The following is a 230,686-nucleotide window of genomic DNA, read 5'->3' on the forward strand; positions in this document are numbered from 1 at the left end:
CTCACCCAGGGCCGCCACCTCGGCCCTGCGACGCGACGGAGGCGACCAGCGAAGCGTCAGACCGATGCGGGATCCCATGGATACGCTCGACGAGCCGTTCAGGAGCATCCCCGACGCGGACGAGCGCGAAGCTCCACCGCTGTATGGCAAAGACCACCTGGGCCGTGAACTCAGCGATGTCGTCCCGACCCTGGACGACGACGTGAGAGCCTATCGGCACCACCCCAACGAGGCTGGGCGCATCGCTTTCGACGTCAACCCCCACGCGGGAGACGCTGCCGCCGACCTCGCCATCGATCTCGGCTCCGAGTTCCTGGAAGGAGCGACCCGCGTACAGGACATGAGCGATCTGCACATGCTCCATGATGACCAGGATCCGGAAAGCGCGTTCCTCTACGAGGAAGAGCTGCTCAACGCATCCGACGAGCAGATTGGTGACGAGGTCCGACGCAGTGGATCCCACTTCGGCAGGCACCGGCGGGTAGGAAACGACGTGATGCAGGGCGACGACGTGGAGCTCGGCGAGGACGTCGACCTCCGAGCACTCGACGACGACAGCGGGTCGGCGCCGAGCGAACGGATGCTGAAGCGCTCGGCGAAGTCCACGTCGTCAGCCGCCGCGCCTACCGTCATCCGGCGCGCCGCCGGTCAGCGCTGAATGACCAATGCACGCAGGGGTGCACGGGGTTGAGCCGTGCACCTCTCCCGTGGACCGCTGCCCACGCTACGCAGTCCTCCGCGAGACTGTGGTCCTGAGTAACCAGGCCACGTCAGCACGGGGATAGGCATCGGCAGCAGGCAGTAGATTGCCGCGAATGGCTTGATGCAAACCACCGGAGCGTCAGGGTGAACCCGGGCCCCGAGGCGACACCGACGTCGAGGATGTCGGTACGGGTCGAGGCCGATTCAGTGATGGGAGTGTCGAGACCCGGCGCGCAGCGATCTGGCTCGCCGGGGTATCGTCCTCACGGAGGGCATGCGCGAGCGCAGGCCTCGCTCTCCGGGGAGTCGGGCGCTCTCCCGGTGGAGCCGATGCTCAGGCCTGGCCCGCGACGGGAAGCTCGGCGACGACCTCACCATCGATGCGGATGAAGGCCAGGAGACCCTCATCCTGGTAGGCGAGCACATCGAGCACGACGCGATCCGCCAGCGCGAGGACGTATAGCGCTCCATCGTCAGCCATCACGCTGCGCTCGTGCTCGCTCTCCCGCGCGACGACCGGGTCGCGCAGCTTCCTCCTCATCGTCGTCGCTGTCGTGGTCTTCTTGGGTGTCTCGGATTCCGCCATCTCGGCGACTGCCCGTCGTCGCTCAGCCATAATGAGCTCCTATCCGCTCCCTAGCCTTCCTGAACGGAGGCGACCTCCCCGCTGGTTCGGGGCGCCATCGACTTGCAAGCGCCTTCCGTGCCAGCCCACGGAATGAGGCATTTCTCGACATGATTTCTGCCGAGGGCGCAAGCCACAGCGTGGAAGCTGGCTGTTCTGGGACACTCTCCTCGGAGGGTGGTCAGGAAGCGCCGCGACCTGTGTGTCCAGTGCCTAGACGGTGCTCGGTCAGCGACGGGCGCGCTCTGCCCAGGCCGCGGAGGGCGATGCCGTAGACACGATCTTGCGCGCGAGCGTGGAAACGCCGACCTCGCTCGCGCTCGGATCCAGCCAGGATGCCTTCTCGTAAGGGCTGGCAAGCTTTGCTCGGCAGCGCCACGCCTCCGACACCTCGGCGCGCGCCACCGTGACCTCCATCCGACGATGCGTGAGGATGTGACGCACTCGCCCCGCTTCATGCAGTGCAAGTGTCGCTGGTATGCCAGCGTCGGCGAGGAGCGTCCGCGCTTCGTCGATCGAGTCCGAAGGGACCATGGGCGGCTCCCACAGCCCTCCGAAGAGGCCTCCCTCCTCTCGGCGGGCCAGCAGCACGCGCGAACCAGCCCAGACCACCGCGGCGACCATGCGGACGGAGGGGACCTCCCGCTTCGGCGCGATCACGGGTAGCTCTTCTTCACGCCCCGTGGCGCGCGCGACACAGTGGCCACTCACGGGGCATGCACCGCAGCGAGGAGCGCGGGGTGTACAGACCGTTGCACCAAGCTCCATGAGGGCCTGGTTGAAGCGCCCCGGTCGGGCCTCGGGCACGAGGCGCGCGGCCGCTTGCCACAGCAGCTTCTGACCTGCTGCGGATCGAATGTCGTCGTCGATGCCCTCGAGCCGGGAGAGAACGCGCGCGACATTGCCGTCGACGAGAGGCTCTCGGCGGTCGAACGCGATGCTTGCTACCGCGCCTGCGGTGTAAGCCCCGATGCCGGGCAATGCTCGAAGGGCGGCAGCATCTCCAGGGAATGCACCCGCATGGTGCTCAGTGACCTCGCGGGCGGCGAGGTGCATGACCCGCGCACGTCGGTAGTAGCCGAGGCCGCTCCACAGCGCGAGCACCTCGTCCAGCTCGGCGAGCGCGAGCTCACGAACCGTGGGGAACCGCGACAGAAAACGTTCGAAGTAAGGGATGACTGTCTCGACGCGGGTCTGCTGGAGCATGACCTCGCTCAGCCAGATTGCGTATGGGTCCCGCGTGCGGCGCCAGGGCAGATCACGAGCCGCACCGTCGAACCAGGCCCCGAGGGCGATAACCACTTCGTGATCCCGCTCGGGACCGGGCTCGATCGTCACCACAGGAGGGCCTGGCTCCCGCTCGAAAGGCAACGCAACCTGCCCTTTCGCCTTCTTCCTCACGCTCTCCTCGTCCCCAGAAGTCGGCTCACCCTCGACAGGCGCGCTCTACATCAGCGATCGTTCGGGGAATGTCGGCCGTGAGGACACGATTCCCCTCCGACGTCACAAGCGCATCGTCCTCGATGCGGACTCCGATCCCCCGATACTCGGGCGGAACATCGATGGCATCGTGGCGGATGTAGAGCCCCGGCTCGATGGTGATCACCATCCCCGGCAGCATGGGACGCGGCTCCCCTTCCGCGAAGTACGTGCCAGCGTCGTGCACGTCCATCCCCAGGTAATGACTGGTGCGGTGAAGGTAGTAGCGGCGATGAGAGCGCTCCTCCAGCACCTTCTCGAGCGGACCTTCCAGCAATCCGAGCGCGATGAGACCTGCAGAAACGACCTCCACCGCCACGTCATGGACGCGATCCACCGACACGCCGGGGCAGGTCGCCTCGATGGCGGCGCGCTGGGCTTCGAGCACCACTTCATAGATGCGTCGCTGCGCTGGAGAGAACACACCGTTCACCGGAAACGTGCGCGTGACGTCGCAAGCGTAGTAGCCGAACTCGCAACCGGCATCGATGAGCACCAGCTCCCCATCCGTCATGCGACGTCGGTTCGCTCGGTAATGGAGCACCGTCGCGTTGGGTCCGGATCCGACGATCGGCTCGTATGCCACCCGCTCGGCACCACTCCGCCGAAACACCTCACGCATCACCGCCTCCAGCTCGTACTCGTGACGCCCCGGAGCCGCGAGACGCATGGCTGCTACGTGCGCGTCACGGGTGATCTCTGCAGCACGATCCATCGCCGCGATCTCATGCTCCGATTTCACGATCCGCATCTCGTGCAGCAGCGTGCGAGGGTCGACGATCTCGGTGGGCCAGACGTGGGGTGTCCGACCTCGGCCACGCACGGCCTGGATGGCCTGCAGCACCTTGTCGTCGTTGGTACGATCGAAGCCGAGGCGGTGATGGAGGCGCCGGACGCCTCGGAGGTAGCGGGGCAGCACGTCTCCGAGCGCCTCGATGGGATACGCCACATCGAATCCATGGTGGACGACAGCACCGTCGACCCCCGCACGCTCCCCGTCCCAGATCTCTCGAGCGGGATCGCGAGGACGCACGAACAGGATCGCTTCATGCTCCTCGTGCTTGGTCGTCAAAAGCAAAACCGACTCGGGTTCGGTGAACCCGCTCAGATAGTAGAAGTCCGAGTCCTGTCGGTAGGCATGCTCGACATCATCATTGCGGAGCGCGACGGGCATCGAGAAGAGCAGCAGGGCGCCATCGAGTTGAGCGAGTACGCGCCTGCGGCGTTCACGAAACGCTTCCATGCTCTGCACGGTAGTCCATCCGTCCAGGCCTGGGGAAAGCGTCCAGCAGGCGCGTCATCCTCGCCTTGTGCATTGCTCTCCGATGGAAAAGGTTGCCGCGTGATGCACGCTGCATGAGACAGGGACCACCGACGACGCATGGATTCCGGGAAGCGACAGACACGAAGAATGACGCCTGACAACGAGGCGACGGCACGCCGACCCGGGCGACCATCCTCAGGCCGCCTTCCTGGAAAGACGAAAGGAATCAACGCGCTCTCCCGCGCACAGGGGGTGGGCATCTGCCTGGTCCTCTTGCTGCCGAGTGCCGTCGCCTGTGAAGAACGCCACCGCCCTTGGGAGGGCCAGGAAGGCCCACCCACCGTATTGAATGCTCCCTCAGGAGCACCGCGACCGCCGCTTTCCCCGCCGGGCGCGTCCGCCTCTGGCGCCGTTACCGACGCAACGGCCAGAGATCCCGCAGAACCTTCGCCGCAAGGAGGTGGCTCCGAGGGCGAAGCGCTCTCGGAGAGCCTGGAAGCTGCCGGGGGGAGCCCTGGTGGCGCGACGGCCCCGAGCGAACGGTTCACTCCCCCCGTGCGGGTCGGAGGCCCCTGGGTGCGCTGCTACGGCAACTTCCGGCTCTCGGGCGAGCCGCTCCACGACGTGACCCGCCTGGCGATGATGTGTGGTCCGTCGAACGGAATGCGCCGTCTTTCGATGGAAGCGGTCACGGGGGTGGTGGGCCAAGGCCGCTCCGAGGTGAGCGCCCCGCTCTCGTTGCACCGAGGATCCTGCTACCGCGTGTTCGCAGTCGCCGATCGAGGTATCGGCGACCTGGATGTCGTGATCCGCAGCAGCCGTGGCGTTGCGATCGCCACCGACGCCGGGGAAGACGCCTGGCCGATCGTGCAGCCTGACCGGCCTTTCTGCGCCCTGGACGACGACGAGGCGACCCTGGAATTCTCGGCGCGCAAGGGGACTGGCCGCTTCGCGGCCGAGGTCTGGGCCCTGGAGAGCGGTTCCGCCCGGTAGTGGCGCAGCCGGGGACCGTTGACATGGGTCAATCGGCCCGGTAGGGGTCGCGCACGATGGCCGACGAAGCCGACCCGCTGCGCGACGACGACAAGCCGGAAGGCGAAGTCGAGAAGAAGCGCTTGTTCGAGCGGGCTCTGGAGCGTGCGGTCCCGGAGATCATCAAGCGCGCCGTGGAGCGCGCCGTCGAGTCGGGGATCGACCGGCTCAGTGAGGGTCCGGAGAACCTGCGTCAGCTCGTGGGCGACATGAAGCTCCCCAAGGAGCTGCTCCACTATCTTTATACCCAGATCGACGAGACCAAGGTCGGTGTGTACCGGGTGGTCGCGAAGGAGATCCGGGATGTCCTCGAACAGACCAACCTGGCAGATGAGATCGCCAAGGTACTCACGAAGCTTTCTTTCGAGATCAAGACGGAGATCCGCTTCATTCCCAACGAAGCGGCCATCCGGAAGGAGGATGCGTCCGGGGAGGAGCCGCCGAAGAGCAGTGGCCTCCCGAAGCCCGAGGTGAGCTCTCAGGTGACCGTCAAGGATCGCAGCAAGGAGGCCGGCCGGGAGCGGCGGCGCGAGGAGAAGTGAGCACGAAGAAGCCCAAGACTGGCGGAGAGATCGATTCCTGGTGCACGAAGTGCAAGCTCGATCTCACTCACCGGATCATCGCCATGGTCGGGGACGATGTGAAGAAGGTGGAGTGCAAGACCTGCGGGTCGCACCACCTGTATCGGCCACCGAAGAGCGAGCGCGAGCGCGCCAAGGCACAGAAGGCCGTCGCGCGTGAAGCGCGCGAGTCTGCCCGAAGCTCGGGCACGAGCTCGAAGAGTTCGCGATCGTCGGAGCGCGCCAGCGCAAAGGCGGAGCGCGATCTCACGGCCATCTGGGAGAAGGCCATCGCGGGACAGCCCGCGGCGGCGTTCAAGCCCTACCGCATCACCCTGATCCTGGCGGAGGGTGAGCTCGTGCGGCACAGCAAGTTCGGCGACGGTGTGGTCGCGCGGGTCCTCGATCCGACCAAGGTCGAGATCCTGTTCAACGACGGCATCAAGGTGATGGCGCAGGGACAGCAACTGAGCTGATTCACGACAGGACGACGAAGCGCGCGCTCCATTCTTCGGAAAGAGCGCGCGCTTCGTTTTGTCCGGCCAGCTTCGTGCCGGGTAGAGAACCTCGTCGAGCGGGGCGCTCGATCGCGCCCGATGTCATGGACGCCGGCGGACACACTGTCTGGAACATCCACGGTCGAGTCGGATCACGCTCGAAGGGCTGGGCTGCGAGCCCGGGAAGTTGGGCACCCGCAGACGATCGAGTACGCTCCTCGTGTGGGGACCCCCATCACCGACTCCGGACCTCCGTTGCGCCAGCTTGCAACACCCGCCACCGACGAAGCGAGTTCCCCTTGGGCCGCCTCGACCCCCCCGAAGGCCGCTCACGCCCCCGGCTCAGGTCGCCGTGCCCGCTGGCTTCGCCGGCTGGGCATCGTGGGAGGGGTCGGCATCGTCGTGACGGGAGGCCTCTGGTACGCCATCCACCAGGTCCCCGGCTTCGCGCCAGCGGTCGTCGACGGAGTTCGTGCGGTAGTAGGGCCCGAGCCGATCGCCTGGATCGAGGACGTCGCTTACGGCATGGCGGATCGCGTCAATCAGCTCCGCTACGGGACCACGCCGCCAAAGACGTTCTGGGAAGAACCCGCACTCCCCACAGAGGAGACGGAGGAGGATGCCATCCTCCCCGCAAGCGTGACGGTCCCCGTCGCGGCCAGTGAGCGGGCAGCGCCACTGCCGTTCACGCCGCCCTACAAGAAGGTCGCCACCGCTGCCGATGGGACCTGGATCCCCATCGCGCACGCCGACGATCGAGGCGGCGATCCGATTCTCTGGAAGAGCGTCGTGCATCCCGATCCACGGCGCGGCTTCGCCGCTGTAGCGGTCGTGGCGATCGATCTCAGGGCCGCCGAGATTCGGCTCGTGGCAGGGACCCAGGAGCCGGTGGCGGTCCACAAGCTCCCTGACGAACTCCGCCCTGGCGTCGTTCCCCAGGAGCGCACCGATGACCTGCTCGCGGCCTTCAACGGTGGCTTCAAGGCCATGCACGGCAACTACGGGATGATGCTCGACGGCGTGAAGTTCCTGCCGCCGCGCAAGCGCGCCTGCACCATCGCATTCCACCGCGAAGGTGGCGTGCGGATCCGCACCTGGTCAGCGCTGAAGGCCGATGCCCCCAGCTTCACCAGCTACCGACAGACGCCCCCCTGTCTTGTCGAGCAGGGAAATTTGAACGCAGGGCTCTCGGAGTCGAACCGCAACTGGGGCTCTACCGTGAGTGGAGAAACGATCATCCGGCGCTCGGCGCTCGGGATCGACGAGACCGGTCGCTTCATGTTCTACGGCCTCGGCGAAGCCGTTTCCTCCGAGACGATGGGGCGCGCCATGAAGACCGCGGGCGCCCACGACGCTGCGCAGCTCGACGTGAACCACGCATACCCTCGCTTCCTGCTGTACACCCACGGTGTGGCGGGAGAGCCACCCATCGCCGAGTCGTCCCTCATCCCGGACGTGAACTTCAAGGCGACGGAGTACGTCACGGATCCGTCGCCTCGCGACTTCTTCTACGTCGCACGCCGAAAGACCGCATCCTGATGCGCTGAGCGGGCGCCCACCAGCGCCCGGAAGTTCCTCGGAGCCCGCCCGCATGCGTGACGACGCCCGCATGCGTGACGACAGCAGAAGAACAGCTTCCCCCCCCGAGGATGCCTCTAATCAGGAGATCCGATCGACGACGCTCGTCTTGAGCTCGATCGCCCAGCAGGGCGCCCCTTTCTGGGGTTCGTCTCCAGGAGCGCTCACCGAAAGCTCCACCCGGGTCGGCCCGACCGCGCGCAGGTAGAGCCGCTGCCCAATCGCAGACGGGCCCAGCGAGCACGCAGCCCGCGACACGCGCGGATCGTCGGCCGCGACCTCGCCATCGTCCTCGGCAGCAAGGAACAGGATGTCCACGTCGGGCTTCGTGCAGTTCCCGAGATCGCGCCACTCGTCGTAGTCGCTCTGCGGATCGAGCACGTCGTAGAGCTGCCCATGGCGAGCACGGCCGACGCGGTAGCGGAAGTTCTCTCGCTTCTCGGCGCGCAGCATCGCGCCGAGTCGATCGAACTTCAGCGTGAGCACGCCGAGCGCAGTGCTCGTCTTCGCCGTGGGAGCGGTGACGTTCACCTTGTCGGGTTCCTTGAACTTGTGGATGTGGACGCCCTGCGGAAGCGTCTCCTCCAGCAGCTCGAGGAAGAGCGGGTGCATCCCGAGCCGACCGCCGATGAACACCCGCAGCCCCTGGTAGGGCTCGGGTTCCCGTCCGATCTTGGTGATCCCGGCCGCCAGAGCCTCCTTGATGTGCTGGATGCCCTGAAGGAACCAGTCTTCCAGCGCGGCGCCCAGGCTCCCGCGATCGACCGGCAATGTCATCTCCACCAGCTCACCGCTGGCGCTCATGAGGTGGACGGTCTCGGCGAGTTTCGCCTTCATGCTCTGCTCGAGCAGCGGCCTCAGGTAATCCTTGAGGAAGACGACGTTCGCGCGCGCCTCGGGCGACGGTGCCAGCAAGTCCTCTGGAATGTCGTTCTCCGGCTCGTCCAGAGGCCGCTCGAACACGATGCGCGCCTCCTGCATCCGCGGCGTCGCAGCGTACACGCGGTAGGCAAGCCGATGGAGAAGCCGCTCCCCGCCGAGCCACGAGATGGCCGAGGGATCCAGGTACTCGATGACCCGATCATGCCCGTCGGCCCGCTCGTCCACCTTCCCCGCCCGCAGGTTACCGAGAAGCACACCGGTCTCACTGGCTCCTGCGTCGATGGCGCAGAACGCCACCGGCCCGTCTTTCGGCTGGATGCCGAACACCCGGAAGGCGTGGGCAGCGAACGCCAGCGCTGACGGGCCGGCATCAGCGACCAGGAAGTCCTTGAGATCGTGGTACTCGCAGAGCCCCGCCGGCAGGCTCCGGTAGAGACCGCGACGGAAGGCCACCAGCACGCTGGTACGCCGCTCGGCCGACCAGCCTGTGGGCATGGTGATCGCGTAGCGCGTGTGCAGCCCCCGCGTCCGGTGGTTGACGTTCAGCCCGATGTAATAAGCGTAGAGTTCCAGCGGATCGAACGGGTCATGCGCGCCGATGCCATCCTCATCGATGATGGGCGGCGCCGGCTTCCGGAGGTTCTCGACGGTCTCGGGATCGCTGCTGCCTCGCAGCCGGAACGACTCCTTCCGCTCCACGCGCTCTCGCAGCAGAGGCAAGGCCGTGATCGTCGACACCGCCCGCGATGCCTGCTCCGGGCTCTTCCGGGAGCGCGCCGCCTTCGCAGCGTGCCCCACCACCACGTCACTCCACCGGGTGAGCGGCTGGATCACACGCTCCCGCCAGGCCTTCGTGACACGGCTCAGCGTCTCGAAGCTCACCTCGCTCGGGTTCTCGTTGTCCGCAGCCACCTCGAGCGGCCGCACCGCACCGATCCGAACGAGCTCGGTCTGGCTGCGCTCTCCGCGCAGTGCGACCACGGTCGAGGCCGCGCCGATGTCGATGGCGACCCACTCTCGCAGCACGTCGAGCCGCGGATCCCGGCGCTTCACTTCCGGCGGGACGGGATCCTTGTCGACCTTCCCCGCACGCTTCAGCAGCCCGACCACCTTGCCCTGCCGCAGGATGGCGATCGCGGTCGTGCCCACATAGCGGCTCCCGGTCCAGAACCCTTGCGCCACATCGGTCAGCACCGATCCCTTGACAGGATCGAGCTTCGCCACCAGCGACGGAAAGAAATCGGCGAGCAGATCGGGACCTGGAACCGCGTCGTACCGCTCGATCTTGATGGGGGGCGAGTAGTAGTCCTGAAGCCCGTTGCCGTAGATCCTCGGGCTCACCTGGATGAGCTTCAGGTACGGCACCGGACACGACTGCTCGTCGAGCCTGTACTCCTGGTAGCGACCGCTCGGAGCGACGGTGTTCTCCATCTCCGGCGCGACGCGCGGCACGCTCGCGCTCATCTCGGTGCCGAAGTACATGAACTTCGTCCCCGCTCCGCCAGTGAAGGCGGCGATGCGCACCTCGTTGAAGCTCGCCTGCCCCACGATGAGAGGAGGGAGCGCGATGAGGTAGTCGAGCACCAGCGTCGTGGTCCACGGTTGGTCGAAAAGGCGCGACTCCCAGCGCATCACCAGGGTCGGGTACCCGCGACCTTCGAGCGACGCGATCCGCTCCGCCTCGCGGACCAGGGCTTCATCGATTGACAGCTCGTAGAGCGTCATAACGGGGCCGACGTTATCACGAAGCATCTCGAATCCACTCGGAGCTGGACACAAAAAGGCGTGAGCGCCCAGCCCCGTCACTGCGTGGTCCCCCACGTGCCCACATCGCGCCCAGATGGTCGCTCGACTCGTCCAAGGCCATAGGCCGGCCTCCGGGGAGCATGGTAGGCTCGCAGCGTGCTTGGTCTATCGTTCTCAGGACGGCGTTCGTGAGCCTCGCACCCGGCGAGATCGTCGACGGAAAGTACCGCATCGTCCGCCTCCTCGGTCAGGGGGGCATGGGTGAGGTCTACGAGGGCGAGAACACCCGGATCCGGCGACGGGTGGCGATCAAGGTCCTCCACGCCACCATCTCCGCACAGGACGAGTCGGTGACGCGCTTCGAGCGCGAGGCGCAGGCCGCGGCCCGCATCGGCTCGGATCACATCTGCGAGGTGCTCGACCTCGGCGCGCTGGCCGACGGCACGCGCTACATGGTGATGGAGTACCTCGACGGCGAGACACTCGGCGCGCGGATCAAGAACTCGGGGCGTCTCCCGCCAGACCGGCTCATCCCGATCATGGCGCAAGTGCTCGACGGCCTCGGAGCAGCCCACGCCGCGGGCATCGTCCACCGCGACCTCAAGCCCGACAACATCTTCATCCTCCAGCGAAAAGCGGGCCTCTCCGACTTCGTCAAGATCCTCGACTTCGGCGTCTCGAAGTTCTCACAGCTCGGCGGCGACGAGATGAACGTCACCCGCGTCGGGGCCGTGGTCGGCACGCCTTACTACATGTCACCAGAGCAGGCCCGCGGCCTCTCCGTCGACCACCGGAGTGACGTCTACGCCCTCGGCGTGCTGCTCTACCAGGCGGCGACGGGCCAGGTCCCCTTCCAGGCCGCCACCTTCAACGAGCTGCTCTTCAAGATCGCGCTCGAACCAGCCCCCCCGCCGCAACATTTCGTCCCCGATCTCGATCCCGACTTCGCGGCGATCATCCAGCGCGCGATGGCACGCGAAGGCTCGTACCGCTACCAGTCCTGCGCCGAGATGAAGGACGCCCTCGTGGCCTGGGCAGCCTCGCGTCCGCACCTCGCCACAGCGGGTCCCTTGCTCCAGGCCGCCGTGGCGCAGCGCCCGCAGACGCAAGCACATCCGGTCATGCCAGCGCCAGGTAACATCAGCGCGCCCGGCTTCACGCCAGCCCCTGGCCACCTCAACGCGCCGACGTTCACGCCTGCGCCGGGCCATCTCAGCGCGCCGACGTTCACGCCCGCCCCTGGCAACATCAGCGCCCCCAACATCACGCCTGCCCCTGGCAACATCAGCGCCCCCGGCTTCACGCCTGCCCCAGGCCATCTCCACGCGCCAGGCTTCACGCCTGCCCCCGGCCATCTCAACGCCCCGAACCTCGGAGGCCCCCCGACTGGCGGCTCCCTCCCGCCCGGAGGCGGTGCGTGGGGCAACGCCTCGGCGCCCATCGGCGTACCCGCCCCTCATACAGCGAGCACCTGGGGCGACACCTCCAGCGCCACCACGCAGAAGAAGCCCTCCAAGGGAACGACGTTCGCGCTCCTCGGCGTCGGCGGGGTGGTGCTGCTCGGCGGCGTCTTGGCCGTCCTTTTCACATCGAAACCGACGGATCCTGGACGCTCTCCGGCAACGACCCCGAGCGTGGCGGAGAGCGCCCCGATCGCCTCGGCAGGCACTCCGCCGTCCCCTGAGCCTCCCCCCACAGCCGCTCCCATCGAGACCGCTTCGGCCCCGAGCACGGCGACCCCCGCCGAGACGGTCGCGGCCATCGACACGGCGGCTCCCGCAGCCACCCAGCAGACGTCTCCCCCCACAGGGACATGGCCGCCAGCCGTCCGGACTCCCCCCAGCAACACGTCCCGCCCCCAGACACCTCCGGTCACCAGCACCAAACCGAGAACGGGGAACGCAGCGGACCCGGGCTACTGAGCGACGTCTCAGAATGCGCCCTGGAGCCCGAACTCCCGGGGCGTCACGTACGGCACCACCCAGCCCTGCTGAGGAGCGCTCGGCTTCCGCGTCAAACCGAGCACTGTCATCGCCACCCCACCGGCGAGGAGAGCGCCGCCTCCGACGAGCCCGATCACCCCGATCGTCTTCTGCGATGCAGCGTCCGCATCACGCTGCGTGATCTCGCCTTGCTGAGACGATGTGCAGCCGGCCACGCTGCACGCGGCGAACAGATCATCGGCCTCTCCCTGGGTCCCGCCACCGATCACGGTGAAGGCGATCCCGACGCCCAGCCCGGCCAGACCCAGTCCACCGACCCCGAGCCCGATCCACGTCAGCGCGCTCCCGCCCCCCTTGCTCCCTCCATCCTGAGGAGAGGAGGACGTCGCTGGCTGTCGCGTCCCTTCGGGATCGTCCGTCGAACTGGACGGCACCCCTGAAGGGAGCGGCCCCTCGGGGACGGTCAGCGACACCTCTTTCTTCTCGCCATCCCCCAGGGTGACGGCCTCTTCCACGGGCTTCATCCCCGTCAAGTACGCCGTGACGCGGTGCTGCCCTGGATCGATGGGACGGAACACACCGATCAGGGCGTCGGGCACCTGCTGCTCATCGATCTTGACCTGGAACTTGCGCCCGCCCGCGCCCTGGACCGAGACCTTCATCGACGCGATGCGCGGCTCGATCGCTGCAAGCTCGTCCCGTGCCTCTTGCTGCGCGTTCCTGAAAGCCCCCGCGGCGGTGGGGGCCAGCTCCTCGCGGATGATCTTGAGGTAGGTCTCCTTGGCCAGCACGAGCCGCCCGAGCTTCGCCTGAGCCCGCGCGACGATGATCAGGTGCGTGGGGGCGTGCATCAGCGCCTCCGCACGGCTGGCGAGATCGATGGCCTCGTCGAACCTGCCTGCCGAGAGCGACTCCGTCGCCTGCGACCAGAGCGACCGCGCCGCTGCTTTGTCCTGATCCGACTGAGCCTGAGCAGCGCCTGCCGGCAAGAGCAACGACAGCGCCAACGCCACCGGAGCGAACCGTCTCACACGCAATCGAGCCTCCACCGGGCGACCGTACCACACCCGTCAGCAGCGGAACCATCTCGCCGAATTTGCCGACCGTGTGCACGGCCGCATCGACGCGTCCGCACATGCGAGGACATCCCTGGCCCGCTCCCATGAAAGCGATGCTGTACCCTTCGCGCCCAGCGCCCAGCCGCTCCGGCCCCCCTTCGCGCATACGGAGGAGCGCTGGCAGTGCACTCGGACCATGCCCCTGTCCCAGGGGGTGCGCGAGGCACTCATCCGGACTCGGCACAACGCCTGCAACGCCCTCGCTCGAACCAACTGCCGAGCAACGGGCTCGCGGCATCTCCCGCAGCCGACTCGGGGGAGAGAATCATGTACATCCTGATGTGGATCGTGTTCGGCCTGGTCGTCGGCGTCATCGCGAAGCTCCTGACACCTGGACGCGAACCTGGAGGGTTCATCTTGACCACGCTGCTCGGCATCGGCGGCGCCGTCGTGGGTGGGTTCCTCGGCCGTGTGATCGGCCTCTACCCGACGTACCAGTCGACTGGGGGCTTCTTCATGTCGATCCTCGGCGCGGTGGTCATTCTCGCCATCTACAACGCGGTCACCAGCCGCCGCTCCAGGACGCTTCGCTGAAGCACCCAGCGGCTCGGGAGCGCGTCCCCCCGGGACGCCTCCCTGACGGACACGGCACCAACGTACGGCGGGGTGGAGCGGTCGAACAGCGGACCGCACGCCCCGCCATTTCCGTCTCTGCGCGGCCAATACCGCGCGCGCAGTAGCGCCTCACTCAATGCGGCCAGCACCGCGCGCGAGTAGCGCCTCACTCAGCGCGACCAACTTCGCGGGCGCAGTAGCATCTGACTCAGCGCCACCGCAGCTTGATGGCGCCGGCAGTGAGCGCGAGCGCCGTCATCAACACGCCTGGGGCCCACCACCACGACGCTCGCTCCCCAGTGTGCGGCACGAGTACGCGCACGGTCGGTCGATCGCGATCCGGGGGCGCGGCCGGCGGAATGCTCGACACCCGCGCGCGCCCGGAGCCCCGGAAGCTCGCCGAGTTTCGCATGGCCCGCGGCAGCGTCCCTTGCCCCGTCACCGCGCGCACCAGCGCAGCGAGCTCGCCTCCTTCAGGAGCCCACGGCCCCTCCCCCAGCGTGACCAGCACCGCGGCCAGCGCCTCCTCCATCTCGAGCGCATCCTCGAAGCGCTGCTGCGGCTCGGGTGACAGCGCCCGCCGCACGGCCTCTTCGAGCAGCGCCGGACACCCCACACCGAGCGACGACAGCGCTGGCACCTCGGTCGCGAGCGCTGCGCGCATCAGCTCGTCGCAATCACGGCCCCGGAACAGCCGCCGCCCGGTGAGCAGCTCGAACAGCAGCACCCCCACGGCAAACAGATCGGTCCGCGCGTCCACCGCCTGCCCGAGCATCTGCTCCGGCGCGAGGTAGCCCGGCGTCCCCTTGATCACCCCCACGCTCGCGATCCGTCGCTCCCCCGAGGGCAGCTCGGATGCCGCATCCTCCGCCTCGTCGCTGCCTTGCGGAGGCCATGACGCCGACCACGGAGCCGACGCGGGGTCTTGCTCTTCACCGAGCCCGGTCGCCTTGGCCACCCCGAAATCCGTCAGCTTCACCTCGCCCTCGAACGACAGCAGCACGTTCCTCGGGCTCACGTCCCGGTGGACCAACCCGAGCGCCTGACCATCCTCCCCGACGAGCGCGTGCGCATGGCCCAGCGCGCGCAGCAGCGCGATCCCGATCGCCACCACATCGCGCAGCGGCACCTGCCGTCCAGTCGCCGCCTGGAAGCGCAGCACTGCCGACAGCGTGCACCCCTCCACGTGCTCCAGTACCAGATGGCTCTTCCCCTCGTGGCGCACGAAGTCGTGGAATCGCACCACGTTCGGGTGCCTCAAGCGGGCGGCGATCCATGCCTCGGCCTGGAATGCCTGCACGGTCGCAGGGTCTGCCTGCATCTCTGGCAAGAGCCGCTTGATCACCACCGGATGCGAAATCCCGCACGGCCCCACGCGACGCGCCAGGAACAGCTCGGCCATGCCTCCCGTCGCCAGCCTGGAGACGATCTCGTAGAACCCGTTGCCGACCGGCAGGGTCTCACGGTCCGAGCGATCCCCTGGCGTGCAGCGAGCCGGACTCCGCGTCCCAGCCCCTCGCCGAGGAACCCACCGCAGGAGCCGATCTCCTGCTCCCCGGTTCTCGAACCCGGCCACACGCACCTTACGCCCACGGAGCCCTACTTCTCGCGGCATCTAGCGGGACGTCTCTCCATCACCAAGCGTGCCAGGCCTCGAGATGGTCCATTTCATGCGTCCGATGAGCGAATCCTGCGCGGTACGGCATCACGCCTCGGCCTCGCGGAGCCAACCGCAGGCCCCCCTCTCCTGCGCTCGTCCGAGCCCCCCGAGCGTGGTCTTGGACGTCGCCCCCTCCCTTCCTCATTCCCGCTCACTGCGCCTGAACCGTCGCGCGAGACACCGTGCCGCGCTCGCGCCCGCCGTGCTGGCCTCGCACGCCGCGACGCCGTCGTCCCCCTTCGACATCCCGGTCCACCTCACCACACGGATCCCGTCCCCTCCATGACTTCCATCGAAGCGAGGCCCCAGCAGCCCATCGGCCAGAGACGCGCTCGCATCCCTCGCCTTCAGCTCGATGTCAGGAGGACGATCGCGTCACTCGATGCATCGAAAACTTCACCAGCGCGAAGGCGTGACGTCGTCTCTCACGCGGTCGGCGCCTCGTCTCTAGATAGCTCGTCTCTAGATAGAAGGAGCCGTCGAGGTGGAGGGGGCCCCCTGCGCCTTCAGCACCTCGGCCCCCGTCTCCGCGGAGGGACGGCTACGCCGCGCGCTGCTCACCGGCCCACCGCGCGCCGCGTCTCCTGTGACCTCACGTCCCCCCCCTGGCACCGACTGCGGCGCATCGCTCCCCGAGCCGCTCCCGGGTGCCGAGGGAGGCGATGCGCTCACGGGCGGCTGTCGCCGGAGCAACGTGCGCAGCTCTTCCCACGACACCGCCCTCAAGGCCAGCGCGAGTCCCGCGTACGACAGCGCCCCCACCGCAATCGCCAGCCACATCCCCCCGATCATCCGCCCGCCGTAGGCCACGGCCGTCATCAGCGCCGTCGCCACCGCCATCGCCGCCACCCGCCGCACGACCACGAGCCGCACCCAGCGCCAGGTCTGCCATACGCAGCCCACCAGCGAGATCGTCGTCGCCGACATCGCCCCGAGCGCCGCCCCTCGCGCACCATAGCGCGGGATCAGCGCCACATCGACGAGCACGTTCACCACCAGCGCCGCCAGCAAGAGCTTCACCAGCACCACCTCTCGCCGTGCGGCCAGCAGGGGGAGCGAGGCCACCTGGAAGGCGAAAGCGAGCGGCACCTGCAGCATCAGCAGGGGCAGCACCCCGGCCGCTGGCCCGTATCCCGCGCGCGAGCCGTACACGAGGAGGATGATGTCCGGCGCGAGCAGCGTCGCCCCCGCCGCGATCGGCATCCCGAGCAGCAGCGCCGCGGACATGCAGTTCTGGTAGAGGCCCCCGAACGCCTTCGAGTCTCCCACGTAGAGGCGCACTGCCGCTGCGAACGCCGCGCCGAGGAACACGTCGGGGAGCAAGCGGAACTGCTCGCTCAGCACCCACGCCGCGCTGTACACCCCCACCGCTTCCTCGTCGGCCAGCCAGCGCAGGAGCACCCGATCGGCCTGCTGGAGCGCCATGAGCAGCGCGCCCACCAGCCCGATCGGGATCGCCAGCCGCGCCACCCGCAAGAGCTCGGGGAACCCCACCCGCAGCACCGGGCGGTAGAAGCGCGCCCGCAGGAAGTAGTAGCTCACCAGGAACTCGAGCACATTGCCGACCGCCAGCGCCAGCGCCGCCGCGATCACGCCGCCGCCCAGCGCGAGGAGCCCCATCGCCAGCGCGATCACGATCACCCGCGCGCTCAGCTCTGCGTAGGCGATGTACTGCAGCCGCTCGTGCGCCTCGAAGGCGAGCCACACCGTGTTGTAGAGCAGCGTCGCGAGCTGCGATGCCGCCGCGATGGCGATCAGCGTCGCACCGAGGCCAGGCTTCGCGACGAGCGCCACGACCGCCGTCACCGCGAGCAGCACGGCCCCCATCCCCCCGCGGATGGCGAGCGCCGAGCCCACGTGCTGCGCCCCCGTCTCGGGCCGCACCGCCACCTCGCGCGCCAGGTAACCTCGCACCCCGATCCCGGCGACCACCGCCACCGTGCTGGTCAGCGCGATCGATGCCTGCAGCTCACCCCACTCGGCCACCCCGAGCTGGCGCGCCAGGTACCCCACGAAGGCGACGCCGAGCACCGCCGTGAAGACCTGCTTGCCCACCATCAGGGCCGTGTTCAGGGCAATCCGCTGACCGACTCGCATCCGTCCCATTCCGATGCCCGGGCCCGGTCGCGGGGTTCGGCCAGCCGTTCGCGACCTCGTCGATCTTTACAGATGAATGGCCAAAGGACCGCCGGAGCGGAAAGCGCTTTCTGTCCATCGCCAGCCGCGCTAGCGTTTGGCCCGTCATGGAATCCGCGCCTCCTGATCCTCCGGGTTTCCGGACGAGCTCCCCCTCGGAGCAGGCGCGCCCCCACACGAACTCACCTTCGCGCCCAGCGCCTCCATCCCCCATGGCAGCCGACGTGTTCACTCCCCCCCCTCCGCCGCGTGGCCTCCACTCCCCTTCCGCTTCGGAGGTCCTCTCGTCCTTCTCTGCCTCACGCAAACGGCAGGCGGGGCGCACGAAAGCTGAGCCGCCGATTCGCCTGAGCGGCACACGCCGCGAGCACCACACCGCGTGCGGCGGCATCGAGATCACCATCCCCGCGTCCGAGATCCTCGTCCTGCGCGCCTGGGGTCACTTCGACGCCGAGCTGAGCGAGCGCACCGTCGCACTCGCCGAGCCCCGCGTGACCGTCGCCTCGCACAGCTTCGTCCTCTTCCTCGATCTGAACGAGCTCGAGAGTTACGACAGCGCCGCGCGCGTGCTGCTCACCAACTGGCTCCAGGAGCTTCGCCCTCGCGCCGAGGCCATCCACGTGTCCACCCGCTCCCGGCTCGTCTCCATGGGCGTCGCCGTGGCGAACCTCGCCCTCGAAGGCGGCTTGCTCGCGTATGGCCCCGAGCACCGCTCTCGTTACGACGCCGTGCTACAGCAGACCGTGCAGCGCAGCGCAGCGCGGAGCTGATCGCTCCCCCGCGCATCGAAGCGGGTCATGACGCCTCGACCGCTCTTCATCGTCCTCACCCTCACGCTCGGTGCTTGCAGCGCCGCCGACGTTCCTCGCCGAGGCCCTGTGGATCCCTCCGATCCGCTCTCGTCGAAGTACATCCGCACACCCACCGGCTACCTGATGGTGCTGCGACGAGGCGACGACGTCCTCGCCCACCTCGAGCGCCTCGCCGTCCTGGAGCAGATCCCGGGCGCCAGCTTCAGCGGCTTCGGCTTCGTGAACGCCACCTTCGGCTTCTACGACTTCGCCCGGAAGACCTTCGATCCTCGCTCCTTCCGTGACACCGAGCTCGCGAGCATGAACGGCAGCATCGCCTGGAAGGACGGTGTCCCCGTCATCCACGCCCACGCCGTCGTCACCGACAGAGACTTCGCTGCCCACGGCGGGCACCTCCTCGGCCTGGAGGTGGGCACGGGCTCCGTGGAGATCACCATCCTGTTGCACGACCAGCGTCTCGGTCGGGCCGTCGATCCCGCCATCGGCGCCAACGTCATGCACTTCGTTCGGTGAGCGACACCGACGCGCTCGAAGCTCCCTCTCCGCCTCTCCGCCTCTCCGTCTCACCACTCCGCTCGCGCACGCTCACCACTTCGCTCACGCACGCTCACCACTCCGCTCGTGCACGCTCACCAACTCGCTCGCGCACGCTCACCGCTCCTGCGCCGCCCGACGACGTGGACTCACGCCCCTACGTCGCGCCTTCTCTGCTGCGACGGGCACCTCGCGTACCACCTGGGAGGCCAGCTTGTCCCCGCGCAGACCCTGGAACGAGGGGTGCCTCATCTGGCCTCCCTCGGTCCACTCCGTGAACTCCACCTCGGCCACGAGCACGGGCTTCACCCAGTGCACCGGCACACCGCGGCGCCCTGACACGCGCTCGGTGAAGGGTGATGTCTTCCGCTCGATGGCGCCGAGCCGTCGCCGCAAGGTCCGCAGCACCGACGCCGTGAACCCCGTCCCCACGCGCCCCGCATAGTGCAGCTCCCCCTGCGCGTCGTGGACCCCGCAGAGCAACGCCCCGAGCCCCACCCGCCCCGCTTCCGGATCGGTGAACCCCCCGATCACCACCTCTTGCCGCGTCGTGCACTTCGACTTCTGCCAGTCCAGGTTGCGGCCCGACCGGTACGGCGCGTCGGCGCGCTTCGACACGACCCCCTCCAGCCCGAGACGACAGGCGTGCTGCAGCACCTGCACACCATCCTCCTCCAGGTGATCGCACAGCCGCACCTTGCTCCCCTCGGGCCGCCCCGCGAGCAGCGTCTCCAGCGCCGCCTTCCGCTCTGCCAGCGGCGCGCTCACCAGCTCACGACCATCCAGGTACAGCAGGTCGAACGCGAAGTAGTACAGCCGCGCGTCCGACCCACGCGACAGCGCACCTTGCAGCGCCTGGAACGACGTCCGCCCGTCCGGCAGCACCGCCGCGACCTCTCCATCGATCAACGCCGACGTCACCGGCAGCGCTGCCACCGCCGCGGCGATCGTCGGGAACTTCTCCGTCCAGTCGCGCCCTCGCCGGCTCGAGAGCCGCACGACCTCCCCCTCCCGCTGCGCCAGGATCCGGTAGCCATCGATCTTGATCTCGTGCACCCATCCCGGACCGCGCGGGGGTCGCTCGACCAGCGTGGCGAGCTGAGGCTCCAGCCACGCCGAGTCCACCGTCTCCGATGTCGCGCCGAGGGTCGCGGTCGCGGTCCCCGACGTGCGCCCGTTCGTCGCCGCCTTGCGTCTCCGCTCTCCCCGCACAGGTGGCTTGGTCCTTCGCTCAGCCGCCTTGGCTTTCCGTTTCCCCGCCTTGGCTCCTCGCGTCCCCGCGTGGGTCCCAGGAGGCGCCTCACGGGTCGTGTGCGCATTGCGTGATGCCATGCAGACCTTCCACGACGTGCGTGGTGATCCGCATGGCAGACGTCAAGAGGAGCCCGGAATGGTGCGTGTTCACGAAGTTCCTGAAGAGACCAGCAACGCTGCTGAAGCCCACGGCATCGCCGAAGAGCCCCGCTGGCTCACGCCAGGACGGGAACGCCTGCCAGCCCGATCGGGCGGCTCGCCCCGCCGCAACGCTCAGCCTGCGGTCAGCTTCTTCGCGATGCTCGCCACGTGGCGCCCCTGGTAGCGCGCCCCGGCCAGCTCGTTCTCCGACGGGTGTCGCTCCCCCTTCCCCCCGGCGATCGTCCCGATCCCGTAAGGCGAACCGCCCGTCACCTCATCGATCTTCGTCTGCCCCGCGAACGAGTACGGCAGCCCCACGATCACCATCCCGTGATGCAGCAGCGTCGTGTGGAAGCTCAGGATCGTCGACTCCTGCCCTCCGTGCTGCGTCGCCGCCGACGTGAACACACTCCCCACCTTCCCGACCAGCGCCCCCTTCGCCCAGAGCTGCCCGGTCGCGTCGAGGAACTGCCGCATCTGACCGCACATGTTCCCGAAGCGCGTCGGCGTCCCGAACACGATCGCGTCCGCCTCGGCGAGATCCTTCACCTCCGCGATCGGCACCTGGGCCTGCGCCTTCTGCGCGTCGACCGCGTGCATCTTCTCCAGCACCTCCGCGGACAGCGTCTCCGGCACACGCCGGATCACCACCTCGGCGCCGTCCACCTCACGTGCCCCCTCGGCGATCGCCTCGGCCAGCTGATGCACGTGTCCGTACAGGGAGTAATAAACGACCAGGACCCTCATCGCGTCTCCTCCTCGGCCCGGCGCTCTCCGGAGCGCGCCTCCGTCGCTGGACGGACGCGACCGGCGCTCTTCCGAACCTCCAGCGACACGACGATAGCCGAACCCCATCGACGCGGCAGACCCAGCGCGCGTCAGGCGGTCCCTCACCACACCCCGCAGCGCCACCGGACCGCGTTACCATGCCGCGCGTGGGCTCCTGTCTCGGCTACGCCTTGCTCGACGGCGGCGACACCGCCTTCACCATCGACGCCTCCAGCGTCACCTTCGGCCCTGGCGCGCTCGCCGAGGTGGGCGAACACGCCCGCCACCTCGGCGCGCGTCGCGTCGCCCTCTTCACCGACCGCACCCTCGCCGCCCTCGCCCCCGTCGCGGAAGCCCAGCGCTCTCTGCGCGCCGCAGGCCTCGACGTCGCCCTCTACGACGACGTCCGTGTCGAGCCCACCGACGCCTCCTTCCTCGCGGCCGCCGCGTTCGCCGCCCAGGGCCACTTCGACGCCTACGTCTCCGTCGGCGGCGGCTCGGTCATCGACACCTGCAAGGCCGCGCTCCTCCACGCCACCTACCCCGCCGACCTCCTCACCTACGTCAACCGCCCCCTCGGCGAAGGCCGCCCCATCCCGGGCCCGCTGCCCCCGCACATCGCCTGCCCCACCACCACCGGCACGGGCAGCGAGTGCACCGGCATCGCCATCTTCGACCTCCGCGCCCAGCACGCCAAGACCGGCATCGCCTCGCGCAGACTCCGCCCCACCCTCGCCCTCGTCGACCCCACCGCGGCCGCCACCCTCCCGGCCGGCGTCGTCGCGGCCAGCGGCTTCGACGTCCTCAGCCACGCCCTGGAGTCCTTCACCGCCCGCCCCTTCAGCGCCCGCCCTCGCCCCGACACACCGCTCGCGCGCCCCATGAGCCAGGGGCAGAACCCCTGGAGCGATCTCGGCTGCCGCGAAGCCCTCCGCCTCACCGGCCGCTACCTCACCCGCGCCGTCGCCGACGCCACCGACACCGAGGCCCGCGACGCCATGTCCTGGGCCGCGACCCTCGCCGGCATCGCCTTCGGCAACGCGGGCGTCCACCTCCCCCACGCCATGTCCTACGCCATCGCCGGCCTCCGCCACGACTTCCACATGCCTGGCTACCCCGCGCCCTTCGTCCCCCACGGCGTCGCCGTCATCCTCGGCGCTCCCGCCGCCTTCCGCGCCCTCGCCCCCCAGCACCCCGAGCGCCACCTCGAAGCCGCCGCCCTCCTCGGCGCCGACACCCGCGGCGTCGATCCTCGGGATGGCGACGCCATCGGCACCTTGCTCGCCGACCACCTCACGCACCTCATGCGCACCGCCGGCATCCCCCGCGGCCTCACCCACGTCGGCTACGGCGAGGTCGACCTCACCGCCCTCACCGCAGGCACCCTCGCCCAGGCCCGCCTCGTCGACAACGCCCCTCGCCCCATCCCACCCGACGAACTCCAAGCCCTCTTCCGCGCAGCCCTCACCCCCTGGTGATCCGCGTCCGGAGCCCGACCATGACCGACGCCTCACGCACCAACGCCTCACGCACCAGCGCCTCACGCACCGACGCCCCTGCCCCCCAGCGCGCCGACTACCGCCACTTCCTCGTCGTCCCCACCCGCTGGATGGACAACGACGTCTACGGCCACGTGAACAACGTCGTTTACTACTCGTACTTCGACACCGTCATCAACCGCTACCTCATCGACGAGGGCGGCCTCGACATCGTGAACGGCCCCGTCATCGGCCTCGCCGCCGAGTCCCACTGCCGCTACCGCCGCGCCGTCGCCTTCCCCACCGACCTCGACGCCGGCCTCCGCGTCGGCAAGCTCGGTCGCAGCAGCGTCCGCTACGACATCGCCCTCTTCCCCCGCGGCGAACCCGACGCTGCCGCCGAAGGGTGGTTCGTCCACGTCTTCGTCGACCGCGGGACCCGCCGCCCCGCCCCGCTCCCCGACCGGCTCCGCGAGGCGCTCGCCCGCCTCGCTTGAGCGCCGTCACCACACCTTCAGCACCTCGGCCATCTCCTCGTCGGAGATGAACAGCTCATCCACGCCCGCCCGACCTTCGAGCCACGCGCACGCGGCCGCGGCCCGCTCCTCCGGCGCCGTCGTACGCCGCACGATCTTGCCCAGCCCCGTCGCGAGCGCCTTCCGATCGGTCCCAGGCACCAGCACCAAGGCTCCCTTCCGCAGCAGCAGATCGAGCAGCTTCCGCCCGTCGTCCTCGGGTGCAGGCTTCGCCGCCACCACCACCGGCTCCTCCTCGCGCGGCCGGATCGCCCAGCCCGTCGTGTCGAAGCCCCGCTGCCCCAGCGACGCGAAGGCGGCGCGCGGCCAGATCCCGAACAGCTCCCCATGGCCGTCCTCGATCGCCACGATCTCCCCCTGCGTCACCCCATCGGCCAGCGTACGCAGGAACGCCCCGAACCCCGTGAACAGCACCGACCGCTTCTCGTGATCGTGCAGGTACACCAGCACCTGACCGCGCGTCCCCCCCTCGGCGGGATCCAGATCCACGCAGAGGTGATCGCCCGCTCCGTTCCCCGCGATCGGGATCCAGCCCGGGCTCCACCACACCTGCCGGAGGGGCCCTTCCACCTGCACGAGAGGCGACCCCTCGCTCGGGAACGTCCCATCGTCCAGGAACCCCCGCAGCATCGACCAGGTCGACCCGATCGCCTCCAGCGTGTGCAGCTCCCAGCTCTCGAACAGCGCGCGCGAGCTGCCCGCGTGCCGCCGCAGCGACGCCTTCAGCTCGTCAGGCAGCGTCGCGCCGATCCCGGCCTCCAGCCGCGCGAGCCCCTCCTCGCTCGCTCCTTGCGAGAGCGCCGACAGCACCTCGGGAGCCCGCTGACCGAGAAAGCCCTCGATCCGCTCCCAGCTCGCGTCGCTCGCCTCGCCCGTATCGCTCGCCTCGCGCACGTGTCTCCTCGCTCCACCGCACGCAGCCGGAAGATCCCGGTCTGACCGGATCAACCTACCGCCGCGTGCGCCGAAGCGGGGCAACCATCGAACCTGCGCGCGCTCGATCGGCTCGCGCGGCGCCACGCGGACGCCACGCGAGCCGCCCCCGCCATGGAATTCCGCCGTGGTGTCAGGGCGTGACCGTCAGCGCATAGGTCATGTCGACCAGGAACGTCGACCCGTTCGGCCGGGTCAGCTTCCCGGCGAAGCGGATCACGTGCTCGCCTGCCGACAGCGGCTTGAGCATCGCCCAGTAACCCGAGCTCGCCCCCTCACGGGCCGTCCCGACGGGCACCCCGCACGAGTTCGGCCCCACCGACCCCGAGACCGAGCCAAAGATCCGAAGTGCCGGATCGGACGACTGCGTGTCGACGAACAGCCCCGTGTACCGCTCGTGGTTTTCGAGCCCGGCCACGCTCACCCCGTCGACCTCGATCGACAGATCGCGCGTATCGCTCGTGCTCGGCCAGACCACCTCCGCCCAGTTGGCGATGTAGTCCGCGTCGTAGTCGCAGTTGTTCTCGTACTGCGCCACCATCATCGTGGTCACGATCGGGAAGAAGATCGGCTTGCCCGCCGGCAACGAGCAGCTCCTCACCTCGGACTGGCTGGTCGTGTTGCCCGTCAGGAAGAAGACCACCGCCGACTGGTCCTGATCACAGTCCCCCCCCAGCATGGGGTTCGTGGCCCGCGGGATCCCCAGCGCCCACTCCCACCACGCCGCGCCCCACTGCCCGAGCTCCAGCCCGAACACAGCCTCGTCCGGGGGGAAGATCAGATCGGGCGTGCTCGACCCGCCGCCCTCACCGCCTTCGCCACCGTTCCCCCCTTCACCGTTGCCACCGGTCCCTTCGCCGCCGGCGCCGTTCCCCCCTTCCCCATCGTTGCCACCGCTCCCCCCCCCACCGCCTTGAGCCTCCGAACCGCCGCCCCCCCCAGGCCCCGACGGCCCATCATCCCCATCACACGCTGCGACGAGACCGACGCCCGACAGCAGCAACACCGCTCCAACTCGACCAAACTTCATCGCCATCCTCCGGCACACGCCGTTCACGTCGGCTCCCTCGTGGCGGCTGCTCGACGATGGCGGCGCTCTCCCTCCCCCCCTTCAGCAAGCGGCTTGCCAGATGGCCCTTCCCTCGTTTTCTCCCGCCATCGCGCCAGTTCCCCCCCCGCGCCGAAGACCGACAGCTCCCCCCTCGCACGCCTCGAGCCAGCGTTGCGCAACATGCGCAGCTTGCACGCAACGCCTCCGTCGAAGCCCTACGAGCGCGCCGCGGCTCCTGCGCGAAACGCCTCCGGCGTCTGCCCCGTCCAGCGCCGGAACGCCCGGTGGAACGCGCTGGGCTCCGAGTAGCCGAGCGACCACGCCACCTCGGCGATCGCCGCGCCCCCGCCCAGCAACGCCAGCGCTTGCTCCCGCCGCACGTCGTCCAGCAACCCGTGCAGCGACATCCCCTCGTCCTTGAGCCGCCGCTGCAACGTCCTCGCGCTCATCCGCACCGCTTCCGCCAGCGACGCGAGCCCCACCTCCCCTTCATGCAGCCGCGCCGCGATCAGCGCGCGCACCCGGCTCGACAGCCCTGGCGCCACCGGCACCCGCTCCAGCAGCACACGCGCATGCTGATCCAGCACCGCGCACAGCGCCGCGTTCGCGCCGAGCAGCGGCAGCGTCAGCGAGGCCGCTGGAAACACCACCTCCGCCTGCTCCGCCCCGTACACCACGGGCACCCCGAACAGGCCCGCCACATCGAACCCGTCACCCACCGCCGCGCCCGTGAACCGCACCTGCGCTGCCTGGAGCCCAGGGATCGAGCGCCCCCCGTTGATCAACAGATCCACGAACAGCGCCTCCGCCATGTGCCGATGCGCCTCGCGCGCGGCTCCGAACGGCGCGTACGACAGACGCGCCACATCCCCCTCCACCGACAGTGCGAACCGCTCCCCGTCGTTCCAGAGCCGCTGGTAGCGGAGCAACCGCGAAAGACAGCCCCCGAAATCCGGGCTCGTCACCATCAAGAACCCCAGCGTGTCGAGGTCCTCCACCCGCAGCTCCAGCGCGAAGTGCAGCCCGAACCGCGCGTCCCTCGTCGCCTCCGCGGCGGCTTCGAGCACCGCGTACACCCCGACGAGCGGCACCCGCCCGTCCGGGTCCGCGAGCACCGCCTCGGGCGCGCCCAGCCGCGCGACCAGCGCCTCTCGCACTGCCCCTCGCCCCACCGCATACGCCACCATCCGTGCCGCCGCCCGCGCCCACATCGTCGGGGTGGCCTCCTCGGCGCGTCCCTTCACCTCGGGCTCTCCGCGCGTCTCCTCGGCCTCTCGGCGCATCTCCCCGGCCTCTCGGCCTTGGCGTGTCCTGTCAGTCGATCTGGCGTGCGGCATCCGTGTGGAGCGCAAGGTCACGCTGCATGCTGCGTGGAGACCCCGAGGAGCCCCGCTCATGCTCAGCCCTGCGCCCCGAGAGACTACCTCATCTGCCGACGACGCGACCGACGCCCCCCATGACACCACCTCCACGCGCGACGCCCCCTTCCTCCTGGATCACTGGCACATCCTCCTCGACGCCGCGCGCCTCGGCACCCGCCCGATGACCGTCACCCGCTTCGGCCAGCAGCTCGTCCTCTGGCGCGACGCCGACGGCCGCCCCGTGGCCCAGGACGCACGCTGCCCGCACCGTGGCGCCGACCTCGGCCTCGGCCGCGTCGTCGACGGCGCCCTGGAGTGCCCCTACCACGGCTTCCGCTTCGCCCCCGAAGGCCACTGCGTCCGCGTCCCGTGCGCCGGCAAGCACGCCCGGATCCGCAAGGACCTCGTGACGCGCCGCCACGAGGTGCGCGAAGCCCGCGGCTTCCTCTGGATCTTCTGGGGCGCACCGCGCGACACCTACCCGCCCCTCCCCTGGTTCGACGCGATGCCCGAAGACACCCGGCGCTCCGCCACCATCACCCTCACCTGGGACGTCCCCTTCGCGCGCGTCGTCGAGGGCAACCTCGACCTGCACCACTTCCCCTTCGCTCACCGGCATTTCGCGCACGGCATGGGCCACCTCCTCGACCCCTACGACGTGCGCGTCGACGGACCCGTCGTCCACACCCGCGGCGTCCTTCGCAAGGACGACGGCACCCCCCACGACGGCAAGAAGGGCATGGCCTTCCAGCTCTCCATGCACTTCCCCGGCATCCTGTTCGCCGACTTCGGCATGCGCGTGCGTGGCATCGGCGGCATCACCCCCATCGATGAAGGGAACACCCTGGTCGTCTTCCGCTACCACGTCGACGTCCCGATCCTCGGCGGCCTGCTCGCCTGGCTCTCCTTGCTCGTCGACGGCCACCTCGTCCAGCGCGACGACCACCGCATGCTCCGCGCCTCGACGCCAGCGCGCCACGACCTTCGCCAGTACAAGCTGGTCCACGCCGACGCCGGCATCGCCGCCTGGCACAAGCTCTACCGACGCGCGCTCCGAGCGCAGGCCGCCGCGTCCCTCACCGCTGGCAAGCGCGCCCTGCCCCTCATCCAGGCGTGAGCGACCTCCCCCTTGCCCGACGAACCTACGCGGACGTGCACGCGTCGAGAGGCCTGGCGTCCACCTCGTCCACGATGCCAGGCAGCACCAGATCCGCAGGTGGCTCCCAGAAGCGGTGCGCCTCCGTCACCTCGAAGTCGGGCGGACGCACGTCACGTCGCTCCACCTCCACCAGGGCGCCCTCGAGGTCGAGCAGCACGATCGTCTTCCTCCCGTCGAGCACCAGGGTGACGTGGGTGCGCCACGCCTCCGGAAACTCCTGGGCGGGATCCCACAGCTCCGACGACAGCACGACGTATCGACCGCTCGAGAGCGCGCACAGGAAAAAGAACTCGCCATCACCGAGTGGAGAGCTGACCGTCATCACCCGCTCGATCTCGAAGCGCAGCTCCTCCACAGCGCCAAGGCGCTCCTCGGTCTCGGCCTCCGCCGTCCTCAGCCTGTCCTGCTTGAAGCGCCGCCCAGCGCGAAAGCCGAGCCCTCCAGTCACCACCAGGAGCACTCCGAAGACGAGCGCCGCGCCCCTCGGGAAGCCGTCGAGCAGGAACAGCGCCAGCAGCGCGACGAGCCCTCCCAGTGCCGCACAGAACAGCGCGTCCCCACCCCCACGCAGGTGCTGCTTCAGTGCCTGCTCTCGACGCCGACCCCGTTCTCGAATCGTCTCGACCTCTGCCTTGGTGGGCAAGCGCATCTCGCGGCGGAATTCATCCACGCGCGGAATCTACCCCAGCCCTGTCGACATCGGTGCTCGACGGGAGCTCCCGGTCCGGGGCGATGGATCGGGTGCAAATCCGCACCAAGCGGAATCCACCGATCGACCTGCCTTGTTGACACCTCCAGCTCGCGCTCTCGCGGTGCGATCAGCGCCCGCGTCACCACCGCAACCCGACAGGTCACCGCACCGCCATCGCACGCGATGACGACCTCGCGCTGCGGAGCGACCCGCATCGACCGTCGAAACGGAGGGCAGCGCCCTTGCATCCCTTCCTTGATGATGTCAGTCGCAGACCGACGGCTGGAAACCGCGACTCGACCATGGGCAGCGGAGCGACCGATCCATGGATCCGACGATCACGCTGCGGTGTGCACCGACGCATACGCAGCCGTCGCGTCCTGGACCGTTCACGAAGGGGAGTGGTAGGGTGAATCGCCAGCGCATGACGGGTGGGAAGAGCGCGACCGTGAAGCAGGGAGTGATCCTCTGGGCAGGCGGCGCGCTCGGAGGCGTCGCCGTCCTTCCTTACGCCTTCGATCTACAGCGTGACGCGCTCGCGAAGAGCTCGGTGGCGAGCCTCGGCTTGCCGACGCTGGCCGCCATCGCGGCGGGCCAGACGGCGGTCCTCATGGCCATCGCCGTCGCCGTCGGCCTCCGCGCAGCGCGCAGCGTCGGCCTCCGCGCCCCCGTCAGTGAAGCCCTCGCGACACGTCAGCCGGTGCGCGACGTCGTCCACCCGTTCGTGGGTCCAGCGCTCGGCCTCGGTCTCCTCGGCGCGGTGCTGATGACCATCCTCGACCTCTTCGTCTTCCTCCCCGCGCTGCCCGCGCTGCGGGAAGCGGGGAAGCCGATGATCGAGCAGTTCGTCCCCTGGAAGGCGGCGCTCGCCTCCCTCTACGGCGGCATCTCCGAGGAGATCCTCACGCGGCTCCTGCTCCTGAGCGGCATCGCGTTCCTCCTGCGGGCGGCGCTCCGACGGCGGGACGTGCCTCCGCAGCCGGCCGTGATGTGGACGGCCATCGTCGTCTCGGCGGTTCTCTTCGGTCTCGGGCATCTCCCCGCGACCGCGGCGATCGTCCCGCTCAGCGGCCTGGTGATCGCACGCGCGGTGCTGCTGAACGCCGCCATCGCCATCCCCTGCGGCTGGCTGTTCTGGAAGCACGGCCTGGAGTCCGCCATGCTCGCGCACTGGCTCGCGGACATCGTGATCCACATCCTCGTCCCGGCGCTCACCGTCGCCGGCGTCCTCGCCGTCTGACGTGCGCGACGACGATCGCCACCTCACGCGCCTCATCCTCGAAAGCTTCAAGACCGACGATCTCGACGCGCTCTGCAAAGACGCGGACCTCTCGCCCGAGCAGCTCCAGGGCCTGCGGGACGCCTTCGTCAGCGCCGGCGCTGCGCGCATCCGCGAGATCGTCCAGCCGAGCACCTGGCACCAGGTCGGCGTCACCTTCGACGGCCTCGGCCTCCAGCGCCCCCTCTTCTTCACCGGCCGCTTCCTCGAGCAGGTCCGCACCTGGCTCGACGACCGCACCATCGATCGCTTCTCGTTCCTCGACAAATCCCCCGGCTTGCGGCTCCGCTTCCGCATGCTCCGGGCCGATTTCCCGGAGCGCCTGTCCACCTTCCTCCAGACCTGCGCCGACGAAGGCGAACTCTCCGGCTGGGTGCGCCGCGCGTACGAGGCCGAAGTTCACCAGTTCGGCGGCGAGGTCGGCATGGACCTCGCGCACGAGTTCTTCACCACCGAAAGCCTCGCCGTCCTCGGCCACCGGGCGCTGCACCTCACGGGGCACGCCTCCCTGTCCTCGACCGAGTTCTCCTTGCTCCTCCTCCACGACCTCTTCCAGCACCTCGTCGAAGACCGCTGGGAACTCTGGGATCTCTGGGCAAACCTCGCGCTGGCCGACCGAAGCCTCACGCTCGACGACGCCGAACGCGACGACGCCATCGCCCTCGCCGAGCGCGCCCGCGACGCCATCGTCGAGATCCTCGACGCCCGCCCCTCGCTCCTTCACCGCCTCACCGATCCCGAGCGCGCGCTGCTCCCCCCCTACCGCGACGCGACCCACGCCCTCGCCGCCCGCCTGCGCGCCGCCCGCGACGACGGCCAGCTCTCCCACGGCCTCCGCCAGATCCTCCCCTTCTGGATCGTCTTCCACTGGAACCGCATGGGCTTCGACGCCGATCACCAGCGCCGCCTCGCCTTCGTCATGGCCCACCTCCTCGACCCCAAGCGCGCGGAGCCCCCACGATGAGCCCCTCGTCCCCTCCTGCACCGCGCGCTCCCTTCTCGGCGCAGTGGTTCCCTCTCGTGCTCCTCCGCGTCCCTGGCGTGCCCCGCTCGCACCTCGCCACGCTCGGCTACCACGCCACCCTCACCCAGCGCCGGGCAGCGCTGGCTGCTCGCGCCCCCCTCGAAACTGCGGCCCGGGCCCTCGCCGATCGCCTCCACCCCCTCGTCCCCCGGGTCGACGACCGCCACGCGCGCCGCCCCCTCCTCGCCGCCCGCAGGGCCCTCTTCAAGCTGGAGCCGCTCCCCGAGGGCGCCTGGCGCGACACCGTCCGCGCCCTCGATCCTGCCCTCCACGACGACCTCGAAGCGTGGCGCCTCCAGCACGCCACGCACATCACCCACCTCGACCGCTGCGACGCCCTCTTCGACGAGGACGCGGCGACCAGCGATCGTGCGCTGTGGGAGCTCCTCGCGTCGAAGCATCTCGTCGCCGGCCTTGCGCTGCTGAACCCCTCCCTCTCGGCGCACCTCGCACGCATCCCCCGCTGCCCTCTCGCCGAGCTCGGCGTCGACGATCGCAAGGCCATCGTCCAGGCCTTCCGCTACCTGCTCCGCGCCGCGATGAAGCCCACGCCGAACGGCCACCTCGCCGGGACCTTCCTCGCCCAGATCGCTCCGACCCCGGCGCCACCGCCGCAGGATCTCGGCATGCGCACCACGGAGTTCCAGCTGAGCCGCCTCGTCACGGACCGCCTCGCCAGCGTGCTGCTGGAGAAGCCCGCGTTCCGCGATCACGTCAGCGCCCACGTCTCCCCCTGCGCCTTCGAGGAGGACGGCGTGGTCTGGGTGCTTCACACCGATCCGGAGACTGGACGCGAACGCTACCAGGAGGTCCCCGAGGCCAGCGCGCTCCTCCCTCACCTCGACCAGGCCTCCTGGGGATGCCCCTCCCCCTGCGCCCACTGGGGCGAGAAGCTCACACGGGCCACACGCGACCGCCTCATCGAGACGGGCTTCCTCCAGCTCTCCTGGACCCTCACCGAGGAGACGACGGCAGACGACCTCCACGCCATCGCGCAGGCGCTGCACCCGTCGACCGAAGAAGCCCCTGAACTTCGACCGTGGCTGGCGTTCAGCCAGGCGATCCAGCAGCCCCTGAGCGACCTCCAGAACGCCGAGACCGACGAGCAGCGCCACGCTGCCCTCGGAACGCTCCACAGCCTCCTCGCCCCTGACCCCGAGCAGAGCACGGAGGGAAAGACCCCGCTGCTCGGGTTCGACGACGCAGCCGGCGACGCACGCCTCCACGTGCCCGAGCACGACCTCGCGCCCTTCCTCGCCGAGGTGGCCCTCTACGGCGCCGGCTACCTCCTCCCCGCCCTCTTGCCCGAAGAGCAGGCGCTGCTCGCCCTGCACCACCAGCTCTACCCCGACGCGCCCAGCGCCCCCTTGCTCCACTTCCACCGCGACTACCTGCGCTTCTGCGAAGCGAAGCGCCTCGGCCGCAACCACTTCGCCAACCTCCGCTCGCTCGGGAAGCACCTCGACCTCCCCGCCACCGACGATCCAGCCGCCCCTTTCCACCAGGGCCTGCTCGACGCCATCACCCGCGCAGAGCGCGGCGAGGCCCACTACCGCCCCGATCTCTCCGCGCTCTCCCGCTGGGACACCGCCACGCGCACCCGCGAAAGCCTCCGCTTCGCCCCCGCGCCGCCTGGTCCCGCGGGCCCCCGCTTCCACCTCACCCTCTGGGGCGGCGACCGGATGTCCCTCTTCCCCCGCTATCTCCGCCGCTTCCCGAGCACCGCGCTGACCGAACCCTTCCGCGCATGGATGGCCCAGTGGCCCGCCGTGGTCGACATGTACGGCGCCTTCAACAAGAACCCCGACCTGCGCCCGCTCACCACCGCGCGCGCACTCCACATCCCCGGCTGCCCCGCGCCCGTCGCCTCCCCCAGCGCCGCCTTCATCGAGCCCCGCGCCCTCGACGTCACGCGCGCCACCGGCCGGCTCACCCTCGTCGAACGCGCCACCGGCCGCCCCGTCGATCCCGTCTTCCTCGGCGTCTCCGGCCCCCACACGCGCCCGGGCTTCGCCCAGTTCCTCGATCACCTCTCGGGCCACCGCACCAGCTTGCTGGAACTCCTCTTCCGCGCCTTGAACCGCATCGTCGGCGAGCGCATCCAGCGCGCTTCCGCCCAGGTAGAGCGCCTCCCCGCCATCGTCCTCGGCGACCACGTCCTCCTCGCGTCCGAACTCTTCCTCGTCCCCGTCGCCTCCCTTCCCCTCCCGCGCGGCCCCGTCGATCGCGCCGCCTTCTTCCGCTTCCACGACTGGCTCGCCGACCACGGCCTCCCCCTCCGGGCGCAGGTCCGCGTGAACCAGCGCGACCCGCTCTGGCTCGACCTCGCGCATCCGGCCGGCATCCAGAACCTCGCGAGGCTCGTCCACGGCCACACCGTCTGCCTCGTCTCGCCCCCCCTCCTCGACGACGACGCCCTATGGCTCCGCGGACTCGACGGCAGCTACGAGGTCGAGCTCGGCGCGGAGTTCATCGCTGGAACGGCGATCTGAACCCCCGGCCTCGACGTCGAGCCGCCGCATCACGTCGACCAGCCCGAACCGCGCCGCCTCGCCCTCGTCCGTGCAGTCCACGGAAAGCCCCAGCCACCGATCGTCCACGTGGATCGCGATCCACCGCTCGACCAACCCTGCCAGGAACGCGTCCAGCTCCTCCTCGCGCTCGGGCGAAGCGATCATCTCGGCCCCGAGCGCCTGGGCCACGTGCACCAGGTACAGATCCGTGAACGAGAACGACAGGAGCGCTGCCGCCTCGCTCGCCGAAGCCCACGCCTCCACGATCGCCGCGCGCCCATGCGCTCGCCGGAGATGATCGTGGATGCGGTGCCCCACCCCCGACAGCAGAAACGCTTGCGGTTCCGCCCTTCGCGTATCGACGAGCAGCGTCGTCCTCTCCCCCTTGAACTGATAGAACCGCGCGCCGGCCCGGTGTGCCGTGATCCAGTGCTCGATCGCGCGCAAGAGCGCCTTCTCGTACGGCGGCGACCCTTGCGGCAGATCGAAATGGAAGTGGTACGAGAGGTTGAACCGCTCCTCGTCGTCGAGCCCCCGGTACGACAGCTCGAACCCCGCGAGCGGCCGGATGTTGCGGAAGCCGAGCGCCTCCCGCTGCGTGAAGTACGGGCTGTAGCGATCCATCAGCACCGGGTTCGGCCCCTTGGGCGGCTCCAGATGGACCAGGCGCTCGATCAGCTCGATCACGCGCAGGTAGCCCTCGACCGGCTCGTGCGCGAAACCATAGAGGTAGAGCCAGAGCGGCTTGACCCCGTACGTGCTGCACCACTTCAGCACCTCGAGGTTGTGGTACGCCTTGACCCCCTTCTTCATCAGCTTGAGCACTGCCGAGTCCAGGCTCTCGACCCCTGGCTGGATGAGCCGCACGCCAGCGCGCGCGAACTGATGGACGTCCTCCTCTTCGAGGTTCGACTTGGTCTCGTAGAAGAGACGGAGCCCCTCGCCCTCCAGCCGCGGCAGGAACGTGCGCAGGTAGCGGAGGTCGATGATGTTGTCGACCACGTAGATGTAATCGACCCCGTGCCGGTCGCGCATCGCGAGCGTCTCTTCCAGTGCGCGCTCGGGGCTCTTGCTGCGGAAGCGCATCGTCGCCGAGTTCAGCCCGCAGAACACGCAGTGCTGGATCGCCCCCCACCAGCAGCCACGTGACGTCTCCAGCGGGACCGCGATCTCACGACGCTCGCGCAGGTGCGCCAGGATCGGCGCCGGCATCTGCTCGAAGTAATCGCTGAAGTCGGCGAAGGGCAGCGAGTCCATCGCGTCGAGCGGCTCCACCGCCGCCCCTCGCAGCACGTCACCGCCTTTCCTGAAGACGATCCCGGGGATGTCGTCCGTGGCCCGCCCCGCGCGCAGACGCTCGATGAACCGAGGCAGCGCCGTGTCGGCCTCACCCTGGATGACGGTGTCCACGTACGGGAACGACCGCAGGAGCTGCACACCCATGTCTCCCTCGCAGTTCGCCCCACCGAAGACGATGTGCACCTCGGGGTGCCGCGCCCGGATCGCCCGCGCGAGCGTCAAGCACGCGACGTTCTGCGAGAACGTCGACGAGAACCCGATCACGTCGTACGCCCCCCAGTCACGCGCCCCGAGGCACCGCTCCAGATACCCCGCTGCCCCGTCCAGGTAGCCGCGGATGCGCTCCACGGATCGAGCGAACCGCTCGCGGGAGAAATTGGGGTTCGGGATGTCGGCGATCCGCTCGATCTGGTGGCGGACCCGCTCGCTCCGATCCCCCCAGAGCGTGTCGGCGAAGAAGAGATCGCCCAGGTTGTTGAAGCTCGCGAGGATGTTGTAGTCGAGCAGCGCCTCCTCGACGGGCAGCCCCTTGGTGAAGTGGCGAAAGAAATCCGGCGCGCCGTAATAGAGATCCGTGGCAATGCCCGCTTGCAGGAGCGTGGCCTTGAGCAAGCTGGCCCCCATCGCAGGCATCCAGCTCGACGTGAACGGCATCACGACCAGGCAGGCCCGCTTCCCACCGTCCGGCACCGCGCGCACGCGCGCCTTGTCCGACCCGAGGCCCGATATCCTGATCAACATGAACGCCACCTCTCCAGCACCGTCCACGCGGGCACCACCGCGCGGCAGGGAGTCGACCGGGGGCCGGCCTTCACAGGAGCCAGCCCCACGGCGACGGTTCAGGGGGGGAACTCAGACCACGACGACGAGCACCACGGCCGCCATGACGGCGACCGTCGCGGTCTCACCGGGGAGCTGCTGCTCCGCATCCCGCATGAGCGCCGCGGGCCCAGCGCCGGCCCGCTTCGCGCCCCACAGCTCGTCCTTGAAGACGTCCGAGAGCACCTTCTGCGAGTCGGTCCGGGTCGTGGCCTTGAAGTCCACCGCGATGCCGCGCTTGGACAGCCGATCCTTCACCTCGCTGACCCGGTTCTCGATCTTCTCCAGCGGGATGTTGTTGGGGAGCTGCGTGCCAGCAGGCACCGGGATCCCGCGCAGCTTCAGGTACTCGGCGGGGTTGGCGGCGAGCGCCTGACGCGCCGTGGGATCGTTCAAGATGCTCTGCTGAAACTCCAGAATCTTGTCCATGACAGTCTCCTCGTGCTGACGGGCGCATTCGCGCCCGTCGATCCTTCACGCTCTTCACTCGTGAACATTGCGCGCGGTTCTCCACTCTCCTTTCCACCCCGTCAGACGCCCAGGCGCATCCATTCCGCCACGACGTCGCGACGATCCTCGGCGACTGACAGGGAGAGGTATCGCCCATCCTCGGCATAGACGAGGCCACGCCCGACGAGCTGCCTCAGTGCGCCATCCGGATCAGACGAGAATTCAGCACGGCTCCACGCGATGATCTCCTCCTCCACGTCCGGCGCCGTGGGCAGCGCGGGCGCGAGGCCGAAGAGGAGATCCAGGAGCGCATCACTCGCATCACGGTCATTCTCGGCGTCGAGAGAAGGCCCGGTTTCCTGAGCCGCGCTGGCATCGTCACCATCGCCGTCGAGAGGCGTCTTCTTCGATGCCTCCGGCGCCTCCACCAGCAAGTGCTTCAAGGCCTTCGGCGCATCCAGCAGCTCGATCAACGACGCCGCGTGATCCTTCAGCCGATAAAGGCGCCGTGGAAACCCGGGACGTCGATCGTCGATGACGATGTCCTGCCCCGAGCGCCGCCAGGTGAGCTGACACTCCTCCTCGCGGTAATGCTCGTGCCACCGCCGCACCTCGTGCCGCAGCGGCTCCAGGTATGGCCGCGGAACCTCGGCCCCCTCGTCGTCGCGGTCGAAGAAGTACGCCATCCTCCGCAGCACCTCCTCGGGGAAGGGATAAAGCTGCGCGTACTTGTGACTCGGCCGCAGCTTGATCCCGTAGCGCTCCGGCGCCTGATGGTACGGGCTGAAGCGGTGGTACTCGATCTCCGGCACCGAGTTCGGCGGCTTCAGGTGAAAGAGCTTCGGCAGCTCCGTCGCCGTCCGCTCGTAATCCGCCGGATCTTCGCCAGGAAAGCCCGCCAGGATGTTGTAGACCGGCAGGACACCGAACTCCCGCGCGTACTTCAGGAACGCGATGTTCTGGATGCCCGTCGTCCCCTTGCTCATCAACGCGAGCACATTCGAATTGAAGCTCTCGATGCCGGGCTGCACCGCGTTGATCCCGGCGTCCGCGAGCCGCTGCACCTGGCTCCGTGAGACGTTCGCCTTGATCTCGTAGAAGAAGTTGACGCCGAGCTGCCGGGCCTTCGCCCACTCGGCGAACTCTCCGTAGTACTTCATCGACAGGATGTTGTCGGTCATGAAGAGGAAGCGCGTGCCATAGCGAGCGACAATCGCCTCGATCTCCGCGCAGAAGCGATCCCGGCTCTTCTGCCGGTACACCATGCCTCCACCGTTCAGCCCGCAGAACGTGCAGTGCTGCTTCGCTCCCCACCAGCACCCGCGCGACGACTCGAGGGGCAAGCACAGCGCCTCGAACTCACCGATCCCGAGCCGACCTCGCTGCTCCACGAAATCGTCGAAGTCGGGAATCGGCAGCCCGTCGAGATCGAAGAGCGGCGGCGCCCCCTGCACCGCGAGGAGCGAGCGCTTCCCACGCCGCGCATAGATGCCGTCGTGCTCCGGCACCGAGAGCCCCTGCGAGAGCCGCTCGACGTAATCGGCGAACGAGGAATCGGACTCTCCCGAGAACACCACGTCGACGAACGGGAACTGCTCCAGCAGCGCCTTGCCCATCTCGCCTTCGCAGTTCGCCCCGCCGAGCACGACCTGCTTCTCCGGCCACCGCGCCTTGAGGCGCCGCGCCAGCGCCAGCGCCGCCACGTTCTGGAAGAACGTGGAGCTGATCCCGATCACATCGAACGGCGACAGCCGGTCCACCATCTCCTCCACGAGATCCGACGCGCGCTCGCGCAGGTGGAGGATGTGCTCCCGCCGCAGATACCGGATCTCCCGCCCCGCGAAGTGCTCGTCGAGCAGCCGCCGCGCCTCTTCTTCGCGCATCGCTTCCCGCTCGCCGAAGAGCACCCGCGTGAACACCCACTCGTTGAACGGCAGCATCGGACGGCTGTTCAGCAGCCGGTACGCGCGGAGCTTCTCTTCCAGATGCTCGCCGGGCATCGCGGTGACGACGTCGAGGTTCCAGTGGAACGTCCGACACGCGAATCCACGCTGCTGGATGCCCGCCGAGAGCAGCCCGAGTCCCAGGCTCGGCAGCCCCGCTGGCCCGTACGGCGGATAGACCAGCGCCACCTTCAGCGCCGCTTTCTGCTCAACCATGGAGGATCTCGCTCCCGAGCAGCTGGCTCAGCACGTTTCGGTTCCACTCCTCCGTCGCCACCTCCTGGAGCAGCGCATCGTCCACCTTCGACAGCGCCGACTTGCAGATGTGGCAGACCGAGTCGCAGTTCTTCGGCAGCTCCACCCCCCGCGCGACGAGCGCATCGTGCAGCTCCTTGGGTGAAAACGTCGCGATGAACTGGAGCAGCGCATTCCGCTCCATCCGGCCTTGAAGCTCCGCGAGGGACGTCTCGCGCAGGTTGCCAGCCACGAGCGGCCGCGGGACCTTCCCCGAGCAGCAGGCGTACAGCGTACCGTCGGGGTACGCGATCGGCGCCATGGTCACCTCCGTGCAGCGCGCTGGTGCGACCTCGGCGACGGGCACCGTTCGCGTATCGGCGAGCGGCAGCGACTTCGCCCGCCCGATCCGTGACGCATAGGTCCAGCGCACCGTCACACCGTTCGCAGCGCCGTCGAGGCGCCGCCGCAGCATGTCGTTCGCGTTGCACGACTCGAAGCGCAGCGCCTCGAGATCGAGGCCGTACGCCGCGTAGAACGCCGGATCCGTCGGCGACTCGTCCGCCTTGAGCACGCGGTACATCCGGACGAGAAGCTCCGGAAAGCTGCGCGCCGCCGCGATGGCGTGCCCCACCTGCCCCGGATCGAGGAACTTCCAGTGCCAGACGTCGACCGACACATCCAGCTCCCGCAGCCCTGACGCCACGAACGGCTCCAGGAACGCCTTCCCTGCCTCCACCGTCGGCGCCCAGAAGCCATTCGTCACCACGCCGACCTCGAGCCCCAGCGACCCCGCGAGCCGGGTCAGCTCCAGGATCTCCTCCGGGAACAGCAGCGACTCCCCCCCCGTGAACTTGACCGCCCCGATCCCCAGCGCCGCCGCTTGCTGGATCAGATCCCTCGCCGCAGCCGGCTCGAACTTGGTGGTCCTCTTCGGCCCGGAGCTGACGCAGCAATGCGCACACTCGATGTTGCAGCGATCCGTGTAATGGAGGACGATCGTCTCGATCACGGGCTCGCCTCCTCACCCTGGAGAATGGGCAACCTGCGGATCTCCTCCGCATCGCGACCCCCGCTCGGCGCACGGCGTGCAGCGACCGGAAGCCCGAACTTCTCCGCCTCCTGCGCGCTCGTGCAGTCGACCGCCAGCGCCAGGTAGCGATCATCCATGGGCAGGACGATCCACCGCTCCACCAGCGCCTCCAGCCAGCCATCGAGATCCGCCTCGGTCTCCGGAGAAGGGATCGTCTCGGCGGCGAATGCCCCCGCAATCGCCACCAGGTAGAGATCGTCCAGCGAGAACGCCAGCGCCGCGTCCGCCGAGGGCCGCTTCCTCCAGCGCTCGGTCAGGTTCTCCCGCGTGCGCGCGCGGCGCATCCCGTCATGGAGCCAGTGACCATCCCCGGAGAGCAGGTACGCGCGGCGCTCGTCGCGCCGGGTGTCCACGAGCAGCGTCGTCCTCACCCCCTGGAACTGATAGAAGCGCGCGCCGTCGACGTACCGGTTCTGCCACCCGCGCACCTCGATCCAGAGGCGCTCCTGATACGGCAGCCCATTGCCCTGCGGCAGCTCCGCCGCGAAGTGGTACGAGATGTTGAAGCGCCCCTCCTCCGAGAGGCCGCGGTAATAGAGGTTCGCACGAGGGAGCGGGCGGACGTTCTTGTAGCCGTACTCCTCGCGTCGCGTGAAGATCGGGCTGAACCGGTCCATGAGCACCGGGTTCGGGCTGCGCGGCGGCGGCAGGTGGACGAGGCGCGGCAAGAGCGCCACATCCCGGAAGTACGGCGCGTGCGGCTCGTTCGGGAAGCCATAGAGGTAGAACCAGACCGGCGTGACGCCGCCCATCGCGCACCACTTGAGCAGCTCGACGTTGCGATACCCCTTCACCCCCTTCTTCATCAGCTCCAGGATCTCGGACGACAGCCCCTCGATGCCCGGCTGGATCCGGCGAATGCCGCTGCGCGCGAACTGGTAGACCTCTTCCTCGCTGAGGTTCGACTTCGTCTCGTAGAAGATGTTCAGCCCATCCTCTTCGAGCTTCGGGAGGACTTCCTTGAAGTATCGCTTGCTGATGATGTTGTCGACCGCATAGAACTGGGTCACCCGGTGGCGCTCACCGAGCCACCGGATCTCCTCCAGCGCGCGCTCCGGGCTCTTGCTGCGGAACCCCATCGCGCTGGAGTTCAGCCCGCAGAAGACGCAGTGCTGGATCGCGCCCCACCAGCACCCACGCGACGTCTCGAAAGGCAACGACAGCCTCCCGGACGCACGCAGGTGCTGCACGACCGGCGGGAGCTGCTCGAAGTAATCGTCGAAGTCCGGCATCGGGAGCGCATCCATCGCCTGGAGTGGGACGGACTCGGGCCCCGTGCGCACCTCGCCGCCGTCGCGGAAGACGATCCCTGGAATGTCCGCGGTCGAGAGCCCCTGCCGCTGCGCCTCGATGAACCTGGGGAACGAGAAATCGGCCTCGCCCTGGATGACGACATCGACCTGCGGAAACGAGCGCAGCATCTCCGCGCCCATGTCCCCCTCGCAGTTCGCGCCCCCGAACACGATGCACAGCTCGGGGTGCCGCTCCTTCAGAAGCCGCGCCAGCGCCAGCGACCCGACGTTCTGCGAGAACGTCGAAGAGAACCCGACGATGTCGTACTGACGCCAGTCGCGCGCGCGATAACACCGCTCGACGTATTCCCCTGCCCCCTCGACGTACCGGAGGATGCGCTCCACCCCTTGCGCGATGTCCTCCGCAGCGATGCTCGGGTTGTCGACATCGCGCAGGCTCATCACCTCCTTGCGGACGTCGTCGAGGCACCCACCCCACAGCGCGTTCGCGAAGAAGACGTTGCCGAGATCATAGCTGACGGCAATCAGCTCGTAATCGAAGATGGCGTCGTAATGATCGATGCCGTCCGTGAAGACGCGGAAGAAATCCAGCGCCGCATAGTAGATGTCGGACGCGATCCCCGCCTGAGCGAGCGTGGCCTTCAGCGTGCTCACCCCGAGCCCCGGCATGACCACCGGCGTGAACGGCATGACCACCAGACAGACCCGCTTCTCCCTCGGTGCTTCGGCCCCCATCACTCGACCTCCGCGGCAGGCGTCGCGCTGGTGGTGGCCTCCGGGAGCAGCCACGCGAATGCCTTCTGAAATGACGCGCGCTCGGCGATCTCATCCATCTCCTGCGCGCTCACCCCGTCGCAAGCCCGGACGCACACCTCGCAGATGGAGGTATGACCAGGTCGCCGCTTCCGATCCTGCCGGCTCCGCCCCACGGCCAGGTACAGCTCCTTGGGGCCGTGGTCGTTGATGAACTTGAAGTGAGCGCGCTCGGTCATCCGCTCGACGAGCGTGGCCAGCGACTCCTTGTGGAGGTTGCCCACGGTGAACCCTGCGATCTTGCCGCCTGCGCAGCAGCACGCCTGGAGGTCACCATCCGGGTAGATGACCGGCTTGTTGACGATCTCGTGGCACCCCTCCGACGGGAAGACCGACATGGGGAAGTAGCGCAGCTCCTCGGGGTACTCCGCAGCGCGGCCGAGGCCGATGAGCCCTGCCGCATTGACCAGGATCTTGTGCTTCCAGTTCTGCAGGTCCTCGCGCGCGTCGAGGAGCTTGCGCAGATCGACGAGGTCCTCTCTCGGCAGCCCGTACAGGTCGCTCAGGGCGTCGAGCGGATCGCCCTCCCCCGGGTGGACGTAGCCGAGGATGCGAAGAAAATCGAGGCGGCGCGTGCATTCGAGCGCATTACGAAGGATCTTCGGATCCTGGAACTCCAGGTGATACTTGTCGGCGCTGAAATTGAGTTCCGTGAGACCTGCCTCCTTCATGCGCGACAGGAATTCGAGGCCGCGGTCGAAGTTCTTGGCCCAGAAACCGTTGGTGACGACGCGCGTCTTCAGGCCTGCGGCCTTGCAGATCTCGAACATCTCGGCGTGCTCCTTCTGGAAGAGGAAGGGCTCGCCGCCAGTGAAATTCACTTTCCGGATGACCGGGATCTCGGTCGCCTCGCGAATGAATCGCTTGGCGTCCTCGAAGCGCATCGTCTCCTTGTTCTCGGGACTCGACAGAATGCCGCAGTGCTTGCACGCGATGTTGCACGTGCGCGAGTACATCAATCCGAGCTCGATCTTTCGATCCGTATTCATGGAAGGTCCTCCACCGCGGCAGCGACGGCCACACGCTCGGAATCGGCTCACCCCATCCATCAGCACAGCGCGTCAAGGTGAGCGCGCGGCTGTACCCGATCGCCATCAAGGATACGGTCCACTAACCACGGTTCAATCGAATTTCGTCCGAGCGGCATACCAGTGCCGCGCCGTTCACCGCTGAATGATGGTCATTTCGCGTCGTATTGCGCTGATCCGACCGATGCGACGCGCATTCTCCGGGTTCATCCCCGGATGGGGTGTTCACGCGCGCTGGCGGAGGTGCACAGGGATGCGCGCGTTCGATGAAGGGGTGAATGCATTGACCGTGCAGGCCATCGCACGCCCGGGCAAGGCGATGGCCATGGCGGGGACATGGACGATCTGGGAGATCGGACGGACGACCCTGGTGGGGCCGCTGCGCGGCGGGGGCGGGGCGCGGCAGTGTCGCTTCACGGCGGGGCACCAGGTGGGGACCATGACGGAGGCTGCGCCAGTCGAGGTCCGGTCCACCAGGGAGGACGCCATCGGTCCGCGAGAGGGCGGTCGCGCGCTCGTCCTGCTCGTCCTGCACGAGGCGGCCGTGCAGCGGGACCGGGTACCACGACGGCACCCGATCCCGGCGCATGGATCATCCCCTCGACCTCCCCGGAGGGCGGCTCCCTTGCTGGCGCACCGCCTCCGAGGCGTCGCTCTCGGCGACCTTCGCTCAGCCCGCGACGCTGTCGGGCGCTGGCTCGAAGGACCGCGCGCTCGTCGTCGGGCTCGTCGTCGGGCTCGTGGCGACGGGGACACCGCAGCTCCCGGGCGGCTGCACCTCGTCCACCTCGTCCACCTCGCCATCCTGCTTGCGCCGCTTCGGCCGCAGCCGCCGCAGCGCTTGCCGGAACGAGGCGCCCTCGAAGCGCACCCGCACCTTCGGCTCGTGGAAGCAAGCGTTCACGCCGGCCGCGCGGGCCTCGCGCCCGAGCATCACGGCGTAGGTCAGGATCTCGTTGCGCAGCAGGATCGCCTCATCCTGATGCCGGATCCCCAGGATGCCGAGCAGATCGCGCGACTCCGCGGTCCGCAGCAGCTCTTCCCCTTCGACGAGGAACGCCTCGGTCACGCCGACGGTGACGAGGCGAGCTTGCCGAGCGCGCGCCTCGTTCACGAGCACGCGCAGGTCGGCGATCTCCTCGGCGACGGTGCGCGAGCGGTTCACATCGGCGAACAGCGCCGCGACCTTCGGCTCGAAGACGAACGCCTGCGCGCCGTAGGCCTTGAGCCGAGCACGGTAGGGCCGGCTCAGCGCGACGAGATCCTCGACGTTCAGCGTGCGGTAGGCGCCGGTGCGGGCCCCCTCGCCGAACCAGAGGTGCCCGGTGTCGAGCAACTGGATGGCCGCACAGAACGCTTCTCGACGACCCTGGCCATAGCCGACGGTCGCCAGGGCAGCCGACTGCTCGATGACGGTGAGGTACAGATCGCGCAGCTCGATCAGGATGTCGTCGATGGCCTGAGCAGGCGCCATCACCTCCTGGACCACCTGGTCGATCTCGGGACGTGCCGCGGCGAGCAGCGCCTCGAACTGGGCCGGGGTGTCGAGCGCCCGGGTCTGAACGAGGACGGCCTGCTGTGCGGGAGATAACGTAATTGCCATGGTTCCCCTCCTCCTTTTTGGTTGGTCCTAAACGGGAGTTTCCGGTTAGGGGGGATTTTTCAGGTATAAATCCGCACCGAGCGGAGTCAACCAACCGACCTGCATTTTTTTGACATTTCCAGACGGCGCCCTGGAGGCTGGAGGCGGCCCGGCGCCTCGGGCCCGGGGTGCCAGGCGGGAGCGGCCACGCAGGCCGCGATGCTCACGCACTGGGCGGCAGACATCGTGCTCCACATCCTCGTGCCGTCGCTCGTCCTGGCGGGGATTTTCGGCATAGCGCGCCGCAGGATCATCGTCGTCGCGGCCGACGTCGCCCCGGGAAGCCGCGCGCGGCCGAAGGCCTGGAGCGGGCCACGACCCCGAGCCGGCGCTGGCACGCGCGGCATGCCTGGCCCCTCCAGCACGAGCGGCATGCCTCGCTCTCCCACCCAGCCTGCATGCCGTGGTGCCGTGCCAGCAGCTCGGGGCGCCGTACCAGCAGCCCGGGGGGCCATGCCAGCGCCCCGGGGCGGTGTGTCAACAAGTCGCGGGACCGTTGCCAGCAGGGCGAGGTCGCGTTTCAGCGCGCCGGGGGACGTCGCCAGCAGCGCGGGGTCGGCCTCCAGCATGTCCAGGTGCTCGCCCGCACGTGCTGGCATGGGCCCACGGGCTGCTGGCACGACGCCACGGGCTGCTGGCACGGCGCCACGGGCTGCTGGCATGGCGCCACGGGTTGCTGAATCATTCTGCAAGCGAGTGGCACGTGGCAACGACGTGCGGGCTCGATGACGCGCGGTACATGGTTTGAATCAATTGAATCAAAGTCGCACGTGACCTGCCCCGGATCTACCCAACGGGAGATCGGGCAGAATTCCTCCGAGAAGCTCACCCGGCCCTCAGTCGCACACGCGGGACGTCAGGGCACTCGCTGTCGCTCGAAGCGAAAGCCGCTCACCGGCCATCCAACATCGATCTGGCCTGCACTATCAGTAGCCCCCTCCTAGCCCAGGCCAATCCTTGCATCCGGTCCACTGTCCATTGATGCATCTCTTCCAGCCCGAGCACCAGTTGACCATACAATCCACGCTGGGGGTGACCTCCTGCATGCAGGTCTGCTTGTCAGGATCGCATGCACCACCAAGGGCCAGGTCATCTACGCACTTCCAGCAACAGGGTCTGGCATCTCCTACCTCGCAAACAGGTGGAGGGCAGCCCTCGTCCACCACGCCATCGCAGTCGTTGTCCAGGCCATCGCCACACACCTCGGCCATGTTCGGCCTTCGCTGGCTCCTGGTGTCGTCACAGTCGCCCGCGTTGCTCACATACCCTGGAGGTGCAGCGCACGCCTGAATGGACTGCGCCGGGTTCCCGAAGCCATCGCCATCAGCATCCCGGTAGTACGTATTGCCCGCTGCCCCTTCGTCGATGGATCCATCACAGTCGTTGTCCTTGCCGTCGCAGACCTCGGGCGACGGCAAGTACAAGGGGGCGCACTCGATCGCGCCGCTGGTGCAATAGGTCACTCCCTCGGCGCAGACGCCGAGCTTCCCGGGGACCGAGCAGCCGAATGTCCCGCCGGGGTTGTCGTCGTCGACGACGCCATTGCAGTCGTTGTCGAGGCCATCACAGACTTCGGCGGAGGGCTGGTTGACCGCGTGACACGCCAGCATGCCCTGGATGCAGCTCTGCGTGCCCACCCCGCAGACGCCCAGCGCTCCGGTCGCGCAGGTGCCACCGCTCTCGGGGTTGCCTTCGTCGATCTCACCGTCGCAGTCGTCGTCGAGGCCGTTGCACAGCTCGTCGGCGTCGGGCGAGATCGCCGGATCGTAGTCGTCGCAGTCGTCCGCGTTGTCCACGTACCCGTAGGGCGCCGTGCATGCATTGAAGTACTGCCATGCGTCGCCATGGCCATCCTCGTCGAAATCGTAGAAGAACGTGCGCAGCACGGAGGTTTGCTGTGCGCGCGTCTGCGGCGTCTGCTCCGCGATCCCCAGCCCGAGCTGGCCCTGGGTGTTCTGGCCCCAGGCCCACACCGGGCAGCCGCTCGACAAGGCCACCCCATGGTTGGCACCTGCCGAGAGGCCGATGACCTGCGTGAGGTGAGGTGTCGAGACGGGGCTCGGGCGGTTCGCCGTGGTCTCGTCGCCGAGCTGGCCGAAGTTGTTCTGGCCGAAGGAGAGCACCTGACCGCTCGGCCCGGAGAGAACGAGGGAGAAGGCGTTCCCCGCGGCGATGAGCGATGCGTCGCCGAGGAAGGGAATCTGCTGGGGCGTGGAGACCGGGCTGGTCGTGTGCCCGAGCCCCAGCTGGCCCTGCGCGTTCTGCCCCCAGGAGTGCACGGCGCCGCTCGCGTGAAGAGCGAGCGAGTGGTTCCCGCCCCCCGCGACGAGGCTCACGGGTCCCGACAGGGCGACCGCGTACGGCGTGGGTTGGTGCACGCTGGCGCTGGACGAGCCGTTGCCGATCTGGCCGTGGTTGTTGCGCCCCCAGGTCCAGACGGCTCCGGTCGTGCTCACGGCCAGCGCGTGGTACCAGCCCGCAGCGATCGCCTTCGCGCCGCCGACGATCGACACCGCCGCCGGGACGAGGGTGCTCCCACCGACCGTGCCGGTGCCGCTCTGCCCGTAGGTGTTGTTCCCCCAGACCCAGACGGTCCCCGCCGCGTCCAGCGCCATCGAGTACTGGTTTCCAGCGGCGACCGCGGTCAGCGCAGCAGCTCCAGGGATCGTCACCTGGACGGGCGCCGAGGGCGGCGCCGTGGTGGTGCCCGTGCCGAGCTGTCCCTGAGAGTTCTGCCCCCAGGCCCAGAGATGACCGGACACATCGAGCGCGAGGGCATGGAAGCCACCTGCGGCGATCGCCTTGATCCTGGGCAGACTGGCAACCTGCGAGGGCACGGCGCTCGGCGTGACGCTGGGCGGTTTCCCGAGCTGGCCTTCGTTGTTCTGCCCCCAGGCCCAGACCGACCCGTCAGAGCGGAGATAGAGCGTGTGGCCAACGCCGGCTGCGACGTCCTCGCGCGGAGAGCCTCCAGGGCCGAGCGACAGCGCCTGCGTCGGTGCTGGGCGCACCGCCTCCGGTGAGGGCTGCACCGTGTTCTTCTTCGGATCCAGGGCGTCCACACCACCGGGAAGACCCGCCTCATCGGATGCCGGGAGGGAATGCGGATCGCTCGCATCCTCTTCGGCGTCGAGCGCGTCGAGCGCGTCGAGCGCGTCGAGCGCGTCGAGCGCGTCGAGCGCGTCGAACCCGTCGGTGTCGTCGACGTCGGGTGACGGTTCGACATGGGCGGCGCACGCCTGGACGACACACACCAGCGAGGCCGCCGCTAAGCGAGCCAGGCGTGGATGGTTGATTCTCTCGATGGATCTCATTCCATTTCATTATCACGGCGAGCATCGACGAACACGGCGGCGTGCTCACGCCTCCCGTCCCCCTCCGCGCAGCACGCGACGAGATTCCTTCACCGAGCGTGAACTTGAGAGGGCCCTCCCGGACGCATGCTCCTCCTCGTACCTGCCGCGCCCGGGATGTCCTAGGCTCGCTCTCGCCGGGCGCCAGATGCGTCTGGGACCGAGGTCGCGTCATGTTGCCCAGTTTGCCCGCGCGGGCCGTTCTCTTCGTCGTTCTGTTCGCCTTTGGCGTCGGCTGTCGGCCAGCGCGGCCCGGCGCGCTTCCGGGTGGGGGCACGGCGTGGAGTGCGCTGCGCTCCGAGCGTTTCGTCCTCCACACCGACCGTGACGTCACCACCTCGCGCGTCCTGTTCGATCAGCTCGAAGCCACTCATGCGGCGATGGCGCGCGTCGCGTTTCCAGGGCGCCCCGCCGAGCCCGAGCTCATCGAGGTCATCGCGCCACGCGATCCGGACGCGCTCGCCACGCTCGATCTCCCGCCCCTGCCCGCGCGGCCCGAGGGCAACGCGGCCACCTCGGCGAAGGGGAGAGCGTCGTTCCTGCGTACCTCGCTGGATCCGCGCGTGGAGGCGATGATCCTCTTGCCCGAGGGGTTTCATCCAGGCGCGCTCCAGCGGGCGCTCGCCATCCGCTTCGTCCGGCAGAGTGTGGGCGCCGGGCCGGCGTGGCTGCGGCTCGGGCTCGTCGATCACTACAGCGCCCTGCAAACCAGCCTCGACGCGCTCACGCTCGGCGCGCCGCCGCCAGGCGTGAAGCTCACCCTCGATCGCAGCGCCGTCCAGGCCAGCGGTGCAGGGGACGGCGATCCGCGACGGGGCGAGGTGTCGGCGCAGGTCCACGTCGACGACATCCCGCCCATCGATCAGCTCCTCGCTGCCGCGCCGGCGCTCTTCGGGTCGCCGTTCGGTCTGGAGCCGCGCCCGGGGGTGGGGGCGCCGTCGATGCCTCACCGCGTCGGCGCCTGGGCGCTCGTCCACTTCCTGCTGCACGGGCCGCCCACGATCAGCGGCCGGTTCCCGGACTACCTCGCACGGGTCGAGCGGGGGATGCCCGATCTCGTGCCCGCCAAGCTGCTGTTCGGTGCACAGGGGACGCGCGCGGCCGAGCCGCTGTTCCGCGCGCACCTGCGGGCGCTGGCGGAGCAGCCGCAGACCAGGCGGACGCCGTTCACCTGGCCAGAGCGAGGGAAGCGGCTCCCCGATCCTGCATCGCGTGCGCTCGGGGAGGCAGAGCTGCACCTCCTGTGGGCACGGCTCACGCCCTGGGATGCGGGGCACGCGGGCGCGGTGCGCGATCATCTGGAGCGAGCCCGCGCGACGGGGACCGACGAGGCCGAGGTGACGTTCTGGGAGGGGCTGTTCGCGCTGCACGAGGAGCGCGTCGACGAGGGGGAAACGCTGTTGCTCGCGTCGAACCGCGTCGCGCCGTCCGCGCGTCCCCTCGGCGAGCTGGCCACGCTCTACCTCGATCGGCTCGACCGCAGCCCGGACGACGAGGCCACGAAGAAGAAACTCGGCGCGATCGTCGATCAGCTCGAGTCCCGTGCCGAGACCACCGCGGAGCTGAACCGGGTGGCGTGGAGCCATGCGGTCCTGGGGCAAGGGGCGCGCGGGCTGCCGTTCGCCGAGCGCGCGGTGCGGCAGCGGCCGGGGTGCTGGGCGTGCTTCGATACGCTGGCGCGGCTGTTCTACCAGCAGCGCCGGTACGATCAGGCCGTGGATGCCCAGCGGCGCGCGCTCGCGTCGGATCAGCTCGGGAGCAAGAAGGCCGACGTCACGCAGCGGCTGCGGTGCCTGGAGGCGACGGCGAAGGCCGCGCGCGCCCGGAAGTCCGCGAGCGAGGCGGACTGCTGGCAGACGCGCTGAAGGTCGGCGCGGCGGCAGCGAAGGCCGGCGCGGCGGCAGCGAAGGCCGGCGCGGCGGCAGCGGTGGCCAACCCTGGCGTGGCAGGCGCATCGGCAGGCCACTCGTGGCCATGGCGCGTGCGGGGCGTCGCTCACGTGAAGTACCCCTGATCCCGAGGTCCCAGGGAATTCCACGCGGGAGGCAGGGAGGCACGGCTCTCGCATCCCGGTCGTCTCTGGCGGGAACGAACCCGCGTGCCGGAGGTCGCGATGAGCTGGAGTGGGTGGGTGGTGCTGTTGCTGGTGGCCCTGATCGGCGCCGTGGTGTTCCTGGTGCGCCGCCTGCGTGATGTGCAAGCGGAACGAGACGCCACGGCGCGGCAAGTGGCGTACTACACGGAGCGGTTCCGCGGGGTGGTCGACGCCGAGGCGGAGCGGCAGCGGGTGCTCGTCGCGCTGGACGGCGAGCGGCGGCACGCGGTCGCGGCGCTGGAGAGGGCGCACGCGGAGGCAAGGGCGACGATCGCGAGGACCCAGGAGGCGGAGGCGCAAGCCCGAGGGCGCATGCAGCAGGAGCGTGCTGCGGTGGATGCTCAGCTCGCGTGGCACCAGCATCGGTTGCTGGAGCTGCGCACCGAGCTGTCGTCGCTGGACGAGGAGGCGAACTTCCAGTCGTTCGGGTTCTACAAGCCGAGGTACGATTTCTCGACGTCGGCGGCGTATCAGGCGCAGCTCGAGAGGGTGCGACAGCAGCAGAAGCAGCGGCTGAAGAACCGCACGGCCGCGACGAGCCGGGTGACGTGGCTGGTGAATGGCAGCACCGCGGAGGGGCAGAAGCAGACGCAGCAGATGCTGAAGCTGATGCTGCGCGCGTTCAACGGGGAGTGCGACGCGGCCATCGCGCGGGTGAAATACAACAACGTGCAGGTGATGGAGGCGCGCATCCGCAAGGCGGCGGAGGTGATCAACGGGCTCTCCGAGGTGCAGGAGTGCGAGATCACGGAGGGCTACCTGGCGCTCAAGCTGGAGGAGCTCGCGCTGGCGCACGAGGTCCAGGAGAAGATCGAGCAGGAGCGGGAGGTGCAGCGGCGGCTGCGTGAGCAGATGCGCGAGGAGGAGGCGGCGCAGCGGGAGCTGGACCGGGCGCAAGCGGAAGCGGAGCGGGAGGAGCGGCGCTACGCAGATGCGCTCCGCAAGGCGCAGGAAGACGTGGAGGGGGCGGCCGGGAAGAAGCAGGAGAAACTGCTCGGCGAGATCGAGGAGCTGCAGCGGAGGCTCGCCGAGGCGCAGGCGAACAAGCAGCGGGCGGTGTCACGGGCGCAGCTCACGCGGTCGGGGCACGTGTACGTGATCTCGAACGTGGGGTCGTTCGGGGAGCACGTGTACAAGATCGGGATGACGCGGCGGCTGGACCCGATGGACCGGGTGAAGGAGCTGGGGGACGCGTCGGTGCCGTTCCAGTTCGACGTGCACGCGGTGATCTACGCAGAGGACGCGCCCGGGCTGGAGACGGCGCTGCACCGGGCGTTCCACCACCGGCGGGTGAACCGGGTGAACGAGAAGAAGGAGTTCTTCCGGGTGCCGCTGGAGGAGATCGTCACGGCGGTGAATCAGACGCGCGGCGCAGAGGTGGAGTTCGTGCAGTTCGCCGAGGCGGTGGAGTACCGGAAGACGCTCGCGATGGGCGAGGCGCGCGAGGAGCCGCGGGTCCGGGAGGCGGTGGTGGCAGCGTGATGCCGGGGGCCCGCGTCACTCGCGTGGCGCGTTCTCGAGGTCGAGGTCGCGGGCTTCGCCAGACTCGATGGGCACGTCGGGACAGTCTTCGTCGATGCGGCCGTCGCAGTCGTTGTCGAGGCCGTCGCACAGCTCGTGGGACGGGAGTGTCGTGAACATGCAGGTCAGGGTGCCTCGCTGGCAGGCCAGCGCGCCGACGGCGCATTCTCCGCGCGCGCCCGTGAGGCAAGCCTTGCCGTGCGCCGGATCGGACTCGTCCACCTGGCCGTCGCAGTCGTCGTCGCGGCCGTTGCAGATCTCGACGGCGGCCGGGGAGACGTGGGCGTCGGTGTCGTCGCAGTCGTCGGCCGTGCTCGTGGTGCCGGGCGGCGCCGTGCAGGCATCCACGGGGTGCGCCGGGTCGCCGTGGCCGTCGCCGTCGGTGTCGCGGTAGAACCTGCGCAGGGCGAGGGTCTGCGTCGGCTTCGGCTGCTGGGCGAGCGCGGTGCTGCCGAGGCCGAGCTGCCCGAGGTTGTTCTGGCCCCAGGCCCAGACGGGGCAGTCCGCGGTGAGCGCGAGGGCGTGGTTGCTGCCGGCGGCGATGGCGAGGACGCGGAGGGACAGGGTGATCGGCGTCGGGGTGGTGCGGTTCGTGAGCGTCGTGTCGCCGAGCTGGCCGAAGGTGTTTTGTCCGAAGGACAGGACCTGGCCGGTCGCACCGCGGAGGACCAGCGAGAAGGTGTTGCCCGCGGCGAGCTGCGAGACGCCGCTCGGTCCGAGCAGCGTTTGCGGTGTGGGGATCGGGCTGTTCGTGGTGCCGAGGCCGAGTTCGCCGTGGGAGTTCGATCCCCAGCCGTGGACGGTGCCGTCCGAGAGCAGCGAGAGGGAGTGGCTCCCACCGCCGGCGACGGCGATCACCGGCTGGGGGAGGTTCACCGGCTGGGGCTGCGGCGCGATCTGGGTGGGGCTGAAGGTGCCGCTGCCGATCTGGCCGGCGTTGTTGCGGCCCCAGGTCCAGAGCGTCCCTTCGGCGTCCACCGCGAGCGCGTGGTTCCAGCCGGCGGCGATGCGCGCGAACGTGCCAGGGAGCAGGAGAGGCTCGGGAACGGCGTTGTTCCCACCGACCGCCCCTGTGCCTCGCTGGCCGTACACGTTGCTCCCCCAGGTCCACACGCGTCCGGTCGCGTCCAGCGCCATCGAGAACTGGTGGCCGGCGGCGATCGCGATGAAGGTGGGATCGCCGCTCTGGGGCTGGATCCGGCCCGGTGTCCTCGACGGGGTGCTGCCAGCGGTGCCGGCCCCGAGCTGACCGAAGGTGTTCAGGCCCCACGACCAGAGATGGCCTGCGGTGTCGAGGGCGAGCGAGTGAAACCCTCCGGCGGCGATGGCGGCGATGGGCGGGAGGTTCACGGTCCGCACGGGCGTGGCGCGGGGGGTGAGCACGGTGCCGTCGCCGAGCTGGCCGTCGCCATTGTGGCCCCATGCCCAGACCGTCCCGTCGTCGCGCAGGTAGAGGCTGTGGAACGCGCCAGCCGCCACGGCCTCACGGGGGGCGCTCGCCGGGTGCAGCGCGGAAGGCGCGCCCTGTGCCACGACGAGGCCGGCCCGGGCTGCGCGCTCCCCGCAACCGGTGGCGTCGTCGTCGGGCGCAGGTGTTCCCTGCACGGCAGGGAGTTCGTGCGTCGCCTGAAGTTCCGACACCTCCACGATCACCGGGTCGTCCGGTGCGGCGTCGTCGGATGCGACGTCGTCCGGTGCGGCGTCGTCCGGTGCCGTGTCGTCGTGGCCGGCGCACCCGGTGAACGCCGGAAGCAGGACTGCGAGGACTAATGGGAGGCCTGCGAGGGCCTCCTGAACGGTGTAGCTCTTCATGGGATCTTCTCTCCGAGCGATGACACTCCGAACGTGATCCTAGGATCGCCGGGGCGCACCGGCAGGCGCTTTCACGCCGCTCACCGCGCGAGACGACGCCGCGCACGCGTGCGCAGAGGTGGGCGCTCCTGCGGGCGAGAGCGCGCGCGTCTGGGGACGGATCCAGCGCTCCAGGGTCCGCTCGACGCCTGTCGGGTGAGGGCCGTCCGAGCTGGCAGCAGGACGCAGAGCGGCTCGACGTGAACGGGAGGGGGGTCCGGAGACGAGACGAACGGGAGGGCGGGGGTCCGGGCGCGACGTGGGCGCTCGGGGTGGCGTCCAGTACGGGGCGCGCCGCACGCTGGAGGTGACGCCGCTCGGAGGGCGTTGTACCGAGGGCGTGTCGACCATGCGCAGCCTGGGCAGCCTGGGGTTGATTCTGGTGCTGGTGGGCGGGGGCGCCCTGGGGAGCGCTTGCGCAGGGGCGCACGAAGGGGTGGATGGCGCCGGGGCGGCGCCGTGGGGTCGTGGAGCGCACGAGGGCCACGGCGCGCTCGTGGAGGGGGAGCGGGTGACGGCGGGGCAGCGGAGGTCGGGCGCGGCTTCGTCCGAGGTCTCCGGCGCGGTGGGGACGCGGATGCCCACGCCGGCGCGGGCGCGGGGCGCGGTGGCGGTGGCCGTGAACCAGGGGTGCGAGGGGTGTCACGAGGGGGAGGCGCGGGCGTGGCGGGCGTCGCTGCACCACCGAGCGAACACGGAGCCGGCATACCAGCGGGCGTTCGCGCTCGAACCGCTGCCGTTCTGCAGGGGATGCCACGCGCCCGAGGGGGTGCCGACGGAGGAGGCGCCCGAGGCGGTCGGGAAGCTGGGGGTGGGGTGCGTGACGTGCCACGTGACGGGGGACGCGCCGGGGATGCTGGCGCGAGGGGCGCGGCTGGCAGAGCTTCCGGTGCTGGCAGCGCCGTGGAGGGGGGCGTCCGCGCCACCAGCAGCGCCGCACGGGGTGGTGCGGGACGCGCGGTTCGGCGGGGCGGAGGCGTGCGCGGGATGCCACGAGTTCGCGTTTCCGACGGCACCGGGGCGGAGGCTTTCGGAGCTGATGCAGTCGACGATCTCGGAGCACCGGGCGTCGGCCTCCGCAGGGCAGTCGTGCGCGGGGTGCCACATGCCCGAGGGGCCGGACGGGCGACGGCGTCACGCGTTCGTGGGGTCGCGGGACGAGGGGTTCGTGCGGAGCGCGGTGCAGGTGTCGGCGCGGCGGGTGTCGGCGACGGGGGTGGAGGTGACGCTTTCGCCCGCGAACTCGGGGCACGCGTTCCCGACGGGGGATCTGTTCCGGCGGCTGTCGGTGTCGGCAGAGGCGCTGGGGCCGGACGAGATGGTGCTGGGGGGCGCCGAGCGGTTCCTGGCGCGGCATTTCGAGCTGAGGGCGGGGCAGAGTGGGCGGCGGCTGGTGAGCGACGATCGGGTGCACGGGACGCCGGTGGTGGTGGCGCTGGACGTGGGGGACGCCGGGGTGGGCCGGGAGATCGGGTGGCAGGTGACGTACCAGCGGGTGGCGCATCCGAACGGGGTGGAGGCGCGGGCGGCGTCCGTGGAGGGGGAGGTGCGGGTGGCGTCGGGGAGGCTCGCGCCGTGAGGGCGGGCGCGAGGCAGGGGCCGTGGTGCGGCGCGAGGTGAGGCCGTGGTGCGGCGCGAGGTGAAGGCCGTGGTGCGGGCGCGGAGTGCGCTCGTGGAGGTGGGAGCGATGAGCACGAACGGACGAGGGTCGGGTATGCGCTGGATGCTGGTCACGCTGGCTGGGTGCGGGGCAGCGCTGGCTGGGTGCGGGGCAGCGCAGGAGGTCGACGTGGTGGCGCCCGGGGAGGTCCCTCCGGCAGGCGGGGGTGGCGCGGGTGCGCCCGCGGCGACCGTGGCGAGCGAAGGCGCGGGTGCCGGAGATGCGGGCGCCAGCGCGACGGGCGCGGTGAGCGCCGCGAAGGCGGAGGTGTCGCCGTTCGTGGTGGTGGCGCAGCTCCCGGCGGAGGCGCAGCTCCGGCTGCATCCGGTGGAGGGGGCGCTGCTTCTGTCGTCGGAGATGGGGCTCTCGTTCGAGGGGGAAGAGGGGACGTCGCCCGCGGTGGGGGTGCTGGTGGACGGGACGATCGATTTCCCGAAGCGGCTGCGGTTGCCAGGGTTCTGGCACCGGGTGGTGCGCGCGATGGGGCGGTGGCCGGGGCCGCTGGAGCTGGTCGCGACGTCGGATACGGGGCGGGTGGGGATCGCGGAGCAGTGGGCACTCAAGCCACAAGGGTGGGTGCAGCGGCGCTCGGATGTGGGGAGCTACTTCACGGGGGTGGCGCGGCTGGGGGGGTCGGTGGTGGCGCTGAAGACGCCAGCGATGATCGGGCGGTCGGAGCTCGTGACGCTCCAGGGGCCCAAGGTGACGCGGGCGCTGACGCTGGCGCCCGTGGGGCCTTGTCGAGGGTGGGAGCCGGGTGGGCAGGAGCGCTTCGAGGCGGTGAAGCCAGCGGCGTTCGGCGCGACGCGGGACGGGACGGCGCTGAGCTACGGGAAGGGATGCGACGATCAGGTGGCGCTCGAGGTGTGGGCACCCGGGGAGACGCGGGGGTCGATCGTGGCGATGCCGCCGATGATGTGGCGAAATCAGTGGGCGCAGCTGCTGACCGGCGGCGGAGAGCAAGAGGCCTGGATCGTCGATGGGGATGTGGCGCATTTCCGCGATGGGCGCGCGACGCTGCTGGAGGCCGCCGTGCCCGGGGACCCGGTGAACACGGCCTCGGTGGGGCCGGACGGGGCGCTGTGGGTGATCACGGACGGGGGGGCGCTGGTGAAGCGCCAGAGGGATGCGTGGGAGAGGGCGGTGTTGCCCGAGGGGGCGAAGGCGCAGGACGTGGCGGTGGAAGAGAACGGGACGGTGTGGGTGGTGGCTGGAGGGGCGCTGCTGCGGCAGGGTGGCGGCGAGGGGGCGGCGGCGGGGGCGCTCGCGCTGGGTGGGAGGCCGGGGGCGTCGGGAAGCGGGGCGCAGCGCGAGGGGGCGGTGGGGTCAGGGGCGTCGGCGCCGAAGCCGAGGGCGCCACGGGCGTTCCCGCAGGCGGGTGGGCCGCGCTGTACGCAGAACCTGGTGGTGCTCTACACGTTCAGCAAGGTGACGCCGGACGACTACGATTTCCCGCTGACGCGGAAGGCGCTGAAGGGGCGCACGGAGTTCTCGGGGGCGCGGTTCGTGGTGACGCGCGATCTGGGGCAGCGGTTCCTGTCGGCGTTCGTGCCGAGCTGGGACATGGCGAAGAAGCTGCAGGCGCGGATCCAGCGGGAGGTGCAGGGGTCGACGCCGCAGGTGGTCTGCGCGTCGCCGGAGGTGGTGCGCGAGCTGAAGCTGGATCTGCGGACGGGGGAAATCTCGCGCTGACGTCGGGGACTGGGCTCCTCGCCGGCGGGCGAAGCGCTCGGGGACCCGCGTCCCCTCCCCGCTCGGCCTCGCCCGTCACGCGACGGGAGCGAGGCCTTTCCTCATTCGAAGGCGCCGAGGGCGATGATGCTGGCGAGGGGCCTGGAGGCGGCGCCGCCGGAGGCCTGGGCGTTGCCGGGAGGGGGCAAGAACAAGGGGCGCGCGAGCGGGGTCGGGAAGGCGTGCCCGGGGATGGTGGCGGGGGCGTTCACGCCGACGCTGCGAAGGGGGCTCGACGAGGCGAGGCGGAAGTCGCGGGCGCTCGGGTTCACGAAGCCCGGGTTGTCCTGGGTGACGCCCTGGGTCAGGCCAGCGGGGATCGCCGAGCCCTGGGGGGTGGCGTTCTTCACGCCCTTGACGAGCTGGCTGCCGCCGGTCCAGGTGCCGTCGTCACGCAGGACCTGCACGCTGCCGCCGCCGACGCGGTGGAAGATGTTGTTGTGCAGCTCGATGCTCTCGATGCCGTCGAAGGCGTGGATCGCCGCCGACGAGCCCTGCTTGAGCAGGAAGGTGTTGTTCGAGAAGCGGTAGCGGCCCCAGCTCTGGCCCGTGCCGTCGCCACCGACGCGCACCACGAACTGGTTGTGCGTCTTGCGGAACACGTTGCCCACGACGTCGCCGTCCTCGCGCGCCAGGTTCTCTCGCTGGCCGTCGGGGCCGATCAGCTCCAGCTCCTTGTAATGGCCGCCCTCGATCCAGTTGTAATAGATCTCGTTTCGCTCGGCGCGCGATTTCACGGCGTTGCCGCCCGTCGCGTCGTGGATGTAGCAATGCTGCATCCGGAACACGGAGCCAGGAAAGGCGGTCTCGTCGGTGGCGATGTAGACCGGGTGCCGCGTGGTGCCGGAGCCGGCGTTGTGGACCTCCACGTACTCCATGAGCAGCGAGCCCGAGTCGGAGTCGGCGCCGAGGATGCCGTGGCCAGGGCAATGGTGGACGACCGAGTCCCGGATGGTGACGTTGTTGGCGTGGTGGAAGACGCAGCGTGAGCTGCCGCCGGTGACGTCGAAGCCTTCGAAGACGTAGTGATTGCCAGCCAGCTCGACGGTGGTGGTGCCCCCCGAGAGGATGGGGCGCTTGCCGCTGACGCGGAGGCCGCGGATGGTGATCTTCTGGCTCGCCGAGCCGTGCTTGGAGAACCGGATGCCGCCGGCATAGCTGGCATTGCCGTCGACCTCGACGACGTCGCCCGGCTTGAGGAGATTCGCGACCTGACCGAGGTTCTTGTACGGCCGCGCGGGGCCGACCTTGTACACCGTGCCGAGCGCCTGCTGGGCCGTGCCGAACTCTTCTTCTTCTGCGTCGGCGACAGCGTCGTCCTCGACCTCGTCACCGACCGCCACTTCACCGACTGCTGCTTCCGCTTCGATTCCTTCGACGTCCGCCGCGAGATCCTCGTCCTCGTAGGACAGTTCGTCTTCCGACTGCACCACGCAGCCGACGCTGGCGATCCCGATCGCTGCGAAGGCCAGCGCGAGCATCCCTGTCCGACCGAGTCCGAGGCGATTCTCGTCTACGCGCATCACGATTCTCCTGGCGTCATTGCGCGCCGTACAAAGAAGGGCCACGCAGGCCTCGAGAGGCCCACGCTCCATGTTTCCTTCGAAGCCGCGCAAGGCGTTGTAACGAAGTCGGCTGAGGTCGGCCCCGGAGCTGGGATCGCCCGCCGGAGAGCGCGGCAAAAAGTCAGATTATGCCGCGGCGCTCTTGGGTCCTATTCATGCGCGCTTCGCGTACGGCCGTCAAGGAAGTTTCGTCAGGAACAGCCGTACACGATCTTATGGTCGCAGCTTCAATGAAGCGATCGTGGCGCTCGCGTGCTCGCAATCACTGAAGCGTGACGTCACAAGCCGATATCGAGCCGGTTCCAGCGTCCTGGACCACGGTCCAGTTGTTGAGCTGCGAGGCGCCCGTCTGCTCGGATCGGAACGAAAACTGGTTCGCGAGCAGGGTCTCTGCGCCTCCCGGGGCCTGGACATAGACCGAATACTTCCGGTTCGGGACGTTCACCACCATTTTCACCTTGTACGTCTGTCCGCCGCCATAGGTGAAGGGTGTGGCTGCCTGGTACGTGGCACCATTGCGCACGAGAATGCGGCCGGAGAGGTCGAACAGGACGATGGCGGCGAGACCGCTCCAGACCGTCTGCGCGCCCCGGGACAGGCCGACGGCGCCATCGATGGAGGAGCTGCTCGGGGTGACGTTCCAGGTGACGGTGAAGGTGCCGGTCTGGGTGGCCAGGGCGGTGTTCGTCCACACGCCGGTGCTGGCGACCTTGCAGGAGGCCGGAGGGTCGGGTGGCCAGGGGTTGGACCCGCCGGTGCCGAACTCGTAGGCGCCCAGGTCGATGAGGCCCACCACGGGGCGCGCGGAGGCGGCGCCGAGGGCCTGGATGGCACCCGTGGGGGGGTGGTAGAGGGGCAGCGCGAGGGGCGCCGGGAAGGGGCGGCCCGAGGGCCCCTGGGTGGTCATGACGCCGATGTCGCGGAGGGGGCTCGACGACGAGAGGCGGAAGTCGCGGGCGCCCGGGTTCACGAAGCCGGGGTCGTTCTGGGTGATGGTCTGGGACAGGCTCGTGGGCACGGTCGAGCCCTGGGGGACGGCGTTCTTGGCGCCGACGAAGATGGGGTTGCCGGTGGACCAGGTGCCGTCGTCGCGCAGGACCTGCACGCCGCCGCCGCCGACGCGGTGGAAGATGTTGTTGTGCAGCTCGATGCTCTCGATGCCGTCGAAGGCATGGATCGCCGCCGACGAGCCCTGCTTGAGCAGGAAGGTGTTGTTGACGAAGCGGTAGCGGCCCCAGCTCTGGCCCGTGCCGTCGCCGCCGACGCGCACCACGAACTGGTTGTGTGTCTTGCGAAACACGTTGCCCACGACGTCGCCGTCTTCACGCGCCAGGTTCTCTCGCTGGCCGTCAGGGCCGATCAGCTCCAGCTCCTTGTAATGGCCGCCCTCGATCCAGTTGTAATAAATCTCGTTCCGCTCGGCGCGCGACTTCACCGCATTGCCGCCCGTCGCGTCGTGGATGTAGCAATGTTGCATGCGGAACACCGAACCGGGATAGGCGGTCTCGTCGGTGGCGATGTACACCGGGTGCCGCGTGGTGCCGGAGCCACAGGCGTAGACTTCCACGTATTCCATGAGCAGCGAGCCCGAGTCGGCGTCGGCGCCGAGGATGCCGTGCGCGGGGCAGTCATGGACGACGGCGTCCCGGATGGTGATGCCGTGCGCGTGGTGGAAGATGCACCGCGAGCTGCCCCCGGTGACGTCGAACCCCTCGAAGACGTAGTGATTCCCGGCCAGTTCGACGGTGTTCGTGCCCCCCGAGAGGACGGGGCGCTTGCCGTTCACCCGGACGCCACGGATGGTGATCTTCTGGCTCGCCGTGCCATGTCTGGAGAAGCGGATGTTGCCGGCGTAGGTCGCATTGCCATCGACCTGTACGATGTCGCCGGGCTGGAGCAGGTTCGCCACGTCGGCGAGCTTCTTGTACTGCCGCGAGGGGCCCACCTGGTAGGTGGTGCCCGCGGCCTCCTCGCGCTCGTCGAACTCCTCCGCGTCTATGTTTTCCTCGGTCTGGATGCCACAGCCCGCGCCGAACAGCGCGAGCGCGACGATGGAGAGGCCATGGGTCCAGGTGCGCGAACGCACGTGCTCGACTCCTGCTGCACGCATTCTGCATCTCCTTCGTGGGGAGTGATGGGCGCGCGCATTGCCCACGCGTCGCGACCGCGACGCACCGCAAATGAGCACGCTATGGCCGCACACCCCCGATGCCGCGCCAATAGAATGGAGAACCCGGGACGCTCATTCAGGAGCGCCCCGATCTCGAATTCACTTAAATCGTGTCCGGGGCAGGCGCGTCAAGGCCTATTTGCGCCAAGGGCAGGCGCCATGGTTTCGATTGCGTTGGAGAGGCCACTGTATCACGAAGTCGAGTGAGACGCGTGACTGGCGGCCAGCACGTGTGCGGTTATAGCGCGGGCGGCGGGCGCGTCGTGCTCACTGTCATCAGGTGCTCGCAGTGAATGCGGATGGATCGAAATAGCTGGTCACGCTGCGGATGCGGCCCGCGTCGTTGATCTCGAAGACGTCCACGCCGACGAGGCTCACGGGGCCGCCCCCGGCGAAATTCGCTTCGATGGTGTACCGGAACGCGGCGCTCCGGCCGATCGCGAAGATGCGGCGCTCGACGAAGCGGGGCCGATCGAGCGCAGCGAGGAGTGCCTCGACGTGGTGCCGGAGGGCATCGAGGCCGATGGTCGGAGGGAACATGGGGTCGACGGCAACCACGTCCTCCGCGAACAAGGAGAGGTATTTTTCGATGTCGCCCGAGATGAGGGCGTCCTGGGAGGCATTGACGATATCGACGATGGTCGGATTCATGGTCCTTATGTCCGGTGGGGATCGGTGTGAAACTCGCTCCGCCACGATCTCGTATCGTGCGCGTCGTGAATGAGCGGGCCAACATCCGGGTCGAAGGCACCTCGGGGTGGTCCGACGAAGAGTGTAGGGCAGACGCCACCAGGGAGTAGCGTCGCTCGCCAGATCGAGGCTCTACCGTGGGATCCGTCGCGTGGCCGAGGTCGGTGGTGCTGTCGGTCCGCGATGCGGTGGGCGGAAGACGTCGCACTGGCGGGCAGCGACGAGCGGATGGGCGGCGAGCGGAGGCAATGGGGAAGCCCCGCAATGAGCTGCTCGGCGCGTGAGAGGCGGCGGGGGGAGGAGTCGGCGGGGCGGGAATCGAGCCGACGTCAGCGTCAATCGCAGCCGATGCGCTGGGCAGCGAGGGCGATGTCGTCGACCCAGAGGGTCATGGGCTGGCCGCCGTAGCCCTCCCAGCCGAACTTGACGTCCGAGAGGGCAGGCGCCCAGCCAGGCTGGTTGTGCCACTGCTGGTCGATGTCGGGGGTGGGGGTGGCGTCGACCTGGAGGCCGGGGACCGCGGCGCCGTCGACCCAGGTCTGCAGGACGCCGCTCGGGCCGTCGACGAAGAACTCGATGCAGTGCCAGGCACCGGCGGTGGGGCGAAGGCTCTGGGCGATGCCCGCGGGGCTGAGCGAGGGCAAGGTGGCGTCGTCGGTCTCGCGGTTCCACATGAGGATCTCGCTCTGGCCACCCATCCGGAGGTCACGGCCGCCCGCGTTCTCGTCGCGCAGGGTGAGAAAGGTGACGTGGCTCATGCCGAGGGGGTCTTCGAAGCGGACGAAGAAGCGGCCATGAACGGCGGCACCGACCGCCGCGATGGCGGTGCTGTTGGCGATGAAGACGTGGTCGCAGTAGTTGCCGCCACCGTCGATGCGCACGGAGCGCGCGCCGCTGTGCGCGTGGGCATCGTCGATCGCGAGGGTCCCGGTGCCGCTGCAGTTGGGAGAGACGACGCTCCAGACCGCGGGATCAGGGGGGCCTCCGGGAGCAGCGGTCTCGAAGTCGTCGCAGAGGGGGAGGCCGGCGCAGTCGAGGGTGGAGGTCGCGCCCCCAGCGCCCTGGCCGCCCACGCCGGTGGTCGATCCACCGCCGACGCCGGCAGGGGTCGCGCCGCCGCCGCCGGTGTCGCTGGTCGTGGAGCCGCCGCTGCCACCGCTACCGCCATCGTCACCGCCGCAAGCAAGGCCACAGGCGGCGAGGGCGAGGTGCAGGGCGGGGAGGAGGGCGATGCGGAGGGGTGAGGGCCGGGGCATGAGGTCACTCCAGGGTGGTGGCGCACCACGGCGCGAGGTGAGCGCGTCGCGAGGCTATCACGCGGAGGCCGCACGGCTGCGAGGCCGCACGGCTGCGAGGCGACACGGTCCGGGGGCGCCGGGTGGAGGGGTGTGGGGGATGGACTATGCTGGTCTGCGGAAACGAGCATGCGACGACGGGATGGGATCATGCGCGCGGCAGCGCTGCTCGCGGTCGCCGGGTGCAACGCGCTCTCCGGGGTGAACGACTTCACGTTCGACACGAGCGGGGGCGACGGAGGCGGTGGAAGCGGTGGGGCGCACGCTGGATGCGGAGATGGGCGCGTCGAGCTGGAGGAGGCGTGCGACGACGGGAACGTGCGGAGCGGCGATGGCTGTGATGCTGGGTGCGAGATCGAGGAGGGCTTCGGCTGCGCAGGGTCGCCCAGCGTGTGCGGGCCGTACCTGACGTCGAGGGTGGGGGTGGGGCCAGGCCTTGCTCACGCGCTGCCCGACGATCAGCGGTACGACGGGAGCATCGAGAGCATGGAGTGCATGGCGCTGCCCGTCACCATGGTGGCGACACGGGTGGTGCGGGTCGAGGTGCTGGTGGGGCTGTCGCACTCGTGGCTGAGCGATCTGGTGATCAAGGTGGTGAGCCCGGAAGGGACGGTGACGACGCTGCTCAGCCGGGCAGGGATCGAGGAGCCCGATGATGGGTCGTCGGAGCTGGATGGAGATGGGTCGAACCTGGTGGTGACGCACCCGATCACGTTCCGGGACGACGCGGCGTCCCCCGCGGAGCTGATGGGGGTGAACATCGACAACAGCAAGGCGGTGTGCCGCGACGACGGGATCTGTGCGTACGGGCCGAGTCCAGGCAAGGGGCCGGGGAAGAGCCTCGCCGACTTCGAGCTGGAGTCGCCCAGCGGCGACTGGTTGGTGTGTGTCGCCGATGCAGACGACACGGAGACCGGGACGCTGGACCAGGCGAGGATCACCGTGGTGGCCTGGTGAAGGCCACAGGGCCGATCTCGTGAGGCCAAAACGACGAAAGCGCCACGAGTGAACTCGTGACGCTTTGGTCTCAGATCCTCTTCGCGTGCACCGAAGATCCGTGGATCTCGGAGCGGGACACGGGATTCGAACCCGCGACCCTCAGCTTGGGAAGCTGATGCTCTACCAACTGAGCTAGTCCCGCGTGAGGTGAAGCAGCTTCTAGCCAATTCCGTTCTTCAGGGCAACAGGCAACAGCACGAACTCGTTCGCGTGGGGTCCGAGGCTCACGGATGCCCGTGAACATGGGTGGTCGGACGGCGCATCCCCTCCCCTCTCCCGAGGTCAGGCGTCATGTGCCCGCGCTTGCCCGTCCCGAGCGTGCCCGACCTGTACTAGCTTCGCCTGGTGCACCATCGCCGTCTCTTCCGTTCGCTGGTCGCTCTGAGTCCCTCGATGGCATTCCTCCTCTCGGCCTGTGGTCCGCCGAAGGAGGTCGAAGCGCCGACGCTCTCCGCCGAGATCGCGTGCCCTGCGCCGATCGGGGAGATCCTGCGCGAGGACTGCGCGGCGATCGGTGCGGTGTTCGAGCCGCTCGCAGTGGGTGGCGCGCTGGAGCGAGCGGGGAAGGGGCAGGCCGGTCTGCAGCGTACGGAGGCGATCCGTGCCGCCGTCCAGCTCGCCGAGCAGGTGAAGGGGCAGCGGGTGGAGCTGTGCGAGAGCTACAACCGCTGCCAGATGACGCGGGGGGAGCACGAGGCCCGGGACAAGCAGCTCACCGATCTGATGGCGGCGCTGCTCGATCTGTGGGGGAACCGGAAGTTCAGCGCTCCGGAGGAGGTGGCGCGCTTCCATGCCGGGGTGCAAGAGCTTTCGGTCCGGCTCTCCGGCCGAGGGGACGCGCCGGCAGAGCCCAAGGGAGTGCCTGCCGCGAAGCCGGCCATCCCGGCGCTCCCCGGTGGCAAGCTGCAACAGATCGCCGCGGAAGGGATCAGCTTCTCGCCGAGCGGGGAGGGGGTGACGGTGCAGGCGAAGGAGGGGCCGCCACGGCTGGTGCTCCGGAGCAGCACGACGCTGCCGCTGCGCGGAGGGCGGCGCTACCTGGTGCGTGTCCACGGGAGCTACGCGCCGGCCGCGCCAGGTCTGATCGCGCCCGGGGACGAGGTGACGGGACGGTTCCGCTTCCGGGCTGCGCAGGACGCGGAGCTGTACCTCGGGCTGCGATCGCTGGAGGATCCGGAGTCGCAGGAGGGGCTGACGCCGCTCCAGATCACGGCGAAGGAGAAGGGGGTGCGCGAGGCGAAGCTCGTCGCCGAGCCAGGCGCGAGCGGGTTCTACCTGGTGGTGGGGTCGCGCGGCACGGGCCAGGTTCACCTCGACGATGTGGAGCTGGTGCGCGGTGGGAACGTGCTGGCCGCGGCGCGGGCGGAGGCGGCGACCGAGCCGCAGGTGAAGACGTCGTGTGCTCCCGACAAGGCGCAGCCGCTCGGGGGGAAGGCGTCGCTGCGGTGTGAGGGGTCAGGGGATCTGGTCTCGGTCGGGACGCCCGATGCCTACCTGGAGATCGCGATCCGCGGTGCGTCGGGGGATCGGGCGGTGCTGCGCACCCAGTCGCTCGAAGGGGGGCGGCGTCTGGATGCGACGTTGAAGGAGGACGCCGAGCTGCTGATCACGGTCGCGGGGGCGGGCACGGCGACGGTGCGCGCGGTCGAGGTGCAAGCGGTCGGGCCTTGAGCCCGCCCACGCCGTGAGCCAGGCGCGGGTGAACGTCATGCCTGCGCCGTGATCTCGGTGACGCAGGCAATGAGGCTGGAAGGGCTCGCGGGGCGGGTGGGCTCGAGGCCTACCCGCACCATGATCTCAGCGTCGCACCAGGCGTACGCGGGAGGTCTCGAGGGAAGTCCGGCGTCGGACGACGCTGTCCTGGATGCCGCTGGCGGTGTCCAGCGCTTCACGGAGGGCGTCCTCGGTGGCGTCGGGAGGGATCCACGGGAGGGCACGGAGCGCCGTGGCGTCGGCGGGAAGCCAGCGCTGGCTGCGGGTCACGAGCACCACGGGGCAGCCTCGTTCCAGCAGCTCACTCGCGAGCCGCACGCCAGCAAACGGTGCCGGGGGCAGATCGAGGCAGACCAGGCAGGCATCGAAGTCCTCGGCCTCGACGGCGAGGCGCGCGTCATCGCTGGACGAGGCGTCCACCAGCTCCGCGCCGGTGGCCTCGATCAGCCGCGCCAAGGCGTCGCAGGTGACGGCCGTGGCGTTGTGCGCGAGGAGCACACGAGGCGCCGAGATCGCCGCGTCGAGGTGAGCCGCATCCCGGCTTCCCCCTCGAACGGAGTGAGGCCCAGGACGATCCATGGGCTGTCCGCGCAGGGATGCAGAGATGGGGGCATCCCCCGGCTCGTCATGCCCGCGGCGCTCGGGAAGCGCCCTCTCTTCAACCCACATCGCTTGCTGGCCAGAACGGCGAGAGTTCATTTCCCCTCCTCCCTCTCGTCGGTCACGATCGCCGCAACCATCTCCACCCTAACACCCCTTGAGCCCAAACCGACCACCCTTTATAGAAGCCGCATCACGAGAGGCCTCGTTCAGAGGCGCGTCATGCCGCGATGCGGCGAGACGGTTGTGAAAAGAGCACGCGAGGACAGATCTCCCATGAGCCGCTTCTTCATCACCAGCCGCTGCGAATGTCAGGCGACCTTGTCGGCCACACTGGACGAGCGCCGACACGTCCTTGCCGGGTGGGCAGCCCGGCCGGGCATCAAGGAGCTCGCGCCGGCACACAGCATCAACGCTCATCTGGAGCGCTTCGACGTGGGCTGGCTGTGCCCGTTCTGCAACCGCAACACGCTGCGCATGTTCTACGCCGGTGCGCTCCGCGTCCTGCCAGCGTCCGCCACGCAAAGCGGCGACGCGCCGACGCAGGCTGCCTGATCGACGAGAGGTCCGCCCGGTCAGGCGGCCTGACGGCGCGCTTGCTCGGTGAGCCTCGCCGTGACTTCCGCCCGCCTCGCTTCGCCAGCTCGTACCCTCAACCAGTGGGCATGCTCGAGTGCGCTCACGGCTTCGTCCTTGCGTCCCAGCTCGGCCAGGAACGCGCCAAGGATCGTCCATGATCTCGCGCGCCACTCGTCGTGGTTGCACGCATCCCGCAGCAGCACCAAGGCGCGGCGGGCATCTCCTCGTCGACGACATCTACGTGACCTTCGGATCAGGGTCTCGATGGGGTCGGCGCCTGCGCCATCTTCCGGGACGACCAGGCGCACGGCGCTCCGCGACCCCTCGCGCTCGCGAAGGGTCTGACGGTCACGCGAGGTCTGCCCCCGCGCGCTCTCCATCAACCGAGTCCTTTTCCGGCTCATTCCCCTCTCCCGAACTCTGGCAGCCAAAACCTGGTAGGTGGCGCCTCACTCGTTCGGGAGAGCGATCCAGAGCGGCGTGATCAGCCAGCCTTGTCGGCCTTCGACCCCATCGTTCCGAACACGTAGTCCCAGATCGGCGAGGACACGCCCCAGCGCGCCTCTTCTCCGGTGTGGTGGTGGATCATGTGGTGTCGCTTGATCCACTTCCCCCACCTGGAGGTCAGTCGGAAGTTGTGAACTGCATAGTGCGTGCCATCGTAGGCGAGGTAGCCAAGCCCGAACCCGATGAAGATGGGATCGACCAGAACAGGACCCAAGAGCAGCCGGAAAAGCAGGTAGAACCCGGCACCCATGGGGATGCTCGCGCCGAGCGGGAACACCAGCCGGTCTGTGTCTTGTGGGAAGTCGTGGTGCACACCGTGCAAGATGAAGTGCACCCGTCGCTGCCACGGCCTCGGCCCCACGTAGTGGAAGAGCCAGCGGTGCAGGACGTACTCGGCGAAGGTCCAGATGAGCAGACCCGCCAGCACGAGACCGAGGCCGGCGAGCAGGCCCACCTCGTTACCGACTGCGCGCACGCCGAGGTAGGCGACCACGGGCAGCCAGAAGACGAAGGGTAGGATCGGGTGACTGCGAGAGAACCGCTCGATGAGCGGCGTCTCGAACATGCGACACGTGCTGGGACGAACGAGGCGCTCCTGGGTGGCCGTGGTCATCGGGGAACCCTGGTACAACATCCATCCCGCTCCGACCAGAGGAGAGCCACGACCGTGTCGCCATGCGAATCACGTTTCGCAGCCCGCGACCATCCCATCGAGGTCTCTATGCGAGCGGAGCGGGGTGCGCGTTTGCAGGGAGGTCCAACCAGTTTTGGGCCTCACCCGATGACGGAGCGAGGTGGCGCTCACCAGATCATGCAGCGCCGACCGCCTGGAAGAACGTACCCAGCTTGTCGGGGTCGAGGTGCCCCTCGGTCCTGACGCTGCTGCACAGGTCCACGCCGAAGGGCCGCACGGCGCGGATGGCCGAGGCGACGTTGTCGGCGCGCAGGCCACCCGCGAGGAACACGGGGACAGGGGATCGATCGCAGATCTTCCGGCTCAGGGTCCAGTCGTGGACGCGGCCCGTGCCGCCGAGCTGCTTCACAGCCAGGTTCGGGTTGCCCGAGTCGAGGAGCAGCGCGTGAACCTCGGGGGCAGCCTCCAGTGCTTCGTCGATCGAGGCCTCGTCCAGCACGTGGATCACCTGCACCAGGCGCACGCCGGGGAGCGCGGCGCGCAGCTCGCTACACACGCCTCGCGGGAGCCTGTCCACGAGCTGAAGGGTGTCGACGCCTGCGGCCTGCTGCTGAGCGATGATCCGCGCTGGGTCGTGCGCGGAGGTGAGGAGAAACGAAGACACGCCTGGTGGAACGGTCCGCGCGATGGAGGCGATCTCATCGTCGGTGATGACACCGGGGCCGCTCGGCATCTCGGAGACCAGGCCGAGCGCAGCGGCGCCCAGGGAGATGGCGAGGCGCGCCTCGACGATGGATGAGATGCAGCAAATCTTCACCCGGATCATCGCTCGTTCCCTTCCCTGCCCTCGGCGAGGATCACGTCGTCCCCCGGAGGCTCCGCGTACAGACGCTCCACCAGCGTCGCTCGGCGTGTCAGCACCGCTCGCTGGTTCACGTATCCCTTGTCCGTGATCTCGCCCGCGTCGATCGACGGGGGCTCTTCGAGCAGCAGCACGCGCCCCACGCGTCGGCTGGAGCCACCACACCCATCGTTGTGAGCGCGCAGCGCAGCACGCACATGGGCACGCACCTCGTCGCGCCGCAGGAGTTCTGCCAGAGGCAGCTCGCTGCCACAGAGCCGAGCACACGCTGCCGGGTTCGGGAGGAGCAGGGCCCCCACCTCTTCACGATCGTGGCCGGTGATCACCGCGTCCTGGATCAGGGGTGACATCGCGGCGACCAGCGCCACACGGAGGGCCCCCACGGAGACCCATGTCCCCGACGACAGCTTGAAGTTCTCACTGATGCGGCCATCGAACAGGATCCCCTTCGAGGGGGCGTCCGGATCGGCGAGGCATGCGGCGTCGCCCGTTCTATAGAATCCCTCCTCGTCGAAGGCGTCCGCCCGCGTGTCGCCCAGGTATCCCGGCATCACCTGCGGTCCACGTACCCGGATCTCGAGTTTGTCTCCCACGGGGGCCAGCTTGATCTCGCAGCCCGGGGCCGGCAGGCCGATGTTCCCCGCCCGCTCCAGCGGGAAGTGGACGCAGGTCGCCATGGGCGATGTCTCCGTCGTTCCCCACGCCGAGATCATCGGGACCGGCGCGCCCCGCGCCTGCTTCGATACGGCTTCGAGCCGCAGCCAGAGGCTCTGGGGGAGCGCGGCGGCGGCGTAGAACAGCACGTCCAGCTCCCGGAAGAACCCGTCACGCAGCGCCGCATCGTTCTCCAGGTGGGGCAGGATCATCTCGTAGCCCCGCGGCACGTTGAAGTAGATGGTGGGCGATACCTCGCGCAGCCTGGAGAGCGTGCGCTCCACGAGGCCCGGCGCTGGCTTGCCGCCGTCCACGTGCAGCGTCCCGCCGTGGCGAAGAAACATGTTGAAGTTGTGGTTGCCCCCGAACGTGTGGCTCCACGGAAGCCAGTCCACCGTCACCGGGGGGCGCTCGGAGAGGAACGGCCAGAGGGTGGCGATCATCTCCTGGTTCGCACACAGCATGCGGTGGGTGTTCAGCACGCCCTTCGGTGTCCCCGTAGAGCCCGAGGTGAACAGGATCTTCGCCACCGTGTCGGGGGTGATCGCGCGGAATGCGACCTCCACGGCCTGGCCGTGTCCTCCTTTGCACATCCCGTCCACGAGCATCGCGCCCGGCGGCGCGGCCGATGACACGAGCACGCGTGTGCTCGGCTCGATCGCGGTGACCGCTGCGAGCGCGCGCCCGAAGGCTGCGCCGTCGGCCGCAAACACGGCGCCAGGGCGAACCTGGCTCACGATCGCGCGGAGCTTCTCCAGATCCCGCGACATCAGCGCGTACGCTGGAGAGATGGGCACGGCAGGAATGCCAACGTGCATGGCAGCGAGCTGGAGAAGGGCGTGGTGGATCCCATTGTCCGACAGCAGCGCGAGGGGCCGATCCGGTGCCAGGTCGAGATCGAGGAGCGTCTGCGCGAGCGTCCGGACCGCGTCACGCGCCTGGGCAAAGGTGACCTCGACGAGAACGCCCCCTGCATCACGCTCCGTGAGGAACACCCGCTCGGGCGCGTCAGCCGCCCAGCGCTCCAGCCAGTCGCCCAGGCACCGCGCGTGAGGTCCGAGCGGTACGGGCGAGGCCAGCACCATGCCTCCTCCTGGAAGCTGGCGGACCTCCACGCGAGGGGGGGCGAACGCAGGCGACGCGAGGGGCGAAGAGCGAGCGCTGGAGGACGTCATGCGCTCACTCTACGCACAGTTCGCGCGCCGGGTGGTCACTCCTGGGGTCACCGGGGGGAGGTGGTCGTGGGTGTCACGGTGTATCCGGCGTGAAGCGCGCCACCGAGCTCGCGGGCTGCGGAGGCTCCAGAGGGTCGCCGCCCAGGTCGCCACAGTTCACATAGATGGGCGCTGAGTAGCCGCCGTCGACTTCGGCGCGAACGACCGAGCACCAGCGAGGGTCGACGGTGACCTCGATGTCTCGGCCCGGTCCTTCCGGGGCGAGGGCCCGGCCGTTCAGGAGGATGCGCGCGCGCTCGCCGCGGGTGCGCACCACCAGGCGGTGCACGTCGTGGAGAGAGCTGCCCACCGGCGACCAGACGCTCCCCTGCCCCGCTGTCCCTTCACCACGCGCCTCGAGCGAGCAGGCAGCAGGTTCGCGCACGCAGACCCGGCCCGCACGCAGCGCATCACGGATGCTTTCGGGTGTGCGCGCGCTGGCGAGCACGAACGTCGTGGCGCGCAGGTGGGCGCTGTGGCTGTCGCTGCCGCCGACGGGCACGAACCGCCGCGGCCGCAAGGTGATCTGCCAGTCGACGAGCCGCATCGCTTCGCGCAGAGAGTGGTGCCGGTCGAAGAGCATGAGCCGATCGCGCATCTCGCTCACGGCGAGGTTGAAGACCTCGATGCCCTGCGCAAGGCGGCCGGCCGTCATGATCTCATCGGGGAACGGCTCGGGCATCCGCCGGGTGAACGGCTGCCACGACATGTCGTAGCGCGCCCAGGGGATGAGCGTGTCCAGCGGGACGAGGAGCGGGTGGTTGATCACCAGGAAGCCACCACGCCGCACGTACTCGTCAAAGAAGCGCCCGGGACGCGCCTGCGCTTCGTGCACGGGGACGGCGGCGAGCACTGCCTCCAGATCGCCGAACGAGGCGCCGAGGTGGCCATAGGTGAAGTCGGTGTACTCGAAGCCGACGACGAACACAGGTCCGGAGCCTGCAGCGCGCCGCACCTCTTCGGCGAGGGTTCGCTGCTGCGCGATGGCCACGGCGCGACGGCCCTCGTCGAGGAAGAAGCCCGCGCGCAGGTGCGGCGTGAGCACCACGAAGTCGAGCTTCTCCTCCCGGGCCAGCGCCACGGTCTCCGCGACGGTCCGACTCACGTGCGGATAACCGTCGGGAGGCCGCACATGGCAGTGGAGGTCGCCACCGAGGATCCGGTAGCCGGCGGCGCGCGCCGACTCCGACAGCGCATCCGGGCGGGGCAGCGTGGGGTGGCTGGCGCCAGAGACCGCGAGGTCAGCGAGCACGTGCGCGACGGGACGGCCGCAGCCGACGCTGCCGAGCGCGAGGAGGCCGATCGAACAGACCGCAACGCCGCCGAGCAAGGAGAGCGCCTTCGCGGCGAACGCGGTGGCGGCACCCCACGGACCACGCCGGGTAGGAGGCTTCCGCGAAACAGAACGAGGGGAGCGGGTGAGCGAGCGCGCAGAGGTGTTCACGGCCAGAGAGCAGGAGGGTAGCCCAGGAGCTGCGTCACACGCAGGCCCATCTCGGTGGCCGGAGGAAGAGATCGCACGGGGCGAGCGTTTCGCGTGTCTCCGCAACCCGGCGAGCGGTCCCTCCTCAGGCCGCCTTGGGTCGCACGGCCCCGCCACGGCAGAGCATGTGCCTGCCGTGGTTCATGAGCCATCCATTCACCAGCGTGAGGATCCGACGCGCCGCTGGTCGGGGCGCAGGCAGGATGGATCGCAGCACGGCGAGGCCCATCGCCGCCTCACCATGGCGTTCGCGCAGACGAACGTCCGCGCCCCGACTGAACGTGGATCGGGATTGCGCGAGGCCAGCCGACAGGACCGAACCGAGGGTTTTCCCTGTTCGACGAGGGGCGGCAGGGCCACGCGAGATCACGCAATTCACGCAGCGCTGGCGAGTCCACCGCGCAGCTCGCCTCACGTGACGCGTGGACGCACGTACGCCTCCGCCCTCAGCATGATTTCAGGCATCTCATTGACGGTGCAGTGAGCGGTGACCACGAATCGCCCAGCCAGGGCGATGGTGCCCCGGCGTCGGTCACACGCGAGCACGAGGGGGGAAACATGTTCAAGGCAGGAGACTCGGCAACCACGATCCAGGAGCATCTCAACGGGCTGGTCGAGCGGCTCTGCAACGATCCGACGTTCCGAAGCGCGTTCTGGAAAGACCCGGTGAAGACGGCGGCCAAGGCAGGCTTCGACGTCCCCGAGCCGCTCGTGCGCCAGCTCGCGTCGGCGGACGGACGGGTGGTCGATGTGCTCTCGTCCCGGGGTGACACGCCGAGCTCCAGCGCCCGGAAGCAGAGCCGTCTCGTCGCAGCGCTGCTTCTGACCTCGGGTGTGCGCGGAAGCGACCGTCAGAACTGAAAGAAGCGAGAGGTACACGCATGGACCGGCCGCACAATGTGGTTCTGCTCAACCGTCGCTGCTCTCCCGGGTGCCCCGATTGTCCTGGGGGTGAGGCGATGTCTGCCGAGGACGCCATCGCTGCGGTGCGCGCAGCGGCCAGCCGGTCTCCCGTCGTCTACCTGGGCACGGAGGCGTTCGCTGCGCTCGACCTCCTGCCATCACTCGTCACTACGGCGGCCGAGGAGGGCGCTTTGCCCATCCTGATGACCTGCGGGGCGCTGAGTGAGCCGCTCGAGGTGCTCGAGCCGGCGCTCTCCGCGCTCTCCACCCGTGGGCCCTACGCGGTGCTGTGGACGCTCGACGTCAGCCACCACGCGCGGCTCGACATGCGCGAGATCAAGCGCCTCTTGCGCATGGTCGATCGGGTGTCGAACGCCATGCTCCAGGTGCTCTTCGTGCTCCCGGATGGTGCGGTGCTCCCGTCGGCGCTGCTCGAGGCCGGTCTGATCAACCGCGGCTGCATGCTCTCGACGCGCCGCGGGGAGAGCCTCTCGTCCTACATGAGAGGCTGCGCTGGAGCGCTGCTCGACCTCCCGCAAGACGCCTCGACGTCCAACGCGATCCGCGAGCCCACGGGGCAGCGGACCGAAGAGTCACCGTCGCACCCGCTCTCTTTCCGTTCGCTGGTCTTCGAGACGACCTACTTCTGCAACGCCCGCTGTGATCACTGCTACACGAGCTGCGGGCCCGACGCTTCCAGAGAGCGCCTGTCGGTGGATGATGTGCGGCGTGTCATCGACGAGGCCACGCAGCTCCCGAACCTCGCAAAGAACTGCCACTTTGCCGGCGGCGAGGCGACGATCTACTGGCACGAGCTCATGCAGATGCTCGCGCACGCCGATGCCAGAGGCTTCAGCAATGCCATCACCACCAATGGCTTCTGGGCCGGTACGCTCGACCGCGCGCTCCGGAAGGTGGGCGAGCTGGCCTCGGTCGGGGTACGCACCATCGAGCTGAGCGCCGATGCGATGCACCAGGACTACATCGCGCCCGGGGTGGTCACGAACATGATCCGCGCGGGAAAGCAGCTCGGTGTGCAGATCGTTCTGCGCGTGTGCACCACCCGGCGTCAGAACGCGGGACACGTGGTCACCCACCTCGCTCCCGAGGAGCAGTGCGGCGTCACCGTGGCCACCATGCCCGCTGCAGCCATCGGTCGCGCGGCATTGATCCCCGAGAACGATCTGTGGCGAAAGCCGGGTTTGCCGGAGGGCTCCTGCGCGCACGCCCTCAATGTGGTCGTGGCCCCCGATGGCCGCGTGTACCCTTGCTGCAACGGGGGAGAACTCTGCCCGTCCCTCTCCCTCGGGAGCATCCACGAGGGAAGCCTCCAGGACATGATGTCCTCGCTGCGGCCGAACTTCATGCTCCGCACGCTGGTGCATGCAGGCCCGGCCCATTTCGCTTCGTTCCTCAGAGAGGCGGGCCTCGGAGCGAAGCTCCGCGATCGCTACGGTAGCTTCTGCGAACTTTGCACGCAGATATTCACCGATCCGGAGCTGACCCAGGCGGTGCAACAGGAGGTGCAGCGGCGGGCTTTTGCCGCCCTGCTCTCGTCCACGGCCGCGCCGAAGGGGCCTTGCTGAAAGAGACGCCGCCAGGAGGGCGAGACGTCGAAGCAGCTCGGAGAGCTACGCAGTCGCGATGCAGCTCTGGAAGAAGTGAAGAGGAGTGAGCATGCTTGATGAGCAGCTCCAAGCGTGGTTCGGTGAAGCGACGCAGGCTCACCAGGTGCCCGGGGCCTCTCTGGCAGTCCTGGTGGGGAGCGCGGTGTACTGCGCCGTAGCGGGTGTTCGAAGCGTGGGGACGCTTGAGGCGGTGACGCCCGAGACGCTGTTTCAGCTGGGGTCCGCGACCAAGCCGTGGACGGCTGCGGCGCTGATGCGCCTCGTCGATGCGGAGAAGCTCGACCTGAACGCGCCGGTGGCGGGTCTGCTGGGCGATCCCGAGGTGGCCTCGGCGCCCGCGCTGATGGGCGTGAATCTGCGCCACCTGCTGAGCCACACGAGCGGCCTGCCTGGCGACTACCTGCTCGATCTGGGCGAGGACGACGGGGTGCTCGCCCGCTACGCCTCCCGGTGCGGCGCGCTCTGGCCGCAGCATGCGCCAGGAGAGACGATGTCCTACTGCAACACTGGCTACATCCTGGCAGGGCGTCTCCTGGAGGTGCTGACCGGCAAGGTGTGGGACGAGGCGATGCGGGACCTTCTGTTCTCGCCGCTCCGCTTACGACGAACCGTGACCTCGGCGCACGACGCGCTGCGCCTCGGTGTCGCCAGAGGACATACGCTCCGCGAGGTGCCCCCATCGGACGGACCGGGGCCTGAGAGGAAGGCTGCCATGGCATGGCAGGAAGTGCCTCGCTGGGAGGTTCCTCGCACACTCGGGCCGGCAGGGGCCATCTGCACGACGGCGACCGAGCTGCTCGCCTTCGCCCGCCTCCATCTCGAACACGGGGTCACGGCAGATGGAACGCGGCTGCTGTCGAAGCACACCATCGACACCCTCGACTCGGCGCACGTGGCTGTGCCCGAGCCGTGGAGTGTCGGCAGCCACTGGGGGCTGGGGATGGCGCTCGCGACGTGGTGTGGTCGGCGCGTGCTGGCGCATCCGGGGAGTGGCGCGGGGCAGTTCGCGTTCCTCCACATCGTGCCGGATCGTGGGCTGGCCATCGCGCTGCTGACCAACGGGGGGCACGCTGGGCTCCTCCACCGGGAGGTCCTGCGCGTGCTCCTGGCGGAGCTTGCCGATCTGGAGGTCCCTGCGCCGCTCGCGCCAGCAGCGCGCAGCGCGGGCGACGTACGGGGTGCGCTGGGCGAGAAGTCGTGGGCGTCTCTCGTGGGGGTGTACGAGCGACTCGGTCTGCGCCTGGAGGTGGAGGCGAAGGACGACACGGAGGGCGTGCTGCGGGTGATCACCACAGGACCCGTCGCGTCGCTGGCACCACAGCCAGTGCATGCCTTGCCGCTCCGGCCAGTGGCTCCTCGGCAGGGCGTCTTCGCGACGCAGCTACCCCACGAGGATGGCTGGAAGGCGGTGGTGTTCTACCAGCTCGACGACGGGCGGCAGTACGTCCACACAGGGCTGCGAGCGACCCCGAGGGTCCACTGAATGCTCACGCGAGTCCGGGACCGTTCAGCGCACAGGGGTCGACGCGCTCGCATCGTCAGGTGGGAGGAGCTGCGGCAGGAGGGGAGCCGGCGAAGGTTTGTGGACGGAGCAGACGACCCAGACGCTCGACGAGGTAGTCGCGGAGCACGGCGACACGGTGGGGGAGATGACGCGCCGTCGGGTAGACGAGGTGGACGGGAGCGCCGGGAACGTGGTGGTCGGGGAGGACCCGGACGAGCCGACCGCGCTCGACCTCCCGCCGGCACATGAAGGCGGGGAAGAGGCCTACGCCGGCGCCAGCGAGGATGGTGCGGCGGACGAACGAGAGGTCGTCCGCGCCAAGGAAGGCGCCGAGCTCGATGCTTTCTTCACCTGAGGGCCCGACGAGCACCCAGGTCGCGCGGCCACGGGTGGGCCGGAAGAGGATACAGCGGTGCTGGGAGAGTTCCTCCACGCGGGAAGGCGTGCCGTGGCGGGCCAGGTAGCGGGGTGACGCGAAGATCGCCGACTCGGCCTGACCGACGCGACGGGCGATGAGGGCGCTGTCACGGAGCGTCCCGGCGCGGACGGCGAGATCGATGCCCTCCTCGACGAGATCCACCATGCGGCTGGTGAGGGTGACGTCGACGTGGACATCAGGGTGCCGGCGGACGAAGCGGGTGACCGCCGGGGCGAGCATCCACACCCCCAGATCGACGGGCGCAGTGATGCGGATGGTGCCTCGGAGGGCCGCTTCGGCGTCGGAGGCGACGGCGATCGCTTCCTGCATGACGCCGAGGCCACGCGAGGCGCGCTCGTAGAACGTGGCGCCGGCGTCGGTGAGGGAGATGTTGCGGGCGCTACGCTGGAGCAGGCGGACCTTCAGGTCTTCCTCCAGGAGGGAGACGGCACGACTGACGGAGGATTTGGGGAGGCCGAGGGCCCTCGCAGCCGCGGTGAAGCCGCGCTCGTCGACGACGCGCACGAAGATGGCGATGCGGTTCAGATCCATCGTTCGAATCCTGCGAACATTCCGTTCACCAGGTGCAGTCTAGTCGGTCGGGAGGGGACGGCGCATATCTCCCTGCATGACAACGACGAGCGCAGAGTCCACGGCGATCGAGGGTTCGAAGTCGGCCACGCAGGCGGCGCGGTGGGTGATCGATGCATCCCACTCGACCATCTCGTTCAAGGTGCGGCACCTGATGATCTCGAACGTGCACGGGACGTTCAAGGGGGTCTCGGGCGAGGTGGTGTACGACCCCCAGCACCCGGCGACGGCGAAGGTGTCGGCCAGCATCGAGGTGGCCTCGATCAACACGAATGAGGAGAAACGGGACGAGCATCTCCGGAGCGCCGATTTCTTCGACGCAGCGCAGTACCCGACGATCACCTTCGCGTCGAAGGGGTTCGCGACGAAGGGGGATAGCGGATCCCTGGTGGGTGACCTGACCATCCATGGGACGACAAGGGAGGTGACGCTATCCGTGGAGGAGCTGACCGCGGAGCACGGCGATCCCTGGGGCAACCGGCGTATCGGGGCGACCGCGAAGACGAAGATCAAGCGGTCGGACTTCGGGATGGGATGGAACACGGTGCTGGAAGCCGGCGGTCTGATGGTCGGGGACGAGATCACGATCACGATCGAGGTGGAGCTGATCAAGCAAGCTTGAGGCGGCGGTGCTGGTTTTGACGCCGGCGGCCAAGCGAGGAGCGCGCCGCGAACGCACCACGGGGCAGGTCGAGGAATGCCCTCGCCGCCCCTGCGCCGAAGCGATAGGAGCGTAGGGGTGAACCTGCGAGAGGCGGTCGACGGGGATCTTCCAGCGATTTCGGCGATCTACGGGCACCACGTGGAGCGCGGCCTCGGGACGTTCGAAGAAGTCGCGCCCGACGCGGCCGAGATGGGGCAGCGGGTCGCAGCGGTGCAGGCGCGCGGGTTGCCCTGGCTGGTGGTGGAAGCCGAGGGAGCGGTGGTGGGGTTCGGGTACGTGGGGCCTTTCCGCCTGCGGACGGCGTACCGCTACGCCGTGGAAGATAGCGTCTACGTGGCGCCAGCGTGGGTGGGCAGAGGGGTGGGGCGCACGTTGCTGGAGGCGCTGATAGAACGGTCGCGCGCGCGAGGGCTGCGGCAGATCCTGGCGCTCATCGGGGACAGCGGGAACGCGGCGTCGATCGGCCTGCACGCTACCTGCGGGTTCGAGTCCACAGGGCTCCTTCCTGCAGCCGGATTCAAGCACGGGCGCTGGGTCGACGTGGTGATCATGCGGCTGTCGCTCGCCGGAGACGAGGCGCCACCGATCGGTGACGGCTGGGCCGAGGTGCCCGGGTGAACCCGGCCGCGGCGCGGGACTGAGGGGCGATGGCCGTCACCGGCCTGGCCTGGAGCGCGAAGCCTCGGAGCGGAGAGCCCGCTGCTTGATCATGCAGCCCCCTCCAGCTCGAAGAGCCGGGCGACGCGCTCGTAGGAGCCGATGCGCTCATCGAGGAGCGGGATCATGGTGGAGACCATGAGTTCGTCGGCTCCGGTCTCCTCGACGAGGCGGGAGAGGCCTTCGCGAACGCGCTCCGGACTGCCAACGACGGCGCCGTGCGCGAACCGGTCGACCACGAGCTGTTCCTCAGGGGTGAAGCGGTAGGCCAGAGCTTCTTCGACGGATGGAATCGCCGCGGGTAGGCCACGACTGAGGCGGGCCACGGCGACGCGGTGGGGCGCGGCGAGCTGCGTGGCGCGCTCGTCGGTCTCGGCGCAGATGACGGTGACGGCGAGGATGACCCTCGGCGCGTCGAGGACCTTGGGGCTGAACCGAGCGCGGTAGAGCGCAATCGCATTGCGGGCCTCGGCCATGTTGAAGTGCCCCGCGAAGGCGTAGCCGACGCCGAGCGTGGCCGCGATGCGGGCGCCAGCGTCGGTGGAGCCCAGCATCCAGATGGGCGGAAGGGGAACATCCGACGGCATGGCGGTGATGTTCCGGAAGGGGTGACCGACGGGAAAAGTGCCGTTCGCGAAGGCCAGCAGCTCGGCCAGTTCCTGGTTGACCTCCACGTTGCTGCGGCGAAGGGCAGAGGCCGTCACGGGATCGGTGCCAGGGGCGCGACCAAGGCCGAGATCGATGCGGCCAGGGTAGAGGGCTTCGAGGGTGCGGAAGATCTCCACCACGCGCAGGGGGGTGTGGTTCGGGATCATGATGCCCCCCGAGCCGACGCGGATGCGCTGGGTGATGCCGGCGATGTGGCCGATGAGCACCTCGGGTGCGGCGCTCGCGATGTTCGGCATGTTGTGGTGCTCGGCGACCCAGATGCGCTCGTATCCGAGCGCATCGACGCGACGCGCTACCTCGAGAGAGTCCTGGATGGCCTGGCGAGGCGAGGTTCCTTCACCGACCGGGAAAAGATCGAGGACGGAGAGCGGGATGGTCATATGGGCTACAAGACTGGCAGACCGGGGCGCAGTCGACCAGGGCCCGTCGATCCAGTGACCCTGGGGAGATAATGAGGGTTCGGTGGCGTTTCCGCAGTCAACCAGGCGTGCCGATCCTGCCGTCGAGGGGGGATGACGCTGTGGCGTAGAGCTTCCGAGGAATGCGGCCCGCGAGGTACGAGAGACGGCCTGCCCGGACGGCGTCGCGCATGGCCTCGGCCATCATCACCGGCTTCTGGGCGCCAGCGATCGCAGTGTTCATCAGCACCCCGTCGCAGCCGAGTTCCATGGCGACCGCGGCGTCGCTGGCAGACCCCACACCTGCATCGACGATGACGGGAACCTTGGCGTGCTCGCGGATGATCATGAGGTTCGCGGGGTTCCGGATGCCGAGACCACTGCCGATGGGCGCAGCGAGGGGCATGACGGCGGCGCAACCGATGTCCTCGAGCTTGCGACACATGATGGGGTCATCAATGCAATAGGGGAGCACGGTGAAGCCCTCCTTGACCAGGACGCGCGCGGCTTCCAGGGTGGCCTCATTGTCGGGAAAGAGGGTGCGTTCATCGCCGATGACCTCGAGCTTGACCAGATCGCTCTGGAGCAGCTCGCGCGCGAGGCGACATGTACGAAGTGCGTCCTCGGCGGTGTAGCAGCCTGCAGTATTGGGAAGGATCGTCCACCGACCTGCGGCGAGCAGCGACATCATGGATCCCTCGCCGCGCTCCTTGAGATTGACACGCCGGACGGCGACGGTGACGACCTCGGCGCCCGAGGCCTCGAGCGCAAGGCGGGTCTCCTCGACGTCCTTGTATTTGCCCGTCCCCACGAAGAGGCGGGACTTGAAGGTGTGTCGGCCGATTCGCAGGGTATCGTCGGTCATGGATGGCTCCTCTGGAGGGTGTGCTAGTCGGGTCGAGGCATGCGGTCCAGGGGCGCGTCGCGGCCCGCGGCGCCGTGGTATGTTGCCGGGATGTCCCTCCGAACGTTCGGTCTTGCCCTCGCGCTCGCCCTGCCGGCGGCGCTCGGGATGGGTCCTGCGTCGCTGTCGCCAGGCGTCGCCGAAGCGTCCGTGTCCGTGGCCATCACCCTCGAAGAGCTCGTGGAGAGCTCCGCCTGCGTGGTGGTGGCGACGGCACACGAGCAACGAAGCCAGTGGGAGGAGCTGGGCGGCAAGCGCAGGATCGTGACGTACACGCGGCTCACGGTGGGGCAGCTGGTGACGGGGAAGCCCGCCAAGGAGCTGTGGGTGCGGACTCTGGGTGGCGTGGTGGACGGGGTGGGGCAGCTGGTGTCGGGTGAGGCGACCCTCGCGCCAGGGGCCGAATCCCTGGTGTTCCTGCACGAAATCAGCGGCGGGACGATGGTCGTGTCGGCCATGGCGCAGGGGCACTTTCCCGTGCAGAGAACACCGAACCAGCCTGCACGGCTCACGCCGAGCCAGGACACGGGGAAGGTGCTGGCGCGTACCGGCCCCTCGATCGCTGCACGTGAGCTGCTCGTAGGGCAGACGCTCGGTGACGCAGTGCAGGCCATTCAGCGCGTGCGGAGGGCGATCGATGAAAAGCGCTGAGTTCAGGCGCGCGTGGGTGCTGGGCAGTGCGCTCGTGGCCTTGCTCGCGTCGACCCGTGACGCCTCGGCCTACTGCAGGACGAGCGTGTGTGGCGACGTCGAGAATTACTACACGGGAGCGCGGTGTGATCCGCCCATGCCCGACGATTGTGGAACACCGATCGCCTGGCCGGAACCATGCATGGGCTTCTCGGTCCAGGCGGACGCTTCACGGCAGGTCTCCTACGAAGAGGCAGTGAACATCTTCGAGACCGCGTTCGACACATGGATGAACGCCGACTGTGGTGACGGGTTGCACCCTCGCCTGAACGTGAGCAACGCGGGCGCCGTGAGCTGCACGGAGCACGAGTTCAACCAGGGAAAGGGCCGGGGGAACGCGAACGCGATCCTCTTCCGAGATGACGGTTGGCCCCACGCGGGCGCGGCACACACGCTGGCGCTGACGCTGGTCACGTACAGCGTGGGGACGGCGAGGATCTATGACGCAGACATGGAGATCAACACCGCCATCCACACCTTCAGCACCGGTGACGACGACGTACAGTACGATCTCCTGAGCGTCGTGACCCACGAGACCGGCCACTTCCTGGGCCTGTCTCACTCGTTTTCGGATGTCGAGGCGACGATGGTGGCCCAATACCCGCAAGGCTCGATCGCGCTGCGTGACCTGAGCAAAGACGACGAGGAGGCCATCTGTGTGGCTTACCCACCAGGACCCATCCTGAGCTGTGACCCGACGCCACGGGGTGGGTTCTCACCTCTGTGCGAGGGAGAGCAGCTGGTGGTCGAGACCGACGACGAGGGTTGCAGTGTGAGCGCGGCAGGCTCCAGCAGGACGGAGCGAGGTGGCCTGGTGGCTGCGCTGGGTATGCTGGCGCTCCTCGGAACGGCGCGACGGCGGCGCGCCAGGACGCGATGAGCGGGGCGACGAACGGGGGGATTCCGCTGGAGATCTCGCCGCTGCTCGTCGAAGACGAGGGCGGCGTTCGCACCGTGGTCGAGCGCGCGATGCGAGCGCCACGGGTGGCCGTGGACGTGGAAGCGAACGGGTTGTTCGCGTACCGCTGCCAGCTCTGTACGGTGCAGCTCGCGTTCGAGGAAGATGGTGGGATCGTCACAGCCATCGTGGACGCGCTGCGCGTGCCACTCGCCGCGCTGGGGACGCTGCTGGGGCCGGAGGGGCCCGTGAAGGTGCTGCACGATCTGGCGTTCGATGCGCGGATGCTGTGCGAGGCAGGGGTGCCTCTGAGCAGGGCGCGCGATACGTCAGTGGCCGCGCTGTTCCTGGGCGCGAAAGCGACTGGGCTGGCGTCACTGCTCTCGAGCGAGCTGGGGATTCACATCGATAAGCAGTTACAGCACCACGACTGGGGGCTCAGGCCGCTGGGACCGACGCAGATCCGCTACCTGGCAGGGGATGTGATCCACCTGCTGGCGCTGGATACGTGTCTCCTGAAGCGTGCGGAGACGCTGGGGATCGCGGACGAGCTGGCCGAGGAGTGCGGCTACCGGCTGGAGGCTGCGCAGCGGCCACCGCGCGATTCACGGCCGTCATACGCGCGGGTGAAGGGGGTGGAGGCCCTGGATCCGGTAGGGCGAGCGATCCTGCGGCGCGCGCTGATGGTGCGCGAGGCCGCGGCCGAATCGGAAGACGTGCCGAATTTCAAGGTGGTCGGGTCCGAGGCGCTCCTCGCCCTGGCGCAACGCCGGCCTTCGTCACTGGAGACGCTCGGTGGCGTCCCAGCGCTCCTCACAGGGCGAGCCGCGCTCTGGTCCTCGGACTGGCTGCGGGCCGTCGCCGAGGGGATCGCGGACGGTGACGTGCCGGAGGAGGATCGGGCGCTGTTTGCACGACACGAGTCGGACGCCGAGGCGATGGCACGCTTCCGAGCCCAGGCCACGCAGCGACGAGCGCTCACGACGCGGATCGGCGCGTGGCGACGCGAAGAGGCGCGACGGCGAGGGGTCGACGAGCAGGTGGTGCTACCGGGACACTGCGTGCAGGATCTCGCGACGCTGGCCGTCCAGGGGGTGCCCGGGGAAGAGGCAGTATGTCAGGTGCGAGGCCTCGGCGCGCGGCGGCTGGAGCGCTACGGGGCGACGCTGGTGTCGCTGCTGGCAGAAGGACGGACGCGCTGATCCGGAGGGGTCGCCCCCGGGGACCCGACGCGGATCGAGACGCACCCCTGGGGTAGCCTGTGGGGTGAAGCCAGGAGCCGTCCGTCGGTCGAGGCCGGAGTTGCGCACGGAGCTGTCGACAGGCCGGCTCCGGGGTGGAATAGGTGCCGATCATGCAATCAGGATCCTTGGCTCGCGAGGCGCGCAAGCTGCCCCTGGGGCTTCGGTTCGCCTCGGTGGCCGTGCTCTCGCTCGCCAGCGCGCTGGGGGTGAGCGAGGCGACGGCGCAGATCCCATCCACTGCCGCCGCATCGACCTCACAGCCCGCCTTCGGGTCGGCCACCACGCCCCCTGCGCCGGTAGAGCCGGCCATCCCGGAGGCGCCCGACTCACCACGAGCGTCGATGCGCGAGTTCTTCAAGCTGGCGCGGGAGGGCCGCTTCGACGAGGCGGCGCGCTACCTCGACGTTCCCCCCAAGGGCAACGGCCCGCAACTCGCCCAGCGGTTGAAGGCGGTGCTCGATCGCAACCTGTGGATCGATCCCGGCGATCTCTCGCCCCTGTCCCTGGGTGATCCGAAGGACGGCGTGGGCGTGGAGGAGCTGGGGACGATTCCTGGCGCGCCCAAGGGGGACACGGTGCGCCTGGTGCGCCGGGTCGAAGGCACGACCGCACGCTGGGTGTTCTCGCGGGCGACGGTGGAGCGGGTCGACTCCTGGTACAGCCGGCTGGACGATCGCTGGCTGCGAGAGATCTTGCCGGAGGCACTGCTGAGGCCAGGACCACGGGAACTTCTGTGGTGGCAGTGGCTCGCGCTCCCGCTGCTGTGCCTCACGGGGTGGCTGGTCGGGAAGCTGCTGAGCTTCCTGTCACAGCTCACGTTCGGGCGCGTGGTGGCGCGCACCGAGATCCAGCTCGATGATCAGCTCCTGGAGCGTTCACGCGGGCCGGTGACGTTCTCGGTGGCGATCGGGGTGGTGGCGGTCGGGACCTCCTGGTTGGGGCTCTACGGACCAGCAGAGAACTTCATCAACCGGGTGCTGAGCGCAGCATTCTTCATCGCGATCTTCTGGGCGGCGCTCCGGGTGATCGATGCATCGACGGAGCACCTGCTCGTGGTGGGGCAGGCCCGCGACAACGCCTCAGCGCGATCGCTGGCGCCGCTGGCCGGACGCATCGCGAAAGTGATGGTGGCGATCATCGGGGTGATCGCGGTGCTCTCGGAGCTCGGCTACCCCGTGGCGAGCCTGATCGCAGGCCTCGGGATCGGCGGTGTCGCGCTGGCCCTGGCCGCACAGAAGACGGTGGAGAACCTGTTCGGCTCGATCTCTATCGGGCTCGATCGACCCTTCAGGGTCGGCGATTTCGTGATGATCGACGGCACCGTACTGGGCACGGTGGAGGCGATCGGGCTGCGATCGACGCGGGTGAGGACGCTGGACCGGACGCTCGTGACGATGCCCAACGGCAAGCTCGCCGACATGCGGGTGGAGTCGTACACGGCACGCGACAGGTTTCGCCTGACGTGCATCATCGCGGTCGTCTATGGGACGACGTCGACGCAGCTCCAGGCCGTCATGAACGAGATGGAAGCCGCGCTCAGGAGACATCCGAAGATCTGGCCGGACGACGTGGTGGTGAGGTTCCAGGGGTTCGGCGTGGCGGGCCTGGAAATCGAGGTGATGGCCTGGTTCAAGGTGCCCGACTTCGGCTCCTTCCGTGGGGTGCGCCAGGAAGTGCTGCTCGAGTTCATGAAGGCGGTGGAGGACGCAGGGACGCGCTTCGCTCTGCCGGCGCAACGGCTGCACATCATGGCGGACACCGGGAACCCATTCGGCGGGTCGAGCGAAGCCCCCCTCGGAGGGCACGTCGACGCGTCGGCCACGGTCCAGGGCGGGCCGACGCTCGGGGGGAACGGCGAAGGGGCGACCGCGGTCCCAGGAGGCTCAGGGAAACGCGGGGCGTCGTGAGCGGTCAGCCCGCAGGCGCCGGCGCCATGGGGGTGAGGCCGGCGTCGTCGATGAGGGCACGATCCGTATCGGGGCCAGGGTTCGGCGTGGTGAGCAGCCGGTCGCCGTAGAAGATGGAGTTGGCACCAGCATAGAGACAGAGAAGCTGCGCCTCCCGACCGATCTCGGTGCGCCCCGCGGAGAGGCGGACCATGGCCTTCGGCATCAGGATGCGTGCGACGGCGATCATGCGCACCAGCGCGAGCGGATCGACGGGAGGGAGGCTCTCCAGGGGAGTGCCAGCAGCCCGAACGAGAGCGTTCACCGGCACGCTCTCGGGATGCGGATCGAGACGCGCGAGCTCGACGAGCATGGCGCAGCGGTCGGCGATCGTTTCGCCCATGCCGATGATGCCCCCGGAGCAGACGGTGATGCCCGCCCGACGCACGTTGTCGAGGGTGGTGAGACGCTCATCGTACGTGCGGGTGGAGATGATCGACCGGTAGGCACGCCGAGAGGTATCGAGGTTGTGGTTGTAAGCGTCGAGGCCTGCCTCCTTGAGACGAGCGGCCTGGTTCTCGGTGAGCATGCCGAGCGTGCAGCACGCCTCGAGGCCGAGCGCTTTCACGCCCCGCACCATGTCGAGAACGCGATCGAAGGCAGGTCCTTCCTTCACCTCACGCCAAGCGGCCCCCATGCAGAACCGCGTGGAGCCGGCGTCCCTGGCGCGACGTGCCGCCGCGAGGACCTCGTCGACGTCGAGCATGCGCGCCGGCTCGACATCGCTGTCATGACGGCTCGACTGCGGACAGTAGGCGCAATCTTCCGGGCAGCCGCCGGTCTTCACGCTGAGGAGGGTGCAGAGCTGCACCTCATGCGCGCCGTGATACAGGCGATGCGCCGCGCGCGCGCGATCGATGAGCTCGAACAGGGGGAGCTCGTGCAGGGCGACCGCTTCTTCGACCGTCCAGTCGTGGCGAAGCGCGCCCGTGGTCTCCGGCGTGTGGTGTGCTGCAACCTGAGGCATGTGCTGCGCTCCTACCCGGCCGCTGGCCCGCCATCAAGGGGTGTTCAGAGAACCGTGGCGATCCGGGCGACCTCTTTGGCGAGCGAGCCCTGGGCGACGAGGGCGCGGAGGTGGGTGTCGAACGTTTGCATGCCGAAGGGTGCGCCCCCCTTCTCCATGAGCTCCCGCACAGGAGGACCGACCTCGGGCCTTCGGATCGCGTCACGCACCGCCGGGGTGGCCACGAGGATCTCGACGGCCAGGATGAGGCCGGCGCCGTCACGGCGTGGCAAGAGACGCTGAGCGACGATCCCCTGGAGACAGTCGGCGAGGCGCTCGCGGAACTCCACGGCGTGGCGACCGAGGGACACGAGGCGGGCCAGGGTGCGAGCGACGTCGACGGTGTGGACCGCGGAGAGGACCATGTGCCCGGTCTCGGCGGCCTGGAGGGCCAGCTCGAGGCTCTCGGGATCGGGCAGCGCGCTGCTCATGATGACATCGGGATCCTGACGGAGCGCGGCGCGGAGCCCCGTCGGGTACGAGTCCGTGTCCGTCCCCAGCTCCCGCTGGCTGATGCTGGCGCGGTTGTCCTCATGGAGGAACTCGATGGGGTCCTCGACGCTGACCACGTGTCTTGCGAAGCTGGCATTGATGTGGCCGACCATGGCTGCAAGCGTGGTGCTCTTGCCGCTCGCCGCCCCTCCGACGACGAGGGCGATCCCCCGATCCTGCTCGGCCAGCGAGCGAACCGCCGCAGGAACTCCGAGCTCCTCCAGCGTGGGGATCTTGAGGGGCACGCTCCGCATGACGATCGCGAGGGAGCCACGCTGACGATAGATGTTGACCCGGAACCGGCCGAGCCCCGCCACGGAGTACGAGGTATCGACCTCCTGGAGGGAGCCGAGCTGACCGTGAGCTGGGCGCCCGGTGAGGAGCACCTTGGCCGCGGCCTCGCTGTCCTCGGGGCGGATCTTGTCGACGCGGAAGTAGACCATGTCGCCCCGAACGCGGGCGCCAGGCGGCTGGCCTACCTTCAGGTGGATGTCGCTCGCCTGGGCAGCGAGCGCCTTGCCGAGGAGCTGATGGATGAACGCCTCGGAGGCGTACGGGGTCGTCACAAAGCGACGGTATCAGAAGGGACGCACTCGGGCCCAAAGGTGGGCAAGTCGCTCGCCGTCGTCGGCGACGAGGCCGGTGCCTGGGAGAGGGGGTTGCTTCCTGCTCGGCACCGGACGGTAATCGTTCCGTGCTCCGCGTGTCTCCTCTGCTTCGCGCCATGCCGCTGCTCCTCGTCGTCGGATGCGGTGGTGCCCCTCCCCCTCCCCCTCCCCCGCCAGCCGCCCCTAGCTTGCCGCCTGAGACCCCTGACGCAGGGCCATCCGAGGTCACGTCCGACATCGGCGGCTTGAACGAGGAGGCCATGGGACGCGCCTTCCAGTCCCTCGATCGCCCGATCCAGGCCTGCTTCGACGAGGCCACGACGCGCAACCCATCCCTGGGAGGGCGGTTCACCCTGAGGATGCGGGTGGCACCGGACGGAAACCTGAAATGGGCCTATCTGGGCGAGAGCGATCTCGGCGATCGCCAGCTCGAGCGTTGCGTGCTGAGCAGCGTCCGCGACAGGCAGTGGCCGAGACCCGTGGGGGGAGATGGACTCGCCGAGCGTGGCTACGAGATCGAGTCACGATCTCCAGCCAAGGAGCTGACGGAGAAGTGGGCGAAGCCCGCTGTCGCGAAGGCCCGAGCCAATGCCTGGACGTGCCGTAAAGGGCTCCAGGGGCGCGTGAAGGCCACGGTCCACATCGCTCCCAATGGCCGAGTGCTCGGCGCCAGCATCACCCCACCGGATGAGCGGTATGAAGACGTCGCCGACTGCGTGGCCGACGCGATCGAGAAGGTCCGGTTTGGTAAGGTGGGACGGAGAATGAAGCTGAGCTTCGATCTCTTCTGGTGAGGGGCGCGGAAGGCGCCCCTTCCTTCAAGGCGCGGGTGGAGGAGCTGGCTCCCCACCGTTCGCAGGAGCTTCGTCGGGCACCTCGGTCATCATGCCCAGCACGGTGGCCCCAGCTTCCTTCGCTTGATCGAGGACACCGACCACGCCTCCGTAGTTGGCTCCATCCTCGGCCACGACGAAGACGACCTTCTCTTCGGGCCGACGGCGGCGGTCGAGCTGCTCGCGCAGCTTGTTCACCAGGTCCTCCCGAGCGACAGGCGCCTCGGCTTCCCCCGTGTTGAGGTTCAGCTTGCCGTCCGCCATGACGCGCACGAGGAGCTGATCCTTCGGCACCTCGTCGGTGGTCTCGACCTTCTCGGTGTCCGGTACGCGTACCGCGATGTCTTTCTCGGGCAGGGGCGTGACCACCATGAAGATGATCAGCAGCACCAGCACGACGTCGACCAGCGGCGTGACGTTGATGTCGGAGTTCATCCCCGACGCCGGCCGGATGACGAATTTCTTCGTGCGGGACGACATCGTGCTTACTCCTTCAACTGCTCGACCGCGAGGCCGACGCTCTTGGCGCCTGACTTGCGCGCGATTTCCATCACCCTGCGGACATCGCCGAAGGTGAGGCGGTTATCACCCTTCACCAGCACCTTGCGGCCTGGTGCTCGGATGAACTCGTCGCCCAGCCGTTTGGCCAGGCCATCGTCGTCGTACTGATCGTTCTCGACCCAGGTCGTTTTCTCCAGGGTCACGGAGAGGATCAGCGGATCAGCGTCCTTCTTTTCTTCTTCGATCTGCTTCGCCTGCGGCAGCTTCACATCTTTGCCGCGCTGCAGCATTGGCGTCACGACCATGAAGATGATGAGGAGGACGAGGACGACGTCGACCAGCGGCGTGACGTTGATCTCGTTTTTGAAGCCCTTGCTAGGGCCTGCAGCCATCCCCATGACAGCGCTCGCTCCTGGTCGGTCACCGCGCCTTCACCCGCCCGCAGCAATGCGGAGCGGAGTCCGGTGCGAGGGCCGGACCTCCTCAGGCGGCCTCTTCTTCGGAGTCCGAGTCATCATCCGCGTCGGCACCGAGGCGTCCGTCGAGCCGCTTGGCGACGATGTCGAGGAACTCGTTCGACGACTCCGCGATGTCGATGGAACGGGCGTCGATCCACCCCTGAAGCCAGTTGTACGCCATGACGGCCGGGATCGCGACGAGCAGACCGAACGCCGTGGTCACGAGCGCCTCGGCGATACCGGCCGAGACCGTGCCGAGACCACCTGAGCCCGAGTCCGCCATCATCTGGAAGGCGGTCACGATACCCATGACGGTCCCGAGAAGTCCGACGAACGGTGCCGTCGAGCCGACGGTCGCGATGAGACCGTAGCCGCGCTTCAGCGAGATGATCTCGCGCTGGCTCTGTCGCTCCAGAGCGCGAGCTACCGAGTCGAACACCCCATCGCGCTCGTCATGCGGCGCGGGAAGCTTGGACGGCGCGCTGTTCTGATAAGCAACCAGCCCGGCGTTGATCACGCGACCGAGGTAGCCAAGCTCGCTCTTCGGCTTGACCGAACTCGCGGCGGCCTCCAGGTCCCCCTTCGCAAGGAGAGGCCCGACACGGACCGCAAAATCACGCGATGCTCCTTTGGACTTGAGCGACACGAGGAGCCGCTCGCCGAATACGATCAGCGACGCCACGGACATGATCCCGAGGCAGATCACGACCAGCCTGGCAAACAGGCCCATGTGGCCCCAGAGCTCTACCAATGTGAATTGCATCGTCGTCTCGCTCGCGCCTCCCTGGCGCAGGGTGGTGCCCGAAATGATTCGGGCGACGTTGGAATCGAGCGCCTCTCACGCAAATCGCACGTGAGGGACGCTTTCAAGGAACCGAGGGCGCTCCTTCTACTACGGGGCGACTCTGCACAACAACCAGCGACCCCCGCGATCGAGAATCTCAGCTCAGGGTGCCTTGAGCCGGAGGTTGAAGACGTAGGACACCGCGATCGGCTGCCCCTGCAAAGTCACCGGGGCAACGCGGCATCCGTTCATGGCTGAAAGGATTGCCTGATCCATGTGCGGCAGTCCTTTGATGATCGAGCAGGAGCTGCAAACACCCTGGGCGGATATATTGCATTTCACGATGGCCAGCCCTTCCACGTGGGCTGCCCGGGCCTGCGGCGTATAGATCGGCGAGCACGCCTGGCTCGGCCGGGTCATTCCAGCACCGAATGGCAGGATCTGATACTGAGGCTTCGGCGGCTCCGGGGGTGGAGGCGGTGTCGGACTACCGAGCTGTCCACCAAGGACCCCCCCGACGACACCACCAACGACGCCCCCGGGAACGCCACCCGGCACGCCACCCGGCACGCCCCCCTCCTCCCCTTCGTCTTCTTCCTTCTCCTTGGGAGGCTCCGGCGGCTTCTCCTTCGGTTTCTCCTTGGAGTCGTAAATGACGTCGGGCCGCTGGATCGGCTTCGGCTTCTGGATGTCGGTCTTTGGTGTCTTTTTCCCGCCTGGCGGTGGTGGAGGCGGCGGCGGCGGTGGAGGCGGCGGTGGCGCGAAGAACGTGACTTCGACGTCTTTCTTCTCCTCCTCTACAGGACGAGTGGAGATGTAGAGGACGCCGGCAATCACAATGCCGTGCGCAATGACGGAGAGGACCGTGCCCGCTCCGAGGCGCCCCTTCGAGGCGGTAGCGTGACCTAGAACCGAGTCGAACATGGGGGGTTTCCGAAGCTTTTCGAGGCTTTGGCTGGTTGTCCAGGAACATCCCACGGTCGGGTTGGAGCTGCGGTTTTCGAGGCAAAAGTCTCGAGTCGCTGGCTACCCGACCGTGGCACCCGAGAGGAGTCTACCAGCGCGTCCATGCCACAAAAAGTCTATTGCTTCGCCTCGAATCTGTTTAGGGTAGGGCCCGACTCAGTGATGCCGTACTTTCCTGGAGGGAGTTTCTGTGAATCTCCTCGACACTATTAGAAGCGTTAAAAGGCGACCGCCGAGAAGACCCGTTGGTCTGTGGGCGGCGCTGCTCCTGTTTGCCGCCGTTCTGTTTTCAGCCGTTCCTGCCTTGGCCCAAGGTTCTTCAGTGATTACGGGCAAGGTCATCGACGCATCGACGGGTAAAGCCGCCGCGGACGTCGTTGTCACTGCCACCTCGCCCGCTCTGCTGGGCGAGCAGATTGTGGTTACGGACGGGACTGGACAGTATCGTATCCCCCAACTGCCCCCCGGTGACTACACTCTCCGGTTCGAGAAGGAGACCTTCAAGCCTTCGTCCCGTAGCGGGATCACCCTCCGCTCTGCGGTGACCATTCGTATCGATCAACAGCTCGCTCCCGAGGCCGTCCAGGCTGGTGCTGGCGAGGAGATCGTGGTCGTCGGTCGTGCACCGACGGTCGACGTCGGATCCAGCACGTTCGCACAGAACATCAACCAGGATTTCACGCGTCGCATCGCGGTGGCGCCGCCTGCCGGGAAGGGCGGCGCGCAGCGCTCCTTCGAGTCGGTCGCGGAAATCGCACCTGGCGCGAAGTCCGACACGTACGGCACCTCGATCAACGGCACGACCTCCCCCGAGAACCAGTACGTCATCGACGGCGTATCGGTGAACGATCCTGCCTTCGGCATCATCGGTACGCCCCTCACCATGGAGTTCATCAAGGAGGTGAACGTGGTGACCGGCGGATATATGCCCGAGTACGGACGGTCCACCGGCGGTGTTCTCGATGTCGTGACCAAGAGCGGTGGTAACGAGTTCCACGGCTCCGTGTTCTTCAACATCAGCCCTGGATCCATGGAAGGGCGGCGCGAGATCGTCCAGCGTGAGGGTCAGACCGTCCTCACCGAGCCCTACCTCGGCAACATCCGGGACTACGGCTTCGAGATCGGCGGCCCGATCATCAAGGACAAGCTCTGGTTCTTCGCCGGTGTCGACATCGCGCTGACGACCCGCCGGGTCGAGCGTTACCTGAACCGAATCAGGGGCTTCGACACGAACCCCGACGACGACGCGACCAGCAGCCGCTCGGGTGAAAATACCGGGTTCGGAAACCCCTACCGAAGCGACAGCGGCTTCACCCTCGTCGACGAGATCGAGGGTACGCGGCGCAAGTACTACGGTACGTCGCAGACCATCCAGTACATCGGCAAGCTGACGTACCAGGTCAACCAGGACAACACCCTGACCCTGAGCGTCTACGGTTCGCCGAGCAGCTCCGGTGGCAATGGCCGCCTGGGCATCCTGTCCGCCTCGGGTGGCATGGAGGGCGGAACCTTCAACGGCCCCTACCAGGCGATTGGTCACGAGTACGTCGACAGCGCCACCGACGTGTCGTTGCGCTGGCAGTCGGCGTTCAACAACAAGCGCGTCCTGCTCGACACGACCCTCGGCTGGCATCACCAGGTCTCCAAGACGCTGGCCTCCGACGGGACGACCGTTCACGACATCGCGGCCGGCCGCGGCCTCGCCGGCGTTCCCCGCGTCATCTGGCGCCGTAACGCGAACCCCGGCTTCCACTCGATCGGCGAGTTCGAGTCGTTGCCCCCCGAGGCGGTTGCTGGCTGCGAGCCCCGCGTCCTCACCCGGCCCGACGGCACCACCCGGACGGTCATGCCCTGCCCTGCGCAGACCTACAACAGCGGCGGTCCCTCGCTCCTCAGCGACGCCACGCTCGATCGTCTGCAGTTCAAGAGCATCGTCACCGGCCTCTTCGAGGGCCTCGGCCATCACGTCGTCAAGGGCGGCATCGATGTCGAGCTGATGATGTACGACAACACCCGCGGCTACAGCGGCCGTCAGGTGTTCCGTGAGAGCACGGGCGGCGGGAACTTCCAGGACTACCGTATGTACGGCTTCCTGACGGGTCCCAATGTCAGCGACTACGTGATCTTCGACCAGATCCAGGCGAACTCGATGTCGACCACCTTCGGTGGCTTCGTCCAGGATAGCTGGAGCATCATGGACAAGGTCACCGTCAACCTCGGTGTCCGCTACGACGCGCAGTACCTGATGGGCAACGACGGCAATGTCGCCCTCGCCCTGCCCAACCAGTGGTCGCCTCGTCTCGGTGTCGTCTACGACTTCACCCAGCAGGGTCGCTCCAAGCTGTTCGCGAACTACGCTCGCTACTACCAGAGCGTCCCGCTGAACATCCTCGACCGTGCGTTCGGCAACGAGCGTCAGATCATGTCGCTCCGCCCCAGCGTTGCTGGCGGTGGCACCTGCGATCCTCGTGATCCCGCCCAGGCGACCGGCGCTGCTTGCCAGGCCGACAGTGGGCGTATGGCCATCAACGGCCCTTACGACCCGAACCAGTACTGGCTGCCGCTCAGCGGTGGCAAGGCAGCGGTCGACTCCAGCATCACGCCGCAGTCCTCCGACGAGTTCATGATCGGTGGCGAGTACGAGATCTTCCCCTCGGCCCGCCTCGGCGCGACCTACACCCGCCGCTGGCTGAACCAGGTCATCGAGGACATGAGCCGCGACGACGGCAACACGTACTTCCTCGGTAACCCCGGCTCCGGCATCGCGACCGACTTCCCCGAGGCCACCCGTACCTATGATGCGGTGACCCTCTACTTCATGAAGACGTTCGCGGACCTCTGGCTTGCCCAGGCGACCTACACGGCGTCTTACCTGCGCGGCAACATCGCCGGCCTCTACCGGCCGGAGACGGGCCAGCTCGACCCCAACATCAACTCGGACTTCGACCTCATCTCGCTGCTCCCGAACCGCTTCGGCGCCCTGCCCGGCGATCGCACGCACGAGATCAAGCTGTACGGCTCGAAGGGCTTCGAGATCCCGGGCGGGATGCTGCTCGACCTCGGCCTCTCGTTCCGCAGCCGTTCCGGTGGTCCGACGAACTACCTCGGTTCTCACCCCCTCTACGGCGGTGGCGAGGCCTACATCCTCCCGCGCGGCAGCGGCGAGCGGCTCCCGTGGCAGCACGACTTCGACGGCCGTATCGGGTTCTCCCTCAACCTCGCGAAGGACAGCATGCTCACGGTGTCGATGGACATCTTCAATATGTTCAACTTCCAGCAGGTCGCTTCGGTTGACCAGGTTTACACGAACTCCGACGTGCTCCCTTGCGTCGACGGGACCCCGGGGCAGCTGCTGCCGAGCGGCGGCGATAGCTGCATCCGGAAGAACGACGGTTCGCCGTTCACCGAGGAAGACAGGAACCCCAACTTCGGCAACCCCCTCTCCTACCAGATGCCTCGGACCTTCCGGTTCGGTGCTCGGGTGACCTTCTAGGCCTGGAGAAAGGAAACGAGTCATGAAGACGCGAATCCTTGGTATGGCCATCGGGCTCGGGGCGCTGTGGGCGTCACTGACCGGCTGCTCGCAGCCGGCTCCCGAATGCACGGTGGGCACGGCGACGGCTAGCCCGTTCGCTGCGAAGCTGTTCTTCGTGAGCGGCGACGAGTCCTGCAACCCGAGCTATCAGGCCCTGCAGTACGAACAGATCGGCCTGCAGGTCTACAATCCGCCGGACAGCAGCGGCAAGCTGCCCGACACCGATCGACGGCTCGTCGCCATCCAGCCAAGCACGGCGGGCAATTACTTGCACGGCGTCGGTGGCCCGGAGAGCAACAAGGCCTACTCACTCGGCGAGTTCGACGGCGCCTATCCTGAGAGCAACGTCTGCAAGGCAGCCACGCTGAGCCCTGCGACCATCGTGCTCCCGGAGATCGTGCCGACGAATGAGGACCCCACGGCGCAAGCCGAGGTGGACATCTCGTACACCTGGTCCGATCTGGAGGTCTACGTCACGCCTGCCAACCTGGGGAACCAGGCACAGGCGACGATGACGTACACCGACAACCTCGCCAACTGCAGCGCCACCTACCGGGCGGTCATGCTGTGGCCCGAGGTCGGCTGCGAGGAACTCGCCTTCTTCGCGCCCTCCGTTCCCGACGGTGAGTGCGATCCCATCGGCGATCCGAGCTCGTGCGTGCCTTGCACGCCCGACCAGAACCCCGAGTGCGACATCTACGGGACGGGGAAGCCGAACAACGCCCTCTGCGATCAGGAGGACGACCCGGAGCCTCCCTACGAGATCAACCACGGCTCCGGCCTGGGTCCCGATCTCCGGGTTCGTTGCGACGCGCAGGCACTGCTCTGCGTGCTCGACAGCAACGAGATCCAGCGCCCGCAGGACTGATCCCCTCCTCTGGCCGCAGGCGCCCTCCACGTGGCGCCTGCGGCACACTCCACGACCCCTCACTTCCTGTCGACGCCCCACCCAGCCGTGGGTCGCTCGCTCACGCCACACTCGGCGCGTGCGCACGGCCATCGCTCGGTCGCGCTCCAACACGCGCACCGCTACAGTAGGCTCGTCCACTCACGGACTCGACCCATGCCCATCTACGAGAAGCGCTCCAGGATCGCCGCCACCCCCGAGCGCGTCTTCGCTTTCCACGAAGCCCCCGACGCGCTGGAGAGACTCACCCCGCCCTGGGAGTCGGCACGGGTCTTGGAGAAGTCGGCAGGTATCGACGTCGGCGCCAAGGTGGCCCTCGTGATGCGCCTGGGCCCTGTGAGCATCCGCTGGGACGCCGAGCACACGGCCTACGAGAAAGGGCGGATGTTCCAGGACGTGCAGCGGAAGGGTCCCTTCCGCAAATGGGAACATACGCACACCATGCTCCCCGACGGTGAGGGAGGCTGCTGGCTCGTGGACCGGATCGACTACGAGGTCCCCCTCGGCAAGCTCGGCACCTGGGTGGCGGATCGGATGGTCCGGAAGCGACTCGAACGCATGTTCACCTACCGCCACGACCTCACACGACGCGCGTGCGAGGAGCGCACGTGAAGCGCCCGACCGCCCTGCTCGCGTCGCTGAAGCTCACCAGCTGGCGTCGCGAGCGCCTCGCGGCAGCGCGCGGCAGCGCGTTCCTTGCACGGAGCGCCCCCCCCTCCCCTGGCAACCCCTCAAGGCCTGGCGACGAGCTCACGCGCCGCCTGGCACGGCTGGCCGGTGATCACCGAGAGCGCGTCGGCCAAGTCGCAGAGACGCTGCGCACGAGCGAGCGACGCCTTGTCGCCAGCCGTGATGCCCTTCTTTGCCGTATCGATGGCACGCACGGCGAGCACCGTCCTCGCCCGCTCGGACATGTCCACCGTGCGCCGCGTGAATGCCTGACGGGCTCTGGGAGAGGGATCGACCACGGTGATCCAGCTCCACACCGTAGCCGTCGCCGAATCGGCGAACGCGCGCAAGACGCGTGGCTCACTGCTCGTACCCATGCAGGGCAGCACAGGATCGGCGGGCCCGAGATCGGCAGGCGACAGCGTCCGCCGAACGATGCGCTGAAGCAGAGCCGCCTCTCCGCTGGTGAGAACGTCCTCCTCTCCCGACAGCTCACCGACATCGAGCCGCCCCGCGAGCGCTTCACAGCGGGCGTCCAGCTCTCTTCGCTGGCGCTCGGCCTCACGCGCCTGTTCCTCTCGCCGCGCCTGCTCCTCTCGCTCTCGCTCCTGCTGTGCCAGCCGCTCGTGGCACGCTTGCAGCTTCTCCCCCGCCGCCGCCCGCTGCTCACCCGATCCCAGATCGAGATCGGCGGGCGCGATGCCCCGCACCACGCAGGGATCTGCCGCCCCCAGCGCCTCGTCCACGCGACCACGGGCACGCTGAAGACTGACGGCGAACAGCACGGCGCCGGCCAGCAGCAGCACCGAGACCACGAGGGCTCCTATCTTGGCCAGCCGCCGTCGACGGTAGGCCTTCAACAAGCCGCCAGCGTCCTGATCGAGGGCGACGCGCGCCCGCAGGAGCAGCTCTTGCCAGCGCCCGATGTCGTCGGCGAACCGCTGCAGCGGGGCAGCGACGGCCTTGTCGCGCGAAAGCTTCCTCGCGACCCGCATCAGCCCGACGCTGGAGTCGGGCGGCCGACCATCGACGGTCAGATCGGTGAGCCCCTTGAGCAACCCCCCGATGTGCCCAGCATGAACGCTCCAGGCGTGGGCCGCGAGGCGATAGGAAATGGTGAGCTGCTCGATCGCCGCGCGAAGCTCCGTCATGGGAAGCAGCTGCTCCACATCGCGTGGCTGCACCCCGGCGAGCTTCGCGGTCTGCTCGATGCCTCGCTCCAGACTCCGCCACAGAGTTTCGGGGGCAAGATTCGGCAACGCCTCTTGCAGCTTCCCGGCCTGGACGCAGGAGCCCGCGAAATGCAGCGGCCCCATCACACAGACCATGAAGGCTCCCCCCAGCTTTCCAGCCATGGGCCTGACTCGTATCCCTCGATCAGAGCGGTGCGACGACCACGCTACAGGACCCCGTCGACCGCCCGCACGGTGTCCTGAATGTCGAACTGATGAGTATACCCCAGGATCTTCCGCGCGCGCCGATCGTCGACCATGCACACGTACCGGATGTGGTCCAGCTCGGGGGCCGGAAACGAGGTGGCCCTGAAGCTCCAGAGGCGCTGGATGACGTTCCGCATGAGGAAGTGAGGGACCGGGACCCGACTCCGACCCGTGCGGTCGATCAGCTCCGAGAGGGGCAGCGGCGGTGGCCCTGCCAGGTTGAACACCCCCCTCACCCCTGGCTCCAGCGCTTGCACGATGGCGCTCACCACATCGTCATGATGGATGACCTGCACCATCGGATCGAAGCCGAGCAGCGTCGGGATGACGCTCAGACGGAGGTAGTTGGACGGCGCGTTCCGGACGGGTCCGAGGATGTGCGCCGGGCGCAAGACCACCGTCTCGGTCTGCGGCTGTTTCCAGAAGAAGGACTGCGCCAGCATGTCGATCTCGATGAGATCGCGGATGTCGCTGAACATCGCTCCGCCGAGGAGAGGAGCCTCCTCGGTGAGGAACTGTGCGTTGTCAGGGCGCGGACCATACACGTTCGCGCTGGAGAGCATGATCAGCTTCGGCACCTCGTACTGCGCGACGTACTCGAGGAGCCGCTGAAAGCCCGTCACGTTCCAGGTGTGGTGCTCGACCTGATCGATCCGCGGGTTGTGCATGACCCCGAGGTGCACCACCGCGGCAGGCCTCTCGTGGCGAAAGATGTCCTGCATCTTCTTGCGGCGGAGGTCGATCTGGTGGTGCTCGATGTCCTTGGGACGGCCCTCGAACGAGCGCCGGTCGACGCCGATCACCCGACGCTCACGATGCAGTCGCCGCGCCAGCCTGCGCCCGAGCCGCCCACAGATGCCCGTGATCAACACCGGGCGCATCCTCTCGTCGATCTGCTGCCCGGGGCGTCGGCTGGCAGGAAACTGGGACGCGCGGTCGCTCATGGCCCCCGACGGTCGCCTCCGAGGCCGCGATCGTCAAGAGGGACCTATTTTGCTAGGGTGAATGCCTCATGACGGAGGTTCGCGCTCTCGCGAGGGTCAACCACTTCACGACGAACGTCGCGTTCCCGCTCGCCAGGTTCCTGAGCGGCACGGCGCGCGACGCCGCGGACGATTTCACCACGCGCTTGCTGGGGCGCGACTTCGAGGAGCGCCTCCGTCGCGTCGCGGTCCCGCTGGCGTCTGCATCGAGCGGCGTCGATCCGTTCGGTCTCGACCCTGCGTGGGCCAAGTATGCGGTCGGACTCGCCGCCTTCTTTCATCGTTTCTACTTCCGCACGACCGTGACCGGGATCGAGCGGGTCCCGAGTGGACGGGTCCTGCTCGTCGCGAACCACTCGGGGCAGCTCCCGTTCGACGGAATGCTGATCGGCGCGTCGATGTTTCTCGACGCCGAGCCCCCCAGGATCATGCGCAGCATGATCGAGAAGTGGACGCAGACCTTGCCGTTCGTCTCGACCTGCTTCTCCCGCGTGGGACAGGTGGTCGGCGTCCCCGAGAACGCGAAGCGACTGCTCGACATGGGCGCCGCGATCCTCGTCTTCCCCGAAGGCTCGCGCGGCATCTCCAAGCCGTTCTCCCAGCGCTACCAGCTCCGCGAGTTCGGCCTCGGCTTCATGAGGCTCGCCCTGGAGACCGACACCCCCATCGTCCCTGTCTCCGTGATCGGCGCAGAAGAGCAGTACATCTCCTTCGGCAACATGGAGCGCGTCGCCAAGGCGCTGGGGATGCCCTCGTTCCCCCTGCTCCCCCAGTTTCTCCTGCCAGGCGGCCAGCTTCCTCTCCCGACGAAGTACCGGATCCACTTCGGCGAGCCGATGCACTTCCGGGGCGACCCCGATGATGACGACGCCGTGGCCGCCGAGAAGGTGGAGAGCGTGAGGGCGCGGATCCAGTCGATGCTCAACCGCGGATTGAAGGAACGGAAAAGCGTCTTCTGGTGAGGGACGGCGCCGCCTCAGCCTCCGTCGGCCTCCAGGAGCGCCGTGTCTCCTGCGCTCGGTCAACCTCCGCCAGGGCCGCCGGGCGCCCTCCCCGGGGCGCCCTCCACGCGACCTGACCCGGGCGGCTCAGCTCTCCGTGCGGTAGTGCGGGCCCGTCTCATCGTCGACGAGCTCCGCGTCCTCGAGCAGGTCCTCACCGTCCTGGGTCTGCTCGATGATCTCTTGCGCGTCCACGTAGGCCGGCTGTTCCCCGTAGCCTGCGTACGGCGGGGCGGCACCGGCGGAGGCGTCGGGCGCAGCGTGGTTTGCCGGCTGCGCGTACTGACTGTGGGTGTACTGGCCATGAGCGTCCTGCCCCTGCCCGTACGCCTCTTGCCCGTACTGCCCCTGCCCATACTGCCCTTGCCCGTACGCCTCTTGCCCGTACTGCCCTTGCCCGTACGCCTCCTGTTGCGGCTGGGCTGGCTGCGCATACGGAGCCGCGTAGCCCTGCTGCGCGTACCCAGCGTGCGCGGGCTGCGGCTGCTGCCCGTAGTATGCCGGGTCGTGCGCCTTCTGGCCGTACTGGGAGGGATCGTACGCCGGCTGCTGATCATGGCCCACCTGGGCGTAGACCTGGCTGGGATCCACGGCATGCGGGTAGCCCGCACCCTGGTCGGCCACCGCCGGGGGTTGGACGTAGGCCGGCGGCTGAGCCTGCGGATAGGCATAGGGATCGTACGCGCCCTGCCCGTGGTGGTTTTCGTACCCCCCGTTGACCTCCCCGGCGTGAGGGGCGCTGCCCACATAGGCGGGAGGTTGCACGGCCCCCCCCTCTTGCTGCGATCCGTACCACGCGGAGTGCGGCTCCTGCCCAGCCTGTACCGCCTCTGGCGCCACGGCGGACGCGCCGCCCGCCTCCGCCCCGTCCTCGAAGAGCGGCCTGTATCCCTGGTCGGTGTCGGCCGTCAGCGGCCGCTGGTGGTACGCAGCCTCTGCCGCCGACAGCGAGGTCGCCGTGGCATCGTTCTCGGTGATCGGGTTCGCGATCATCGCGGGAGGCGCAGGTGGCGCCGAAGGCGAAGCCCCGGTCACCGCCACGAGGGGCGGGACGACGGCCGCTGCCGTGAGCACGGCGGCGCCAGACGCAGCGCCCGGAGTGACCGACATCGGCCCTGCCCCCTGCGGTGCCCGCTTGAGCTTCCCGGTCTTCGCGCGATCGAGACCAGCCGTCGCCTCGGGATCGCCCGCCTTCATCCTGAGCACACGCCGCCAGGCGTCCGCGGACTCTCGGGCGTCGCCGATCTCTTCCTCCCAGAGCCTCGCCACCTTCCGCGCCAGCTCGGCGCGCAGCCCCTGGTCGCGCCCTCGGAGGATCTGGTCCTCGTAGAGCTGGATCATCCCGCGGTGGTCGCCGAGATCCATCAGCAGGCTCGACAGATCGTTCATCACGTCCTGATCGGCGGGAGAAAGATCGTGGAGCTTCTTCAGATCCACGGCTGCCCCCTTGCGATCACCGAGCACATCGCGGCGGAGCCGTGCTCGCCGGTGCAGCAGCTTGCGCACCAGCGGCCCGTCGAAGACCTCCTCCAGCGCCCGGCTCAGGGTCGCGCCCACGCGCCCCATGTCGCCCACGGTGCGACCGAGCTCCTCGATCGCGTCCAGCGAAGGATCGTCGACGTGCGTGATGAGCGCGTCGCCCAGCCAGTGAAAAGCGCGCTCGATGTCGTACAGATCGCGGAACGCGATGGTCGCCGCGCGCCGCAGAAGCGCCGCACGGGTACGCCCGCCATCACGCGTCCCCTGACCGCCCGCCGCCAGCGCCTCGGCCAGAATCCCCCGCAGCGCCGTGCCACCGGAAAGCGCGTCACCGGCCGCCGCAGCCCCCTCCAGAGCCACGATCGTCTCCTCTTGAACGCCCCCGCTGAGCGCGAGCTCGAAGAAGCTGCGTGCACGATCCTGAGCGCCCCGCTCGGCAGCCACCTGAGCTGCACGCGCCAGCGCCGGGAGCCGGTCGACCGGTGCCTTGCAGCGGCTCACCTGACGCTCGTAGAGATCGATGACGTGCGCTGGCACCTGGGTGAGCGTCGAGAGTCGCGAGAGCAAGCCCTCCGCTTCCGACGGCGGCACGCTGGAGAGCCCCGTCTCCCCGTGATTCATGGCCTCCACCGGATCGACGCCGGCGCTCACCTGCACCTCGGCCTGCCGCACCAGCTCCGCGGCACGGCTCACCCCTGACAGCTCCTTCACCAGGATCTCGTGGGCGATCGCGAGCGCCTCCAGATCCTTGAGTTTGACCGCGATCTCCTCCAGCCGCGCCGCGAGCTCCGTATCGGCCGCGCGCGATCGCGCCAGATCCATCGCCACCCGCGCCGCGTCGCTGCCTCGCCCGACCTCCACGAAACGATCGAACGCGCCGCGCAGCGCCTCCACGCGGGCCGGCCCGGCTGCCGACTCGTTCCACGCGACCAGCTTGGTGGCGACGATACCCTTCCAGCCCAGCTTGTCGCCGAGCGCCACGTAGGCCTCCCGGCATGGCTCGTCACCTTGATCCGCAGGGCGCTCCAGGCAGGCGAGCGCCTCGTCCCCCTTGCCCAGCTTCTCGTGGAGGATCTCCGCGAGCCGGCGGGTCATGTTCGACGCCTCTTCCTCGTCGCCCTCGACCTCGATCAGCATCGCCATCAAGGCCGCGACCTTCGGCCAGTCGCCGATCTCCTCGGACAGCCGCTGGAGCCGCGCAATCGCGTCGAAGTCCTCCGGATCGGCCGCGTTGACGATCTCCAGCGCCTTGATGGCCGCGTGCGCGTTCTGGAGCGGCCCCTCGTACAGGGTCGCCAGCCGCTGCGCGATCTCCACGCGATCGTCCCCCTCGGCGAGCTGGATCTCCCGCTCCAGCGCGGCCGCCGTCCCTTGCGGGTTGCCGCGACGCTCCTCGAGATCGGCCATCGCCCGGAGCGACACACGGCTCTTGGGATCCAGCGTCCGGTAGATGTACTCGTAGCGCTCGATCGCCCCGTCGATGTCGTCAATCCCTTCGGAGAGGATCCGCGCCTCGCGCAGCACGAGCTGCAGCTTGTCACTGTGGTTCTTCGTGATCGCGACCAGCCTGCGGAGCAGCTCCACACTCTCCTGGTGATCGCCGCGCTGGACCGCGTCCTCGACCAACTGCCCGAGCGCCTCCAGATCGTCACCGTCGGACAGCAAGAGCAACAAGCTCTCCCGAGCCCCCTCGGCGTCCCCGAGACCCCGCTGGACCTCCGCCGCCTGACGGCGCGCCGAGATGCGCCGCCCCTTGTCGCCCAGCTTCTCTGCGCGACCGAGCAGGTACTGCACCAGGTCGTGCTGCCGGTCCGCCCGCCGGAACTGCTCCTCCAGCGCCGTGGCGTAGGTGTCGTTCGCCGGGTCGATCTCCGCCGCCTGCTCCAGCCGCAGGATGGATCCGTCGATGTCACCGGACTTCAGCAGGAGATCCGCGGCCTGCGCGAAGAGCACGGCCCGGGGCTTGCCGTCGATGAGCTGCGCGCGCTGATCGAGCGCGTTGGCCGCCTCGGTGAGCCGGTTGGCTTCGAGGTACGCCTTCTCTGCCAGCTCCCAGAGCTTGGCCTGACCGAGCGCCTCCGCAGCTTCGGCGTAGGCATCCCCCGCGCCCGCAGGATCTTCGAGCCGCATCCGCAGATCGCCGAGCTTCTGGAGCAGCGGCCCGCGCGTCACTTTGTCGGTGAGGTTCGGAACCGAGTCGCCGATGACCTGCGCCGCGAGATCGAATCGCTCTCCCTTCTCGAACAGCTTCACCGCCGTCTGGATGGCGCTCTCGTCCTCGGGGGACAGGTTCGCGATGCGCGCCCACGCCTCCGCGGCGGCGACCACGTCCTTGCGCTTCTGCTCGTGTAGCGTCGCGAGCTTCTTCTCCAGCGCGATCTTCTGCTCGACGTCGGGGGTCCCCATGGCCTCCTGTTCGAGCACCGACGAGAGATCGTCCCAGCGCCCACCCCGTTCCAGGAGGCGCCGAAGCTGATCCCGCGCCTGATCGTCGGCCCTGTCGATCTGACAGATCTGCTTCCAGGCCTGGATGGCGGTGTCGATGTCGCGGAGCTGCGACTCGCAGATGCCCGCCACGTCACGGAGCTGCGCCTTCTTCGTGTCGATGGACACCGACGGCGCCCGCGAGGCCGCGAGGAGCACGTCCCGGAGGTCCGCGTACATCCGCTTCTGCCGGAGATGCTCCTCGACCCAGGAGAGCGCCTCCGCGTTGGCCGGATCGATCTTGAGCACCTCGCGGAACTTCGCGAGCGCCTGCGGCTTGCGGCCGCGCTGCGACTCCTCGTTCGCCTCGGAGAGGAGCTGCATGTAGTCACCGGCGGGCGGCGCAGAGCCGCCAGGTAGGCTCGTCGCCCCGAGCCCCTGCAGCGACGTGCTCGGCCGAGAGGGCCCCGTGTGCTCCGCGGCGAGGCTGGAGACGCCCGGCGTGTTCGCCAGACCCGCGACCGAGAGGCTCCCGGTCACGGGCGCCGTGGATACGTCGATGGCCGACGGGGCGGGGTTGCTCGGCGAGGCCTGCGGCCCGTGCCCGGGGAACGCGGCAGGAGGCGGTGGCGGGGGCAGCGCACCGGCCCGCGCGCGGGCCTCCGCGGCCATGAACCCCCCGGGGTTGGCCTGTACATAGGCGGCGTACACCGGCGCGAGCTCCGCCGTCCGGTTGAGCTGCTTGCCGTAGTGATCGGCGAGCTGCATCGCGCGGTCGTGCCCCGGCACCGCTTTCAGCGCGGAGGTGGAGTACGAGAACCCGTACTCACCGTCGTACATCTCCGCGAGGGAGACGAAGAGCTGCGCGGCCTCATCGCGGTCCCCGGGGCTCACTGCGCCCCCGGCGCCGATCAGCTCCAGCAGGAAGACACCCAGCTCCTGCGTCATCGCCACATCGTCCGGCCGGAGTCCGCGCGCCGACCGCATCACCTGCACGGCGCCCGCGAGATCGCTGGCGCGCCTCCGGATGTCCGCCTCGTCCCGGTAGAGCGCGATCTTGCGCTCCGGGTCGGAGATGATGGCCTGCTCCATCCCGAAGAACGGCACCGCCTCCGCGTACATCTGCTGGGATTTCAGCATCTCCCGCGCCGTGTAGATGGCGAAGGCATTCTGCGGATCCAGCTCTGCGAGGCGCCGCCAGTTCTCCACCGCCCGCTCCGGCCGGCTCAACGGCGGCTCGCTCCAGAGCTTCCCGAGCTCCTCGTGCAGACCGATGAGCTGGGTGCGCACCTCATTGCGCTCGTAGGCCAGCGGCGTGAGCGATTTGACCAGCCGCTCCAGCAGCGCCACCAGGGCCTTCTGATCGCCCTTGTCGCGGTAGAGCTGCGCCAGACGGTCCGCAGCGGTCCGCTGGGTGGGATCCTTGTCGATGGCGATCATCAGGGTGCGCGCGGCGTGGTGCGCGTCGCCCAGCGTGGTGGACCAGACATTGGCCGCTTCGCTCAACCAGTGCGCCGCGTAGCCCGGATCCACCGTCGCGCTGCCCACCTTCTCGAGCAAAATCGCGTAGGATCGAGGATCCTGCGTGCCGGCGTGGTGGGCGTAAGCCAGAGCCTCCTCATCGTGGGGATTGGCGACGAGGCGCTGGACGAGCGTTTCCATCTCCCGAGGATCCATCGTTGGGACGCGAAGTTACACGGTGACTTCCGCTGCGTACAGGGAAGTCTCGGTCCCTGTCGGCAAACCGAGCGTTCCAGGATCGGGGTGGGCCAGAGCCGAAATCCTACTGGAATTTCTCGTAATTGCGTTGCCGAGGCCGGACCTGACGGGAGGCCGGGATGACGGGTGCGCTCGTCGAGGGCGACGCGGTTGGACTCGGTGCCACCGGCGCCGGTGCAGACGTGGGTTCATCGACGGGGGAAGGTCCAGGTGGGTCGAGCGCGCTCCTCGGTGAAGCGCGCGACGCGGCGGCCCCTGCCGCTATCCCCACGTATTTTTGCACCTCGCGGGGCGCGCCCTGCGAGCGCTGTCGGCTGGCCATGAGGGCCAGAGCAATCAGTACCGCCAGCAAGGCGACCATCCCCACGATGAGGCCAGCGCGCGCCCCGAGCCGGCGCGCATCCGGCGCTCGGCTGCCCTTCGCCGTGCGGTCCACGACGGCCAGGAGCTGCCCGGTCGCGCTCGCCTCGGCCGGCGGAACCTCGGTCTCCTGGCTCCCTGCCTCGTCCGCCGGACTCCTCGAGGGGACGAGGCGCTCGATGGCCTCGATGAACTCCTTCGCGCTCGCTGGCCGGTCCTCCGGGCTCTTCGCGAGCACCCGGAGGAGGAGGTCCGACAACGGGCGCGAGATGCCTGCGTCGGGAGCCGCCTCGATCGGAGGGAGTGGCGTCGACTTGATGTGCCGCGCCATGACGACGACCGCATCATCGTCGATGAACGGCGGCCGCCCGACGAGCATCTGATAGAACAGCAGGCCGAGCGAGTAGAGATCACTCCGCGCGTCGAGCGGCTTCCCCTGCGCTTGCTCTGGCGACATGTAGCGCGGCGTCCCGAACACCGTCCCCGCCTGGGTCTCCAGCGCATCGACGGGCTGCTCCCCGTCGCTCATCACCTTGGCGATCCCGAAATCGAGGACCTTGCAGAGCTCCTGTCGATCCCCCGAGGGCAGACGGGTGAGGAAGAGGTTGTCGGGCTTCAGATCACGGTGAATGATGCCCTTCTCGTGCGCCTCGGCGAGCGACAGGAGCGCGTGGCGCGCAAAGCGCGCAGCCTCCACGACGGAGAGCCTGCGGTCACGCTTGAGCCGCTGGCCGAGCGACTCGCCTTCGAGCAGCTCCATGGCCAGAAACAGCGACCCGCCTGCGCCCAGCCCGAGGTCGGCGTCGGGCGAGTCGTCGATGATCTCGCCGAAATCGAAGACCGTGACCGTGTGCGGGGAGCTGAGCAGGCTCATCGCCCTGGCCTCGCGTGTGAACCGGGCCTTGGCCTGCGCGTCGAAGGCGCGATCCGAGCGGAGGATCTTGATGGCCACGTCGCGCCCCATCGCCTCCTGCCGCGCGCGGTACACCGTGCCCATGGATCCCGCCCCGAGCCTGCCGAGGATGACGAACCGCTCGGCGATGGTCGCTCCCAGGAAGGGATCGCCCTCGGCGTCCCTCAGGCTCTCGAGAGGGATGAGGGCGAGCCCATCGACCGGGCAGCGCGGCACGAGACGCGATCTGCCTCTGCGGCTTGCGTGAGGACCCGCCGTCGTCGAGGACGGCGGCCCCACGGAAGACGCCGGTCCCTCCGCCGAGGAAGGCGGCCCCGCAACCCCAGGAGGCCCTGCGGCGCTCGAGGAGGGCGACTCGGACGGCTCGAGCGCCAGCGCCTTTGCCTCCGCACGGAGATCCACGCGATGATCGCAGCGAGGGCAGACGAGGAAGGCTCCCGGCTGGACCGAGTCCCCCACGTGCCCACCGGAAGCGGGCTTTTCGTCGGCCGGGGAGGACACCACCTCGATCCGGGATCGTCCGTCACTTCGGCTCACATCGCAAGTCCAACGATGGCCGCGCTGGCTCGGGGCGGCAGGCGACGTTGGATGGATCGCCGCAGGCCTGATCGGCACAGCACATGTCGCCGCATATCCCTCCCCCTCCCGATTCCGGGGGTCTCTCCACGGCAGGGAGAACACACACGCCGCTCCTGCACTGGTCGTCGCGCCGACACGCGGCCCCTACCCCCAGGGTCGCGCTCGCCTCGGCCGATCCCACGCAGGCCCGGATCGGTGCGCCGCCGTGGTCCACCACCCTGCACCGCGCCGCGAGCAGCTCACCCGCTCCCCCATCCACCACCCCGGGGCATTGCGCCGAGCCGCAGCAAGGCGCCGCACAGCGTTTCGTGCCCTCGATGTCCAGGCAGGCGCCCGAGGCGCACACCTCGTCCCCCGAGCAAGATGCATGGGTGCCCCTCGTGCCGGCCCGCGGTGGCAGGCACGTCCAGGCAGCGCCAGCCGCCACCAGGCCATGGGCGAGCTGGCACACGCCGCCTCCTGCCGCGCAGTTCGCGTCGGAGCAGCAGGTGTCCACACAGCTCCCTCCGGAACACAGGCCCGAGCGGCAGTCCCCTGCGCCGCTGCACGGCGCCCCCGCCTTGCCCCGTCCGACCCGCTCCCGCCCGATGGCTGGACCGGACCGACAGAACCCGAAGGCGCTCCCCTTCGGGACCCAGCACACCAGCCCTTCGGCGGGATCACAGTCGCTCGACGCACAGCAAGGGCGAGAACAGAAGCCCACCTGGACGTCACCCGACCCCGCGCCCGGTGCCAGGCAGAAGCTCCCCGGAGCGCAGTCTCCTTCTTCGAAGCAGGGCCGCCCCAGCGGGGCGAGCGCGACGCAGCTCCCGGCGCGGCACACGTGCTCTGCAGGACACGCGGGAGCGCCGATGACCCCCTCTTCCGAGCAGCCGATGGTGCCCACCTCCCCATCGACGATCAGCTCGCAGCCCTGACCGAGCAGGAGGCCCACGCCGAGCACGCCCACCGCGAGCCCTCGCGGCAAGAGGCCTGGACGGCCGCGAAGCAGGCCCGTCACCATCAGAACCCGAGCCGGAGCCGCGCCCCGGCGCCGTAGGGCTCCACGGCGATCGCCGCAGCTGGAGCCGATCGTCGTCCCGCGGACGCGCCTCGTCCCGCGGACGCGGAGACCGACGCGCCTCGTTCCGTGGGTGCGGACGCCGGCGGGACAGTGGGTGACCCGGCCGGGAGCGCTCGAGATGGCGTGTTCAGGTGAAGGACCAGCGCGAGCCCGAAAGCCGCCCCACCGAGCAGGAACGCCACATCGGCGATGACGGCATCCCGGTGCGCGTGACGTGCATCCGTGAGGATGTCCTCGGCGCTGACCCCCGGCCCCGTCGTCGCGTCTCCGGCAGGAGCTCGGAGCAGCGCGCTCAGGCCGAAGACAGTGCCGGTGAGCAGCGCGCTCACCGAAACGCCACCCGCCACGAGGACAGGGGCGCTGAGAGGCCTCCCGTCTCCGACCCGCGCCCGACGGACCTCCGCGCCTCGGCTCGCCTCGGGCGTCCCTGACGAGGGCCGAGCCTCCAGGCCCTTCCCCAGCATCTCTTTCTTCGCCCCCTCGAGCCGCCGGAGCATCGCCTCTGCGTCGGCGCGCGCCCTGGGCTGCGTTTCCATCTGGAGATAGCGCTTCAGGTGAGCCTCGGCCTGCTCGATCTCGCCCAGCTTCTCGTGGAGGATCGCCAGGTTGTAGACGAGCTCCTTGCCCTCCGGATCGGACGCCACGGCCTCCTCCAGCTTGGCGATCGCTGCCCTGTATTCGCCTCGCTGGTAGCTCGCCCGCGCCTCGTCGTGGAGGCGCATCGCCCTGTCGATGCGCGCCTGGGTCTCGTCCACCCCGTGCCCCGAGCCCGGGGCTGCCGACGCCGCTCGACCCGGCGCCTCTGGCGACGCGGCGCCCTGCGGTCCGGGCGACGCCATCGCCGAGGTCGAGGCCGTCATGCAGGCCGCCAGCAAGAAGGAGGACAGAGGGAGACGTGACCCCCGCACGCCGCTCGGAGGGGCGCTGTCAGGATCTGGCACTGGCGCTCCGAACGTCACCCGGACTCCACGATAGCGCAAACACCGTCCGAGCGGCGCTCATGCAGCTGCCGTCCGCGCCTCGCTCACGCCGATGCCACCTGCGTGTCGCACACGCAGGCGGCACTCACGGGATGGAGCAGGCGTACTCGCCGACCAGCACCAGGCTGCGGACGCAGCAGACGTCGACGGTCTTCCCTTTGCGCGAGGTGAAGGTCATCGACTGGCCGAGAGGCGTCCGCGCGAGGCGGGTCAGCGTCGTGCTGCACGTCGGCCCCTCCTCGGCGCAGGCGACCGCACGCGCCGCCTTTTCCACCTCCGTATTGTCGGCGAGGACATTGTAGGCAGCGGAAACCGAGAACACGACGCAGAGAACGAAGATCAGAGCCTGGCCCGCGCGCTTCACGCGCCAGAGCTTATCCGAACCCCCTGGCCACGCGGGCGCTCTTCGAACGCCAGGGTGCGAACACCAGGGCGCCGCGGGCTGGTCAGAGATGCACGCCCGAGCCAGGCCGCGCCTTCCACGGCTCGCGCCGCGTCGTGAACTGTCCACGGACGAAGGCGCCGAGCACCGGGGCGATGTTCCGCGGGATGTCGTCATCCCACTCGCCCCCGTCGATTCCATCGCGCGGGGTCAGATCGAGGGCGGGCAAGAAGAACCCCGGGTAGCGGTTCCAGGGGATCTTCAGCTCGTCGAGATCTTCCTGAAACACATCGATATCTACCCGGACCAGCCGGACGCCGCGCAGGGCGGTCTGCATCAGCGCGTCGGTGAGGGACTGCTCGACCCCGCGGCAGGGCTCGCAGGGGTCGCGCGTGGTCATCACCACCACCTTCTCACCGAGCTCGGAGGCCGCAGCCCGCTGCTTCGCCAGCTCCTCCCCGAGCGTGCGCACGTCGACCCCCACGTCGACGACGGTCAGGTCGCCGATGCGCTGCAGCGTCGTCTTCTGAGGGACGCTCCCGCCCGGGGTCGACGAGGCGGCCTCGGACTCGGGCATGACCTTCGTCGTGGCAACGGGTTCGGTCGCCTCGGACTCCACGGCGGCGGGCAGCTTGCCGTGCGCGTACGTGAGGTCCCACGCGCCGAGGGCGAGCGCCGCGCCCCACCCGGTGGTGAGCAGCGCCCCCAGAAGCAAGCCGGCCGTGGCGAGGCCATGCCCCCCACGCACGACGGGCGCGTCGTCGATCTCCTTGCGCGCCGCCCAGCCGAGCACCATCGCCGCGACCGACCCCACAGGGCCGAGCAGCAGCGCCACGACGGAGAGCACCGCCATCGCGGACATCCCCGCGCGCGGGAGCGGCGCCATCGAAGCGTCGCAAGGCTGGACGAACGGAATCGCCGGCCCGGTCACCGGCTCACCGCGGGGCTCGAGCAAGCTCCCGGCGGCGAGCTTCCATTCGGAGAGGCTCAGCCTCGTGGCGACATCCGAGGGCGAACTCTCGGGCACCTCCGGTGGTCCGTCTCGACCTGCAGCGCCTGGCTCCAGAGGCTCACGCCCCGACGGGGTACCGTCCTCTGCCTGCTCCGAGCTGCGCTGCGCGTCGCTCACCGCCGAATACTAGCGCCATCGGGCCGCCGCGCCCGCTGTTCGATGCGAGGCTCACCGGGCGCGCTGGGCGGCTCACGAGGTGCGCGCGCTGGGCGCAACCCGCCACGCTTCGCGCGCAGTCATGCGCGGGTTGCGCTCAATCAGGGGACGCAGGCGACGTCGGCGATGCGCAGGACTGCGCGCTTGGTGCTCACCGCGGGGCTCATGATCTCCGTCCACGCGACGGCCACGCGGGGCCCGGAAGCGGCGACGACGGGCGGATCCTTCACCGCGTTCACGCCGTCGGTCACGCGCAGCCCGGAGGCGGACGGAGCCCCATCCTGACCCAGACGCGCGAGCAGCACCTGTCCGTCGGACTTTCCGTCATGGCCCACCCACGAGACCAGGATGCCCCCATCGATCGGGGTCGCCGCCCCCCACTTCCCTTTTCCGACCACCCAGGTCGTACTGGCGGGCTTGGCCGCGGTGTCCAGCCCTCGCGCCAGCAAGGTCTCCCCCTCGGACCACAGGGCGATGGCGCCCGCGCTGGTGGGGACGAGCACGAGCCGATCCCGACGCGGTCCTTCGGCGGCGAGTTCCTGCGCCTCGCCTTCCTTGCCGGCGAGGTCGAAGCGCGAGACCCGCATGCTTCCATTTTCTTCGTGCCACCCGACGAAGTACCCGCCCGCATCGGCCGCGATGGCGGGACGCCGCGCTTGCTTCGCGTGGTGGGTGACGCTGACCGCTCTCACGCTCGGCTCTCCGGGCTCGGTGGGTGCGAAGCGGAAGACACCGAGCTGGTCACGCTCTGGACCGAAGGGGGCGGCGGCCACCAGCCCGCCCTCGGGCGCTGCCGCGAGCGCGACACTCTCCCCGGCCTCCTTGCCCACGGCAGCGAGGTGCTGGATCTCCGGCAGCGGCGACACTTCCCAGCGAGGCCGCGCGTACGCCAGGCCTTCCCCGTCGAACCAGGTGACCGTCCACGCGCCGCTGGTGTCGAACACGTTCAACCCCCCCTGCCGCGTCGAGCCGATGGAGCGCGCCCGCGCGACCTGCCGGGCATCCCCATCGAAGCCAGCGAAGGCGATGTGGGCGTCGGGGTTGTTCTGCAGCTCCACCAGCCACACGGCAGCGAAGATGCCCCCCCCCGCTGTCCGGCCCGTCAGTCCGAGCCCTTGGCGCTGGAGGTAGCTCGCCAGATCGGTGGACTTCACCTTGCAGGCGGCCACCTCGCTCGTCGGCTTGAACTCCGTCACGCCGTCCCCGCGAGGGGTCACCGGCTCGGGCGTGTTCACCACGGCGGTGACCGTGGCCGCCGCCGTCGTGTCCGGAGAGGCGGTCGTGACCACACCCGTGTCGGCGGTCGTGGCCTGGCTCGGAGACGACTTCTGGTTGCACGCCGCCGCAGAGGCAGCGCAGAGCAACAGACAGAGCGTCGCGGCTTTCTTCAAGACCGGCAGCCGGGATGATGGGTGCAGTGTTCGAGGTCCGGTCGCATGAGGCAGGATGCGTTCCGGGTCGCAGGGCGAAGGAGGATGAATCCTTCGCCCTGCGGGCATGGTGCGAAGCAGAGGACTTGAACCTCCACGGGAGTTACCCCACTGGAACCTGAATCCAGCGCGTCTGCCAATTCCGCCAGCTTCGCTTGCAAACGGGAGGCATCAACTAGCTGGTCCCCCCTCATCCGTCAAGAGCGTCATGTCCACATTCGTTCTTCTGGCACCGGACAGCGACCTCCCGACCCCGACGGGACCCCTCACACAGGGCCTCTCTCTACTTCCAGTCCGTCTTCCCGTCCGCCTCGCCTCATGAGGAGAGGGGCTCCTCTGGAATCGAGAATTCGCAGGCGTGACCAGTGACCGGGTCCCATCGACCGCCGACGACACCAGGTGTCCACCGTGACCAGGTGCCGTCAGGCCGAAGACGGCATCCGGTCTCCCGGGTGACCCGATGCCGGAGGTCGCCAGACGACACCTCGTTTCCAGAAGCACCTCCCGGAACTCCCCCTCCGGCGCCCGGGTGAGCCCGTGACCCGAGGCCGTCGGCCAGGTCACCCGGCAACCCTCCCCGGGGAGCTCCGGTGAGATCACCCAGTCACGAGGGTGACCTGTCGAAATTCACGTCCCTGTCCTCCGAGGGCTGCCCCGGAGCGACGGAGCCACGCTCCAGCAGCCAGACCGTCCAGCCGGAGCGAGGGGTGCCTGGGCCGCTGGGCTCCTCTGAACGCCCCTCCCCCTGGGTGCCCGACGCCAGGCGCATGTGCTAGGGGACGCGCCGATGGCGGTTTCCCATCCACCGCGCCCCCACCTCCTCCATGGCACGCCTTCGCTCCTCGTCTTCACGGGGGTGCGGGCCGTCGATCCAGCCCAGCGCCTCGACGAGGTGGTGGACGTCGTCATCGAGGACGGCGTCATCACCCGGGTCGGGCGAGGCGCCGCGACGGAAGACGTGCGGCAGGCCGAGCGCGCACAGGTCTTGAACGGCCAGGGGATGCTGCTCGTCCCCGCCTTCATCGATCTGCACGCCCACCTGCGCGAGCCAGGTCAGGAGTACAAAGAAGACATCGCCTCGGGCCTCGCGGCGGCGGCAGCGGGCGGCTTCGCGCACGTCTGCGTGATGCCGAACACGCGCCCCGTGAACGACACGCGCGCCATCACGGAGATGATGGTGGCCCGGGCCCGGGAGGTGGGTGGCCCCGCCTTGCACCCGATCGGCGCGATCACCGTCGGGCAGAAGGGCAAGGAACTCGCCGAGATGGCGGACATGAAGGAGGCGGGCGCGGTCGCCGTCAGCGACGACGGGCACTGCGTCACCTCCAGCGCGGTGATGCGGCGCGCCCTGGAGTACGCCAGCACCTTCGACATGCCCGTGATCCAGCACGCCGAGGATCACGCCCTCACCGAGGGCGCCCAGATGCACGAGGGGGCGATCTCCACCCGGCTCGGGCTGCGCGGCTGGCCGCGGGTCGCCGAGGACATCATCGTCGCCCGTGACGTGCTGCTCGCCGAGGTGACCGGCGCCCGCTACCACGTCGCGCACGTCTCCTCGCTCGGCGCCGTGCGCATCCTGCGCGAGGCGAAGGGGCGCGGCATCGCGGTGACGGCCGAGGTGACGCCACATCACCTGACGCTCACCGACGAAGCGGTGATCGGCTATGACACGGTCTGCAAGGTGAACCCGCCCCTGCGTGAACAGGCCGACGTCGACGCGCTCCGCGAAGCGCTCGCCGACGGAACCATCGACGTCATCGCCACCGATCATGCGCCGCACTCGTCCCTGGAGAAAGACTGCGAGTTCGCCGAGGCGTCGCCCGGCATGATCGGTCTGGAGCTGGTGGTGCCGGTGCTCCTCGGACTGGTGCGAAGCGGCGCGCTGTCGCTCGGCCGGCTCGTCGACGCCCTCACCCGCGCGCCGGGTCGGGTGATCGGGCTGGGCGCACCGACCCTCGCCGTGGGCCAGCGCGCCGAGCTGTGCTTGATCGATCCGGAGCGCCGCTACCGCATCGATCCCGCGCGGCTGCGCTCGAAGAGCCGGAACACGCCGTTCCTCGGGCGCGAGCTGGTCGGACAGGTGTGTCTCACGCTGGCCGGGGGGCGCGTCGTGTTCGCAGATTCTCTCGTGGAGGCGCAGTCGTCCGCGCCTCGAGGGCCTGGAGGGCCCGTTTCATGACGTCCTCGCATACCGTCCACTTCATCAGCCTCGGGTGCCCCAAGAACCGCGTCGACTCGGAGGTCATGCTCGGCGTCGCGCGCCAGGCGGGCTACGAGCACGTCGGTACGCCCGAGGACGCCGAGGTGATCGTCATCAACACCTGCGGGTTCATCGGCGAGGCCAAGAAGGAGTCGATCGACACCATCCTGGAGATGGCCCAGCACAAGGACGGCGGGCGCTGCCAGCGCCTGGTGGTCGCGGGCTGCCTGTCGCAGCGCCACCCCGACGAGCTGGCCGCCGAGATCCCCGAGGTCGATCACTTCCTCGGGTCGAGCGACATGCTGCGGCTGAAAGACATCCTCGCTGGCGGCGCGGAGCGCATGCTGGTGGGCAACCCGGCCCAGTGGGTGGTGCAGGCCTCGGATCCGCGCGCCCTGTCCACGCCGGGGGGCAGCGCGTACGTGAAGATCGCCGAGGGCTGCAACCGCACCTGCTCCTTCTGCGTGATCCCCGACATGCGCGGCAAGCAGCGCTCGCGCTCGGAGGAGGACATCGTGCGCGAGGTGGAGCAGCTCGCCGCCGGCGGCGTCCGCGAGATCAACCTGATCTCGCAGGACACGGTGGCCTGGGGCCGCGATCTCCCCTCGGCGGGTCGGACGTCGCTGGCGCGGCTCGTCGAGAAGGTCGCCGACGTGCCCGGGATCAAGTGGGTGCGGGTCTTTTACCTCTACCCGGAGACGCTCGGTGACGACCTGATCGAGGTCATCGCCCACCACCCGCGCGTGGTTCGCTACGTGGACATGCCCTTGCAGCACGCGGCCGACGGCATGCTCCGGCGGATGCGGCGTGGCCACGGTGGTGACCGGCTCCGGCGGGTGGTGTCCAAGCTCCGCGAGCGCGTGGCCGACCTGACCTTCAGGACCGCGTTCATCGTGGGGCACCCGGGCGAGACGGACGAGGAGTTCGAGGAGCTCTGCGAGTTCGTGCGCTGGGCGGAGTTCGAGCGCGTCGGCGTGTTCAAGTACTCGCCCGAAGAAGGGAGCCGGAGCGCCGCGATGGACGCGCTCGTGCCCGAGCGCAAGGCCGAGAGCCGCCACCGGAAGCTGATGACGCTGCAGCGGAAGATCGCGCATCGGAAGAGCACGGCGCTGGTCGGGCGTGAGCTGGAGGTCCTGGTGGAGGGGTCCAGCGACGAACACGAGTACGTGCTCATGGGCCGCCACGCGGGACAGGCGCCCGACATCGACGGGCAGGTGTACCTGTCCGGCGGAGAGGCGCGCCCCGGCGAGATGCGGCGGGTGTTGATCACCCAGGCGAGCCATTACGACCTCGTGGGCGAGCTGCTCGACGACGACGCGCCCTCTCCCTCCCCTCTCCCCGCCGCACGTGCGAAGCGGGTGAGCTTGCGGGTGCTGCAAACCGACGGGCGAAGCAGCCAATCAAGTTGACACTCCGACCCGACGAGAAGATCACGCAACCCCTCGAAAAATGCGCGAATCGCAGCACCTGTCCAGTGGGCACAAGACGTGCTAGCAGCCTACTGAGATGCAACGCCGCGCCGCCTTCCGCCTCGTCGCCCTCGCGGTCTCGCTGCTTGCGGGTGCGGCCTGCCTGAGCCCCACCCTACCCCTCCCGCCGCCCGAGGCGCCCGACACGATCCGGCTCTCGGCGGACAACCCCGACATGTGGGTGATCTCCGGGAGCTGCTACCCGGGCGCCATGGTGACGCTCTTCAACGATCGCACGCGGCAAGGCGTCGTCATCGAAGACACCGACAGGAATGGCCGCTTCAGCGTGACGATCGCTGCCGAGCGCTGCGATCTGGTGCTGATCTCCCAGGAAGTGGTCACCGATCAGGGCATCGAGAGCAGTCCCCACAACAGCTTCGTGATCGAGGAGCGGGACTCGACCGGTGTGACCGGCGAAGCCTGCCCGTAGACCGGCGAAGCCACCTGTGAGGCCCCAGCATGGCCATCTAGCGCTTCAGCGAAGCGAGCTCGGCGACCCGTAGCGCCTGTCCGAGGGCCCAGCCGAACCTGTTCTTCGGACAGGTGGAGCTTGCTCGTCGACCCGCAGACGCTGGTCGTGGCGCGTAGCTCGGGGTCTTCGCCCTCACCCGTGTGCGCTGGCATCCAGCCGGCATCTCAGGGGTTTTCGTCCTCACCCGCGCGATGGTGTACGTTGGGTCGCGATGGCTCCGGCGCCGCCCAGCCCCCCACCGCACGCGACCCGTGTGCTCGTCGTCGACGACGAGCCTGGCCTCCGCCAGGTCCTCGACATCACCTTCCGCAGGCACGGGTACGACGTCGCGCAGGCCCCGGGCGTGAAGCCAGCGCTGGAGGCCATCCGACAAGCGCCGCAGCCGTTCCCCCTGGTGCTCACCGATCTCCTGATGCCCGACGGCTCGGGGATCGATGTGCTCACCGCGGCGAAGGCGCGGAACGCCGCGACCGAGGTCATCGTGATGACGGCGCACTCGACCGTGGAGTCCGCCATCGAGGCGATGCGCGGCGGTGCGTACGACTTCGTGACCAAGCCGTTCTCGCCTGCGGAGATCGCGGCGCTCGGCGCGAAGGCACTGGAGAAGAGCTCCATCGTCGCCGAGAACCAGCGGCTGCGCGCGCAGCTCGAGCGGCTCGAGGCGCCCTCGCGGGAGCTGCTCGGCGCGGGGGCCGCGATGCAGGCCATCGGCGATCTGATCGACAAGATCGCGCCGACACGGACCACGGTGCTGATCACCGGCGAGAGCGGGACGGGCAAGGAGCGCATCGCGCGCGCCATCCACGAGCGGAGCGATCGGGCGAAGGGTCCGTTCCTCGTGGTCAACTGCGGCGCGCTGCCGGAAGCCTTGATGGAGAGCGAGCTGTTCGGCCACGAGAAGGGCGCGTTCACCGGCGCCGGCGCGCGCGCACTGGGCCTGTTCCGCGAGGCCGATGGGGGAACGGTGTTGCTCGACGAGGTCGGCGAGCTGCCCGCAGCGCTGCAGGTGAAGCTCTTGCGCGTGCTCCAGGAGCGCAAGGTGCGGCCCGTGGGCGCGGCCGCGGAGCTCCCGGTCGACGTCCGCGTCCTCGCCGCGACGAACCGCGACGTGGAGGCCGAGGTGCGCGCGAGCAGCTTCCGGCAGGATCTCTACTACCGGCTCAACGTGATCCGGATCGAGGTCCCACCGCTGCGCGACCGACCCGGAGACGTGATCCGACTGGCGCAGCACTTCTTGCCGAGGTTCGCTGCCGAGCTCGGGAAGGACGTGCGAGGCCTCGCAGCGGACGCACAGCGGGCCCTGAATGCCTACCCCTTCCCAGGCAACGTCCGTGAACTGGAGAACATGATGGAACGCGCCGTCGCGCTCGCCTCGGGGCCGTCCATCGGCCTGGGTGATCTCCCCTCTGCGGTCTCGGGCCTCAGTGCCAGCCCATCACCCATGCTGACCGAGCTGCCGGAAGGTGGCTGTGCGCTGGATGAGGTCCTTGGCGAGGTCGAGCGACGTCTCATCCTGCAAGCGCTGGAGCGGTCGGGCGGCGTGCGAAAAGCGGCGGCGAAGCTGCTCGGTGTCACCTTTCGATCCCTCCGTTACCGCCTGGCCAAGCACGCGCTGGGGGAGGAAGGAGGCGAAGAGGACGATGACCTGGAGGCGCCTGGACGGGAATCGTCACTCCCGGAGAGAGTGGGTGACGATTTTGGTCACCGGCGATCCCCTGGCGCTGGCAAGTGAACCCCTTCGAGTCCCTCAACCTCGTCGAAATGCGAAGGATTCCCATGGATTCTCTGAACACCTGGATCAGCAGATGGCCACGTTACAAGCGTGGCACGCACCGTGCTCATGGAGCCGCACGCATGCTGAGCACGACGCAACGGCGGAGGATCTGTGCCAGGGGCTTCACCCTGGTGGAGCTTCTCGTGGTCGTTGCGATGATCGGTGTCCTCGCAGCCATCGCGCTGGTGGGATACCGCAGGTACATGAACTCGGCGGGCTCCGCCGAGGCACGCGCCGTCATGCAGGGCATCCGAGGCTCGGAGGAAGCCTATCGCGCAGAGATGCTCACGTACCTCGGCTGCTCGGGGTGCGCGTCGGCGACCGGATGTGCGCCTGGAGGCGGCAGCCTCACCGACTGGTACCCGATGAATTCTCCCGGGCAGCAGAAGCATCACTGGGTCAACCCCGGCCACGGGGATTATCAGTGCTGGCGGCTGCTCAACGTGACGACCGACGGGCCAGTGCGCTTCGGCTATTCGGTCGTCGCTGGCCTGGCAGGCAGCATCAGCGTGGGCGGGATTGGAATGACCAACGCGCCCTCGTTTCCTGATACCAGCGAGCCCTGGTACGTGATCGCAGCGCGCGGGGATCGCGACGGTGATGGCGATCCCGCACTGCTGATCACCTCGTCGTTGAACGGCGAGATCTACGCAGAGAAGGATTCGGAGTGAGCTAGTCTCGTTCCGATCGAACATTTCGGAGCAACCAGCGAGGTTGCTCATGACAAGGGTTGGGATGCGGGTTGGCCGAGACACCCCGCACCGAACAGAGTCAGAGTCAGGTCTCTCGGCAGATCAACTACGGAGGATCGACACATGCGCGCATACAAGCGATACAACAACCGAGCATTCACGCTGGTCGAGCTGATGATCGTCGTCGCCATCATCGGCGTGCTGGCGGCGCTCGCGATCTACGGCGTCCGCCGCTACATGGCGAGCGCGAAGACCTCGGAAGCCAAGAACAACATCGGCGCGATCTCGCGCGCGGCTTCGTCGGCTTACGAGCGGGAGAACGTGTCGCCCGAGATCCTCGTTCCCGGCCAGTCTTCGACGGGCACGAGCCACGCGCTCTGCACCGACGCGACGCCCGTCCCTGTCACGATGCCAGCTGGCAACAAGTTTCAGCCTGCTGAGGCCGACTGGGGTGGAGCGACGGATCTGACGGGCTGGCGCTGCCTGAAGTTCGCCGTCACCCAGCCGATCTATTACCAGTACCAGTACTCGACGAGCGGCAACTTCCAGAACCTGGGCACGGCGGTGCTCCCGGCCCACCAGGGCGCCGAGTACTTCGACGCGGTCGCCACCGGCGATCTCGACGCCGACAACGAGCCCAGCGCATTCGCTCGCGGCGGTGACGTGATCAACGGCCAGCTCGTCCTGGCGACGCAGCTCTACGTCAACAACGAGTACGAATGATGACCGCTGGGCTGCCCGATCCGAAAACGGGCAGCCCGTTGGTTCTCCCACGATGAGGAGCGCTCGGCCATGCGAGGCACTGCAGCCCAGAGAGGTCGAGGTTTCACGCTCGTCGAGCTGATGATCGTCGTGGCGATCATCGGTATCCTCGCCGGGCTCGCCGTGGTCGGCGTCCGGCGCTACCTCGTCGCGGCTCGTGTCGCCGAGGCCAAGGACATCGTGGGCGCCATCTCCCGCAGCGCCACGGTCGCTTACAACAACGAGCAAAGCGTCCCGGTGATCCCACCAGGCCCAGGCTTCTACAGCCCGACCTCACGCATGCTCTGTGGCTCGGCAGCGCCCGTCCCGACGAGCCTCGATCTTGTCCGTGGCAAGAAGTACCAGCCCAACACGGCGGCGAACTCGGACTTCAACACGGGCAACATGGGCGTTGGGTGGCAGTGCCTCAAGTTCGCGATCGAGCAGCCCATCCACTTTCAGTACCACTATTCCTCGGCTGGCAACTTCGTGAGCAGCGGCCTCCCTGGTGCCCCCACCCCCTCGGGCGCCGAGGCGTTCGAGGCCGCAGCGCTGGGTGATCTGAACGCGGACACCACGATCAGCACTTTCGCTCGGGTAGGCGAGGTGCACGACAGCGAGCTCATCCTGAGCACCGCAATCTTCGTCCATAACGAGTTCGAGTGATGGCTGCGTCTCGCTTCGGCCGGGATGGGCTAGCGACGTGCGCCGCGCTCGGGTAGAGAGAGCCTCATGTCGTGGCGCTCGTGGAGCGCGGCCGAGCTGGGCGCGGCCATCGCGCTGGGTGGAAGCCTGCTCGCCGTTGCCGTCCCTGCCTTCTTCCGCAACCTCAGCGCTTCCAAGCTGAGCGAGCCGATTGAAGGTCTCGACAGGCTGGCCAGCAGCGCGCTCGCTTACGCCGAGGTCCATCCGCAAGAGATCAGCTTCCCGCCTCCGGCGCCGCTGACGCCCGCCCAGGTCCCACGCGGGACCCGTGCGCTCGATCCACCCGAAGCCTGGGAGCATTTGACCTGGAAGTCGCTCGACTTCTCGTTCGAGGAGCCGCACGCCTTCGCCTTCCAGTTCGAGAGCGCGCTCGACCCGACGACGGGTGTGATGCGCTTCGTCGCGCGTGCCCACGGCGATCTCGATGGCGATGGAGCCTTCTCCACCTTCGAGGTGCAAGGAGAGCGTCACCCCGGCCAGCCAGCGCGCATGCTGCCCGGGATGTTCGTCGATCGCGAGGTGGAGTGATGGCGCGCGAGGGGCTGGTCACAGCAGCCATCGTGGCGGCGGCGGTGGCAGCCATCGGCCTGGTCCGTGCTCCCGCTGCGGAGGCGGAGCAGCGGGTCAAGGCGACGACCGACGTCCCCTTGCTGCCCCCACCCGAGCAGACGGTGCGCCTCTCGATGGGCTACCGCGCAGCGCTCGCGGATCTGCTGTGGTCCCACGTGCTCGTCGCGCAGGGCTTGCGTGTCTCCGAGCGCCGGCGCTTCGACACGCTCACCATGCTGCTCGACACCATCAACGAGCTCGATCCGACCTTCCGGGATCCGTACCTCTTCGCCGACGCGCTGATCACGTTCCAGGCCTCCGAGACGCCTCACGAAGAGGTGGTCAAGGCGCGTGAAATCATGGAGCGCGGGGTGAAGCATCTCCCGCTCGACGGTGAGCTGTGGCTCGTGCTGGGGCAGTTCGTGGCGTTCATCGCGCCGGCTGGCTACCTGAAAGACGATGCCGAGAAGCAGCGGTGGCGCATCGAGGGCGCGCACTACCTCGCGAGGGCCGCAGAACTCGGGGGAGGCAACGCGAGCGTGAGCTGGCAGGCGCTGGGGGGCGCGAACATCCTGGGTCGTGCTGGCCAGCGAGAGGCCCAGATCCGGTTCTTGCAGCGCACGCTCGCGGTGACCGACGACGAGGAGATGCAGCAACGGCTCCGGGCGCAGCTCGAGCAGCTCCGCGGTCAGGAGGCGGCCGACGGGTACATGCGCCGCTCCGCGCGGTTCAACGAGCAGTGGCGCCATGATCTGCCCTTCGTCGGGAAGACGACGTTGCTCGTCCTGGGGCCGCCGTACGACGCCGCCTATTGCTCGGGCGATGACCACCGCCAGGAAGCGCGCTGCGCGACCACCTGGAAGACGTGGGCGCAGCGCGTGGACGAGAAGCCCTGAGCGCTCGCGGAGAGCGCTCGGGTCAGCCGGATGAAGGGGATGCGGAGGGGAGCGCCGCACGCATGCGTTGCGGCGCCTGAGAGGGGTTACTTGAACTTGACGGCAGCGGTCGCGGTCTTGCCAGCGGCCACCGTGACGGTGACGGACTTCTTCCCGAGCTCGGGGTGAATGAACGTCACCGTGTGCGAGCCGGGCGAGACGCTGACACCCACCTTGGGCGTGCTCCCCAGCGGGCGGCCGTCGAGCACTACCTTGGAGACGGGGATCGAGTTGATGTTCAGCGTCCCCTGGTCGGAAGACGCCTGCGTCGTTGCCGGCGTCTTCGTCTCCTTCGGCTCGCTCGGGGTGGGCGCAGGTCCGGGCGTCGGCGTTGCGACGGTCCCTCCGACGTGCCCCGTTCCGCCCGTGGAGACAGCAGGCGCCTTGCCTGCCTCGTTGAGCTCGATGCGGATGGTGCGCTCGGCCTCGCCGTCGTCGAAGGTCAGCGGCTGGTTCATCTCCTCGAAGCCAGCCTTCTTGGCGACGAGCTTCCAGCCCTCGCTCAGATCGATGTCCAGCTTGACGGGAGGCGTCGCCCAGAGGCTGTCGGGCAAGCGCTTCTCGGTCCCCTTGGCGTTGACCAGGCTGATCGCCGTCCCTGGGGTGACGCGCTCCAGCGTGACCTGGCCCTTCAGCACCTTGAGGGCGATGTCGCCGATCTCCTTGAGCTGGCCCTGGGTGACCTCCACGGTCTGCTCGCGCTTCTCGTAGCGGTCGCCGGCCTCGAAGCGCAGCTTGTGCGAGCCGGGCTCGAGGGGCAGCTCCAGCGGCAGCGTTCCCTTCTCCGTCCCGTCGACGAAGACCTTCACGCCGGACTGCTTGCCCGCGACCTTCACCCCGGTCACCTGCGGCGGCGCCACGGGCTTCGGCGGCGTGACCACGGCGCTCATGAAGTCGACGAGGACCAGGCTCTCCTTGCTGCCCTCGACCACGCCGGTCGCGTCCTGGGGCGGCAGATCGGGCGCGATCACCTTCACGGCCTTCGAGCCGGCGTCCAGCTCGCGCACCACGCAAGGCACGGTGTCGCAGCGCTTCTGACCGTCGATGAAGACCTCGGCCTTGGCGATGATCACGCCGGCGGGTGCCTTGACGTCGATCTTCAGATCGCCCTTCTTCGGCATCACCTGGACGACGATCAGGCCCGCGACGGCGAGCAAGGCGATGGCGCCGAGCGCGATGCCCGCCTTGTTGCTGCCACCGCTCTGGATCACCGGCCGAGCACGCACCTCGGTGGCTTCCTCGCTCCTCCGGGTGGGCGGGGGCGTGGCCTGGACGCCAGCGGACGGCGGGGGGACGCTCTGGTAGGCCGGCCCGGCACTGGACGCCTTGGCGGCACCGCCGGAGCTCGCGAGCAGCGCAGCCGCCGAGTTGGGGATCGCGGACCGCACGCCGGCCGCAGGCCGAGGACCCGAGGGGCCGACGGCGTCGGTCGTCGCCTTGTCGTAGACGTGGGTCGACTCTTCCTCGTCGTCCCAGTCCATGTCCACGGCAGGGCCACCCTTGCCGCCCTTCGTCTTGGCCGCGCCCTCCTGTGCGGGAGCACGTGCCGGAGGCGGCACGGCGGGCGGGAGGGGCGCCCCGCCAGCGATCGGCGGCGGCGGCGGCGTGTTCGAGGGGGGCCTCGCCGGGGGCGGCGTCACCGGGGGCAGCGTCGAGCGCACCGGGGGCGCCGTGACCGGCGGCAGCGATGCGGGCGCGGCCGCAGCAGGAGGCGGCGGGGGCAGCGGTAGCGGCGCGGCGGCAGCAGGCGGTGCGGCGGGCGGCGGCAGCGGCGCGGCCGAGACGGGCGGCATCGAAGGCGGCGGCGGCAAGCCCCCGAGCCCGCGTTGCGGCTGACGGGCCTGGCTCGGTGGTGGGGGCGTCAGGCCTGGGATCGCGGAGCGTGGCTGCTTCTTCGCGAGCCCCTCGAAGACATCCAGATCGCTGCCGCCCTTGTCATCGGACATGTTCGGGCACTCCTCAACAGAAACAGAACGCGGCGCCATCGGCCGCAGCTTCAGGGACCAGGTCGCGCGAGATGCGCGACGGATGTGAACCGTGAGCCCTGGGCAGAGGCTGCCCGGAGAGACGTCGTACCCGCGGTTCGGGGGTAGGGTACCGCTGCTCGGAAGATTTCGCGAGAACCTTCACCACGCAGCACACCGTGTCGAGCAAGGGCCCGACCGGGCGTGAGCGGCAGGAGCGATCGCGGGCGCCAACGAAAGGGCGGTGCACCGTGGTGCTTTCTAATCGGTTCCGAGCCCCGCGTACAAGCTCGGTGGCGCGCTTCGTCGTCAGTCGTCCGCTTTCTTGAAGTAGCGGATCCGCTTCTGCTGGAGGGGATACCAGATGTCGCGAGAAACCACGGGCGTGTCCTCGAACATCCTCCCTGCCCCGGGGGCCTCGGCCCGCATCAGCCGGACCACCCCAGGGCCCGAGGGCGGATGCACCGCGTTCCCGGCGAGGTCCGTGTCCCCGCCCAGCGCGAGGTCGAGCTTCCTGGTGAGCAGGAGCCGCGTCGAGCAGCCGAGCTGCTTCACGAAGTCCTCGAGCAACCGGGCGTCCTGCGGGTCCCCGGAGGCTTCTCCGGCGCCACCGTCCGGCGCCGCCGCGCCCGCTGCGCCCGCTGCACCGCCGCTGATCAGCTCGGCATAGACCAGCATGCCCCCCTCGTCTTCGACGCCGACCGCAGCCACCGCGCGCGGCGACGCAGCGAGCCCGGTGGCCAGACGTACGGCGCCGGCCACGGGCGAGCCCGCGCCGATGGAGAACGCCCCCTCGGCGTGCCACAAGCTCAGGCCGTCGGCGGGGGCACCAGCGCCGTGCCCGACCACCGCGACGACCTTGTTCTCTCCGCCCGCCGACGGGGCGGACCGCACCGTGCGCGGGTCGATCTTGAGCACCCGCAGCGTCCTGTCGGGGCGCGCGGCATCCGGGCGCATCTCGGTGAGCGCCATGGCGTAGGGGAACCCGTGCTGAGGAAGCCCCTTCACCCGCCACTCGCCCTCTCCAGCGCGACCCGGGACCGCTGGCGTGAGGCCGGCGCCCGGGAGGATGTTGCGCAGCGTCATGTAGAAAAAGTCGCGCGCCTCCCGCCGGATGTAGCGCGGGAAGTTCATCAACCCCATGCCGCGGATCAGCCGGCGGCCCCGGAAGCGCCACCCCTCCAGGCCGCTCACGTCGCCCTCGGCCTCCCAGTCGTGCTGCAGGGGTCGACCGAGCTCCGGCAGCTCGCCGGACGGCGCCACATGGTAGAACTCGAGGCCGCTGTGCCCCGCGTTCATGTCGAGTGCGATGCCGTAGTCGCAGCGGGTCTGGATCATCGTCTGCGCCAGCGCCTCGGGGCTGAGATCGGCGCCATAGAAGTAGGCGACGAATCGCTCCTTGGTGAGGCATATCCCGGTCCGCACGGTGTGCGTCTTGTCGGGCCAGCCAGGCGGCGTCCCGCCCCACCACGTCCGGTTGTACGGGTTGAACTTCTGATCCTGGACGATGACCGTCATGTTCTGCCGGTACGACATCATCCACGGTGGGATCTGCGGGCTGTCTGGCCAGGTGCCGAACGCCGTCGCGCCGTCGCGTCGCACGGCCACCGTCGCTGCATAAGGCTTGGGTGGCAGGTACACGACGCCGTCGGCCATCATGCCGAACTCACCGTGCAGCGCCTGGAAGCCTGCGTTGGAACCGGCGACGACGCGCTTCATCATCTCCGGCGTGCGCGGGATGAGACCGGGCCCGGCTTCTCCGGTGGCGCCCTTCGGCTCGACCGTGCCGCTCATCATGTGCAGCTCGACCTGGCGAGGATCCCACAGCGCCACGAAGACGCGGACCACCTTGCGCGAGCGGTCGGGCCGCAAGAAGGTGGTCATGAACGCGGGCGGCAGGCCAGGCAGCTTGCGCACGAACTCGTCGCCGCCTTGCGGACGCCACTGCCCTTCCCCTTCGAGCGGAGGCGTCACCCACGGCTCCAGGGGAGCGGGAGGCCAGCCCAGCTCGGGATCGGTCGGCTCTTGCCGCGTCGCCGTCCCGAGGTTCTCCTGACCCATCTCGGCGGCGATCTCCTGCGCGCTGTCGTCGGCGTTCTCCGTCTGCTGCTTGACCGTGTCGATGACGCCGAGGCCGATCATCTTCACGTACTGCATCGCGTCGTCGCCGATCACGTTCCGCACGCGATCCACGGCCCAGGTCACCACGTTGCCCGGACGCGCGAGCTCGCCGTTCTCGGCGCGGATCCAGGCCGGCAGCGGCGCGCCGTCCACCAGCGTCGCCGGTCCGTGTGCGAGTGCGAGGCGGGCGGCGCGGTCTCCCGAGCGGAGCACGATGGCGTCTCGCTCGAGCGCGACCTCGACGTCCGTCTCCGGCTTCGTCTTCGCAGCGCCTTCGCGCTCGCCTGGAGCCTTCGCCTCGCCGGCGCCATCGCTCGGGGCAGCGCCATCGCTCGGGGCAGCGCCATCGCTCGGGGCAGCGCCATCACTCGGGGCCTCTCCGGGCGCGCCAGTCGGGACCTCTTCGCTGCCAGCGCCTCCCGCGGCAGGTGATCCCCCCTCTGCGCCAGGCGGTGTCTCCGAAGGGGGATCGACCGCGAAGGTGCGCCGCCCGATGCCCCTGAAGCTGCCGGTCACCTGCCAGTTCGAGATGGCGTTCTGCGCGCGCTCGACGCGGCTCCAGCCCTCGAGCTCCGCCGCGGGCTGCCCGTGGAAGTCGAGCACGTGCACGGTGGGTGACGCCCCCTCGATGAGAGGCCGCGCGACGTACGCGGCGAGCTCACCGCGCAGCACGGGGCGCGTCTCGTCGGCGCCGCTCGTCTCCGTCAGGTTGTGGGCCGAGCCGACCCCGAGGAGGACCCCCTCCGGGGAGAGCGAGGTGTCCACCACGAAAAGATCGTTCGGCTCCCCCTCCACCGCGGCGCCACGCACGATCGCGCGGCTGCTCGGCCCGAACGTCCCCAGCGCGCCGCGCGGTGGATCGACCCACACCACGTCGGCCGGCGCGGCGTGGATGCCTCGGCCAGCGAGCACCTGGGTGAGCGCAGCGGAGCGGCCACGGGCGTCCTCGCCAGCGTCTCGCGACAGCGCGACGGCCACGCAAGCACCGGCGACGATCACGCCGATGCGCAGGCCACGGGGGGTGGAAGCGGGAGAGGAGGACATGCAGGATCGGGGGATGGTGCCGGGGGAGAGATCCGGCATCGCCCGGGTTAACACCACCCGGTGGAGGCGACCAGAACCTTGCCGTCCAGAGTGGGAACGCGGTCGCGACGTCTGGCGCGCGCCTCACCCGCGATGGTAGACCGGGCCGAGGCCCATGAAGGACGCAGCCCCGCCCCCGGACCAAGCTTCCCCCCTCCAGCGCGAGCAGGTGCTGGCCCTCGCGCGACTCGCGCACCTCGATCTCACGGACGAAGAGGCGGACAGCCTCACCGGGGATCTGGAGCGCATCCTGGTCTACATCCGGCAGCTCGAGTCGCTCGACGTGTCGGACGTGCCACCGACGGCGAACCTGGAGATCGAGGGTGCCCGGCTCCGGGAGGACGAGCCGTCGCCCAGCCTGCCGCGGGACGTCGCGCTCGGGCAGGCGCCGCGGGTACAAGAGGGTGGCTTCGAGGTTCCCGCCTTCGTGGATGAAGGGTGACGGTCATGACGGAAGAACTCCTGGATCAGTCCATCCCTCAGCTAGCCGCGCGCTGCGCCCGCGGTGAGGTCAGCGCCGAGGAGATCACACGCGCCGCGCTCGCCCGGATCGAGCGCCAGAACCCCCAGCTCGGCGCGTTCCTCAGCGTCCAGAGCGAGGAGGCCTTGCGGCAAGCGCGCGAGGTCGATGGGCGCCGGTCTCGTGGCGAACCCCTCGGGCCTCTCGCCGGCGTCCCCATCGGCCTGAAGGACTCGCTCTGCGCCGTGGGCGCCCCCGCCACCGCGGCGTCGGCCATCCTCACGCGCCGCGCGGGCCCTGGCGAACCCGAGCGCGACCACGCGCGCGGCTGGCACCCACCTTACGATGCGACGACGGTGGCGCGTCTGCGCGCGGCCGGCGCCATCTTCCCGGGCAAGTGCAACCAGGACGAGTTCGCGATGGGCTCGTCGAACGAGAACAGCGCCTTCACGCCAGCGCGGAACCCCTGGGATCCCGAGCGCATCCCTGGCGGCTCCTCGGGCGGGAGCGCCGTCGCCGTCGCTGCCAGGATGACGCCGGGGTCGCTCGGCTCCGACACGGGCGGCTCCATCCGCCAGCCTGCTGCGCTCACCGGCGTCGTCGGCGTCAAACCGACCTACGGGCGCGTGTCGCGCTACGGCTTGATCGCCTTCGCGTCCAGCCTCGACCAGGTCGGCCCCTTCGCCACCGACGTGCGCGGCGCGGCCCGCCTCCTCGAAGTGATCGCCGGGCACGATCCCCGGGACGCCACCAGCCTCGCCGCCCCCGTGGGCGCCTATGAAGCCGCCTGCGATCGCGACGTGGCGGGCCTGCGCATCGGCGTCCCCGAGGAGTACTTCGCCGAGGGCCTGGAGCCTGGCGTGGGAACTGCCGTTCGCGCGGCGCTCGACGGCCTCCGCGGTCTCGGCTGCGAGGTGCGGCCGATTCATCTCGCCCACACCCGCTACGCCGTCGCGACCTACTACATCGTCGCCACCGCCGAGGCGTCCTCCAACCTCTCCCGCTTCGACGGTGTGCGCTTCGGGCTCCGCGAGGAAGGCCGTGACGGCGATCTCCGTGGCATGTACGGGCGGAGCCGCGACCTCGGCTTCGGGCCGGAGGTCAAGCGCCGGATCATGCTCGGCACCTACGTGCTCTCGACCGGCTACTACGACGCCTACTACCTGCGCGCGCAGAAGGTGCGGACCTTGATCCGGCGCGACTTCGAGGAGGTGTTCCGCGACGTCGACGTGGTCGCGGCACCCGTCGCGCCCACCACCGCCTTCAAGCTGGGCGAGAAGTCCCGGGATCCTTTGTCGATGTACCTGGCCGACGTCTACACGCTCCCCGCGAGCCTCGCCGGCCTGCCTGCCCTGAGCGTCCCGTGCGGGCTGTCGACCCCCGAGGGGGGCTCGGTCGCGCTCCCCGTCGGTCTGCAGCTTATCGGCCCTTCCCTCCACGAGGAGCGGCTGTTCACCCTCGCCTCCGCCTGGGAGCAGATCTCCCCCGTGAAGACGGCCCGGCCCCGCACCGCCTGAACCCCGCCACTGCGCGTGCCAGTTCTTCGGCGCGCGCATCCTCGCGGAGCACCGCCGCATGGAGCGTGAACCCCTTGGACATCGAGACCTACCCCGCCGGACCCGAGCACGAGGCCGGCCTGCTCGCCCTCTTCGAAGCGACGGGCTCCGGTTGCTACTGCAGGTACTACCACTTCACCGGTCCCGTGAACGAGTGGCTCGAACGCTGCGCAGTCCGCGCCGACGAGAACCGTGACGAGTTCCGCCACGCCCTCACCACGCACAGCGACGAAGCGCGCGGGATCGTCGCCATCGCGCGCGACACGACGGGCACCTCCCTCTCCCCGGGACAGCTCATCGGCTGGCTCAAGGTGACCCCGGTCGAGCAGATGCAGAAAGCCTACGACCGCAGGCTGTACAAGAACCTGCCCTGCTTCACGGGCGACCGTGCGGGCGTGTTCCTCATCGGCTGCGCCCTCGTCCACCCCGCCGCGCGGAAGCAAGGCGTGACCACCGCCCTCGTCGGCGGTGCCGTTCGCTTCGCCCCGTCCTGGGGTGCCCGTGCGCTGGAAGCGCTCCCCCGTCGTCCTCGGGAGACCGTCCGCGACGACGAACTATGGACCGGCCCCGTGGGCGCCTTCAGCCGTAACGGTTTCACCGAGGTCCACACCTTCGAGCCCTACCCCGTCCTGAGGCGCGCAGTGTAGAGCGACAACCCAAGGGGCCCCGGCGACGGACTTCGCAGGGCACCGCGTACCGTCTCCCCCTTCTCCGAACGGCACCGCGCACCGTCTCCCCCTTCTCCGAACGGCACCGCGTACCGTCTCCCCCTTCTCCGAACGGCACCGCGTACCGTCTCCCCCTTCTCCGAGCGGCACCGCGCACCGTCTCCCCCTTCTCCGAACGGCACCGCGCACCGTCTCCCCCTTCTCCGAGCGGCACCGCGCACCGTCTCCCCCTTCTCCGAGCGGCACCGCGCACCGTCTCCCCCTTCTCCGAACGGCACCGCGCACCGTCTCCCCCTTCTCCGAACGGCACCGCGCACCGTCTCCCCCTTCTCCGAACGGCACCGCGCACCGTCTCCCCCTTCTCCGAACGGCACCGCGCACCGTCTCCCCCTTCTCCGAACGGCACCGCGCACCGTCTCCCCCTTCTCCGAACGGCACCGCGTACCGTCTCCCCCTTCTCCGAGCGGCACCGCGCACCGTCTCCCCCTTCTCCGAACGGCACCGCGTACCGTCTCCCCCTTCTCCGAACGGCACCGCGTACCGTCTCCCCCTTCTCCGAACGGTCGTCCGCCCCGCCCGTGCCCTCCCTTGCACGGCGGCTCCCCTGCCCTGGCTTCTCGGTAAACCGACGGCTTCCCCTCCGCCTTTCCTGTACTAGAGTCGCGTTGCTTGCGTAGATGCACCCGGATTTGCGGTTTCGCTCTGATTGCAGCGGCGGGCTGCGGGCAGTGCTCACCTTCTTCCTCCGAGAGCGCACCTCGGGACAGCGCACCACCGTCGCTCACGCCTCCCCGCCTGTTGCCGCCGGCGAATCCCTGGACTTTTCAGGAGCAGCGCGGCGTGCCCACGGTGGCCGTTCCTCGCGGGTGTCGCCTCCGCGGGCCCACGTTGCAGGCACAGATCCCAGGGAGTACGGGGTTTCTCGGGGAGCGGAGTGCGCTCGGGGCGCTCCTCGTCGCGGAGGCCTCCGAAGATGCCTCGCAGCTCCTCCGGGTGGCGGCGGTTCACCTCGGACCGAAGGGGGAGAGCCTCGACCAGCATCCCCTCCCCTGGCTCGATCCCGGGGCACCGCCGCGCTTTGCGCGCCGGGTCGATGGGAGCTGGGTGGCCACGTTCGTGGAGTCCAGGGGACAGGGCACGACCCGGCTCGGCCTCTGGCGGGACGGGGAGGTCGAGCTGGTCGGTGAAGGAGACCGCTTCGAGGCCACGGACCTGGCTTGCTCCGCGGGGACCTGCGCCCTGCTGACGCCACGGCCCGGGCGCGTGGCCATGCCTGGAGCCGAGGTCTGGCTCGGCGCAGAAGGTGATCCGCTCCGGGCATGGAAGCGGGTCGCGCTGGAGCTTCCTGGCGTCTCGGCCATCACGCCGGTCGCGCTGGCCGGGGTCGAGCCCCCTTTGCCGGGTGGCACCGCGCCCGCGACGAGCCTGGTGGTGCTCCTGGCCCAGGGGCAGCTCGTGTTCTTCCGTGTCGATGGCGCCCAGGGCGCTCGTGAGGTCGGGCGCTCGCCCGCTCCCCACGGCGTGCTCGATGCGCTGGGGCTCCCTGCGCCCACCGCGATGGTCCACGGGGCGCCCGTGGACGACGAGGACTGCGCGCGCGCGCCAGGGGGGCCGCAGGGAGACCCGCTCGACGACGAGAGCCCGGGCGACGACGCCCGCGACGAGGACCGCGAAGGGACGCGCGCCGCGGGGGGCCCTGCGCCAGGGGTCGGGGTGGGCAGGGCCCAGCTCCGCTTCATCCAGGGGGATCACGTCGTCGACGTCGAGACGCCGGCGCCCCCGCTCCGTGGGGCGCTGCGGCGGCTCGGTCGGGGCGCGCTGGCGACCTGGATCGCGCCGCTGGGATGCCGCGCCACGCGGCGGGTGGTCTACGCGGTCCGCCTGGACGAAGGCGGGACCCCGGCCGACGCTGTGATCCCCGTGGCCGATGCGGAGCGCTACGCGATCGCGTCGTCCGGCAACGACGTCGACCTCTGGCTGCAACGAGAGGGCGTGGTGACCTGGGCCCGCTTGACCTGCGGCGTTCCCTGACAGGCCGTCTCCGACGGCATTTCGCCCCACCCCACTCCGGGTGCGGCTGCGCTGCACTGCCACCGCGACGATCGGGCCGCGGCCGCGCTGCAGCGCCACCGCGCGCCGCTCCACCACCTCGACGTGAATGCGCGCGATCCCCTCGCTTCCATCGCCCGAGCGGCTTGCCTGCGCCGCCCGACCGAGTAGTGTCCCGTCGCGCATGGCCTCTCGCTCCTCGCCGCCCGGAACTCCGGGTTCCCCGCCGCCTCCGGGTTCCCCGCCGCCTTCGAGCGCATCGTCGGAACGAAAGACGCGGGGTCGCGTCGTCGCCATCACCGGCGCTGCGGCCTTCCTCGGACGCAACCTCATCGGGCTCCTGGAGGAAGATCCGCGCGTCGAGCGGATCATCGCCATCGACATCAAGACCCCCGAGACCGCTGGCCAGAAGACCCGGGTGATCGCGGTCGATCTCACCGCGCCCTCGTCGGAGCAGCGCATCGCCGAGCTGCTCGTGGAGGAGCGCGTCGACACGCTGGTGCATCTCTGCTTCATCTCGACGCCCACCCACGCCACGGCCTGGGCGCACGAGCTGGAGTCGATCGGCACCATGCACCTCCTGAACGCGGCGCGGCAGGTGAACCTGCGCAAGCTCGTCCTCTGGAGCCAGACCGTGCTCTACGGCGCGCATCCGACGAACCCGAACTTCCTCACCGAGAAGCACCCCTTGCGGGCCGATCCCGAGGAGCGCTTCTTCGCCGACAAGATGGCGGCAGAGCGCGAGGTCACCACGTTCGGGATCAAGGCCAAGGGCACCATCGTCACCGTCCTCCGCACCGCTCCCCTGCTCGGACCCACGGTGCAGAACTACGTCACCCGCTACCTCGCCCGGCGCGCCGCGTTCACCTTGCTGGGGTTCGATCCGCTGTGGCAGTTCGTGCACGAGGTCGACGCGCTGGCGGCGTTCAAGCTGGCCATCGACCGGGATTTCCCGGGCACGTTCAACATCGTCGGCGACGGCGTGCTGCCCCTCTCGACCGTGCTGCGCCTCGCCGGCCGGACGAACGTCCCCGTGCTCCACAGCGTGGCAGGTCCCCTGACCGGGGCGCTCTGGGCCGTACAGGCCGCGCCTGCGCCCCCGAGCTTTCTGCGCTATCTCCGGTACATCTGCGTCGCAGACGGCACCAAGGCCGCGCAGACCATGGGGTTCCGGCCCATGTACTCCACGCGCGAGGCGCTGATCGACTACATCAGCGCGCAGCACCTCCGTGATGCGCAGCTCCTCTCGGAGCCGGCGACGTGAAGGTCAGGATGGCACGATGAGCGAGAGCGATCAGCGGAACGACCAGGATACGGCGAGCAGCCTCCCCTCCGTCGACGAACGCGACGGGAACGGCGGGCTCGTCGCCGGCTACGATCTCGAGGAAGAGATCGCGACGGCCGTGGCCCCCATCGGCCCCACCGAGCCCTCGCGCGACGCGCTCCTCCACTTCGACGGCCCGTCCAGCGCGCCGGGGGACGAGGCGGCGCAGTCCAGCCGGATCCAACGCGCACCGGCCTCTCCCGAGGAGCTGGAGCGCCAGATCCTGGAGCTGGAAGCGCGCCTCGACCAGATGATGCGCGAGGGCAAGAGCGCGTCGACGCCGGCGCCAGCGCCGAGCCCCAAGGTGCCAGCGCCTAGCCCCAAGGCGCCAGCGCCGAGCCCCAAGGTGCCAGCGCCACCGCCATCGGCGCGCAACGCGGTCCCCCGCCCGGAACCCCAGCCCGCCGCCACGGAGACCGCGAGCGAGCCGGGCGACGCGGGTGATGGTGGGACGACCGAGATCCTCTCGTCGGACTACTACCACCGGCAGTGGGGGCGCGACGGGATGCGGCGCCGCGCGGAGGAGGTCGACGAGTTCGGCTTCGATCCCCACTACGAGGAGCGGTACATGCCGCTCTTCAACTTCCTCTACCGGAACTACTTCCGGGTCGAGGTCGACGGCATCCACAACATCCCCGCCGAGGGCCGCTGCATCGTGGTCAGCAACCACTCCGGGGGTCCGATCCCGTACGACGGACTGATGCTGCGGACCGCCGTGCGGCGCGAGCACCCGAGCCAGCGGGAGCTGCGGTGGCTGGCCGAGGACTTCGTGTATTACCTGCCGTTCGCAGGGACGATCATGAACCGCCTCGGCGCGGTGCGGGCTTGCCAGGAGAACGCAGAGCGCTTGCTCTCCGCGGGCAAGCTGGTCGCGGTGTTCCCCGAGGGGGTGAAGGGCATCGGCAAGCTCTACCGCGATCGATACAAGCTCCAGCGCTTCGGCCGCGGGGGCTTCATCCGGCTCTGTCTGCGCACCCGGACACCGCTCATCCCTTGCGCCATCGTCGGCGCCGAGGAGGCCAACCCGCTCCTCCACCGGGTCGAGCACCTCACGCGCGCGCTCGGTCTCCCGTACATCCCCATCACGCCGACGTTCCCTGCGCTCGGTCCGCTCGGTCTGGTCCCGGCGCCGACGAAGTGGCGCATGCACTTCGGCGAGAAGCTGCACTTCGACGAGTACGGCCCCGAAGCGGCCGACGACGAGATCCTCGTCGCTCGCCTGTCGGAGCGCGTGCGGGCGACGATCCAGGGGCTGCTCGACCAGACCCTGTCGGAGCGCAAGTCGGTCTGGTTCGGGTGAGCGTGAAGCGTCCCCCCCCGCCGGACGGGGTGCTCGTGGTGGACAAACCGCGAGGACCGACGAGCCACGACGTCGTCTTTCGCCTGCGCCGCGCGCTCGGCACGAAGAAGCTCGGCCATGCAGGAACGCTGGACCCGATGGCGTCCGGGGTGCTGGTGATCCTCGTCGGCGAAGGGACGAAGCTCGGCCCTTACCTCACGGCGCAGAACAAGCGGTACGTGACGGACGTCGCGCTGGGCGTGGGCACCGACACGCTGGACGCCGAGGGTCGGGTCACGGAGACCACGCCGCTCCCTCCGTGGCTGGAAGACGAGCTGTCTCGGCTCGGGGACGGAGAACCGGCTGAAGAGCAGCTCCCTCTCCTGGCGCCGCGCATCGCAGACGCACTCGCGGCGGAGAAGGGACGGCACGCACAGGTCCCGCCCGCGCACTCGGCGATCAAGGTCGACGGGCAGCGCAGCTACGCGCTGGCGCGCGCTGGGAAGGAAGTGGAGCTCGCCGAGAGACCCGTCGAGGTCTACGCGCTCGCATGCCGAGGCACCGCGCTCTCTCCACCTGGGCTCCGGCTGGAGCTGGACGTGCAGAAGGGGTACTACGTTCGCTCGCTGGCGCGCGATCTCGGCAAGCACCTCGATGTCCCGGCACACCTGACGTCACTGCGTCGAACGGCGAGTGGTTCGTTCACGATCGAGCGCGCGTTGCCTCCGACGGCGGAACCCGAAGCGCTCCGTGCTGCGATCATCCCGCTCGTCGAAGCCGCGTCACTCGGCCTGTCGATCGCGCACCTGACGGACGATGGAACGCGGCGCGCGCGACTCGGTCAGCGGCTCCGGCTCGATGACTTCACGACGCCACCGCCGATCGGAGACGGCCCTGTGGAAGAGCACGCTTCGGCCTGGATCGCGCCGGATGGACAGCTCGTGGCCATCGGCATCGCGCGACACGAGGACGATGGCGCGCTCAAGATCTCCGTCCTTCGTGGGTTCGTGAGCGCTGCAGCGGACCCATCCGTGCCTCCGTGCACGGAAGAAGTCGAGGGTTGACGTTCCACCGGAACGTGTACACTGCTCTGTGTCGGGATCGAACGATCCCGCAAGTCGCGAAGCGCAGGACATCGTGAACGGAAACGCGAGCATGATCGCGAGGGTAGAGTGCCCTCGTGAGCGCGCAGCCCGGCAGGTTGCTATGGGTTGCGAACAACGTGCGGCATCCGTTACGCTTCGCTCGTCAGGAGTTTCGGTTTGAGCCCAGATATGGTGCCACTGCTCGCGCCCGGCGCGGCGGTTCTCTCAGCTTTGCTCGGCTCGCTGTTCGTCGGAGCCGATACCGCATTGAACACCCTGAGCACGACGCGCCTCGGGGCTCTCATCGAACAGGCCAGCGGGAAGAGGAAGGATGCCTACGAGCGCATCCGGACACTGGATGCGAAGCTCCGGTCCCGCTACCTCCTCGGCTTGATCGTCACCACGACCCTCACCGCGGTCTGGTTCAACGAAGTCTTCCGCGGTCCCCTCCCCGCGTGGTCGGCGTACCTGGCCGCGGGGTCCACCACGCTGCTCTGCGGGGTGCTGTACACCGTCAGCGCGACGCTGGGGCGCAGGTACGCCGATCGTGCCGCGCCGATCGCCGCGCGCTTCCTGCGCCCGCTGGAGATCCCTCTGCTCGTCCTCGCCGAGCCGCTCTCGTGGATCAGCGAGAAGCTGGGCCCGAAGGACAGTGATCCCCCCTCGGACCCGCGGGTGACGGAGGCCGAGGTGGAGATGCTGGTGGAAGAGGTCGAGAAGTCCGGGTTGTTCGGCCGCGAGCCAGCCGAGATGATCCGGAACGTGCTCGAGTTCGCCGACCTGACCACGCGCGACGTGATGATCCCGCGCTCCCGTCTGGAGGCGCTGGAGATCTCGACGCCGATCGACAAGGCGGTGGAGATCGTCACCGAGAGCGGTCACTCGCGGTACCCGGTGTACAAGGACCAGATCGACAACATCGTCGGGCTGCTCTACGCGAAGGACCTGTTCAAGGTGATCGGAGAGCGGGGCGAGTCGCTGACGTCGCTGCGCGAGGTGATCCGGACACCAGCGAACTTCGTGGCCGAGTCGCAGCCGCTGTCGTCCTTGCTGAAGGAGATGCGGAGCCGTCGGCAACACCTGGCGATCGTGGTGGACGAGTTCGGTGGGGTGTCGGGCATCGTGACGCTGGAAGACGTGCTCGAAGAGATCGTGGGCGACATCCGCGACGAGCACGACGACGGCGAGGAGCCGGCGGGGATCCAGGATCTAGGCGACGGGCGCCTGGTGGCCGACGGGGAGATCTCGATGAACGATCTCTCGGCCTACCTGGGCGCCGAGATCGACACGAGCGGGGAGCACGAGTCCCTCGGCGGGATGCTGACGGAGCACCTCGGGAAGGTGCCCGAGGTGGGGACGGCCGTCAGCAAGTTCGGGCTGCGGTTCATCATCCGCGACTCCGATGAGCGGAACATCGGGAAGGTGGAGATCGTGCGGCCGAGGCCGATGGACGCTGGCGACGCGGCTTAGAGTACCGAACAAACCCGGACCGTTCCGGCCCTCAAAGCGTCGAGCACGACCGGGCGGATGCTGCAACGCCTGGAAGGACAGCATCCGTCGGACATACGTCGTGTACCCATGGCCTCCCCCCGAGCGCGCCCAGACTCAAGCCTGTGACGCACGAGGCCCGATCCTGAACGGCTCAGGACCGAGCGTCATCACGGCAGTCGTGGTTGGGGGATCTGGAGGCGGGCTGGTGACGCCGCCTCCTGGGAGGGCGAAGATCAGCGCGCGAGCGCGATCTTGTGCAGCTCGTTCACCAGATCGTCGCCCTGCTTGACCAGGCCCGGACCGGCGGTCGGATCGTCGTTGTTGCCGTCGAGGGTATTGCGCAGGTCACGCATCTCCTTGGCCAGACGGGAGACGATCTGCTCGCTGGTGAAGGCGGCGACGGTGGGCGGGTCGATGGGGATGGCGATCGGGTCCGAGGCGACCAGGTCACCCTTGGTCCACCGGGTGGCTTCCTTCTCGACGGCCTTCGCGCCCTGCTGGGTGCGCTCCAGGCGGGTGATCTTGAACTTCTCGGGCCAGTCCTTGCCCAGGGGGAAGGGCTCCTTGTTGGGGACCAGCTCGGCGAGCATCTTGTCGCCGTCGCGACGGAAGACGACGGAGAAGTTGAAGACGGGCTCCTTCTCTTCCTTCCACGCCTTCTCGACGGGCGCCTGGGCGATGCCGAGGAGGTTGCGCAGGCTGTCCTTCGTCGAGTTCACGCTGGCGACGGCCTGCGTGTAGTCGAAGAGGCGCTTGACGGTGTTCGGCGGCAGCGTGCCGATCTGCTTGCCGGCGAGGTTCGTCGCCTCGAACGGGATGTTGAGGGCGCCCAGCTCCTGCGCGAAGGTCTTCGGGAAGGTCTTGCCTCCGAGCTCGGTCGCGGCGCCGTTCAGCTTCTGGCCGAGGTCGCGCATCTTCTCGTTGGCGGCCTTCACGTCCTTCTCGAGGACGCCGGCGTCGTCGACGGCCTTCTTGCCGCGATCTTGACGGGCCTTGGCGCCGCCGATACCGAAGCCGATCGCGATGCCGATCACGGCGGTCATCGCGGCGAAGAGGGCGGTGCGCTTGCTGGCCTTCTTGCGCTCCTGCTCGATCTCCTCGCCGACCTCGACCTTGATGGTCTGCTGGACGGCGGTCGGCTTCGGCGCGGGCTGCGCGGCAGCAGCGCGCTGCTGGGCGAAGGGCGGCAGAGGAATGCCTGGCGAGATGCCGGGGGGCGGTGCAATGCCACCACCGCCCGGTGCCGATGGACGACCGCTCGGGGAAGCCGCAGGCGCCTGGGCCGGGTTGTCCGACGGGGGACCCGAGCCAGGCGACGAGGGACCCGGTGCCGGCAGCGGGACCGCCGCGCCGGCGACGCCCGTCATCGTGGTCTTGCCAAGCCGGGCCTTGAGATCGATCTTTGTCTTCTTCGGTTTGTTGTCGTCAGCCATCGGCTCCTCGGGGGGCAACCCGCCGCGCACGTTAGCGGCGCGTCGCTGGAGATGTCAACGCGATGGGGCGGGTTTGCGCGGGCAATCTGAAGGCGGCTTGCCGGGTTCAGCCCATGAGGGGCAGCTCGAAGAGGGCTTCCAGGCGCTCGCGATCGGCCTCACTGGGGGCCACGAAGGCGAGCGCTTCGAGGTCGCCGTCGGTCCAGACGCGGCGGGCGCAGAGCCAGACGGGGGGCACTTCCCCTTCGGCTGGGGCCAGCTCGATGGCGTAGCAGGCGCGCGCGGCGTCGGGGTGGTGGATGGTCCGGGTGAGCATGCCCGAGGAGGAGATCTCGAGGATCTCGCCGAGGTGCGGGTATCGGTCGATGTACTTGTTGAAGAGGACACGTACCGGCTTGCGGGGGGCGATGCGGCGCTCGGGCTCCATGGGGGAACGCTAGCGGGGCGAAAGTTGGCGGGCCAAGCGGGTGGCGTCGGTCGAGGTGGTGACGACGGGACGGTGAGGGCCAAGCTCCGGGGGCCAGGGCGTGGTGCGTAGAACTAGGACGAACCGCGTGGGTAGGCGTTCACGAGGGTGACCCAGTTGCGCAGCAGGTCCTCGCCGCGAGGCGTCAGGATGGATTCGGGGTGGAACTGGACGCCCTCGATCGGGAGCGTTCGATGGCGTAGCCCCATGATCTCCCCCTCGTCGCTCCTCGCGGAGATCACGAGGTCGGCGGGCAGTGTCCGGGGATCGACGAGGAGCGAGTTGTAGCGGGCTGCCTCGAAGGGGCTCGGGAGGCCCTGGAAGACGCCGAGGCCGTCGTGCTCGATGGGCGAGGTCTTGCCGTGGCGGGGCTGGCGTGCCCGGACCACACGGCCCCCGAGCGCCTGCGCCATGGCCTGGTGGCCGAGGCAGACGCCGAGCAGGGGGATGGCAGGGGTGGGCTCCGCGCGAGGAACCATCAGGGCGCGGAGCAGGTGGAGGGAGACGCCGGCTTCGTCGGGGGTGCAAGGGCCGGGGGAGAGGAGGATGCCGTCGGGGGTGCGTGCGAGGGCGCCCGACACATCGAGGGCGTCGTTGAGGACGACCTCGCAGCGCGCGCCCAGCACCTCGAGCAGCTGGACGAGGTTGTAGGTGAACGAGTCGTAGTTGTCGATGACGAGGACGCGGGCCATGGCGGCGCCGGGTCGACTACTTTCGCAGCAGGTTGGCGAAGGGGTTGTTGCGGAATCCGGCGGCGTTGCCCGCCTGTCCTTGGCCCTTCTGCTGGCCCTGGCCCTGCCCCTGCCCGGGGCGGCGGTTGTCGCGCGGGTTGCCCTGGCCCTGGTGCTGGCTCTTCTGGTTGCCGAAGGCGCCGCCTTGCGCGTTGCGGGCGCCTGGCGCGGCGCCGCTGCCGCTCTTGGCGGTGAGGGAGATGCGCTTCCGCTCGAGGTCGATCTCGAGCACGCGCACCTTGAGCTTGTCGCCCACCTTCACCACCTCGGATGGGTCCTTCACGAAACGATCGGCGAGCTGGGAGACGTGGACCAGGCCGTCCTGGTGGACGCCGATGTCGACGAAGGCGCCGAAGGCGGTGACGTTGGTGACCACGCCCTCCAGCTCCATGCCGGGCTGGAGGTCGTTCATGGTGCGCACGTCGTCGCGGAAGCGCGGGGGCTCGAAGATGGCGCGAGGGTCGCGGCCAGGCTTCTTCAGCTCGCCGAGGATGTCGTTCATGGTGAACTCGCCGACGTCGGCGCCGAGGTAGCGCTTGGGGTCGATGCGGGCGATGGCCGTGGCGTTGCCGACGAGCGAGGTGACCTGCACGCCGAGATCGGCGGCGATGCGCTCGACGAGGGCGTAGCGCTCGGGGTGGACGGCGCTTCCGTCGAGGGGGTGTTCGCCGTCGTGCACGCGGAGGAAGCCCGCGGCCTGCTCGAAGGTCTTGGGGCCGATGCCGGGGACGTCGAGCAGGGCGCGGCGGCTCTTGAAGGCGCCGGCGACGTTGCGGTGGGCGACGATCTTCTTGGCGAGGCTCGGGCCGATGCCAGCGACGCGGGCGAGCAAGGGGGCGCTCGCGGTGTTCAGCTCGACACCGACCAGGTTCACGCAGCTCTCGACGACCTCGTCGAGCTTGCGCGCGAGGAGGCCCTGGTAGACGTCGTGCTGGTACTGGCCGACGCCGATGCTCTTGGGGTCGACCTTGACCAGCTCGGCGAGGGGGTCCTGCAGGCGGCGGGCGATGCTGATGGCGCCGCGCACGGTGAGGTCGAGGTCGGGGAACTCTTCGCGGGCGACGTCGCTCGCCGAGTAGACGCTGGCGCCCGCCTCGCTGACGGGGACGCAGAAGATCTCTTTCGCGCCGGTGTCACGGAACACGTCGCGCACGAAGTCCTCGGTCTCGCGGCCGTGGGTGCCGTTGCCGACGGCGACGGCGTGGGGGGTGTACTTGGCGAGGAGGCGCTTCAGCTCGATGCGGGCGCGCTCGGTCGCGTCGGCGCCCTGGACCAGGTAGAACGTGGTGTTCTCGAGCATCTTGCCGGTGTCGTCGACGACGGCGCACTTGCACCCGGTGCGCTGGCCTGGGTCGATGCCGATGACGGTCTTGGTGCCGAAGGGCGCAGCGAGGAGCAGCTCGCGGAGGTTCTGGGCGAAGACGTCGACGGCGGCGCGATCGGCGGCCATCTTGAGGTCGACGCGGACGTCGCTCTGGACGGCGGGGACGAGGAGGCGGCGCACGGCGTCCTGCGCTGCCTTGGTCAGCTCGGAAGCCCAGGGGGAGCTCGGCTTGACGCCGACGGCGGCGTGCATCGCGGGGGCGTGCTGCTCGGTGTCGATGTCGAGGGTGACGCGGAGCACGCCTTCGGCCTCGCCGCGGCGGATGGCGAGGAAGCGGTGGGAGGGGATGGATCCGACGGGCTCCTCGAAGCTCGCGTAGGTGTCGAACTTGGTCGCCTTCTGGGCGTGGTCCTCGCTCTTCTGGACCTTGATCACACCTTCCTTGGTGAACGCCTCGCGGTAGATGCGGCGGACGTCGGCGTGCTCGGCGATGCGCTCGGCGCAGATGTCACGGGCGCCGAGGAGGGCGGCGATGACGTCGGGGACCTCTTTCTCGGCGCTGACGAAGGTCTGGGCCTCGGCCTGGGGATCGCCTTCGAGGGCCTGGGACCAGATGCGGTCGGCAAGAGGCTCGAGGCCGCGCTCCTTGGCGATGATCGCGCGGGTGCGGCGCTTGGGCTTGTAGGGTAGGTAGAGGTCTTCGAGCTCGGCCTTGCTGCCGCAGGTGCGGAGCTTCTTCTCCAGCTCGGGGGTGAGCTTGCCCTGCTTCTGGATCTCGGCGAGGACGGTGGCCCGGCGCTCTTCGAGCTCGAGGAGGTAGGCCCGGCGCTCTTCGATGGCGCGGATCTGCACTTCGTCGAGGCCGCCGGTGGCTTCCTTGCGGTAGCGGGAGATGAAGGGCACCGTCGCTCCCTCGGCGAGCAAGCGGACCACGGCGGTGACGCCCGAGCGGGGGAGGCTCAGCTCCTCGGCAAGGGTCGGGACCGGGTCGAACGTGCTCGTGGGAGTCGCGGCAGAGGGTTCCGTCATGCGCGGCCACATAGGCGGAGGGTGCACGCGCGTCCAGGCTTGACTTGTAGCAGCGGTAGACGCGGGAGGTCGGCGTCCCTCATGAGTCGTTTCGATGCAGAGCTTCGACGAGGTAGGTCAGCATCCGGTGCGTCAAGCCCCACACGATGTGATCCCCCACCCGGTAGCAAGGCAGCTCCAGGGGCTGCCCTTCGTGGAGGTACGGGGTGGTGCCGTCGAGTTCGCCGCGTGCCAGCGGGCCGATCGGCGTCCACAGCGCCTCGACCAGCTCTTCGTTCAGGTTCAGCGCGGCGTCCGAGTGGAGCGCGAACACGAAGGGCGCGATGACCATGCCCACCCGGAGGCCACGCGCCATGGCGGGCACGTCGGGCAAGCGCACCAGCAAGACGCCGTGCTCGGCGAGGTCGAGGCCGATCTCTTCGCGGGTCTCACGGACCGCCGTTGCGAAGAGGCTCTCGTCCGCCGGCTCGCGCCGTCCGCCAGGCATGGCCATGTGGCCAGACCAGGGATCGCCGATGCGCTCGGCCCGCCGGACCAGGAGGACCTCGGCGTCTTCTCCTGGCGCCGAGGAGGGTCGCAGGATGGCGGCGACCGCCGCCTGACGCTCGGTCGAGGGAGAGTCGAGGTCGATGGCGCGCCCCCCGATCCGACGGGTCACGGCCTCCAGATCGTAGGAAAGAAGCCCCACCCGGAGAGGGCTAGCCGGCCGGAGGGGATGCGTCAAACCGGCCCGACAGGAGAGCACCACCCCGAAGGACCATCCGCGTCCGCGGACAGCCCCAGGGCTGGATCAAGGCGTTCTCGTGGGGCAGGTCCCAGGCGACCAGATCCGCCTGGAGGCCCGGTCGGAGAACGCCCACCGACGCCTCCAGGCCGAGGGTGCGGGCTGCCTCGCGGGTGGCGCCGAGGAGGACCTCGGCAACGGTGAGTCCATAGAGGCGGGCAGCAAAGGCCATCGCGAGCGGCAGGCTCTCGGTCGGGGCGGTGCCGGGGTTCGCATCGCTGGCCACCACGAGCGGGACGCCTGCAGCGCGCAAGGCGTCCACGGGAGGGGGCGCTTGTCGCAAAGTGAAACTCGCCAGGGGCAAAAGGGCCGCGGCGACGCCCCGAGCCGCCAGCGCCTCGATACCGGCCGGCCCCACCTGCTCCAGGTGATCCGCGCTCGCTGCGCCGAACTCCGCCGCGAGTTCGGCGGCGCCGACATCGGCGAACTGGCCCGCGTGGAGGCGCACCCCGAGACCGAGGTCGCGCGCACGGGCGAGCAGGGGCCGCGTGTCCTCCACGGAGAAGGCGCTCCGATCCACGTAGGCGTCGACGTACCGACAGAGGCCTGCGGCGGCGATGGCGGGCAGCCAGCGCTCCGCGACCTGGCGCGCATAGGCGCTGCGGTCTCCGTGAGCCTCGGGCGGAACGGCGTGGAGGGCGAGGTACGTGGGGACGAGGCGGGGGAGCGAGGCGTCACGACCCGCTTCGGCCACGGCTTCGAGCTGTCGGCGCTCGGACGCTTCGTCCAGCCCGTAGCCGCTCTTGGCCTCCACGGTCGTCACGCCGAGCGTGGCCATGCGGCGGAGCCGCTCGACCAGCGTCGCCGAGAGGGCCTCGACCGAGGAAGCCCGCACCGCGCGCATGGTGGACACGATGCCGCCCCCCGCCGCCGCGATGGCCTCGTAGTCACCTCCCGCGAGCCGAACGGCGTACTCGGCGTCGCGCGAGCCCATCCAGGGAGCATGGGTATGGGCGTCGACGAGACCAGGGGTCACCACCCCCTCGACGGCGTGTACGCGCACGCCCCCAGCCTCGCTCCCGAGCAGCTCGGCGCGCGCTCCCACGGCGCGAATCACCCCGTCCTCGACCAGCACGGCGCCGTCCTCGACGACACCCAGGGGGTCGCCCGGCCGCGTCCGGGCCGGATCGCAGGTGATCACCCGGGGTGCGACGATCACGAAGCGCGCGGCGCTCACGCTCCGGCCTCCCGGCCATGCTCGGTCGGGTCATTCCCCTGCCCTGCCTGGCTCGCCCCTGCGGTGAGCGCATCGAGCAGCGCGCGTGCTTCGGCGCTGTCCAGCTTCGCTCTCAGGGCGTTCTCGGGGAGCGGCCTCGGTGGGTAGCGCCGCCGCGCAGCGAGGCTGCGTGTTCCGGCCTCGGTGCACCGTGCCCGGAACGCCGAATCCCGCTCGGCGTGCGCCACGAGCGCGGCATGGACCCGCGCCTGCGCATCCTCGTCGCTGCACACGAGGACCACGTCGCACCCCGCCGCAATCGACGCCACGGCCGCGTCCTCGACGCGGTGCAGGGCCGAGATCGCAGCCATCTCCAGGTCATCGGTGAACAGGACGCCCTCGAACCCGATTTCGCCGCGCAGCAGGTCGGTGCAGACCGCCCGTGACAGCGTGGCCGGCACGCCGGGGTCGAGCGCGTCCACCACGAGGTGCGCCGTCATCATCGAGGCCACCCCTGCCCTGGCGGCCGCGCGGAACGGCGGAAGCTCGATGTCGTCGAGGCGGGCGCGATCGTGAGCGAGCCGCGGCAAGGCCAGGTGGCTGTCCGTGTCGGTATCCCCGTGTCCAGGGAAATGCTTGCCGCACGCCAGCACGCCCCCTTCCTGCATGCCCTCGATGAACGCGACGCCCGCGGCGGCGACCCATGCCGGATCGTGGCTGAACGATCGGTCGCCGATCACCGGGTTCCTGGGGTTCGAGTCGACGTCGAGCACCGGGGCGAAGTTCAGGTTGAAGCCCGCGGCGTGAAGCTCTTCCGCCACGGCGCGGGCGGCGCGCCGGATCAGCCCGATGTCACCCGTCTGGCCGAGCACGCGAGCGGCGGGCAGCTTGAGGACCGGCGCGGGCATCCGAGCGACCCGACCCCCTTCTTGATCGAGCCCGATGAATGGCGGCATCCCCGAAGGGGCCGCATCGAGGAGCGCGTGACACGTCCGCGAGGCCGTCGCGAGGTCGGGCAGGTTGCGACGGAAGAGGATCGCCCCCCCTCGCCGCCCGGCGGAGAGCTCATCGAGGAAGCGCTTCGAGGGCTCGGTGCTCCGGAAGCCGCCCACGACGAGCTGCCCGCAGAGCACCGCTAGTTCGAGATCAGACACCATGATTCTCCGACGAATGCGCCGCACGACGATCGCCCGCGCCTTCGCCCCCTTCGTAGACGAAACCGCCGCGCGCGCCAATCTCGGCGCGCATTCCGCGTGCTGCGATGACACCAATTCGCGCTGCGGAATCCCCCGACTCATTCTACGGGCTCCAACCCATTCCAAGACCTGCGATGCCCGGAGCGTATCCTCGAATTCATCGTCACGCATCGACGCGCGCAACCACCGGCGCGTGTACAGCGAGGAACCTTGTGTCACCATGAAACGGCGTCGCAGGGGACGAGACTGCGTGTTAATGACTGGGCTGGAGGCGGGCGCGAGTTCGCACGACGACGCGTCGCCACTGAGTTCTATGATGAAAGTGGGCCGGATCGTGATGATGCGGCGAAGGGTGGGGCCGCAGGCTGCGGTCATCGCGTGATGCTGGAAGAGCCGAACGCAAACCTCCCGATGCCACTTCTTTCGAGCCTCCTGGGGTCCGATTCCCTGGAGCCGCCGTCCGGGTGGTGCCCGCCGAAGGTATTCGAAGAGTATCGGCTGCTCCGGCTCCTTGGCTGGGGGGGTATGGGGGAGGTGTACCTCGCCCAGGACGCGCTGCTCGAGCGGCTCGTCGCGGTCAAGTTTCTGAGCGCAATCGATCCGGATCACGATGGCCGCGATCTGCTCCTCCAGGAAGCTCGCGCCGCGGCACGTCTCCAGCACCCGAACGTGGTGTCCATCTATCGCGTCGGAGAGATCGACGCTCGCCCCTTCATCATCTCCGAGTTCGTGCGAGGCACCAGCCTCGATCTCCTCGATCATCCGCTGCCCTGGACACGTGTCCTGGAACTCGGCATCGGTCTCGCACGAGGCCTGGGCGCGGCCCATCGGCGCGGCGTCTTGCACCGGGACATCAAGCCGGGCAACGCGATCCTGACGGAAGACGGAGAGGTGAAGCTGCTGGACTTCGGCCTCGCGAAGCTCGTCGAGCACGGGGCCGCGCGCTCCACGCCGAACCCTGCCACGCTGGCCGTCGCTGCTGCCGTGGCGCAGCTCGACTCGGATCCGGCGCCGCCTTTACCTCCCGAGGACGCCCTGGCGCTCGGTCATGTCGCAGAGGCCACCGACATCACCTTCCGCTGCGTCGTCCCGCTGTCGCCGACGACGTCGGCCATCTCGGGAGAGCGCGCGGTCACGAGCGTCACGGCACTCCAGGGTACGCCCCTCTACATGGCGCCAGAGCTGTGGATCGGCGAAGCCGCCTCGCCCCGCACGGACGTCTACGCCCTCGGCCTCGTGCTCTACGAGCTCTGCGCGGGGGAGTTGCCGCACGCGAGCTTGCCCATGAACGAGCTGCCCCGCGCGGCTCGCTCCCAGGACATCCCCCCGCTCGCCACCGTCGTCCATGGCGTCGATCGCCGCCTCGCCAGCGTGGTCGACAGGTGTCTGCGGCGTGATCCGGCCGAGCGGTACGCCTCGGGCGACGAGCTGCGCGAAGCGCTGGAGCAGCTCATCACCGCGACGCGCAACACGGCGATGCCCGAAGGCAACCCCTACCGCGGCCTGCTCCCGTTCGATGCCGAGCACCGGGCTCTCTTCTTCGGTCGCACCGCCGAGATCGGCGCCGTCCTCGATCGCCTGCGCGCCGAGCCCGCCGTGATGATCGCGGGAGACTCCGGCGTCGGGAAGTCCTCCCTCTGCTCGGCCGGCGTCATCCCGCTCGTCCTCGACGGCGCGCTCGGTGATGGACGCACCTGGACGACACTGCGTGTGCCTCGCAGCAAGCGCCGCTTCGCGGCGGCCCTCGCCCGGATCCTCGGCGAAGAGGAGGAACGCTCCCTCGCCCGGCTCGCGGATCCCATCGCCCTCGCGCGGGACGTGCACCGGCGCCTCGGCCCTGGACAAGGGCTGCTCCTGTACCTCGACCAGGTCGAGGAGCTGCTCACCCTCACCTCACCCGAGGAGGCCCAGACGCTCGGCGAAGCGCTCGGTCAGCTCGCATCACGCGCCCCCTGCGTGCGGCTGCTGATGACCGTGCGCAGCGATTTCCTCACGCGTGCGGCCACGATCCCTGGCCTGGGGGACGTCCTCGCGCGCGGCCTCTATCTCCTCCGGCCGCTCGCCGCCGACCGGATCTCCGAGGCGATCGTGGGACCTGCACGGGCCAAGGGCGTCGCTTTCGAGTCCACCGCCCTCATCGACAAGCTGGCCGCATCGACCTCGAGCGCCGAGGGCCTGCCCCTGCTCCAGTTCGCGCTCGCCGAACTCTGGGACGCCCGCGCCCACCCGGACGCGCCCATCACCGAGGCTGCACTCGACGCCATCGGTGGCGTCGCCGGTGCCCTCGCGCGCCACGGGGATGGCGTGCTGCTGGGCTTGCCCGAGGACCAACGATCCACGGCCCGCCGCCTCTTGCTCGCGCTCGTCACCCTCGAGGGCACCCGCGCGAAGCGCAGCGAGGCCGAGCTGTTCGCCGGAGATCCCTCGGCCCGCGAGGCGCTGGAGGCGCTGGTCAGGGGTCGCCTCCTCGTCATGCAGCAAAGCGACGAGGGCACCACCATCGAGATTGCTCACGAAGCCCTGCTCCGTGGCTGGGGCACCCTCCGACGCTGGCTGGACGAACAGCAAGGCAGCCGCCCGGTACGCCACCGCCTCGAGGCCGCCGCCGCCGAGTGGGAGCGCCTCGGAGGCACCCGCGATGCCCTGTGGGGCGGCCGCCAGCTCGAAGAAGCCACGCTGCTCGACGAAGGGGACCTCGGCCCACGCGCGCGCGACTTCCTGCAGTCCTCGCGGCACGCCGTCCGCGGGCAGCGCCGCGCCCGCACGGGAGCGTTGCTCGGGATCCCGCTCGCGGCCCTGCTCGCCTATGGTGGCATCCAGCTCGCCCACCGCCGCGAGGTCACCGCCCACGTCACCACGCACCGACGCGAAGCGGCTTCGCTCGCCCAGCAGGCACTCGAGAAAGAAGCAGCGCTCGGTCCCTTGAGGACCAGCGCCTTCGCCGATTTCGACGGCAGCCGCGAAGAAGACGCCGAGCGGCGCTGGGCCGAGGTCCTGACGCTGGCCGCCACCGCCGAGCACCTCCGTGTCCGGGCCGGCCTCGCCCTCGAAGCGGCACTCTCCGTCGACGGTGACAACACCGTGGTGCGTTCCGAACTCGCCGACCTCCTGTACCAGCGCGCACTCGCTGCGGAGCGCGATGGCGCGCATGCGCGTCGCGACGAGCTGCTCGACCGGCTCGCCGTCTACGACAGCGCCGGCGAGCGCGCGTTGAAGTGGCATGCGCCGGCCTCGCTCTCGCTGGAGACGACCCCTCCTGGAGCGCACATCACCCTGGCGCGTTACTCCACGCAGGAACACCGCGCGCGACGCCTCGGCGAAGCGAGGGAGCTGGGTCACACGCCGCTCCCCGCCATGGATCTGCCCGCCGGCTCCTACCTGCTCACCGTGGAGGCCGAGGGACGCGCCCCGATCCGCTACCCGGTGTTGCTCGGTCGGGATGAACGGCTTTCGCTGAATCTCTTCCTCCCGCCCGCCACAGCCATCCCCAGCGGCTTCATTTACGTGCCGCCAGGCCGCTACCTCTCGGGCAGCGCCGCCGACGACACCCTGCGCCAGAGCTTCTTCTCGGCGAGCCCGCTGCATCCGGTGACCACGGACGCGTATTCGATCGCGCGTCACGAGACGACGTTCCAGGAGTGGATCGAGTTCCTCGAATCCCTGCCTCCGGGAGAGCGCGCCCTCCGCACCCCCAAGGTCGGCGCGGCGGGCCTCGCGGGTGCCCTCGAGCTGCTCCGGCTCCCCGACGGCACCTGGCAGCTCTCCATCCAGCCCACCACGCAGCCCCTCACCGCCAGAGCTGGGGAGCCGATCACCTACACCAAGCGCTCGCGTCATGCGGGGCAGGACTGGCGGCATTTTCCGGTCAGCGGCATCTCCCGACATGACGCCCATGCGTACACTGCCTGGCTCCGCGCCACCGGGCGTGTCCCAGGCGCACGCCTGTGCACAGAACAGGAATGGGAACGAGCTGCCCGAGGCGCTGATGATCGGGAGTTCCCTGCTGGCGATGTCCTGGAGCCGCATGATGCCAACATCGACTCCACCCATGGCTCGGACATTGCAGCACGCGGACCCGACCAGGTTGGTCTCCATGCGGGCTCGCGTAGCCCTTTCGAGGCGGATGACATGGCCGGGAACGTCTTCGAATGGACGACCTCCGCGACGCCTGGCGGTCCCTCATTCATCCGCGGCGGTGCCTATTACTACGAGGCGCTGACGGCCCGGATCGCCAATAGAACTCGATTCGCAGAAGACCTACGAGACCCCAGGCTCGGCCTGCGCGTCTGCGCCGCCCCCCCGGCGGAGTCAGCGCCGCGTGACGCGCTTCCTGCGCGTGACGCCGGGAAATGACGGCCCCTAGCCATTCATAAGAGGAAACTTCATGCGTTTTCATTGCACGATTGCGATCGTGACGTGGTCCTCCGTCTTCGCCGTGGCTTGCACTTCGAGCGCCTTGCCCTCGGATGCGTCGGAAGACGTCGCGGGTGCCACCAGCGGGCTCGCCTCCAGCAATGGCCTCAGTCTCAACGGCGTCCAGATGAACGGCGTCCAGATGAACGGCGTCCAGATGAACGGCGTCCAGATGAACGGTATCAGTCTCAATGGGCTGAGCCTCAATGGTGTGGAAATACACGGCGCGGAACTCAAAGCGATACGCGCCGACAATGGGGAGACGATGCGCGGCACCGCCCTCCTCGGGGCCACGATGCAAGCCGTGCTCTCCGATGGCCGGGAGATCCTGCTCGAGGTGAACGACATCCAGCAATCGACGACGCCCGACGTGTATCTGTACACCATCAAGCACTGGACCGGCGACGCCTGGGATGATCTGTGCAGGGTCGAGGGAGGGCAGCCGACCCGTGCGATCCCGCTGAGAGGCCGCTGGGATTACTCCTCGGGCACGCCCACCGGCGGCGACTTCATCGACGATCCGGACATCTTCACCTTCGCTTGCCTCGACGGCGCGCTCGCGAAATGTGTCGGCCTCGGTTACGAGCCCTGGAAGACGAAATCGGAGTGTCATCAGGGGTCATGCCAGGACGTCGAACTCCGCCCGCTGCATCAAGCGTGTACCCGGTTGCTGCGTGGTGATTACTGTGGCGATGGCACGACCCACACCACGAACGGCACCCTGGTCAATCTCTGGGACCCCTTGAACATTCAGGTGTCGGCCAACCTCGGGAGCGGGTGGGCGTCGGAAGCGGAGTGGGGGGCCGAGGGGGCGCTCTGCATCGCCACCACCCGGCACGAAAGCCAGGCCGCCTCCGACTACGTCGATGCGCACTGCCGCGAGCGGAAGACCGCAGCCTTCTCCTGCTTCGGCAGCATGTCCACGTTCGGCGCGGCCATGGGCTTCACGACGCCCCTCTCCGAGCGGAGCCTGCTCCGCAACGAGTTCCAGCTCGACGACGAGGACTGACACGACCGGGACCGGCAAGGCGTCGCCAGCGTCCGCGTGGGTCAGGGGCGCTCTTTCGAGGGAGTCCCCGCACTGCCCTGGTGATCGCGCAGCGCTCCCACCGTGAGCGCCACACCAGCAGCCGTCACCAGCGTCGCCCCGGCGAGCTGGTGGGGCCCGGGAGCTTCCCCCAGCGCGATCACGCCCAGCACGTGCGACAGGACCACCCCCAGGTAGCCGACGGTGCCCACCCGTGCGGCCCGGTCCAGCGCATACGCTCGCGTCATCGCGAGCTGCGCCAGCCCGCCAGAGATTCCTGTGGCGAACAGCAGCAGCGCGCCCTTCGCGTCGGGCACCTCGAAATCCGGGATCGAGAGCACCAGCATCGCCACGCTCGCCACCAGCGAGAAGTGGAGCGCCACCGCTTCCGGCCCGGGCGCCGGCTGGTCCCCCGTTCGCTTCATGCTCGACCCGAGCTTCCGCAGCCAGATCATCGCCATGGCCGATGCCAGGGCACCTGCGGTCGCGATGAAGGCCAGGTGGCCTGCCAGTTCGAGCTGAGGGCCGGCCACCAGGGCGACCCCCAGGAAGGCCACCAGCGTCGCGCCCCAGAGCCCGCGCGAGCCGCGCTCTCCCAGCAGCCGGGGCGACAGCAAGGCGACGAAGATCGGGCTGGTCGCCCCGAGCGTGACCACGTCACCGAGCGCGAGCAGCGGCGCCCCCAGGGTCAGGAAGGTGCAGTACATCGCGACCGTCCCGCAGAGGGCACGTCCCCAGGCGAGCGGTCTGTCGCTGGGCTCCACCCGCAGAGGCGCCCGGCGGACGAGCGCGAATGCCAGCGCGATCCCGGCCCCGACGAGCGCTCGGAACGTCGCGACCTCTGCCCACGGCACCCTTGCCGAGGCGAGCCGCGCCGCCACGTTCATGACGGCGAACAGCGTCGACGCCAGGGCCATCCAGAGCAACCCCGCGACCGGGTTCGTCTGGCCACTTGCCATACGCGCTGCGTGCCGCTCGGCCTCGGCCAGAGCGATGGCGTTGGCCGCTGGGGGGTGTGCGGCGACCGCCCCCTGCGACGTAGGTGTCTGCACAGCGCGCTGACGACTACCACGGGTGCGCAGGGGGTGCCCTGGAATTTTTCAATGGCACATCCAGGGTGTTCCCGCCCTCGCTTGACGCCCTTCTCGACGCGCAGGACGCTCTTGCGTCGATGCCGGCCAACCTCTCGCCGGAGTACAGAAACGCCGAAGCGGCTTACCGCAATGCGCGGACGCCCGACGCGCGCCTGCTCCACCTCCGGGAGATGCTGCGCACGCTCCCCAAGCACAAGGGGACCGATCACCTCCACGCCGATCTCAAGACACGCATCAAGGCCCTCTCGGATCAGCTCGCAGGCCCGAAGCGGGGCGTCCGCACCGGGACCAGCTTCAGCGTGCGCCCCGAAGGGGCCGCTCAGATCGCGCTGCTCGGGCCTCCCAACGCTGGCAAATCGAGCCTCCACGCTCGCCTCACGGGCTCCGGAGCGGAGGTCGCGGCATACCCGTTCACCACCCGGCAGCCACAGCCGGGCATGCTCCCCTTCGAGGACATCCAGTTCCAGCTCGTCGACCTGCCCGCGATCTCGGCGACGGCCATGGAGAGCTGGCTCCCCAACACGTTGCTCCATGCCGAGGCCGCACTCCTGGTGCTCGACCTGCACGATCCAGCCGCTCTCGACGACCTGGCGGGGCTCTCCCGCAAGCTCGCGGAGAAACACATCCTGCTCGATGCCGAGCCCTCCCGGAACGCGCTGTTCCAGGAGGAGGAGGGCCTGGACGGGTTCCACGTCCAGCGCCTCCCCACGCTGCTGGTCGTGAACAAGTGCGACCTCTTTCCAGGGGATGCCGACGCCGCACAGGCCGAGGCGCAGGTCGTCCAGGAGCTCGCAGGCACGACCTTCCCCGTCGTCTGCACCTCCGCCGAGACGGGCGCCGGGCTGGCGCCCCTCGGTGCCTGGCTCTTCGAGCGGCTCGGCGTCGTCCGCGTCTACACGAAGGTCCCTGGCCAGCCCCCCGACACGGGCCGCCCCCTCACCGCACGGCAGGGCGCCACGGTGCAAGACGTCGCCGGCCTGGTCCACCGCAGCCTCTCGACCGAGGTGAGATCAGCGCGACTCTGGCGCAAGGACACGTACAGCGGTCAGCACGTCCCACGGGAGCACGTCCTGCTCGACGGTGACGTCATCGAGCTGCACGGCGGCTGAACCTCCCGACCGACCCGAGGGCCTTCACCCGGGTGGCGATGCCGCCGGGTCCCTGCGTCGACGCTCGTTTGCATGGGCGAGGACCATCTCCCGGGGAGGAAACACCGAAAGCGCTGCGCCGGCGACGAACGGCGATGGATCGGTCTGGAGCGCAGCGAGCTGCTCCAGCCGCTCCGGCGTCCAGCCCCGCTCCGGACCAGCATCCCGGACGAGCGCCCAGACGGCGACCCGCCTGGCTTCCGGGCTCACGCTCCTGCGCAGCCGGTCCAGAAGCGGCGCCAGCTCCATCGCGGGGAGTGCGTCGATCGCGCTGCGACACGCCTCCAAGGCATCCGCCGAGAGGCCTCCTTGCTCGCCGAGGGCAGCGAGCCATTCCGCGAACTCCTGCCCCGCCATGGCCGCTGCGGCGCAGCGCACACGCAGCGCGCTCCACCGGGGATCGTCCGCCAGCACCGCCTCGGCCGCGCGGGCGAGCGCGATCCACACCGCGCGCCCTTTGACGTTCACCGAGACCAGCGCCGAGACCGCCACGTGCAGGCACCGCGCATCGCTCAGCGCCACCCGCAGCAAGCCAGGAAGGCGCGCCACATCGTCCTCCGCGCAGCGCTGGAGGATCGCTGTGACGGCAGCCCTCACCTCGTCGTCGTAGACCGACACCAGACGCGCCGCGACCGCCGCCAGGAACGTGCGTTCTGGATCGCTCACCGACAGGGACCACGCCCTCAGGAGGAGATCGATCCGCGCCTCGGGCTCGGGACGCGCGAGGACCCGCGCGAGCAGCGCCGACAGCCTCTGGTCCGCCTGCCGGGTGAGCCTGTCGGCGGGGATGTCCCCCAGCCGTGACGCCATCAGCCAGTCGATCCCCGTCACCGCGCGCTCGAAGACACCCCACGTGGGCTCCCGATCGAGGTGATCCCACAGGGCCCGCAGCAAGGCGATGCGCACATCGCGGTGCAGCGTCGTCCCGTCGAGATGCACCAGGTGCTCGTAGGCCGCCTCCAGACGCAGCGTGCCGATCAGCCGGACGACCTCCTTGGCCACCGTGACCTTCGCCATCGGCACCCCGCACAGGAGCCGGAGCGTCTCGCGCGGCAGCACGTCCTTCAGGGCCCGGCGCAGCCCGTAGATCGCGATGCGCGCACGGCCGTCTTCGAGGCAGCGCAGCAGCGTGGGCAGGCACTGACCCTGATCGCAGCGCGCCATCACCCGGATCGCCCGCTCCTGCACGGCGGGGCGTGCGTCGTCGGCGAGCGCCGCCAGGGCATCCATCGGCGCAGAGTCCAGCGCAGAGAGCAGGGTCAGGAAGCGCCACACGGTCGGGATGTCGCGGTCCGCGTCGCTCATGACCGCCGTGACGCTGCGGGAGAACGACACATTCTGCGGTGGCGTCCAGCGATGGAAGCCACGCTCGAACGGGATCACCCACGCCGTCTCCCCTGTCGCGAAGCGACCGCGCATGGTCCGGATCTCCAGGAAGGGACCGAGCAGATCCTGTCGGCGCAGGTGCAGGTAACGGCACACGGCGGGGATGCAGATGATGCTCTCGTCCTTCTCGAGCAGCTCCGGCACCAGCCGCTGGAAAACGGCCGGAGCGCGTGCGCTCAGGATCGAGAGCGCCTGGACGGCATGCTCGTTACGACCCTCCCCGCGGCAGATCCGCTCCAGCGCGCCTTCGAGCGCCGCGGGGAGCGGTGGCTGCCTCCGCCCCGGCTTGTCCACGCTCGCCGCCAGGGTGAGCACCTCGGCAACCCAGCCTTTGTCGAGCCACCGCCCCAGCACCTCGGCCAGGTCGGCCTCGTAGCGAGCCCGGTCGAAGCGCCGGAAAAGCAGGTACACGGAGAGGGCAATGCTCCCCCAGGCCGTGATCCGCGCCGCCTTCGCCAGCAGATCCGGCAGGCCAGTGACCAGGGGGAGGCGCTCTCCGAGGCTCTCTCCGAGCGCAAGGAGCTGAGGGACACGCTCCCTGCTGCTCCAGGCCTTCGCGACGCCCAGCAAGACCGTCGCCGCGGCCCGCACCTCGTCGTCCGACAGATGCAGCCCGATGCGCGCGTCATGCAGCGTCCCTCGCTCCTTGAGCAGCGTACCGAGCCAGCCGGCCCCCCAGGCAGGATCGAGCCGGAACGTGCGCCGGAGCAGCGTCTCTGCCGCCTGGGCGGTCCCGTGGGAGAGGTCCCCAGCGTCGAGCGCGTCGCGCAAGATCTGACCGATCCCGGCGGTGTGCTCCGGACGCCACACGGCACGCGGCCACGTGCAGAGCGCGAGCAGCATCGTGTGCCGCACGGGATCCTGCTCGTTCTTGCGGGCCAGCACCATGCCGAGCGCCTTCCCGGCCAGGGTCTCCTCCTCGGGCCGGTACCCCGGAATCGCCAGCAACGCCGACAGCGCCGCGCCGCGCATCGCCCCCTCGGGGTGCCCGAGATACGCGCGCAGCGCGACGCTCGCCTCCTCCCATGGCAAGAAGCGAACATGACGAATCCGCTCTCCAGGGCGGGTCTCCAGCGCGACCACCTCACCCAGATGCCGCCGCGCCTCGCGCTCCTGGAGCTCCACCGGCAACTCCGCCACCACGTCGACCGGGATCACCCCATCGCTCCCCCGCGTCGCGATGCTCCAGCGCTCCCACACCGCGAGACGACGCGCCGGATCCTGGAAGCGCTTCAGCAGCGGCGTCCCCCAGGCCGGGTGCCGTTCTGCCACGTCACTCCACGCCTCGACGACGGCCGCGAGCTGCTCCTCGGAGAGCACCTTCACCAGCTTCTCCGCGGAGCCCAGAAGGCCAGGCTCTCGGCGCACGAGGCGCCCCAGCACATCGACCCCGAACGCCGCAGCGCCTCGTGCGAACGGCGCCCCTGGGACCTGGAGTCCCTCATACCGCTCGATCAGCGCGAGCGTCGCTTCCGGTCGAAGCGCAGCGAGCGCCACGAGATCGGCCACGCGACTGAAGATCCCGCGACTGAACAGCAACTCGAACAGCACCAGCGCGACGTCCGGTGCCCGTCGCGCAAGGCGTGGCGCATGGGCCTCGATCCGCTGCCGGGTGACCGGATCCGGCTCCCCCGGGACGGCACGGAGCCGTTCGATCAGCAAACGTCCCAGCGTGTCCGGTGCATGCTGCGCCAGCCGGCTCCAGAAGGTGCGGCTCGGGCGCGCCTGCGCGCGCTCGAGGTGACGGCGGATTCCTTCTGGCGATCCCAGCGACACCAGATCGGCGAAGTCTTGAAGGCCCGGCTGCTCGGCAAGCCAGTCGAGGTAGCCGTCCACCACGTGACGACGGCCGCTGCCTGCGAGCGCAACGAGGATCTTCCGCTCACGCCGCAGCGAGAACGCCATCTTCAGCGCCTCCAGCGCCTGCGTGTCGTCGCACACGAGCGGCACCAGCTCGAACGCCAGCGAGCGCAGGCTCCGTGACGCATCGGCCATGAACGCCAGCAGCCGCTCACCATCGCGCAGCGTGTGCTGCGCATAGAGCGCGAGCCGCCGCTCGTAGACGTCGCCGCGGGCGAAGGTATCGATGACGAGCAGCGCTTCCCGGTCGTTCCTCGCCAGGCGCCCCAGCTCCAGCATCCGCTCGATTCGACCACGGTGATGGGTCTGGAGCAGCTCACCCCGCAGCACCGAAAGATCGAACCGGCTCATCCGCAAATCCTCGCCCTGATCGCGCCAGAAAGGAAGAAGCGAGCCGCGCCACACGTGACGCGCAACGAGACATCGTTCGAGCCCCATCGATCCAGAGGCGCGCTTGACACCCTTGCATTCGCACGCCTAGCGTGGGTCCCGATCGACGAGAGACCCGCCAGCGCCATGCAGAGCGCGAGAGAAAGGGTAATTCGATGACGACACTGGACGTGACCGGCGTGAACCCGCACGTACCGAATGCAGCACGCCTCTACGATCACCTCCTCGGCGGGACGAGGAACTTCGAGGCCGACCGCGCAGCCGCGGCGCAGATGACGGCGCTCCTGCCCGCCATGCCGAAGTGGATCCGCATGCTCCGGGCCAGCCTTCAGCAGTTCGCCAGGCGGCTCGCCAGCGAGGGATTCACCCAGTTCATCGACTTTGGCTCAGGGCTCCCCACAGAGGATCACGTGCATGCCTCGGCTCCCGGTGCGCGGGTGATCTACTCCGACAGGGATGCCGACACCGTGGCTCATGCCCGCGTGCTCGTCGGTGACGATCCGAGCGTGCTCTACCTGCAGAGCGACGTGCAGGCGGCGAAGGAACTGCTCGAATCCGAGGTGGTGCAGCGCTTCACGGGCGGAGAGCGCCGCGTCGCCTTCGGGGCGAACGGCCTCACGGTCTTCATGAAGGAAGACGAGATCCGCACGTTCTGCCGCGACCTCTACGACTGGGCAGCGCCGGGCTCGAAGCTCTTCCTGACCTACGAGACCAAGGATCTCGCCAAGACCACCCCCGCCTGGGAGCAGTTCGAAGCCTCGTTCCACAGCATGGGCGAGGCCTTCCAGCTCTTCACGCTCGAGGACTACCTGGACATGAGCCGTCCCTGGACCCTCGACGCGAACGGCCCCATGCCCCTCGAGCGCTTCCTCGGCTACCCCGAAGGCTACATCACGGAAGCCGATCGCGAGGGACTCGGCCTGGAGTTCTATGCCGTCATCTTCGAGAAGACGTAACCGCTCGCCACGGCCGTGAAACCTTCCCGTCACACGCCCCTGAAGGTCGCGCTCCGCTGGTTCGCCGCGGTCGCCCCCGTCGCCGCCCTCCTCGACGCTCCACCCGCCCTGGCCCAGCAAGCGCAGCAAGCGCCGGGCGTCACCGAGATCGTCCCACCACGCCTCGATCCCATCCCCGAAGTCCCGTACCCCGAAGGCGGCGAAGGGGACGCCGAGGTCGTGCTGCTCCTGGTCGTCGAGCGCGATGGCACGGTGAGGTCCGTCGAGGTGCAGAGCGGAGAAGAGCCCTTCGCCTCGGCAGCGAAGCGCGCCGCGGAGAGCTTCCGGCTCACACCGGGCACGCGCAAGGGTGAGCCCGTCGTCTCCCGGGTCCGGTTCGCCCTCGGCTTCAAAGCCCCGCAGCCCGTCGAAGAGCCCGAGGAGCCCGAGGTCGCTCAGCCCGCCACGAGCCAGCCTGGCGCCGGACAGCCCGGTGCGTCCCAGGGAGCAGGGGGCAAGCCAGCGCCTCCCCCCGAGCCCGAACCGATCGAGGTCGTCGTCCGCGCCGAGAAGCCTCCCCCATCGGCGAAGACGCTCACGCGCGCCGAGGTCCGCCAGCTCCCCGGCGCGTTCGGCGACCCCTTCCGCGCCATCGAGGTGCTCCCTGGCGTCACCCCCATCGCCTCCGGCTTGCCTTACTTCTACATCCGCGGCGCGCCTCCCGGGAACATCGGCTACTACCTCGACGGCGTCCGCGTCCCTTACCTCTTCCACGCTGCCGCAGGCCCTTCGGTCATCCACCCGGGCCTCGTCGAGCGCGTCGACCTCTACTCGGGCGGCTATCCGGCCCGCTTCGGGCGCTTCTCCGGCGCCATCGTCTCCGCCGAGACCACCGAGCCGAACCCTGACTTCCACGGCGAAGGCAACTTCCGCCTCGTCGACGTCGGCGCCCTCGTCGAAGGCAGCTTCGCCGACGGACGCGGCACCGCCCTCGCCTCCGCGCGTTACTCGTACACCGCCGCGGTCATCTCCCTCATCTCGCCCGAGCTGCGCCTCGACTACCGTGACTACCAGGCCCGCGTCACCTACGACATCACCCCGCGCGACCGCCTCACCCTCTTCGCCTTCGGCTCCTACGACCTGCTCGCGCAGGAGCTGAACGGCATCGAGACCGTCATCTTCGGCTCCGAGTTCTACCGCGTCGACGGCCGCTACGACGTCCGCCTCCCCAACGAAGGTCGCCTCCGCTGGGCCGCGACGTGGGGCTTCGATCAGACCCGCATCGCCGACCAGCGCAACGCCCGCGACCTGCTCGGCGGCACCCGCGTCGAGCTCAACCAGCCCATCAACGAGAACCTCACCGTGCGCAGCGGGTTCGACGTCCTCTTCGATGGCTACAAGGCGGATCAAGCCACCTATGGCGACCGCGAAGACCCGGATGTCGCGGCGTACAACCGGCTCTTCCCGTCACGCACCGACGCCGTCGCCACCCTCTGGGCCGATGCCGTCTGGCGCCCCAACCGCAACGTCGAGTTCACCCCTGGCATCCGCACCGACGTCTTCCATTCCAACGGCGCGTACGCCGTCGGCTTCGACCCACGCCTCGGCCTCCGCGTCGACGTCACCAGGCGGCTCCGCCTCCTGCACGCCATCGGCCTCGCGCACCAGCCGCCATCGTTCATCATCCCCATCCCAGGGCTCGCCATCGCGAACCTCCGCGATGGCCTCCAGCGCTCCTTGCAGACGGCAGCCGGCGTCGAGGTCGATCTTCCGGCGAAGATCACCGCCACGGTGACCGTGTTCAACAACCTCTTCCTCAACATGAGCGACACGGCGGGCGTCCAGCCCCCGGGCAACGACCAGAACCAGGTCCCCCGCAGCCTCGGCGTCTCGCGCGGCCTCGAGGTCTACATCCGCCGCAACCTCACGCAGCACCTCGGCGGGTTCATCTCGTACACCCTCGCCCGCTCGACACGCACCATCGGAAACTTCACGTTCCCGTTTGCCTTCGATCGCACCCACGTCTTCAACGCCGCCCTGTCGTACGACCTCGGCCGTGGCTGGCGCGCAGGCAGCCGGTTCACGTTCTACACCGGCGTCCCGAACTTCCAGACCCCTCCAGGCATGCCCGAAGGCTTCCGTTTGCTCAGCCCCGAGCGCGAGCCTGGGTTTTATCGTCTGGACGCGCGGATCGAGAAAAAGTGGACCCTCGGCAGGACGACCTGGCTCTCGTTCGTCATCGAAGCGCTCAATGCCACACTCAACAAGGAAACCATCAACGGCAACGAGGTGGGTCCCGTCACCGTCCCGAGCCTAGGCTTGGAAGGCGGCTTCTGAGATCCTGACCCCATCCCCTGGAGCGAGGACGCCATGCACCCGGATCACCCTGCCAGCCCTCTCACCTCGTCTCGGTCCTCGAAGGCGCTGGCCCTCCCCTGCTCCGCTGCTCGCTGGGTCCGCTCCGTGCTCCCGCTCGCGGCCTGTGTCCTGACGGGCTGCCTCCCTGGTGATACCCGCCCCGTCCCGGAGAGCTTCTACGTCAGCGTGGAGCCGAGCGAGGCCTTGCGCTCCGGCTTCGACACCGACGACGGCTGGCACATCACCTTCGACAGGCTCGTGGCCGCGGTCGGCAACATCGACTTCATGTGGGAAGACACGAGCTGCAACACCTACGCAGAAGCCCGTTACGATCGCCTCTTCGACTTCACCCGCATCGAGCGTGAGAAGGTCGGCACGGCCTACGGGATCGGCACCTGCCGCGTCGAGTTCCGGCTTCGCTCCCCGTCCCTCGACACCATCCTCGGCGCAGGCGTCACGCAAAAAGACGTCGAGACGATGCGCCAGCGCGGCACCGACAGGTTCGCGACCGACGAGCAGGTGAGCGTCATGGTCACCGGCAGGGCCACCCGCGAGGGCGTCGAGAAGCGCTTCGACTGGCGCTTTCGCCGCTCCTACGAGATGAGCAACTGCAAGGCCGAGGAGGGCGGCTTCATCACCACCGTGGAGCTCTCCGAGAACGGCGCGAGCGAGATGCGTCTGGAGCTGCGTGCCGAGGAGCTTTTCCGCGTCACCGCGGAGGAGGAGTCGGGGTTCCACTTCCAGCCCCTTGCCGACGCCGACACGGATGGCGACGGCGCCGTCACCTTCGACGAGCTCTCGAAGGTCGAGGTCACGCCCGGTCCTCTGGGTGGCACGGGTGGAGAGGGTGGCGGGACCGGGGGAGGCCTCGGCTCGGGCGCAGGTCAGCCGAGTGGACCCATCGGCCCCATCGACATCCCCGGAACCCCGGCGACGCTGGAGAGCCAGATCTACGTCTATCTCCTCCCCCGCATCCTGCGCGTCGCTGGCGGCGGCACCTGCGAGATCGAGCACCGCGACAGCTACCGCCGCTGACACGCGTCGCCGCGGGCCCCGCACTGCGTCCCTGACGCCAGCACGGCCTCCTCGTCCTCCGCCCCGTCGAAGATCCACGCCTCGTCGCCGCAGGTCATGGCGGCTGGTGGCGTCGGATGCGACGCGCTCCTGTCGCCCATCCGATTTTCGTCCCATCCGGACAGAACGATTTCGATGCACCCGTCCGGGGACCAGTACCTTGTTCCCCAAGTTCGCCCGGGGTCCTTGGCCGAGCGCTCTGCGAAGAAAGCAGGGGTAGCCACCCTCGGGAGCGCAGGGGCCGACAGGCCCCTGATTCAGCGTACGCAGTGCTAGCCCGGAAGATGTCCGAGCCCGTGGGCTTGAGGGAGCGAAGAGTCCATCTCGTTTCTCCGCGCCTCCGCGTCGAGACGCTTCGCCTTTCCTCGCACGCCGACGCCATGACGGTAGCTCAGCTCTCCGCCCAGCCATGCGCTGAAGGCCAGCAGCCCGAACCCCACCGTGGACAGCGTGAGCCCCAGGGTGCGGCGCCCCCGCTTGCGCGCCACCAGCGAGCCACCGTAGAGGCCTGCAACGACGACGTTCGCCACCCCATGCACGAACCCGAGCCGCCTCGCGTCGCCACGGGTGTCCGACCAGTCGGCCATCCCGGCGACGGCAGCAGCCGCAGCGCCCACCAGACCGATCGTGTGGACCAGATCCGCTCCCTTCCGGAAGCGGCGGGTCCCGCTGACGAGTTCGATCGTGTCGAAGACCTGAGCCGTCATCCAGGCGCCGATGGGCAGATCCGTGAGGACGGCATGAAGCGGGTGACCGAGCCAGCGTCCATGCAGGACGTCGGCAACCTCCATCGAGCGGTGGACCACCGGATGAAGTGCCTGCTGAACGGGTTCGGCCGCCTGATCGATCCACTTCTGTGACGAGATTCCCAGGTCGATCTTCTTCGCCATGTTCGCCATGCAATCCTCCAGGGGGTCATGTCACCGGGATGCATGCCGTCGCGGTGTGCACCGACGAGACGCATGACCAGACGGCGTACCAACTTCGCCCCCTGGACCATTCACGCCATCGGTCTCGCGGCTCGTGTACCCGCTCCACCTCGACCGCCGCTCTCGAAGTCGGCTGCCGAGCGGTGTTCACGTCATGCCCGGTCTGGCTCCCCTGCCAGCGGAGAGCAAGGGATGGGCCTGACGTCGGGATGTGCAGAAGCGGGAAAAGGGGACGTCCCCTCCCGAGGGGATCTCGGCGACAGGAGCCGCGCGCAGGAATGTGAATGTCGCTTCGCACGACGTCGATCGACGCATGGAGTCGATCAGCGAAGCGGGCGTCTCTCCGCGCTCGACGGCGCACGCGAACCTCATTTCGCGGCCGAAACCCGACGCTCACGCCGCGTCGCCGATGTGTCGAAACCGTGACGAATTCTGGACGGGAAGCGCGCTTCGTGAGACCTCTGTCTTGCACATGTCGATCACCTGCCTCGGTAACACCCGTCCTTTTTGCGGGGGGGACCTGCACTGGGAAGAGTGGTCCGGGCCTCGACCTCACGGCGGTGGCGAGCGACGTCCCCTGGTGCTGATCCATGGGCTCTCCGACTCGTGCCGCACGTGGAACCTGGTCGCGCCCGCGCTCTCTGCCGGTCGACGCGTCTTCGCGCTCGATCTCCCGGGTCACGGGCGCTCGGCACGACCCGACGCCTCGTATGACGTGGCCTGGTACGCGGGCGTGGTCGCCGACTGGATCAGCTCCCTGGAGATCGACGAGTTCGACCTCATCGGTCACTCCCTCGGCGGCGGCATCGCCATGCGGTTGCTCCTCGAGCTACCCGGCCGTGTCCAGCGGCTCGCGCTCCTCGCGACCGGCGGCCTCGGCACCGAGGTGGCGCTCCCGCTGCGCCTGGCAGCGGTGAGTGGCTTCCTCGACCTGGCAGCTCCCCTCCTGATGGGCATGGGCACCCACGCCGGCATGATGATGCTCGGCGGCAACTTCAACGCCTCGGAGCGCCGGCACCTCGCCCGGGTGAACGCCACCCCCGGGACCGGGCGCGCCCTGTCACGCACGCTGCGCGGCAGCGTGGATCTCAAGGGTCAGGTCGAGCACTTCCTCGATCACTCCCACCGCCTCGGCGACCTGCCTCCGCTCGCGATCTACTGGGGTGACCAGGATCCCGTCATCCCGGTCCGCCACGCCGACGAGGTGGTGCGCTACCTCGAAGGCGTCCGGGTCCGGCGCTTCACCGGCGCGGGGCACTACCCCCACCGCGAGGCGGCCACCGAGCTGGTGCCCGAGCTGCTCCGCTTCCTCGAAGAGCCTCAGGCGACGCCCCGCATCCGCGCCAACATGCGCGCACCGCGGCGCGCTGCCCCCGCGCGGCCTCGCATGGCCATCCCGCTCGCTCGCAAGCTCGTCGGCCTGGTCTGAGCTCGGGAGCCGGCGGTGTGCGTCACGTCCCCCGCTACTTCGCGCCGAGCCGGTCCAGAATCCAGGCGCCGGTGAATGCAGCGTCTTTCACACGATCATAGCGGCCCGAGAGGCCCCCGTGACCGGCGGGGTCCAGGTGAATCTTGAACAGCACCGGGTTCGCGTCGGTCCGGGTCGCCCGGAGCTTGGCGACGTACTTCGCGGGCTCCCAGTACATCACCTGGCTGTCGTTGTACGCCGTGCGCACCAGCACCGGGGGATAGGCCTTCGCGGTGATGTTGTCGTAGGGGCTGTACTGGAGCATCGTCTCCAGGTCTTCCGCCTTCTTGGGGTTCCCCCACTCCTCGAACTCCCCGACGGTGAGCGGTAGCGACTCGTCGAGCATCGTGTTGATCACGTCGACGAACGGCACCTCGGCGACCACCCCTGCGAACAGCTCGGGACGCAGGTTCGTCACCGCACCGACCAGCAAGCCGCCCGCACTCCCCCCCTGGATCACGATCCGCTTCGGATCGGCCACCCCTTGAGCGACGAGGGACTCCGCGGAGTCGATGAAGTCGGTGAACGTGTTCATCTTCTTCTTCATCTTGCCTTCGTCGTGCCAGGTCTCGCCCAGCTCTCCCCCACCGCGAATGTGCGCGAGGGCGAAGAGGACATCGCGATCCAGCAGCGAGATGCGTGCCGAGGAGAAGTACGGGAACATCGGGATGCCGTACGAGCCGTAGCCATAAAGGAGCACGGGGGCCTTCCCCGATCCGAGCGCACCCTTCCGGCCTGCCAGAGAGATCGGGATCTTCGTGCCGTCCTTCGCCGTGGCGAAGACCCGCTTCACCTCGTAGCGCTCCCGGTCATAACCCCCCGGGATCACCTGACGCTTCCGCAGGTTCAGCTTCTTCGTCGCCGGCTCGTACTCGTAGATGCTCTCGGGCGTGATGGGCGACTCGTACCGGAAGCGATAGCTGGTCGCGCCGAACTCCGAGTTCCACTCGGGCCAGAGCGCATAGACCTCATCGGGCAAGGCCACGCGGTGAGATCCTTCGAGCGCCATCGACTTCCCCGGGAAGACGCGCAGATGCCGCCCTCCACCTTCGCGCTCCAGGGCCACAGTGAAGCCGGCGAACGGCTGGATCCTCTCCAGCATCACCTCGCTCCGGTAGGGGATCACCTCCTTCCACGAGGCGCGATCGGGCCGATCGAGGGGCGCCTTCACCAGGCGGTAGTTCGTGGACTTCGGGCCTCCGGCCGTGGCGGGTGAGTTCGTGAGGATCAGCAGGTCCCGATCGCGGTGCTCGACCTGGTACTCGTGGTCTTGCTCCCGGGGAGCCACCACGACGAGCGCCCCGTTCGGCTTGTCCTCTCGGAGGAAGCGCACCTCGCTCGTGGTGTGGCTCTCGATCTGGACGAGGATCAGCGCACGGCTGGCCGAGCGACTGACGCGCATGCCGAAGCGCTCGTCCTTCTCCTCGTGGAGGAGGGTGTCCGTCGCCGGATCGGTGCCGACCGCATGGCGGTAGAGGCGATGGGAGCGCTTCGTCTGCGGGTCCTCGACCGTGTAGAAAGCCGTGCGGCCGTCCTTCGTGAAGACCACGCTGGTGACACGCTCGATCCGCTCGGGCAGCAGCGCGCCGGTGCGCAGGTCCTTGAAGTGCAGCACGAACTGACGGAATCCCGTCGTATCCAGACCGTACGCGAGCAGGTTGCCGTCGTCGGAGACCTTCACCGGCCCGAGTCCGACGAACTTCTGCCCCTTGGCCAGCTCGTTGACGTCGAGGATCACCTCTTCCTTCGCCGCGTCTCCGCCCTTCACGGGCTTGCGCGCGAGGATGGGGTACTGCTTCCCCTTCTCGTCGCGGTTGTAATAGAGGAACGCGCCGTCCTTGTGCGGGACCTCCGTGTCGTCCTCGACGAGACGCCCGAGCATCTCCGCATGAAGCTTCTCCTCCAGCGGCCGGAGATGCGCCGTCATCTGCTCCGTGTAGGCGTTCTCCGCCTTCAGGTGCGAAAGCACCTCCGGAGCGTCTTTCTTCTGGAGCCAGGCATAGTCGTCGACGAGCTTCTTCCCGTTGGCCAGCTGGACCACGTGCGGAACCTTCTTCGCCACCGGGGCGACCGGCCCTGCAGGGGGTGCTTCGACAGCCGCAGAGGAAGTGCCTGACGGCGTACCGAGCTGGGCAGGTGGCGGTTCCGCCGAGGGGGTGGCCGAGCAGCCGAGGGAGAGCGACGTGACGAGGAAAAGTCGTCCTGCATGGCGGAAGGGCATGGGCCGGGACGCTACTCCATGGGCTCTCACCTGTCGCGCTCACGAAGCCGCGCCCAGGTCCGAAAACGGCCAGACAGCCACCGCACGGTTCGCTAGAAACGCTGCCGTGACGCTCGACGACGACACCTGTTACCGCGCGCTCACGGCCCGCGATGGCCGCTTCGATGGCGTCTTCTTCGTCGCCGTCAGCACCACGGGCATCTACTGCCGCCCCGTGTGCCGGGCGCGCACGCCGGGCCGTGAGCGGTGCGCGTTCTACCGCAGCGCCGCCACGGCCGAACGGGACGGCTACCGCGCTTGCTTCCGCTGCCGCCCCGAGCTCGCGCCGGGCGCTGGCCTCGTCGACGCCTTGCCGCGGCTCGTCGCGCGCGCCGTCGCTCGCATCGACGCCGGGTTCCTGAACGAAGGCTCCGTCGACGACCTCGCGGCGCTTCTCGGCGTGACGGGCCGCCATCTCCGCCGCGCCATGGAAACCGAGCTGGGCGTCTCCCCCATCGAGCTCGCCCAGACGCGCCGCCTCGCGCTCGCCAAGCAGCTCCTCCAGGACACCTCGCTCCCCCTCTCCGAGATCGCCTTCGCCAGCGGCTTCGCCAGCGTGCGCCGCTTCAACGCCCTCTTCCAGACCCGCTTCGGCAGGCCACCGTCCGCGCTCCGCAGAGAGCGCGCCGTGGGCTCGCAGGAACGCAACGAAGGAACCCTCGTGCTCCGACTCGACTACCGCCCCCCCCTCGACTGGTCCACCTTGCTCACGTTCCTCGCGGGCCGCGCCATCCCCGGTGCCGAGCGCGTCACCGACGGCGTGTACGCCCGCACGGTCCGCCTCGGTGACCTCACCGGCTGGATCACCGTGCAGCACGACGAGAAGCGCGCCGCGCTCCGCATCGAGGCTGCCCCATCGCTTGCCGACGCGCTCATGCCCCTCTCCGCGCGGCTGCGTGCCCTCTTCGACCTCGACGCCCACCCGACCGCCATCGCCGCGCACCTCGGCCGCGACCCGCTCCTCGCAGGCCCCGTCGCGCGCCACCCTGGCTTGCGCGTCCCTGGCGCGTTCGACGGCTTCGAGATGACCATCCGCGCCGTCCTCGGCCAGCAGGTCTCGGTCCGCGCCGCGACCACCCTCGCCGGCCGCCTCGCCGCCCGCTTCGGCGACCCACTGACCGTCCCGATCGACGGCCTCGGACTCCTCTTCCCCACCCCCGCGCGCCTCGCCGCCGCGGCCGAAGACGACGTCGCCTCCCTCGGCCTGCCTGCCACCCGGGCCCGCGCCATCCTGGCCATCGCCCGGGCCATCCACGGCGGCACGGTCTCCCTCGATCGCCACGGCGACCCCGAGGCGGCCCTCCCTGCGCTCTGCGCCCTCCCTGGCATCGGCGACTGGACCGCCCATTACGTCGCCATGCGCGCCCTCGGCTGGCCCGACGCCTTCCCTTCCGGCGACCTCGCCGTCCGCAAGGCCATGGGCGGCATCACCGCCAGAGCCGCCACCACGCGCGCCGAGCCCTGGCGCCCCTGGCGCGCTTACGCCGTCATGCACCTCTGGACCAGCCTCTCGGACGGAGCCGGCGGATGATCCGCTACCACCTTCACGTCGCGTGCCCCCTGGGCCTGCTCCGCCTCGACGCCACCGACGACGCGCTCGCCGCGCTCTACACCCCCGAGCACCGCTGCATCCCCGCGCTTTCGACCGCTCCCGGCGATCGGCACCCCGCCCTCCTCGAAGCCCGACGCCAGCTCGCCCAGTATTTCGCTGGCGACCGCCTCACCTTCGACCTCCCCCTCGCCCCGCAAGGCACCCCCTTCCAGCGCACGGTGTGGACCGCGCTCACCCGCATCCCCTTCGGTGTGACCACCACCTACGCTGCAATCGCCACGCAGCTCGGCCGCCCCACTGCCGCCCGCGCCGTCGGCGCCGCCAATGGCCAGAACCCGCTCTCGATCATCGTCCCCTGCCATCGCGTGATTGGCGCGAACGGCGCGCTCACCGGGTATGCAGGGGGCCTCCCCACGAAGCGGTGGTTGCTCACCCACGAGACCGCCATGCTGGAAAAGAAAGTACCTGGCACGATTCTCACCAGCAATCACGCGACCGGCTGACGAAATCAGCACAGCGCATCTCCGAAATCGTTTATGGGTCCGCCAGAAAGGCAGGATCGCCATGCTGTTTCGGAACGCTTGCGGCGCCGTGGTGCGCACCGCCATCGCTGCGTCTCTCACCCTGCTCACCGCCTGCGTGGCGGATCTCGCCGACGAACCCCTCGACGAAGCCGAGATCCTCGACGAAGCCGTCGAAGCCCTCTCCCAGGGCGTCGGCTCCACCGCCGCCCGCGCGGCCCTCGCGCTGCGCTGGGCGCCCATCCATTACCAGGACGTCGACGTCACCGGATCCCATGCCCTCGGCGGCCGCTCCGATTACATCAGCCGCGTCGATTTCGATGGCGACTGGATAGCGACGAACAACTGGGAGAACACCCCCAATCACCCCCTGCGCGCGCACGCCTACCACAACGTCGTCGAGACCAGCTCCCACTGGTACATCATCTACACCTTCTTCCACCCGCGCGACTGGGCCGACAACGTCTTCGAGACCGAGCACGAGAACGACGCCGAGGGCGTGCTCGTCATCGTCGGCCGCGACGGCAGCACCTACGGAAGGCTCCTCGGCGCCGTCACCGTCGCCCACAAGGACTTCTTCTCGTTCGTGCCCACGGGGAGCCCCTTCACGGGCAAGAACGAGTCGGTCGACGGCACCCTCCGGCTCGCGTCGCACGACGGCCACGACCACCCCATCACCGCCCAGGAAGCCAAGGGGCACGGCCTCAAGGCCTGGCCCAGCTACGACATCGTGGGCGACGGCGTGAAGTACTACCCCTCGCTCACCACCGCCGAAGAGCCCATGTCCGCGTACGACGACGACGTCCGCTACAAGCTCATCGACGCGTACGGCCCCGAGGGATTCTGGCCGCGTCGCCAGCTCGCCAGCCTGTTCGCCTCGCACGGCACCTTCGCGGGCGACAAGGGCGGCGGCTGCGGCCTCTTGCCCCACCTCTGCACCACCAACGCCGCCAACGCCCCGTGGGGCTGGGACGACAAGGACGACGGCCCGGTCCTGCGCGGCGAGATCGCCACCGACCCGGCCAAGCTCACGGCGCATTACTTCAACGTGCCGAGCGGCTTCTCCAGCAGCTACACCTTCAACCCCTTCCAGAACATCGGCGCCGACCCGAATACCCCGTGAGCGGGTGAGTCCACCCACCTCTCCACGGCGCCATCGGCCACGCTGGCTGCCCTTTGACGACCGCCGTTGCCCCGTGAGAACGTCCGCCTTTTGGCCTGGGATCGATCGCGCGATCGCAGGCCATTACCCCCTCAGGAGCCGACGTTCCATGCACCGACGAAGTCCCCCCATCTCCCTCCTGCAAGGCGCGCTCGGCGCCTTGCTCGCCCTCACCGCCTGCAGCGCCCCGGCGCCCGAGCCGGCCCCCCTCGCCACCGAAGCGGCCCCCACCGCCACCGATCCCACGGCGACGGCCAGCGCCGCCCTCTCCCAGTGCGTCACCGTGCAGCGTGGCGCGTACGGCGTCGTCACCGACACCTACCTCAACAGCGCCTACCCCGGCGATCACAGCTCCGGCGCTTACCCCGCCGTGTACACCGGCAGCAACGGCTCGGGCGAGAAGCAAGCCCTCGTCCGGTTCGAACTCGAATTCCTGCCCCCTCACGCGCTGATCGAGACGGCCACGTTCACCGTGAACCAGACCTACCGCGCCACCGCGAGCGACGTCCGCGTCCACCGCGCCACCGCCGCCTGGTCCGAGGCCGCCACCAGCTGGAACAGCTTCGCTGCGGCCTTCGATCCCGCCGTCGTCGGCGTGCTCCACACGACCAGCGGCTTCGGCCCCCGCAGCCTCGACGTCACGGCCCTCGTGCAACAGTGGACCGACGGCACCGTCGACAACCATGGCCTTCTCCTCGAAGAAGACCTCACCAGCACCACCCAGTGGCGCAGCAGCGAAGCGAACTACGTCACCGAGCGCCCTGCCCTCACGGTGTGCTGGACCGATCCCACCTGCTCTCCTGCGTGCGCTGGCCCGGGCGAGGTCTGCGAGCTCGGCCAGTGCGTGGTGAACTGCACCGCCCCCGAGGCCGTCCCTTGCGACGAAGGCACGGTCTGCAACGTCGGTGAGGGCGCCTTCGGCGCATGCGTTCCCCCCTCCGACCCCTGCGTCGTCTCCGGCACCCTGGCGGCCTGCGGCGACCAGAGCTGCGGCCCTGGCGCTGCGTGCGACACCGCCGTCCACCAGTGCGTCCCTGCCCTCCCCTGCACCGACGTCGCCTGCGACGATGGCGTCTGCCACGGCACGGGCTGCGGCTGTGATCGCCCTCCGCCCACCTGCGCCCCCGCCCCGCTCGCCAACCTCAACACGAGCGCGTTCCGCAACGCCCTCGCCGATCTGAAGTTCGACGCCACGTGCAACGCCTGGGGCGTCACCATGCTCTCCGGCACCGACTACCTCCGGCGCATGACCCCTGCTGGCATCGTCACCAGCTTCGCGGGGAGCGCCAACTTGAACATGGGCGAGGTCGCCATCGCGCAGGGTGACACCGCCACCTTCGGCCCGGATGGCATCGAGGTCGCCCTCACGTACATCTGCTGCGCGAGCTGCGGCTGCGCGGCCAACCCTCCTCAAGGCGTCGGTCGCTGGAACCCGCCGACCAACAACCTTCCCAACGTCGCCCCCGCCACCTCCACCACCGGCACCGGCCCGTTCGGCAGCGTTCATTTCGACACGGGCCCCGCGGGCCTCGCCTGGGGCCTCGACGACCAGCTCTACATCGGCAACCTGTCGGGCAACGGCACCCTCTCGCGCCTCGACCCGCAGACCTACACCCGCACCAACTTCGCCAGCATGGGCTCGCGGGTCTACGGCACCGCCCCCATCGACGGCAGCCGCTTGCTGGTCGCCCTCGCGAACCGCCAGATCCGCCTCTTCGACATGAACACCGGCACCAGCATCCTCTTCGCCACCACCGCGCAGGACGTCACGGGCATGGTGCGTGACCCGTGGAACGGCCGCGTCTACGTCGCGCTGCGCGGCGGCGCCATCCGGGAGTTCTCGGGCGCCGGCGACGACCTCGGCCTCTTCGCCCAGGGCCAGGGCTCTGGACGCATCACCATCGCCGGCGACGACCACCTGTACTTCGTGAGCCTCACGACCGGCGCGGCCATCCAGCGCTGGACCCTCCCCGCCACGTTCTGACCGAGGCGGCCCTGGGGCGTGGAGCGAGCCTCGCGCACCGCGCCCGCGGCCCCTCGTATGACCCCCAACGCGCGAGGTGCGCTTGACCTCGACACCGGCCCCCGATAGCACCGATCCATGGACCTTCGCCCGGGTTTACGCGTCGATCGCTACACCTTGATCGAGCCCCTCGGCGCCGGAGGTCAAGGGGCCGTCTGGAAGGTCGCCGACCCCGTCGAGAACGCGGTCCGCGCACTCAAGCTGTTCTCTCTTCAGCAACTCGAAGGCCCCGACGCGGAGCGGGCGCGGCGTGAAGCGCGCGCCGTCGCGGACGCGTCGCATCCCTCCCTGGTCCCTTGTCGCGGGCTCTTCGAGCTCCCTTCCGAGCGCCTCGTCGGCCTGGTGTTCGACTTCGTGGCGGGACGCTCGCTCGCCGACGCAGCCCGGGATCCGCGCATGAGCCCCGAGCACCGCCGCGCCGCCCTCGTGCACCTCGCCGGAGTCCTCGCCCACGTCCACCAGATCGGCGTGGTGCACCGCGACCTGAAGCCGGCCAATCTCCTGATCACCGACACCTTCTGGCCTGCGCCCCACGACCCGTCTGGCCTGCGTCTGCTCGACTTCGGCATCGCCGCACGAGCAGGCAACCCCAGGCCGCTCACGGCCACCGGCGCCGTCATCGGCACCCTCGCGTACATGGCCCCCGAGCTGCTCGCCCCGAGCCGCTGGCGGATCCATGGCGGAGGTTTCCAGCGCGACCTGTTCGCCTTCGGCGTGCTCGCCTGGGAGCTTCTCCACGGCGTCCATCCCACCGGCCTCGACCCCAGCGCATCGAGCGCGGACTTCGTCGCCGTGTACCTCGCCGCCGACACACGACGGCACCCCTGGCCTCCCGCAGACGTGCCTGGCCCTCTCGGCGCCGCCCTCCGCGCCTGCCTCGAACTGGACGCGGCGCGTCGCCCACCGAACGGCGCCGCCTTGCTGACCCTGCTGACCGGTGGCCCCGCAGCCTACGCGCCCACCTCCTCGAACCACCCACCGGCCACCCCGCCCACCGCGACGCATGCTGGGCCGAGGACCTCGCTCGATCCCTCCCACCACGCCAGGGCGTCGTCCCCCTCGCTGCCTGGGCCCCCGGCGAGCGTGCCCATCGCCTTCCGGAACGCCCCCGCCCCGGAGGATCCCCGGGCGACACGCACCACCCCCATGCCGTCTCCACCCTCCGGCGCGGGGTCTCCAGCCCTGTCGGGCCTACGCACGTCCTTGAGCGCGCACAGCGTCCCTCGCTCCTCCCTGCACAGCACCGCGCCGGAGACGCTCCCCTCCCGCGAGCCCTCGGCGCGCGCGTCCCTCTTGCTGACCCTGGGCATCGTCCTCGGCGCCCTCGGGACGGCGGCGGGTGTGTGGATGGTGCTCGGCCGTGCTCCCCGATCCGCCTCCACCACCGAAAGCGCACCACCTCCCGTGATGCCCCCCAGCGCGCCTGCAGCCGCGGATCCCGGCTCGCAGGCGCCAGCCCGGGCAGCTCTCCCGACCCCTTGCTGCAAGCCCTCCCCGCAGAGCTGCGTTTCCCCCGAACGCGCTTGCTCTGCAGGCCCTGGTTGCGAGGACAGCCAGCTCCCGGAGCACCCGTTCTTCCTCCGCCTCATCGGTGCGGCCGAGCGCCCTCCGGGGAGCACGAAATACACGATCGACATGGCCGAGATGCACCCCAGCGCCGAAGTCTGCGTCCGCCGTGTCGTCAGCGGGAACGAGGTCTGCGCCAGCTTCAGCGAGATCTCGGCCCCAGGTGGCGCCAGGAGCCGGCGGCTCCCCATCACCACGGCCGACGTCACGAAAAGCGGCCTCGAGATCCGGATCAGGGAAGGCGAGCAGCTCCTCGCCCAGGGCCGCAACGCCAGCAACCACGGCGGCGTGACCAGCGCCATCCTGTGCCAGGGCATGCTCCTTTACGTCGGCCCACGCGACCAGGCGTCCGTACGCCTCGGCATCGATCTCGATCCCCTCTGAGCCGCGCGATCCGCCGAGCCCTCCTGCACCCCCCGAGGACACCATGCCCACCCGCCCCCGCGACATCACCACCGAAGAGCATCGCCCCCCGGACCTCGCGCCTCCGAAGCCGGTACGCCCTGCCTTCCTCGCCGCCTTCCCCACCCAGGTCTTCGTCCCTCTTCCCCGCACCGCCACCGCCGTGGGCCGCTCCTGGCTCGCCGACGCCGGCATCACGGACAGCAAGGTCTCCACCGAACACCTCCGCCTCACCCGCGCTGGCGGCAAGCTCCAGATCGAGGACCTCACCTCGCGCAACGGCACCTGGCTCAACGGCATCAAGCTCACCCCGCGCGAGCCCGTCCCCGTCGAGGACGGCGCCATTCTCCGTCTCGGTGGCACCCTCTTCGTGTACCGCGAAGCCTATGCCGGCCCCGACAAGCCCGCCCCGCCCCTCGGTGCCCTCGTCGGTCCGTGGGGCCTCGACACCGTGCACGAAGCGCTCCGCGATCTGGAAGGCAGCGTCCCCTGGAACGTCCTCGTCGAGGGGGAAAGCGGCGCCGGAAAAGAGCTGCTCTCCCGCCACATCGCCACCGTGTACGGCCGCAGCCGCAAGCCGTTCGCCAGCGTCAACGTCGCCGGCGTGTCCCCGAGCCTCTTCGAAGGCCAGCTCTTCGGCTGGACCCGCGGCGCCTACACCGGCAGCGTCGAAGCGAGCCCGGGCATCCTCGGCGCCCACGCGGGAGGCACCGTGTTCCTCGACGAGCTGGGCGAGCTTCCCCTCGAACTCCAGCCCAAGCTCCTCCGGTTCCTGGACAACCACGAAGTGCAGCCCGTCGGCGCACCGCGCACCCAGAAGCTCGACCTGCTCGTCATCGCCGCCACCAACCGGGAGCTCCAGGAAGAGGTCACGCACGGCAGGTTCCGCCTCGACATGCTGGCCAGGTTCCGCACCCGCCTCACCCTCCCCCCTCTGCGCGAGCGCCAGGAGGACCTCTACGCCATCGCCAAGGCCTGCTGGAACTCGTCCCCCTCCACCCCTCCCATCGACCGCGCCGTCATCGACGTCGAAGCCATCGAGCGCCTCATGCTCCACGACTGGCCCGACAACGTGCGGGGACTCGAGCGCATCATCGCGTTCGCGCAGCGGCGCAACGAACTCTCCATGTCGCTCGTGTCCCAGCAGCTCGGCCCGTTGCCGGAGGGCGCCGCGGTCACGCTCACCCGCGAGGCGGTCCTCGCCGCACTCGCCCGCTGTGGTGAGAACAAGTCCAACGCCGCAAAGCTCCTCGGCGTCTCCCGCGGCAAGCTGCTCCACTGGCTCAAGAGAAACACCCGCGCTTAGGAGCATCCAGACTCCGCTCGCAGCCCCCCGTCGCTTCCCTCTCTCGCCCCTCATTCACACGGCAGGGGCACGCGCCCCCGCCGCCCCGCGATCCACTCGAAAAATCTGGCATGTCTCGCCGCTTCGGGCCTGACCTCATGGCATCCGGAAGCGGGCGGAGTGCACGGCCGTGTGCATCAGAACTCGTAATCCCCGCCGCGCGCCTCGAACCGCTGCGGAAGGAACCCCACCTGCGACCACGCCTGTTCGAGCCCCACGTCGAGAATCGGCTTGCTGTAACGGTGCTGGCCCGTGATGTCGTCGAAGAACCGCCCCGCCGGGTCCACCATGGCGTAGCTCCCCGTGATCGCCTCGTGATCCTCCGGCACCAGCACCATCCCCTGCCCTTCCAAGTGCCGATGTCGCTTCACGAAGGCCGCGAACGCCTCCTTCGAACACACCAGCGGCTCGATGCGCCCGCTGTTCTGCCCCTCGACCGGCAATGCCTGCAGGATCTTCCACCGCTCGGGCCTCAAAGCGAGCAGCAACTCCGACATCTTCTCCCCCGCATTCAGCGTCGTCACCACCGTGTTCACCTTGATCCGCATCCCCAGCGCACGCGCATTCCCCACCACCTCGACGTAGCGCTCGGTCGCCATGGCCGCGCCCTTCACCGCACGCCCCAGCAGCGCATGAGTCTTCTCCGACGCACTGTCGATGCTCAGCGTGAGCCAGTCGAGCTTGCCCTGCAGACGCCCCAGGTACTCCGGCGTGAGCCGGGATCCGTTGGTGACCAGCATCGTCACCGCCCCAGCGCGCTTCGCCACCTCCATCAGCTCCACGAGCCAGGGGCACAGCGTCGGCTCCCCTCCCGCGAAGGTGATCTTCTCGAACCGCCGCGCCAGCGTCGCCACGACCGCGATCGCATCATCCTGCAACAGGTGCCCCTTCGGCAGCAGACCCGCCCCCATGTCGTCGAACGTCGCGAAGCAGAACGTGCAGCGCATGTTGCACGGCTTCCACAGGTGATAGTTCACCGAGCGCGGCAACGGATGCACCCTTCCTCCCTCGCTCCCACGACCGAGCAGCACCATCTCGTGCTCCACATCCAGCCCGTCCCACCCCGTACTCGGCATCATCTGCAGCAGCGCTCTCCCCTTCGACTTCGTCATGACCACGCCTCCCTTCTGACCTCCCCATCAGCAGGGACCGTGCCTGGAGCAGCGCCCTCAGCATCCACCGAGAAACAGAGGCCTTTTCAACCATCGGCTCCCTTCGCCACAGCCAGCCGCCCCTGATCGCGATCAGTCCTCCCCCCTCCTGCACTGCTCACGATCACGCCCGATCGCGCTGCGGAGAGCGCTCCATCGACCGACACCGGAACCGACACCGAGGACACACCTCGCCCGACCCCTGCCGACCGACGGCCCCTTTCCACATGGACTGACCGCCGATCTTTGCGTTATCACGCGGAAACGACGAACCCGGCCTCGCGTACTCGCGTGGAGGCCAGCCCCCTTCACTCCAGAACGGCCGGCATCCTGCAAAGCGACGCCAGCGACGCCCCCCTCGACCCCTCTCGATGTCCAGGCAACGCCGGACGACGCCACCCGATTCCAAGGACTTCGACGTGAACTCCACGAACTTCTTCGAAAGCCCGTTCCGAGGCAAGCTGCTCTCCGAGCAGGTCAAGAACCCCAACATCCTCGTCGGCCGGTACAGCTATTACTCCGGCTATTACCATGGCCACTCCTTCGACGATTGCGCTCGCTATCTCTTCCCCGACCGCAATGACGTCGACAAGCTCATCATCGGCAGCTTCTGCTCCATCGGATCCGGCGTCGCGTTCATCATGGCCGGCAACCAGGGCCACCGCAGCGACTGGGTGTCGACCTTCCCGTTCTTCTACATGAGCGAGGTCCCCTCCTTCGCCGGTTCGATCGACGGCTTCAAAGGCGCCGGTGACACCGTCGTCGGCCACGACGTCTGGATCGGCTCCGAGGCCATGATCATGGCCGGCGTCCGCATCGGCCACGGCGCCCTCATCGGCAGCCGCGCCCTGGTCACCCGCGACGTCGAGCCGTACACCGTCGTCGGTGGGAACCCTGCCAAGCCCATCCGCAAGCGCTTCTCCGACGAGCACATCGCCCTGCTCCTCGAGATGGCCTGGTGGGACTGGTCCGACGACCAGCTCCACGGCGCCATGAAGCTCCTCTGCGCAGGCGACATCCCCGCCCTCCACGCCCACTGGCGAGCGCACGTGGCCAGCGCCCCCAAGGCGCCCTGACCTGCCACGGCGCCAGCCAAGGCGCCCTGACCTGCCACGGCGCCAGCCAGTGCCGCCATTGGCGAGCACGACGACCCCGGGGTATAGGTCTCGCGCTCGACGCTCGAGCGATTCGACGTCAGCGCATCCACATCTCCCGGGAGACTGGCTCATGTCGCAGCAAACCGTTTACCTCTTCGTCTTCGACACCCTCGCCGACTGGGAGGCCGGGTTCGCCATTGCGCACATCAATCAACCCGAGCACCAGAAGAACCCGGGCCGCTACCAGATCCGCACCGTGGGCCTCACCCGCGATCCCGTTCGCAGCCTCGGCGGCGTGACCATCGTCCCCGACCTCGGCCTCGCCGACCTGCGCTCCGAAGGCACCGCCCTGCTGATCCTTCCTGGCGGCACGGTCTGGGACGCCGAAGGCATCCCCGCAGCCACGGACAAGGCCCGCGAGCTCCTGGCCGCCGGCGTCCCCGTCGCCGCCATCTGTGGCGCCACCGCCGGCCTCGCCCGCGCCGGCCTCCTCGACGACCGCGCCCACACCAGCAACGCCCGCGACTACCTCGAAGCCACGGACTACAAGGGCGCCGCCCACTACCGCGACACCCTCGCCGTCACCGATCGCGACGTCATCACGGCCTCCGGCCTCGGCGCCCTGGAGTTCGCCCGCGAGATCTTCCGCCTCCTCGACGTCTACCCGGAGCCGATGCTCGACGCCTGGTACGGCCTCTTCAAGGGCCAGCCCCAGCCCACCTGAAGACCGCCGCTTCTCTTCTGCCGGGCCGCTCTCCGCCAGCGCTCCCTGCTCGCTCCCTCACCGCTTCTTCGCAGCATCCGTCGCCCGCTGCGCCTTCCAGAGCGGCGCATAGTCGTACGTCGGATAGAACTCGGTCCTGAACGCCCCCCACGCTCCCCGCTCGATCGCCAGGTTCACCGCGCGCAGCTTGTCCGGCGGCACCCGCAGCGTCACCACCTGCCCGATCCCCATCATCACGTACCAGGACACCACCTCCGTCCCCTCCGGCGGAAAGCTGTGGCGGAACCCCGAGCGGTCCAGGTGCGCGTTGATCTGATCGAGCGTCTTCGTCTGATCGTGTCGCAGAAAGATGGTCAGCAGGATGGCGTCCGACGGCATCTCGACGCTCGGACCCATGCTCGCCGCCCGCCCGATCCCGCCGGCCCCTGCGGCCGCGCTGGGCGCCCCCACCCCTCCGCCCGCCGGACTCCCTTCCCCCGCTGCCCCCGCTGCCCCCGCTGCCCCCGCTGCCCCCGCTGCCCCCGCCGTCCCCGCCGCCCCTTCCGCGCCCTCCACGACGCCAGCCCCAGCGGTGCCCCCCCGCGCGACCGCGCCCCCCGCTGACCCCCCAGCGCCGCGCTCCGTGGCCCCCCGCTCCCCGCCCTTCGCTCCGTTCTGGCGCTCGAGCGACGCGGGCGTGTCCGGCGCAACCGGCACCATCTCGGGCGCCACGGGAGGAAGGGCACAGCCCCACAGCACGAGGGCCACCGCGGAGCGGAACGGAAGAGCGCTCTTCATGGCCCTGACCATCGTTCCCTCCCGGTCCCTGCGCAATGGCCCTCGTCCCCTCCATTCCGTCTCGTGCGGTATCCGCGCCGGTTCCGACCCAGCGGCGCTCGCCAGGACGAACGCAGCGCCCTCTTCGAGCATCGAGATCACCAGCTCATGCGCACCCGCCCCTCGGTTCTGCTCCGACACCCCATCGCCGTCGCCTTCGCGATCATCCTCCTGTTCGGGCTCCTCCGGGTCACGGTGGACATCGCCCATTTCCTCCTCCTGGGCTTCTTCTCCATCCTGCTCGCGACCGTTCTGCTCTACCCCATCGATCTGCTCTCGCGGCGCATGCCCCGTGGCGTCGCGGTGCTCATCACGGCGGTGAGCATCGTCGGCGCCATCGTCGGCACCATCGTCTTCGTCACCCCTCGCCTCCTCGCTCAAGCCAGGCAGCTCGGCGAGCAGCTCCCCCAGGCAGCCAACCGCCTCCACGATCTCTGGCTCCGCCTCCTCCACAGCGCCCCCCTCGCCCAGGTCCCCGAGGCCCAGAAGCTCGCCACCACCTTGCCCGAGCGCGTCGGCGAGGGGGTCCACTGGCTCGCCGCCCACCTCGTCCCGGCCGCGGTGAACCTCGTCTCCGCCCTGTCGACCCTGGTCCTCCTGTTCGTGCTCGCCCTGTTCCTCGCCCACCAGCCCGCGACCTACCACAAGGGCCTGCGCGCCCTCGTCCCCCGTGACCACGAGCCGGTCGTCGACGAGGCCTGGCGCCGCTTCGGGCGCGCCCTCCGCGGCTGGATGGGCGGCATCCTCGTCTCCATGACCCTCATGGGCACCCTCACCGCCCTCGGCCTCCTCGCCGTCGGCGTCGAGAGCTGGCTCATCCTCGGCGTCCTGACGTTCTTCGGCACCTTCGTCCCCTACGCCGGCGCGCTCATCACCGCCATCCCCGGCCTCGCCGTGGGCCTCGCCGAGTCCCCCGAGCGATTCGCCTACGTCGCCCTCGTGTACCTCGGGGTGCACATCGTCGAGGGCTACCTCGTCGAGCCGATGGTGATGAAGCGCGCCGTCTCGATCGAGCCTGCCGTGCTGCTGTTCTGGCAGATCACCATGAGCGCCGTCTTCGGCGTGATGGGCATCGTGGTGGCCACACCACTGCTCGTCTGCGTGCAGGTCGCCATCGGGTACTTCTACATCGAGCGGGTGCTGCACAAGGAATCAGGAGAAGCGACGCCCTCGGACGGCCCCCGGAAGCACGCACGTCCCGCCCCCTCGACGCCGCCGCCTGCTGCCTCGACGCCGCCGCCTGCCCCCTGACGCAACACGGCCTCTTCGCGCCCCCTTGGCCCCTTTGCCCTCCGCGGCTCACGCCTCGCGCGCGAGGGCGCTCACGAAGTCGAGGAACGCCCGGACCATCGCCGCCATGGGCTGCGCGGCGTGGTGGTACGCATAGAGCGGATACGTCTCGTCGGCCCACGCCGGGAGCACCTGGACGAGCCGCCCGTCGGCGAAGAACTCGCGCACGCCCAGTTCGAGGAGCTGCGTGATCCCCTGCCCGGCGAGGCACGCAGCGAGCATGGTGCCCACCTGGTTCACCAGGAGCTGCCCCTTCACGTCGACGGCGACGACCTTCTTCCCTCGCACGAACTCCCAGCCGAAGTGGCTCCCGGTCGAGGGATCGCGCATCAGGATGCACGCGTGCTGCTCGACGTCCCGCGGCCGACGCGGCGTGCCGTGCTGCGCGAGGTAACCAGGGGACGCGCAGGTGAGCACCCGCGTCCGCAGGAGCAGCCGGGCCTTCAGCGCCGAGGGCTCTGGCAGCCCGAACCGGACGGCGACATCGAACCCCTCGCGCACCAGATCCCCCATGCGATCCCGCACGACGAGCTCGACGAAGAGCGCGGGGTGCTGGGCGAGGAACTGGCCGAGGCGCGGGGTCAGCACGAACTGCCCGGTGCCTGGATCCACGTTCACGCGCAGGCGGCCGCGCACCTCTGCCCGCGCGCTCCCCGCCTCGATCGTCGCCTCCTCGATGGCGCGGAGGTGCGGCGCGATGGCCTCGTAGAACCGACGCCCCTCGTCGGTCAACGCGATGGATCGTGCCGTCCGACGGAAGAGGCGCACGCCGACGCGCTCCTCGATCCGCGCGACCGCGCGGCTGACCGCCGGCTGCGTGAGACCGAGCGCCTCGCCCGCGCCCACGAAGCTCCCGGCCTCCACGACGGCGCGGAGGATGCCGAGGCCGTCGAGCGCATGCCTGTCGGGATCACGAGCCATACTTTCCGTCATGCCTAGCATGCGGAGCATGCGGCTTGTGAGGGTCTCCGAATCGCCTCACAGTCGGGTCGTCGCGTGCGTCCCCCGACGCACGACCCATGCATGAGAAGGGAGAACGTTGCGATGCGTGTCTTCATCACCGGAGCCACGGGCTTCGTCGGCGCGGCCGTCGTCCGGGAGCTCATCGACGCTGGGCACCACGTGCTCGGCCTGGCTCGTTCGGACGCGAGCGCCGCCGCGCTCGACCGCGCGGGCGCCGAGGTCCACCGAGGCTCCATCCACGACCTCGACAGCCTCCGCAGCGGCGCTTCCGCGTGCGATGGCGTCATCCACACCGCCTTCGACCACGACTTCTCGAAGTACCGGGAGCACTGCGAGGCCGATCGGCGTGTCATCGAGGCGCTCGGCGCAGCCCTCTCAGGCTCCGATCACCCCCTGATCGTCACCTCGGCCGTCGGCGTCCTTCCCTTGGGGCAGCGCGCCACCGAGGCGACCCCGCCCGTCCAGGGAGCGCAGGCCCACCCGCGCGCCGCCACGGAGGAGGCGGCCGCCGCCGTCGCAGCGCGTGGCGTGCGCGTCTCGGTCGTACGCCTCCCGCCCTCGGTCCACGGCGAAGGCGACCACGGGTTCGTGCCCATCCTCATCGACATCGCGCGACGGACGGGCGCCTCCGCCTGCGTGGACGACGGCCAGAACCGCTGGCCCGCCGTCCACCGCCGCGACGCAGCCCGCCTCTACCGCCTCGTCCTGGAAGCGCCCGACGTCGTGCCCACGGCTCACGCCATCGCCGAGGAAGGCATCCCGTTCCGGGACATCGCCACCGCGATCGGCCGACATACGCACCTGCCCGTCGTCAGCACGTCTGCCGCCGAAGCCGCCCGACACTTCGGCTGGTTCGCGGGCTTCGCAGCGCTCGACATCCCCACCTCGAGCGCCCGCACGCAGGAGCGGCTCGGCTGGCGGCCCGAGCAGATCGGGCTCCTCGCCGACCTCGAACAGGGTCACTATTTCACGACCCGACCGGAGCCAACACCATGACCACGACCCCCACGACACGCCTCGGCAAGACTGGCCCCTCCGTCTTCCCCATCGCCCTCGGCTGCATGGGCATGGGCGCCGGGAGCTGGTACGGCGACAGCGACGACGACGAGAGCATCGCGACGCTGCACGAGGCCCTCGATCGCGGCGTGAACCTCCTCGACACCGGCGACTTCTACAGCATGGGCAAGAACGAGATGCTCGTCGGCAAGGCGCTCCGCGGCCGCCGTGACGACGCCCTCCTGAGCGTCAAGTTCGGCGCCCTGCGCGGCCCCGACGGCACCCACCTCGGCCACGACGCCCGCCCGGCCGCCGTGAAGAACTTCCTCGCCCACAGCCTGTCGCGGCTCGGGGTCGAGTACATCGACATCTACCGCCCCGCGCGCCTCGATCCCAGCGTGCCCATCGAGGACACCATCGGCGCCATCGCCGACCTGGTGAAGGCTGGCTACGTCCGCTACATCGGCCTGTCCGAGGTCGGCCCCGAGACGATCCGCCGCGCCGCGAAGGTCCACCCGATCTGCGACGTGCAGCTCGAGTACGCCCTGGTGAGCCGCAGCGTGGAGAGCATCCTCCCCACCTTGCGCGAGTTCGGGATCGCCATGACCGCCTACGGCGTCCTGTCGCGCGGGATGCTCACCGGCAAGACGCCGAAGGGCCAAGGCGATGTCCGCGCGCACTTCCCCCGCTTCGCCGCGGAGAACGTCGAGAAGAACCAGTCCCTCGTCCAGGCGCTCGCCCGCACCGCACGAGAGAAAGGCGTCACCCCCGCGCAGCTCGCCATCGCCTGGGTCCGCGCCAAGGCCGCCGAGCACCACGTGACGATCGTCCCGACGCTGGGAGCGCGGAACCGCCAGCAGCTCGCCGACGTGCTGTCGAGCCTCGACGTCTCCCTCGACGCCTCGGAGGTGGCCGCCCTCGAAGCCGCCGTCCCTGCCAGCCAGGTCGCGGGGACGCGCTACGCAGCGCCGGGGATGGCGATGCTCGACAGCGAGAAGTGAGCCCGGAGCCAGCCCCAGGCCCTGGAGTTCATTCCTCCGAGTGACATGACCCCCGCGATCGATGCGGGGAATCAGGTGCCGGGGGAGCGCTTCGGTGGGTGGGACCGCCACCACGCCCTGCGGTCTCAGAGACAGCAGAAGGTGGTCGGGCCATCGGGTGTCACGCGGCCGGTCGGGCTGCCACCCCGCGGAGCGCAAGCCCCGGGTTCGTCCACGGTCCAGGTCATGGAGAGGCTGCGGAGGCCGCCGGGCAGGACGAGATCGGTGCAAGCTCGGGTCGCAAGGTCCGGATCGACATCCCCAATCGAGTCGTTGCATGCCGGATCCCTGAACGCTTCGACGTTGACCCTGCACTCGCTCACCGCAGGGGCGTCGCAAGCGCAGGCCGTACACGCGAGCGATCCGTCGATCCCTTCGAAGAAGACACGCCGTTTCGGATACCCGACAGGACACGTCGGTTCGTCGCCGCGGGTGTACACGCACTGATGGAAATCACCCGTGAGCTGAGGCGCGCACCAGTTCGCTTCATCCTCGCAGAGCCGCGGTGCAGCTTCATTCGCACAGGCCATCGCGTGGAAATCCCAGGCGAAGGCATCCGAGGCGGGGATCGGCCCGACGTTGGGCTCGCACGCCCCGACCCGCGTCTCCGACGCGCTGAGGGAAGCCACGTCCGCTTCGTCGACAGCGGGCACTTCCAGGCACGAACCGCTCCAGAGGGGCGGGATCGGCAGGTGGAGATCGTCGTCGCGCGGCTCGTCACCCAGGCAGACGGCGCGGTCGCTCGTGGCGATGGTCTCGGGGGACAAACAGGTGATGGGTCCGCAGGAGCAACGCGGGCAGCCACGCTCCACGCTGAGGCCATCGTAGCCCTGGTAGACGCGGGAGGGGGCGTGGTCCGGGCACGGGGGTGGCTCAATCGCTCTCGGTCCTGCCCACACCAGCACGGGCCCAGCCCACCCGAACGGCGCCTCCGGGACGCACTCGCCCAGGGCCTCGATGCAGGGATGGCAGGGATCGTCACACGTCTCGCAAGGATCAGGGCAGGTGTAGATCATGATCCGCCCCAGCCGACACGAGGCAGGGAGCAACGTGAAGAGGACCGCAAGCCCGCCCAGGGTCCCCCACGCCAGCGTCCTGGCTCGCGTCCTCTGGCGGAGGGTCGGTTCCGGATCGTCCTGGGAGTTCATCTCATTCCCTCACAGCAGAAGGTCGTCTGCTCGTTCGTCCATACTTCGCCCCTCGGGAGGCCTCCTGAGGGTTCACAGCGGCCGGGATCCTGCTCGTTCCATTTCGCGCTGATGCTGCCCACGGTGATGGGGCTGGGCCCGTCCAACCACCCCTTGCAGGGCGCGTTGTGGAGACCCATGGCCGTGCCGCCTGAATGGCCCGGCGTCATGTCGCACTCCGGGCGATGAAACAAACGAACGACCGCCACGCAGCTCCCTTCCATCGGCTCCCCGCACGCGCATTCCGTGCACCCCAGCGAGCTCTCGATGTCCTCGTGGAACACCCGTCGCTCCGGATAGTGGGTCGGACAGGGACCGGGTTCCCCTCGCCGCCACAGGCACTCCCGGAACCCCTCCGGCGTGACCCGCTCTTCGCGCGGCACGCTCTCTTCGGCTGGCGTATTCCCCTCACCGCAGGCGCGCGCGTGCGTCGCCCAGACAGGCTCCGCCACCATCGGCTCTGGCCCGGTGACGGGCGTGCACGGGCTCAACGTCGTGCTCAGGAAGCGGATCGAGCGAAACGACCCTGCAGGAATCGTCGGATGCGTGACACAGGACCCGTCCCACGGATCGGGCGCTGGAAAGGTCGTGAACGTCGGGTCGGGGACGTCGTGCGCATTGCACATGAACTCGTCCCACACCACGAGCCCAGCCGGGAGCTTGCACGCAGCGGGACCGCAGGCACACGAGGGGCAGCGTTGCTCCGCAGACAGCCCATCGATCCCCTCGTAGACGACCTCGGGCGCCCAGGCAGGGCACCCTGGCGCTGGGGTGGCGGCATCCCCCCACCAGAGGAGGACAGGGGGTCCCCAGCCCAGCGCGTCGGTGTCCTCACAAGCGCCGTCCGCGCACGGATCACAAGCGCCTGTGCAACAGGTGCCTTCGCAGACATCGCGCTGTTCGTCCGCACGTCCGCACGTCACCAGGGTCGCGAGGACGCAGCCCATCGCCACCAGGAGATGAAGTGATTTCACAGAGCGTGAGTATTCCTGCGATTTGCCAGGGAAGGTCAATGCCTGGATCCGAGCCAGAGGAAGAGTTCGGAGCGATTTTTTCTCACCCACCGAAGAAAGGCGCGGTCTTCATTTTTCGCGACAAGGATGGCCGCGATTTCACAATGCACCTGCATGCCATCCATCAAGAGGGACCCAAACAACGAAACGGGTTGAATCGAAGCGTTGGCGAGGAAAATTCGACTCCATGCATGACAATGCACATCCTGCGATGTCGTGGAGGCATCCCTGATGTCGCGATGCCTCTCCGAGTACGCAGCGGACCGCCGCCATGTGCTTGCAGGGATCGCTCTCGTCCGGGCCAAGGAGCAGCACGTCGAGAGAGCCGAGTGCACCGTCGGGAACAGGCTCGCACCTCCCGCACGAACCTGTCGTTGCCGAAGCATGGAGGCTAGCGCATCCCCCGCCCCGGTCTCCTGCCTGGACGCCTCGTCGATTTCCTCCTCCCCGCTGACGAACGCATCCCCCGAGAGCGCGAACAGCTCACGCAGCGCGGCGTCACCCAGCTGCGTGATCCACTGCTCCCCGGCGCCCACCACCTTGGCCGCGAGCCCTCACTTCTGCTCCCGTAGCCGACGGAGCCGATCACTCACACGGTTCAGCGGACCTCCTGCGGATGGGCCTCGATGCCGTTGCACTACTTCGCCTATTTTTACCAATCGATGACCAATACAGTCATCATTCACCCACCTTCCGAACATGGCTTGTCAGGGCACGCGGGCCTGCGGCAGGGTTCGCGACATGCGACGGCATGCTCGTGACTGGGTTCGCTGGCACCGTGGACCCCAGCGCACCGATTCCCAGAATCTCGCGTCGGCCCTCACCGTGCTCACCGTCGAGGAGCTGCGAACCTTCATCACGGACGCGCTCCCGCGGCTCGACGACGGCATTCGAGCCCAGCTCGAAGACCTCCTGCTCCTCCGGGCGGCCCGGGGTGGCTCGGGCTGGAAACCTCCGCCTCCCTCGGCCGCCATCGTCGAGAACATCCGAGCGTTCACCGCAATGGCACGCCGCCAGGGGAGCGCCGAGCCCGCCGAGGTCGACGATTGCCTCCGCCAGGCCCTCACCGCCTCCCTCGCCGGGGAGCACGCCACGGCGCGCGCCGTGTTCGACACCCTCCTCCACCCCATCACCCACGGCGACATCTTCCTCGGCCAGGACGAGCTCGTCGACGAAGTCCTCTCCGTCGACCTGGAGGCGTGCGTCCACCACCACATCGCCGCCGTCTACCAGACCACGCCGCTCCCCGAACGCGCCAGCGCCATCCTCCAGGCCCTCGACGCCTCCGACGGCCTCGCGTACCTGACCGACCCCCTCGACGCCATCCTCCAGGTCCTCGGCAAGCCGCCCCCCGACCTCGACGCCTTCCTGCCCCTCTGGATCGACCACCTCGAACGAGAAGATTCACCCTCCGCCATGAGGTCCCCGCGCCGCGAGCGCTGGTTCCGCGCCGCGGTCGCGCGGCAAGAGGGCATCCCCGGCCTCGCGCGCATCGCCCACGCCACGAAGCGTCCCGGCGACGCCGACGCCTGGTGCAACGCGCTCGTCGCCGAAGGCGCCTGGTCCAGGGCCCTCGCCGCATACGAGACCTCGATCACCCTCGTCGAGAGCGACGTCGCCCGCGGGCGATACCTCGATGGCGCCGCCCTGGCCGCCCAGGTCCTCGAACGCAAGGACCTGCGGAAGAAGCTCGAAGCCGCGTGGCAACAGGCTCCCACGCTCCCTCGTCTCCTCCGGTGGCTGATGGCGGGCGACCCCTCGACGGCCGTCCTCCGTCGCCGCGCCACCGCCGCGCTGGCCGCCCCTCCGAGCGACGCTCCCCCGCTCCTTGGCCTGCTGCACGTGCTCACGGGCGATCTGCCCTCCGCTGCCGCCCACCTCACGGCCTGCCCGGGCCTCGGCTGGTCCAGGCTCGACCATCCAGGCCACCTGCTGTTCGCGAGCTTCGCCTGGCTCCTCGGCGGTGCGCCGACCGGCTCGCTCCGCGAAGAGCTCACGCTCGTCCTGCGCCAGCCTCCCGGCGACGCCTTCGAGCTGCTTCCCGGGGTCGATCTGCTGCCCGGGGTCGACCTGCTTCCCGAGGTCGAAGAGCCAGCGCGCGCGAGGAAACCCGTACTTCACACCCCGACCGTCATCGACGTGCTGCAGCGCGCGGAGGCGATCTCTCGGCTTCCGCTCGGCGCCCCGAAGTTGATCCTCGACGCCCTGAAAGCCGCCGCGGTCCAGCGGACCGAAGGCGTCCTCGGGGAAAAGCGACGACGGACCTACGACCACGCCGCGCGCCTGATCGCCTGCTGCGTGGAGCTCTCCGACGGTCCGTGGGGCGCCGGAGAGACCACGCGGTGGGCCGAAGGTCTGCGCCTGCGTGCCGCGCGGTTCCCAGCCTTCCAGGAGGCGCTGCAGGCTGCCCTGGGGCGAGCGCGCCGCGCAGGCATGGCCGCGGAGGTCGGATCAGGAGCTTGAGCGCCGGTGCTGCCCACACGAGGACGGAGCCTAACCAACCGAGCTGCGGATCCGGAACGCACGCGCTCTGGGTCTCGACCTGATCCATAAGCCAGACGTCGGCGACGACGAGGACGACCCGGCACAACCTCATGCCGTGATTCGTGCTGGGAACTCGTCCTGCGGCAACGACGCCATCAGCGACCAGACAACCCGACCGGGACGCGACGATCGCCGAGACGAGGTTCGCTCACCCCAACATGCTCGGCGTCTTACGGCATCACAGCGAGCATCACTCCGGTAGCCCCACGATCGCCCCAGGCGCCCCGGGGTGCTCAACGCCTTACGGCATCACAGCGAGCATCACGGCCATGTTCGCGCGCCAGATCACATGCTGACCGAGATGTGCTCAAAGCCTTACGGCATCACAGCGAGCATCACCTGGACTTGCAGAACCGCCGCCGTCGGTCAGGAACGTGCTCAACGCCTTACGGCATCACAGCGAGCATCACCGGGCTGGGCGGCACGCACCGCACCTGCGCTCGCACGTGCTCAACGCCTTACGGCATCACAGCGAGCATCACTGTTGACAGCCGACGTGGCCAACACTGTCAGCGTCACGTGCTCAACGCCTTACGGCATCACAGCGAGCGTCACGTCGTAAGTGGCCTCGGGACCCGGGAATCCGTTACTGTGCTCAACGCCTTACGGCATCACAGCGAGCGTCACAAGACGGACGCGCCGTTGACAACCATATGCGACATCTGTGCTCAACGCCTTACGGCATCACAGCGAGCGTCACGACTTCGCCTGCGCAGGAGCCACGCTCCGTCGCTGGAGTGCTCAACGCCTTACGGCATCACAGCGAGCGTCACCGGAGAGCCTTCGCCAGCACGGATGGTACCGCAAGTGCTCAACGCCTTACGGCATCACAGCGAGCGTCACTCCCTCTCGCGGCGGCCCTTATCCTGAACGCATTCGCCGTGCTCAACGCCTTACGGCATCACAGCGAGCGTCACAGCACCACCCCTCGCCCCGTGCGGCTCGCCTCCGAGTGCTCAACGCCTTACGGCATCACAGCGAGCGTCACGAGAATGCGCAGAGTGCCTGGCGCAGGATCGACAAGTGCTCAACGCCTTACGGCATCACAGCGAGCGTCACGGCGATGTGGCTGGGGTTGGGTGGGTGATCTTGGTGTGCTCAACGCCTTACGGCATCACAGCGAGCGTCACTCCATCCCGGAGGAAGCGTGGCGCGCAGCAGGGGGGTGCTCAACGCCTTACGGCATCACAGCGAGCGTCACCACTGATGCCAGGCGGCAACTGCACGAGCGGGCCGGGTGCTCAACGCCTTACGGCATCACAGCGAGCGTCACGCTTCCCGCCCGTGCTGGGGTTCACCATTACCGTCTTGTGCTCAACGCCTTACGGCATCACAGCGAGCGTCACCTGTCATCTGTAGTTCTGAGACCGCCATTGTTGGGTGCTCAACGCCTTACGGCATCACAGCGAGCGTCACCCGCAGAGGACAACCGGGTAGCGAAGCTGTTCCTGTGCTCAACGCCTTACGGCATCACAGCGAGCGTCACACTCAGTCACCGACTAACTCAACGAGTACGGAGAAGTGCTCAACGCCTTACGGCATCACAGCGAGCGTCACTGGACGGAGGTGCCCGATGAACTTCGGAGAAGATGTGCTCAACGCCTTACGGCATCACAGCGAGCGTCACCCCGGAGGCCGGCCAGTCGCTCCACACCACCGTCACGTGCTCAACGCCTTACGGCATCACAGCGAGCGTCACGTAGCTCTGGCGGAACACGTCCCGGTCTCTGAGCGCGTGCTCAACGCCTTACGGCATCACAGCGAGCGTCACTCTCCCGCGTAGTCAAGGACGTGCCCTACTCCCCGTGCTCAACGCCTTACGGCATCACAGCGAGCGTCACTGCCGACGAAGCTCTTGAAAGGGCGCAAATTCACGTGCTCAACGCCTTACGGCATCACAGCGAGCGTCACGTCGTGATAGCGGGTGCAGGGCGCGCTGGTTTGAGCGGTGCTCAACGCCCTACGGCATCACAGCGAGCGTCACGGAGGTCTTTTGGAGGTACAGATACGCTGGCGCGTGTGCTCAACGCCTTACGGCATCACAGCGAGCGTCACCAGACGCGCTCCTCGCTGGCGTCGCCGCACTCCCGTGCTCAACGCCTTACGGCATCACAGCGAGCGTCACAGGTCCCTTGCCCCCGCTTTTCCAGTCGAAATGGCAGTGCTCAATGCCTTACGGCATCACAGCGAGCGTCACCGCTGAGAAGTGCCGTCTCGCCGACTCGCAGAAGAGGGTGTGCTCAACGCCTTACGGCATCACAGCGAGCGTCACAGACCAGCCCCGCACTGACCTTTGGCCGCGTAGTTGTGCTCAACGCCTTACGGCATCACAGCGAGCGTCACTCGTCCGCAGGGTGGGTGTCACAGCGGGCTCGGCGAAGTGCTCAACGCCTTACGGCATCACAGCGAGCGTCACGGATTCGGGGCGCGCCGAGCGGCGGCACCACGGGACGGTGCTCAACGCCTTACGGCATCACAGCGAGCGTCACAGTGACGTTGCCCTGGTGTCTCGCCTGCTGGATCGGGTGCTCAACGCCTTACGGCATCACAGCGAGCGTCACAAGGAAGGGCATTGGAACCCCAGCCCACAGTCTAGGTGCTCAACGCCTTACGGCATCACAGCGAGCGTCACCGGCGAATGTTGCGACCGATTGCTTCGCGCGCCTTTTGGTGCTCAACGCCTTACGGCATCACAGCGAGCGTCACATTCGGCGAAAGCGGCGCCGAAGCTCAGTGGCATGTGCTCAACGCCTTACGGCATCACAGCGAGCGTCACTCTCCCGGGATCGCGTGGCCTCGCGCATAACATCGTGCTCAACGCCTTACGGCATCACAGCGAGCGTCACTGAACTGATAAGAGACGGCGCTTGCGCGACCCTTGGCGTGCTCAACGCCTTACGGCATCACAGCGAGCGTCACGCGCGCGGCGCCGAGCTGCTCGCCGTTGCTGTCTGTTGTGCTCAACGCCTTACGGCATCACAGCGAGCGTCACATGCAGCGGCCGGCTTGGCCGGTGAAGTCGCTGGAACGTGCTCAACGCCTTACGGCATCACAGCGAGCGTCACTTCAGATCGACCGTGAATTTCCAATCAAGGATCTGTGCTCAACGCCTTACGGCATCACAGCGAGCGTCACCCCCTATCCGCACGAGCATGAGCAACAGCTCCACAATGTGCTCAACGCCTTACGGCATCACAGCGAGCGTCACGCACGAGGTCGATCGCCGGGATCTTCTGGGGCTTCGAGTGCTCAACGCCTTACGGCATCACAGCGAGCGTCACGTGGACCCTGGACCTAGCCGAGGGTGGCGTCGTGTTGTGCTCAACGCCTTACGGCATCACAGCGAGCGTCACGGAGGGCGGCGACTGTCCGGCGTGCGGCAACGATAAGTGCTCAACGCCTTACGGCATCACAGCGAGCGTCACCCAGAACTGGGAGCGCGCCGCCGGGGACCCAGTGGTGCTCAACGCCTTACGGCATCACAGCGAGCGTCACCCACCACGGCGCGTGCCTTATCCGTCTGCGCGTCGTGCTCAACGCCTTACGGCATCACAGCGAGCGTCACTCACCCCTTGCGACACCAACGCCACCCAACACGGGTGCTCAACGCCTTACGGCATCACAGCGAGCGTCACTCGATACGAGCCCCGCCCCCTTCGGGCAGCTCAATCCAGTGCTCAACGCCTTACGGCATCACAGCGAGCGTCACCCCGACGTCGGAGCAGGTTGGCGAGGTCCACCAAGTGTGCTCAACGCCTTACGGCATCACAGCGAGCATCACCCCGCCACAGATAACCACTTGAAATCACACCTCTTTCCACCACCTCTTTCAAGCTCCTCCTCTCCCCTCCCTCCAACGCCCTCTCCTCCCCTTCTACCCACCCTCCCCCTCCCCAGCAACCCCGCGGATTTTCCCCCGATCACGCACCTCCCCCCTCCCCACTCACCCCCCAACCCCCTGAAATCACGCCACAACTTGTCAAAGAACGACCGCATCTCCCTGGACGCGCCCACATCCATGATCCTCACACCATCCGGAACGGCGGCGGGTCGGCTTCCAGAGGAGCCAGCGCCTCTCCTTGCACGCTCACCCGGGCGGCGCAGCCCGAGCACAACCGGATCACCATCAACCGATCCTTCCCATCGATCATCGCGGACAGCTCGAACCGCAACCGTGCCAGCTCGCGCGCCGTCCCTCGCACCCGGAAGGCCGAGTACTGCATTGGCTTTCCCCAGGCGCTCAGCGTCTTGTGAACCTTCCGCAGCGTACTCGGCTCCGACACATCGTACATCACCAGGTGCCAGTGTCGCGGCTCAGCCATCTCGTCCTCCTCTTCCTCTCCTCCGCCCTCTCGCCCTCTTCACGCTCCCCTGAACCCTCCCTCCGAACGCCCCTGCCCCCCTCACCTCAACGAATCCGGAACCGCGCGAACAAGCCGCCTTCTCCGGACCATTCTTTCTCCAGCAGCCGCACCTCCAGCTCCATCATCCGCGCGTACGACAGCGAGAATCCCAGGGCGTCGTGCCGGTATTCCTCGTGCTTCCGCCGCTCGTACACCTCCAGCATGGCCCGCCGGCCCTCGTCGGACAGCCACACCTGACGGCCCGTCACCGTGAAGTCGCGCTCGGCGTGGAAGGTCCGCCGGTTCACGGCGCCGAGCACGGCCATGTCCACCACCGGCACCCGGAACAGCTCGGTCAGGTCCAGCGCCAGGGGGAAGGCTGCGCTCCGGGGCTGGTGCAGCACGCCGAAGGCAGGCTCCAGGCCCACGCGCTGGATGGCGCTGAGCACGTCCCGGTAGAGCAGCGCGTACCCGAACGACAGCAGCGCGTTGAAGCGATCCTCGGGGGGTCGGCGGCTCCGGCCGTTGGGCAGGAAGGCCTCGCCTGCGTCGGGGGACACCAGCCGCGCGATGGCCTGGAAGTAGGCCCGCGCGGCGTTCCCCTCCTGGCCCATCAGCTCCTCCCGGGTCGTGGCGTGCGCGGCCCGCCGCAGACAGCCGCGCATGAGGTCGATGGTCCCAGCGATCAGCTCCCGCAGTGCCGCCTCCTTCCGGCTCGACCGCAGCAGGTGCCGGAGCTGCATCTCGACCTTCGCCAGGATCAGCCGCCGCGCCAGCGAGAGCGTGAATCCGTCGTCGGTCAGACCCCGGTACTGCCGGATCCGCCGCTGCACGCCGCCAGGGCCCATCGCGAACATCCCCACGTGCGCGCCGCTGGCGGTCACGAAATGCACCGGGATCTCCTCGGCGGCGCACAGGCGCAGCGCTTGCGTGGTGATCTGCGCGTGGCCGTGCAGCACGATGTCGCTCACCTCCCGCACGCCCACCCGGGTCCGCCCCGCGTCCCGGTCCACCACCTGGAAGCAGTCGCCGGACCGGCCCACCCGCGCGCCGTGGCTGACCACGTGCAGGCTCCGGCGCTCCGTGTCGGGGGGGTACAAGCGCACGGGCGTCGGGGCCGACGGGTGCTCGGGGGACGTCTCCGGCCCGGTCGCCTCTGCGAAGCGCGCTTCCTCGGGCAAGCAGACGGGGGCCAGGCTGCACCGCACACACTTCCGTTCGTCGTCGGTGACCGGCGGGCGCTCCGTCGTCGTGGTCAGGTACCGGGCCCGCGCGACGTACGAGGCCACGAGCGCGCGCTCTCCGTCGGTGATCGGGACACGCACGGTGACGTTGTCCTTGTGGTAGCGGACGCGCGCTTCCTCCACCTCCGCGCCCGTGTGCTCTTCGAGCAGCATGGCGTAGGCCGCAGCCTGCACGACGTCCGTGGGCCACGCCGCCGGGATCTCCCCGGGCCCCCGCCGGCAGCGGCCTCGTTTGTGCTCGATGGGGTAGAGGGCCCCGCTCCGCCGTCGTACCGCGTCCATGCGGCCGCGCAGGCCGAGGGCCTGGGATTCGAGCGTCATCTCCACGACGTCGGCCGGTTCGTCGAGCTCGACGTGCAGGCGCCGGCCCTCCCAGACGGCCTCGTCGGCAACGCGGAGTTCTTCGACTTCTTCGAGGTAGAACAGCCGCTCGCAGTAGACGAGGGCGTGCAGTGACATGACGCGTAACGTGGGCGCCGCGGTCTCGGTTTCCATGGCTCGAAGCCTCCAGTGCGGCCTGCACTGCGCAGGCCAGTGATTGAATGCATCAATGGCTTCCGCGACCCAGTCCTGTCCAGTGGTAAATGGTCGTGCGGACGACCAATGCGGGGGGAACCATGGACAGCGTGGCGGTCGGATGGCCACCGTTGGCTTACCCGCAGCGCAGGATTGGAGGAGAACGGCGACCTGGCCATTTCTGACCCGATGCACGCTGCACAGCGCATTCACCCGACGCTCAGGCGCATCGTCGATGGTCGGAGGTCTACCGCATCCCCTTGCGCGTCGTCACGCCTCGATACCGGCACGCACACGCGCGCCGGCGTCGGAGTGACCCTCACGCGTGGAACATGCCCGTCACCGAGCGTGGAGCATGCCCGTCACCGAGAGACGAGGTCCCGCCGCCGCGCCCCACCCCTGCGAGCGCGACCGAACGAGGCCTTCAAGCTGGCGACGAGGGCGCAGAAGGCGTCCAGATCCACGCCTCCTCGGGAGGCTCGCCCAGCGCCTCGACCGTCGGCGCGCAGAGCAAGGTCCTGGTGCGGCTGCTGTCCTCTCGGTGAATGCTCACCGGCAGACGGCAACTCCCACGCCGGAGTGACTCCTCCGGAAGGATCGGCGTGTACCAGCGCGCGGGGCGGGGCGCATTCAACACATCGAGACAGTCGAAGAGATAACTGTTGTCGCCGGCAAACGGCAGACCATAGCGCGGCTCGTCGAGCTCTCCCCGAAGCCCTCGGCGCACCCGCCCCAGGATCGCCGGGTCTTCCGCTTCGGCGCCGAGCACCACGTCGAGGCCCACGAGGACCTCACGGCGCACGGGCACGATCCAGAACTTCGCCCCGTGCGTCCTCGCCTCCAGCTCCTTGCCGGAGTTTCCCACCGGGTAGCTGTGGAGCTGCTGGTACAGGGTGCTCACCCCTGGCGTGACGAGCTGCCCGATGGCCAGCCGGAGCCGGGGGACGTCATCCCGCATGCCCGTGGTCACGGCGGGCCGGGGATCCCGGGTCTCGATGCCCGCGAGGTTGAGCAGCAACCCCAGGGCCGCGGAGTACGGGATCGTGGGGACCGACGTCCGGTACACGCCCGCCTGCAACGGCCGATAGGCGGCGAATGGCGCGCGGACGTGCAACCAGAGGCGCTCCACCTAGCGACCTCCGAACGCCGCAGCACCGAGCTGTTCGAGCAGCGCCTGCGGGTTCTCGTGCAGGTGAACGCCTTCGGCGGCCAGGCGCTCCCGCTCCGTCTTCTCCAGCTTGCGCACCACCTCGCCCCCGAGCCAGATCTCGTCCCCGGGCAGGTCATCCGCCTTGACGCGCGACAGCTCCGGAAAGCCTCCCTGCGCGTCGAAGCCGTACGTGTCGAAGCCGGCAACGAGGTTCGCGGAGAGCCTCGCTACGACGCTCCGTGGCGCCATCTCGTAGTAGCTGCGCGCGTGACCACCGGCCACGTTCGAGAGCTGCCCGAGCGCCTTCAGGAGCGCGCGCGACCAGACAGGCCCTTGCTCCTCCTGGAACACGTCCTGACCGGCGAGCGCGAAGGGATACTGGTAGGCCGTGTCGACGATCTCGCGGTGAATCAACGCCGAGCTCGCAGAGTTTCTCCAGGGGCTCTCCCCGGCATTGAGGGGCGACTGATGAAAGGTGGCGTCGAAGCTGTAAGGGGTCAGCGATACTGCGAGGTTCATTCGCAAGACGCTGTCGCGCTTCGCTCGCTTGCCCTTGTTCGCCTTGATGGCCTTGTCGTCCGCGACCATGAAGCCGAAGAGAAAATCGTCGGCATACTTCGTCGCATCGGGGAACTCCTTGAACTCGACGGCGAGCTGGTCCTGGTCATGGAGCCGCCGGCGGTTCGTGGGAAGGCCCCACCCGGACAGGATCTCGCGCAGCGCATTGCGCATCGATTCGGGGCTGATCACCGTGTGCTCCTGGTTGCCCCGGGTGATCTTCTGGAGAATCGTCCGGTTCTCCTCGCTCTCCCCGCGGTAGTTCGAGCTGGGGGCCGCGTAGGTGAGCACGGTGGCGAACAGGTTCTTCGGGCTGGTCTTCTTCTCTTTGTCGGATCTGGACATGGCGATTGGCTCCTGGAATGGGACGTTCACCCAGCGGCGGAGAGCGCGAGCAAGGTCAAGGTGCGCACCCGGTCGGGCTCCTTGGCGAGCGCGTGCGCGACGACTTCATAACGCGCCTTGGAGAGGTACTGCGGCACCGAGCAGAGAGACCCCACGAAGTAGGAGGCGAATGCAGCCCCGGATCGGCTCCGCACGGCCAGGAATGCCTCCTTGGCGATCTTCTCCTTCTTCGCGTTGTACTCGGACTTTCGAGCGTCATCGGCCTTCGAGTCTTTCCACTCGCCTTTCCACTCCAGGCCATATTTCGTGCTGAGTTTCTGGGAAACGTAGGTCCTCGCCACCGAATACACGATCTCTTCGATATCGAGCCGTTCGGGGGCTTTCCCGTCGCGTTGCTGCATGGTTGCCTCTCGGTTCTTCTGCGCGACCTCGAAGGACAGCCGCGCGTCGTGTCGAAATGACTTCGAGCCGATGGTCACCTCTTTGTACGAGGTCGTCTCGGCGATGCGGTCAAACCCCCGGTACCAGGGGGCTCGGTCGAGGAGATTGAGGAGCCGCTGCCGCTTGAAACTGTCGCTCCGCAACCTCATCCCTCGCAGATGCGTGTATTCGTCGAGGATCTCGTCTTCCAGGTCGAGGCGCCACGCGCCGAGCAAGCGGACGCTGTTGCCCTGCTTCTCGAGGTGGTACACCTCCAGCGCCACGAGGAGATCGGCCGTGGAGCGGCGGCCTTCCTGGGAAGCGATCCTCGCCTTCAGACGCCTGGCCATGTCGAGCGCGCCCTCGGCAGGCAAGAGAATCACCGCTGCACGTGGTCTGAATCCGGCGACGTCGGTCTCTCGTTCTTTGAGCACCCGCGGCAGCTCGTCGCAGAATGTCGCCAGATCCGCCACGTCGGGGACCACGATGACGTAACCCCCGCCGGACTCGGAGGTACCGTCCACGATGCTGACGACGCGAGGCACGTAGACCTGCAACGCGATCGGCAAGAAGTGCAGCAAGAACTGCTGACGGGCCAGATCCCTGAACCCGACGTTCTCTGCGCTCCGCTCCTGGGCACCGATGAAATACGTGCCCGGAAGCTTGATCGCCTTGTCCGCCGGACCCGTCAGATCGGCCCAGGCGTCGAGATGCTCGGTGGTCGCCCGCTCCTCAGCCCGGGCCTCGAAGGGCAGACGCTGCGTCGGGATGCCGCGCAAGATCGCCCACACCATGTCCCGCCACAGCTTGATCCAGAGCGTCGTGCCATTCGCCGTTGGGGGCTCGTGGTCGACGAGGAAAGCACCTCGTGGGACCACGACCGGGTAGATGTGGAACTTCTTCTTCTTGCTGGTGCCCGACTTCGGATCCTGGACCTCCCGCTCTTCCACCCGCAGCGGCTCGACGAGTTCACCGCCGCGCCTCTTCCAGGGCGTCTGGACGGCCACCTCCTCGTGACTCGCGTCGTACATCGCGTCGAGCAGCCGCTTGACCCCCGTGAGATCGAGCCGGAGGCTCACCCGCCCCGCCTCCAGCCGTGTGATCGAGCAGATGCCTCGCTCCTTGGCCGGCTGACGCGCAAGCCACGCGACGAGCATCACCAGCCCGGCCAGCCCCGCGCGGTGCTGCGCCGAGGGAAGCTCCGCGAGGCTGTAGGTCAGCTCGATGGGGCCCTCGGGCGCCACCTCGTCCGTCCCCTCCTGCCCTCGAACGCCAGCCCGAGGCTTCCCCTTGGACGCAGCCTCCTCGCCCCCACGCTCGGCCCGGGACGCCTTCGTGCGGCCTTGTCCCTTCACTTCGCTCCGTTCCTTTCTGGTCCCGGCTTCGCGTGGGCTTCGGGCTCCGTCAGCCGGCCGCTCGACCCCCGCTCGACCCTTTCTGGTGGCCACTGCACTCATGACCTCTCCGCCCCCTCGTCGGTGGGAAACCCGAACTCCTCCGTGTAACGCGCCGACGGGGCGACCCCGAGATGCCGTGGCAACCAGGAGGGGCGCTGTTCGTCCGGCAAGGTGAACTTCCGGCGAATGGAGATCAGGTAGGGGTCGAGGCGATCACGCTTCTGGTGCAAGGCTTTGACCTGCGCCAGATCCCTGTCGAGGATGCAGGTGGCGGCCCCCCCATCGGTGTCGCGGAAAGCGCCAGGCACAGCGTAGTAACCGCTCTGGAGGAACCGGGCGCTACCGTCCGCGTCACGCTCCGCCAGGGCATGCTCCTCCAGGGCCACGGCGAGCTGATGCTGAGAGATGTTTTCGGTCCCGAGAGAGGCCAGAAACGCCGTCGACGCCGTCAGATCCTGGCGTGAATAGGGCTCGGGCCTCTCGGGCGGATACCAGAGCAGCCGCGCGCGAAACTCCGGCGATCGGTCCAGACGGCGGTGCGCCCTCCCGAAGCGCTGGACCAGCGCGGTGACCGGCGAAAGCTCGGTGATCAGGACGTCCGCGTCCAGATCGAGGCTCATCTCGCACACCTGCGTGGTCACCGCGAGCGCGCGACGCTCCTTCTGCTGGAAGGCGGCGACCGTCTTGTTGTGACGCTCTCTGCGGTCCTTCAGCGTGAACCGGCTGTGATAGCAGTGGACGGGCTCCCCGAGAGCCTCCTCCAATGCCCGTGCGAGGCGCTGGCAGCGGCCGACTTGATTGACGACCCACAGCACCCGGTCCCCACGCCGGTAGGCGGCGATGGCCTCGGCACAGGCAACGTCTTCCCCTGCCCCTGCCACCGCTTCGATCCGATAGCGAGGATGTCGCTCCCGCGCCTCCAGATCGGCCAGCTCCACGCGCGCCTCTTCGCTGGGATAGACGCGAAGCCCCGCTTGCACGAGCTCGTTGCGCCGGCTCGGCGGGAGCGTGGCGGTCATGCACAGGACGGGGACATCGAAATGCCGCAGGAAGCTCACCAGCACATCGAACATGTGACGGTCGAAGCTATGCACCTCGTCGATGACGACCGCCGCATCGGCGAGCACGGGAAGCAAGCAGAGGCTCTGGTAGCTGTGTTCCATGAAGCCGAGGAATTGATCGACGGTGGCGCTGAAATAGCGGCGCGGCCAGACACCGAGGGCGAAGAGCCGGTCCTCGGCGTGCTCGAACTGCTTGTCCTTCGCGCCTTCGCTGGGATTCTCCTGCATCATCTCCAGCTCGTAACGCGCGCTGCCGTGCAAGAGCGTCGCCATGTCCTCTGGCGCCCACGACACGTAATCGCGAAACCCCTCGGTCGCCGTGCCGCGCGTCGGGTAGAGGAACACCACACGGCCAATCGGCCGCGATTTCGCTTGCTCCTGAGCCCACCGCCAGGCCGCAAGCGTCTTGCCGGCGCCACAGGCGGCGAGCAAGAGCGCCCGCGGCCCCTGCTCCGCAGCGCGGTCCTGGAACCTGTGGTACGTGAAACGCTCGCCAGGCTTCGCGAGGTGCTTTTCGCGAGGCGCCAGGATGTGAGTGTGCACATCCTCGGCCGTCAGCGCCGGCGCGTGCGCGACGTCATCAATCCACGCTTCGAGGGGATGGTCCTCGCGGTGCAGCCCCGAGGCCACGCTATCGGCAACGATCACGCCCGCCTTGACGGCGAGGAGCAACGATCGTCGCTCTGAATCGATGCGCAATGCGCGATCCAGCGCGGTCGCGGCACGCTTGCCCTCCCGCAACGCGGCAATCCACGTCTCGTCCCCTAGCCCCCAGCTCCGCTGGCCTAACGTCGGAGGCTCGCCGACACCTGCCACCTCGGCAATGTGATGGAGAATGGCCTTCACCTGAGGATGGTCCAGATGAAGGCGCACCGCCTCTCGACCCCCCCGCGGCGCTCCCCAGGTGTGATCGCCCGACCTGGCTGCCTGGAGATGGTGCGAAAGAACAGCGGCGGTGAGGACCTCGACATCCACCAGAGGACCCCGGGCGATCCACGTCCGGACCTCTGGCAGATGGAGGATCAGGGCACTCAGGTGCTCGTGACGGAGCGCCTGGGCCGGCGCCCCCCGGGTGGTCACCGCGACCATGAAGTCCTGGTTGGCCTTGCCCAGATCGTGGAACAGCGCAGCGAGACGCAGGTTCAACAAGAAGCGCTCTCGGTGTGCCTCGCTGATGCGGAAGAACCGACAGAACGCCTGCCCCCAGCGGCGGGAGAGGTCGAACAGGCGAACTGCCGCAGCCTCGGTCTCGACGAGATGCCGCTCCAGCGAGAGCCGTCGCGGCCCACGCGGGCTCTTCGCCAGCAGCTCGATCGGCTCCCCGAGCTGGCTCACGACGCATGCTCCCGGCCCGCGCTCGCCTCATCCACCGTCGCGGGAACGAACACGCCGCATCCCATGCGACGTCGCCCGCCGAGCCCCAGCGCTTGCACGCGCAGCGCGCCGTCTTCCGTCAGCCCGTGGAGCTCGACCCCGAACCCCACCACCTTGTCGTTCGCGACGTCGAGCACCCGCCGCCTGCCAGCCGTCGGTCGCCCAGCCACCCCCATCGCATCGAGCTGCCGCTGAAGCGCCTCGAGGAAAGGCTCGGGCTCCAGGAAGCCTTTGATCGTGACCAGACGCGCCCGGAGCGTGGAGGCCGACGCCAGCGGAAACACCGAAGACACGCCAACCCGCGCCGCATGGCCACCGATGTCCAGCCACTTGCCCGCGAGGGGAAGAACGCGTGGTATCTGCGCCGGATCGACCCGGAGCCGCAGGCCCCGACGGCCATCGACGGCCAGCAACCCGTCGGGTCGCGGGGTGCCCGGGAGGGGATGCACCGCGAGCCACTCGGCGCCATGCAGATCGCCGAGGAGGCGACACAGGGCGCTGAACAGCGCATACCCGTGGTCGAGAGGCGCGAGCTTCGCCGCGAGCCGGAAGGAGATGTCCACACGCGGGGGGATGTCGGAAATCACCGAGACCTCTTCTGGGGAGTGGTGCGGTCTAAACCCATGAGCGCCACCCAAGGCTTTACCGGATCCGGATGCATGCGAGGGCGAGAATGCGCGACGCATGCGCCGCTGGTCGACCGCCGGATCACGCACCGCGTCGCCACGGTCGTCGAAGCACGTCTTCCGCAGCGGAAACGGGTTTTGCCATGCGGCGGGGCAATCACGCGGATCGTCGAGCATGCCCCGCACACTGCAACTGCCTTGCCAGCCGCCTCTTGCGGTGATGCCTGGCGTCTCCTCTGCCGCCAGCCACCTCTGCGGCCCTTCAGCGGGGCCTCGTCCTCTGGATCCGCGCCCAGCCCCCAGCGCGAGCTTCCGCCCCACGCCGCCGGCCTCATGCGAGGCATTTGCAGCCCTCTCGCGGCGCGCCTGTGTGATCGTTCGCCCTTCAGGTGCGCGGCGGGTCGGGCGTCTTCGCGGCCTGGCGAGGCACCTGGCAACGGTGGATGTCGGCAAAGCCGCTCAGACCAAGGCCGACCTGGGGACGGGTCACCTCTGGCCCGCGGCCAGGCCACAATCGGCCTCCCCGTGGCCGACTGTCGACCGCCGAACCGCGATCCGTCGGGCTCCCGCCAGAAAGAACCCGACCTCCAGGCAGGCCGACGACAGCTCCCTTCCTGATTGACGAGAGATGTTCCCACGCACGAGGGGCCACAACCTCCGACGCCACCCCGACAATCCGCACCGTGGAGCGTGCTCAGCGCCTCACGGCATCACTGCGATGCATCACCCGTGGACCACACCTGCCGCAGTTCTCGTTGTCAGAGTGCTCAACACCTTGCGGCATCACCGCGAGCATCACCCGCTTGCGACCGCACCTCCAGTCGCTCACCGTCAGTGCTCAACGCCTTACGGCATCACCGGGAGATCGCCTGGCTCAAGCTCCAGATCGCGGTGATGCTCAACGCCTTATTAATTCCAGCATCACCGCGAGCATCACGGGTCCGCGATGAGAGCGCCGTGGCTGTCCGAGCAGTGCTCAACGCCTTACGGCATCACCGCGAGCATCACTGACCAGCAGGATCGGCCTCGTGCAGCCGCTGCATGTGCTCAACGCCTTACGGCATCACTCCTTGACGGGCGCGGGCCCGATGCGGACCGACTGGGTGCTCAACGCCTTACGGCATCACTGCGAGCATCACTGGCGAGAAGCGCCTGCGCGAGAAGCGTCAGCGCTAGTGCTCAACGCCTTACGGCATCACCGCGAGCATCACCTTCTCGGTGGCTGCGGGCCTCGACCGCTTCGCCGCGTGCTCAACGCCTTACGGCATCACCGCGAGCATCACTCCGGATCCCAGCGCGGCCGTTCGTCGGCCCGGTGTGCTCAACGCCTTACGGCATCACCGCGAGCATCACCTCCATCGAGCATGCCCCCAACAGCAGCAAACAGTGCTCAACGCCTTACGGCATCACCGCGAGCATCACCGCCGCTGAAAAGGAGACCACCGACTCAATCCCACGCAGTGCTCAACGCCTTACGGCATCACCGCGAGCATCACGAGGAGGCAGACCGTGACGCTGCCTGAGCTTCCCGAGTGCTCAACGCCTTACGGCATCACCGCGAGCATCACCCCACGGAAGCCCACTTGGCGACCTGTCCCGGCGGGTGCTCAACGCCTTACGGCATCACCGCGAGCATCACCTTTGGCTCTTCCACCATTGCGCCATGTTAACGATGTGCTCAACGCCTTACGGCATCACCGCGAGCATCACTTCGCGACGCTCACGCCACCGTCGCGCGCCTGGACGTGCTCAACGCCTTACGGCATCACCGCGAGCATCACAGCGTCTCGAGGGTGGCGTAGGCGGCGGTGGCGTCGTGCTCAACGCCTTACGGCATCACCGCGAGCATCACAGGGAGGCTCTGGTCGGCCCGCTCCGGGCACTGGAGTGCTCAACGCCTTACGGCATCACCGCGAGCATCACGTCAAGCGGCATGGGCTCCTGGCCAGGGGAGAAGAAGTGCTCAACGCCTTACGGCATCACCGCGAGCATCACGGGAAGGGAACGCGGCCGGTGTCGTGGATCGTGATGTGCTCAACGCCTTACGGCATCACCGCGAGCATCACGTCAATGGTCATCTCGTCCGCAAGTAGAACGTAAATGTGCTCAACGCCTTACGGCATCACCGCGAGCATCACGCCAGGTCGCAGAGCACCTCGAACAGCTCGCCACCGTGCTCAACGCCTTACGGCATCACCGCGAGCATCACTGCCGGAGCCTGACACCCGTCCAGACGCTTCCAGAGCGTGCTCAACGCCTTACGGCATCACCGCGAGCATCACTTGGCGTCATCCCCGCCGGCAACCTTGAATACAGGGTGCTCAACGCCTTACGGCATCACCGCGAGCATCACCACCGCGTCGGGGCAATTGTGCCCAGCGATTACGTGTGCTCAACGCCTTACGGCATCACCGCGAGCATCACCACCGCGTCGGGGCAATTGTGCCCAGCGATTACGTGTGCTCAACGCCTTACGGCATCACCGCGAGCATCACGAGAGGGTCGCGGCAGCGATTGCAAAGTACAGCTTCGTGTGCTCAACGCCTTACGGCATCACCGCGAGCATCACATCGATGGTATCGGACGAATCCGACCACCTCGTGCAGAGTGCTCAACGCCTTACGGCATCACCGCGAGCATCACTATTGTCCTGCACTGCGCCAGACCACACCTTTTCCCCGTGCTCAACGCCTTACGGCATCACCGCGAGCATCACCCTGCACCGCCTCCGCCAGTTCACCAACGCTCTTGTGCTCAACGCCTTACGGCATCACCGCGAGCATCACGCTCCAGCGGGAAGGCCATGGGGTGCTTCGGGAGCCGTGCTCAACGCCTTACGGCATCACCGCGAGCATCACGCTCATGGACGAGTGGGACACCGACGTGTTCCTCCAGAGGTGCTCAACGCCTTACGGCATCACCGCGAGCATCACTTGCCAGTGACCGTGCTCTTGTCGAGCATCCCTGTGTGCTCAACGCCTTACGGCATCACCGCGAGCATCACGTCGCGACCGGCGATGATCCGCGGTCGTCTCCGAAGTGCTCAACGCCTTACGGCATCACCGCGAGCATCACCTCGACAGTGAGCCCCAGGGATCGGGACAACCACCGGTGCTCAACGCCTTACGGCATCACCGCGAGCATCACCGTTGCGACAACGGGGGATGGGTCCAGGCACCCGCACGGTGCTCAACGCCTTACGGCATCACCGCGAGCATCACCGCCCGTGAGCCCCTCCAGCTTCACAGCTAGTTCTTCCGTGCTCAACGCCTTACGGCATCACCGCGAGCATCACGGAGCATCACAATCCGCTCGGCGACGCGGCTTTCGTGTGCTCAACGCCTTACGGCATCACCGCGAGCATCACTCACGCGCTTCCTTGAGCGTGGTCGTGCACCCGATGAGGTGCTCAACGCCTTACGGCATCACCGCGAGCATCACCGACTCCTCCGCCTACAGCTCAACCAGTGAGCGCATGTGCTCAACGCCTTACGGCATCACCGCGAGCATCACTGCTCAACCTGCGACAGCTTGTAGATCACAAGTCTGTGTGCTCAACGCCTTACGGCATCACCGCGAGCATCACCCTTTGGGGGCCCGGCGATCGTGGTGCGCCGCTGGTAGTGCTCAACGCCTTACGGCATCACCGCGAGCATCACAAGGTCATGGCCTGGGGGATCAACACCGTCTTCGGGTGCTCAACGCCTTACGGCATCACCGCGAGCATCACGCCAGGAATGGGCTTCATTGCAGGAGCGGTTAGCTCGTGCTCAACGCCTTACGGCATCACCGCGAGCATCACTCCGCAGGGTGGGTGTCACAGCGGGCGCAGTGAAGTGCTCAACGCCTTACGGCATCACCGCGAGCATCACGTGGTCGGCCCCGTGACGGGGGCGATGGCTGCTGCGTGCTCAACGCCTTACGGCATCACCGCGAGCATCACACCCCCTTGAGGCGCACGTCGCTGATCGTCGCGTAACTGTGCTCAACGCCTTACGGCATCACCGCGAGCATCACACGAGCGTGTTGGTAGTTAAGACCCTGCTTAACCTGTGCTCAACGCCTTACGGCATCACCGCGAGCATCACCAGCCACTCGCGGCAGGTTTGCGTACGAAGTGAGATGGTGCTCAACGCCTTACGGCATCACCGCGAGCATCACATCAGGATCCCCACGCCGCCAGGATTCGCGGCCATAGTGTGCTCAACGCCTTACGGCATCACCGCGAGCATCACCGCTGGTGGCGTTTCGCATTTTGAGGTGATTATGGGGTGCTCAACGCCTTACGGCATCACCGCGAGCATCACAGGCGAAGGTGACGCCAGTGCCAGGGACGGCGTAGGAGTGCTCAACGCCTTACGGCATCACCGCGAGCATCACCCACGGGAAAGTCCCGCGCTCGGACAAGGCCTTCATGTGCTCAACGCCTTACGGCATCACCGCGAGCATCACGCGAGCGCTGCGTCCAATCCGTGCGGCGCCTGCCGTGCTCAACGCCTTACGGCATCACCGCGAGCATCACAGGGCGTGAGGGAAACTTCGGCATCATGCAACGCCCAGTGCTCAACGCCTTACGGCATCACCGCGAGCATCACTCAGGTCGCGCGCGACACCGGTCCGGTCAACATGTGTGCTCAACGCCTTACGGCATCACCGCGAGCATCACTATTCAAGGACTACAAGCTCGACATGCTCGTCATGTGCTCAACGCCTTACGGCATCACCGCGAGCATCACGAGAATTCCGCTCGCGGTGGGCGCAATCAACATGTGTGCTCAACGCCTTACGGCATCACCGCGAGCATCACCCGTGGCGGTTCAGCACGTGTGCCGCCTCGTGCAGCCAGTGCTCAACGCCTTACGGCATCACCGCGAGCATCACCGCCACGGTGCGCTCCGATGGCGATGACGTTGCCGTACTGTGCTCAACGCCTTACGGCATCACCGCGAGCATCACGTCCCTTCGCAAGCGGATTGCCAAGGCCGCGAAGTGTGCTCAACGCCTTACGGCATCACCGCGAGCATCACACGCCATCAGCAACACAAAGAGTCCCAGCAACCAGTGCTCAACGCCTTACGGCATCACCGCGAGCATCACCTGGCTGACGTGCTCGGGGGGCCTCTGCGCCCAGCTGTGCTCAACGCCTTACGGCATCACCGCGAGCATCACTACGAGCGCCAGAACGGGTAGATGGCGAACAGCACGGTGCTCAACGCCTTACGGCATCACCGCGAGCATCACTTGGAGCCAACGTTTCCACCGCGTCGCGAAGATGTGCTCAACGCCTTACGGCATCACCGCGAGCATCACCTCGGAGGCCGAGACCTCCGAGTTCGTGGAGGCGTTGTGCTCAACGCCTTACGGCATCACCGCGAGCATCACGACCTGGGGTACGCGCAGATCCGGCGGATGCCCTTGTGCTCAACGCCTTACGGCATCACCGCGAGCATCACCCGAAATGGCGGACTCCGCGAACGCCGTGCTGCCGTGCTCAACGCCTTACGGCATCACCGCGAGCATCACCGATGGCGGCGACGTCCCCCTGACGCGCCCTTTCGACGTGCTCAACGCCTTACGGCATCACCGCGAGCATCACAGTAGAAGTCCCCGCCTCCCGCCATCGGCGCATTCGCGTGCTCAACGCCTTACGGCATCACCGCGAGCATCACTGAGCAGCCGCTTTGGGCTCTACGATCGACCACCTGGTGCTCAACGCCTTACGGCATCACCGCGAGCATCACCGTCGTGGCGTGCGACGGGTGCGGCGCGTACAGCCGGTGCTCAACGCCTTACGGCATCACCGCGAGCATCACTTCCACGGAGCGGGCGAGACACTTCAACTTTGAGATGTGCTCAACGCCTTACGGCATCACCGCGAGCATCACCCCGCCACTCGTAACCACATGAAATCACTCGCATATTCTCCGCCGTTTTCAAGGTCCTCCTCTCCCATCGCCGTGACCCATCTTCTTCCCTTCTACCCCCCCTTCCCCTCCCCAGCAACCCGGCGGCTTTTCCCCGATCACGCACCTCACCCCTGCTTGCCCACGGGCCAACCCTCTGAAATCACACGACAACTTGTCAAAGAACGACCGCGTCGCCTCTGGACACGCCCAGGTCCATGATCGTCACACCATCTGACCCGGCGGCGGATCGGCTTCGCGCGAAGCCAGCGCTTCTCCTTGCAAGCTCGCCGAAGGTGCACCGCCTGAGCGCAGCCGGGTCACCATCGACCGATCCTTCCCATCGATCCTCGCGGACGGCGCGAACTGCGACCGTGCCAGCTCGCGCGCCGTCCCTCGCCTACGGAAGGCTGAGGCTGCATTGGCTTCCCCCGGGTGGTCAGCGACTTGTGAACCTTCCGCAGCGTGCTCGGCTCCGGAACATCGTACATCACCGGGCGCCAGTGTCGCGGCTCGGCATCTCCGCGTCGGTCGCTTCCCGGAGCCCCTCGACCTCGAACGCTTCCCGGACGCACGTATGACAACGAGCATCCCAGCGCATCGTGCCGGGCCTCGGAACCGTGTCGCAGGATCCAGCGCCAGCGGTCGTGCTCCACCCCGCAGCCGCCGGTGCGGCTGGCTCACCCATGGCGGGCGGACTTCTCTGCGAACCCGATCGCCGATTTCTACGGATCGAGGCGCTCCGTCATCTTCAGCAGGAGGCTCCAGAACCTCCTGCTCATGCTCCCCCCACCAACTGCACGTACCTCCCCCACCTCCTGCTCGTGCTTCCTCCACCACGAGCACGCGCTTCCCCTACCTCCAGTTCGTGCTTCCTCCACCACGAGCACGCGCTTCCCCCACCTCCAGTTCGTGCTTCCTCCACCACGAGCACGCGCTTCCCCCACCTCCTGCTCGTGCTTCCCCCACCTCCTGCTCGTGCTTCCCCCACCTCCTACTCGTGCTTCCCCCACCTCCTGCTCGTGCTTCCTCCACCTCCTGCTCGTGCTTCCTCCACCTCCTGCTCGTGCTTCCCCAACCACGTGCAGGAGCCTCCCCTACCTCCTGCTCGTGCTTCCCCCACCTCCTGCTCGTGCTTCCTCCACCTCCTGCTCGTGCTTCCTTCACCACGAGCACGCGCTTCCTCTACCTCCTGCTCGTGCTTCCTCCACCTCCTGCTCGTGCTTCCCCAACCACGTGCAGGAGCCTCCCCCACCTCCTGCTCGTGCTTGCCCAACCTCCTGCTCGTGCTTCCTCCACCACGTGCACGTGCTTCCCCAACCACGTGCAGCAGCCTCCAACCCTCTCGGATTCCGCCCAGAGTCCCTCGGCGGCCCGTCCTGGGCCCCCTCCACCCAGTCCACATCGACTCCGGACGGATAGCGCCCCCTCCACCCCCCACCCCCCTCTCTCCTCTTCCCTCCACACGCCCCCCTCCACCTACCAGCCCCCTCTCCCTCGCCGTCCACGCTCCGTCCAGGAGGCCCCACCCCTCCCCCCTCACCGCCCCCGCGCCTCCCGCTCCACCGCCTCCATCGCCTCCCCGAACCTCACCTGCGCTGCTGCCAGGCTCTCCTTCGACAGCCCCACCCGCGGGAACGGGTTCACCTCGATGAAGTGGAACCCCTGCGCATTCACCACGTAATCCACCCCCGCGATCGCCAGCCCGAACACCCGCATCGCCTCCCGCGCATGCGCCACGAGCGCCTCTCCCGGCGTCCACGGTTCGACCGACGCCCCGGGACCGTTCTTGATCCACGACCCCGCGTTCTCGATCCGCGCCCCGAACGCGCGCTCGCCGACGAGCAGCACCCGCACGGACGTCCCCTGGAAGAACGGCTCCATCGACGCGATCCCCTCCCATCGCGGGATGTCGCGCGCGGACTGGATCAGGAACTTCCCCTCGCCGCGGTGCTCCTCGCCGACCTTGAGCACATAGGGGAACGGGAGCTGCGGCGTCGGGGTGTGGGTCGCCTGCACCACGGGGTGGTCGACGAGCCCGGCGGCGACGCACCTGGCGAGCGCGGCGTGGCGCTCGGAGGCGGCGAGGAGCAGCTCGGGCGCAGGCCAGCACGGGATCGCGTGCTCGGCGAGCAGGCGCAGGGTGTGGCGCTCGAGGTCCTTGTCGCGGACGTCGGCGAAGTACAGCACGCCCTGGAAGTCGTCGGTGGTGTTCCTCGGGCGGTGCAAGCGCCCTGCGGTCACGGCGAAGGAGGTCGCCGAGACGACGGCGCCCCAGCCAGCGCGCTGTTTCAGGAGAGGGAGCGCCGCCGCAGGCTCGCCGGTGACGAAGAGGAAACGGGTCTCCATGGCGGAAGGTCACAGCATAGGCGACCACGCCAGCGCCCCACAGGCGACCACGCCAGCGCCCCACAGGCGGCCGCGCCAGCGCCCCACAGGCGACCGCGCCAGCGCCCCACAGGCGACCGCGCCAGCGCCCCACACGCCGGGATGCGCCGGGAAGACCTGGCGCTCGTGGGCTCAGACGCGCCGGAAGCGCTCGTCGCGAGCGGTGCAGCGCGCGAGGCCCACGCCACAATGACCCGTCGCTACGGCGCCTCGCCCTCTGGCCTCTCGGGCGCCTCCGGGAGCCACAGGGCCGACAGCTCCAGCTCTATCGCCTCGAAGGGCGAGGCGCGCACGACAGCGTCGCCCGAGAAGCCTTGCTCCACCACCCACCGCTTCTGCGGGCCGAGGCGGAACACCTCCAGCATTCGCGCCAGCGGGTCGACGAGCCACAGCCACGTCACCCCCGCGGCGGCGTACGCCGGCCTCTTTCGCGTCCGGTCGAGGGAGGCCGTCGAGAGGGACAGCACCTCGCACACCCAGTCGGGTGGCAGGGTGAAGAAGGCAACCTGGGGGAGGTCCGGCATGCGTTCGCGGCGCCAGCCAGCGAGGTCCGGCACGAGCACGTCGTCCCCGAAGTGCAGCTCGGGTTCGTAGAGGATGTGCCAGCCGCCCGGGCCCCCTCGGCCTCGCTGGAAGGGCGAACCGATGTCCATGCCCAGCACCGAAGCGGCGTGCGCGTGGGGGGACGCAGGTCGAGGGGAGGTGTACAGCACACCGTCGACGAGCTCGGCGACGAGGTGCGCTGGCGCGGCCACGAGGTCGGCGTACGTGGCGGAGGGGGCGCGCTTTTCAGCCGGATCACCCATCGAGGCCACAGTAGCACGAGGGGCTGGCGACGATCGCGGGCCGGAGGCGAGAGGCCGGCAGCGCCAGGGGTTCGTGTCGAGGCCGGCAGCGCCAGGGGTTCGTGTCGAGGCCGGAGCGCTACGGGTTCGTGTCGTCGTCTTCGAGGTCGGGCCACAAGGCGGCGAGGTCGAGGGCGATGGCGTCGAAGGGGGCGGCGTGGACGGCGGCTTCGCCCCGGAACACGTGCTCGAGGACCCAGCGCTCGCGGGGGCCGATGTGGAAGACTTCGAGGGAGTGCAGCAAGGGGTCGAGCAACCAGGCCCAGGAGACGCCCGCGGCGGCGTAGGCGGGGAGCTTCTCGGCGCGGTCGTAGGCGGAGGTGGAGGGGGACAGGACCTCGCAGATCCAGTCGGGGGGCTGCGTGAAGTGCGCGGCGCGCGGGAGGCGGGGCATCCGGTCGAGGCGCCATCCGGCGAGGTCGGGGACGAGGACGTCGGCGCCGAGGTGCAGCTCCGGCTCCATGAGGATGCGCCAGCCGCCAGGCCCGCCGCGGCCGTGGCCGAAGGGGCCCGAGAGCTCGAAGACCAGCTCGGAGGAGGCATGCGCATGGGCCGGAGCCGGCCGGGGGAGCGTGTGCAGCACGCCGTCGACGATCTCGGCCACGAGGTGCGGCGGCACCGCTTCGAGATCGGCGTAGGTGGCAGGGGCTGGTCGCTTTTCCGCCAGATGACCCATCGAGGAGGAGGATACCTGAAAGGCGCGGTGAGGACAGGCTTGCGGCGGGAAGCGGCGGCTCCGGTCTGGGCGGCCACGGGGCGGGGTCAGCCGGGATCGGTCGCCGCCCACGCCCAGTCGGGGTGCTCGATGAGCGGCCTGGCCAGGAGAACGGCTCTCACGAGGTCAAGACGCCGCCGAAGGGGATCTGCGCGACAGAACCGTCCGGAATGATGCGGATCCGGTTCTTCTGGTAGCCGCGGGCGTGGAAGACGGTCCAGTTCTGGATCCAGTACCGGATGCCACCCAGGACCACGTACACGGGGTCGTGAGAGCGTTCCTGGAGCAAGGTGCCGTCGCGCGGGATGAGGGGGATCGCCTGGGTGGCGAGCTGGGGCGCGGGGTTCATGTCCGGGTTGCTGTAGCCGAGGGCGGTGAACTCCATGAGCAGGTGGATGGGGAAGCGGGCGCCGCCGAAGACGACGTGCCGGGCACCGCCAGGGGTGACGAGGACCGTGCCGTCGCGCGGGACGGTGGGCGTGGAGGAGAGTGCGCCCGGAGGGAGGACGCGGTGATCCTGCGCGCGGAAGCCGAGGGCGTTGAACTCGTCCATGGAGGCGATCGCGAGGCGGGCACCGCCGTGGATGACGTAGAGCGTGGGGTCCGTGCCCTGGCTGAGAATGAGCTGGCGTGGGGTGTTCCTGAGAAGCGGCGAAGCCTGGAGGAGGTTCGACATCTTCTCGCCGTAGTTGTAGCCGAACCAGCCGTCGCAGCTCCCGCCGTAATGAAGGCCCGTCAGCTCTCCCTGGGCGTTGAGGATGCCGCTGCCGGAGTTGCCACCGAGCGTGTCGAGGTCGTCGTAGAGGATCCGGTCGAGGAAGACGTTGTACCTGGCGTGGCCGACGTCGACCTGTTTCCGCCGAAAGGCGGGGTGGCCGATGATGGAGATGACGCTGCCCGAGGGGGGATCGCCGCTGGCCACGGTGTTGTGGCCGTAGATCAGGCCGGGCAGGTGGCCGAGGCGATAGATGGCGTAATCGAGGTTCTGGTTGCGCAGCTCCAGGAGGTTGACGACGGGGAAGGACTGCGAGGGCAGGCTCTCCAGCAGCTCGCCGTCTTCTTCGAAGCCGAACTGCACGGTCTGGGCGAGGACCTGGGCGCCGTCCTCGGGGACGCAGTGGGCGTTGGTCAGGAAGAGGTCGTGCGCGATGAGGGTGCCGCTGCACCCGATGGGGCGGATGATGCCCACGGGGATCTTCTCGCGCTGGACGAAGCGAGAGGAGATGCCGTGCTTGCCGGTGAAGTCGTTGACGAAGGTGAGGTTGTCGTCGCCGTTGCACAGCGCCTTGGTCGTCATGTCCGGGCCGTCGCCCAGCTTGATGCCCATCTCGGCGGCGTAGGCTTCCAGGTCCTCCGTCTCCAGGACCCGGTTCGCGGCATCCGCGTTGGGGCCCCAGGGGCGCTGGGGGTCGTCGAGATCGACGCCGTCCGTGCCTTCTGCGTCAGGGTCCGACGATGTGCTCGACGCCGCCACGTGGACGCCGACGAGATCCGTCGACATCTCGGTGGGGTCCTGTGCGGGTGAGAGGTCGTTCTCGGAATCGGCCGCGCCATCGACGGCACAACCGAGGAGGCTGGCGCTCAGGGAGCAGGCCGCCATCAGGGCAAGGGGACGCTTTCTCATGTTCGTTTCCTGGAGTGAGACGATCCACGTCACGCCCCGGCCAGCGCCGTGAAAGGCTCGGTCCGGGTCGGGCACCACCCATGGGGGGCCGACACACCATCGAGGGGCGAAAGGCCATGCACCGGCATGACGTGAGCACCTCCTCAGGGCGTGATGTCGGCCACGCATTCCGCGAGGCCTTGATGGTCAGACTGCATGAGCAAGGGGCACGCCAGGCTGGGCGCACGGGATGGGTCGGCGATTGCACGAGGAAATGCGCGCGGTCACCGTCGCCTTGCGGAAAGGCTCGGAGACGCGGCTGCCAGATTGCGCAGCCCTGGCGCAACTGGCGCTATCGGCGCACCTGATGCGGCCCGCGCAACGGGTGAGGTTCACGCAACGGGCGCCATCGACCCAGCGGGCGCGGCTCGCGCAACGGCCGAGGTTCGCGCAACGGGCGCCGTCGCCCCAGCGGGCGCGGTTGGCGCAACGGACGCGGAGTCCGCGACGGGAGCAGGAATGGGAGGGGTGCCGGGTGTGGCAACGTCAGGCCACGCAGCGTGCGCCGAGGTGCAGCTCACCTCGAGGTCTGCTGCCGTCGGCCCGGTTGCCGTCAGCCGCCGTGGTCACCAGCCGCCGTGGTCACCAGCCGCCGTGGTCATCAGCCGCCGTGGTCATCAGCCGCCGTGGTCATCAGCCGAAGTGGTAAGCGGAGAGACGGACGCCCATGAAGACGTCGTTGTAGGCGGTGGTGCCGCGGTCCGCGCCGGCAGCGCCAGCGACGACCATGAGCGGCAAGAGGTGCTCTTCGCGGGGGTGGACGAGGCGGGCACCCGGGGCCTGAGACCACTGGGAGAGGCGCTGGTCGCGGGCCTTGGGGTCGAGGGCGGCGGTCTCGCCCAGCCAGGCGTCGAAGGCCTCGGAGATGGGGAGGGCCCGGGGATCACGGAAGCCGCGCATGTTGTGGTAGCTCATGCCGCTGCCGAGGATGAACACGCCTTCGTCGCGCAAGGGGGCGAGGGCGCGGCCCATGGCGAGGTGCTCGGCCGGGTCGAGGCCGCGCTTGAGCGAGAGCTGGACGGTGGGCAGGTTCGCGTCCGGGTAGGTGAGCTTGAGGGGGATGAAGGTGCCGTGGTCGAAGCCGCGCTCGTCGTTGGCGGCGGTCTGGAAGCCCGCGGTGCCGAGGAGCGCCTGGACGCGGGCGGCGAGCGTGGGGTCGCCCGGTGCGGGCCAGGTGAGCTCGTACGAGGCCGGGGGGAAGCCGTAATAGTCGTAGTAGAGGGGCGGGCGCGCAGCGGTCATGACCGTGGGCACGGGCTCTTCCCAGTGGGCGGAGACGACGAGCACGGCCTTCGGTGGGGTGGCAGGGAGGGCGCGGACGCCGCGGAGGTACTGGACGAGGCGGTCGACCTCGTTGCGGTCGAGGCCCATCTCGACGAAGGGCCAGGGGCCGCCGCCGTGAGGGAGAAATGCGACGGGGAGGCGGCCAGGGGTCGGGGTGGGGCGGCCACCGTTCGAGGGGTCCGCATGGGCCTGGGCGTCGTCCCCGGAGACGCCGTGAAGGGTGGCGAGGGTGGCAGCGCCCGCGATGCCAGCGACGACGGCGCGGCGGCGGGTGAGGCCCTCTTGGGGTTCGTTGGACATGCGCGCTCTCCTGGGGGGTCTCTGGCGTTACCTGGGGTCTCGGGACCCGAGGGTGGGACCGCTCGTGCTGCGCGGTCGGTACGCGGTTCCACTTCGTGAGGGGGTCAGCGTACCCGCGGACAAGATGCCCGCGGGAGGGCCAGCATGCCAGGCGTCTCCACTGCGCAAGTGTGTTGCGCGGGGTGCAACGCTCTTCGTCGACGCCGTGACGGGAGAGTCGGCGCGGTGCCTGGAGGTGCGCTACAGGGCTCGGGGGTCATTCATCGTCGAGGTCAACGGAGATCCTCGCTCGAACGCCACGCGAGGACACACTGAGGAAGCGCATTCCGCCGCATAGCTTCGTCCGTTTGGTCTTTCCGGGAGCAACCCCGTCGCCCTCGAAGAGGATGCCGTGCGGTGGGTTGAACATCCGAACGTGGATCTCACCTCGGCCGAGCGCTGCAGTGGTGATGGGGAGGCGGTTCTGCCGATCACCGGTTCTGGTGATGGTCGTCAGGGGCGCACACACCTCGGTTTCAGGCCGCAAAGACTCGCTGAGGCAGATGGTGGCGTAGGGGTACATGCGCGGCGCGGCCATGTCCTGGAATCCGTCGGGTCCCTCCAGCTCGGCGCCGATCATCCGGAGCTTCCACACCCGCTCATCAGGCAGGTCGTCGTCACATACGGAGCTCGGCGCGCAGGGGCGTCCGGAGCGGCATGCCGAGCCGTCCTTCGGACAGCACGGGAGGATCTCCGAAGGGGCAGGAGACCAGGTTGGTGGCACCGTGGGGATGGGGCTCGCGAGAGGAGCGCTCGGCGTAGGCTCGGTGGACGGGGCCAGAGGGGTCGACGGGTCAAGAGGCTGCAGGGAGGTTGCGGTCACGGTTCCCTCGACAGGGCCGTCGCCTTCACCCTCCGCAGGGACGGCAGGACGCCCGGCGAGGCGCTCCAACGAGAGGCTTGCTGTCACGAGGCCAACGACGACAGCCATCCCGATGCCTGCCCCGACGACGATCCAGCCGTAAGGAGCGGAGTGGCCCCGCGATGCCAGAGATGATGGCGGTTCCTCCAGCGTCACCTCGGGTCGGCTGGACCGTACGGGAGGGAGGGGCATGGGTGAGGTCCGCATGGTCACGGGCGTGGACGGGGGAGGCGCTGGCGTCCTCCGGAGCTCCGCCACTTCTCCCTCCTGCGAAGGCAGTGGAGCGGCAGGCTCGGTGATGACCCGCGCAGACCCGGGCGGAGGCGTGAGCAGGTCCATCGCGCCTCGACGCCCAGCACGCGCGCTGACGGCTGAATGGCTCTCTGTGCCACTGCTCGAGGTGCGACCGCTGTTCGACCCGCCGTCCTGGAGAAGGCTCAGCAGTGCCGCACCGTTCGAGGGGCGAGCCCATGGATCGAGCTGGAGGCATGCGCTGACCACAGCCCCCCAGGGCGCTTCGAGAGGCGTCGGAGGCCAGGTGAGTTTGCCGGTGTGCGCCAGCCTGAACACATCGGCGTGGTCGGCGAGAGAGGCCGCGGGCGGCAACCCCGTCGGGTGGACGCCCTGCACGAGGTCCCAGGCGAGAACGCCGAAGGCGAACAGGTCGCGGGCGAAGCCTTCGGGCGGCGAGGTCCAGACGCCGGGGATAAGCAGCTCTGGCGGGAGATAAGGGCCGGTGCCGACCATGGCGCCATGCGTGGTGAGTGGCCTGGGGTTCCCCGATGCGACGGCAATCCCGAAGTCCAGGAGCTTGACGCCGCCCGCTGCATGGGGGTCTTGCCAGAAGCTGCCGGTGATCAGGATGTTGTCCGGCTTGAGATCGCGGTGCACGATGCCGAGGGCGTGCACGTGGGCAAGGACGTCCGCGAGATGATGCAAAACGGCAAAGCGATGCCCGCGTGTGAGGCGCGGATCGCTGGCGAAGTCCGCAAGGGAGTGACCACGCGCATAGTCGAAGACCAGCCCGACGATGCCCTCGGCCGGGTCTTCGAACAGCTCGCGGCACGGGACGAGCGCGGGATGACCAGCGTGACGTAATGCCCTGGCTTCGCGGCGGGCACGCGCGGCAGCCGCTTCGTCGAGGCCGCGGACGAGGAGAATCTTCAGCGCACGGACCGCGCCGCCGTCGAGAGGATCGATGACCTTCCAGACCGTGCCTTGCCCACCCATACCGAGGGGCTTCACGAGAGTGTAGCGGTTGATCCGGAGGCCGGGACGGAGATCCATGCTGCCTCCTCAGATGTAGCCCAGGAGAGGGACCCACCTGAAGATCTCGGCGACCGGCGGGGTCGATTCCTGTGCGAAGCGCGTGTGGCATGCCCACGACATCGCCGGGAGCAACGAATGTGAACGAAGAAAGAGAGGAGGAGCGTCGCGCAATGAGTGTCCTCGAGGCGGAAGCCTCGCTCGGTTGCATCGAAGCGCTGCCCCACAGCGAGAGCGTCCGCGAGGGTCGTCCGTGAACGCATGCCCCTCCGCGCGTCACTCGTCGTCAAGGACGACGGAGACCGTGATGGGGGCATTGGTCGTGGCGCCACTTCTCAGGGAGAGGTTGCTGCAGAGCACGGTGCTGCGCAGCCGCTTGGTTTGCTCCGTCCGGCGCTCGAATTCCACCTGCCCCTTGGGACCCAGAATGCGGATCTGGAGGTCGCCGGCCATGAGGTCCCTGGTGGTGACGAGGAGGCGGTTCTCCCTGTCACCTCCAGACTTGACGATGCGCTTGAGCGGCGCGCAGACCTCGGTGTCTGGCTGCTGCCATCGACTCAAGCAGATGCTGGATCCCGGCTGGGTAGCGGCGATGTTGCGCACGGTGGGGTGCTCCCCTCGGGTCGCGCTGATGATTCGTAGCCACCATCGGCTCTCGAGGGGCAGATACTCTGGGCACGACGGGTCCGGATCGCACGCTCGCCCTGAGGAGCACGGTCCTTTGGACTTGGCGCAGCAAGGCGCGAGCTTCGGCGCTTCGAGGCGTGGGACAGAGCCGCTTTCGCCATTGTTCGTGACCAGGCGGACGCCATGTCCGATGGCCTGGGCGGTGTCTCCTGGGAGAGAGGCAGGCAGCGACGAGGCAGCCGACGAGGCAGTCGGCGCGGCAGTCGACGACGCAGCCGCCATGGGCAGCGGGACACCGGGGTTCCCTTGCGGCACGTCCGAGGGGCCCTCGAACCAGGATCGCAGCGAGCGCGCGTCCACCACGCCTGTCCAGGCGACGGCAGCCACGCTCATCACGAGCCCCAGGCTCAGCAAGCCCCAGCCGAAGCGCAAGGCAGGAGTGCCCGCGCCCCTCGGAGAAGCGTCCACCGACGTGGACCGCCGCAGCACCGAACCTCTGCTCGATGGGACAGGTGGACCCGACAGCTCAGTTTCACGGCGTGGTGGCGTGGTCGGAGACACGGTGATGCTCTTCGGTGCTCCGGGGGCCGACACGTGCATCTCGGTGGCACGGAGAACCACCGCCGGCTCGTCGCTCTGGATGCGTCGAAGGTGGCCAGCGCTGGACACGGTCTGCGGTAGCAACTCCAGAAGCGCGGTGCCGTGCGCCGGTCGGGCCCGCGGGTCGAGCTTCAGGCAGGCGCGGATCGCGCTGCGCCAGGGCTCTTCCAGGCCTGCGGGGGGCCACGGGACGTGACCTTGGTGCGCTTGCTTGTACACCGCGGCGTACTCGGCGAGGGAGGCGGTCGGAGACAGGCCTGTGGGATGAGCTCCCTTCAAGAGGTCCCAGGCGAGGACGCCGAAGGCGAACCCATCACGCTGGAAGCCTTCGGGGGGGATGCTCCAGACGCCGGGGAGCAGCAGTTCTGGCGGGAGATAGGGGCCGGTGCCGATCATGGCCCCGACCGAGGTCATGGGATGCGGGTTGCCCACGGGAACCGCGATACCGAAGTCGAGCAGCTTGACGCCGCCGGGGTGATCCGGGGCTTGCCAGAAGGCCTCGGTGATCAGGACGTTCGCCGGCTTGATGTCGCGGTGGACGATGCCCAGCGCGTGGACGTGAGCGAGCGCGTCTGCGAGCTGCACGAGGATCGTCTGGCGATGCACGCGGGTGAGGCGCGGATCTGCGGCGAGGTCGGCGAGAGACCGGCCGCGCTGGTAGTCGAAGACGAGGCCGACCAAGGCCTCTGCCGGAACCTCGAACAGTTCGCGGCAAGGGACGAGGGCCGGATGGGTGGCGTGGATCAATGCGCGTGCCTCGCGGCGAGCGCGCTGGGCGGCGCCCTCGTCGAGGTCGCGAACGAGGAGGAGCTTGAGGGCGCGGACTGCGCCACCGTCGAGGGGATCGATGACCTTCCAGACGCTCCCCTGGCCGCCCTCACCGAGGGGTCTGACGAGGGTGAAGCGGTTGATCCGGCGGCCAGGTAAGAGATCCATGCAGCGTGCTCCGTTTTACCCAGGTCCGGGGATGGACTGAAGCAGGCATCGTTCGACGATGCCGATCGCCCGCCCACGGCGGTCGATCGGTGCCTCGCGGGGCTCCTCGGCAGCGGACGAGGAGCCGGCTTCACGCGACTCGACGGCAACCGCGTCCGGAGATGGCCACCCGTGGGGGCTCGCAGTCAGCCGTTCCGGCGTCGTCTGCTCATGACGGCCAGCATGACCTGACCGGGGAACGAACGACCGGGAATTCCCTGGAGCGCGAAGGCCGAATCGCGATGATCACGTTTCCTCCAGACAGCCGGTTCGAGCGCGTGCGCGACATGCCGTGAACCCGGCACGCCGAGCACTGCCCGGACATGTCGCAAGCGCTCCCGCGCGTTTCACCATCTCCCCCCGCGCTCACCCCCTCATCCCACCGTGCACCGCTCCGCCGATGGAAGTTTCCACGCGTCTCGTGTGCGCCACGCGCGCACAGAAAGCAGGGAATCGTCACTCGACGGCCATCCTGCGGATCTGATTCAGGTTATTAACATTCGCACACAGACCAGCCACGAGAACGTAACACCGCCGACGCAGAGTCATCACCGGACAGGGCCCTGGAGCGAACCCATGAGACCTAGACTTCTGCATTATTTCGCGGCTGTTGGATGCATGTTCCTCGTTCCGCTGGCTGGTTGCAGCGGCTCATCCCCGGGAGACGATCCGGGGACGGGAGGGAGCGGTGGCGAAGGAACGGGAGGGGACGGCGGCACGGGAGGAGCAGGTGGCGCAGGCGCTGGCAGCTCGGGGACCGGAGCGAGCAGCGGGGATCCCGACTACGCCGGCGCGTTCCCGCAGGATCGGGTAGCGCGCCTCGACATCACCATCACGCCCGCGAACTGGCAGGCCATGCTCGACGACATGACCGAGCTGATCGGCGAGTTCGGTCAGGGTGGACCAGGCGGCCCTGGAGGGCCCGGTGGCCCTGGTGGGCCTGGTCAGCTCCCTCCGGAGCTGATCGCGGCGTGCGAAGGCAAGGTGGCCGGTGACGCTTGCTCGGCGACGCTCAACAACAACCCGATCACGGGGACCTGCGCGCAGCTCCAGCTCCAGGGGCAGCAACCCACCCTGATGTGCATGCCCGCGGGGGGACCCGGCAATGGCGGCCCGGGCAATGGTGGGCCGGGCAATGGCGGCGGCGCCATCGACCTGATTGGCGGGACGCCCATCTACGTCGAGTGCGACGTGAAGACCGAGGACCGGGAGTGGAAGCACGTCGGGATCCGCTTCAAGGGCAACAACAGCCTGCAATCGGCGTGGTCCGGCGGCGTGTACAAGATCCCGCTCCGCCTCAACTTCGACAAGTTCGAGGACGACTACCCCGAGACCAAGAACCAGAAGTTCTACGGGTTCAAGGACCTCTCGCTGTCGAACGGCTCGTCGGATCAGTCGCTCCTGCGCGAGAAGCTCGCGATGGACGTCTTCCGGGAAGCGGGCGTCCCCGCGCCGACGACGGCGTTCTACCGGGTCTTCATCGACCATGGTGAGGGGCCGGTCTACTTCGGGTTGTACACCGGCATGGAGATGCCGGACGACGATGCGTTCCTGAAGTCGACCTTCGGCAGCAAGAAGGGGAACGTCTACAAGCCCGACGGCGGCGCGGCGACGTGGGCGACCTGGGACGTGGACACGCTCGGGTTGAAGACCAACGAGACAACCGCCGACTACGCCGACGCGCGCGCCCTGTTCGACGCGCTGCACGCGGACCGGAACGACGCCGCCGCGTGGCGCACGGAGCTGGAGAAGCGGCTCGACGTCGAGGGCTTCCTGCACTGGCTGGCGGTGAACACCGTCATCCAGGACTGGGACCAGTACGGCCGGATGGCGCACAACTATTACATGTACGCGGACCCGGATCGGGATGCGCAGCTCCGCTGGATCACCTGGGATCACAGCTTCGCCTTCCAGTCCGGTGGGATGGGTGGCGGAGGGCTGTCGCTGGGCATGTCCGAGGTGGGGTCCCAGTGGCCGCTCATCCGCTTCCTGCTCGATGACCCGGTGTACGAGGACATCTACCGCGACTTCCTCGCGCAGACCGTGGCGGTCGAGTACGAGCCCATCGCCTCGGAGGCGCGCTTCCGCTCGGCCCACGCGCTGATCTCGCCCTACGTGGTCGGCCCCGACGGGGAGATCGACGGGCACACCTTCCTCCAGTCGGACGCCTCGTTCACCCAGGCGCTCGATACGCTGGTCACCCACACGCACAGCCGAGAGCAAGCGGTGACCACGTTCCTGGCCCAGTGACCCCACGACGGCGCGCCAGCGCGCGCCGTGACCCGACCCGCCGTCCCTGAGCGGCCCTCGCCTGCCGGATGCAACGATGGAACTGACCGACCTGATCGAGCCGCTCACCCGAGGAGATGCCTTCGAATGGCGGACGGCCCTGGTGGCCCTCTTGCTTTCGTTCGGGTTGGGGCAGGCGATCGCTGGTATCTACCTGGTGACGTTCCGGGGGCTGTCCTACGCGCGGACCACCGTGCAGGGGATGGCGATGGGGAGCGTCATCACCTGCATGCTGATGCTGGCCATCGGCACCAGCATCGCGGCCGGGATCGGGGTCGCGGGAGGGCTGAGCGTGGTCCGCTTCCGCACGACGATGCGCGATCCGCGGGACATCATCTTCGTGTTCGCCGCGCTCGGGGTGGGAATGGCCTGCGGCCTCACGGCCTACGGGACCGCCATCGCTGGCACGGCGGTGTTCGGCGCGGGGGCGCTGCTGCTCCACGCGACGGGCTACGGGTCGAAGCGGCAGCCCGATGGTCTCCTGCGCTTCACGGCGCCCACGGGCCAGGCCGTGGAGGACGCGATCTCGAAGATCCTGCGGGAGCACTGCCGCTCGTTCTCGCTCGTCACCCTGCGCGAGGCAGCGCAGGGGACGATGATGGAACACGCCTACCAGCTCACCGTGCGCGCCCCCGAGCTGCGATCGCCGCTCGTCTCACGGCTCCAGGCCATCCAGGGGGTCCAGGATGTCTCCCTGCTGCTCCAGGAGCCCACGCTGGATCTCTAGGATGCCGACCCTGACGCCGGCGAGCTCACCTCGGGACCCAGCGCCGTCCCGCCGTAGCCCGCACGCTTCAGGGAGCCTCATCGCTCGACGTCACCTCAGTCTGCGCGCCTCGGTGCGCAAGGAACACCATGAAGATGCCGTACCGGTTCCGGGGCGCGCTGCAGGACGCCGCCCCCTGGCTCTGCCTCGTCTCCACCTTGGGCCTCGCCGCCTACCTCCACGTCGGCGGCGATGCACGCGGGCACATCGTGGGGTTCGAGCAGCCGACCCTGGAGGCGCTCGCACCGACGGAGATCGCGCGGGTCGCTTCGATCCAGGTCACGCTGAACGAGGAGGTGGCGCCCGGGCAGATCGTGGCGACGCTGGACAGCTCGCTCGTCGACGCAGAGATCGCGGTCGCCCGAGCGACGGTTCGGCAGCTCGAGGCGCAGTCCGAAGCCGACCAGTTCCTGCTCGAAGCCGACCGGACGGCGAGCCTCGAAGAGCTGCAGCGCGAGCTGGCGCGGCAGCGAGAAGAGCAGCTCCAGGCCGCCGCGGGCGCGAAGGCGCTCGACGAGCAGCTCACGCGCGTCCGGCAGCTCGTGCAGGACAGGGTGGCCGTGCTGGAGGACCTGAACAGGCTCGACGTGCAGCACGCGACGGTGCAGGCGCTGGCCACGGAGAAGCCCAGGACCATCGGCCTCCTGTCGCGCCAGATCCAGGCGGCGGAGCAGCGCAAGCACGACGCCCAGGAGCCACCGCGCGTCGTGGCCGAGCGGCTGGAGGCCGACCTCTCCGTGGCCCGGCGGAACGTGGAGCTGCTGGAGCAGCGCCGAGCGGCGCTGACGCTTCGCGCCACGCACGGAGGGCGCGTGGCCGGGATCGACAAGCAGGTCGGCAACGTCGTGGCCCCCGGGGAGCCCGTCGTGCGGGTGGTGGACGTCCGGGGAAGCGTGGTGGCCTGCGTGCCGGAGCGCTCGGCGTTCGGCATCGTCGAAGGGGACACGGCGCGGCTCTGGATCCGCGGGCAGAACAGCGCGCCGCTCACGGGCAAGGTCACGGCCCTGGGGCCCCTCGTCGCGGAGCTGCCGATCCGCTGCTGGCCGAACCCGAAGACCCCGCTCTGGGGGCGGGAGATCAGCATCACGATGGACAACCCGATGAGCCTCCTCGCGGGGCAGTCGTTCGACATCGTGTTCAAGTCGAGCCACGGCGGGCAGGTCGCCATGGCGGCGGCGCCACAAGGCAGCTCCCCTCCCCCGCTCGCGAGGACGATCCAGGGCGCCCTCCCGGCGTCCAGCACCGGGGGAGCCACCCTCATGACGGTGCCGCCCGCGCTCACCACGCGCTCGCGGTTCGAACCCTCGGGCGTGCTCGCGCGGCCCGGAGAGGGCCGCTACCTGGTCATCAGCGACGACACGGGGTTCGACGACGGCGAGAACGACTCGGCGCCGTGGCTGTTCGCCATGTCCGCCGCTGGCGTGGTGGACCCGACGCCGCTCGTCGTGGAGGGCGTCGATCAGCTCGTCGACGTGGAGGCCATCACCGCGGGGGACGACGGCGCCATCTACCTCCTCTCGTCGCAGAGCTACAGCCGGAAGGGGAAGCGCAAGCGCGCGCGGACGGCTCTGCTCCGCCTGCGCGCGGAAGGCCAGGGCTTCCGCGTCGACGGGGAGGTCCATCTGGCGGAGATGCTCGACGCGAGCCCGGATCGGGCCTCGCAGCTCGGGCTGCCAGCCGGTACGCGGGAGCTGGATCTGGAGGGGCTCGGCTTCCACAAGGGCGCACTCTACGTGGGGCTGAAGGCCCCCCTCGACGCCCGGGGCAACGCGATGATCTGGAAGATCGGCGACCCCAAGGCCCTCTTCGAGGGCGCCACGAAGCTGGCCTCCACGGCGCCCGCTCCGGAGAAGGGCAAAGGCAAGGGCAACGGCAAAGGCAAGGACAGCAAGGCGCCCGTCGATCCGCGCTTGCTCGACGCGGGCGCGGTGTCGCTGTGGGCGAACGCGCGGGTCGACGTCGATCTCGCAGGCAAGCCGACGCCCGGCGGGATCTCCGATCTGCAGTTCATGCCGGATGGATCGCTGGCCATCACCTCGACGCCATCGACGGCCGACGGGGACGCTGGCGCGCTGTGGCGGGTCGACAGCCCTCAGGCCGGCGCGCTCACCCCGCGCCTCGTGCAGCGCTTCCCCGGACTGAAGCCCGAGGGCGTCGCCCCCTCGCTCTCGCCCGGCAAGGTCATGATCGTCTTCGACACCGGAGCGCGCCCGCCGTCGTACCAGGAGCTTCCATGGGTCCGTTGAAGTGCGCGGCATGGCTCCTCCTCGCCCTCGGGCTCCCGCTCGCGGGCTGCTACACGCCCTTCGGCGCCTCGGGGTCGGACCACGCGATCGCGCTGTACCGGGACGAGCGGGCGCGGACTGCGCTGCTCCAGCGGCACGGCGTCGACGGCATCTCCGCCAAGGCGCGGGCCGAGGGGAGGCGGCCCGCTCCCGCCGTGTTGACCGTGGACCAGGCGGTGACGCTGGCCAAGGACAACAGCCCGCGGCTGATCGAACTGACGGCGCGGGCCGAGGCGGCGCGGGTCGGGATCGACGCCTGGCGCACCCACAGGAACCCCGAACTGCGGCTCCAGCAAGGCCGCCTCGACCAGTACCTCAACGGTCAACCGAGGCTGGGGACGGCACTGCGCTTCCGGCCGTCACGCCCGGGTGAGGCCGACGCAGCGACGGCGACGGCGCGCTCGGAGGAGGTCACCGCGATCGCCGAGGCGCGGGCCGAGGAGCTGACCATCGAGGCCGACATCCGCTGGCTCTTCGACGAGGCCGCGCTCCTGGAGGCGGAGATCGAGGCCGCCGACCGGGTGCTCGAAGCCCGGCGCGAGCGAGCCCGCCAGATGAAGGCACGTCTGGAGATCGCGCAGGCCACGACGCTCGACGACGTGATGGCCGAGCTGTCCGCCGTGGAGGCGGAGCAAGGGGGCTTCGATCGGCGGGCGCGCCTGGAGGCGGTGAAGGGCGAGCTCCTCGACCGCGCTGGCCTCTCCCCCTCGTCCACGGTGCGGCTGGTCGGTGGGGCGACCAGGCGCTGGCCGCCCCCTGACCTGCCCTCCGAGGAAGCTTTGGTCGAGGCAGCCCTGCGGAACCGGGTCGAGGTCGCGACCGCGGCGGCGCAGATCGACGCGACCCACGCCCTCGCGTTCATCGAGCAGCGCAGGCGCTGGCCCTGGTTCACGTTCGTGGAGGTCGGCTACCAGTTCGCTCCCAGCGTGGAGACCGGGCGAGGCTGGACGTTCGAGCTGGCGCTGGAGCTGCCCGTGTTCAACACGGGGCGCGCTGGCGCGGAGGCAGCGGAGGTGACCCACCGGGCCGCGAAGACCGCGCTGGTCGCCGAGGTGAAGCTCGTGACCCGCGAGGTGCACGCCGCCTTGCTGGAGGTGAGGGCTGCGGAGAAGCTCGTCACGGAGTTCCGGAGGCGCGCGATCCCCGCCGCAGAGCGGGCCGACGCCGCCGCCCAGCAAGCCCTGGAGGCGCGCGGGATCAGCGGGGTGGACGCCCTGCTCACCCGCGAGCGGCTCGCCAGCACCGAGCAGAAACAGACAGAGCTGATGCGGCGCTACGTGACCGGCGTCGATGCGCTGCGTCGCGCCGTGGGGGGCCGGATCCCAGGGGAGTCACCCGAGAAATCGTCCGAGAAGTCGTCCACGCGAGGAGGTCCGCCCGATGCGCCCTGATCGTGTCCTTTCTCTGATGTGTGGCGCGGCCGTCGCCAGCGGCTGCGTGGTCCCGGAAGACGAGGCCGCGCAGGTGTTCGACCGCTCCGTGCTCCACACCGTCGAGATCTACGTGGGGAAGCAGCACCTCGATCAGCTCGCCACCGATCTGGACGAGCGCGTCCCGTGCACGCTGATCTACGACGGCAACTACGTGCCAGGAGCCGGCGTGCGCCAGAAGGGGAACGATCTCGTCGATCTCGCCGACAAGCCGAGCTTCAGCGTCAAGTTCGACGAGTTCGCCGACACCAAGCTCCACGGGCTGAACAAGATCCTGCTGAACGCCTCGATCCAGGACCCCACCTTCCTGCGCGAACTCATCGGCGCCGACATGTACACCCGCGCCGGACTCCCGACCGCACGCACCGCGCACGCGCAGGTGCGGTTCAATGGCGAGGACCGTGGGATCTACGTGGTCGTGGAGTCCGTCGACAAGGACTTCCTCCGCGTCCATTTCGGCGAGCAGAACGAAGAAGGGAACCTGTACGAAGGCCCCTGCTGCGGGGATTTCATCGGCGACGTGGAGCAGCTCGAACTCAAGGACGAGGACGAAGGCAGGACCCGCGACGACATCCGGGGACTCGCGCAGATCATCGCCCAGACCCCCGACGCGCTGCTGGAGAACCTGCTCACCCGCTACCTCGATCTCGACGGGTTCATGAAGGGCTACGCGCTGGACGCCGCCCTCGCGCACTGGGACGGCTACGCTTACCGGGCGAACAACTACTACCTCTACAACAACCCCGACGACGACCGGTTCGTGTTCATCCCCCACGGCATGGATCGGATCCTGGATGATGCGTCGTTCGACACCGAGACCACGCCCGTAGCGCTGCTCCCGCAGCGGATCCGGGCGATCCCCACCCTGGAAGCCCAGTTCCAGTCGGCCCTCGCGAGCGTGATGATCACGACGTGGAACGAGACGGCCATGACGAGCGCCATGGATCGTACAGGAGCGCTCCTCCGCGCCGCGTCCGCGGGCCCCCGGACGACCCAGGACCTGGCCACGTTCGAGGCCAGCGTGGGCCCCCTGAAGGAAGCCCTGACCCGGCGTCGTGCGCTCCTGGATCCCGGCATCGCGTGCGGCGACGGGCAGCAAGAGGGGCTCGAGACCTGCGACGACGGCAACACGGCATCGGGAGACGGGTGCGGAAAACGCTGCCGTGTGGAACCCTGAGGAGGGTCGACCATGGACGAGATCATCGAGCGTTACGAGTACAAGTACCTGATCCCCGAGCGCCTCATCACGGCGATCCGAGGCACGGTCCGTACGACGTCGAAGCTCGACAAGTACGCCGACGCGAACGGCCGCTACCGGATCCGGTCGCTGTACTTCGACACGGACCGCTACGACCTCTACTGGGCCAACGAGCGGAAGCAGTGGGACCGCTTCAAGCTCCGTGCCCGGATGTACCCGGGCGCCGAGAAGAGCCCGGTGTTCCTGGAGGTGAAGCGGCGGGTGAAGGACGTCATCATCAAGACCCGCGCCGCCGTCCCGGCGAGCACCTGGCGGGAGGTGCTCGCTGGCAAGAGCGAGGCGCTCTCCACCCTCTCGCCCTCGGCGCGAGCAGGCGTCCAGCGCTTCCTCGCCCCCTACCACCGGCACCACACCAACCCGGTGGTGCTCGTCGAGTACGAGCGCGAGGCGTACATCAGCGAGCTGGAGAACTACGCGCGGCTGACGTTCGACCGCATGATCTCCGTGCAGTCGAAGACGCGCCTCGAACTCGACGCCGACCCGCGCCGATGGCGGCTGATCGACCACCCCGTGCAGACCCGGACGCAGGAGCCGGTGACGGTCCTCGAACTCAAGTTCGAGCGGCGCCCACCGGCCTGGATGAGCGCCATGGTGAAGCGCCTCGAACTCGTCCGGTACTCGTTCTCGAAGTACTGCTACGGCGTCACGGCAGAGCTGACCCTGCCGGGCAGTCGCTGCACGCTGGCCCGCTGATCGGCTCCCTTTCTCCGAAGGGCTCCCACCAGCAAGCCCCCCGAGACAGGGCGCGGCGCCTCGCTCGGGCCGAAGGCACCGCCACCTTCGTTCAGGCCGAAGGCACCGACACCTTGGAGAGCTCCCGGCTGATCACCGAGAGCACCGCCGCCTCGTCGCTGTGCAGGAAGAAGTGGCTGCCAGGGAAGATCTGAAACGCGAACTCGCCCCCTGCATGCTCCCGCCACGCCTCGATCGCGGGCGGCAGCGCGTTCGGATCGTCGGCCCCTCCGAGCGCGAGCATGGGCAGGTCGAGCGGCGGCGCCGGCACGTGCGGGTGCGTCGCGAGCAGCTCGAAGTCCGCGCGCAGGATGGGCAGCATCAGCTCGACCAGCTCGGGCTCGCGCAGGATCTCCTCGGGCGTCCCCCCGTAGTGCCGCAACCGCGCGATCAGCGCCGGATCGTCGAGGAGATGCTTCGGCGGCTCGGGATCGACGATGTGCGGCGCGCGATGGCCCGACACGATGAGCCGCGCAGGCAACGGCGCCCCCTCGGCGCGCAGCCAGCGGCACAGCGCGAAGGACAGGATGGCGCCCATGCTGTGGCCGAACATCACCAGCGGCGTCTGCCCTGCGCCCGGCAGATCCCGCACCAGCGGCCCGAGAACGCCGACGACCTCGTCGAGGCGCCGGATCAACGACTCGCCCATCCGCATCCCTCGCCCGGGGAGCTGCACGCAGAGCACCTCCACATCGGGAGGGAGACGCGTCGGCCACGTCCTGAAGCTCGTCGCGCTCCCGCCCGCGTACGGAATGCAGAGCAGGCGTGCGCGTGGCGCAGCGAGGGGACGAGGGCGCCAGAGCCATCGGTTCACATCACTGCTGGCGGTGCTGGAAATTCCTCTCATCGACAAACCCGTCACCAGACCTCCGACCCGACGAGGTCGAATGGCCGCGCATCTTGCCGTAGGCGTGCGCGCACGTCGAACGCAAATCGACCGCAAGGACAGGATCGGCCGAGCCCTCGTTCGAGCCCATGACAGCTTTGCGACGAGCCCATCTCGACACGGTGCACACGTCGAACCGAGCCAGTGCAACCAGGACAATTGTGGGCTAACACTCCGGGCCTGGCGAACGAGCCAGCGAAGGAGATTCCGATGAGCAGCGACAGCCCCACCGTACTCGAGAAGCGCCTTTACACCGCCGTGGCCACCGCGACGTCGGGCCGTGATGGTCGGGCGAAGAGCGATGATGGAACGCTCGATCTCGCCATCGTCCCCCCCAAGGCGCTGGGCGGTAGCGGCGCCCCGGGGACCAACCCGGAGCAGCTCTTCGCCGCCGGCTACGCGGCCTGCTTCGGCAGCGCGGCGGCGCACGTCGCGCGGGCGCAGAAGATCAACGCCGGCCCCATCGCGGTGACGGCCCACGTCACCATCGGCAACGTCGGCCAGGGCTTCGGCCTGGAGGTCGAACTCGTCGTCGACATCCCGCAGCTCCCCAAGGATCAGGCCGAGGCCCTCGTGAAGGCCGCACACCAGGTCTGCCCCTACTCGAATGCCACCCGCGGCAACATCGTGGTCAACTTGAAGGTCGCGTGAAGCCAGCCCGGCGCGCGGCGTGGAGCTGGTGACGACCACGCCGCGCGACGCCCAGCCTCCCCTCCCCTCACGGCGCTCCCTCCTTGCCCCGCGCGAGCTGCTTCTCCAGGAAGCGACCCACGCGGGCATAGAAGGCGATCCGGCTCTCCCGCCGCTCCAGCGAGTGGCCCTCGTCGTCCCGCACCATGTACTCCACCGGCACGCCCCGCCGCCGCAGCGCCAGCACGATCTGGTCCGACTCGGCGAGCGGGACCCGCGGATCGTTCGCCCCCGCGTAGACGAAGAGTGGCGCGACGATCTTGTCCGCATCGGCGAGCGGCGAGATCGAGTCGAGGAACGCGCCGTCCTTCTCCAGATCCCCGAACTCGACCTTGAACACCTCCTGCACGAACCCGGTCGTGGTCTTCAGGAACGTGCGCAGGCTGGAGATGCCCACCATGTCGACCCCCGCACGCCACAGCTCCGGTTGCCGCGTCAGGGCGAGCAGCACCATGTAGCCCCCGTAGCTGCCCCCCATGACCACCCGACGCGCCGGATCGGCCCACGGCTGCTCCCCGACCCAGCGCGCCACCGCCCCGAGATCCGCGAGCGCGTCCAGCCGCTTCCGCCCGTTGTCGGCCTCTTCGTAAGCCCGCCCGAACCCGGTCGAGCCCCGCACGTTCGGCTCCACCACCGCATACCCCAAGCTCCCGAAGTACCGCACGGCGGTGCTCCAGCGGATCTCCGACGAGTCGGCGGGCCCGCCATGCACCAGCACGAGCACGGGCAGCGCGCCACGCGACGCACCGCCTTGCGGCAGGTAGACGTTCACCGGGACGCGGGTCCCATCGAACGACGTCACCTCCACGATCGAGGCCTCCAGCGGAGGGAGCGCCGCCAGCGAGGGCCGTGGCTCGTCGCGCAGCCGGCTCACCATGCCGCTCGCGGTGTCGACGGCCATCACGTCGGCCGGCGCGCTGGGGGTCGACCACGAGACGCCGAGCCGCTTTCCATCGGCTGAAAAATCCGACAGCGTCCCGCTGCCCAGCGGGAGCGCCACGGTGCCTGCTGGCGTGAGCTTCTGCGCATCGAGCAAGCGCACCTCCGAGCGGTTGCCCGCGTTCATCCGCACCGCCACCCGGTCGCCTCGCCTGGAGACGGCAAGCTCGGCCGCCTTCGCCGTCCTGGGGTGCTCCTCCGTGTACCGCGCGAGCTCCCGCCCCGTGGCCGCATCGAGCGCCAGCACCAGGCCCGCCTCTCCACCGCCATCCGTGGCGACGAAGACCCGGCGCCCATCGGCCGAGAAGCGCGCATAGCCCATCGTGGCCATCCCCTCCTTGGGATAGATCGCCCGAGCCTTCCCGCTCCCCAGATCGACGACGAACAGCGTCATGTCGCTGTTCGAGGTGAGCTGGATGAGCAGGGCTTCCTTGCCGTCACGGCGCGCGTCCGTCACCACCGCCGGCTTCGGCGCCGTGTAGACCACCCGCGGCACTCCACCGGAACTCGTGGACTGCACGATGACGCGTGACGAGACGTCCGCCGCTGCGCGCGCCGAGTACACCATCGTGCCTGGCGCCCCGTCGGGCAGCATGGGCATCGTCCGCTGCAGCGACTCGCCCGGCGTCAGCTCGACCAGGTTCTTGCCGCCGAGATCGACGCGAAAGATCGACAGGTTCTCGTCCAGTCCCTTGTCCGACAGGAAGATCACCCCCTTGCCATCCGGCGTGATCACCCCGTCCGAGATCCGCTCCTTGGTGGAGACGAGGCGCCGCGCTGGCGCATCGGGACGTGAGGTCTCGGCCACGTAGAGCTGCGGGAGCCCGTGACGGTTCGAGTTGAACAGCAAGGTCTTCCCGTCGGGGCTGAAGCTCGCCTCGCTGTTCACGAACGCGTCCAGCAGCGGCACCACGCGCTCGGCGAGCGCCGCGTCACGCACCGCGTCCGCCCCGGCGGGGACATCGGGTCGCGCATCCGCGGGTGGCGCCGAGGTCACGGCCGGGCCAGGGCGCGCCTCCTCGGCCGCGCGATCACGTCGCCCCGAGGGAGCGACGTCCGCAGTCGCCGTCGCGCAAGCCGACAGCGCCACGGCCAGGCCGAGCAGACAGAGTCGGGGACCGGAGCGGGAGAGGCAACGCATGCCAGACCCTACCCCTCGGCAGCCCGGCGTCACAAGCCGGACGACCCGCCTCCCCTCGCCGGAGCCTTCCCAGGCACCTCGCTGGGCGCACCACCAGCGCGGACGGGAGCGCGCGATCCACTCCCCCGCTCTCCTCCGCGCTCATAGCGCGCGGTCCACGAAGGACCGGAGCCCGCGCGCTCTCGTGCTTCCCTCAGTGCTTGCCGTACTCAAGCGTCTTCCCACGGCGCTGCGCGTAGATGTACGCCTCCATCGCGCGCATGCGGGGGTCGTCGGCGCTCAGCGGCTCGGCGCGGACGGGGTGCTGCATGCACCAGTTGATCATGTCCCGCAGCAGCACCACGCGCCCGAGCTGCGCCTGGAACTTCGGGTACGTCTCCGGGTGCGTGTTCTCGGCGTGGGGATGGCACATGTCGCACGACACGGCGACGGTGCTCCCCAGCTCGTCGGCGCTGTGGAACACGCGCGACCCTGCGAGCGCGAGCCGCTCGGTCTCCGTCTTCCACATGGCCACGTCCTGCTCGCTGACGCGACCGTAGGTCTGCCCCTGGGACGTGCCGACCAGCTCCTTGTTTTCGGAGGCCGGGTGCAGGAGCCCCTTGCTCGCCCGCACGTTCGTCTCCCAGTGCGCGTCCGGGTTCTTGCGGATCCACTCGTTCATCAGCGCCGACGCGATCTCGTTCCCGGGGGTCCCGGTCGCGAAGGTCGCCCGCGTCTTGCCGTCGCAGAGCAGCACGTCGATCCCGTCCGCGCTCTGTGCAGCACCTCCAGGAGACGTGGGCGCGTGCTCGTCCCCGGGTCGGGTCCCTGTGACGGGCGGCTCCCCGCGTCGATCGGACCCCTCGGGAGCCGCAGGCTCGGACATGGCGCCACCACACGCGGCTGCAGCGAGCGTGGCGGCGAGCAGGACGAAGGAAAGGCGCGTCTTCATCGGTACCTCTCGTTCCTCGGTCAGTAGCGGACCCGTGGGGATGCGGGGGGCTTGCTCTTCGTCCCGCGCGAAGCCAGGTAGCTGCTCTCGACGGTGATCGGGTTTCGGTTCCAGAGGTTGTAGAGCTTGTCCACGAGCCCGTCGGCATGGACGCTGATCTGCCCATCACCGCACCCGTCCTGCGGATCGAACGGATCGGGGCGACCCATCTGCACCGTCAGCTCGGGCAAGCCTTCCGGCGCGTAGGGCCAGGGCCACGCGGTCGACAGCATCCCGTGGAAGTGGATGTTCCCGACGCGGTTCGTGAGCATCTGGTGCGTGTGCCCGTGGATGACGGTCACCTTGTTGAACCGCTTGAGGATCGCCTGCACCTCCTCGGCGTCGTCGGTCCAGAAGTTCCACGGCTTGTAGAGCTTGTAGAGCGGCGAGTGGGAGAACACGATGAGCGGCGTCGTCGGCGCGACCTTGGCGAGGTCCTTCTGGAGCCAGGTGCGCTGCTCCTCGCCGACCGTGAACGAACTCTGCTGCGCGTTGTCGAGGCCCGCCACCGTGCGCATCCGCTCCATCGGCGTCAGCTTGCGCGCGGTCCAGAAGTCCTTCTCGACCACGCTGTTCAGCACGACGAAGTGCACACCCTTGTGGTCGAACGAGTAGTTCGGTGCCCCGAACAGCTCGCGCCACTTCTCGCCCATGTCGAGATACCAGTCGTGCTCCCCCACCATCATCCGGACGGGGGCCTTGAGGTTCTTCAGGATCTGCGCCCCCAGCTCCAGCTCCTTGGGCTGCCCGAGCTGCGCGAGATCCCCGCCGTAGAGCACGAAGTCGGGGGCCGGGCTCAGCGCGTTCACGTCCTCGACCGCGCGCATCAGCGCATTCACGAACCGGTCGTTGAGCTTCCGCTCGTACAGGTGGGAGTCCGAGATGTACGCGATGCGGAACGGCTCGCCCTTCCCCCCCGGTCCCGTCTGCGCCTCCGCGACACGGATCGGCTGGAACGAATGCGGGTTGACGAGCCCGTACGCGGCCGCCGCGCCCGCGGTCGCCAGCGACACCTTCAGGAACGCCCGCCGGTCGAGCTTCCCCAGCGCCGAGAGCGCCGACGCCCGCTCCTCCATGTACTTCGTCTCGACGCTCTTGATCGGCCCTCGCGGCAGGTGCTCGCCCGCCTCGTCGCCGCGCTGCTCTTTCGGTCCTCGCGCCATGGTGTCCCTCACTTGGTCGTGGTCGGAGCGCCGCCCTTGCCGAGGCGCGACTCGAATTGAAAAACCTTGCGGGTCGCGACCGCCGTGTCCCGGAACGGCCGCTGCTTCTGGGCCAGCGCGCGCTGCCGGGTGACCTCGGCCTGGTTCTCCGCGACGAAGCGCTGATCGGTCAGCGCGAACAGGAACGCCACCACCTGGTCGATCTCGCGCTCGCTGAGGTTCAGCGGCTCGATCCCCCCGTCGAGGTAGGCGTTCGCCTCCCCGCCCTTGTTGTAGTGGTCCATAACGTCCCACAAGGTCTGCATCGAGCCG

At 69.0% G+C, this 230,686-nt stretch carries 167 protein-coding genes, 2 tRNA genes and 2 CRISPR repeat arrays (1 of these 171 cut by a window edge); of the genes, 79 read left to right on the forward strand and 90 right to left on the reverse strand.

Annotated elements, in window-relative coordinates:
- The first annotated feature begins 76 nt into the window (after window positions 1–76).
- Window positions 77–658 (forward strand): hypothetical protein, encoded by a 582-nt coding sequence (locus tag CMC5_RS46635; RefSeq protein ID WP_179955479.1) that lies wholly within the window; start codon window positions 77–79, stop codon window positions 656–658.
- Between the two features lie 378 nt (window positions 659–1,036).
- Here CMC5_RS46635 and CMC5_RS25215 read toward each other — a convergent pair whose 3' ends face one another.
- The 3 genes from CMC5_RS25215 to CMC5_RS25225 form a co-directional block, all read right to left on the reverse strand.
- Complete coding sequence (locus CMC5_RS25215) at window positions 1,037–1,318, reverse strand: hypothetical protein (RefSeq protein WP_245677740.1); 282 nt, start codon at window positions 1,316–1,318, stop codon at window positions 1,037–1,039.
- Between the two features lie 237 nt (window positions 1,319–1,555).
- Window positions 1,556–2,728 carry an A/G-specific adenine glycosylase gene (mutY, locus tag CMC5_RS25220; RefSeq protein WP_156338860.1) on the reverse strand — a complete coding sequence of 391 codons (1,173 nt, stop codon included), beginning with the start codon at window positions 2,726–2,728 and terminating at the stop codon, window positions 1,556–1,558.
- A gap of 25 nt (window positions 2,729–2,753) precedes the next feature.
- Window positions 2,754–4,049, reverse strand: a complete 1,296-nt coding sequence (locus tag CMC5_RS25225; RefSeq protein WP_050432812.1) for an aminopeptidase P N-terminal domain-containing protein — start codon at window positions 4,047–4,049, stop codon at window positions 2,754–2,756.
- A gap of 576 nt (window positions 4,050–4,625) precedes the next feature.
- Here CMC5_RS25225 and CMC5_RS25230 point away from each other — a divergent pair.
- The 4 genes from CMC5_RS25230 to CMC5_RS25245 all read left to right on the forward strand — a co-directional run bounded on the left by CMC5_RS25230 (window position 4,626) and on the right by CMC5_RS25245 (window position 7,698).
- On the forward strand, window positions 4,626–5,063 hold the full coding sequence (locus tag CMC5_RS25230) for a hypothetical protein (protein WP_050432813.1): 438 nt from the start codon (window positions 4,626–4,628) through the stop codon (window positions 5,061–5,063).
- A gap of 56 nt (window positions 5,064–5,119) precedes the next feature.
- Entirely contained in the window at window positions 5,120–5,644 is a 525-nt protein-coding gene (locus CMC5_RS25235) for a hypothetical protein (RefSeq protein ID WP_050432814.1), read from the forward strand.
- The gene (locus CMC5_RS25240) at window positions 5,641–6,138 is read left to right on the forward strand and encodes a hypothetical protein (protein ID WP_050432815.1); all 498 of its coding nucleotides are present in this window, start codon (window positions 5,641–5,643) and stop codon (window positions 6,136–6,138) included. The genes CMC5_RS25235 and CMC5_RS25240 overlap by 4 nt, the downstream gene beginning before the upstream one ends.
- Before the next feature lie 402 nt (window positions 6,139–6,540).
- Entirely contained in the window at window positions 6,541–7,698 is a 1,158-nt protein-coding gene (locus CMC5_RS25245) for a phosphodiester glycosidase family protein (RefSeq protein WP_245677741.1), read from the forward strand.
- 120 nt (window positions 7,699–7,818) lie between these two features.
- Here the strand turns inward: CMC5_RS25245 and CMC5_RS25250 are convergent, their stop codons facing one another.
- Window positions 7,819–10,344 (reverse strand): hypothetical protein, encoded by a 2,526-nt coding sequence (locus CMC5_RS25250; protein ID WP_050432816.1) that lies wholly within the window; start codon window positions 10,342–10,344, stop codon window positions 7,819–7,821.
- Window positions 10,345–10,553: 209 nt separating this feature from the next.
- On the opposite strand from CMC5_RS25250, the gene CMC5_RS25255 reads away from it, so the two are divergent.
- Window positions 10,554–12,287, forward strand: a complete 1,734-nt coding sequence (locus CMC5_RS25255; protein ID WP_050432817.1) for a serine/threonine-protein kinase — start codon at window positions 10,554–10,556, stop codon at window positions 12,285–12,287.
- An 8-nt stretch (window positions 12,288–12,295) separates the two neighbouring features.
- Here the strand turns inward: CMC5_RS25255 and CMC5_RS25260 are convergent, their stop codons facing one another.
- Window positions 12,296–13,339 carry a hypothetical protein gene (locus CMC5_RS25260; RefSeq protein ID WP_245677742.1) on the reverse strand — a complete coding sequence of 348 codons (1,044 nt, stop codon included), beginning with the start codon at window positions 13,337–13,339 and terminating at the stop codon, window positions 12,296–12,298.
- A gap of 354 nt (window positions 13,340–13,693) precedes the next feature.
- On the opposite strand from CMC5_RS25260, the gene CMC5_RS25265 reads away from it, so the two are divergent.
- Window positions 13,694–13,960 (forward strand): GlsB/YeaQ/YmgE family stress response membrane protein, encoded by a 267-nt coding sequence (locus CMC5_RS25265; protein WP_050432819.1) that lies wholly within the window; start codon window positions 13,694–13,696, stop codon window positions 13,958–13,960.
- A 229-nt stretch (window positions 13,961–14,189) separates the two neighbouring features.
- Here the strand turns inward: CMC5_RS25265 and CMC5_RS25270 are convergent, their stop codons facing one another.
- Both CMC5_RS25270 and CMC5_RS25275 read right to left on the reverse strand, forming a co-directional pair.
- Window positions 14,190–15,557: a serine/threonine-protein kinase gene (locus CMC5_RS25270; protein ID WP_050432820.1), complete on the reverse strand. Its 1,368-nt coding sequence runs from the start codon at window positions 15,555–15,557 to the stop codon at window positions 14,190–14,192.
- 546 nt (window positions 15,558–16,103) lie between these two features.
- Window positions 16,104–17,738 (reverse strand): flippase, encoded by a 1,635-nt coding sequence (locus CMC5_RS25275; RefSeq protein WP_063796347.1) that lies wholly within the window; start codon window positions 17,736–17,738, stop codon window positions 16,104–16,106.
- Window positions 17,739–17,989: 251 nt separating this feature from the next.
- Here CMC5_RS25275 and CMC5_RS25280 point away from each other — a divergent pair, with 251 nt between their 5' ends.
- Together CMC5_RS25280 and CMC5_RS25285 are read left to right on the forward strand one after the other, a co-directional pair.
- A complete protein-coding gene (locus tag CMC5_RS25280) occupies window positions 17,990–18,547 on the forward strand; it encodes a hypothetical protein (protein ID WP_050432821.1) in 558 nt (185 codons plus the stop codon).
- Between the two features lie 27 nt (window positions 18,548–18,574).
- Window positions 18,575–19,102, forward strand: a complete 528-nt coding sequence (locus CMC5_RS25285) for a PPC domain-containing DNA-binding protein (protein WP_063796348.1) — start codon at window positions 18,575–18,577, stop codon at window positions 19,100–19,102.
- Between the two features lie 138 nt (window positions 19,103–19,240).
- Here CMC5_RS25285 and ligD read toward each other — a convergent pair whose 3' ends face one another.
- Both ligD and wrbA read right to left on the reverse strand, forming a co-directional pair.
- On the reverse strand, window positions 19,241–20,455 hold the full coding sequence (ligD, locus tag CMC5_RS25290) for a non-homologous end-joining DNA ligase (protein ID WP_082362779.1): 1,215 nt from the start codon (window positions 20,453–20,455) through the stop codon (window positions 19,241–19,243).
- 195 nt (window positions 20,456–20,650) lie between these two features.
- Window positions 20,651–21,265: an NAD(P)H:quinone oxidoreductase gene (gene wrbA / locus CMC5_RS25295; RefSeq protein WP_050432823.1), complete on the reverse strand. Its 615-nt coding sequence runs from the start codon at window positions 21,263–21,265 to the stop codon at window positions 20,651–20,653.
- Window positions 21,266–21,444: 179 nt separating this feature from the next.
- Between wrbA and CMC5_RS25300 the strand changes: the two genes are divergently transcribed.
- Together CMC5_RS25300 and CMC5_RS25305 are read left to right on the forward strand one after the other, a co-directional pair.
- The gene (locus CMC5_RS25300) at window positions 21,445–22,764 is read left to right on the forward strand and encodes a hydroxyacid-oxoacid transhydrogenase (RefSeq protein ID WP_050432824.1); all 1,320 of its coding nucleotides are present in this window, start codon (window positions 21,445–21,447) and stop codon (window positions 22,762–22,764) included.
- A gap of 20 nt (window positions 22,765–22,784) precedes the next feature.
- The gene (locus tag CMC5_RS25305) at window positions 22,785–23,261 is read left to right on the forward strand and encodes an acyl-CoA thioesterase (RefSeq protein WP_050436124.1); all 477 of its coding nucleotides are present in this window, start codon (window positions 22,785–22,787) and stop codon (window positions 23,259–23,261) included.
- A gap of 6 nt (window positions 23,262–23,267) precedes the next feature.
- On the opposite strand, the gene CMC5_RS25310 is transcribed toward CMC5_RS25305, so the two are convergent.
- From CMC5_RS25310 to CMC5_RS25320, 3 genes are all read right to left on the reverse strand, one after another.
- Entirely contained in the window at window positions 23,268–24,194 is a 927-nt protein-coding gene (locus tag CMC5_RS25310; RefSeq protein WP_050432825.1) for an SMI1/KNR4 family protein, read from the reverse strand.
- Between the two features lie 172 nt (window positions 24,195–24,366).
- Window positions 24,367–25,263, reverse strand: coding sequence for a hypothetical protein (locus CMC5_RS25315; RefSeq protein WP_156338861.1), 897 nt, complete (start codon window positions 25,261–25,263; stop codon window positions 24,367–24,369).
- Between the two features lie 236 nt (window positions 25,264–25,499).
- Window positions 25,500–26,567, reverse strand: a complete 1,068-nt coding sequence (locus CMC5_RS25320; protein ID WP_245677744.1) for an AraC family transcriptional regulator — start codon at window positions 26,565–26,567, stop codon at window positions 25,500–25,502.
- 112 nt (window positions 26,568–26,679) lie between these two features.
- On the opposite strand from CMC5_RS25320, the gene CMC5_RS25325 reads away from it, so the two are divergent.
- Complete coding sequence (locus CMC5_RS25325; protein WP_082362781.1) at window positions 26,680–27,762, forward strand: Rieske 2Fe-2S domain-containing protein; 1,083 nt, start codon at window positions 26,680–26,682, stop codon at window positions 27,760–27,762.
- Between the two features lie 25 nt (window positions 27,763–27,787).
- On the opposite strand, the gene CMC5_RS25330 is transcribed toward CMC5_RS25325, so the two are convergent.
- Window positions 27,788–28,474, reverse strand: a complete 687-nt coding sequence (locus CMC5_RS25330; RefSeq protein WP_050432827.1) for a hypothetical protein — start codon at window positions 28,472–28,474, stop codon at window positions 27,788–27,790.
- A 445-nt stretch (window positions 28,475–28,919) separates the two neighbouring features.
- On the opposite strand from CMC5_RS25330, the gene CMC5_RS25335 reads away from it, so the two are divergent.
- Genes CMC5_RS25335 through CMC5_RS25345 form a run of 3 tightly spaced genes read left to right on the forward strand, consistent with a single transcriptional unit; the run spans window position 28,920 to window position 33,290 of the window.
- Entirely contained in the window at window positions 28,920–29,735 is an 816-nt protein-coding gene (locus tag CMC5_RS25335) for a CPBP family intramembrane glutamic endopeptidase (protein ID WP_050432828.1), read from the forward strand.
- Window position 29,736: 1 nt separating this feature from the next.
- Entirely contained in the window at window positions 29,737–30,738 is a 1,002-nt protein-coding gene (locus CMC5_RS25340) for a thiopeptide-type bacteriocin biosynthesis protein (RefSeq protein WP_050432829.1), read from the forward strand.
- Entirely contained in the window at window positions 30,735–33,290 is a 2,556-nt protein-coding gene (locus tag CMC5_RS25345; protein ID WP_050432830.1) for a lantibiotic dehydratase, read from the forward strand. Before CMC5_RS25340 ends, CMC5_RS25345 begins: the two co-directional genes overlap by 4 nt.
- Here the strand turns inward: CMC5_RS25345 and CMC5_RS25350 are convergent.
- The 8 genes from CMC5_RS25350 to CMC5_RS25390 all read right to left on the reverse strand — a co-directional run bounded on the left by CMC5_RS25350 (window position 33,216) and on the right by CMC5_RS25390 (window position 47,199).
- Entirely contained in the window at window positions 33,216–35,351 is a 2,136-nt protein-coding gene (locus CMC5_RS25350; RefSeq protein ID WP_156338862.1) for a RiPP maturation radical SAM C-methyltransferase, read from the reverse strand. The genes CMC5_RS25345 and CMC5_RS25350 overlap by 75 nt on opposite strands.
- Window positions 35,352–35,462: 111 nt before the next feature.
- Window positions 35,463–35,858: a hypothetical protein gene (locus CMC5_RS25355; protein WP_050432832.1), complete on the reverse strand. Its 396-nt coding sequence runs from the start codon at window positions 35,856–35,858 to the stop codon at window positions 35,463–35,465.
- 101 nt (window positions 35,859–35,959) lie between these two features.
- On the reverse strand, window positions 35,960–38,038 hold the full coding sequence (locus CMC5_RS25360; protein WP_050432833.1) for a RiPP maturation radical SAM C-methyltransferase: 2,079 nt from the start codon (window positions 38,036–38,038) through the stop codon (window positions 35,960–35,962).
- Complete coding sequence (locus tag CMC5_RS25365) at window positions 38,031–39,068, reverse strand: radical SAM protein (RefSeq protein ID WP_050432834.1); 1,038 nt, start codon at window positions 39,066–39,068, stop codon at window positions 38,031–38,033. The genes CMC5_RS25360 and CMC5_RS25365 overlap by 8 nt, the downstream gene beginning before the upstream one ends.
- Complete coding sequence (locus CMC5_RS25370; protein WP_050432835.1) at window positions 39,065–41,137, reverse strand: RiPP maturation radical SAM C-methyltransferase; 2,073 nt, start codon at window positions 41,135–41,137, stop codon at window positions 39,065–39,067. The genes CMC5_RS25365 and CMC5_RS25370 overlap by 4 nt, the downstream gene beginning before the upstream one ends.
- The gene (locus CMC5_RS25375; protein ID WP_050432836.1) at window positions 41,137–42,204 is read right to left on the reverse strand and encodes a radical SAM protein; all 1,068 of its coding nucleotides are present in this window, start codon (window positions 42,202–42,204) and stop codon (window positions 41,137–41,139) included. Before CMC5_RS25375 ends, CMC5_RS25370 begins: the two co-directional genes overlap by 1 nt.
- Before the next feature lie 709 nt (window positions 42,205–42,913).
- A complete protein-coding gene (locus CMC5_RS25385) occupies window positions 42,914–43,846 on the reverse strand; it encodes a hypothetical protein (RefSeq protein ID WP_050432838.1) in 933 nt (310 codons plus the stop codon).
- A 965-nt stretch (window positions 43,847–44,811) separates the two neighbouring features.
- Window positions 44,812–47,199 carry an RCC1 domain-containing protein gene (locus CMC5_RS25390; RefSeq protein WP_050432839.1) on the reverse strand — a complete coding sequence of 796 codons (2,388 nt, stop codon included), beginning with the start codon at window positions 47,197–47,199 and terminating at the stop codon, window positions 44,812–44,814.
- Between the two features lie 212 nt (window positions 47,200–47,411).
- Here CMC5_RS25390 and CMC5_RS25395 point away from each other — a divergent pair, with 212 nt between their 5' ends.
- Window positions 47,412–49,103, forward strand: a complete 1,692-nt coding sequence (locus tag CMC5_RS25395) for a hypothetical protein (protein WP_050432840.1) — start codon at window positions 47,412–47,414, stop codon at window positions 49,101–49,103.
- A 233-nt stretch (window positions 49,104–49,336) separates the two neighbouring features.
- On the forward strand, window positions 49,337–50,815 hold the full coding sequence (locus CMC5_RS25400; protein WP_245677746.1) for an SNIPE associated domain-containing protein: 1,479 nt from the start codon (window positions 49,337–49,339) through the stop codon (window positions 50,813–50,815).
- 15 nt (window positions 50,816–50,830) lie between these two features.
- On the opposite strand, the gene CMC5_RS25405 is transcribed toward CMC5_RS25400, so the two are convergent.
- On the reverse strand, window positions 50,831–52,666 hold the full coding sequence (locus tag CMC5_RS25405; RefSeq protein ID WP_050432841.1) for an RCC1 domain-containing protein: 1,836 nt from the start codon (window positions 52,664–52,666) through the stop codon (window positions 50,831–50,833).
- Between the two features lie 298 nt (window positions 52,667–52,964).
- On the opposite strand from CMC5_RS25405, the gene CMC5_RS25410 reads away from it, so the two are divergent.
- Window positions 52,965–54,284 carry a multiheme c-type cytochrome gene (locus tag CMC5_RS25410; RefSeq protein WP_050432842.1) on the forward strand — a complete coding sequence of 440 codons (1,320 nt, stop codon included), beginning with the start codon at window positions 52,965–52,967 and terminating at the stop codon, window positions 54,282–54,284.
- A 45-nt stretch (window positions 54,285–54,329) separates the two neighbouring features.
- Window positions 54,330–56,057 carry a hypothetical protein gene (locus CMC5_RS25415; RefSeq protein ID WP_050432843.1) on the forward strand — a complete coding sequence of 576 codons (1,728 nt, stop codon included), beginning with the start codon at window positions 54,330–54,332 and terminating at the stop codon, window positions 56,055–56,057.
- Between the two features lie 101 nt (window positions 56,058–56,158).
- Here CMC5_RS25415 and CMC5_RS25420 read toward each other — a convergent pair whose 3' ends face one another.
- The 4 genes from CMC5_RS25420 to CMC5_RS25435 form a co-directional block, all read right to left on the reverse strand.
- Window positions 56,159–57,619: a right-handed parallel beta-helix repeat-containing protein gene (locus tag CMC5_RS25420; RefSeq protein ID WP_245677747.1), complete on the reverse strand. Its 1,461-nt coding sequence runs from the start codon at window positions 57,617–57,619 to the stop codon at window positions 56,159–56,161.
- A gap of 304 nt (window positions 57,620–57,923) precedes the next feature.
- Window positions 57,924–59,771 (reverse strand): hypothetical protein, encoded by a 1,848-nt coding sequence (locus tag CMC5_RS25425; RefSeq protein ID WP_050432845.1) that lies wholly within the window; start codon window positions 59,769–59,771, stop codon window positions 57,924–57,926.
- A 336-nt stretch (window positions 59,772–60,107) separates the two neighbouring features.
- Window positions 60,108–60,482, reverse strand: a complete 375-nt coding sequence (locus tag CMC5_RS25430) for a nuclear transport factor 2 family protein (protein ID WP_050432846.1) — start codon at window positions 60,480–60,482, stop codon at window positions 60,108–60,110.
- A 374-nt stretch (window positions 60,483–60,856) separates the two neighbouring features.
- Window positions 60,857–61,777, reverse strand: a complete 921-nt coding sequence (locus CMC5_RS25435; protein WP_050432847.1) for a hypothetical protein — start codon at window positions 61,775–61,777, stop codon at window positions 60,857–60,859.
- Between the two features lie 168 nt (window positions 61,778–61,945).
- On the opposite strand from CMC5_RS25435, the gene CMC5_RS25440 reads away from it, so the two are divergent.
- A complete protein-coding gene (locus CMC5_RS25440; RefSeq protein WP_156338863.1) occupies window positions 61,946–62,773 on the forward strand; it encodes a proprotein convertase P-domain-containing protein in 828 nt (275 codons plus the stop codon).
- A 111-nt stretch (window positions 62,774–62,884) separates the two neighbouring features.
- On the opposite strand, the gene CMC5_RS25445 is transcribed toward CMC5_RS25440, so the two are convergent.
- Window positions 62,885–62,957, reverse strand: a tRNA-Gly gene (locus CMC5_RS25445).
- Between the two features lie 251 nt (window positions 62,958–63,208).
- Between CMC5_RS25445 and CMC5_RS25450 the strand changes: the two genes are divergently transcribed.
- A complete protein-coding gene (locus CMC5_RS25450; RefSeq protein WP_156338864.1) occupies window positions 63,209–64,486 on the forward strand; it encodes a hypothetical protein in 1,278 nt (425 codons plus the stop codon).
- 126 nt (window positions 64,487–64,612) lie between these two features.
- Here the strand turns inward: CMC5_RS25450 and CMC5_RS25455 are convergent, their stop codons facing one another.
- Window positions 64,613–65,227, reverse strand: a complete 615-nt coding sequence (locus CMC5_RS25455) for a hypothetical protein (RefSeq protein ID WP_245677748.1) — start codon at window positions 65,225–65,227, stop codon at window positions 64,613–64,615.
- Window positions 65,228–65,404: 177 nt separating this feature from the next.
- On the opposite strand from CMC5_RS25455, the gene CMC5_RS25460 reads away from it, so the two are divergent.
- Window positions 65,405–65,683 carry a hypothetical protein gene (locus tag CMC5_RS25460; RefSeq protein ID WP_050432850.1) on the forward strand — a complete coding sequence of 93 codons (279 nt, stop codon included), beginning with the start codon at window positions 65,405–65,407 and terminating at the stop codon, window positions 65,681–65,683.
- A 20-nt stretch (window positions 65,684–65,703) separates the two neighbouring features.
- Here CMC5_RS25460 and CMC5_RS47025 read toward each other — a convergent pair whose 3' ends face one another.
- The 5 genes from CMC5_RS47025 to CMC5_RS25485 all read right to left on the reverse strand — a co-directional run bounded on the left by CMC5_RS47025 (window position 65,704) and on the right by CMC5_RS25485 (window position 70,908).
- The gene (locus CMC5_RS47025; protein WP_050432851.1) at window positions 65,704–66,087 is read right to left on the reverse strand and encodes a hypothetical protein; all 384 of its coding nucleotides are present in this window, start codon (window positions 66,085–66,087) and stop codon (window positions 65,704–65,706) included.
- 104 nt (window positions 66,088–66,191) lie between these two features.
- Window positions 66,192–66,827: a sterol desaturase family protein gene (locus CMC5_RS25470; RefSeq protein WP_050432852.1), complete on the reverse strand. Its 636-nt coding sequence runs from the start codon at window positions 66,825–66,827 to the stop codon at window positions 66,192–66,194.
- Between the two features lie 196 nt (window positions 66,828–67,023).
- Window positions 67,024–67,674, reverse strand: a complete 651-nt coding sequence (locus CMC5_RS25475) for a phosphoribosylanthranilate isomerase (RefSeq protein ID WP_050432853.1) — start codon at window positions 67,672–67,674, stop codon at window positions 67,024–67,026.
- Window positions 67,671–69,449 (reverse strand): feruloyl-CoA synthase, encoded by a 1,779-nt coding sequence (locus tag CMC5_RS25480; protein ID WP_218920063.1) that lies wholly within the window; start codon window positions 69,447–69,449, stop codon window positions 67,671–67,673. The genes CMC5_RS25475 and CMC5_RS25480 overlap by 4 nt, the downstream gene beginning before the upstream one ends.
- 163 nt (window positions 69,450–69,612) lie before the next feature.
- A complete protein-coding gene (locus tag CMC5_RS25485; RefSeq protein WP_050432855.1) occupies window positions 69,613–70,908 on the reverse strand; it encodes a CehA/McbA family metallohydrolase domain-containing protein in 1,296 nt (431 codons plus the stop codon).
- Window positions 70,909–71,619: 711 nt separating this feature from the next.
- On the opposite strand from CMC5_RS25485, the gene CMC5_RS25490 reads away from it, so the two are divergent.
- The 3 genes from CMC5_RS25490 to CMC5_RS25500 all read left to right on the forward strand — a co-directional run bounded on the left by CMC5_RS25490 (window position 71,620) and on the right by CMC5_RS25500 (window position 75,075).
- The gene (locus CMC5_RS25490) at window positions 71,620–71,922 is read left to right on the forward strand and encodes a hypothetical protein (RefSeq protein WP_156338866.1); all 303 of its coding nucleotides are present in this window, start codon (window positions 71,620–71,622) and stop codon (window positions 71,920–71,922) included.
- A 98-nt stretch (window positions 71,923–72,020) separates the two neighbouring features.
- Window positions 72,021–73,550 (forward strand): radical SAM/SPASM domain-containing protein, encoded by a 1,530-nt coding sequence (locus tag CMC5_RS25495; RefSeq protein ID WP_050432857.1) that lies wholly within the window; start codon window positions 72,021–72,023, stop codon window positions 73,548–73,550.
- 91 nt (window positions 73,551–73,641) lie between these two features.
- On the forward strand, window positions 73,642–75,075 hold the full coding sequence (locus tag CMC5_RS25500) for a serine hydrolase domain-containing protein (RefSeq protein ID WP_063796646.1): 1,434 nt from the start codon (window positions 73,642–73,644) through the stop codon (window positions 75,073–75,075).
- Window positions 75,076–75,130: 55 nt separating this feature from the next.
- On the opposite strand, the gene CMC5_RS25505 is transcribed toward CMC5_RS25500, so the two are convergent.
- Window positions 75,131–76,066, reverse strand: coding sequence for a LysR family transcriptional regulator (locus tag CMC5_RS25505; RefSeq protein ID WP_050432859.1), 936 nt, complete (start codon window positions 76,064–76,066; stop codon window positions 75,131–75,133).
- 76 nt (window positions 76,067–76,142) lie between these two features.
- Here CMC5_RS25505 and CMC5_RS25510 point away from each other — a divergent pair, with 76 nt between their 5' ends.
- Together CMC5_RS25510 and CMC5_RS25515 are read left to right on the forward strand one after the other, a co-directional pair.
- Complete coding sequence (locus CMC5_RS25510; RefSeq protein ID WP_050432860.1) at window positions 76,143–76,727, forward strand: YceI family protein; 585 nt, start codon at window positions 76,143–76,145, stop codon at window positions 76,725–76,727.
- Window positions 76,728–76,802: 75 nt separating this feature from the next.
- Window positions 76,803–77,387 (forward strand): GNAT family N-acetyltransferase, encoded by a 585-nt coding sequence (locus CMC5_RS25515; protein ID WP_050432861.1) that lies wholly within the window; start codon window positions 76,803–76,805, stop codon window positions 77,385–77,387.
- Between the two features lie 89 nt (window positions 77,388–77,476).
- Here the strand turns inward: CMC5_RS25515 and CMC5_RS25520 are convergent, their stop codons facing one another.
- Window positions 77,477–78,475: an LLM class flavin-dependent oxidoreductase gene (locus CMC5_RS25520; protein WP_050432862.1), complete on the reverse strand. Its 999-nt coding sequence runs from the start codon at window positions 78,473–78,475 to the stop codon at window positions 77,477–77,479.
- Window positions 78,476–78,572: 97 nt separating this feature from the next.
- A complete protein-coding gene (locus tag CMC5_RS25525; RefSeq protein WP_050432863.1) occupies window positions 78,573–79,358 on the reverse strand; it encodes a thiazole synthase in 786 nt (261 codons plus the stop codon).
- A 90-nt stretch (window positions 79,359–79,448) separates the two neighbouring features.
- On the opposite strand from CMC5_RS25525, the gene CMC5_RS25530 reads away from it, so the two are divergent.
- The 4 genes from CMC5_RS25530 (at window position 79,449) to CMC5_RS25545 (ending at window position 84,136) form a co-directional block, all read left to right on the forward strand.
- Complete coding sequence (locus CMC5_RS25530) at window positions 79,449–80,048, forward strand: hypothetical protein (RefSeq protein ID WP_050432864.1); 600 nt, start codon at window positions 79,449–79,451, stop codon at window positions 80,046–80,048.
- Window positions 80,035–80,967 carry a matrixin family metalloprotease gene (locus CMC5_RS25535; RefSeq protein ID WP_082362785.1) on the forward strand — a complete coding sequence of 311 codons (933 nt, stop codon included), beginning with the start codon at window positions 80,035–80,037 and terminating at the stop codon, window positions 80,965–80,967. The genes CMC5_RS25530 and CMC5_RS25535 overlap by 14 nt, the downstream gene beginning before the upstream one ends.
- Window positions 80,964–82,187, forward strand: coding sequence for a ribonuclease D (locus CMC5_RS25540; RefSeq protein WP_245677749.1), 1,224 nt, complete (start codon window positions 80,964–80,966; stop codon window positions 82,185–82,187). The genes CMC5_RS25535 and CMC5_RS25540 overlap by 4 nt, the downstream gene beginning before the upstream one ends.
- A 152-nt stretch (window positions 82,188–82,339) precedes the next feature.
- Window positions 82,340–84,136 carry a mechanosensitive ion channel family protein gene (locus CMC5_RS25545; protein WP_082362786.1) on the forward strand — a complete coding sequence of 599 codons (1,797 nt, stop codon included), beginning with the start codon at window positions 82,340–82,342 and terminating at the stop codon, window positions 84,134–84,136.
- 4 nt (window positions 84,137–84,140) lie between these two features.
- Here CMC5_RS25545 and bioB read toward each other — a convergent pair whose 3' ends face one another.
- Both bioB and CMC5_RS25555 read right to left on the reverse strand, forming a co-directional pair.
- Window positions 84,141–85,142 carry a biotin synthase BioB gene (gene bioB / locus CMC5_RS25550; RefSeq protein ID WP_050432866.1) on the reverse strand — a complete coding sequence of 334 codons (1,002 nt, stop codon included), beginning with the start codon at window positions 85,140–85,142 and terminating at the stop codon, window positions 84,141–84,143.
- A 44-nt stretch (window positions 85,143–85,186) separates the two neighbouring features.
- A complete protein-coding gene (locus tag CMC5_RS25555) occupies window positions 85,187–86,239 on the reverse strand; it encodes a type IV pilus twitching motility protein PilT (protein ID WP_050432867.1) in 1,053 nt (350 codons plus the stop codon).
- Window positions 86,240–86,541: 302 nt separating this feature from the next.
- Between CMC5_RS25555 and CMC5_RS25560 the strand changes: the two genes are divergently transcribed.
- On the forward strand, window positions 86,542–87,075 hold the full coding sequence (locus tag CMC5_RS25560) for an AgmX/PglI C-terminal domain-containing protein (protein WP_050432868.1): 534 nt from the start codon (window positions 86,542–86,544) through the stop codon (window positions 87,073–87,075).
- A gap of 24 nt (window positions 87,076–87,099) precedes the next feature.
- On the opposite strand, the gene CMC5_RS25565 is transcribed toward CMC5_RS25560, so the two are convergent.
- From CMC5_RS25565 to CMC5_RS25580, 4 genes are all read right to left on the reverse strand, one after another.
- Complete coding sequence (locus CMC5_RS25565; protein ID WP_050432869.1) at window positions 87,100–87,594, reverse strand: ExbD/TolR family protein; 495 nt, start codon at window positions 87,592–87,594, stop codon at window positions 87,100–87,102.
- A 5-nt stretch (window positions 87,595–87,599) separates the two neighbouring features.
- Window positions 87,600–88,013 carry an ExbD/TolR family protein gene (locus tag CMC5_RS25570; protein WP_050432870.1) on the reverse strand — a complete coding sequence of 138 codons (414 nt, stop codon included), beginning with the start codon at window positions 88,011–88,013 and terminating at the stop codon, window positions 87,600–87,602.
- Between the two features lie 85 nt (window positions 88,014–88,098).
- Entirely contained in the window at window positions 88,099–88,836 is a 738-nt protein-coding gene (locus CMC5_RS25575) for a MotA/TolQ/ExbB proton channel family protein (protein ID WP_050432871.1), read from the reverse strand.
- Between the two features lie 183 nt (window positions 88,837–89,019).
- A complete protein-coding gene (locus CMC5_RS25580; RefSeq protein ID WP_050432872.1) occupies window positions 89,020–89,781 on the reverse strand; it encodes a TonB family protein in 762 nt (253 codons plus the stop codon).
- A gap of 364 nt (window positions 89,782–90,145) precedes the next feature.
- Here CMC5_RS25580 and CMC5_RS25585 point away from each other — a divergent pair, with 364 nt between their 5' ends.
- From CMC5_RS25585 to CMC5_RS25595, 3 genes are all read left to right on the forward strand, one after another.
- Window positions 90,146–93,316 carry a TonB-dependent receptor gene (locus CMC5_RS25585; RefSeq protein WP_245677750.1) on the forward strand — a complete coding sequence of 1,057 codons (3,171 nt, stop codon included), beginning with the start codon at window positions 90,146–90,148 and terminating at the stop codon, window positions 93,314–93,316.
- 22 nt (window positions 93,317–93,338) lie between these two features.
- Complete coding sequence (locus CMC5_RS25590; protein ID WP_156338868.1) at window positions 93,339–94,226, forward strand: hypothetical protein; 888 nt, start codon at window positions 93,339–93,341, stop codon at window positions 94,224–94,226.
- 195 nt (window positions 94,227–94,421) lie between these two features.
- Window positions 94,422–94,877 carry an SRPBCC family protein gene (locus tag CMC5_RS25595; protein ID WP_050432874.1) on the forward strand — a complete coding sequence of 152 codons (456 nt, stop codon included), beginning with the start codon at window positions 94,422–94,424 and terminating at the stop codon, window positions 94,875–94,877.
- A 119-nt stretch (window positions 94,878–94,996) separates the two neighbouring features.
- On the opposite strand, the gene CMC5_RS25600 is transcribed toward CMC5_RS25595, so the two are convergent.
- Window positions 94,997–96,289, reverse strand: coding sequence for a hypothetical protein (locus tag CMC5_RS25600; protein ID WP_050432875.1), 1,293 nt, complete (start codon window positions 96,287–96,289; stop codon window positions 94,997–94,999).
- Window positions 96,290–96,333: 44 nt separating this feature from the next.
- Window positions 96,334–97,254 (reverse strand): NAD-dependent epimerase/dehydratase family protein, encoded by a 921-nt coding sequence (locus tag CMC5_RS25605; protein WP_050436132.1) that lies wholly within the window; start codon window positions 97,252–97,254, stop codon window positions 96,334–96,336.
- Between the two features lie 131 nt (window positions 97,255–97,385).
- Here CMC5_RS25605 and CMC5_RS25610 point away from each other — a divergent pair, with 131 nt between their 5' ends.
- Entirely contained in the window at window positions 97,386–98,318 is a 933-nt protein-coding gene (locus tag CMC5_RS25610) for a lysophospholipid acyltransferase family protein (RefSeq protein ID WP_050432876.1), read from the forward strand.
- 126 nt (window positions 98,319–98,444) lie between these two features.
- On the opposite strand, the gene CMC5_RS25615 is transcribed toward CMC5_RS25610, so the two are convergent.
- From CMC5_RS25615 to CMC5_RS25650, 8 genes are all read right to left on the reverse strand, one after another.
- Window positions 98,445–103,922, reverse strand: coding sequence for a hypothetical protein (locus CMC5_RS25615; protein ID WP_050432877.1), 5,478 nt, complete (start codon window positions 103,920–103,922; stop codon window positions 98,445–98,447).
- 121 nt (window positions 103,923–104,043) lie between these two features.
- Window positions 104,044–105,468 carry a serine/threonine-protein kinase gene (locus CMC5_RS25620; RefSeq protein ID WP_245677752.1) on the reverse strand — a complete coding sequence of 475 codons (1,425 nt, stop codon included), beginning with the start codon at window positions 105,466–105,468 and terminating at the stop codon, window positions 104,044–104,046.
- A 307-nt stretch (window positions 105,469–105,775) separates the two neighbouring features.
- The gene (locus CMC5_RS44915; RefSeq protein WP_050432878.1) at window positions 105,776–106,834 is read right to left on the reverse strand and encodes a hypothetical protein; all 1,059 of its coding nucleotides are present in this window, start codon (window positions 106,832–106,834) and stop codon (window positions 105,776–105,778) included.
- Window positions 106,834–107,754, reverse strand: a complete 921-nt coding sequence (locus CMC5_RS25630; protein WP_082362788.1) for a tetratricopeptide repeat protein — start codon at window positions 107,752–107,754, stop codon at window positions 106,834–106,836. The genes CMC5_RS44915 and CMC5_RS25630 overlap by 1 nt, the downstream gene beginning before the upstream one ends.
- Window positions 107,755–107,959: 205 nt before the next feature.
- Window positions 107,960–108,238 (reverse strand): hypothetical protein, encoded by a 279-nt coding sequence (locus CMC5_RS25635; protein WP_050432880.1) that lies wholly within the window; start codon window positions 108,236–108,238, stop codon window positions 107,960–107,962.
- Window positions 108,239–108,320: 82 nt separating this feature from the next.
- On the reverse strand, window positions 108,321–109,385 hold the full coding sequence (locus CMC5_RS46640) for a hypothetical protein (RefSeq protein ID WP_050432881.1): 1,065 nt from the start codon (window positions 109,383–109,385) through the stop codon (window positions 108,321–108,323).
- 140 nt (window positions 109,386–109,525) lie between these two features.
- Entirely contained in the window at window positions 109,526–110,815 is a 1,290-nt protein-coding gene (locus CMC5_RS25645; RefSeq protein ID WP_050432882.1) for a hypothetical protein, read from the reverse strand.
- A gap of 107 nt (window positions 110,816–110,922) precedes the next feature.
- Window positions 110,923–111,009 (reverse strand) — tRNA-Leu (locus CMC5_RS25650).
- Between the two features lie 632 nt (window positions 111,010–111,641).
- Here CMC5_RS25650 and CMC5_RS25655 point away from each other — a divergent pair.
- The 9 genes from CMC5_RS25655 (at window position 111,642) to CMC5_RS25695 (ending at window position 120,352) form a co-directional block, all read left to right on the forward strand.
- Window positions 111,642–113,033 carry a dihydroorotase gene (locus CMC5_RS25655; RefSeq protein ID WP_050432883.1) on the forward strand — a complete coding sequence of 464 codons (1,392 nt, stop codon included), beginning with the start codon at window positions 111,642–111,644 and terminating at the stop codon, window positions 113,031–113,033.
- Window positions 113,030–114,463 (forward strand): 30S ribosomal protein S12 methylthiotransferase RimO, encoded by a 1,434-nt coding sequence (rimO, locus tag CMC5_RS25660; RefSeq protein WP_050432884.1) that lies wholly within the window; start codon window positions 113,030–113,032, stop codon window positions 114,461–114,463. The genes CMC5_RS25655 and rimO overlap by 4 nt, the downstream gene beginning before the upstream one ends.
- A 97-nt stretch (window positions 114,464–114,560) precedes the next feature.
- Complete coding sequence (locus CMC5_RS25665; protein ID WP_050432885.1) at window positions 114,561–114,953, forward strand: hypothetical protein; 393 nt, start codon at window positions 114,561–114,563, stop codon at window positions 114,951–114,953.
- A 253-nt stretch (window positions 114,954–115,206) separates the two neighbouring features.
- Window positions 115,207–116,727, forward strand: a complete 1,521-nt coding sequence (locus CMC5_RS25670; RefSeq protein WP_082362789.1) for a sigma-54-dependent transcriptional regulator — start codon at window positions 115,207–115,209, stop codon at window positions 116,725–116,727.
- Window positions 116,728–116,849: 122 nt separating this feature from the next.
- Window positions 116,850–117,440, forward strand: a complete 591-nt coding sequence (locus tag CMC5_RS25675) for a type IV pilin protein (protein ID WP_050436134.1) — start codon at window positions 116,850–116,852, stop codon at window positions 117,438–117,440.
- Window positions 117,441–117,584: 144 nt separating this feature from the next.
- Window positions 117,585–118,184, forward strand: a complete 600-nt coding sequence (locus tag CMC5_RS25680) for a type IV pilin protein (protein ID WP_050432886.1) — start codon at window positions 117,585–117,587, stop codon at window positions 118,182–118,184.
- A 69-nt stretch (window positions 118,185–118,253) separates the two neighbouring features.
- Window positions 118,254–118,868, forward strand: a complete 615-nt coding sequence (locus tag CMC5_RS25685) for a type IV pilin protein (RefSeq protein WP_050432887.1) — start codon at window positions 118,254–118,256, stop codon at window positions 118,866–118,868.
- Between the two features lie 66 nt (window positions 118,869–118,934).
- Window positions 118,935–119,435: a hypothetical protein gene (locus CMC5_RS25690; RefSeq protein ID WP_050432888.1), complete on the forward strand. Its 501-nt coding sequence runs from the start codon at window positions 118,935–118,937 to the stop codon at window positions 119,433–119,435.
- Window positions 119,435–120,352: a hypothetical protein gene (locus CMC5_RS25695; protein ID WP_179955480.1), complete on the forward strand. Its 918-nt coding sequence runs from the start codon at window positions 119,435–119,437 to the stop codon at window positions 120,350–120,352. Before CMC5_RS25690 ends, CMC5_RS25695 begins: the two co-directional genes overlap by 1 nt.
- An 86-nt stretch (window positions 120,353–120,438) precedes the next feature.
- Here CMC5_RS25695 and CMC5_RS25700 read toward each other — a convergent pair whose 3' ends face one another.
- Window positions 120,439–122,337 carry a PEGA domain-containing protein gene (locus CMC5_RS25700; protein WP_050432889.1) on the reverse strand — a complete coding sequence of 633 codons (1,899 nt, stop codon included), beginning with the start codon at window positions 122,335–122,337 and terminating at the stop codon, window positions 120,439–120,441.
- A gap of 327 nt (window positions 122,338–122,664) precedes the next feature.
- Window positions 122,665–125,520 (reverse strand): hypothetical protein, encoded by a 2,856-nt coding sequence (locus tag CMC5_RS25705; RefSeq protein WP_050432890.1) that lies wholly within the window; start codon window positions 125,518–125,520, stop codon window positions 122,665–122,667.
- A 154-nt stretch (window positions 125,521–125,674) separates the two neighbouring features.
- Between CMC5_RS25705 and gatC the strand changes: the two genes are divergently transcribed.
- From gatC to CMC5_RS25745, 8 genes are all read left to right on the forward strand, one after another.
- Window positions 125,675–126,001: an Asp-tRNA(Asn)/Glu-tRNA(Gln) amidotransferase subunit GatC gene (gatC, locus tag CMC5_RS25710; protein WP_050432891.1), complete on the forward strand. Its 327-nt coding sequence runs from the start codon at window positions 125,675–125,677 to the stop codon at window positions 125,999–126,001.
- Window positions 126,002–126,006: 5 nt separating this feature from the next.
- A complete protein-coding gene (gene gatA, locus CMC5_RS25715; RefSeq protein ID WP_050436135.1) occupies window positions 126,007–127,536 on the forward strand; it encodes an Asp-tRNA(Asn)/Glu-tRNA(Gln) amidotransferase subunit GatA in 1,530 nt (509 codons plus the stop codon).
- Between the two features lie 65 nt (window positions 127,537–127,601).
- The gene (locus CMC5_RS25720) at window positions 127,602–128,222 is read left to right on the forward strand and encodes a GNAT family N-acetyltransferase (protein ID WP_245677753.1); all 621 of its coding nucleotides are present in this window, start codon (window positions 127,602–127,604) and stop codon (window positions 128,220–128,222) included.
- An 861-nt stretch (window positions 128,223–129,083) separates the two neighbouring features.
- A complete protein-coding gene (locus tag CMC5_RS25725) occupies window positions 129,084–130,274 on the forward strand; it encodes a hypothetical protein (protein ID WP_050432893.1) in 1,191 nt (396 codons plus the stop codon).
- A 202-nt stretch (window positions 130,275–130,476) separates the two neighbouring features.
- Window positions 130,477–131,556, forward strand: coding sequence for an NAD-dependent epimerase/dehydratase family protein (locus tag CMC5_RS25730; protein ID WP_245677754.1), 1,080 nt, complete (start codon window positions 130,477–130,479; stop codon window positions 131,554–131,556).
- A gap of 16 nt (window positions 131,557–131,572) precedes the next feature.
- A complete protein-coding gene (locus tag CMC5_RS25735) occupies window positions 131,573–132,916 on the forward strand; it encodes a lysophospholipid acyltransferase family protein (RefSeq protein WP_050432895.1) in 1,344 nt (447 codons plus the stop codon).
- Window positions 132,917–132,918: 2 nt separating this feature from the next.
- Window positions 132,919–133,959, forward strand: coding sequence for a tRNA pseudouridine synthase B (locus CMC5_RS25740; protein ID WP_245677755.1), 1,041 nt, complete (start codon window positions 132,919–132,921; stop codon window positions 133,957–133,959).
- A gap of 198 nt (window positions 133,960–134,157) precedes the next feature.
- The gene (locus CMC5_RS25745) at window positions 134,158–135,450 is read left to right on the forward strand and encodes a hemolysin family protein (RefSeq protein ID WP_050432897.1); all 1,293 of its coding nucleotides are present in this window, start codon (window positions 134,158–134,160) and stop codon (window positions 135,448–135,450) included.
- A gap of 254 nt (window positions 135,451–135,704) precedes the next feature.
- Here the strand turns inward: CMC5_RS25745 and CMC5_RS25750 are convergent, their stop codons facing one another.
- The 7 genes from CMC5_RS25750 to nagZ all read right to left on the reverse strand — a co-directional run bounded on the left by CMC5_RS25750 (window position 135,705) and on the right by nagZ (window position 143,551).
- Window positions 135,705–136,904: a hypothetical protein gene (locus CMC5_RS25750; protein WP_050432898.1), complete on the reverse strand. Its 1,200-nt coding sequence runs from the start codon at window positions 136,902–136,904 to the stop codon at window positions 135,705–135,707.
- Between the two features lie 106 nt (window positions 136,905–137,010).
- Window positions 137,011–137,331, reverse strand: coding sequence for a PilZ domain-containing protein (locus CMC5_RS25755; protein WP_050432899.1), 321 nt, complete (start codon window positions 137,329–137,331; stop codon window positions 137,011–137,013).
- A gap of 113 nt (window positions 137,332–137,444) precedes the next feature.
- Complete coding sequence (locus tag CMC5_RS25760) at window positions 137,445–138,062, reverse strand: anthranilate synthase component II (RefSeq protein ID WP_050432900.1); 618 nt, start codon at window positions 138,060–138,062, stop codon at window positions 137,445–137,447.
- A gap of 16 nt (window positions 138,063–138,078) precedes the next feature.
- Window positions 138,079–140,454, reverse strand: a complete 2,376-nt coding sequence (locus CMC5_RS25765; protein WP_050432901.1) for a Tex family protein — start codon at window positions 140,452–140,454, stop codon at window positions 138,079–138,081.
- Window positions 140,455–140,533: 79 nt separating this feature from the next.
- Window positions 140,534–141,112: an NUDIX hydrolase gene (locus CMC5_RS25770; protein ID WP_245677756.1), complete on the reverse strand. Its 579-nt coding sequence runs from the start codon at window positions 141,110–141,112 to the stop codon at window positions 140,534–140,536.
- Between the two features lie 40 nt (window positions 141,113–141,152).
- Entirely contained in the window at window positions 141,153–142,415 is a 1,263-nt protein-coding gene (hutI, locus tag CMC5_RS25775) for an imidazolonepropionase (protein WP_050432903.1), read from the reverse strand.
- Entirely contained in the window at window positions 142,412–143,551 is a 1,140-nt protein-coding gene (gene nagZ, locus CMC5_RS25780) for a beta-N-acetylhexosaminidase (protein WP_082362792.1), read from the reverse strand. The genes hutI and nagZ overlap by 4 nt, the downstream gene beginning before the upstream one ends.
- A 420-nt stretch (window positions 143,552–143,971) precedes the next feature.
- Here nagZ and CMC5_RS25785 point away from each other — a divergent pair, with 420 nt between their 5' ends.
- Window positions 143,972–147,943, forward strand: coding sequence for an nSTAND1 domain-containing NTPase (locus tag CMC5_RS25785; protein ID WP_245678587.1), 3,972 nt, complete (start codon window positions 143,972–143,974; stop codon window positions 147,941–147,943).
- Window positions 147,944–148,001: 58 nt separating this feature from the next.
- Window positions 148,002–149,012, forward strand: coding sequence for an ADYC domain-containing protein (locus CMC5_RS25790; protein ID WP_156338869.1), 1,011 nt, complete (start codon window positions 148,002–148,004; stop codon window positions 149,010–149,012).
- Window positions 149,013–149,053: 41 nt separating this feature from the next.
- On the opposite strand, the gene CMC5_RS25795 is transcribed toward CMC5_RS25790, so the two are convergent.
- Window positions 149,054–149,989 carry a DMT family transporter gene (locus tag CMC5_RS25795; RefSeq protein ID WP_156338870.1) on the reverse strand — a complete coding sequence of 312 codons (936 nt, stop codon included), beginning with the start codon at window positions 149,987–149,989 and terminating at the stop codon, window positions 149,054–149,056.
- A gap of 212 nt (window positions 149,990–150,201) precedes the next feature.
- Between CMC5_RS25795 and CMC5_RS25800 the strand changes: the two genes are divergently transcribed.
- Window positions 150,202–151,233, forward strand: a complete 1,032-nt coding sequence (locus tag CMC5_RS25800) for a GTPase (RefSeq protein WP_050432906.1) — start codon at window positions 150,202–150,204, stop codon at window positions 151,231–151,233.
- A gap of 24 nt (window positions 151,234–151,257) precedes the next feature.
- Here CMC5_RS25800 and CMC5_RS25805 read toward each other — a convergent pair whose 3' ends face one another.
- The gene (locus tag CMC5_RS25805; RefSeq protein WP_245677758.1) at window positions 151,258–154,869 is read right to left on the reverse strand and encodes a hypothetical protein; all 3,612 of its coding nucleotides are present in this window, start codon (window positions 154,867–154,869) and stop codon (window positions 151,258–151,260) included.
- A gap of 194 nt (window positions 154,870–155,063) precedes the next feature.
- On the opposite strand from CMC5_RS25805, the gene CMC5_RS25810 reads away from it, so the two are divergent.
- Genes CMC5_RS25810 through CMC5_RS25820 form a run of 3 tightly spaced genes read left to right on the forward strand, consistent with a single transcriptional unit; the run spans window position 155,064 to window position 159,236 of the window.
- Complete coding sequence (locus tag CMC5_RS25810; RefSeq protein WP_050432907.1) at window positions 155,064–155,864, forward strand: SAM-dependent methyltransferase; 801 nt, start codon at window positions 155,064–155,066, stop codon at window positions 155,862–155,864.
- A 15-nt stretch (window positions 155,865–155,879) separates the two neighbouring features.
- Window positions 155,880–158,180 (forward strand): TonB-dependent receptor plug domain-containing protein, encoded by a 2,301-nt coding sequence (locus CMC5_RS25815; RefSeq protein ID WP_050432908.1) that lies wholly within the window; start codon window positions 155,880–155,882, stop codon window positions 158,178–158,180.
- A gap of 33 nt (window positions 158,181–158,213) precedes the next feature.
- The gene (locus CMC5_RS25820) at window positions 158,214–159,236 is read left to right on the forward strand and encodes a hypothetical protein (RefSeq protein WP_050432909.1); all 1,023 of its coding nucleotides are present in this window, start codon (window positions 158,214–158,216) and stop codon (window positions 159,234–159,236) included.
- On the opposite strand, the gene CMC5_RS44925 is transcribed toward CMC5_RS25820, so the two are convergent.
- Complete coding sequence (locus tag CMC5_RS44925) at window positions 159,224–159,376, reverse strand: hypothetical protein (RefSeq protein ID WP_156338872.1); 153 nt, start codon at window positions 159,374–159,376, stop codon at window positions 159,224–159,226. The two genes, CMC5_RS25820 and CMC5_RS44925, sit on opposite strands and share 13 nt — an antisense overlap.
- 171 nt (window positions 159,377–159,547) lie before the next feature.
- Window positions 159,548–160,165 (reverse strand): DUF2231 domain-containing protein, encoded by a 618-nt coding sequence (locus CMC5_RS25825; RefSeq protein ID WP_082363516.1) that lies wholly within the window; start codon window positions 160,163–160,165, stop codon window positions 159,548–159,550.
- 511 nt (window positions 160,166–160,676) lie between these two features.
- Between CMC5_RS25825 and CMC5_RS25830 the strand changes: the two genes are divergently transcribed.
- Window positions 160,677–161,633 carry an alpha/beta fold hydrolase gene (locus CMC5_RS25830; RefSeq protein WP_245677760.1) on the forward strand — a complete coding sequence of 319 codons (957 nt, stop codon included), beginning with the start codon at window positions 160,677–160,679 and terminating at the stop codon, window positions 161,631–161,633.
- A gap of 34 nt (window positions 161,634–161,667) precedes the next feature.
- Here CMC5_RS25830 and CMC5_RS25835 read toward each other — a convergent pair whose 3' ends face one another.
- Complete coding sequence (locus CMC5_RS25835; RefSeq protein WP_082362793.1) at window positions 161,668–163,893, reverse strand: S9 family peptidase; 2,226 nt, start codon at window positions 163,891–163,893, stop codon at window positions 161,668–161,670.
- A 106-nt stretch (window positions 163,894–163,999) separates the two neighbouring features.
- Here CMC5_RS25835 and CMC5_RS25840 point away from each other — a divergent pair, with 106 nt between their 5' ends.
- The 6 genes from CMC5_RS25840 to CMC5_RS25865 all read left to right on the forward strand — a co-directional run bounded on the left by CMC5_RS25840 (window position 164,000) and on the right by CMC5_RS25865 (window position 172,464).
- Complete coding sequence (locus CMC5_RS25840) at window positions 164,000–165,463, forward strand: AlkA N-terminal domain-containing protein (protein WP_050432913.1); 1,464 nt, start codon at window positions 164,000–164,002, stop codon at window positions 165,461–165,463.
- Complete coding sequence (locus tag CMC5_RS25845; RefSeq protein WP_050432914.1) at window positions 165,460–165,987, forward strand: methylated-DNA--[protein]-cysteine S-methyltransferase; 528 nt, start codon at window positions 165,460–165,462, stop codon at window positions 165,985–165,987. Before CMC5_RS25840 ends, CMC5_RS25845 begins: the two co-directional genes overlap by 4 nt.
- 61 nt (window positions 165,988–166,048) lie before the next feature.
- Complete coding sequence (locus tag CMC5_RS25850; RefSeq protein ID WP_050432915.1) at window positions 166,049–167,128, forward strand: hypothetical protein; 1,080 nt, start codon at window positions 166,049–166,051, stop codon at window positions 167,126–167,128.
- A 148-nt stretch (window positions 167,129–167,276) separates the two neighbouring features.
- Window positions 167,277–169,151: a DNRLRE domain-containing protein gene (locus CMC5_RS25855; protein WP_050432916.1), complete on the forward strand. Its 1,875-nt coding sequence runs from the start codon at window positions 167,277–167,279 to the stop codon at window positions 169,149–169,151.
- Window positions 169,152–169,307: 156 nt separating this feature from the next.
- Entirely contained in the window at window positions 169,308–171,140 is a 1,833-nt protein-coding gene (locus tag CMC5_RS25860) for a serine/threonine-protein kinase (RefSeq protein ID WP_169796655.1), read from the forward strand.
- Between the two features lie 43 nt (window positions 171,141–171,183).
- A complete protein-coding gene (locus tag CMC5_RS25865; protein ID WP_050432918.1) occupies window positions 171,184–172,464 on the forward strand; it encodes an FHA and sigma-54 interaction domain-containing protein in 1,281 nt (426 codons plus the stop codon).
- Between the two features lie 176 nt (window positions 172,465–172,640).
- On the opposite strand, the gene CMC5_RS25870 is transcribed toward CMC5_RS25865, so the two are convergent.
- Window positions 172,641–173,615 carry a viperin family antiviral radical SAM protein gene (locus CMC5_RS25870; RefSeq protein ID WP_218920067.1) on the reverse strand — a complete coding sequence of 325 codons (975 nt, stop codon included), beginning with the start codon at window positions 173,613–173,615 and terminating at the stop codon, window positions 172,641–172,643.
- Between the two features lie 458 nt (window positions 173,616–174,073).
- Here CMC5_RS25870 and catB point away from each other — a divergent pair, with 458 nt between their 5' ends.
- Both catB and CMC5_RS25880 read left to right on the forward strand, forming a co-directional pair.
- Window positions 174,074–174,730, forward strand: coding sequence for a type B chloramphenicol O-acetyltransferase (catB, locus tag CMC5_RS25875; protein ID WP_245677761.1), 657 nt, complete (start codon window positions 174,074–174,076; stop codon window positions 174,728–174,730).
- Window positions 174,731–174,881: 151 nt separating this feature from the next.
- Window positions 174,882–175,475, forward strand: a complete 594-nt coding sequence (locus tag CMC5_RS25880; RefSeq protein ID WP_050432920.1) for a type 1 glutamine amidotransferase family protein — start codon at window positions 174,882–174,884, stop codon at window positions 175,473–175,475.
- 57 nt (window positions 175,476–175,532) lie between these two features.
- Here CMC5_RS25880 and CMC5_RS48980 read toward each other — a convergent pair whose 3' ends face one another.
- Window positions 175,533–175,889 (reverse strand): hypothetical protein, encoded by a 357-nt coding sequence (locus CMC5_RS48980; RefSeq protein ID WP_342673968.1) that lies wholly within the window; start codon window positions 175,887–175,889, stop codon window positions 175,533–175,535.
- 510 nt (window positions 175,890–176,399) lie between these two features.
- Between CMC5_RS48980 and CMC5_RS25890 the strand changes: the two genes are divergently transcribed.
- On the forward strand, window positions 176,400–177,542 hold the full coding sequence (locus CMC5_RS25890; RefSeq protein WP_050432921.1) for an AI-2E family transporter: 1,143 nt from the start codon (window positions 176,400–176,402) through the stop codon (window positions 177,540–177,542).
- A 48-nt stretch (window positions 177,543–177,590) separates the two neighbouring features.
- On the opposite strand, the gene CMC5_RS25895 is transcribed toward CMC5_RS25890, so the two are convergent.
- A complete protein-coding gene (locus CMC5_RS25895) occupies window positions 177,591–178,502 on the reverse strand; it encodes a LysR family transcriptional regulator (protein ID WP_050432922.1) in 912 nt (303 codons plus the stop codon).
- A 123-nt stretch (window positions 178,503–178,625) separates the two neighbouring features.
- Between CMC5_RS25895 and CMC5_RS25900 the strand changes: the two genes are divergently transcribed.
- Both CMC5_RS25900 and CMC5_RS25905 read left to right on the forward strand, forming a co-directional pair.
- On the forward strand, window positions 178,626–179,540 hold the full coding sequence (locus CMC5_RS25900) for an SDR family oxidoreductase (protein ID WP_050432923.1): 915 nt from the start codon (window positions 178,626–178,628) through the stop codon (window positions 179,538–179,540).
- Complete coding sequence (locus CMC5_RS25905; protein WP_050432924.1) at window positions 179,537–180,541, forward strand: aldo/keto reductase; 1,005 nt, start codon at window positions 179,537–179,539, stop codon at window positions 180,539–180,541. The genes CMC5_RS25900 and CMC5_RS25905 overlap by 4 nt, the downstream gene beginning before the upstream one ends.
- Before the next feature lie 125 nt (window positions 180,542–180,666).
- Here CMC5_RS25905 and CMC5_RS25910 read toward each other — a convergent pair whose 3' ends face one another.
- Window positions 180,667–181,728, reverse strand: coding sequence for a hypothetical protein (locus CMC5_RS25910; protein WP_050432925.1), 1,062 nt, complete (start codon window positions 181,726–181,728; stop codon window positions 180,667–180,669).
- On the reverse strand, window positions 181,725–182,741 hold the full coding sequence (locus tag CMC5_RS25915) for a hypothetical protein (protein ID WP_156338873.1): 1,017 nt from the start codon (window positions 182,739–182,741) through the stop codon (window positions 181,725–181,727). Before CMC5_RS25915 ends, CMC5_RS25910 begins: the two co-directional genes overlap by 4 nt.
- A gap of 780 nt (window positions 182,742–183,521) precedes the next feature.
- Here CMC5_RS25915 and CMC5_RS25925 point away from each other — a divergent pair.
- Window positions 183,522–185,243 (forward strand): hypothetical protein, encoded by a 1,722-nt coding sequence (locus CMC5_RS25925; protein WP_050432928.1) that lies wholly within the window; start codon window positions 183,522–183,524, stop codon window positions 185,241–185,243.
- 239 nt (window positions 185,244–185,482) lie between these two features.
- Window positions 185,483–189,105: direct repeats of the CRISPR family, unit length 36 nt; unit sequence GTGCTCAACGCCTTACGGCATCACAGCGAGCGTCAC.
- 244 nt (window positions 189,106–189,349) lie between these two features.
- Here CMC5_RS25925 and cas2 read toward each other — a convergent pair.
- From cas2 to CMC5_RS25995, 14 genes are all read right to left on the reverse strand, one after another.
- Window positions 189,350–189,646 (reverse strand): CRISPR-associated endonuclease Cas2, encoded by a 297-nt coding sequence (gene cas2, locus CMC5_RS25930; RefSeq protein WP_050432929.1) that lies wholly within the window; start codon window positions 189,644–189,646, stop codon window positions 189,350–189,352.
- Between the two features lie 86 nt (window positions 189,647–189,732).
- Complete coding sequence (locus CMC5_RS25935; protein ID WP_050432930.1) at window positions 189,733–191,406, reverse strand: type I-MYXAN CRISPR-associated endonuclease Cas4/Cas1; 1,674 nt, start codon at window positions 191,404–191,406, stop codon at window positions 189,733–189,735.
- A 445-nt stretch (window positions 191,407–191,851) separates the two neighbouring features.
- The gene (gene cas5 / locus CMC5_RS25940; protein WP_050432931.1) at window positions 191,852–192,556 is read right to left on the reverse strand and encodes a CRISPR-associated protein Cas5; all 705 of its coding nucleotides are present in this window, start codon (window positions 192,554–192,556) and stop codon (window positions 191,852–191,854) included.
- Window positions 192,557–193,480, reverse strand: coding sequence for a type I-B CRISPR-associated protein Cas7/Cst2/DevR (gene cas7i / locus CMC5_RS25945; protein WP_050432932.1), 924 nt, complete (start codon window positions 193,478–193,480; stop codon window positions 192,557–192,559).
- A 26-nt stretch (window positions 193,481–193,506) separates the two neighbouring features.
- Window positions 193,507–195,255, reverse strand: coding sequence for a type I-MYXAN CRISPR-associated protein Cmx8 (gene cmx8 / locus CMC5_RS25950; RefSeq protein ID WP_050432933.1), 1,749 nt, complete (start codon window positions 195,253–195,255; stop codon window positions 193,507–193,509).
- 98 nt (window positions 195,256–195,353) lie between these two features.
- Complete coding sequence (cas3, locus tag CMC5_RS25955; protein WP_050432934.1) at window positions 195,354–197,693, reverse strand: CRISPR-associated helicase Cas3'; 2,340 nt, start codon at window positions 197,691–197,693, stop codon at window positions 195,354–195,356.
- A complete protein-coding gene (gene cas6, locus CMC5_RS25960) occupies window positions 197,690–198,535 on the reverse strand; it encodes a type I-MYXAN CRISPR-associated protein Cas6/Cmx6 (RefSeq protein WP_050432935.1) in 846 nt (281 codons plus the stop codon). Before cas6 ends, cas3 begins: the two co-directional genes overlap by 4 nt.
- Before the next feature lie 926 nt (window positions 198,536–199,461).
- Window positions 199,462–204,243: a CRISPR direct-repeat array (repeat unit 36 nt; unit sequence GTGCTCAACGCCTTACGGCATCACCGCGAGCATCAC).
- Between the two features lie 1,557 nt (window positions 204,244–205,800).
- Complete coding sequence (locus CMC5_RS25965; RefSeq protein WP_050432936.1) at window positions 205,801–206,610, reverse strand: ATP-grasp domain-containing protein; 810 nt, start codon at window positions 206,608–206,610, stop codon at window positions 205,801–205,803.
- Window positions 206,611–206,849: 239 nt separating this feature from the next.
- Window positions 206,850–207,455 carry a Uma2 family endonuclease gene (locus CMC5_RS25970; RefSeq protein WP_050432937.1) on the reverse strand — a complete coding sequence of 202 codons (606 nt, stop codon included), beginning with the start codon at window positions 207,453–207,455 and terminating at the stop codon, window positions 206,850–206,852.
- Window positions 207,456–207,573: 118 nt separating this feature from the next.
- On the reverse strand, window positions 207,574–208,170 hold the full coding sequence (locus CMC5_RS25975; protein WP_050432938.1) for a Uma2 family endonuclease: 597 nt from the start codon (window positions 208,168–208,170) through the stop codon (window positions 207,574–207,576).
- 157 nt (window positions 208,171–208,327) lie between these two features.
- Window positions 208,328–209,833: a trypsin-like serine peptidase gene (locus CMC5_RS25980; protein ID WP_169796656.1), complete on the reverse strand. Its 1,506-nt coding sequence runs from the start codon at window positions 209,831–209,833 to the stop codon at window positions 208,328–208,330.
- Between the two features lie 672 nt (window positions 209,834–210,505).
- Window positions 210,506–211,456 (reverse strand): DODA-type extradiol aromatic ring-opening family dioxygenase, encoded by a 951-nt coding sequence (locus CMC5_RS25985; protein ID WP_050432940.1) that lies wholly within the window; start codon window positions 211,454–211,456, stop codon window positions 210,506–210,508.
- 256 nt (window positions 211,457–211,712) lie between these two features.
- Window positions 211,713–213,644 (reverse strand): serine/threonine protein kinase, encoded by a 1,932-nt coding sequence (locus CMC5_RS25990; protein WP_050432941.1) that lies wholly within the window; start codon window positions 213,642–213,644, stop codon window positions 211,713–211,715.
- Window positions 213,645–213,899: 255 nt separating this feature from the next.
- Window positions 213,900–215,786: a serine/threonine-protein kinase gene (locus CMC5_RS25995; protein ID WP_050432942.1), complete on the reverse strand. Its 1,887-nt coding sequence runs from the start codon at window positions 215,784–215,786 to the stop codon at window positions 213,900–213,902.
- A 657-nt stretch (window positions 215,787–216,443) separates the two neighbouring features.
- Here CMC5_RS25995 and CMC5_RS26000 point away from each other — a divergent pair.
- The 6 genes from CMC5_RS26000 (at window position 216,444) to CMC5_RS26025 (ending at window position 224,546) form a co-directional block, all read left to right on the forward strand.
- The gene (locus tag CMC5_RS26000; RefSeq protein ID WP_050432943.1) at window positions 216,444–218,075 is read left to right on the forward strand and encodes a CotH kinase family protein; all 1,632 of its coding nucleotides are present in this window, start codon (window positions 216,444–216,446) and stop codon (window positions 218,073–218,075) included.
- A 76-nt stretch (window positions 218,076–218,151) separates the two neighbouring features.
- Window positions 218,152–218,841, forward strand: a complete 690-nt coding sequence (locus CMC5_RS26005; RefSeq protein WP_082362797.1) for a DUF4956 domain-containing protein — start codon at window positions 218,152–218,154, stop codon at window positions 218,839–218,841.
- Window positions 218,842–218,969: 128 nt separating this feature from the next.
- Entirely contained in the window at window positions 218,970–221,126 is a 2,157-nt protein-coding gene (locus CMC5_RS26010; RefSeq protein WP_050432944.1) for an HlyD family secretion protein, read from the forward strand.
- Window positions 221,114–222,556, forward strand: coding sequence for a TolC family protein (locus CMC5_RS26015; RefSeq protein ID WP_050432945.1), 1,443 nt, complete (start codon window positions 221,114–221,116; stop codon window positions 222,554–222,556). The genes CMC5_RS26010 and CMC5_RS26015 overlap by 13 nt, the downstream gene beginning before the upstream one ends.
- Entirely contained in the window at window positions 222,546–223,772 is a 1,227-nt protein-coding gene (locus tag CMC5_RS26020) for a CotH kinase family protein (protein WP_050432946.1), read from the forward strand. Before CMC5_RS26015 ends, CMC5_RS26020 begins: the two co-directional genes overlap by 11 nt.
- Before the next feature lie 12 nt (window positions 223,773–223,784).
- The gene (locus CMC5_RS26025; RefSeq protein WP_082362798.1) at window positions 223,785–224,546 is read left to right on the forward strand and encodes a polyphosphate polymerase domain-containing protein; all 762 of its coding nucleotides are present in this window, start codon (window positions 223,785–223,787) and stop codon (window positions 224,544–224,546) included.
- A gap of 91 nt (window positions 224,547–224,637) precedes the next feature.
- Here the strand turns inward: CMC5_RS26025 and CMC5_RS26030 are convergent, their stop codons facing one another.
- Entirely contained in the window at window positions 224,638–225,432 is a 795-nt protein-coding gene (locus tag CMC5_RS26030) for a thioesterase II family protein (RefSeq protein ID WP_063796350.1), read from the reverse strand.
- A gap of 249 nt (window positions 225,433–225,681) precedes the next feature.
- Here CMC5_RS26030 and CMC5_RS26035 point away from each other — a divergent pair, with 249 nt between their 5' ends.
- Window positions 225,682–226,122, forward strand: coding sequence for an organic hydroperoxide resistance protein (locus CMC5_RS26035; protein WP_050432948.1), 441 nt, complete (start codon window positions 225,682–225,684; stop codon window positions 226,120–226,122).
- A 67-nt stretch (window positions 226,123–226,189) separates the two neighbouring features.
- Here CMC5_RS26035 and CMC5_RS26040 read toward each other — a convergent pair whose 3' ends face one another.
- From CMC5_RS26040 to CMC5_RS26055, 4 genes are all read right to left on the reverse strand, one after another.
- Window positions 226,190–228,241: a S9 family peptidase gene (locus tag CMC5_RS26040; protein ID WP_082362799.1), complete on the reverse strand. Its 2,052-nt coding sequence runs from the start codon at window positions 228,239–228,241 to the stop codon at window positions 226,190–226,192.
- A 193-nt stretch (window positions 228,242–228,434) separates the two neighbouring features.
- Window positions 228,435–229,172, reverse strand: a complete 738-nt coding sequence (locus tag CMC5_RS47830; protein WP_245677764.1) for a hypothetical protein — start codon at window positions 229,170–229,172, stop codon at window positions 228,435–228,437.
- 20 nt (window positions 229,173–229,192) lie between these two features.
- Window positions 229,193–230,287 (reverse strand): metallophosphoesterase, encoded by a 1,095-nt coding sequence (locus CMC5_RS26050; protein WP_050436143.1) that lies wholly within the window; start codon window positions 230,285–230,287, stop codon window positions 229,193–229,195.
- Window positions 230,288–230,382: 95 nt separating this feature from the next.
- Window positions 230,383–230,686 carry the 3' end of a cytochrome-c peroxidase gene (locus CMC5_RS26055; RefSeq protein WP_245677765.1) on the reverse strand. 1,277 nt of this gene lie beyond the right edge of the window, so only the last 304 of its 1,581 coding nucleotides appear in the window; the start codon falls outside the window, past its right edge — the gene reads right to left on this strand; the stop codon is at window positions 230,383–230,385.

The sequence above is a fragment of the Chondromyces crocatus genome, from assembly GCF_001189295.1.
In the GTDB taxonomy this organism is placed as follows: Bacteria; Myxococcota_A; Polyangia; order Polyangiales; family Polyangiaceae; genus Chondromyces; species Chondromyces crocatus.

Coding starts and splice junctions, on each gene's coding strand:
- CMC5_RS46635 (WP_179955479.1), top strand. CDS start 77: ATGGATACGCTCGACGAGCCGTTCAGGAGCATCCCCGACGCGGACGAG.
- CMC5_RS25215 (WP_245677740.1), bottom strand. CDS start 1,318: ATGGCTGAGCGACGACGGGCAGTCGCCGAGATGGCGGAATCCGAGACA.
- CMC5_RS25225 (WP_050432812.1), bottom strand. CDS start 4,049: ATGGAAGCGTTTCGTGAACGCCGCAGGCGCGTACTCGCTCAACTCGAT.
- CMC5_RS25235 (WP_050432814.1), top strand. CDS start 5,120: ATGGCCGACGAAGCCGACCCGCTGCGCGACGACGACAAGCCGGAAGGC.
- CMC5_RS25250 (WP_050432816.1), bottom strand. CDS start 10,344: ATGACGCTCTACGAGCTGTCAATCGATGAAGCCCTGGTCCGCGAGGCG.
- CMC5_RS25265 (WP_050432819.1), top strand. CDS start 13,694: ATGTACATCCTGATGTGGATCGTGTTCGGCCTGGTCGTCGGCGTCATC.
- CMC5_RS25275 (WP_063796347.1), bottom strand. CDS start 17,738: ATGCGAGTCGGTCAGCGGATTGCCCTGAACACGGCCCTGATGGTGGGC.
- CMC5_RS25280 (WP_050432821.1), top strand. CDS start 17,990: ATGGCAGCCGACGTGTTCACTCCCCCCCCTCCGCCGCGTGGCCTCCAC.
- CMC5_RS25285 (WP_063796348.1), top strand. CDS start 18,575: ATGACGCCTCGACCGCTCTTCATCGTCCTCACCCTCACGCTCGGTGCT.
- ligD (WP_082362779.1), bottom strand. CDS start 20,455: ATGGCATCACGCAATGCGCACACGACCCGTGAGGCGCCTCCTGGGACC.
- wrbA (WP_050432823.1), bottom strand. CDS start 21,265: ATGAGGGTCCTGGTCGTTTATTACTCCCTGTACGGACACGTGCATCAG.
- CMC5_RS25300 (WP_050432824.1), top strand. CDS start 21,445: ATGCCGCGCGTGGGCTCCTGTCTCGGCTACGCCTTGCTCGACGGCGGC.
- CMC5_RS25305 (WP_050436124.1), top strand. CDS start 22,785: ATGACCGACGCCTCACGCACCAACGCCTCACGCACCAGCGCCTCACGC.
- CMC5_RS25315 (WP_156338861.1), bottom strand. CDS start 25,263: ATGAAGTTTGGTCGAGTTGGAGCGGTGTTGCTGCTGTCGGGCGTCGGT.
- CMC5_RS25320 (WP_245677744.1), bottom strand. CDS start 26,567: ATGCGCCGAGAGGCCGAGGAGACGCGCGGAGAGCCCGAGGTGAAGGGA.
- CMC5_RS25325 (WP_082362781.1), top strand. CDS start 26,680: ATGCTCAGCCCTGCGCCCCGAGAGACTACCTCATCTGCCGACGACGCG.
- CMC5_RS25335 (WP_050432828.1), top strand. CDS start 28,920: ATGACGGGTGGGAAGAGCGCGACCGTGAAGCAGGGAGTGATCCTCTGG.
- CMC5_RS25345 (WP_050432830.1), top strand. CDS start 30,735: ATGAGCCCCTCGTCCCCTCCTGCACCGCGCGCTCCCTTCTCGGCGCAG.
- CMC5_RS25350 (WP_156338862.1), bottom strand. CDS start 35,351: ATGTTGATCAGGATATCGGGCCTCGGGTCGGACAAGGCGCGCGTGCGC.
- CMC5_RS25355 (WP_050432832.1), bottom strand. CDS start 35,858: ATGGACAAGATTCTGGAGTTTCAGCAGAGCATCTTGAACGATCCCACG.
- CMC5_RS25360 (WP_050432833.1), bottom strand. CDS start 38,038: ATGGTTGAGCAGAAAGCGGCGCTGAAGGTGGCGCTGGTCTATCCGCCG.
- CMC5_RS25370 (WP_050432835.1), bottom strand. CDS start 41,137: ATGGGGGCCGAAGCACCGAGGGAGAAGCGGGTCTGTCTGGTGGTCATG.
- CMC5_RS25375 (WP_050432836.1), bottom strand. CDS start 42,204: ATGAATACGGATCGAAAGATCGAGCTCGGATTGATGTACTCGCGCACG.
- CMC5_RS25385 (WP_050432838.1), bottom strand. CDS start 43,846: ATGGCAATTACGTTATCTCCCGCACAGCAGGCCGTCCTCGTTCAGACC.
- CMC5_RS25390 (WP_050432839.1), bottom strand. CDS start 47,199: ATGAGATCCATCGAGAGAATCAACCATCCACGCCTGGCTCGCTTAGCG.
- CMC5_RS25395 (WP_050432840.1), top strand. CDS start 47,412: ATGTTGCCCAGTTTGCCCGCGCGGGCCGTTCTCTTCGTCGTTCTGTTC.
- CMC5_RS25405 (WP_050432841.1), bottom strand. CDS start 52,666: ATGAAGAGCTACACCGTTCAGGAGGCCCTCGCAGGCCTCCCATTAGTC.
- CMC5_RS25420 (WP_245677747.1), bottom strand. CDS start 57,619: ATGCGCGTAGACGAGAATCGCCTCGGACTCGGTCGGACAGGGATGCTC.
- CMC5_RS25425 (WP_050432845.1), bottom strand. CDS start 59,771: ATGCGTGCAGCAGGAGTCGAGCACGTGCGTTCGCGCACCTGGACCCAT.
- CMC5_RS25430 (WP_050432846.1), bottom strand. CDS start 60,482: ATGAATCCGACCATCGTCGATATCGTCAATGCCTCCCAGGACGCCCTC.
- CMC5_RS25435 (WP_050432847.1), bottom strand. CDS start 61,777: ATGCCCCGGCCCTCACCCCTCCGCATCGCCCTCCTCCCCGCCCTGCAC.
- CMC5_RS25440 (WP_156338863.1), top strand. CDS start 61,946: ATGCGACGACGGGATGGGATCATGCGCGCGGCAGCGCTGCTCGCGGTC.
- CMC5_RS25450 (WP_156338864.1), top strand. CDS start 63,209: ATGGCATTCCTCCTCTCGGCCTGTGGTCCGCCGAAGGAGGTCGAAGCG.
- CMC5_RS25455 (WP_245677748.1), bottom strand. CDS start 65,227: ATGAACTCTCGCCGTTCTGGCCAGCAAGCGATGTGGGTTGAAGAGAGG.
- CMC5_RS25460 (WP_050432850.1), top strand. CDS start 65,405: ATGAGCCGCTTCTTCATCACCAGCCGCTGCGAATGTCAGGCGACCTTG.
- CMC5_RS47025 (WP_050432851.1), bottom strand. CDS start 66,087: ATGGAGAGCGCGCGGGGGCAGACCTCGCGTGACCGTCAGACCCTTCGC.
- CMC5_RS25470 (WP_050432852.1), bottom strand. CDS start 66,827: ATGACCACGGCCACCCAGGAGCGCCTCGTTCGTCCCAGCACGTGTCGC.
- CMC5_RS25475 (WP_050432853.1), bottom strand. CDS start 67,674: ATGATCCGGGTGAAGATTTGCTGCATCTCATCCATCGTCGAGGCGCGC.
- CMC5_RS25480 (WP_218920063.1), bottom strand. CDS start 69,449: ATGGTGCTGGCCTCGCCCGTACCGCTCGGACCTCACGCGCGGTGCCTG.
- CMC5_RS25490 (WP_156338866.1), top strand. CDS start 71,620: ATGTTCAAGGCAGGAGACTCGGCAACCACGATCCAGGAGCATCTCAAC.
- CMC5_RS25495 (WP_050432857.1), top strand. CDS start 72,021: ATGTCTGCCGAGGACGCCATCGCTGCGGTGCGCGCAGCGGCCAGCCGG.
- CMC5_RS25500 (WP_063796646.1), top strand. CDS start 73,642: ATGCTTGATGAGCAGCTCCAAGCGTGGTTCGGTGAAGCGACGCAGGCT.
- CMC5_RS25505 (WP_050432859.1), bottom strand. CDS start 76,066: ATGGATCTGAACCGCATCGCCATCTTCGTGCGCGTCGTCGACGAGCGC.
- CMC5_RS25510 (WP_050432860.1), top strand. CDS start 76,143: ATGACAACGACGAGCGCAGAGTCCACGGCGATCGAGGGTTCGAAGTCG.
- CMC5_RS25515 (WP_050432861.1), top strand. CDS start 76,803: ATGCCCTCGCCGCCCCTGCGCCGAAGCGATAGGAGCGTAGGGGTGAAC.
- CMC5_RS25520 (WP_050432862.1), bottom strand. CDS start 78,475: ATGACCATCCCGCTCTCCGTCCTCGATCTTTTCCCGGTCGGTGAAGGA.
- CMC5_RS25525 (WP_050432863.1), bottom strand. CDS start 79,358: ATGACCGACGATACCCTGCGAATCGGCCGACACACCTTCAAGTCCCGC.
- CMC5_RS25530 (WP_050432864.1), top strand. CDS start 79,449: ATGTCCCTCCGAACGTTCGGTCTTGCCCTCGCGCTCGCCCTGCCGGCG.
- CMC5_RS25535 (WP_082362785.1), top strand. CDS start 80,035: ATGAAAAGCGCTGAGTTCAGGCGCGCGTGGGTGCTGGGCAGTGCGCTC.
- CMC5_RS25540 (WP_245677749.1), top strand. CDS start 80,964: ATGAGCGGGGCGACGAACGGGGGGATTCCGCTGGAGATCTCGCCGCTG.
- CMC5_RS25545 (WP_082362786.1), top strand. CDS start 82,340: ATGCAATCAGGATCCTTGGCTCGCGAGGCGCGCAAGCTGCCCCTGGGG.
- bioB (WP_050432866.1), bottom strand. CDS start 85,142: ATGCCTCAGGTTGCAGCACACCACACGCCGGAGACCACGGGCGCGCTT.
- CMC5_RS25560 (WP_050432868.1), top strand. CDS start 86,542: ATGGGACGCGCCTTCCAGTCCCTCGATCGCCCGATCCAGGCCTGCTTC.
- CMC5_RS25565 (WP_050432869.1), bottom strand. CDS start 87,594: ATGTCGTCCCGCACGAAGAAATTCGTCATCCGGCCGGCGTCGGGGATG.
- CMC5_RS25570 (WP_050432870.1), bottom strand. CDS start 88,013: ATGGGGATGGCTGCAGGCCCTAGCAAGGGCTTCAAAAACGAGATCAAC.
- CMC5_RS25575 (WP_050432871.1), bottom strand. CDS start 88,836: ATGCAATTCACATTGGTAGAGCTCTGGGGCCACATGGGCCTGTTTGCC.
- CMC5_RS25580 (WP_050432872.1), bottom strand. CDS start 89,781: ATGTTCGACTCGGTTCTAGGTCACGCTACCGCCTCGAAGGGGCGCCTC.
- CMC5_RS25590 (WP_156338868.1), top strand. CDS start 93,339: ATGAAGACGCGAATCCTTGGTATGGCCATCGGGCTCGGGGCGCTGTGG.
- CMC5_RS25595 (WP_050432874.1), top strand. CDS start 94,422: ATGCCCATCTACGAGAAGCGCTCCAGGATCGCCGCCACCCCCGAGCGC.
- CMC5_RS25600 (WP_050432875.1), bottom strand. CDS start 96,289: ATGGCTGGAAAGCTGGGGGGAGCCTTCATGGTCTGTGTGATGGGGCCG.
- CMC5_RS25605 (WP_050436132.1), bottom strand. CDS start 97,254: ATGCGCCCGGTGTTGATCACGGGCATCTGTGGGCGGCTCGGGCGCAGG.
- CMC5_RS25610 (WP_050432876.1), top strand. CDS start 97,386: ATGACGGAGGTTCGCGCTCTCGCGAGGGTCAACCACTTCACGACGAAC.
- CMC5_RS25615 (WP_050432877.1), bottom strand. CDS start 103,922: ATGGAAACGCTCGTCCAGCGCCTCGTCGCCAATCCCCACGATGAGGAG.
- CMC5_RS44915 (WP_050432878.1), bottom strand. CDS start 106,834: ATGGTGACGGGCCTGCTTCGCGGCCGTCCAGGCCTCTTGCCGCGAGGG.
- CMC5_RS25630 (WP_082362788.1), bottom strand. CDS start 107,754: ATGACGGCCTCGACCTCGGCGATGGCGTCGCCCGGACCGCAGGGCGCC.
- CMC5_RS25655 (WP_050432883.1), top strand. CDS start 111,642: ATGGCGGTTTCCCATCCACCGCGCCCCCACCTCCTCCATGGCACGCCT.
- rimO (WP_050432884.1), top strand. CDS start 113,030: ATGACGTCCTCGCATACCGTCCACTTCATCAGCCTCGGGTGCCCCAAG.
- CMC5_RS25665 (WP_050432885.1), top strand. CDS start 114,561: ATGCAACGCCGCGCCGCCTTCCGCCTCGTCGCCCTCGCGGTCTCGCTG.
- CMC5_RS25670 (WP_082362789.1), top strand. CDS start 115,207: ATGGCTCCGGCGCCGCCCAGCCCCCCACCGCACGCGACCCGTGTGCTC.
- CMC5_RS25675 (WP_050436134.1), top strand. CDS start 116,850: ATGCTGAGCACGACGCAACGGCGGAGGATCTGTGCCAGGGGCTTCACC.
- CMC5_RS25680 (WP_050432886.1), top strand. CDS start 117,585: ATGCGCGCATACAAGCGATACAACAACCGAGCATTCACGCTGGTCGAG.
- CMC5_RS25685 (WP_050432887.1), top strand. CDS start 118,254: ATGCGAGGCACTGCAGCCCAGAGAGGTCGAGGTTTCACGCTCGTCGAG.
- CMC5_RS25690 (WP_050432888.1), top strand. CDS start 118,935: ATGTCGTGGCGCTCGTGGAGCGCGGCCGAGCTGGGCGCGGCCATCGCG.
- CMC5_RS25695 (WP_179955480.1), top strand. CDS start 119,435: ATGGCGCGCGAGGGGCTGGTCACAGCAGCCATCGTGGCGGCGGCGGTG.
- CMC5_RS25700 (WP_050432889.1), bottom strand. CDS start 122,337: ATGTCCGATGACAAGGGCGGCAGCGATCTGGATGTCTTCGAGGGGCTC.
- CMC5_RS25705 (WP_050432890.1), bottom strand. CDS start 125,520: ATGTCCTCCTCTCCCGCTTCCACCCCCCGTGGCCTGCGCATCGGCGTG.
- gatC (WP_050432891.1), top strand. CDS start 125,675: ATGAAGGACGCAGCCCCGCCCCCGGACCAAGCTTCCCCCCTCCAGCGC.
- gatA (WP_050436135.1), top strand. CDS start 126,007: ATGACGGAAGAACTCCTGGATCAGTCCATCCCTCAGCTAGCCGCGCGC.
- CMC5_RS25730 (WP_245677754.1), top strand. CDS start 130,477: ATGGCCTCTCGCTCCTCGCCGCCCGGAACTCCGGGTTCCCCGCCGCCT.
- CMC5_RS25735 (WP_050432895.1), top strand. CDS start 131,573: ATGAGCGAGAGCGATCAGCGGAACGACCAGGATACGGCGAGCAGCCTC.
- CMC5_RS25750 (WP_050432898.1), bottom strand. CDS start 136,904: ATGGCTGACGACAACAAACCGAAGAAGACAAAGATCGATCTCAAGGCC.
- CMC5_RS25755 (WP_050432899.1), bottom strand. CDS start 137,331: ATGGAGCCCGAGCGCCGCATCGCCCCCCGCAAGCCGGTACGTGTCCTC.
- CMC5_RS25760 (WP_050432900.1), bottom strand. CDS start 138,062: ATGGCCCGCGTCCTCGTCATCGACAACTACGACTCGTTCACCTACAAC.
- CMC5_RS25765 (WP_050432901.1), bottom strand. CDS start 140,454: ATGACGGAACCCTCTGCCGCGACTCCCACGAGCACGTTCGACCCGGTC.
- nagZ (WP_082362792.1), bottom strand. CDS start 143,551: ATGGTGTCTGATCTCGAACTAGCGGTGCTCTGCGGGCAGCTCGTCGTG.
- CMC5_RS25785 (WP_245678587.1), top strand. CDS start 143,972: ATGCTGGAAGAGCCGAACGCAAACCTCCCGATGCCACTTCTTTCGAGC.
- CMC5_RS25795 (WP_156338870.1), bottom strand. CDS start 149,989: ATGGCAAGTGGCCAGACGAACCCGGTCGCGGGGTTGCTCTGGATGGCC.
- CMC5_RS25800 (WP_050432906.1), top strand. CDS start 150,202: ATGCCGGCCAACCTCTCGCCGGAGTACAGAAACGCCGAAGCGGCTTAC.
- CMC5_RS25805 (WP_245677758.1), bottom strand. CDS start 154,869: ATGAGCCGGTTCGATCTTTCGGTGCTGCGGGGTGAGCTGCTCCAGACC.
- CMC5_RS25810 (WP_050432907.1), top strand. CDS start 155,064: ATGACGACACTGGACGTGACCGGCGTGAACCCGCACGTACCGAATGCA.
- CMC5_RS25820 (WP_050432909.1), top strand. CDS start 158,214: ATGCACCCGGATCACCCTGCCAGCCCTCTCACCTCGTCTCGGTCCTCG.
- CMC5_RS44925 (WP_156338872.1), bottom strand. CDS start 159,376: ATGGGCGACAGGAGCGCGTCGCATCCGACGCCACCAGCCGCCATGACC.
- CMC5_RS25825 (WP_082363516.1), bottom strand. CDS start 160,165: ATGGCGAAGAAGATCGACCTGGGAATCTCGTCACAGAAGTGGATCGAT.
- CMC5_RS25830 (WP_245677760.1), top strand. CDS start 160,677: ATGTCGATCACCTGCCTCGGTAACACCCGTCCTTTTTGCGGGGGGGAC.
- CMC5_RS25835 (WP_082362793.1), bottom strand. CDS start 163,893: ATGCCCTTCCGCCATGCAGGACGACTTTTCCTCGTCACGTCGCTCTCC.
- CMC5_RS25845 (WP_050432914.1), top strand. CDS start 165,460: ATGATCCGCTACCACCTTCACGTCGCGTGCCCCCTGGGCCTGCTCCGC.
- CMC5_RS25850 (WP_050432915.1), top strand. CDS start 166,049: ATGCTGTTTCGGAACGCTTGCGGCGCCGTGGTGCGCACCGCCATCGCT.
- CMC5_RS25855 (WP_050432916.1), top strand. CDS start 167,277: ATGCACCGACGAAGTCCCCCCATCTCCCTCCTGCAAGGCGCGCTCGGC.
- CMC5_RS25865 (WP_050432918.1), top strand. CDS start 171,184: ATGCCCACCCGCCCCCGCGACATCACCACCGAAGAGCATCGCCCCCCG.
- CMC5_RS25870 (WP_218920067.1), bottom strand. CDS start 173,615: ATGACGAAGTCGAAGGGGAGAGCGCTGCTGCAGATGATGCCGAGTACG.
- CMC5_RS25880 (WP_050432920.1), top strand. CDS start 174,882: ATGTCGCAGCAAACCGTTTACCTCTTCGTCTTCGACACCCTCGCCGAC.
- CMC5_RS25890 (WP_050432921.1), top strand. CDS start 176,400: ATGCGCACCCGCCCCTCGGTTCTGCTCCGACACCCCATCGCCGTCGCC.
- CMC5_RS25895 (WP_050432922.1), bottom strand. CDS start 178,502: ATGGCTCGTGATCCCGACAGGCATGCGCTCGACGGCCTCGGCATCCTC.
- CMC5_RS25900 (WP_050432923.1), top strand. CDS start 178,626: ATGCGTGTCTTCATCACCGGAGCCACGGGCTTCGTCGGCGCGGCCGTC.
- CMC5_RS25905 (WP_050432924.1), top strand. CDS start 179,537: ATGACCACGACCCCCACGACACGCCTCGGCAAGACTGGCCCCTCCGTC.
- CMC5_RS25910 (WP_050432925.1), bottom strand. CDS start 181,728: ATGAACTCCCAGGACGATCCGGAACCGACCCTCCGCCAGAGGACGCGA.
- CMC5_RS25925 (WP_050432928.1), top strand. CDS start 183,522: ATGCGACGGCATGCTCGTGACTGGGTTCGCTGGCACCGTGGACCCCAG.
- cas2 (WP_050432929.1), bottom strand. CDS start 189,646: ATGGCTGAGCCGCGACACTGGCACCTGGTGATGTACGATGTGTCGGAG.
- CMC5_RS25935 (WP_050432930.1), bottom strand. CDS start 191,406: ATGGAAACCGAGACCGCGGCGCCCACGTTACGCGTCATGTCACTGCAC.
- cas7i (WP_050432932.1), bottom strand. CDS start 193,480: ATGTCCAGATCCGACAAAGAGAAGAAGACCAGCCCGAAGAACCTGTTC.
- cas6 (WP_050432935.1), bottom strand. CDS start 198,535: ATGCTCGACGATCCGCGTGATTGCCCCGCCGCATGGCAAAACCCGTTT.
- CMC5_RS25965 (WP_050432936.1), bottom strand. CDS start 206,610: ATGGAGACCCGTTTCCTCTTCGTCACCGGCGAGCCTGCGGCGGCGCTC.
- CMC5_RS25970 (WP_050432937.1), bottom strand. CDS start 207,455: ATGGGTGATCCGGCTGAAAAGCGCGCCCCCTCCGCCACGTACGCCGAC.
- CMC5_RS25975 (WP_050432938.1), bottom strand. CDS start 208,170: ATGGGTCATCTGGCGGAAAAGCGACCAGCCCCTGCCACCTACGCCGAT.
- CMC5_RS25980 (WP_169796656.1), bottom strand. CDS start 209,833: ATGAGAAAGCGTCCCCTTGCCCTGATGGCGGCCTGCTCCCTGAGCGCC.
- CMC5_RS25985 (WP_050432940.1), bottom strand. CDS start 211,456: ATGTCCAACGAACCCCAAGAGGGCCTCACCCGCCGCCGCGCCGTCGTC.
- CMC5_RS25990 (WP_050432941.1), bottom strand. CDS start 213,644: ATGGATCTCCGTCCCGGCCTCCGGATCAACCGCTACACTCTCGTGAAG.
- CMC5_RS25995 (WP_050432942.1), bottom strand. CDS start 215,786: ATGGATCTCTTACCTGGCCGCCGGATCAACCGCTTCACCCTCGTCAGA.
- CMC5_RS26000 (WP_050432943.1), top strand. CDS start 216,444: ATGTTCCTCGTTCCGCTGGCTGGTTGCAGCGGCTCATCCCCGGGAGAC.
- CMC5_RS26005 (WP_082362797.1), top strand. CDS start 218,152: ATGGAACTGACCGACCTGATCGAGCCGCTCACCCGAGGAGATGCCTTC.
- CMC5_RS26010 (WP_050432944.1), top strand. CDS start 218,970: ATGAAGATGCCGTACCGGTTCCGGGGCGCGCTGCAGGACGCCGCCCCC.
- CMC5_RS26015 (WP_050432945.1), top strand. CDS start 221,114: ATGGGTCCGTTGAAGTGCGCGGCATGGCTCCTCCTCGCCCTCGGGCTC.
- CMC5_RS26020 (WP_050432946.1), top strand. CDS start 222,546: ATGCGCCCTGATCGTGTCCTTTCTCTGATGTGTGGCGCGGCCGTCGCC.
- CMC5_RS26025 (WP_082362798.1), top strand. CDS start 223,785: ATGGACGAGATCATCGAGCGTTACGAGTACAAGTACCTGATCCCCGAG.
- CMC5_RS26030 (WP_063796350.1), bottom strand. CDS start 225,432: ATGAGAGGAATTTCCAGCACCGCCAGCAGTGATGTGAACCGATGGCTC.
- CMC5_RS26035 (WP_050432948.1), top strand. CDS start 225,682: ATGAGCAGCGACAGCCCCACCGTACTCGAGAAGCGCCTTTACACCGCC.
- CMC5_RS26040 (WP_082362799.1), bottom strand. CDS start 228,241: ATGCGTTGCCTCTCCCGCTCCGGTCCCCGACTCTGTCTGCTCGGCCTG.
- CMC5_RS47830 (WP_245677764.1), bottom strand. CDS start 229,172: ATGAAGACGCGCCTTTCCTTCGTCCTGCTCGCCGCCACGCTCGCTGCA.
- CMC5_RS26050 (WP_050436143.1), bottom strand. CDS start 230,287: ATGGAGGAGCGGGCGTCGGCGCTCTCGGCGCTGGGGAAGCTCGACCGG.